This is a genomic window from Telluria sp. AIW5 (genome assembly GCF_056680575.1).
In genome coordinates this window covers 1429296-1654984 of record NZ_CM155289.1, presented here as the reverse complement: position 1 = coordinate 1654984, position 225689 = coordinate 1429296, and the positions used below count along the sequence as shown (strand labels likewise).

The window sequence follows — 225689 nt, the reverse complement described above, 5'->3', positions numbered from 1 at the left end:
CCAAGACTGTGTCCGGGTTGCCTGCACCGCTTTGGTGCCGCAGCGCCCAATCATAACGCAACTGTGCCAACGAAGAATAGTTTTTTATATACGGTTTTCGGAAATCAACAACACTCGGCCCGTGGCCCCCATCCGCCCCCGCACGCCCCCCATTTTTACTGACCGAAGCGTCATTATTTTCTGGCCGTTTCGCGGGCAATGGCATCGATCAAATCCTTGCCGATGCGGCGCTCCATCTGGCGGTGCACCGGCAGCAGGGCTGCGCGCCACTGCGCCTGCTCCTGCGGCGTCAGGTAGTAAATCGTCGTCTTGCCCGTCTTGCGGATCGCCTCAAGGGCGCGGTCGTTGTCGCGCTGGGCGATCGTTTTCTCGAAGGCGGTGGCGTCGCGCATCGCCCGCTCCAGTGCGGCGCGCACATCGGTGGGCAGGCCGTCCCAGAATTTGCGGTTGACGATCACCGCATAGCCCAGGTAGCCGTGGTTGGATACCGTCACGTGCTTTTGCACCAGGTGCATGCGCTGGGTGTACATGTTCGAGGGCGGATTCTCGGTGCCGTCGACCACGCCCGTCTCGAGCGCCTGGTAGGCCTCGGAAAAGGCCATCACCTGGGGCCGGGCGCCGAGCGCGCGCATCTGGGCGTCGAGCACGGTCGAAGACTGGATGCGCATGCGCAGGCCGCGGAAATCGGCCGGTACGTGCAGCGGGCGGTTGGCCGACATCACCTTGAAACCGTTATCCCAGTAAGCCAGTCCCGTCAGGCCTTTCGACTGCAGTTTGCCCAGCAGGTCGCGCCCGATCTGGCCTTCGGTGACGGCGTACAGCGCCGCCTTCGACGGGAAAATATACGGCAGGTCGAAGGCTTCGAATTCCTTCACGCCGAGCGGGCCGAACTTGGCCAGCGAAGGCGCCAGCATCTGCACCGCGCCCAGCTGCAGCGCTTCGAGCTCTTCCTTGTCCTTGTAGAGCTGGCTGTTCGGATACACTTCCACCTTGACGCGCCCGTGCGTAAACTGTTCGGCGAGCAGTTTGAAGCGCTCGGCCGCCTGCCCTTTCGGGGTGTCGGGCGCAACCACATGGCTGAACTTGATGACGATCGGCGCTTGCGCCCAGGCCAGGTTGATGGAGGCAACGAGGGCCAGCGCCGCGGCCAGGAGTTTGAAGGTCATGCGTCGATTGAAGAATATGAAATAAGTGTGCGCGCGGACCGCGGTTGCGTTGCCACGACAGAAGTCCACAATAGCATCTGACAAGAAATCCTTCCACTTTCACCCATGAAAAAACCGTTTTCGCTGCGCCGCCGCGCCAACCTGGCCCGCCCCTGGCGCTGGCTGGTGCCGGTCCTACTGGTGCTGCTGTTCCTCGCCGTCCTCTTCTGGCTGCCCTGGCAGGCGCGCCAGATGGAAACCACCGAGCGCCAAGAGCAATTGATTGCTGACACGCTCTGGGTCGAGCAGACCCTGCGCTTCGAGCTGGCGCGCAGCGAGGAAGCGCTCGGCACCCTCGGCACCGACCTGGTCGGCAAGCCGCCGTCTCCCGCCGTGCTGGGCGCGCGCCTGGCGCAATTGTTCAAGAACGGTCCGGAACTGCGCCGCGTGCTGTGGCTGGGGCCGCATGGAGAGGTGCTGGCGCGCCATGGCCTCGATCCGGCCACTGCCCCGCCGGCGCTGCTTGAAACCGAGGAGATGGCGCGCGCAACGCGGGCCGGCCGCTATACCGAGCCGTATGGCGCCACCGCGCACCAGCCCGGGCTGCTCGACTATTACCTGCCGCTCTACCGCGACGGCGCCTATGCAGGCAGCCTGGTCGCCACCTACAGTTTAAAAGTGCTGCTGAACGAAACCGTGCCCTGGTGGTTCGCCCAGGACAATGCCCTGTCCCTGCTCGACCGCAACGACGTGGCGGTCGCCTCCCGTGCCGACGGCGGCCCGGGACGCGGCGTCTACACGCACCGGCGCGCGCTCGACCTGCCGGGCGCCTCGATCGTGCTCGCCACCGACAGCGTCAAGGGCGCGCCACGCCTGCTGCCGAACCTGCTGGTCGGCTCGGTGATCGTGCTGGCGCTGGGGCTGTTGTGGAGTTTGCTGACGCTGTGGCGCCACATTTCGCGCACCCTGGCGGCCGAAGCTGCCCTGCGCCAGCAGATGGCGTTTCGCACGGCGATGGAAAACTCGCTGATGACGGGCCTGCGCGCGCGCGACCTCGAGGGGCGCGTCACCTATGTCAACAAGGCCTTCTGCGACATCGTCGGCCTGCCGCAGGAAGAGCTGGTCGGCAGGAAGCCGCCGATGCCCTACTGGGCGCCGGAAGCGCGCGGCGAGTACGAGGAGCGTTTTGCGGGCGTGCTGGCCGGCACCATCACGCCCCAGTTCGAGACCGTGTTCCAGCGCTCGGACGGCGTCCGGGTACCGGTGCTGGTGTTCGAGGCGCCCCTGGTCGACAGCCGCGGCGACCAGACCGGCTGGATGAGTTCGATCCTCGACATTACCGACCGCAAGAAGGCCGAAGAACTGAATCGCCAGCAACAGGAAAAGCTGGAGACGAGCGCGCGGCTGGCGACAATGGGCGAGATCTCGTCGATGCTGGCGCATGAGCTGAACCAGCCGCTGGCGGCGATCTCGAGCTATACGGCCGGCGCCCTGAACGTGCTCGAACGCGCGGACCAGGGCATCGCGATCGAACCGACCCTGCTGCGCCGGGCGCTGGAACAGGCGCGCCAGCAGGCCCAGCGCGCGGGACAGATCATCAAGAGCGTGCACGAGTTCGTCAAGAAGAGCGAGCCGCAGCGCGAGACGGTCGATATCCACAGCGCGGTCGAGGACGTACGGGCGCTGATCGAGCTGCAGGCGCGCAAGTGGTACGTGTCCCTGCAGATCGACCTGCCCGCGCAGTTGCCGCCGGTGCTGGCCGACCGTGTGATGCTCGAGCAGGTATTGCTGAACCTGACGCGCAACGGCGTCGAGGCGATGGCCGACGTGCCGCCCGAGCAGCGCATGCTGCGCATTAGCGCCAGCGCCGATGCGGCCCAGGTGTCGGTCTCGGTGATCGACAATGGCCACGGCATCGCGCCGGATGTGGCCGAGCGCCTGTTTTCGCCCTTCTTTTCGACCAAGGCCGAGGGCATGGGCATGGGCCTGTCGATCTGCCGCACGGCGATCGAGTTCCACGGCGGCACGCTGAACCATGCGCCGAATCCGGGCGGCGGCACGGTCTTCACCTTCAGCCTGCCCCGACCGGCCCCTTCCGCGGCGGCTGCCGCGCTACAATAGCGCCAACCAGGAGACCCGCATGCTGCACATCGTCGACGACGAAGACGTAATCCGCGACGCCCTCGCATGGCTGGCGCAGTCGCGCGGCCTCGCGGTGCGCGGCTATGCCGGGGGCCAGGCCTTCCTCGACAGCCTCGGCGAGCCTGATCCGCTTGGGGACTGCGTGCTGCTCGACGTGCGCATGCCCGACATGAACGGCATCGCCGTATTCGACCAGTTGATCAGCCGCGGCTGGCTGGCGCGCATGCCCGTCATCTTCCTCACCGGCCACGGCGACGTGCCGATGGCGGTCGATTCGCTCAAGCGCGGCGCCTTCGATTTCTTCGAAAAACCCTTCAACGACAACCAGCTGATGGACCGCGTCGACCAGGCGCTCGCTTCCGCCCGCAACGCCGCCAGCGCGGCCCAGGTGCAGGCGCGCCTGGGCACGCTCTCGGCGCGCGAACGCGAAGTGCTCGACCTGATTTTGGCGGGCAAGATGAACAAGGTGGTCGCCGACGAGCTCGGTATCAGCATGCGCACGGTGGAGGTGCATCGGGCGCATATCTTCGACAAGATGCAGGTCAAGACGGCGGTGGAGTTGGCGGGCTTGTTAAAGTAATACCGTGTGCGGCGGTTAGTAGGGCTGTTGCCTGTTCTGGTATCGGTGTTTTTAATCCGCGTGGGCATGAATGCCCACCCTACGGTCACCGTTAACAGCGAGATCATACGAACCCCGGATACGTAACGTGTCCCGTAGGGTGGGCATGCCCACGCGGATCATGCACACCGATACCGTAACAGGCGACAGCCCCACCCCGCCCGCACCTCGCCCATCGCCACTTCCGGTCACAAACCACCGCGCACAGGACATGCCGAACACCGTCCCGTTTTGAAGATCGCTTGTAAAATCAATGCGAACGCGTCGCCTCTTGCGCCCCGCGACGCCAACTTCTTTAGGGAAAGCAGATGAACGAAAAGACAGTTGCAGACCGAATGTTCTTGCGCAACGCGAAATCGATGCAGATCATCAACGGCAGCGTGCACCCCACCGTCGTGTCGCAGTTTCCGCAAGCGCTGATCAAGGAAGGCGATGGTCCCTTCGACGTGATCATGATGTTCTGCATGAACCGCAAGGACCTCGAGCAATACCTGCCGCCGGCCAAGGAACGCCTCGGCGACAAGGGATCGCTCTGGATCGCTTACCTGAAGCAGACCGCCTCGAAAGCCACTGATATCAATCGCGACTCGATCAACGAATATCTGAAGGAAAACGGTATCACAGCCGTGGCGATGATCTCGATCGATGGCGACTGGTCGGCCATGCGCGCCAAACGTATCGAACTATGATCGGTGTTGTTGCAGCGCCCATTCCACGTGTTCGCGCACCAGCGCGGACGGGTGATCGGCGCGCGCCTGCAATGCCGCCACGATAGACGAATCGCCGCGGCGCCCAGCGGCCGCATTGCCCAGTCCCACAGCCAGATTGCGCAGCCAGCGCGCGTGACCGATGCGCCGGATCGGACTGCCCTCCAGGCGCCGGTTGAACTCTTCCTCGTCCCACGCGAACAGTTCCACCATGCTGGAATCACCGAGACCATTGCGTTCGTCAAAATCCGGCACCGTCGCGCGCTGGGCGAACTTGTTCCAGGGGCAGGCCAGCTGGCAATCGTCGCAGCCATAGATGCGGTTGCCGATCAGGCCGCGCAGCTCGACCGGAATGCTGCCCTTCAGTTCGATCGTCAGGTAAGAGATGCAGCGCCGCGCATCGAGCCGGCCGGGACCGAGGATGGCCCGGGTCGGGCACAGGTCGATGCAGTTGCTGCAGGCGCCGCAATGGCCCGTCGTCGGCGCGTCGACCGGCAAGGGTAAATCGACCAGGATCTCGCCGATAAAAAAGGTCGAGCCGGCATCGCGCGAGAGCAGCAGCGTGTGCTTGCCGCGCCAGCCGAGGCCCGCTTTTTCCGCCAGCGGCAATTCCATCACCGGCGCCGAATCGGTGAACACGCGGTAGCCGTATTCGCCGATCTCGCTTTTCACGCGCTCGGCCAGTTGCGCCAGGCGGTTGCGCAAGACCTTGTGATAATCGCGGCCGCGCGCATACATCGAGACCACCGCCGCGCCGGGTTCCAGCTGGCGCGCCAGTTCGCGCTCGCGCCAGCCGTCCTGCAAGGGCAAATAATCCATGCGCGCCACGATCGCGCGTACGGTGCCCGGCACCAGTTCGGCCGGCCGGGCGCGCTTCATGCCGTGGCTTGCCATATAATCCATCTCGCCGTGGTGGCCCGCCGCCAGCCAGGCAGTTAAACCTTCCTCGGCGTGCGCGAGGTCGACGTCGGCAATGCGCAGGTCGGCAAAGCCGAGTTCATGCCCCCAGGCCTTGATGGCGCGGGTCAGTTCCTGCAGGTCGGGGATCGGAGTGGACATTCGGGCAAGCGGCGAAATTTGCGGCGCACAGTTGCGCCGCCAAACAACCCATTTTAATTGATGCAGCACTTCACAGCCTACCTGCCGGACGAATCCGCCACCCTCGCACTCGGCGCCGCACTGGCGCGCGCCGTCGTGCCCGGCCTGGTCATCTACCTGCACGGCGACCTCGGCGCCGGCAAGACCGCCCTCACGCGCGCCCTGCTGCGCGCCGCCGGCCACCAGGGCACCGTCAAAAGCCCGACCTATACCTTGTCGGAACCGTATCGGGTGCAGCTCGATGGCGCGCCGGTGAACGTGATCCACTACGACCTGTATCGCATGGCCAGCCCGGAAGAATTCCTCGACGCCGGCTTTCGCGAAGACTTCGACGGCAAGAACATCTGCATCGTCGAATGGCCGGAAAAAGGCGAACCGGTGTTGCCGCCACCCGACGTCCGCGTGTTGCTTACCGTCAGCGGGCTCGGGCGTGCTGTAGAATTGCAGGCGTTGTCCCCACAGGGCCTGCTATGCCTCGACCGCCTCTCCTTCGTTCCTCCCCGCTGACTTCCCCCGCCCGCCGCCGTGTCCTGCTCCAGGCAGGCGGCACGCTGCTGCTGTCGGTCATCGCCCCGCTGCCCGCGAGCGCCGCGCAAATCCTCGCCGTGCGCGTCTGGCCGGCCGACGACTACACGCGCGTCACGCTCGAAAACGACACCAACCTCAAGGCCGAGCACTTCCTCGTGCCCGATCCGCCACGCCTGGTGGTCGACATCGAGGGCCTGGTCCTGAACGAGACCCTGAAAAGCCTGGTGGCGAAGATCGAGTCGAACGACCCGTACATCAAGCAGGTGCGTGTCGGCCAGAACCGCCCGAACGTGGTGCGCCTGGTGTTCGACCTGAAGGAAGAGGTCAAGCCGCAGGTGTTTACGCTGGCCCCGATCGCCGAGTATAAACACCGGCTGATCTTCGACCTGTATCCGGTGCGCGAAGCCGACCCGATCGCCGCGCTGATCGAAAAAGGCGAATGGTCGCCCGGCGACGGCACGCCGATCGCGGTACCGGCCGTGCCGGTGCCGCCCGCCCAGCCTGTCGCCCCGGATCCGGTGGCGCGCCTGGAAGCGGAGATCGCCGCGATGAGCAACAATGCGGCGCCACGGGCCACCCAGCCGACGCCGACGCCCGCCCCCGGCAAGCCCGCGACGAAACCGCAACTGCCCGCCAACAATGTCGTGCGCATGGTGACGATCGCCCTCGACCCCGGCCACGGCGGCGAAGACCCGGGCGCGACCGGCGCCACCGGCACCCACGAAAAGGACATCGTGCTGGCGGTGGCAAAAAAACTCAAAACCCGCCTCGAAGCGCTGCCGAATACCCGCGTCATGCTCACGCGCGACGGCGACTATTTCGTCCCGCTCGGCACCCGCGTGGAAAAGGCGCGCAAGGTGCAGGCCGACCTGTTCGTCTCGATCCACGCCGACGCCTTTATCGAATCGCGCGCGCGTGGTTCCTCGGTCTTCGTCCTGAGCGAAAAAGGCGCCACCTCGAGCGCCGCGCGCTGGCTCGCGACCGACCAGAACAAGGCCGACATGATCGGCGGCGTGAACCTGGCAAAACACGACCGCCAGCTGGCGAGCGTGCTGTTCGACCTGTCGACGACGGCCCAGATCAACGACAGCATGAAGCTCGGCAAGGCGGTATTGGGCGAGATCGGCGGCATCAACCGGCTGCACAAGGCGGTCGTCGAACAGGCGGGGTTCGCGGTACTGAAAGCGCCGGACATCCCGTCGATCCTGGTCGAAACGGCCTTCATTTCGAATCCGGAAGAGGAAGCGAAATTGAAGGACGACGATTACCAGGAGCAGCTGGCGAACGCCATCACCAAGGGCATCAAGCGTTATTTCTCGGCGAATCCGCCGATGGCCAAGAGCCGCACGACGTAAAGCGGTGGCGCCCCGGCCCTACTTTCCGGTGGCGGACGGCGGCGCGTGGCAGACGACGCAGAGCTTGTTGCCCTCGGGGTCCCGGAAATAGGCCGCATAATAATGCGCGTGGTAGGCGGGCCGCACACCCGGTTCGCCTTCGGACGACCCGCCATGCTGGAGCGCCAGGCGATACGCCGCATCCACCGTGGCGCGATCGCCTGCCGAGAACGCGGCCATCTGGCCGTTGCCCGCCTGATGCGCATGACCGTCCTGCGGGGCGCCGATCAGGAACAAGGGACGCGCATCCGGTTGCGATTGCCAACCGGCCCACGGACGCTCCCGGTCGCAAAAACGCAGCGGGTTTCCCATGGCCTCCATCAGCGGCGTATAGAATCGCAGCGCCTGCTCGAAGTCGTCGATGCCAATGAATATGTGCGAAAACATGGTGCGCCGTCTCTCCCTGAAAACCAGCAACAATCGCCCCCCAAGGCACCGTTGTGCGGGGAGTTGCGACGACAAGTCGGTGCATAATACACAAGCTTACTTTGCCGCTTCCCTTCCCGACCTGATGCGCTCTCTCCCCATCCGCCTGCGTCCGCAACAAGACCTGCGCATCGCACTCGCATCGATCCTGGCCGAGCACCACGCCGGCGCCGCCTTCGTGCTGCAGGGAATCGGCAGCCTGAGCGGCGCCCGGATCCGCTTTGCCGGCATGAACGAGGCGACCGAGCTGCACGGCGACCTCGAAATCCTCACGCTGGCCGGCTCCTTGTCGCCCGACGGCGTGCATCTTCACATCAGCGTGTCGGACGCACAAGGCCGCGTCGTTGGCGGCCACGTCGCGCCGGGATGCATCGTCCGCACGACGGCGGAGATCTTGCTGGCGCTGCTGCCGGAGCACCGTTTCAGCCGCGAGCCTGACGCGGAATCGTGCTGGGACGAACTGGTGATCCGCCCTGTCGCCTGAAGCGTCCGCACGCACGGCGAATTGCCTGTGCCTGCCGGCGTGGCATACTAGCCGGCCCACATTCGAACCGTTTTCGACATGAACCACCTTGATGCCGCCATTGCCACCACCTTCGGCCAGCTGCCGGCCCTGCTCCTCACCGCCCCCGACGGCGCGCAGGCGAGCATCACGCTGTATGGGGCCCACCTGATCTCCTGGCGCGGCGCGGATGGGCGCGAGCGGCTGTTCTGCAGCGCCAGGTCGGCGCTCGACGGCACGAAGGCGATCCGCGGCGGCGTGCCGGTGATCTTTCCTCAATTCGCTGAACGCGGCGACGGCATGCGCCACGGCTTTGCGCGCGTGAGCAACTGGCGCGTGGCGGAGCAAGGCATCGACGATGGCTGGGCCTTTGCCGTGTTCGCGCTGGCCCCCGCCGACCTGGCGCCCCCACACGCGCAAGCCTGGCGGCACGGGTTCGCGCTGCGGCTGCGCATCGCGATTCGCGCCAACGAGCTGACGATGGGGTTTGAAGTGCGCAACACGGGCGGCGATGCCTTCCCGTTCGCGGCGGCGCTGCATACCTATTTCCTGGTCGACGATATCGCGTCCATCCGCATCGATGGCGTGGAAACCGAGGAGCTGGCGATCACCGGCAAGTTCGACCGGGTGTACGAAGGCGTGGCGCCGCGGCTGGCGCTGGTCGATGGCGGCGTCGTGCTGACGCTGCGCCAGGAAGGGTTTATGGATGCGGTGGTGTGGAATCCGGGCGCCGGGGATGCGGCGGCGCTGGCGGATATGGCGGATGAGGAGTATCGGCGCTTCGTGTGTATCGAGCCGGCTCGGCTGGAGGGGGAAAGTTTGCAGCCGGGGCAGAGCTGGCGGGGTGAATACCACGTCAGTTGAGCGATGCCGTCGTAGGGTGGGCGCCCCGTGCCCACGCGGAATGATGAGCAAACGAGACATCATTTCGAGCCGGAGCGATTGATCGGATGAAGCGGCACCAATAGAGTCAACGCGGCGCATATTTTCGCGTGGGCACGGGCGCCCACCCTACGAACCTGCATAAAAGCCGGCAATGCCGGCTTTTTTCTTAATTCGATTCCTTGATCATCCGCCCCTGGTTCTCCTGCAGCGGCCGCGCATTGAGCGGATACAGCCGCGAGAACAGCGCCATCTGCGCCGGCGAGGCCGTCATCGGCTGCTTCATCACCAGCCACAGCACGTTCTCGGTGCACGGCGGCGTGGTCATCGAACCCATGTAGGTGTAGTACTCGCGCCGGTTCGGCAGCATCTCGAACGGGTCCAGGTCGATGCCCGGCGTACCGAGCTGCCCCTTCTCCAGCGGGATGTTGTTCCACACGGCCTGGATCGCGTCGTTGCCCTTGCCGCGCTCGAGCAGCACCGCCACCACGGCCAGCCGGCCCTTGGCGTCGCGGTGCACGAGGTGGATCACCATCTCGGTGCCCTTGCCGTTGATGCGCTCTTCCGACGGACGGTGGAAGTGGAACTGCACCAGTTCGTAGCGCTCCGCCCCCACGTTGATGAAATTGCCGCGGCCGACATTCACCTGCACCGTGTGGCCGTTGTCGATTTCGCTGAAAGTCGAGGGACGGTAATCGAAATCGATCTCGTCGAGGTTGACCTTCATGCCGTCGCGGATGTCGATCGGCGACTGGCGATTGCCCTTGCCGCAGGCGGCCCAGGCCGGGTTGATCTTGCCCCAGTTTTCGGGGCCGAACTCGCCGTCGTAATCCCAGTGGTTGCTGATCTTCGGGGCGGCCGCGATTGCCGCTTCCTTCTTGCGCTTGGCTTCGGCGGCCTTCCTCGCCCTGGCCGCGGCGGCGACGCGCGCGGCCTGCCTGGCGCGCATCTCGGCCAGGCGTTCGGCGATGCGCACCGACAGGTCGACCTGGTCGTCGTCGTCCGGGGCGGAGACGGCGGCGGCGATCTTGTCTGCGGTGGCGGCGCTGGCCCGGGGCGGCTTTTCGGCCAGCGATTTGTCGATCAGTGGCTTTGCGATCAGCGGCTTTGCGACCAGCGGTTTCTCGCCTGGCTGCGCGGGCCCCTTCCCGGCCTTCTCGTCCTTGTCCGCGACCGGCTTGTCGATGGCCTTGGCCGGCCTGGACAGTTCGGCGGCCAGTTTGGCGGCATCGGACGATTTCCTGGCTGCGTCCAACGCCGGTTTCGCGGCGGGGGTCGGTTCGTTGGCGCTTGCGCCGAGCATGACGAGGCTGCAGGCAAACAGGGCGATCAGGTTACGCATGGGGTGAGGGAGAAGTGAATGCACCCCCTCTTAACGACGCTTTCCCAAGGAAACTTGAGAAGGTAAACGCAAACGCGCCGGATAAATCCGGCGCGCTGGTGATTCGGGCAACAAGCTTGTCGCTGCGTTATCAGCGGCTGAGCACCTTGCGCCCGAACTTGTACAGGCCGCCAAGGGCGAGCGGCACGATCGCGGCGCACACGCCCACGAGCACGATTTCCGTCAGGTGGTCGCGCACGATCGGGATGTTGCCGAAGAAGTAGCCCGCAGTCACGAGGATGGCGACCCAGAGCACGGCGCCCGTCACGTTGTAGAGCTGGAAGCGCCAGTGGGTCATGTCCGACACGCCGGCCACGAAGGGCGCGAAGGTGCGCACCACCGGCACGAAGCGCGCCAGGATGATGGTCTTGCCGCCGTGCTTTTCGAAGAAATCGTGGGTGCGGCGCAGCGCGTCCTTGTTGATCCAGCGGTAGTTATGGGTAAACATGCGCTGGCCGACCGCTTCGCCGATATAGTAATTCAGGGTGTTGCCCGTGACCGCCGCCACGATGAGCAATGCCATCAATAATGGATAGCTCATCTGGCCGGTGGCGCAGAAGGCGCCGGCGATGAACAGCAAGGTATCGCCCGGGAAGAAAAACAGGACCACGAGACCTGTTTCGCAGAACACAATCGCGAACAGGACGATGTAGACATAGATGCCGTACTCGGCGAGCAGCACTCCCAGCGTCTTATCGACATGAAGTAGCATGCCGAATAATTGCATCAGATCCATAATTTTCCTAAACGGTAACAATGAATCATACCACCAGTCAGCCATGTCAAGCGGGTGCGGCGGGCCGCGCCGGGCGAGATTTTAAGGAAGTGTTAAGTTTTATGGACAGGCCGAAATTCGCGATTACAATTGTTTAATACTAACAAGCGGGAGTTGGAGATGAAGGCAGTCCGGATCGCAGTACACGCAGCGGCAACACTGGTCGTGGTCGCCGGTGCCCAGGCGGCGGCAATGAAGGCCTTGCCGCCAAAGCCAAGCGTGGCCGATATCGTCAAGGAATCGAAGGCGTCCGACTGGCGCGCGCTCGCCCCCGAGAACACCCTGTACATGGATTTGCCGGCGGGCCGCGTCGTCATCGAACTGGCGCCGACCTTCGCCCCCAACCACGCCGCCAACATCAAGGCGCTGGCGCGCGAAAACTATTTCGACGGGCTCGTGATCCTGCGCTCGCAAGACAATTTCGTCGTCCAGTGGGGCGACCCGGACGAGAAGAATCCGCGCCCGGTGAAGAAGGCGAAGGAAAAGCTGCCCGGCGAATTCACGGTGCCGCTCAAGAATGATCCCCACTTTACGCGCCTGAAGGATGTCGACGGCTACGCGCCGCAGGTCGGCCACTCGAACGGCTTCCCGGTCGGGCGCGATCCGAAGACCGGGGAAACCTGGCTGGCGCACTGCTACGCGATGGTCGGCGTGGGGCGCGACGCCGAGGCCGACAGCGGCGGCGGCACGGCCCTGTACGTCGTCACCGGCCAGGCGCCGCGCCAGCTCGACCGCAACATCACCGTGGTCGGACGCGTCGTGTCCGGCATGCCGCTGCTGTCGACCGTGCCGCGCGGCCCGGCGCCGATGGGATTCTTCGACAAGCCGGACATGCAGGTGCCGATCAAGGCCTTCCGCGTCGCGGCCGATGTGCCGGAAGCGGAGCGCAGCAAGTTCGAAGTCATGCGCACCGACGGCGCCACCTTCCAGAAAGTGGTCGAGGCGACGCGCAACCGCGGCGGCCCCTGGACCAAGGTCGCGGCCGGCCATGTCGACCTGTGCAATGCGCCAATCCCGGTGCGGGAAACGAAATAAGCAGAAATACGAGCGCGGTAAAAAGCGCGGAGGGGCGGGATATAATCGCGGGATGAACGCGCCCCTCCCCACCCACCGTCCCATCCAGCAGCTGAACGACCAGCTGATCTCGCAGATCGCCGCCGGCGAGGTCGTCGAGCGGCCCTCGGCCGTGGTGAAGGAGTTGCTCGAGAATGCCCTGGATGCGGGCGCGACCCAGATCACGGTTCGCCTCGAGGAAGGCGGCGTCAAGCGCATCGCGATCAGCGACAACGGCCGCGGCATCGCGCCCGAGCAGCTGCCGCTGGCCCTCGCCCGCCACGCAACGTCGAAGATCGCCTCGCTGACCGACCTCGAGAACGTCGGCACGCTGGGCTTTCGCGGCGAGGCGCTGGCCTCGATCGCCTCCGTCGCGGCGGTGTCGATCACCTCGCGCACGGCCGACGCGCCGCACGCCTGGGAAATCGTCGGCTCGCACCTGGGGACTGTCGCGCCCTCGTCCGGCCCCTGCGGCACCACGATCGACGTCCAGGACCTGTATTTCAATACGCCGGCGCGCCGCAAATTCCTGAAATCCGAACAGACCGAATACGGCCACTGCGCCGAGGTCGTGCGCCGCATCGCACTGGCGCGGCCGGACGTGATGTTCAGCCTGACGCATAACGGCCGCACGATCGACCACTGGAACACCTGCGAGATGGCGCGCCGCAGCGCCCAGATCCTCGGCAATGAATTCGCCGAGGCGCGCCTGGCGATCGACGAAGCCGCCGGCCCCCTGCGCCTGCACGGCTATGCCGGCCTGCCGACGGCGTCGAAGGCGCGCGCCGACGGCCAGTTCTTCTACGTGAACGGGCGCTACGTGCGCGACAAGCTGCTGGTGCACGCGGTGCGCGCCGCTTACCAGGACGTGCTGCACGGCGACCGTTTCCCGTCGTACGTGCTGGCGCTCGACCTCGATCCGGCGCTGGTCGACGTCAACGTCCACCCGTCGAAAATCGAAGTGCGTTTCCGCGACAGCCGCGCGGTGCACCAGTTCGTGTTCCACGCGGTGCAGCGCGCGCTGGCCGCCACCTCGGCCACGGCCCACGGCAGCGTGCCGGCGCCGATCACGGCCGCCGAGATCACGCCCTCGGGCGGCTCGGACTGGCGCCGCCCGCACGAGCAGACCACCTTCGGCGCCCAGTTGGCGCCGACCTTTTCGCCCTCTCCCTTCCCGCCCGGCAGCCGCTGGGATGCGCCGGCGGCCAGCGGCGTTGCGCAGAGCACGGCCAGTTATGGCGCGCTGTTCGCCTCGAACGAACGCCCGGCTGCATCCACTTCAGCGATGCCGATGCCGACGCCATCCACCGCGCCCAGCAACGACGAGTTCCCGCTCGGCTTCGCGCTGGCCCAGCTGCACGGCATCTATATCCTGGCGCAGAACACGAAGGGCCTGGTGCTGGTCGACATGCACGCCGCGCACGAGCGCATCCTGTACGAGCAGCTCAAAAACGCGCTCGACGCCCAGGTCGACGGCCAGGACATGCAGGTGCAGTCGCTGCTCATTCCCGTCACTTTCTTTGCCGACGCGATCGAAGTGGCCACCGCCACCGACCATCAGGAGACTTTGAAGGCGCTGGGCTTCGACATCGCCGCGCTGTCGCCGACGACGCTCGCCGTGCGCGCGGTGCCGACGCTGTTGAAGAATGCCGACGCCCAGACGCTGGCGCGCGACGTGCTGCGCGACGTGCGCGAATTCGGCGGCTCGCGCGTGCTGATCGAGCGCCGCAACGAACTGCTCGGCACCCTCGCCTGCCATACGGCGGTGCGCGCCAACCGCATCCTCTCGACCCAGGAAATGAACGCGCTGCTGCGCCAGATGGAAAGCACCGAGCGCGCCGACCAGTGCAACCACGGGCGCCCGACCTGGGTCCAGCTCGACATCTCCGCGCTCGACAAACTCTTTTTGCGCGGCCAGTAAATGACGATTGAAGCAAAGAAGGCCAAGCCTTTGGCGGTGGCGATCATGGGCCCGACCGCATCGGGCAAAACGGCGGCGGCGCTGGCGATCGCGCGCGTGATCCCCAGCGAGATCATCTCGGTCGACTCCGCCCTCGTGTACCGCGAGATGGACATCGGCACGGCGAAACCGACGCCGGAGGAACTGGCCGCCGCGCCGCACCACCTGATCGACATCATCGACCCGCTGGACGCCTATTCGGTGATGCAGTTCAGGAATGACACACTGCGGCTCGTGGCCGAGATCAGCGCGCGCGGCCGGCTGCCGCTGCTGGTCGGCGGCACGATGATGTATTTCAAAGGACTGACCGACGGCCTCGACGACCTGCCGACCGCCGACACCGCCGTGCGCGCCGCGCTCGATGAGGAAGCGGCGCGCATCGGCTGGCCGGGGATGCATGCGAAGCTGCGCGCGCTCGATCCGGTCACCGCCGACCGGCTGGCACCGAACGACGCACAGCGCATCAACCGCGCGCTGGAAATCATCGAACTGACGGGACAGCCGATGTCGTCGCTGCTGGCGCGGCGCGCCAAGCCGGAGTTGCCCTTCGATCTGGTCTCGCTTGCGCTCGAGCCCTCCGATCGCGCCGTGCTGCACAAGCGGATCGCGCTGCGTTTTGATGCGATGTTGGGCGACTCCGATGATGAGGGGATCGTCGCCGAAGTGGCGCGCCTGCGCGCACGGGGCGACCTGTCTCCGAATTTGCCGTCGATGCGCTGCGTCGGCTACCGCCAGAGCTGGGACTACCTGGACGGGAAAATCGACCGCGCCGGGCTGCGCGAAACGGGCATCATCGCCACCCGCCAGCTCGCCAAGCGCCAGCTGACCTGGCTGCGCGCGATGCCGGACCGGATCGTCATCGACTGTCTCGGACGCGATCCGGCGGGCGAGATCCTGGCGCGGGTACGCGGCTTGCAAAAATAGCAGCGCAGGTACAAACTCTCCTGTTTGGCGCACGCAGCCTTGACAGCATCGGCTGCGCCTTGGATAATGTCGTTCGTTTCCGGTGATATAGCTCAGTTGGTTAGAGCACAGCACTCATAATGCTGGGGTCGGTGGTTCAAGTCCACCTATCACCACCAAGAATTTCAAAACGAATGGCTTGGCTCACGCGAGTCGAGCCATTTTGTTTTACAGAGTTTCGGTGATATAGCTCAGTTGGTTAGAGCACAGCACTCATAATGCTGGGGTCGGTGGTTCAAGTCCACCTATCACCACCAGAATGCTTGACGGCCCGGCGCGCGATGCCCCGGGCCGTTTTTCTTTGCGCTCACGGTTGTCGCGGCACTTCGGCAAGCCAGGCGCGGATCTTTTCGTACACCTCGACGCGGCTCAGCAGGTCGAGGTGGTGGATGCCGAACGCGACCCATTGCCGCGCTTGCGCAAACGCCAGGCAGCGCGCCGGCTCTGCATGGCGTCCCAGCGCCGTGTCGACCGGGATCAGGCCATCGCCCAGCAGTCGGTCGCGCATATCCCTCATGCGCCGCCCGGTCGAGCCGGCAATCGCATAGCATTTCACGTTTTTTGGCAGCGGCACATGGCGCCGCGTATCGCCCTCGTGGGCAAAGCGGTTGCGGCCATGCCAGTCTTCGTCGAGCAAGTTGCCGAAGCGCAGGTCGGTGATGCCGGCACTGCGCAGCTCGCCGAGGCGGGCGAAAGGCGCGGTCAGGATATTCCGGCCCAGCACGACGCCGAGCCAGTTGCCGTGGCGCTCGAGCGGCGCGCCATGGTGCGGCGTGCCCAGGAAGACCAGGTGCGCCAGGTGCGCCAGCCAGGCCTGCCGTCCGGCGCGCGCATAATGGCAGGCGCTGCGCGCGACCAGCCCGCCCATGCTATGCGCAAGGATGGCGACTTCCTCGACCGGCACCGGCCATTGCTCGACCAGCTGGCCAAGCAATCCGGCCAGTTCGCGGCCATTGGTCGACACATGGCGCCCGCTGTTGTAATACACATAAACGGGCGTATAGCCCAGGTCGCGCGCCAGCGCGGCCCCGTGATCGTGGCGCCCGCGCAGCCATTGCAGGTCGCTGCGGCACAGCCCATGCACCAGGACCAGCAGCTTCCCGCTGGGGGCATCGACTGCCGCCGCCAGCGCGCCGCGTTCGAGGTGCAGCGCCCGCCCCTGCTGGCGCAGGGCCATGCGGATCGCCAGCGGGTTCTCCAGCCGCGCCAACTGGTCGCCGAATAGCCCGTTCAGCGCCGCCAGCACCGTGTCGCGCTCCGCGCTCGAGAGCTGGGCCTGCCGTGGCCGGCCCAGCGTCGCGTCGAACCAGCGCCCGGCGATGACGGTGCCCGCCCTGGCGCGGCGATAGGCAAGCGCGCCGCCGCCTTCGGCGCGCTGCGCTGCCTGCGTGGCGCCTGTCAGCTTCATGTGCAAGCCCTCGATCCGGTCGATGACGACCTCGATCACCACCAGCACGAGCAGGCCGATACCATGCAGGTCGGACCAATGGAAGTGCGTCCCGCTAGGCCGGGTCGCCGATTTCCTGGTGCGCGCGTTCAATGTCGAGCCTTTCCGTCGCGTCGCGCGGCGTGGCCGCGGCGGCCGCCCGCGACAACGCGACCGCTTCGGCCTGCCCGGCGAGGCCGTCGAGCATCAGCAGCGCGCGCGCATACTCGAGTTGCGTGATCGCCGATCCGGGATTGAGCTCCAGTGCCTTCCTGAAGTGCGCCAATGCGGCGTCGCGGCTGGCACCATAGCTGAGCCGGCCGATCAGGGCGCCGGTCTTGTCGATGATCTCGGCGTGGTAGACCCCGAGCGCCGTATGCGCGTCGGCATGGCGCGGAGCCAGCGCCAGGGTGGCCTCGAGACTGGCCCTGACCTTGCCACCGATGCCCTGCGCCAACGCCTTGATCACCGAGATCTCCTGCGCGTAGCGGCCCAGCGCATAGGCATGCCAGTAAAACGCGGCCGCCTGGCCCGGCTGCTGCGCCTGCTGCAGCGCGCAGCGCGCGGCCACGTCCTGCAGGCGTTCGCACCTGGCCTCGGCCGACGGTTCGAGGTAGACCGCGTGCATGCAGCTGGCCTTGTTGGCGGCCGCCTGGCCCGCCGGGCCGGCCGCCAGCCCCAGCTGCGCCGCCCGTTCGAAGTCGCCGGCGTGAAAGGCGATCCAGGCCTCGACGACGGCGCCGCTGCGCGGCCACGGTTCGGCGTCGCCCGCGTGCAGGCTTTTCCACGCCTGCTTCAGGCTCGCCGCGGTGTAGGCGAAGCGGGCTTCCGGATGCGGAAATTTTTTCCACCCCATGGCGGATTCAGCTCATGTGCCGGTGCGGCGCAGGCAGCGGCGCCGGGTTCACGGATGGCGCCCGGCGGACTTGGCGGCGGACTTGGCGGCGGACCTGGTGGCGGTCTTGGCAGCGGTCTTGGCGGCGGGCCTGGCGGCGCGTTTAGGCGGCGCGTCCGCGGCACGCTGCGCCGGCGTGACCGCCTTCACGGCCTTGACGGCGGGCCTGGGCGCGCTGGCGGGCCCGGGCGAACTGGTGCGCCTGGCCGCCGCCGCGGGTGTCGCCAGCGCCGCCTTCAGCGCAACGATCTCGCGCTGCAGGGCGTCGACCTCCTCACGCGAGGGCACCCCCAGGTTGCGCAGCGAGCGGGCGACGCGGTCCTCGAAGATCTTTTCGATCTTGTCCCAGGAGCCGCTGGCCTGGCGGCCGACGTTCTCCGCGAGCCGGCTCACCTTGTCGGCGACGCCGGGCGCCCTGTCGCCGCCGAGGCGCTGCGTCAGCTTGTGCAGTTCGGCGCCTTCGCCCACCAGCGTGTCGAACAGGCTGCTGCCCTCCTGCTGCGCCTTGGCGAAAGCGCCGAGCCCGGCCTGCCAGATCTGCTGGGCCGAAGCGGCGACCGCCTCGACCAGCGCATTCGATTCGGCCGCCATCATGTCTTTCAGTTTCGTTACCATGTCCGCTCCTGCGTGGATGTTGTCCGTGCTGCTCCGCTTACCCGGCCGCCGCCGCTGTCCCGACCTCCTCTTCGGCAAGTACCGCGCGCCGCAGGATTTTGCCGATCGCCGACTTCGGCAGGGGCGCGTCGCGAAACACGACGTATCTGGGCACCTTGTAGCCGGTCAGGTTCTCGCGGCAATGGAGAAGCAGGGCCTCGGCGGTGAGCGCGGGGTCGCGCCGGACCACGACGATCTTCACCACTTCGTGCGAGTGCTCGTCGGCCGCGCGAATGGCGGCGGCCTCCTTGACCCCGGGATGCAGCGTGACCACGTCTTCGATTTCGTTCGGATAGACCTTGAAACCCGAGACGACGATGATGTCCTTCTTGCGGTCGACCAGCCTGACGTAACCGTTCTCGTCCATGACGCCGATATCGCCCGTGCGCAGCCAGCCGCCGGGGTGGAATACCTTCGCCGTCTCCTCCGGCATGTTCCAGTAGCCGGACATGACCTGGGGGCCGCGCGCGCCGATTTCGCCGCTTTCCCCGAGCGGCAGTTCGGCGCCCGATTCGTCCAGGATGGCCACCTCGGTGGATGGCAGCGGCAGGCCGATGCAGCCCGAAAAATGGCGCAGCGTCAGGGGGTTGGCGCAGACGATCGGTGACGCTTCGGTCAGCCCGTAGCCTTCGATCAGAGGCCTGCCGAACACCTGCTGCCAGCGCTCGGCGACGGCGCGCTGTACCGCCATGCCGCCGGCCACGACGAGCTTCACGCCCGCCGTTTTCAGGTGCCGCAACTCGGGCTGGCCGAGCAGGGCATTGAACAGGGTGTTGACGCCGATCATGACCGTAAACGGATGGTGCCTGAGCTCCCTGACGAAGGCTGGCATGTCGCGCGGATCGGTGATGAGCACGATGTGGGCGCCGAGCCGGCAGAAGGTCAGCGTCGCCGTCAGCGCGAACACATGGTAAAGCGGCAGCGGGATGATGGCCGTTTCCTTGCCCTCCTCGAGTACGCCGGTCACCCAGGCGGCGGTCTGTTCGATGTTCGCGACCATGTTGGCGTGGCTGAGGATGGCGCCTTTCGGCACGCCCGTGGTGCCGCCCGTGTATTGCAGGAAGGCGGTGTCGGACGGCGCCGGCGCCGGCGCCTCGAGCGTCAGCGCGGCGCCCCGCTTGAGCGCCTCGGGCAGGCCGACGGCCTGCCCGATATGCCATTCGGGAACCATGTGGCGGACGTGCCTGACCACCAGGTTGACAATCTGCGCCCGCGGGAAATGCAGCATGTCGCCGACCCGCGTCGTGATCACGCGGCGCACCGCCGTCGCCGGCTTGACCTGCTCGAGCGTGTGCGCGAAATTGTCGAGCACGATGATGGCGGTGGCTCCGCTGTCGATCAGCTGGTGGCGCAGCTCGCGCGCGGTGTATTGCGGATTGACGTTGACCACCACGCAGCCGGCGCGCAACACGCCGAACAGCGCCACCGGATATTGCAGCAGGTTGGGCAGCATGATGGCGACCCGCTCGCCACGGCCGATGCCGGCGGCCTGCTGCAGGTAGGCGGCGAAATCGCGCGACAGCGCATCGAGCCGGTTCCAGGTCAGCGTGGCGCCCTGGTTGCTGAAGGCGGGCAACTCGCCGAAGCGGCCGCAAATCCAGCCGAACATCTCGTTGAGCGAAGCGAAGGCGTCGAACGGCACCTCGGCCGGCACGCCGGGCGGGTAACTGTTTAGCCAGATTTTTTGCATGGCCGGACTCGCTGAAGGATGGATCGGCTGCTCGCCGACCGCCTCGCGGCGGCATGCTTGCATTCTTATGCTATGGGGATGCCACCGGCCAGATCAACCATGCTTTCGTGTTTTTTTGATGTGGGTCAAATTTCACGCAAAGGTGCAGCGCCGGGACGCCAGGCGCGCAGTACATTCGTTTTTTGTTCAGCGATCCCATACGTCGATAAAGGAACGGACATGACTACCAAGCACAGCAAGACCCCGGCCGCCACGGCCGGGCACGCAGGCGGCAATGGCACCGCGGCGGCCGAACATGCGGGCCACGCGGTCCAGCAGGGCGTTGCGGCCAGCCTGGCCGCACTCGGCACGGTCGAAGAGCAGATCGCGGCGCTGGTGCGCAAGACGATCGCCGACACGCTCGGCACCGGTGGCGGCACCGCTGCCGGGCTGACCGCGGTCATCGAGCAGGTCGCGCGCGGCGCCCTTGCCGCCAGCGAAGAGCTCGGCACCGGCCTTTCGCTCAGCGTCAGCGGCGTCGCCAAGGGCATCGTCGCCGGAGTGCACGACGTCGGCGGCGATGTCGTGCTGGCGGCCTTCGACACCATGCGCGCGCTGATCCAGGTCGGCGCCACCCTGGGCGCCGACCTCGGCACGGTGGCGCGCCAGGCGGTGCGCGGCATGCTCGACGCGGCCGGCGAAACCGGCGGCGACGCCGGCCGCATCGGCACCCGTGCCGCCGAGGGCGCAATCGCTGCGGCCGGCGAGATCAGCAACATGGCCGTCCGCACGGTGCGCGACGTGCTGGTCGGGATCGACGGCAGTGTCGGCCAGGCGGGCCGCGCGGGGCCGCCGCAGGAAGGCGCGCACGGCCGGTCCGGCGGCACGCCGCGCCATCACTGAGCGAGCGTGCGTCATGGCGCCGTGGTGCCGGCCTGGCCGGGCCAGGGCAGCATGAGCGCGCTCAGCAGCAGGGCCTCGAACTGGACCGCGAACAGCCGGGCGAACGCCGCCGGGTCGGGCATGCGGCGCAGGTCGGCAACGACACCGGCGCTCACCTGCCCGGCGTAGCTCAGCAGGCTGACGCCGAGGCCGATGCCGCCCGATTGCGGCACCCAGAACATCTGGCGCACGATGCGCCGGCCGGCCAGGTAGCGTGGCTCGTCCGGGCCGCGCACGTTGGTCACGATCACGCTGGCGTTCGCTGCCAGGGTCTCGAGGATGCGCTCGCGCAGGAACGCGGGCGCGATGCCCATGGCCGTCAGGATCCCGAGCGCCACCTGCGCCTGCTTCGAGTGCTTGAGCTGGGCCATGCGCCCGTGCACCTCGAGCGCGCACGCCACGGGGTCGCTGGCAGCGGTCGGCAAATCGAGGAAGACCAGGCCGAAGCGGTTGCCCAGTTCCGTCAGCCGCCCCGGCCGGCGCAGGTTGACCGGCACCAGGGCGCGTAATTCCAGTCCGTCGACCGCATCGCCCTGCCCTTCCAGGTAGGCGCGCAGCGCGCCCGTGACGCAGGCCACGAGCACGTCATTGACCGAGCAGCCCAGCGCGCCGGCAACGGCCTTGACCTCGTCCAGCGCCAGCGGATCGGCCCAGGCGACCCGCTTCATGACGCCCAATTCTCCCTTCAGACGGCTCGGCGCGTCCGGTGTCATGGCGGCAATCACGCCGCCCTGGTACAGCAGGTCGGCGCCGGCGCGGGCGGCGTCGAACGCAGCGGCACGGTCGCCCAGCAGGTCGCGTCCCGCGCCGGCCAGCCCGCGCAGCGCACGCAGCGCGTCGCCCGCCGTCTCGGTGGCCGTGCCGAACAGCCGTTCCCAGGCGCTGCGGGCGGGCTGCGCCGGGGCCAGGTCGATCCCGGCCGCGGCCGGCCGGCCCGGATCGGCATCGGTAATCGCATCGACCAGGTGCAGCATGGCGAAGCCATCGCCGTAGCAGTGATGGATGCGGATCACCAGCGCGCCGGCGGCGCCCGTTTCCAGCAGGTGGAACTGCCACATCGGCTTGCCCGGATCCAGTGCGGTGCTGATCAGGTCGCCCGTGACTTCTTCGAGCGCGGCCTCGCCGGGGGGCAGCGCAATGCGGCGCACGTGCCAGTCGAGGTCGAAGTCGGGATCGGTCTCCCAGTAGGGGCTGCCCGCGGCATCGGCCACGCGCTGGCGAAAACGGTGGAAGCACAGCATCCGCGTGCGGATCAGTTCGCGCAGCTGCTGCAGGTCGAGCGGCCCGTCGAGCATCATCATGCCGCAGATCATCATGAGGTTGGTCGGCCGGTCCATGCGCAGCCAGGCGGCATCGACCGCCGTCAGCATTTCGGGTTGTGCGGTGGCGGGCGCCATGTCAGAGGTGTACGCCGCGCAGCAGTTGCTGCAATGCCTGGAGTTCGGGCGAGGCCGCCTGCAGCGGCGCGTCGGCCTCGGGCGCGAGGCGGTAGGCGCTGTTCATGATGATCTGGCCCAGCCGCGGCGCGGCCATCTGCATGCCCAGTCCCAGCATGCCGACGTCGGTGGCGATGCGCGCCGGCTGCTCGACAATGGCGCGCACGACGAATTGCGCCGCCTCGTCCGGCGTGAGGGCCGGCGCATCGCGGTAGACCTCGGTCGGCGCGATCATCGCCGTGCGCACCAAGGGCATGTTAATGGTGGTGAAGCTGACGCCCGTGTCGGCGAATTCGGCCGCGGCGCAATAAGCCCACGCCTCGAGCGCCGCCTTCGACGCGACATAGGCGGAAAAGCGCGGGGCGTTGGTCAGCACGCCGATCGACGAGATATTGATGACGTGGCCGGCGCCGCGGGCCGCCATGCCGGGCAACAGGCCCAGCGTCACGCGCAGGGCGCCGAAATAATTGAGCTGCATGGTGCGCTGGAAGTCGTGGAAGCGGTCATAGCTGGCGTCGAGCGAACGCCGGATCGAGCGCCCGGCATTGTTGACCAGCACGTCGACGCGCCCGTGCTCCGCCAGCACGGCCTGCACGAAGCGGTCGCAGTCGTCCATGTCGGACAGGTCGACCGGGTAAGTCAACAGGTCGAAGCCGCGCGCCTGGACTTGCGCCCGGGCGGCGGCCAGCTTCTCGTGGTCGCGCCCGCAGATGAGCGTGGTCGCGCCGGCCGCGGCCAGCCGCTGCGCCGTGGCCAGGCCGATGCCGGAAGAGCCGCCGGTCACCAGCACGACCTTGCCGGCAACCCGGCCCGGCAGGCTGCGCCCGGCGCAGAGCGCGGGGTCGAGGTGGCGCTCCCAGTAATCCCACACCGGTTCGGCATAGCTCTCCAGCGGCGGGCAGGCGATGCCGCTACCGGCCAGCGCCGCCGCGGCCTGGCGATTGTCGAAGCGGGTGGGCCAGTTCACCAGTTGCAGGATGCCTTCCGGCAGGCCGAGGTCACGCATCAGGGCCTGCTGCAGCCGCCGCACCGGCGGCAGCGCGTCGAGTCCCTTGCGCAACCACGCCGGAACCAGGCCCAGCAGTGAAACATTCAGGCGCAGGCCCAGCGGCGGCGCGTGGGCGGCACGGGCGAAGATCGCCAGGACCTCGCCGACCCGCCGGGTCGCCGGATCGGTCAGGTGGAAGCACTTCCCGTCGAGCCCCTCGAGCAGCGCAATATGGGCCAGCGCAGCGACGACATAATCGACCGGCACGATGTTGACGCGCCCGCCCTCGATGCCGATCGCCGGCAGCCAGGGCGGCAGCAGCGCACGGATGCGCTGGATCAGCTTGAAAAAATAATAGGGGCCGTCCGCCTTGTCGGTCTCGCCGCTGTGCGAGTCGCCCACCACCAGGCCGGGCCGGTAGATGCGCCATGGCACGGGACAGGCGTCGCGCACGATCTGTTCGGCCGCATGCTTGGTGGCGAAATACGGATGGTCGAGGTGCTCGGCCTCGTCGAACATATCCTCCCGGAAGACGCCGGGATACAGGCCGGCGGCTGCGACCGAACTGACGTGGTGGAAATGGCGGGCGCCTAATTCGGCGGCCAGCGCGACCGCGCGCCGGGTTCCCTCGACATTGGCTGCCACCTGCTCGGCAAGGCCTGCGCGCAGGTCATAGATGGCCGCCAGGTGAAAGAAATGGTCGATCTTGCCGGTCAGTGCCAGGCGTTCGGCACCGGTCACGGCGAGACCGTCCTGCAGCAGGTCGCCGAAGACCGGCAGCGCGCGCCCGTCGGCGGCGTTCCAGTAGGCGAGCAGGCCGGGGAGCTTGGCGCTGCTGCCCGCGCGCAGCAGGAACGAGACTGTACTGCCGGGCGAGGCCAGCAGTTTCCTGACGAGGCGCCTGCCGATGAAACCGGTCGCGCCGGTGACGAAATAATGCATGATAACGGCTCCTCATGGCATGGCGGCGGGATGCGGCATGCCGCCGGACAGCGCCGGCCCGGCGCGGGTTTCCGTGTCCGCGGCCGCCAGCATCAGCGCGGCCGCCTTTTCGGCGATCATCATCGTGGGTGCATTGGTATTGCCGCCGATGAGCGTCGGCATGATCGATGCGTCCGCCACGCGCAGGCCGGCCAGGCCGTGCACGCGCAGCGTGTCGTCGACCACCGCCATCGGATCGCCGCCCATCTTGCAGGTTCCCGCCGGGTGATAGATGGTTTCGGCCTTGCGCCGGATGAACTGCGCGAGCGCTTCATCGCTGTCGGCTGCGCTGCCGGGAAAGATTTCCGGCCCCCGGTACGGCGCCAGCGCGGGCGCCGCGAGCACGCGCCGCGCCGCCCGCAACGCGCCGATCATCTGCGCCAGGTCGGCCGGCTCGGACAGGTAACGCGGCTCGATCAGCGGAGCGGCGCCCGGGTCGGCGCTGGCGAGGGCGATATAGCCGCGGCTGGCCGGGCGCAGCAAGCAGGCATGCAGCGCAAAACCGTGGCCCCATAGCGTAAACAGGACCTTGCGCCAAGTACGCGCATGGCCGTCCAGGCGCGCCGGCGTGAAGTGGAACTGCAGGTCGGGCAGCGCCTCCTGCGGCGTGCTGCGCACGAAACCGCCGGCCTCGGCCGAATTGCTGGTGAACGGACCGCGCCGGTGGGCGAGATAGTCGAACAGGTAGCCGGGCTGGCGGTGCAGGGTCGACAGCGTCAGGCCCAGCGACACCGGCCGGGCGCACTGGTGCACCAGTAATATGTCGAGGTGATCCTGCAGGTTGCGCCCCACGCCCGGCAGGCAATGGCGCAGCGGGATGCCGTGGCGCGCCAGTTCCGCCTCCGGACCGATACCGGAGAGCATCAGCAATTGCGGCGAATTGACGGCGCCTGCCGCAAGCACGACTTCGCGCGCGCAGCAGGCCGTCGCGCGTACGCCGCCGTGCAGGTATTCGACGCCCGCGGCGCGTTTGCCGTCGAAGACCAGGCGGGTGGCGTGCGCGCCGGTGACGACCGCCAGATTCGGCCGCCCGCGCACCGGCGCCAGGAAGGCGCGCGCCGCGCTCCAGCGCTCGCCGTTCTTCTGCGTGAGGTCATAACAATTGACACCCTCCTGCAGCGCCCCATTGAAGTCGGCATTGAACGCATACCCGGCTTCACGGGCAGCGGCGACGAAGGCCAGCGACAGCAGGTTTGGCGAGCGCGGCGGCGCCACGTTCAGCTCGCCGCCGACGCCGTGATAGTCCGAGGCGCCGCCTTCGTAATGTTCGCTGCGCAGGAACAGCGGCAAGACCTCGGCATACGACCAGCCGCGGTTGCCCAGCCTGGCCCAGTGGTCGTAGTCGGCGCGGTGGCCGCGCGTATAGATCATCGCATTGGTGGAACTGCTGCCGCCCAGCGTCTTGCCGCGCGGCCAGAAAAGCCGGCGCCCGTCGAGCTGTGATTGCGGTTCGGTGAAGTACTGCCAGTTGAGCTTGCGGCTATTCATCATGTACACGATGCCCAGCGGCACACGGATGAAAGGGCTCGTATCCGCAGGACCCGCTTCGAGCAGACAAACCCGTGCCCGTGGATCGGCGGACAACCGATTTGCGAGGACACATCCGGCCGAACCACCGCCAACGATGATGTAGTCGTACATGATCCGATTATAGACCCGCAAGGGGCCCCGGTTGCTTGCTTATCCGGCGGCGGCGTCATCCAGCGCATAGGCGCCGCGCGCATAGGCTTCGAGGACGGCCTGCGCCTGCTGCACGAAGCAGGCCGGCACCAGGATGCGTACCCCGCCCAGGGCCGGCGCCAGCAACAAGTCGGCCTGCATCAGGTGCGCGTCGGCCAGCACCGCCGGAATGCCGGACGCTTCCATGCAGCCCTGCATCAGGCGCGCCTCCATCGGCACCAGATAGCGCGCGACGATGAACAGGTCGCGCCCGGGAATCGCTTCGATGTCGGGATGCGCGGCAAGCCAAGCGCTCAGTGACTGCTCCCATGCGTGTTCCATATGTGCTCCCGTGATGGATGAGCCGATAGTACGCTTCGCCCGCCGCTTGCGACGCGCGATTACCGCAAGACGCCAGGCAAGGACGACAGCAGGTACAGGATCACGCCGATCAGCCCGCCGACGATCGTGCCATTTATGCGAATAAATTGTAAATCCTTGCCGATATTCAGTTCGATTTGTTCTGACATCTCGGCGCTGTCCCAATTCTTGACCGTATCGGCGATATGCCGGGTCAGATAGACGGCGAATTCGGGCGCCGCCGCGCGCGCCGCCAGTTCCAGGTTCTCGTTGAGAGACTGGCGCAGTTGCGCGTCCTCGGCCAGGGTCTTGCCGAGCCAGGCGCCGGTCGCTTCCAGGCGGGCGCGCAGGGTCGAATCTTTGCTCGCCAGGTCTGCTTTCAGCCAGGCTTTCAATTCACCCCACAGCGACTTCAGGTAATTGTTGAGCGTCTCGTCGTTGAGCAGATAATTCTTGATCTCTTCGCTCTTGCTGGAAAATTGCGGGTCGATTTTCAGGCGCTCGATGAATTCGGCGGTGAACACGTCGAAACGCTGGCGCAGCGGATGGTCCGGGTCGCGCGCTACTTTATTCAGGATGGTTGATGCCAGGCGCACGGCGATATCGGCGCCTTTACGGCCGATCAGTTCCGACGGCAGCATCTTTTCGATGAAGGCATATTCTTCCTTGAGCCAGTCGACGATGCCCTGCGAGATAGTCGATTGCGTTTCTTCGTTATCGAGCAATGCCGCCAGTTGGTGGATGCCTTCGTTGAGCAGTTCCTGGTGCCGTCCGCCGCGGGTCAGGCTTTCCAGGATCGTGCCGGCCGATTTGGATAAATCGACACTGCCGACCATCGTGTGCACGGCTTTCCTTAAAAAATTCTGGATCGCCGCGTCTTCGGTGAAATCGAGCATCCAGCCCGCGGTTTTCACCAGGTAGCCGCCCATGTGCTGCGTGTTCGCCGGCCTGGTCAGCCAGTCGGCCACTTTTTGTGCAGGGTCGTGTTTCTGGATCAGGCGGACGATCGATTCGGTATCGAGGAATTTTTCGTGCACGAAGAGCGCCAGGTTGTCGGCGATCTTGGCCTTGTTGTTAGGGATGATGTTGGTGTGGTGCGAGACGACCGGAATCGGCACGCGCCTGAACAGCGCGACCACGGCGAACCAGTCGGCCAGGGCGCCGACCATCGCCGCTTCGGCAAAGGCTTTCAATAAACCCGTCCACCAGTGTTGGGGCAGGAAAAAACTCAGCACGAACAGCAGCGCGGCGCCGATGAAAAATCCCAGCGCCAGCCGTTTCGATCGATCGAGTTCGCGTTCTTTAGTCATGTCTACGGCAGCTTTATCTCTACCGTAGCAATCCTATATGACCCCGGCGCTTTTCAGCGTTTCGATTGATTCGCTGCTCCAGCCCCAGTCCGCGAGCACGGCGGCGCTGTGCTGTCCCGGCGCGGCGGCCGCCTGCCCTGCCGTGGACTGCGTGCGGCTGAAACGCGGCGCCGGCGCCGGCTGGGTCACGCCATCGATCTCGATGAAGGTGCCGCGCGCCGCGTTGTGCGGGTGCGTGGGCGCTTCCGCCATGTCGAGTACCGGTGCGACGCAGGCGTCGGTGCCTTCCAGCAGCGCGCACCAGTCGTCGCGCGTGCGAGTGGCGAACAGCGCGGCGAATTTCGTTTTCAGCTCGGGCCAGCGCTTCCGGCTCCACTGCTTTGCGAAGTCGGGATCGCTGGCGCCCGTGATCTCCAGCAGCTGCGCGTAAAACTGCGGCTCGATCGCACCAACCGACAGGAATTTGCCGTCACTGCAGGCATAGGTGTCGTAGAACGGCGCCCCGCCATCGAGCATGTTCGCTTCGCGCCCGTCGTTCCAGGAGCCGAAGGCGCGCAGGCCGTAGATCATCGCGCCCAGCAGGGCCGCGCCGTCGGTCATGGCGGCATCGACCACCTGGCCTTTGCCCGAGGTCTTCGCTTCCAGCGCCGCGCAGACGACGCCAAAGGCGAGCATCATGGCGCCGCCGCCGAAGTCGCCGACCAGGTTCAATGGTGGGCTGGGCGGCGTATCGGCGCGGCCCATCGCGTGCAGCATGCCGGACAGGGCGATGTAGTTCAGGTCGTGGCCGGCCGCCTGCGACAAGGGGCCGGTCTGGCCCCAGCCGGTGATGCGCCCAAAAACCAGCTTCGGGTTGCGCGCCAGGCAGGCGTCGGGGCCGAGGCCGAGGCGCTCCATCACGCCGGGGCGGAAGCCTTCGATCAGGATGTCGGCTTGTTCTGTCAATTTCAGGACGACCTCGCGTGCTTCCGGCTTTTTCAGGTCGAGGGCGAGCGAGCGGCGGCCGCGTGCCATGACGTCGAATTTCGTGCCCAGCATCGGGAAGGGGTTGCCCGCGCCGGGTCTGGTTTTGCGGTCGATGCGGATCACCTCGGCGCCCATGTCGGCCAGCATCATGGCGGCAAAGGGACAGGGGCCGAGGCCGACCATTTCGATGATTTTGATGCCAGTGAGTGGTCCGGGCATGGATGTGTCCAGTGGGATTGATCGGCGTTGTACCGCGTGCGCACAAGTGCGCACCCTACATTACAAGGAGCGGGCGATGATCTCTTTCATGATCTCGTTGGCGCCGCCGTAGATGCGCTGGACCCGGGCGTCGACGTACATCTGGGCGATCGGGTATTCGAGCATGTAGCCGTAGCCGCCAAAGAGCTGCAGGCACTGGTCGACGACCTTGCACTGCAAGTCCGAGATCCAGTATTTCGCCATCGAGGCGCGCACGGCGTCCATGCGGCCGGCCAGCATGTCCTCGATACAGCGGTCGATGAAGATGCGCGCCACCGTCGCCTCGGTTTTGATTTCGGCCAGCACGAAGCGCGTGTTCTGCATCTCGATCAGGGCCTGGCCGAAGGCCTTGCGTTCTTTCGTGTGTTCGACGGTGAGCGCCAAAGCGCGCTCGATCGCCGCCACGCCGGCCACGCCGATGATGGTACGTTCATACGGCAGCTCCGTCATCAGCTGGACGAAACCCCTGCCCTCTTCGCCACCGAGCACGCCATCGAAGGCTACGTGGGCCTCGTCGAAGAACAGCTCGCAGGTGTCCTGTCCCTTCTGCCCAAGCTTTTCCAGGATGCGTCCGACACGAAAGCCCGGGTTGTTGCGGGTTTCCAGCAGCATCAGCGAGATGCCTTTCGCGCCTCCGGCCGGATCGGTTTTCGCGACCACCAGGATCAGGTCGGCCAGGTAGCCGTTCGAGATGAAGGTCTTCGAGCCGTTCAGGCGGTAGCCGTCCTTGCCCTTGATGGCGGTGGTGCGGATGCCTTTCAGGTCGGAGCCGGCGCCCGGTTCGGACATCGCGATGGCCGCGATCATGTCGCCGCTGGCCAGTTTCGGCAGGTAGCGCCGCTTCTGTTCTTCGGTCCCCTGGTTCAGCAGGTAGTGGGCGACGATCGCGTGCACGTGCAATCCAAACGCCATGTCGCCGGCGTAGCCCAGCTCCTCGAAGATGATCGCCATGTGGGAGAAGTCACCGCCAGAGCCGCCGTATTCTTCGGGGATGTCGGCGGCCAGCAGGCCCATCTCGCCAGCCTTGTTCCACAATTCGCGGTCGACGTGCTGCTGCTGGCGCCAGCGCTCGCCATGGGGCGCGATTTCGCTGGCGACGAAGCGGCGCACGGCGTCGCGAAAGCCGTCCAGCTCCGGGTTCGTCCAGGATGGGCTTATCGATTGCATGCTGCCCCCTTACGCCGCGCGGTACATGGTGACGACGCAGGCCCCGCCCAGGCCCAGGTTGTGCTGCAGGGCCGTGCGCGCACCGTCGACCTGGCGCGCGCCGGCGCTGCCGCGCAGCTGGTGGGTCAGCTCGAAACACTGGGCCAGGCCCGTTGCGCCGAGCGGGTGTCCCTTCGACAGCAGGCCGCCCGATGGATTGGTGACGACCTTGCCGCCGTAGGTGTTGTCGCCGTCGCGGATGAATTTGTCCGCGCCGCCTTCCGGGCACAGGCCGAGGGCTTCGTAGGTAATGAGTTCGTTATGCGCGAAGCAGTCGTGCAGTTCGACGACGTCGAGTTCGTCGGGGCCAATGCCGGACTGTTGATAGACCTTGTCGGCGGCTTCGCGGCTCATCTCGTAGCCGACCAGGCGCATCATGTCGTTCGAGTCGAAGGTGCTGGCGCGGTCGGTCGTCATCGCTTGCGCGGCGATGTAGACGTCGCTGCGCAGGCCGCGCTTCTTCGCGAAGTCTTCCGAGACCAGCACCGCCGCGGCCGCGCCGCAGGTCGGCGGGCAGGCCATCAAACGCGTCATCACGCCAGGCCAGATCATCGGCGCATCGAGCACGTCCTGCGCCGTGACTTCCTTTTTAAAGAGCGCCAGCGGGTTGTTGACGGCGTGGCGGCTGGCCTTGGCGCGGATCTCGGCAAATGCCGATAAAGGCGTGCCGTATTTTTCCATGTGCGCCAGGCCCGCGCCGCCGAAGTAGCGCAGCGCCAGCGGGATCTCTGGTTTGCCGACCAGGCGGTCGGTGACGGCGTCGAAGTCATCAAAAGGCGTCGGGCGGTCGGTGAAGACGGAACCGAGGGCGCCGGGACTCATCTGCTCGAAGCCGAGCACCAGCACGCAGTCGACGGCGCCGCTGGCGATCGCCTGGCGCGCCAGGAACAGGGCCGTGGAACCGGTCGAGCAGTTGTTGTTGACGTTGACGATGGGGATACCGGTCATGCCGACGCCATACAAGGCTTTCTGGCCGCAGGTCGAGTCGCCGTACACATAGCCAACGTAGGCCTGCTCGATGTCGCCGTAGTCGACGCCGGCGTCCTGCAGTGCGGCGCGCGCGGCCGCGGCGGCCATCTGGTGATACGGGGCGCTCGCGCCCGGCTTGGCGAACGGGATCATGCCCACGCCCGTGACGAATACCTTGTTCATGCTGTCTCCTGTTTATAGGGTCTTTTATCGAATCGATTATAGCCAGCCGTCGCCGCGCTGAACTGGCCGCAGTCCCGAGGCATTCCTCTATTTTCCGACCATGTAGTCTACGTCGCTTATACTGGTCCGATTCAACCTTGATAAGGAGCCGTCCTGCATGCATCATGAACTCAGCCTGATTACCACCATCGCCGCCGCCCTCGGTTTCGGCCTCCTCTTCGGGATGCTCGCCGTGCGCCTGAAACTGCCGGCCCTGGTCGGTTATCTCGCCGCCGGCATCGTCATCGGCCCCGCCACGCCGGGCTTCGTTGCGGACGTGTCGCTGGCCTCGCAGCTGGCGGAGATCGGTGTGATGCTGCTGATGTTCGGGGTCGGGCTGCACTTCTCGCTGCGCGACCTGCTCGATGTGCGCAAGATCGCCCTGCCCGGCGCCATCCTGCAAATCGCGGTGGCGACCGCGATGGGCATGGGCATGGCCCACCTGTGGGGCTGGAGCCTGGGGGCGGGGCTGGTGTTCGGCCTGGCGCTGTCGGTCGCGAGCACCGTGGTGCTGCTGCGCGCACTGGAAGGACGGGGCATCCTCGACTCGATGAACGGACGGATCGCGGTCGGCTGGCTGGTGGTCGAAGACCTGGTGACGGTGCTGGTGCTGGTGCTGCTGCCGGCGCTCGCCGGCCCGCTCGGCGGCAAGGGGGCGGACGGCGACACCTCGCTGCTGTACGCGCTCGGAAAAACGCTGCTGCAGGTCGGCGCCTTTGTCGCTTTCATGCTGATCGTCGGCCGCAAACTGTTTCCCTGGTTCCTGTGGCGGGTTGCCAAGACGGCGTCGCGCGAACTGTTTACGCTGGCGGTGATCGCCGCCGCGGTTGGCATTGCCTACGGCTCCTCGGAGCTGTTCGGCGTCTCGTTCGCGCTGGGCGCCTTCTTCGCCGGCATGGTGCTGCGCGAGTCGGACCTCTCCCACCGCGCCGCCGAAGAGTCGCTGCCCTTGCGCGACGCATTCTCGGTGCTGTTCTTCGTGTCGGTCGGCATGCTGTTCGATCCGGCGGTGCTGGTCGACAGTCCCTTGAAGGTGCTGGCGGTGGTGCTTGTGATCATCTTCGGCAAGTCGATCGCGGCGATGGTGCTGGTGCTGGCCCTGCGTTATCCGCTCAATACGGCGATCACGGTCTCGGCCAGCCTGGCGCAGATCGGCGAATTCTCCTTCATCCTCGCGGCGCTCGGCATTTCGTTGCAACTGATGCCGCAGGAAGGGCAAAGCCTGATCCTCGCCGGCGCCATCATCTCGATCGCGGTGAACCCGCTGCTGTTCAAGGCGATCGAACCGCTGCAGCGCTGGCTGCGGGCGAACTCCGAGGCCGTGCGCAAGCTCGAATCCTCGCCCGATCCGCTGGCCGAGCTGCCGATGACGGTGCCGCACGAGCGCCTCACCGGCCAGGTGGTGCTGGTCGGTTACGGCCGCGTCGGACGCCGCATCGCCGATGAGCTGACGGCGCAGGGCGTGCACTTCGTCGTGGCCGAGCAGAACCGCGAGCTGGTCGAAGCGCTGCGGCGGCGCGACCAGCCGGCGGTGGTGGGCAATGCGGCCGAACCGGCGGTGCTGATCCAGGCCCACATCGCGCGCGCCGCGGTGCTGGTGATCGCCACGCCCGACACCTTCCACGTGCGCACGATGATCGAGACGGCGACCATGCTCAATCCGACGATCCGCTGCCTGGTGCGCACCCATAACGAGGAAGAAGCGGAACTGCTGCGCAAGGATACGGGCGGCAAGGTCTTCCTCGGCGAGCATGAGCTGGCGGCGAGCATGACGCGGTATGTGATGGAGACGCTGAAGGAGACGGAGCAGCAGCACTGAGGAGTGTGCCGACCTGCGCCGGTTTTCGTAGGGTGGGCGCCCCGTGCCCACGGGGTTTGGTCGCGCTAGCCGCTGTGCCAACATTATGCATATGTCCGCGTGGGCCCGGGGCGCCCACCCTACGGAATGCATCGGCCAACAATAAAAAAGCCCGCTGGCGTTTAACGCACAGCGGGCTTTTTATTCGGAAGGACCGGCTCAAGCCGCGACCATCTCTCCGGTCTCCGCGCACAGCTTGAGGTTGGCGTGCTTCGGCGCGAAGTGCAGCAGTTCCTTGCGCTCTTCCAGCAGCGCGAACACGGCGTCCTTCGACAGCACGTACTGGTCGAGCAGCGTGTCCTTCAGCGATTCGATCAGCGCGCGGTAGTCGCGCATCGCGCCCAGCGTGTAGCTGTAGAGTTCATCGGCCTTCTCTTCCATCTGGCGCAGCGTGTGTTCGCCGCTGGCGTCGTTTTTCAGCTGGCTGTAGTCGATCTTCGAGCGCGAGTACATCGACAGGCGGTTGACCATCAGGTTCAGCATCTTGGTCACTTTCTCGATGTCGTTCTGGGCGCCGACCGAGATGCCGCGGGCGCCGTAGAACAGCTCTTCGGCCGCCATGCCGCCATACAGGCCGACCACGTCGCGCTCGAGTTCTTCCAGCGTGCGCAGCGACATGTCGTCACCCGACTGCAGCACGTAACCCAGCGCGCCTATCTTCGAGACCGCTTCGGTACTGATTTTGAGCAGGTGCGACTTTTCCTTCACTTCGGCCAGGCTCAAACCGGCGCGCAGGTGCGGGTCGATCTGCATGAAGAAGTGACCCAGTTCGTGCAAAGCGATGCGCTCGCGCTGCTTGTGCTTTTCATGTGTCGTGGCGCGGTCGGTCAGGCCGATCGTGGCGCGCTCGTAGGCTCGGAACAGCAGGTCGGTATTGATGATGACTTTTTCCTGGATCGAGAGCATCGAAGCGCGCTCGACCACGGTTTCCAGCAGCGCCGGGCTCAGGTTCTGGGTGATCTCGGCGATCTGGTCCAGGTCGAGGTCGTTGTAGTCGACCAGGCCTTCTTTTTTACGCGACAGGAAACTCTTCAGCAATTCGCGGCGCTCGCCCTTGTTCGGCAGGCGGAAGTTGATCTTGACCGAGAAGCGGCGCAGCATTGCTTCGTCCATGTCGGTCGAGGCGTCGTCGAAATTCGAGGCGACCACCCAGATCACGCCCTGGCCCTTGTCGCTTTTGACGCCGTCGAGCAAACCGAGCAGGGTGTTGGCGGTATCGTCTTCCCACTTCTTTTCGCTGCGGCCGCGCGGCATGAACAGGCTTTGCGCTTCGTCGAGGAAGATGATGCACTTGCCCTTGGCGCAGGCCTTGCGGTACAGGGCACTCAGGGCTTTCGAGCCGCCGCCGACATAGCCCGACTCCAGGGCCGAGCCCGAGGCCGAGATCAGCGGCATGTCCAGGCGCTTGGCCAGATAACCGACCAGCTTGGTCTTGCCGGTACCGGCAGGCCCGGTCAGCATCACGTTGAACGGCTTGTCGATGTTGTGCGACGCGTATTCCTCGCGGTTGCGAATCATGTCTTCCAGGTGCAGCACTTCCTGCTTGATGTCTTCCATGCCGATCAGGTCATCCATGCTGCCCTTGAGCTTGTCCGGCATGATCATGGTGGAGCTCGCACCCATGCCTGGGATGCCGAACTTCAGCGAGTAGACGATCAACAGCAGCAGCACGATCTCGAACGCATGGCGCTTCATGAAGTCAGCCGCGTCGGCGGCCACCGAGCCGCCTTCGTCGAGCACGGCCTTGTGCGAGGCGAGGAAATCGTCCCTCGCGATCGAATACGGAATCGCGTTCTTGAGCAGGACTTCGCGCTCGAGGGAGAGGTGCGAGGTGCTCGGCACCTTGACCACGTGCAGCGCGGGCGCGCTCTTGAACTTGAAGACGTAGCGCGGCGACTCCGACAATGGCTTGGCCACCATCAGGTACTCGAGCTTGTCCTTCTGACCGGCCAGGCGGGTGATTTCAGAAATGTCTTGCGAATGAACGACCGGGCTCGGATCCTGCGGCGCGTCGGCCGTATAGATCGCAATGCCGGTCACGGCGCCCAGCAGGACGGCGGCGGCGATGCGCACATAAACATTCTTGAAGGCAATCTGAAGTCGGGCAAAGTTGGGCATGTTCGGAACTTTACAAATAATTGGATGCGGATACGACAGTGCAAACAGCGGTTGCCGTTCCGAATAAGGCTGGCGGAAGGGCGGCGGCTCTTGGAGGCCGTAGGCATGTCGAACATATGCGTTCGACATCGTTTTGATGCCCTGAGGCAATAGGGATAGAGAGACTATACCCGTAAAGAAAACGCAGATGTATACGCCACGCTTAAAATTTCTTGATCGGCGTCATAGCTGGAAACCTTGACAACGCTATTCGTTGCCAGCCTGGCAAAAGATGCGTTCCACGCGTGGCATTTATGAAAACAGTTAATACTGTTTCAATGAAAATCGACTGAAATCATGTTGATTTGATATTTCCGAATTGACGCGCTGTCGCATTTCTTTCACAGGGTGCGCCGCCCTCCCGTGGCTCGCGCGCCTACTTGCCGCAGAGCTGTTTTCGGCCCGAATCGAACGCGGGTGCGCGACAGCGATTTGTCTTGCTCGACCATACGGGCATCGCTTCCGATGCCCTCCCCGCTTTCCCTGGTCCGGTACGCCTGGCGGCTACCGGGTACGCCGGGATGGCAGCGAGAAGTTCGAGCAGGTGCCGCCAACGATTGGAAGCGTCGGGCGCTTCACGAACCTGGTGGAGCGGCCGCGGGTTCACTGCACAGCGCATACAGCTTGCACAAGGTATTCCAGTTACGCGAAGTCGTGTTGTCGCCCAACTGCTTGCCGAGCGCGGTTGCTGCGGCACTGGCCAGGACGCCTTCCGGACACCAGACGTAGGCCGCGCGCTGGCCCACGGCAAGGGCTTCCGCGCCCCAGGCGCGTTCGCACAACGGCGCCACCGCGTTGCGCATGGCTGCATCGCCGAGGATGAATACCAGCAGGCGCGCATGGTCGCTTGCCTGGGCCAGCAAGGTATTCTCGGCCAGCACGGCGGCCAGTTCCTCGCGGCTGAGCACCATCACGCGTGCGGCCACGCCCAGCTTGAGCACGAGCTGCTCTTCGATCGCGGCCGCGGCCACCGTGGGTCCGACCGCATCGGCGGAGAACACCAGGTTGCCGCTATTGAGGACGCTGCGCACGTCGCTGTAGCCGATGTCGCCGATCAGCTTGCGCAGATCGGCCATGGCCACGCGTTTGGCGCGGCCGACGTTGATCCCGCGGATCAGGGCAATATAGCGTTGACTCGTCATGTGGCCATGGTACCGCCCACGGGAGGCGGGCGGCGTCCGGCTTTACTTTCTGTTACTTGACCAGCCCTCTTATTTGACCAAGCCTTCCTCGCGCAGCGCCTGCTGTACGGCCGGACGCGCGGCGACGCGGGTGCGGTACTCGCCCAGCACCGGCCAGTCCGCCAGGCTCACGTTCAGGAAGTCCGTCCAGCCGAGCACGGTAAACAAATAGGCGTCGGCCACGCTGAAACGCGTTTCCAGGAAGTCGCGCCCGGCCAGTTGCGCGGCGACGTAGTCGAGGCGCAGCGCCAGCATCTTGCGCGCATGTGCCTTCATGTCGTCGGTCGCGGCGGGGTTGAACAAGGGGCCGAAGTTCTTGTGCAGTTCCGCCGAGACGAAGTTCAGCCAGCCGACCACTTTATAGCGTGCGGCATCGCCCACGGGCGGTAGCAGGCCGGCGCCGGGCGCCAGGTCGGCCAGGTACTGGACGATGGCCGGGCCTTCGGTCAGCAGCGTACCGTCGTCCAGCGCCAGGGCCGGCACATAGCCTTTCGGATTGATGGCGCGGAAATCCTCGCCGCCGGCCGTCTTTTTTTCGCGCAGGTCGACGCGCTCGGAGGTGAATGGCAGGCCTGCCTCGAGCAGGACGATGTGGGGCGACAGCGAGCAGGCGCCGGGGCTGAAATACAGTTTCATGGGTATCCTTGTCTGGTAGTAATGGACGCGCCAGGCATGCGCAAACGACAAGCCAGGCGGAGCATGGCGAGAATACAATACTCGGCGTACCAGTGCTTGGGGTGGCGCAGAAACGGCCCACGGGGAGGGAATGCACGTGGCGCTTGCAGGACGACGAGGCCGTGCTGCGATGAGTGCGACGATGCCGTGGCCGCAGGTCGAAAGCGCACGACAAGCTGAGAACACGGAACAGGGACCAGGAAGCGCAAACGACAACGCATCCGGCAGGCGAACGCCAGCGGGACGCGCAAAAGAAAAGGCAGCGCGCGCAGCGTCGCTCAGGACGCCGGGCCGCTGCCTGGCATTACCGAGGGCATGGCAGTAACACGCGCCATGCCGCCGGCATTAGTGCGCATAGTTGCCGGACGACGAAGAGGTAGCCTCGGTGCTCTGCGCTTGCTGCTGTTGCTGCTGTTGAGCGGCGGCTGCTGCGGCTGCCTTCTCTTCTGGCTTTGGACGGCCTTGCGCGTCGGACAGGCGGTACTTGGTGCGGCGGTCGCCCATCAGGTCGCGCAGGTCGCGGATGCTCATGCCGGTCACTTCGTGCATGCGGATCAACAGCGAGGCGCCAACCGGCAGGCGGTGGTGGCGGATCTTGCTGATGACCGGTGGAGCCACCTCGAGCATGCGCGACAGGGCCGCGTCGTTCTTCAGTTGCATCTTGCCGAGCAAGATGTCGAGCAGGTGGTTGGGGTTGTAGCTTTCCTGCGATGACAAAGCATGGTGTGCCATGATTTTTACCTCGTAAAGTGAATGAAATAGTTCCGTTACGAACTTTGTAATGACTACGTTCCGTCAACATAAGTTCCCGGACACGCTCCTGGGCCATTAAACAGAACGAGTCTGATTCCTAGCTTAAAAACAATGCCGGCGTACATCCGTTCTGCTAACACTCCCCGAACGCACTTGTCTTTCAAACAAATTATCAGAGCCTTACGAACCGATCGTGTCCGTCCTGAGCACATGACGCATTGTTGGAAATCAAGCTATCGTGTGGAAAGCTTGTCACATAGGCATTTCAACACATGGGGATAATTTGTGGCGCACGCAAGAGATTTCTTTTACTAATTTGTGTAAAAGAATTTAGGCCGAAGGTCTTGATTTACAACAGGAAAGATATTGAGCAAACGCTGACTCTGCCTTAGTCGCAGCGTTTTAGTTCCTATGCGCAATTTAACAATCTGATTAGAATTGCAATCGTTTCGGACTTGGCAACACATAGTTCCTGGGCGCATTGAATATCGCCCATGCATAAGCCGTATTTTGGTGAGCAGGACCAAATTACGGTAAACTGGCTTGTCGCCTTGTCACAGTCCCAGCCCTTCTTTCCCCCGAGCACTCATGCAGAAAAAAGTATTTATCAAGACCTTTGGTTGCCAGATGAACGAGTACGACTCGGACAAAATGGCAGACGTCCTCGGCGCGTCCGACGGACTCGTGCGTACCGACACGCCCGACGATGCCGACGTCATTCTCTTTAATACTTGTTCTGTACGAGAAAAGGCGCAGGAAAAAGTATTTTCCGACCTCGGCCGCCTGCGCGCCTTGAAACGCGAGCGTCCCGACCTCATCATTGGTGTAGGCGGATGCGTGGCTTCGCAGGAAGGCGAAGCGATCGTCAAGCGCGCGCCGCATGTGGACATGGTGTTCGGGCCGCAAACCCTGCACCGCCTGCCGCAGATGATCCGCGCGCGCCGCAGCAGCGGCACGGCCCAGGTCGACATCAGCTTCCCGGAAATCGAGAAGTTCGACCATTTACCGCCAGCCAAGATCGACGGCCCAGTGGCCTATGTCTCGATCATGGAAGGCTGCAGCAAGTATTGCAGTTACTGCGTCGTGCCTTATACGCGCGGCGAGGAAGTGTCGCGCCGCTTCGAGGACGTGTTGACGGAAGTGGCCGGGCTGGCCGCCCAGGGTGTGAAGGAAATCATGCTGCTGGGCCAGAACGTGAACGCCTACCGCGGCGCGATGGAAAGTGGTGAGATGGCCGATTTTGCCTTGCTGCTCGAATACATTGCCGACATTCCGGGCATCGAGCGCCTGCGTTTCGTCACCAGTCACCCGAAGGAATTTACCCAGCGCCTGATCGATGCCTACGCGAAGATCCCGCAACTGGTGAACCACCTGTATTTGCCGGTGCAACACGGCGCAGACAGGATCCTCGGCGCCATGAAACGTGGATACACGGGGCTGGAGTACAAATCGATCATCCGCCGTATCCGTGCCGTGCGCCCGGATATCGCGATCTCCTCGGATTTCATCGTCGGCTTCCCCGGCGAAACCGAGGCCGATTTCGAGGCCATGATGAAGCTGGTGCAGGACGTCGGCTTCGATAACAGTTTCAGTTTCATCTTCAGCAAGCGCCCCGGCACGCCGGCCGCAAACCTGGAAGACGATACCCCGCACGAGGTCAAGCTGGCACGTTTGCAGCGCCTGCAAGCCCTGATCGATGCCAATACCCGCAAGTACAGCGCGGCAATGGTCGGCACGGTCCAGCGCGTACTCGTCGAGGGTCCGTCGAAGAAAGATCCGTCCGAACTGCAAGGCCGCACCGAGAACAACCGGGTGGTCATTTTCGTTCCGGGCGCCGCGGGCAACGCGCTGATCGGCCAGCTGGTCGATGTGCGCGTCACCGAGAGCCTGGATTATTCACTGCGCGGCGAACTCGTCGCCAATCTCGATACGATTGCCATAGCCAGTTGAAAACACAACCTACCCAACCGTCTTATTTCATTCCCGAGCCGCTCGATAATTCGCGGCTTGCCCACCTGTGCGGTCCGCTCGACGAAAACCTGCGCCAGATCTCGGCCGCGCTCGATGTGACCATCTTCCGCCGCGGCGAGAAATTCATCGTCAACGGCGCCAATGCCGAGCGCGCGGTCGAGCTGCTCGAGCGTTTCTATGCCGTGGCCAACAAAATCGTGCCGATCGAGGAAGTGCAGCTTGCCCTGGTCGAACAGCGCGCCGGCCTGAAGCCTGCCAACGAAGGCGCGGGTGCGGCGGCAGCCCCGGACAAGCAAGCCGATGAGCTTGAGGCAGCCGACAGCGATGCCGAACTCGTCAGCCCGACGCTCAAGACGCGCCGCAGCGACTTGCGCGGACGTACGCCGCACCAGATCCAGTACCTGAAAGCCGTACTCGAGCACGACATCAGCTTCGGCATCGGCCCGGCCGGTACGGGTAAAACCTATCTGGCCGTGGCCTGCGCCGTCGACGCCCTGGAACGCGACGCGGTCAAGCGCATCATCCTGACCCGTCCGGCGGTCGAAGCGGGCGAACGCCTCGGCTTCTTGCCGGGCGACATGAGCCAGAAGGTCGATCCCTATCTGCGTCCGCTGTACGACGCGCTGTACGACCTGCTCGGCTTTGACCGCACCCAAAAGCTGTTCGAAAAGCAGGTGATCGAGATCGCCCCGCTCGCCTACATGCGCGGCCGTACGCTGAACCACGCCTTCGTGATCCTCGACGAGGCGCAGAACACGACCGCCGAGCAGATGAAGATGTTCCTGACGCGTATCGGTTTCGGCAGCAAGGCCGTGGTGACGGGCGACGTCACCCAGGTCGACCTCCATAAAACCCAGCGCAGCGGCCTGGTCGACGCCATGCATGTGCTGAAAGACGTGCGCGGTATCGCCTTCACGCAATTCTCGAGCGCCGATGTGGTGCGCCACCCGCTGGTGGGCCGCATCGTCGATGCCTATGAAATGGCCACTGCCGTCCAGGAACTGGGCGCCTTGCCAAAACCAACGACCACCCGCAATGCAAGAAAAAAACCATCCGCTTGACCTCGACGTCCAGTACCCGGACGCCCGCCTCGAATCGGCCATCACGCCCGAGCTGGTGGAGCGCTGGGTGCGCGCCACCCTGCTGGGACCGGCCGAACTGACGATCCGTTTCGTCGACAGCGCCGAGGGGCAGACCCTGAACCGCGACTACCGCGGCAAGGACTATGCGACCAACGTGCTGACCTTTGCCTACAACGAAGGCGAGGAGCTGGCCGAGGATGAGCCGACCCAGGCCGACATCATCCTGTGCACGGACGTGCTGCAGCGCGAGGCGGACGAGCAAAAGAAAACGGTCGAGGAACACGCGGCGCACCTGGTGGTGCATGGCGTCCTGCATGCGCAAGGGTATGACCACGAGCACGACGAGGAAGCCGAGGAGATGGAACAGTTCGAGCGCGACATCATGGAAGTGCTCGGGTATCCGGACCCGTATGAGGCAGAGTAAAGCGTTGTTGCGTTTGTAGGGTGGGTTACGCCGCTGCCGGTAGACATCTACGGCAGCGGCGTTGTGCGTTTACGCCTTCTTCAACTGCTCCCCGATCGGCAGCTTGCGAATCCGTTTACCGGTCGCGGCGAACACGGCATTCGACAGCGCCGGCGCAATGCCGGCCGTGCCCGGCTCGCCGATGCCGCCCGGTTCATCCTTGCTGACGACGATGTGCACTTCGACCTTCGGCGCTTCATTGATGCGCATCACGCGGTAGTCGCCGAAATTGGTCTGCTGCACCCGGCCCTTGTCGATCGTGATCTCGCCCCACAAGGCGGCCGTGGCGCCGAAGACGATGCCGCCTTCCATCTGCGCGACGATGGTATCCGGATTGATTGCCTGGCCGCAGTCGACCGCGCACACCACGCGGTGCACGCGCACGTCGCCCTCGGGACCGACCGAGACTTCCGCCACCTGCGCCATGTAGCTGCCGAAGGCAAACTGGGTCGACACGCCACGCCCAACCTTGCGTCCCGCGATCGGCGCCAGCGGCTTGCCCCAGCCGGCCTTTTGCGCTGCCAGGTTCAGCACGCCCAGCGTGCGCGGCGATTTATCGAGCAGGGCGCGGCGGAAGGCCACCGGGTCCTGCTTCGCCGCCTGCGCCAGTTCGTCGATAAAACTTTCGACCACGAAGACGTTGTGGGTCGGTCCGACGCCGCGCCAGAAGGCGGTCGGTATGCCGGCCGGCTCATGGCGCACGTATTCGACGCGCATATCGGGAATCGTGTACTGCAGGTCGGCCGCGCCCTCGACCGCATCCGGATCGACGCCATTTTTGACGGCGGGCGGCGCGAAGCGCGACATGATGGACGAGCCCGTCACCCGGTGGAACCAGGCGGCGATGTGGCCCTTGTCGTCCAGGCGCGCCGACAGGCGGTCCACGTAATACGGACGGAACATGTCGTGCTGAATATCTTCTTCGCGGGTCCAGATGAATTTCACGGGTCCCTTGCTCAGTTTCGCAAACGCGACCGCCTGGATGACGTAGTCGACTTCCAGGCGCCGGCCGAAACCGCCCCCTAGATAATAATTGTGGACCTTGACCTTCTCGACCGGGATGCCGGCCACCTTGGCCGCGGCGCCCTGCGCCAGCGCCGGCACCTGCGTACCGACCCAGAGGTCGCAGCCGTCGGCGCGCAAGTCGACCGTGCAATTCATCGGTTCCATGGTCGCATGGGCAAGGAAAGGCATTTCATAGATGGCGTCGAGCTTGCGGCCACCGTCCTTGCCCAGCGCCTTGATGGCGTCGCCGGCGTTCTTCGCGACCGCGCCGCTGCCCTCCGACACTTTCATCATGTCGGCCACGATGCCGGCCAGCGACACATTGGCGTTGGCGCCATCGTCCCAGCGCGGGGCGGCAGCGGCCAGGCCTTGTTTCGCAGCCCAGAAATGGTCGGCGACGACGGCCACGGCGCCCTCGAGGCGCAACACCTGGCGCACGCCTTTCACCGCCATCGCCTTGGCCTCGTCGACGGCAACGAGTTTGCCGCCCGTCACCGGCGAGGCCGCCACGGCGGCAATGCCCATGTTCGGCAGGCGCGCATCGATGCCGAACAGCGCGCTGCCATCCGTCTTGGCCGGCGAATCGAGGCGCTTCATGGTTTTGCCGATCAGCACGAATTGCTCCGGCGCCTTCAGCTTGACGTTTTTCGGCAGCTCCATCTTTGAAGCCGCGTCGACCAGCTCGCCGAAGTGGGCCGAGCGGCCCGAGGCCTGGTGGCGCACGCTGCCGGCCACGACCTGCAGCTCATTGGTATCGACATTCCAGTTCTTGGCCGCGGCCGAGACGAGGACGCTCCTCACCATGGCGCCGGCTTCGCGCAGCGGCTTCCAGGCGCCGCGCACCGAAGTCGAGCCGCCGGTCACCTGGCCACCGAGCAATGGATCGGCATACAGTTCGTTGTTGGCCGGCGCCTGCTCCAGTTTTACCTTCGACAAATCGGCCCCCAGTTCCTCGGCCAGCAGCATCGGCATCGAAGTGAACGTGCCCTGCCCCATTTCCACCTTGTGGATGATCAGGGTGACGATGCCGCTGCGGTCGATGCGAATAAACGCGTCGCGCGCCAGGCCGGCAGGGGTATCGGAATGCTCGGTCGACGCCTGGCCCACGGCTTTCTCGGGCGGCGCTTCCTTGCGGTCATTGTCCTTCTGGCAGCCGAACAGCGAAAAACCGAACAGCAGGCCGCCGCCGGCAGTGGCCCCGAGTTGCATGAAACGGCGGCGCGAATTCGGCACCTGGTGCTTGTCATTCTGGCTCATGCGCGCTCCTTATTTAGCGGCGGCGATCTTGATCGCCTGGCGGATACGTCCGTAGGTACCGCAGCGGCAGATGTTGCCCGACATCGCGTTATCGATATCGGCATCGCTCGGCTTCGGCGTCGCCTGCAACAAGGCGGTCGCCGACATGATCTGGCCCGACTGGCAATAGCCGCACTGCACCACGTCGATCTGGCGCCAGGCGTCCTGCACCTTGGCGCCGACCGGATCCTGGCCGATGGCCTCGATGGTGACGATTTTCTTACCGGCCGCTGCGGATACCGGCGTCACGCAGGAGCGGATCGGCTGGCCGTCGAGGTGGACGGTGCAGGCGCCGCACAGGGCCTGGCCGCAGCCGAACTTGGTGCCGGTCAGGCCGGCGACGTCGCGCAGCACCCACAGCAAGGGCATGTCGTCGGGGACATCGAGGTTGGTGGTGGTACCGTTGATGGTGAGGGCGGGCATGGGCGATTCCTTTGCTTTTTGGCCAATTGATCCATGATAAAGCAAGCGCGTCCGGCGCGCTGAGCAGCTCGTGGGCCGGACTCCCTACGCCCTTGCGCGCTCTGGCGGGCTCGCTTTTGGTGTATGCTACGTCCACCGTAACAACGGCTTCACGCCAACTATGCCCGAGTATCCCACTGACGTCCGATCGGACGCCAAACCCCACCGGTCGCTCTTCGAACGACTGACCGCATTCATCTCCCCTGAGCCAGAAAATCGCACCGAGCTGCTTGAAGTGCTGCACGAAGCACACGAGCGCAACCTGATCGACGCCGACGCCCTGTCGATGATCGAGGGTGTGTTCCAGGTCTCCGACCTGTCGGCGCGCGACATCATGGTGCCCCGTTCCCAGATGGACGTGATCGACATTACCGATCCGATCGAGGAATGGCTGCCGATCGTGCTGGAGACGGCCCACTCGCGCTTCCCCGCCATCGAAGGCGAGCGCGACAAGGTGGTCGGCATCCTGCTGGCCAAGGATTTGCTGCGATATTACGCGGAGGAAAGCTTCGACGTGCGCGCCATGCTGCGCCCGGCGATTTTCATTCCTGAATCAAAACGCCTGAACGTGCTGCTGCGCGATTTCCGCGCCAACCACAACCACATGGCGATTGTTGTCGACGAGTACAGCGGCGTGGCCGGCCTGATCACCATCGAAGACGTGCTGGAACAGATCGTCGGCGACATCGAAGACGAATACGATTTCGACGAGGAAGAAGATAACGTCCTGTCGGTCAAGGAAGGCCAGCTCGGCCCGCGTTGGCGCGTGAAAGCGCTGACCGAGATCGACCAGTTCAACGAAGAAATCGGCGTCGACCTGCCCGAAGACGAGGCCGACACCATCGGCGGCTTCGTTGCCGGCCACCTGGGCCGGATGCCGCACAAGGGTGAGGAATTTACCCTGCGTAATTTGCGCTTCGAAGTGCTGCGCGCCGACGCGCGCCAGATCCACGTATTGCTGGTCGAAAAGCTGCCACATGCGCAGCACGCCCGCGACGACGACGCTTGATGCTGCGCCGCCGTCCCGCCGGCGCGCCCGTGCCCACTGTGCGGGGCGCGCGTCCTCCCCTGCGTGAACTGGTGCTGGCGGCCCTGGCCGGCGGCGCCTCCGTGTTCTCCTTCGAACCCTTCGGCTGGTGGCCGCTGCAATTCTTGCTGCTCGCCTACCTGTTCTACCGGGTCGGCCTCGGCGCATCAAGCAGGCGCGCCACCCTGCTCGGCTGGGCTTTCGGCTTCGGCTGGTCGGTCGGCGCCATGCACTGGCTATATATCCTGATGACCCGCTTCGCCCACTTGCCGGCGATCCTCGGCGCCATCGGCATCGCCCTGCTGGGGCTGTATATGGGCTTGTTCGGCGCCCTCGCCACCGGCGTGGCCACCTGGCTGCGCCGGCGCTGGTCGCTGCCGTTGATGCCTTTTGTCCTGGTTGCGCTGCCCGTGTCCTGGGGCGTGTCCGAATGGATGCGCGGCTGGGTATTTACGGGTTTCCCCTGGTCGGTATCCGGTTATGCGCACGTGACTTCTCCGCTGGCGGGCTACGCGCCCTTGATCGGCGTGTATGGCATCGGCGTACTGGTGGCGGTCGGCGCCGGCTGCCTCGTGATGCTGACGCAACGCGCGCGCCTGCCGGCGCTTGGCCTGTTGGCGGCCTTGCTGGCCGTGGGCGCGGGTTTGCGCACCATCGAGTGGACCCAGGAAACCGGCGCGCCCATCACCGTGCGCCTGTTGCAAGGGAATGTGCCGCAGGATCACAAATTCGATTACGCCTTCCTGACGAGCATCCTCGACAAGTACAAGGCGATGATCACGGCCGCGCCTGCCGACCTGATCGCCACGCCGGAAACGGCCATCCCGAGCTTCCCCCAGGAATTGCCACCGGATTACCTGGCCAGCCTGCAGCGCTTCGCCGCCGGCAGCGGCAGCACGCTGGCGGTCGGCATCCCGCTGCTCGACGGTCCGCGCCAGTACGCCAACAGCGTGGTCGCGATCTCGCCGCAAGCCTCACCTTACCGCTACGACAAGGCGCACCTCGTGCCCTTCGGCGAATTCATTCCGCCGGGCTTCCGCTGGTTCACCGACATGCTGAACATTCCGCTGAACGACGCCACGCGCGGCAAAGTCATGCAGGCGCCCTTCCCTGTCAAGGATCAGTGGGTGCTGCCGAACATTTGTTATGAAGACGTATTCGGCGAAGAGATTGCCTACCAGCTGCGCAATGCGCCGCATCCGGCGACGCTGCTGCTGAACATGTCGAACCTGTCCTGGTATGGCCAGTCGTATGCGATCCCGCAGCACCTGCAGATTTCGCGCATGCGCACTCTGGAAACCGGCCGCCCGATGCTGCGCTCGACCAACGACGGCGCCACTGCCCTCATCGACGGCCGCGGCCAGGTCAGGCAGCTGCTGCCTTTCTACACCGAGGGAACCTTGAGCGCGACCGTGCGCGGCACGACGGGCATGACGCCTTACATCCGCTTCGGCAACTACACCTTCCTGCTGTTGGGCGCACTGGCCCTGCTGGGCGCCTGGTTTTCGGGACGCAGTTACCGTAAGAAAAAGGCCAATCTCGAATAGTCGGGTTGAATCCGGTCCCAGCGGCCGGGCAAAACCCGCTAGAATTGGTCATTTGGCAAACCTACCGTGTTCGCGCCTGTAGAGTTTGTGAAAAACCTCCAGGGCAAGGCGCGTCGTCGAAGACAGTACACCTGTACGGCGAGACGATGCAACGCCGCCATGGAGGATTTTTCACAAACTCTAGCGCGCGGCGCTACTCTTCGATGCTTACATTCCAACAAATTATCCTGACCTTGCAGACCTATTGGGACAAGCAAGGTTGCGCCCTGCTCCAGCCTTACGACATGGAAGTGGGCGCCGGCACCTTCCACACTGGCACCTTCTTGCGCGCGATTGGACCTGAGCCATGGCGTGCCGCTTACGTGCAGCCTTCGCGCCGTCCGAAGGATGGCCGTTACGGCGAAAACCCGAACCGTTTGCAGCACTATTACCAGTACCAGGTCGTGCTGAAGCCGGCGCCGGAAAACATCCTCGACCTCTACCTCGGTTCGCTCGAGGCGCTGGGCCTCGACCTGAAAAAGAACGACGTGCGCTTCGTGGAAGACGACTGGGAAAGCCCGACCCTGGGCGCCTGGGGCCTCGGCTGGGAAGTCTGGCTCAACGGCATGGAAGTCACGCAGTTCACTTACTTCCAGCAAGTCGGCGGCCTCGATTGCAAGCCGGTGCTGGGCGAGATCACCTACGGTATCGAACGTCTCGCAATGTACCTGCAGGGCGTGGAAAACGTCTACGACCTGGTGTGGACCGAGTGGGAAGAAAACGGGATCACGAAGAAGCTGTCGTACGGCGACGTCTTCCACCAGAACGAAGTCGAGCAGTCGACCTATAACTTCGAGCACGCGAACACGGAGCTGCTGTTCCAGGCCTTCGCCAATCACGAGTCGGAAGCCAAGCGCCTGGTCGAACTGGAACTGACCCTGCCGGCCTACGAGCAGATCATGAAGGCTTCGCACAGCTTCAACATGCTCGATGCCCGCGGCGCCATTTCGGTCACCGAACGCGCGGCCTACATCGGCCGCGTGCGCACGCTGTCGCGCCTGGTCGCCCAGGCCTATTACGATTCGCGCGAAAAGCTCGGCTTCCCGATGGCGCCAGCCGCTGCAACCCCGGCCGCCACCGAAGCCGCTGCCTGAACCTCGACGCACCAGACAAGAACAGAACTCATGAATCAAACACTACTCGTCGAACTGCAGACCGAAGAACTGCCGCCGAAAGCGCTCGTCAAACTGGGCGCGGCTTTCGCGACCGGCATCGCCAACGGCCTGAAGACACGCGGCTTCCTCGATGATGGCAGCGTCGTCACTCCTTACGCCACGCCGCGCCGCCTGGCCGTCTCGATCACGCAAGTGCGCGCGACCTCGCCCGATAAATCGATCCGCGAAAAGGTGCTGCCGGTTTCCGTGGCACTGGATAAGGAGGGCAACCCGAGCGCGCCGCTGGCCAAGAAACTGGCCGCCCTCGGCTTCCCCGAACTGGAAATCGCCGACCTCGAACGCGCCCAGGACGGCAAGGCAGAGAGCTTCTTCTACACCTATACGGCACCGGGCAGCGCGCTCGCCGGCGGCCTGCAGGACGTGCTGGCCGAGACGGTTGCCAAGCTGCCGATCCCGAAACTCATGAGCTACCAGCGTCCGGACGGCGCCACCGTGCAGTTCGTGCGTCCGGTGCACCTGCTGCTCGCGCTGTTCGGCGAACAGGTGCTGCCCCTGACCCTGCTCGGCCTGGACGCCGGCCGCCAGACCATGGGCCACCGCTTCCTTTCGCACGGGCAGTCGATCGCGATCACGCATGCGGACCGCTACGCCGACATCCTCCACAACGAGGGCAAGGTGATTGCCTCTGCCTCCGCGCGCAAGGACAGCATCCGCGCGCAGCTGCTCGACAAAGCGGGCGCCGACCAGGTGCTGATGCCGGAATCCCTGCTGGACGAAGTCGCGGCCCTGGTCGAATGGCCGGTCGTGTATGAATGCCATTTCGAGGAAGTTTTCCTGTCGGTGCCGCAGGAATGCCTGATCCTGACGATGCAGACGAACCAGAAGTATTTCGCGCTGACGGACAGTGAAGGCAAGCTGCGCTCGCGCTTCCTGATCGTCTCGAACATCGCCACCGACGACCCGCAACACATCGTCGGCGGCAACGAGCGCGTGGTGCGCCCGCGCCTGTCGGACGCCAAGTTCTTCTTCGAGCAGGACAAGAAGAAGACGCTGGAATCGCGCCTGCTGCAGCTGTCGACCGTCGTCTATCACAACAAACTCGGCACCCAGGCCGAGCGCACCGAGCGCATCACGGAGCTCGCCGGCGCCATCGCCAAACGCCTCGGCTTCGACGTGGCGCAGGCCGAACGCGGCGCGCGCCTGGCGAAGGCCGACCTGGTGACCGACATGGTCGGCGAATTCCCCGAGCTGCAAGGCATCATGGGCACGTACTACGCGCGCCACGATGGCGAATCGGAGGAAGTGGCGCTGGCCGCCTCCGAGCACTACCAGCCGCGCTTTGCCGGCGACAAGCTGCCGTCGACGAACACGGGCCTGGTGGTTGCCCTGGCCGACAAACTGGAAACCCTGGTCGGTATCTGGGCCATCGGCTTGCAGCCAACTGGTGAAAAAGATCCGTTCGCGCTGCGCCGCCACGCCCTGGGCGTGATGCGCATGCTGGTCGAGAAGCGCCTGCCGCTGGCGATCTCGGAACTGCTCGGCGATGCAGCCGGCGTCTTCGCAGGCCAGGCCGCCTTCAAGGACCCGCGTGCGGAAGTCGGCGCCTTCATGCTCGACCGCCTGCGCGGCATGCTGCGCGAGCGCGGTTTCACGCCGAACGAAGTGGAAGCGGTGCTGGCCCAGGATCCGGACCGCGTCGACGACGTGGTCCAGCGCCTCGAAGCGGTGCAAGCCTTTGCGGCCCTGCCGGAAAGCGCCTCGCTCGCCGCGGCCAACAAGCGCATCACCAACATCCTGAAAAAGACGGACGCCGCAATCGGTACGGTCTCGCAGGACCTGCTGCAGGAAGAGGCCGAGCGCAAGCTGGCCGCTGCAATCGAACGCGTACGCCCGCAGGTCGACGCGGCATTCGCGGGCGGCGACTTCGCCGGCACGCTGAAAACGCTGGCGCAGCTGCGCGACGATGTCGACGCCTTCTTCAACGACGTGATGGTGATGGCCGAAGACCAGGCGCTGCGCAACAACCGCCTGGCCCTGCTGTCGTCGCTGCACGGCATGATGAACCGCGTGGCCGACATCTCGAAGCTGGCGGCATAAGGACGCGTGATGAAGCTGATCATCCTCGACCGCGACGGCGTCATCAACCATGACTCGCCGGATTTCATCAAAAGCCCGGCCGAGTGGATTCCGATCCCCGGCTCGCTCGAGGCGATCGCGCGCCTGAACCAGGCCGGCTACCGCGTCATCATCGCGTCGAACCAGTCGGGCATCGCGCGCGAACTGTTCGACATGGCGACCCTGAACGCGATCCACCAGAAGATGCACAACGCCGCCCAGCAAGTCGGTGCCGACATCGACGCGGTGTTCTTCTGCCCGCACGCGGCGATCGACAACTGCGACTGCAGGAAACCGAAAGCCGGCATGTTCGAAGAGATCAGCAAGCGTTTCAAAGTGAGCCTGAAGGGTGTGCCGACGGTCGGCGACTCGCTGCGCGACCTGCAGGCCGGTTTTGTGAGCGGTTGCCTGCCGAACCTGGTCCTGACCGGCAAGGGCGAGAAAACCCAGCTGACCGGCGGCCTGCCGCCCGGCACCCAGGTCTTCCCCGACCTGGCCGCGATGGTGACGGCGCTGCTCAAAGCCGCGCCCCGCTTGCAGCCGAATTAGCAGCCGAATCGGCCAGCCCAACCAACATCAAAGAGAGTCCTGCTTGCGTACCGTCGTCCCCTTCCTGCGATCCCTCCTGTTTACCATCGTGATGGTGCTTGCCACCGTGGTCTGGGCCTGCGTCTGCTTCCTGGTCGCGCCACTCCCCTACAACAAGCGCTTCTGGGTGACCTCGCGCTGGAACGTCTTCATCATCTGGTGCGCGAAAGTCATTTGCGGCATCCGCTACCAGTTCAAGGGCTACGAGAACCTGCCGGACGCGCCGGCGATCGTGCTGTCGAAGCACCAGTCGGCCTGGGAAACGATCTTCCTGCTGCCGAACCTGATTCGCCCCCTGGTCTTCGTCTTCAAGAAGGAAATCCTGTACATCCCCTTCTTCGGCTGGGCGATGGCGCTGCTGCGCATGATTCCGATCGACCGCAAGGAAGGCAAGAACGCCTTTGCCCACGTGGTCCGCCACGGCAAGCGGCGCCTGGCGGACGGCCAGTGGATCATCATGTTCCCGGAGGGGACGCGCATCCCTGTTGGAAAAAAGGGAAAGTACAAGAGCGGCGGCGCACGGCTGGCTGTAGAAACCCAAGCCGTTGTCGTGCCGATCGCGCATAATTCAGGTGAATGCTGGCCGAAGAATTCGTTCATCAAACGGCCAGGGCTCGTGACGGTCTCGATCGGCAAACCGATCTCGCCAGAAAACCATACTCCCGACAGCCTGATGCAAGAGGTCGAAAATTGGATAGAATCAGAAATGCGCGTCATTTCGCCCCACGTCTACACCGATGGCTGAACGAAGTTGGCGCCCTGATCAAAGCACCTCCACCGCATGACATGACTTCCCCAAAGATCGCCGGGCCCCAACTCGATTTGTTCGCACAAGCCGCAAGCGCACCGGACCCGTTCCGGCGGGTCCTGGAGGCGCCGCCGGCGCCGGCCGCAAAGCCGGTGCCGCCGCAGCCCTTGTTCAAGGCGCCCCCAAGCCCGCCCCGCATTACGCTACCTTCGCCTCCGCGCACCGCCGACGATCCGCCGCTGCGGCGCATCGTGCTGGGTCACTATGCGGTCGACTACGAACTGAAACGCTCGTCGCGGCGCTCGATCGGCTTCATGATCGACGACGAGGGCCTGCACGTGACGGCGCCGCGGCGCGCCATCCTGCCCGACATCGACAACGCGATCCGCGCCAAGCAGCGCTGGATCCTGACCAAGCTGCACGAACGCGGCGAGCGCCGCGCCAAGCGCGCCGAGCGCGCACCGATCTGCTGGGAAGACGGCGCGCGCCTGCCCTACCTGGGCGGCGAGATCGTGCTGCGCCTGCAGCCCGCCGCACGCAGCCACTGCGTGTTCGATCGCGAAACGCGCGAGCTGCAGATCGGCGTGACGTCGGGGCTGTCGGAGTGGCAGGTCAAGGAAAGGGTCAAGCTGTGGTTCCAGGCCGAAGCGAAACGCCTGTTTACCGAACGCCTCGATTTTTATGCGCCGCAGCTCGATGTGCGTTACAGCGCGCTGACGCTGTCCTCCGCCGGCACGCGCTGGGGTTCGTGCACGGTAGGCGGCAGCATCCGCCTGAACTGGCGCCTGGTGCACTACGCGCTGCCGCTGCTCGATTACGTGGTCGTGCACGAACTGGCGCACCTGCGCGAAATGAACCACAGCCCGCGCTTCTGGGCTGTCGTTGGGTCGGTGTATGCGGATTACGATGGGGCGCGGCTGGAGTTGCGGCGCAGGTCGCATGAGATGCCGGTGTTGTTTACCGACTGAAGATTTTCGTCTGCGCTGAAGCCGGTTGAACGCGTGGGCGGCGAAGCCGCCCACCCTACGAGTCATCGGCACATTCAACGAAGGGATAGTGGGTGGACGGGTCGCTCGTCGACGCATTCAACGAACGTCAGTGATCCCGCAAACAAGCACTCCGGCCTACCCCAGCACATGCTCCCGCCGCGCCTCGGCAAGCCCGCGCATCGCGCCGCGCTGCGCCTCGTCCAGGCAGCGAAACGGAATCGGCAGCGTCCCGCGTTTCAGCACCATCATGAAGCCGCGCGAATAGGTACGCACGGCCATCACGTCTTCCCAGTTAATGAGGGTCACGCCGCCGCTGGTGCGCACGATGCCGTGTTCGTCGATGGTGAATTCGTAGGTGCGGCGTCCGCGCCCGAGCAGCACGAAGTTCAGTGCGGCGCTTGCGGTGGCCTTGATGCGAAGGTAGAGGCTGGCAGGCCAGCGGATGCGGCGGCGCCGGATCAGGAAGCCGCCGTGCTGCCACATGAAACCGATGTATTCGCGCAGCGAATAGCGTACGAAGAAATGCAGGTCGCCCAGTTTGACGCCCATCGTGGGCACAGCGGGCGCGCTCGAGGGCGCGTAAAAACCTTCACTGTCGCCAGCGGTCGCACCATGCGCCACCATAGCCATCGGCTTGCCTCGGCCGGCCGGTTCCGGGTGATTTAACGACGACATGCGCGCCCCCTTTTTTCTACCGAACTCAAAAAGCAATGGTATCAAAACCTAATCGAATTCTTGTTGCAAGAGTTCAACAGTGCGCAGGGTCGCGCCACGGTGGCGGCTTGCAAACTGGGTCGCCCGCTGCCCCATTTGCGTGCGTTCATCCACGTCGCATAAAAGCCGTACCGCCTGTGCCAGCAGGCTGTCTGCGTTTGCCGCACGCACCGCCGCACCGGCCGCGACCGCTTCATTGGTCGCATCGAGAAAATTGAAGGTGTGTTCGCCGACCAGCACCGGTTTGCCCAGCGCGCAGGCCTCGATGAGGTTCTGTCCGCCAAGTGGCAGCAGGCTGCCGCCGATGAAGGCGCAGTCGCAGGCAGCGTAATAGGCGAACATCTCGCCCATCGAATCGCCAAGCAGGACATCGGCATCAAGCGCCGCATCGACCGCGGCACCGGTCATCCGCGAACGGCGCGCAACCGACAGGCCGCGTGCGCGCACCAGCTGCCCGACTTCGTCAAAGCGCTGCGGATGGCGCGGCACGATCATCAGCAGCATGCCGGCCGGCCGATCGTGCAAGCGCTTGTAGGCGTCGAGGATCAGCGCCTCCTCGCCTTCGCGCGTGCTGGCGCACAGCAGGACGGGACGGTCGATAAATCGCGCGCGCAGCCAGGCGCCGGTGTCGAGTGCGGCTTGCGGCGGCACGACGTCGAACTTGATGCTGCCGGTGACGGCGACCTTCGGCGCCCCGAGCGAGCGGATGCGCGAGGCGTCAAGCTCGGTCTGCGCGGCGACGGTCGTGATCGCGTGCGCCGCCTCCGACATCAATGTGCCGAAGCGCTGGCCGCGGCGCAGCGAGCGTTCCGACAGGCGCGCATTCACCAGCGCCACCGGCACCCCGTGCGCGGCGCAGCCGGCGATCAGGTTGGGCCAGACTTCGGTCTCCATCAGGATGCAGATGCGCGGCGCATAATGGCGCAGGAAGCGCTTGACCATGAAGCCGGTGTCGTAAGGCAGATAAGACTGGATCACGCGCGCGCCATGCTGCGCGAACAGCGCGCGGCCGGTGGCGCGGCCAGTCGGCGTCATATGGGTCAACAGCACGCGGCTGTCGGGCCAGCGCGCCAGCAGGGCCTCGACCAGCGGCTCGGCGGCGCGTGTCTCGCCCACCGAGACCGCATGCACCATGAAGGTCATGGCCACCGGCGGCACGGCATCGTAGACGCCCAGGCGCTCGGCCCAATGCGCGCGATAACCTGGTTCCTTGCGGCCGCGCCACCAGAGGCGCGCCAGCACCAGCGGCAGCGCCAGCCACCACAGGAAGGAATACAGGGTGCGGTTCATCGAGCGTCCAGCAAGCGGCGCGCGGCGGCAATCACCTCGTCGCCCGTCGGCGGTGCTCCCTTGTCGCCCAGGTTGACGATGCGCGGCGACCAGTTGCCCTCGGTCTTCCACTTCGGCGAGTCGGCATAGATTTCCACCGTCGGCCGGTAGAACGCCGCCGCGATGTGGGTCAGGCCGGTGTCGACGCCGATCGCCAGCGCCGCCTGCTGCGCCAGCGTCACCGCATCCATCATCGACAGCCTGGGCAGCACGCGCGCGTTCGGCAGCTGCGCGGCCAGGGCCTCGGCCTCGCGCTTTTCTCCGTCCGAGCCCCAGGGCAGCAGCACCGGCATCGGCGCGAGCGCCAGGCCGGTGGCGATCCAGTTCGCGGGCGCCCACTTCTTGGCGTCGCGCGCAGTCCCGTGGAAGAAGACGGCATACGGTTCGGCGGGCAGCCAGCCGGGGCGCTGAGCCGGGTCAGGCGGCGGCAGGCCGAAGTCGGGCGGCGTGTCAACCGCATAGCCGAGCGCCGCGCCGGCGACCAGGCGCCCGCGCGCGACCGCATGGGTGCGCGGGTCGAGCGGGATGCTCTGGGTATGGAACAGGCGCGAGATGCCCTCGTAACCGGAACCCTCGCTGCCGTTGGCAAGGCCCACCTTGCGCCCGCCGCCCGCGCCACGTTTGACACGCGCCGCGCCCATGATGATCCCGGTTTTCAGCAGGCCCTGGGTGTCGAACACGACATCGTATTCTTCTTCGCGCAGGGTGCGGAAGAAGGCCTTGATCTCGGCCCGTACGGCCGGGTTGCGCAAGCCCTTGCGCCAGCGCCGCAGCGCGAACGGGATGATCTTGCGCACGTGCGGGTTCAGGCGCACGAGGCTGACATAGCCCTCTTCCACCACCCAGTCGATCGTCGCCTGCGGATGGCGGCGCAGGATATCGGCCACCATCGGCAGGTTATGCAGGACGTCGCCCAGGGACGACACCCGCACCAGCAAAATCTTCACAGCGATCTCGCTTCAGAACGGCAGTTTGGCGTCCGGCCTGGCGGCCAGGATCACGCTGCGGAACTCGTCCTGGATGCGCGCCAGCGCTTCCGGGTTCTCGCCTTCGAAACGCAGCACGACGACCGGCGTCGTGTTCGACGAGCGGGCAAGGCCAAAACCGTCCGGGTACTCGACGCGCAGGCCGTCGATATCGTTGATCTTCTCCGAGCTCGGGAAGGTGGCGTCGGTACGCAGCTTGTCGATCAGCGCGACGTTTTCGCCTTCGTTCAGGTGCAGGTGCAATTCCGGCGTACTGATCGCCATCGGCAGCGCGTTCAGCAGCGCCGACGGATCGTCCGTTTTCGTCAGCAGCTCGAGCATGCGCGCGCCCGAATACAGGCCGTCGTCAAAGCCGTACCAGCGGTCCTTGAAGAAGATGTGGCCGCTCATTTCGCCGCCCAGCGGGGCGCCGGTTTCGCGCAGCTTGGCTTTCACCAGCGAGTGGCCGGTCTTGTACATCAGCGGACGGCCGCCATGCTGTTCGATATACGGCGCCAGGTGGCGCGTGCACTTGACGTCGTACAGGATTTCCGCGCCCGGGTTGCGCGACAAGACATCGGCCGCGAACAGCATCATCTGGCGGTCCGGATAGATGATGTGGCCATCCTTGGTAACGATGCCGAGGCGGTCGCCGTCGCCGTCGAACGCAAGGCCGATCTCGGCGTCGCTCGTTTGCAGCGCGCGGATCAGGTCCTGCAGGTTTTCCGGGTGCGCCGGGTCCGGGTGGTGGTTCGGGAAGTGGCCGTCGACTTCGCAGAACAGCTCGATGACTTCGCAGCCCATGCCACGGTACAGGTCGCCCGCGAAGGCGCCGGCCACACCGTTGCCGCAGTCGACCGCGATCTTGATCGGACGCGAAATTTTCACGTCGCCGATGATGCGTTCGAGGTAGGCGCTGCGAATGTCGTGGGTGCTGTAGCCGCCCTGCTGCGCTGCGCTGCTGCCGTCATGCGCCTGGATGCTGTCGTACAAAGCGGTAATCGCGTCGCCGTAGATCGCTTCGCCGGCGAGCACCATTTTGAAGCCGTTGTAGTCGGGCGGGTTGTGGCTGCCGGTGACCATGATGCCCGAGCGCGTGCCCTCGAGTACGTTGGTGGCGAAGTAGACCATTGGCGTCGCGACCATGCCGAGGTCGATGACGTCGACGCCGGCGGCCTGCAGGCCTTCGGCCAGGGCAGCGGTCAGGCCAGGGCCCGACAGGCGGCCGTCGCGGCCAATCACGACGGTGCGCTCTCCCTTGGCGAGCGCCGCCTGGCCGAAGGCCTGGCCAATGCTGCGTGCCACGCCGGCGTCGAGCGTGCTGTCGATCACGCCGCGAATGTCATATGCCTTGAAAATCGTTTTTGAGAGAGCAACCATGTTCTACCTTGAAGAGTCGGGCGCCGTCGTGCACAGCCCGGTCCGTCGATACGGAGGGCGGTCAACGCCAATGATGAGAGGATGACAAAACAGAGGGTATTGTAGCGGCAAGCGCGGCCACCGGGTGATCCGGGTGGCCGGCCGTGGTGCTGGAGTGCGTGAGCGGCGAGCGCCGCTCACGAAGGTAAAGGTTTAAACGCGCAGCTTGTCGAGCGATTTGCCGCCTTCGACCCATTCCTTGACCCATTTCGGCTGGCGGCCGCGGCCGGTCCACTGCTGCGACGAATTGTCCGGGTGGCGATAACGCACTGCGACCGTACCGGTTTTGGTGCCACGCGCCGGCGTGTTGATCAGGTCTTTCAGCGGTACGCCCACCTTTTGAGCAATAGCCAGGATCTGCTCGCGTGCCTGCTGCACTTCCTGGTGCTCACGCTGTTTCATTTCCTGCTTGATTTGCTCTTGCAGGTTGCGCAAATCGCCAACCGACATATTTGACAGATCCATCATCGTTCCTCGAAAGTTGGGTTAATCCAATTCAGGTGAATTCTCACCAAATGTCGCAATATACTACATTGGCAATTTATTGCCAGTCCTTCTTGCGCGAAATCAGCCATCTGGGAGACTTGAATCGAACGATACGCGCATACAACCACACATAGCTGATTACGAACAATAAACAGAATACTATCAAGACGATTGTATTTTGCCAGAACAATGTGGCAGGAATGACGGCCATGAGTGAAAACAGCCACAAATAAGGCGAGGTGCGCGCATTACGCTGCAGCAGCGCGCGTGCTTCTTTTTTACCGACAGTCCACCTGACAATACGCCTGAAAATAAGGCTGTGCAAGTGAATGCCGTCGGGTACCGCTGGCGATTTTCCGCGCACAAACATACGGCGGTAAGCGGAAAAGATCGTTTCGAATGCAGGATAAATGAGGAGCAATGCCGCGTACCAGGTCGACACTTGCGGGTTGCGCATTACCAGCAGCAGGGCCAGCTCACCCAGCATGAATCCGATGAAATAGGCGCCGCCATCGCCGAGGAATATCAGGCCCACCGGGTAATTCCAGATCAGGAAGCCGGCGGTCGCGCCGGCCACCATCAAGGCGGTAATCAGGACAAACATGTCGTCGACCTGCAAGGCCACATAGGCCAATGACAGCAGCATGCAGATCGTGACCATGCTGGCCAGTCCATTGAAACCGTCGATGATATTCACGGCGTTCGCAATGCCGGCCACCGCCAATACCGTTGCGGGCAGCGCCACCCAGCTCGATGCGAGCAGCACGATTCCGAACGGCAGGTCGATGCGTCCGATTTCGGCGTCGAGCAGAAAATAGCCCAGCATGGCGCCGGCCATCGTCAGCAACAGCCGGCGCGAAGGCCGCACCGCGCCGGTGTAGTCTTCGAGCAGGCCCCCGAGAAAGGCGACAAAGGCGCACAACAGGAGCAGCGGCAGCGCTTGCAGCGGTATCGGCTGGCGCTCGATCGAGATGGCGGCGGCCAGCACCACCGACAGGTAGATGGGCAACCCGCCGATCCGCGCCACCAGGTGGGTGTGCGCGCGCTGCACGCCATTGAAGTCGCTGTCGAGCGCCAGGCCGCGCAGCCTCGCCTGCTTGACCACAAGCAGGGTCAGCAGGGCCGAGCAGACGAAGCTGACAAAGAATGAAAACATGGAGTTCCTGCGGTTCCACGGCACCGCGCACCCGCCGCTGGTGGGCTGCGGCAGCGGTGGAGGACGCACGTCGGCGTGCATGCAAAGAGGCCAGGAGCGCCCGACAAACCCTCAGGACAAGTGCAGCGTCGAACGGTACACGCGTACGGTGCGACGAATGCAAGGCCGCCATGGGGGTGGTGCCAGGCGCTCCGAATCTATTCTAACCGGATAAACGCCCTCATCACGGGCACGCTAGTTTACCGTATGTACAGTGTCGGAAATTGCGCCAGATCGAATGCAAAGGCGAGCCGACAATGCGATGCGCACGGCGGATACGCACCGCCCGTGGCGACCAGCGCGCCGCCGTTTATTTCAGCACGCCTTCGCTCAGTAATTGCAGCAGGTACTGCCCATATCCGGTATGGCGCAGCGGTTCGGCCAGGATTTGCAGTTGCGCGGCATCGATATAGCCCATCCGGAATGCCATTTCTTCGGGCACCGCCACTTTCAGGCCCTGGCGTTTTTCGATGGTCGCGATGAATTGCGAGGCATCGAGCAGGGATTCGTGGGTGCCGGTATCGAGCCAGGCCATGCCGCGCCCCATCACCTCGACCTGCAATCGCCCTGCCGACAGATAAGCCTGGTTAATATCGGTGATTTCGAGTTCGCCACGCGCCGAGGGACGCAGGCCGGCCGCGATATCGCACACGCCGCCATCGTGGAAATACAGCCCGGTCACCGCATAATTCGATTTCAGCACCCACGGCTTTTCCTCGATCGACAAAGCCTTGCCGTCCGGGCCGAATTGAATCACGCCATAGCGCTGCGGATCGTTGACGTGGTAGGCGAATACGGTCGCGCCGTCGGTACGCGCGCTGGCGGCCGCAAGCGTCTGCTCGAGGCCATGGCCATAAAAAATATTATCCCCCAGGATCAATGCGGCAGGCCCGCCGGCCAGGAATGCGCGGCCGATCAGGTAGGCTTGCGCGATTCCTTCCGGAGCGGCCTGCACTGCATAATGCAGGGCCAATCCCCATTGCCCGCCATCGCCCAGCAATTGCTGGAAACGCGGCACGTCCTGTTCAGTCGATATAATCAGGATCTCGCGTATCCCAGCCTGCATCAGCGTGCTTAAAGGATAATAAATCATCGGCTTGTCGTACACCGGCAGCATTTGCTTCGAGATAGAGATCGTCATCGGATACAGGCGCGAGCCGGATCCGCCGGCCAGGATGATTCCCTTGCGCGTACTGTGCATGCTGCTCATGCTTTCCCCTGTCGTCAGCGACCGCGGCGCCCGGCTCGCAAAGCGGCGCTACCCGGCAAAATCATTTAGTATGCCCTCCACAGCGTCATCCGTCCGGATCGCTATGTTGGCGGCATTATCTAACAAGAATAGACAGACCATGAAAACCTATGTCATCGGCGACCTGCAGGGTTGCGCCCACGAGGCCGAGGCCCTGCTCGAGAAGATCGCCATCGATGCCGGCGCCGGCGCCCTGGCGCGCATCCTGTTCGTCGGCGACCTGATCAACCGCGGCCCGGAGTCGCTGCTGGCCTTGCGGCGCATGAAGGCGCTGGCGGAAACCAGCAGCGGCCGGGTCGAAGCCCTGCTCGGCAACCACGACCTGCACCTGCTGGCGGTGGCCGCCGGCGCGCAAGCAGCGAGCAAATCCGACACGCTCGACGAGATACTGGCCGCGCCCGACTGCGACGAGCTGCTCGCCTGGCTGCGCGCACGGCCGCTGGCGATGTTCGCCGATGCCCACCTGCTGGTGCACGCCGGCGTGGCGCCACAGTGGGACGCGGCGCAGACGATGGCGCTGGCGGGCGAGGTCGAGGACGTGCTGCGCGGCGAGGGCTGGATCGAGTTCCTGGCCAATATGTACGGCAACCATCCCGACCGCTGGGACGACGCCCTGACCGGCATGGACCGGCTGCGCTGCATCGTCAACGCCCTGACCCGCATGCGCCTCTGCCTGCCCGACGGCACGATGGATTTCGCACACAAGGAAAGCGAGAGCGGACCGATTGGCTCGGGCCTGCTGCCCTGGTTCGAGCTGCCGGGCCGGCGCACGATGGACGTGACGGTGGTGTTCGGCCACTGGTCGGCCCTGGGCCTGATCCTGCGCCCGAACCTGGTCGGACTGGACAGCGGCTGCGTCTGGGGCGGCAAGCTGACCGCCGTTTGCCTGGACGACCGCGGCCTGCTGCAGGTCGACTGCCCGGAATACCGGCCGCACAGCGGCAAGGCCTGATTTATTCGCCGGCCAGCGGCGCCAGCACGGGCGCTGGGCCGGCATGCACCAGGGCCGCCTGGATCGCGTCATGCGCCGCCTGCGCCAGTTCGCGCCGGTGCGCGCCACTGCCCTCGATCGGCGCCAGGCAGGCCACGCGCGCCCTCACCTGCGCGCCTTGCAAAATGGTGACGATGCTGTCGACGAAACTCACGTCGCCCGTGTAGTCGACGCCGCGGTGCCAGTTGCCGGCGGCGTCGAGGTAGGCCAGCGCGCAGGGCTGCACCGGCACGCGCGCGTCGATCGCCGCCTCGAACAGGTTGGCGTGGAACGGCAGCACGCTGCCCTGCTGGCCGACCGTCCCCTCCGGGAACAGGGCGACACGCTCGCCCTGCCCCAGCACCCGCACCAGCCCCTTGAAGATATGGCGCAGCTCGCGCCGGTTGCCGCGCGCGATGAAGACCGTACCGGCGCTGGATGCCAGCCAGCCGAGCACCGGCCAGCTGCGGATCTCGGCCTTGGCGACAAAGCGGCAGGGATGCAGCGAATTGATGACGAAGATGTCGAGCCAGGAGATGTGGTTCGCCGCGACCAGCGCATGCTCGAGCGGCGGGGCGCCCGCCGCCTCTTCCACCCGTACGTTGCAGATCGCCAGCAGGCGGCGCGACCAGTGCCTTGTCGCCGCGTCGCGCAGGCGGCGGCTGGCCCAGGGGAAGACGAGCGCGCAGGTGGCCAGGCCTGCGAACAGGTGGACGGTCACGCGCGCAAGGCGCCAGGTGAGACGAAGTCGAATCATGAAAGGAAAACGGGGCCGCGGCCCCGTGCAGCTGTTAACGCTGAGAAGGACGCTGGTAGGCGATGCGTCCGCCGACGACGGTGGCTTTGACCTGTCCGGTCAGCTCGTAGCCGAGGAAAGGCGTGTGCTTGCCCTGGCTGGCCAGCGCCGCCCCTTCGACCAGCCAGCGGACGTTCGGGTCGAACACGACGATGTCGGCCGCCGCGCCCACGTTCAGCTGGCCGGCCGCCAGGCCGGCCGTGCGTGCGGCGTCCGAGGTCACCTTGGCCAGCGCGCGCGGCAGGGCATCCTGACCGCGCTGTCCTTCGACCCATTTCAGCATCAGGGACAGCAGCAGTTCCAGGCCCGTCGCGCCGGGCGAGGCTTCGGCGAAGGGCAGCAGCTTCTCGTCGTCGTCGACCGGCGTGTGGTCCGAGCAGACGGCGTCGATGGTACCGTCCAGCAGGGCTGCCGTGATCGCATCGCGGTCGCGGCCAGTCCTGAGCGGCGGCGTCAGGCGCGCGTTGGAATCGAAGAAGCCGATGTCGGCGTCCGTCATGTGCAGGTGGTGCACGCCGACGTCGCAGGTAATGGGCAAGCCTTCCTTCTTCGCCGCGCGCACCAGCTCCAGGCCGGCGGCGGACGAGATGCGGCACAGGTGGACCCGGGCGCCGGTCGAACGCACCAGTTCAAAAATCGTGTGCAGCGCGATGGTCTCGGCCATGACCGGCACGCCCGACAGGCCCAGACGCGAGGCCAGCGGTCCGCTGTGGGCGACGCCGCCGCGGCCGATGTGCGGATCCTGCGGGCGCAGCCAGACCGTGTAGCCGAAGGTTTTCGCGTATTGCAGCGCGCGCAGCAGGACGTTGGTGTCCAGGATCGGCACCTCGGCCTGGGCGAAGCCGATGCAGCCCGCTTCCGTCAGTTCGGCCATCTCGGTCAGCGCTTCGCCTTTGAGGCCCATGGTCAGCGCGCCCAGCGGGTGCACGTGCGCCAGGTCCAGGTTGCGCGCGCGGTGCTTCAGCATCTCGACCAGGCCCGGTTCGTCCAGCACCGGGTCGGTGTCGGGCGGGCAGACCAGGGTCGTTACGCCGCCCTGCACCGCCGCGCGCATTTCGGATTCGAGGGTCGCCTTGTATTCGTAGCCCGGCTCGCGCAGGCGCGCCGACAGGTCGACCAGGCCCGGTGCGACCACGAGGCCGGCAGCGTCGAGCTCCTTGTCGGCCACAAAACCTGCCGGCGCGGCGCCGATTGCCGCGACTTTACCGTCCGCGATGAACAGGTCGGTGACCTCATCAACGCCATTTGCCGGGTCGATCACACGCCCGTTCTTGATATGTAGTTTCATCTGTGCGAAGTTCAAACCCTGCCTCCCGCCAAAATACTCATCACTGCCATACGTACCGCAATGCCGAACGTCACCTGCGGCAGGATCACGGCCTGCTTGCCGTCCGCCACCGCCGAGTCGATCTCGACGCCGCGGTTCATCGGCCCCGGGTGCATCACGATCGCGTCCGGCTTGGCCAGCGCCAGGCGCTCGGGCGTCAGGCCGTAGCTCTTGAAATACTCCTGGGCCGAGGGCAGCAGCGCGCCCGACATGCGTTCGTTCTGCAGGCGCAGCATGATGATGACGTCGACATCCTTCAAGCCTTCATCCATGTTGTTGAACACGCGCACGCCCATGTGTTCGAGGCCGCTCGGCAGCAGCGTCTGCGGGCCGATCGCGCGCACTTCCGGCACGCCGAGGGTCGTCAGTGCGTGGATGTCCGAACGCGCCACGCGGCTGTGCAGGATGTCGCCGACGATGGCCACGCGCAGGTTGGTGAAATCCTGCTTGTAGTGGCGGATCGTGTACATGTCGAGCAGGCCCTGGGTCGGGTGCGCATGGCGCCCGTCGCCGGCGTTGACGACGTGGATCTCCTTGCGGCCGCTGTCGTTCAGGTGCTTGGCGATCAGGTAGGGCGCGCCCGACTGCGCATGGCGCACGACGAACATGTCGGCATGCATGGCGGCCAGGTTGTCGATGGTGTCGAGCAGCGACTCGCCCTTGGTGGTCGACGACGCCTGGATGTTCAGGTTGATGACGTCGGCCGACAGGCGTTTCGAGGCGATCTCGAAGGTGGTGCGGGTGCGCGTGCTGTTTTCGAAAAACAGGTTGAACACGCTCTTACCGCGCATCAGCGGCACCTTTTTCACTTCGCGGTCGGAGATGCCGACGAAACTCTGCGCGGTGTCGAGGATGTGGTTGATGATCGCCTTGGGCAGGCCTTCGATGGTGAGCAGGTGCTGCAGCTCGCCGTTCTTGTTCAGTTGCGGGTTATTGTGCAGAATCGGCATTGTCTTCTTCGATCGTGAGCGAGAGTTGGCCGGCGGCGTCGCGCGCCAGCGACAGCAGCTGCCGGCCTTCCAGGGTGGTGGTCACGCCGACGAAATCCGGCGCCACGGGCAGCTCGCGCCCGCCGCGGTCGGCCAGCGCCGCCAGCTTGATGCAGGCCGGGCGGCCGTAGTCGAACAGCACGTTGATCGCGGCGCGCGTGGTGCGGCCGGTGTAGAGCACGTCGTCGACCAGCACGATGGTGGCGCCGTCGACGTTGAAGCCGATATGGGTCGGCTTCACGTCGGGGTGCAGGCCCTTCTTCGCGTAGTCGTCGCGGTAGAACGAGACGTCGATGAAGCCGAGGCGGCTTTTGAGGTCGAGGTCCGTGGCCAGGCGCTCGGCCAGCCAGGCGCCGCCCGAATGGATGCCGACGATGGCGGCATCGGGCACGCTGGCGAGGCCGGTGCGCACCTGTTCGAGCAGGGCGCGGTACAGCGCCTCGGCATCGAAGTCTTGATTAGTTGTTGGCATGGTCGTCAAAGTACTGTTGCAAAATGATGGCGGCGGCCTTGGCATCGATGATCTCGCCGCGCTTGGCGGGAATCACGACGGACGAGTAGCGCTCGTCGACCAGTTCGACCGGCAGGTCGAAGCGTCCGTGCAGCTGGTTGGCGAAGCGGCGGGCACGCAGGGTCATGTCGTGCTCGGCGCCGTCGGGATGGCGCGGCTCGCCGACGACGAGGCGCGTCGGGCGCCACTCGTCGATCAGCTTGCCGATCGTGGTAAAGCGGGTGGCGTTGTCGATGGCATTCACGACCGTGAGAGGCTGGGCCTGCCCGGTGAGCGTATTGCCCATCGCGATGCCGATGCGCTTGATGCCGAAGTCGAATCCAAAAACGATCTCAACCATCGGTATCAACTAAATCATGCATGGCCGGCCTCGGTGGCGAGCATCATCGGGTCGATGCCCAGCAGTTTGATGGCGGCGTTGTAGCGCTCCTCGATCGGCAGGTCGAACAGCACGCGGGCGTCGGCGCCCACGGTGAGCCAGCCGTTGCGCGACAGTTCTTCCTCGAGCTGGCCCGGGCTCCAGCCCGCGTAGCCGATCGAGACCAGCATGCGTGCCGGACCGGCGCCGCTGGCGACCGCCTCGAGCACGTCGATCGAGGTGGTAAATGCCACTTCCTCGGTCACGTTCAGCGAGGAAGAATAGCGTCCGCCCGGGCTGTGCAGCACGAAGCCGCGGTCGTCCTGGACCGGGCCGCCGAACATGATCGGCTCGTCGACCACGTGCGAACGCAGGCCCTCGGCCACTTTCAGGTCGATGCGGTCGAACAGCACATCCATCGTCATGTCGGTCGGCTTGTTGATGACGACCCCGAGCACGCCTTTATCGTTGTGCTCGCAGACATACACCACCGCGCCGCCGAAGATCGGGTCTTCCATGGACGGCATGGCGATGAGGAAATGATTGGCCAAATTCAACCCTGACGGTGCCGGACCGATATTGCCGAGTGTTTCGCCTCCCTGCGGCAGGCCGGCCATGGGCAGAGTGGTGCCGATTTTGCTTTTCTTCATACGCTGACTCTCTGTTGGCTCGCTCTCTGGGAGAACCTCGATCGACCGGCCGCGCGCTTGGATGATCCACTCATGCTGCACTCGCCGCGGTTTCCCGAAGCCCGTCTGCTAATCACACTAATGACGTCCAGTGACGTCGCTAGTATCCACACTACAACCTTAGGCTTTTCGATAGTTTACACTGAAACGCGCGACCGGCCATCCGGAGCGCCGTTGCGCGCGCAACGGGGACTCGATTCCGTGTCGCAACTCTTGGATCCTAGCCCCTAACATCGCCCGCCTTGTTGACTGAAAACACACGATGATTCCGAAAAGCAAGTCGCTGGTCTGGTTCCGGCGCGACCTGCGGGTCTTCGACCACGCCGCCTTGCACCATGCGCTGCAGGGCGCCGTGCAACAGGGCGGCCGCGTGCATTGCGTCTTCGTGTTCGATACCGACATTCTCGCCGCGCTGCCGCGCGATGATCGCCGGGTACGCTTCATCCACGCCAGCCTGGGCGAACTCGACGCGGAGCTGCGCAAACTCGGCGGCGGCCTGATCGTGCGCCACGGCGCGGCGTCCGGGGAGATTCCACGCCTCGCGGCGGAACTGGGTGCGGCGTCTGTCTACATCAATGACGATTACGAACCGGACGCGATCGCGCGCGACGCAGCGGTGGCCGAAGCGCTGGCGCTCGCGGGCCGCAGGCTGCTGCGCTTCAAGGACCAGGTCATCTTCGAGAAAAGCGAGGTGCTGACGCTGTCCGGCGGCATCTATGGCGTGTTCACCCCGTATAAAAATGCCTGGCTCAAGCGGCTCGCCGCAGAGCCGGAAGCCGCTGCGCCCTGGATGATCGAACCGTATGCCGACGCCCTCGCCCCGGCGCTGGACAGCCCGCTGCCGACGCTCGCCGAACTCGGTTTCGACGACGGCCCCCTGCCCGCCCCGCCGGGGATGAGGGGGGCCAGTGCACTGTTCGAGGACTTCCTGCCGCGCCTGGCCGGTTACGGTACGGCGCGCGATTTCCCGGAGCTGGATGCGACATCGCGCCTGTCGGTCCACCTGCGCTTCGGCACCACCTCGGTCCGCCACCTGGTGCGCACGCTCAGGCAGATGATGGCCAATGGCGCGGGCGGCGCCGGCGCGCCGGTGTGGCTGTCGGAACTCGTCTGGCGCGAGTTTTACGCGATGATCCTGTTTCATTATCCGCACATCGCGCGGCAATCGTTCAAGCCGGCCTTCGATGCGCTGGCCTGGGAAGCGGGAGATGCGGCCTCGGTGCTGTTCGCGGCCTGGTGCGAAGGCCGCACCGGTTACCCGCTGGTGGATGCGGCGATGGCGCAGCTGAACACGACGGGGTTCATGCACAACCGGCTGCGCATGGTGACGGCCAGTTTCCTGGTAAAAGATCTCGGCATCGACTGGCGCTGGGGCGAGCGTTATTTTGCGCGCCAGCTCAATGATTACGACCTGGCCTCGAACGTCGGCGGCTGGCAGTGGGCGGCCTCGACCGGGTGCGATGCGCAGCCGTGGTTCCGGATTTTCAATCCGGTGACGCAGTCGCAGAAGTTCGATCGGCAGGGGGAGTTCATCCGGCGCTACCTGCCGCAGCTGGCGCGGCTCGATGCGCGCGATATCCATGCGCCGTGGCTGGTGCCGGCCGATGAGCTGGAAGCGTGCGGGGTTGTGTTGGGTCGCGATTATCCGGAGCCCATCGTCGATCACGCGCAAGCGCGGCAGCGAACCCTGGAGCGGTTTGCGGTCGTTAAAGGTGGATGATGCATTGGGGTATGCGACCGCACAACCGCGTGGAGTCAGGACTCCACCCTACGAAACCAGCTGATCGTAGGGTGGAGTCCTGACTCCACGCGGTACAGCATATGAAAATCGGTTACGCCTCCGGCATCTCGCCATTCAACAACCCGGCAATCGCCCCCAACAGCACGGGCTCCTGGAACGGCTTGCCGAAATACGCATTCACGCCCAGCCCCAACGCGACATTGCGGTGTTTATCCGCCGTGCGCGAGGTGATCATGATGATCGGCAGGGCGGCCGTGGCGGCGTCGCCGCGCACGTGACGCACCAGGTCAAATCCGTCCATGCGCGGCATCTCGATATCGACCAGCATCAGGTCGGGACGCACTTCCGGCAGCTGTTCCAGCGCGTCCACACCATCCTTGGCCAGCGCCACCCGATACCCCTCGCGCTCGAGCAGGCGCTGGGTCACGCGGCGCACCGTCAGCGAATCGTCGACCACCATCACGGTCGGACGGTGGACGGGCACGGGATGGACGTCGGCAGCGGCCGTGGTCAGGGTGCCCGCGTTGCGCCCCAGCGCCAGGGGATTGAGGATCAGGACGATGTCGCCGGTGCCGAGCACCGTGGCGCCGGCAATCCCCGGCACGCGCACCAGCTGCGGCCCGAGGTTCTTGATCACGACCTCGCGGTTGCCCAGCACCTCGTCGACCTGCAACGCGATGCGCTCCCCCGCGCTGTGCAGCGCCAGCACGGGACGCGAACGCTGGCCGGGTTCGAAGCGCTCGCCTTCTCCCAGCAGCGCCGGCAGGTAATGGTAGGGCAGCAGCTGGCCGCCCACTTCGAGCACGCCGGCATCCGCCGCCGCGGCCAGCTCGGGCTCGCGCACCTGCAGCACCTGTTCGACCAGGGTGGACGGCAGCGCATAGGTCTTGCCCGCGCTGGCGACCAGCACCACCTGGGTGACCGCCAGCGTCAGCGGCAGCCGGATCGTGAAGCGCGTGCCGCGGCCGCTTTCGGTGTCGATCGTCACGCGCCCGCCCAGCGCCTGCGCTTCCGAGCGCACCACGTCCATGCCGACGCCGCGCCCCGCCAGTTCGGTCAGCGAGTCGGCGGTCGAGAAACCGGGCGCGAAAATCAGTTCGGCGGCCTGCGCATCAGTCAGTTCGGCGTCCGCCGCAGCCAGGCCGAGCGCGACGGCTTTATCGCGGATGCGCTGCACATCCAGGCCGGCGCCGTCGTCGCTGAATTGCAGCACGACTTCATTGCCCTGCTGGCTGACCTGCACCAGCAGTTCGCCCGTATCCGCTTTGCCGGCGCCAGTGCGCGCCGCGCGCGGCTCGATACCGTGCACGATGGCGTTGCGCAGCAGGTGCTCGAACGGCGCGGCCATCTGTTCCAGCACGCTGCGGTCGATCTCGACTGCGCCGCCGCGGATGTCCAGGTTGACGCGTTTATCCGTTTCCTTCGCGGTCTGGCGCGCAACGCGAAACAGGCGCTCAGACAGGCTGGCGAAGGGCACCATGCGCACCCGCATCAGGTCGCGCTGCAGGTCGCGCGTCATGCGCGACTGCGCGGCCAGTTCTTCGCCGGCGCCGTCGACCGTGCGCGAGAGCGACTCGTGGAAGGACGCGACGTCGTTCACGCTCTCGGCCATCATGCGGGTCAGTTCCTGCAGGCGCGTAAAGCGGTCGAATTCGAGCGGGTCGAATTCGCGTTCTCCGGCGATCGACATGCGCGAGGCGATCTGCGATTCGGCCTGCATCTCGACTTCGCGCAGCTGGCGCCGCAGGCGTGCGAGGTTGTCCGAGAAATCGCCCAACGCGCCCTTCAGCACACCCATCTGGTTTTCCAGTTTCGAGCGCGTGATCGAGACCTCGCCGGCCTGGGTGACCAGGCGGTCGAGGATGTCGGCGCGCACCCGCACCAGCGGCGTGCGGGCCTCGCTCGGGGCCAGCGCTTCCACGACAGGCGCGGCTGGCGCGGTATCGTTGGCCGGCGTGTCGGATTCGGGCGCCTGCGCGGGCTGCACCAGCTGCTCGAACAGCGCCAGCGCCGTATCGTAATTGGCCATCAGCTCGTCGAAGGCGGCCGGGGCGGTGGTCCCGGCATGCACCATGTTCTCGACCTGCGTTTCCAGCTCATGGGTGTGCTGGCCGATGCGCATCGCGCCCGCCATGCGCGCGCTCCCTTTGACGGTGTGCAGCGTGCGCAGCAGGCCCTGGGCCGGGGCCGGATCCTGCGGATTGTGCTGCCACTGGCGCAGGCCGTTGCCGATCTGCGGCAGCAGGTCGGCCGCCTCTTCCAGGAACACCGGCAGCAGGTCGGGATCGAGTTCGTCGTGCAGGACGGGTTCGGGCGCCAGCACGCCGGCTGCCAGGGCGACGGGACGCTCGGTCGCTTCCGGCTGGGCTGTGGCTTGCGCTTCCGGTTCGCTCCCTGCTTCAGTTTGCGCTTCGGCTTCCGGCTGCGTTGCGGCGACCGGCGCCGGCACATGCGCCTGCGGCATATCGAACAGGGCGTCGAAATCGAGGCCGAACAGGTCGTCGGCCGCTGCGGCGTCGCTTGATTTGACTTCTGCCGGCCCGGGCGCAGGCAGCGCGACCGGCGGTTCGGCCAGCAGGCTCTCATACGCCTGCGCGAACAAGGCGTCGAGCTGGCGCGCCAGGTCAGGACCGGCGTCGCCATACGCGGCGGCGCCCTGCTGCTGCGCCAGCGCCTGGCACAGCGCGTCGAGCCGGGCCAGCAAGTCCGTCTGCTCCGCCGCCAGTTCGTCGCGCCCGAACGCCTGCAGCATCTGGCGCACGCGCGCCAGCACGGCGTCGAGCACGTCGTACTGGGCAGCGGCAAGCATCGGCGCCGGTGCGGTCAGCATCTCCAGCGCCGTCTCCAGCGCCTGCGCCAGGTCGCGCAGGGCCAGGAAGCCGACCGTGCCCGAGGTGCCCGTCAGCGTGTGCACCGCCTTCAAGGCGTCAAGACTGACCGGCCGCCCCGCTTCATGGCGCCACTCGCCGAAATCGCGTTCCAGCAGGCGCAGGAGTTCGTCGGTCTCGGCGACATAGATGTTGTACAGGGCCAGCGGGATCTCGATGGTACCGACGCGGTGCATGTTCTCGTCGGCCGCGGGCGCGGGACGGGTGGCCGCCGGCAGCGCGATCACATTACTGACCGACTCAGGCGCCACACGGACGGCCGGCGCACCGCTGTCCAGGGCAAAGGCGCCGCCGCCCTGCACGCGCTCCGCCGCCGCGATCAGTTCATCGCTGTCGCGTGCCGAGCTACCGCTGGCCGCCAGCTCGGCGACCCAGGGCCCGAGTTCCGCATGCGCATGGTCGGCCAGGTCGAGCAGGTCGCGCGTGGCGGCACGGCCGTCGGCCAGCCAGACATTCATCACGCGTTCCAGCGCCGCCGCCCCGGCCGCGAATGCGTCGAGGCTGACCATGCGCGCGCTGCCCTTGAGCGTGTGGAAGGCGCGGCGCACGATGGTCAGCGCATCCTGCGCTTGCGGATCCTGGCGCAGGCCGGGCAGCGTGGCCGCGATCATGTCCAGCACTTCGCCCGCTTCGGCGACGAAGATCTCGAGCAGCTCGGCGTCGATGCCGGCAGCTTCCGGCGCGGCTGCCGCTGCTTCAGGCATGCCGACAGCAGCACCGCTTGCCGGCGCCTGCACGCCGCTCGCCTGCTCGAAGCTCAGTTCGCGCAGCAGTCCCGTTTCCTCGTCGAACACGAAGCGGCCCTTTGCGCTGTCGCTGTTCTGCGCCAGCATGTCGGTGAAAAAGCCCAGCGCGCCGATGTTGCGCGCGATGTTGTGCAGCGCGCCCGCCTGCGCAACGACGTCGCCGTCGCCCGCGGCCAGCTGCGCAACCGTTTCGCGCACGTGCTGCGCGGTGCGCGCCGCCGCATCCTGGTCGAGGATCGACAGTGCGCCCTGGATCTGGTGCAGCACGGGGGCGGCCGCGACCAGCGCGCCGCGCTTGTGCTGCGGGTCGTCGTAATACTCGTCGAGCAGCTTTTCGACCTGGCGCAGGCCGGACTTGATTTCTCCCGCCAGCACGGCCACGGTCTGGCCCTGCTGGATGGTCTGCGCCAGCTGGTCCTGCCAGTCGGGCGCCGCGGGCGGCGTCTGGCCGGCGGCCAGTGCCAGCAGGCGCCCGCCCACGACTTCGGCGTGCTGGCCGAAGTCGTCCGGCAGCTGGCGCACCTGGTCGAGGCCATGTTCGACGAACAGCATGGCGGTGGCCATCTCGAGGCCGAACTGGTCGTTGCGGCCCGAAGCGATCGAATCGTTCGCCGCCTGGCCGAGTTCGCGCAGGAGCCGGGCCAGTGCCGGCGCGCCGAGTTTCTCGCTGGCGCCGGCAAGGGTTGCCAAGGCCTGACTGAAATCCGCTTCGCGCGTGTCGTCGGGATGCAGCGCCAGCTGGTCCCAGTCGGACTTCGAGCGCGCCAGCGCTTCCCTGGCTTCCTTCAGCGCGGCCGGATCGACCTTGCCGTAGCGGCGCCCGGCATAGTCGGCCGGCACGGCGCCGTCCAGGCGGAAGGCGCGGCGCAGCGATGCGGCTTCGTCCGCGGCCGCAGTCCCGGTTGCGATCCCCTGTGCGGCGGCGATGAAGAACAGCGCGTCGCGCAGCAGCGTGTCCGGCAGGCCGGCCTGGCCCTGCGCGAGGCGGCGCAGCTGCAGGTTGACCTGGCCGAACAGCTGTTTCACGTACAGGTCGCCCGCCAGGCTGCCCTCGGCCACCAGCGTGGCGACCGTGTGCAGCGCGTGCCAGGCGGTGCCGGCGCTCGACAGGGGCGCCATCGCCGCCGCCAGCGCGCCCGCGTGCGTGCGCTGGGCGGCCGCGTCAGGACTTTTCAAATAAGGCAGCAGCGCCTTTTCGAACTGGGCGCGGCAGAGCGCATAGTCCGGCGCGGCGCCGCCTGGCGCGTCGGACGCGAGTGCGGTGTCGACGCTCAGCAGGTCCGACGGGTGGATACGCTCGACCCCGAGCAGTTCCTGCAGCGTCCGGTAATAGGGGAACAGGCGCACCGGCTGCGGCGCGCTGCCGGCCACCAGTTCATCGAGGTATTCGCCGATGGCGCCAAACGCTTCGCGCACGGCTTTCGCATGTTCCGGCGTGCAGTCGAGCGTGCGCTCCTTGAAGCGCTCCAGCGCGCGCTCGGCGGCGCTGGTGAGCAGCCCCACCCCTTCGACATCGACCATCTGCAGCGCCCCATGCGCCTGGTGCAGATGCGTCTTCGCATGCAGCAGCAGGGTCGGCTGGGCTTCGCTCGATCGCGTGGCGGCATCGAACAGGGCGGCGCTGGCGCGCTCGAGCGCGCCGCGGATCTCTCCGATCACCCACGACAGGGGACCGGTGTCAAAAGCGCTCGCGTGCAGGGATGAAGTCATGGTCTGGGTTAGCGGTAGATGCGGCTCAAGGTCCGGTTCAGGCGGCGACGCGGAAGCGCGACACCGAGTTTTTCAATTCTTGCGCCAGCGCGGCCAGCTGGCGGATCGACAGCGCAGTCTGTTCGGTGCCGGCTTGCGTATGCTCGGTGACCGACAGGATGTGCTGCATGTTGTGGGCCACGCCGTTGGCCGACGTCGCCTGCAGGCCGGTCGCAAACGAGATCCCCTGGATCAGTTCCGCGAGGCGGTTCGAGACGCGCGAGATATCCGCCAGCGCGGCGCCGGCCGCATCCGACAGGCGCGCACCCTCGACCACGCCCTGGGTCGATTTTTCCATCGCCGCCGCGGCGTCGTGGGTATCGGTCTGGATCGTGCGCACCAGCGCGCCGATCTGTTTCGCCGCTTCCCCCGAACGTTCGGCGAGGCGCTGCACCTCTTCGGCCACGACCGAGAAGCCGCGTCCCGCTTCGCCGGCCGACGCCGCCTGGATCGCCGCGTTCAGCGCCAGCACGTTGGTCTGCTCGGTGATGTCGGAAATGAGTTCGGTGATCTCGCCGATCTCCTGCGACGATTCGCCCAGGCGCTTGATGCGCTTCGAGGTTTCCTGGATCTGCTCGCGGATCTCGTGCATGCCGAGGATCGCATTCTGCACGGCAGCCGATCCCTGCTCGGCCGCGGCCACCGACTGGCGCGCCACCTCGGCCGATTCGTTGGCCGACTTCGACACGTCGGTGATCTCGCCGGCCATGCGCAGCACCGTCGACGACGCTTCCTCGATCTCGCGCGACTGTTGCCCGGCCGCGCCCAGCAGGCCCGTGGAAATCGTTTGCGCTTCGTTCGAGGCCAGCGTCACCTGTTCGGCGGTCGTGGTCACGCGCTGCACCAGGGTGCGCAATTCCTCGACCGTGTAGTTGACCGAGTCGGCGATCGCGCCGGTGATGTCTTCCGAGACCGTGGCCTGCACGGTGAGGTCGCCGTCGGCCACTTCCTGCAGCTCGTTCATCAGGCGCAAAATCGCGGCCTGGTTCTGGCTGTTGGTGGCCCTGGCTTCTTCTTCCTGGGCTTGCGCCAGCTGGCGCAGGGCTTCGGCTTCGCGGCGGCGGGCATCGGCGCCGCGGGTGCGGTTGCGCGAGTCCTGCAGCATGACGCGGCTGATCGAGCCGGCCGTGGCCAGCGTGAAGATCGAGGCCACCACCAGCAGCCAGAACCAGCCGTTCTGCGACGATTGCTGCTCGCGGTAGCCGGCCTGCAGGATCGCGACTTCCTTCTTCACGACTTCGTTGTCGCGGTGGATGGTGCGCGCCGCGGCGCGCGCTTTCGAGTAGGCGGCCGGGTTGTCGAGGAAGGGCGCGAAGTCCTGGCGGAAGGCGTTGAAGCGGGTCTGCACCTGCACCAGCTTGTCGCGCAGGTCCGGATTGCGCTGGGCGGCGCCGCCCGTCAGCACGACTTCCAGGGCGTGTTCGAAGGCGGCGCTGTCGGCGCCGATGCGCACCGCGGCGGCGTCGCCCGGCACGCCGATGGCGAAGAACTGGTTGGCGCCGCGCGCCAGGCGCTGGGTCAGCATCATCATGCGGCCAATCGCGGCCAGTTCGCGCGCGCTGGCGCCGCGTTCGACGTTCTGCGCCATCAGGTCTTCGGTCAGGGCCAGCATTTCCGACGCGAGGCCGTCGAGCTGGCGCACGCTTTTGTCGAAGGCGATCAGCGCCGGCTTCATTTTCAGGATGTTCAGCGCGCCCTGCTCCGAGCCGCTCCAGGTGTTGCGCACGCGCGCCAGCTGCGCGCCCTCGCGGCCGCTGGCGCCCGGGATGCTGACGCCGCCGAGATCGCCGCCTTTGGCCAGCAGGCGCATGCTGCGTTCGACTTCGGCGCGGCTCTCGTCGAGCTGGCCAAACGAGTCGAGGCGCCCGGCGAGCGCGTTCGGCGCTGCCTTGCCGGCCCGCTGGGTATGCATCAGGATGTCGCCCGCGACCTGGATCTGGGCCGCGACCCTGGCGTTGACGGCCGCGTTCTGCCACATCCCGAGGATGGTCAGCAGGATGCCTGCTGCAAAGGCGACCAGCAGGAGGCGCAGCTGGCGCGGCAGCGACAGGTGGCCGATCAGCGGCAGGCTGAGGTTTTCCTCGTCTTCGCTGTCGTCGGGGGCAACGGGTGCCCGGCGCCGCATCACGTTCCCGAGCCGCAGCATGGCTTCCTCGGCCGAACCGCCCGACGCCGCGGGAGCGGCAGCAGAAGGCTGGGCGTCCGGCATCAGGTCGGCGCCGAAGCGCGTGTCCGGCGACGCCAGCACGGTGTCGTTCTCGTCCTGCCCCTTCGGGAGGAAATTCAAACCCATCTTTGACGCGATTCCCATTGCGGCTCCTGGTGCTGCGGTGTTGGTGTTATTGGCGTGGCTGGAGGGCGACGTGCAGGAAGCGTTCTTCCCGCACCAGCGCCGCCAGCGACAGCGGCGTCCATGCATGGCCATCGGGGTCGCGCAGGCGCGCTCCGTCTTGCGCCATCGCGTTTGGGCGGCGCAGGCCGTAGACGCGCGTGACGAGCAGCGCGCAGTTGAAACCGAGGCGCGGCGCCAACGACACCAGGCGCGCATCCGGTCCGCCCGCGCTGGCGTCGGGATCGCGATAACGCGCCAGGTCGATGACGCCGAGCAGGCTGCCGCGCACGTTGGCCAGGCCGAGGTACCAGGGCTGGGTCAGCGGCACGCCGGCGAACAGCGGCGGCGGCACGATTTCTCCGGCTTCGGTGAGCTCCAGCAGATAACGTTCGCTGCCGATGGCCACGCCGAGCTGGTGATGCGCCTCGGCGGCGCCGCTTTGCGCCGCCTGCATGCGCGCAAGCAGCTGCGCCTGATAGTCGCGCAGGCGGGTGCGCCGTGCCGCTGCCGGCGCGAGCGCCTTGCTGTCGGCGGCCGCGTTCATCAGGCGGCGTCCAGCGCCGCGATGCGCGCCAGCAGCTGGCCTGGGTCGACCGGCTTGACGAAGTAATCCTTTGCGCCCTGGCGCATGCCCCAGATACGGTCGGTTTCCTGGTTCTTGCTGCTGCAGATGATGACCGGCACCGCGGCCAGCTCGGGGTCGCGCGCGATCGAACGCGTCACCTGGAAGCCGTTCGCGCCGGGCATGACGACGTCCATCAGGATCAGCTCGGGGCGGTCGGCGCGCATTTTTACCAGCGCCTCCTCGCCGTTATCCGCGGTGGAGACGGAAAAGCCGTTTTTGACGAGGATGTCGGTCAGGTAGTAGCGTTCGGTCGGCGAGTCGTCGACGATCAGGATCTTGTGTATGGCCACGGGGGGGCTCCGAAATTCTAGGTATTCAGGCCCTGGGGGCCGTGTGCTCGCGGACGGCCGCGAGCAGGGTGTCTTTGGAAAACGGCTTGGTGAGATAGGCGCTCGATCCGACCATCGCGCCGCGCGCGCGGTCGAACAGGCCATCTTTCGAGGACAGCATGACCACCGGCGTCGCATGGAAGCGCGCGCTCTTCTTGATCAGCGCGCAGGTCTGGTAACCGTCCAGGCGCGGCATCAGGATGTCGCAGAAGACGAGCGCCGGATGGTGGTCGTTGATCTTGGCCAGCGCGTCGAAACCGTCCTCGGCCAGCACCACGCGGTAGCCGGCCTGCGTCAGGAAAATCTCGGCCGAACGGCGGATCGTGTTGCTGTCGTCGACCACCATGACCGTCAGGCTGCTTGCTTGCTCCGATGTCGTCATTTTCGTTTCACTTCAGCATGGACCGCCAAGATAGCATAGGGAATCCGGCTTGTGCGCGAAGTGTTGCACAGCGTCAACTAGGACCAAACGCGAGGGGGGAAAGGCTTGTTGGAAGGGCTAGAAATTACGTTAACAGGCGGGAGGGATTTGCCAACTTGATTGATGAGATGGCAAGGTTTTGTAGGGTGGGCTGCGCCCACGCGGTACGGCATCGGCATATGGCTGCGGATGATCTCGCACTGTACGATGATCATCCGATGTGGCCGTCAATGCGTGTTCGACGGGGATGCGTGGTACCGCGTGGGCGGAGCCCACCCTACAACAGCAATCAGATCGCGGTCATCTCGAAATCGTCCTTGCGGGCGCCGCATTCCGGACAGGTCCAGTTCATCGGCACATCGGCCCAACGGGTTCCAGGCGCGATGTTGTCGTCCGGTGCGCCCGCTTCTTCGTCGTAGACCCACCCGCAGATCAGGCACATCCAGGTCTGGTAAGCGGTCGCGGTCGTTTCGTTACTCACGTTTGGTTCCTTCGATCTAGTAAAATGGGGAATCAGGTATCTTAATCTACCCGCCGTGCAAAACCAACCGTCTCCGCTGATTCTCACATTTGGGGTGTCCGACCCGGTCGGGGCACTGGGCATACAGGCAGATATCGCCACCTTCGCCGCCCACGGCTGCCACGCCCTCTCCATCACCACCGCGCTGCTGGTGTCCGACAGCGCGCGCGTCGAGGAATGGCATGAAGTCGACACCGGCGTCATGGCCGACCAGGCGCGCCAGGTGTTAGAGGACATGCCGATCGCCGCCGTCAAGATTGGCGCGATCGCCAGCATCGAGCAGGCCGCCGCCATCGCCGAAATCGTCTCCGATTACGCCGAGGTGCCGCTGATCGTCGACCCTTTCCTCTCCGCGCTGCCCGACTCCGGCATGTCCGACGAGGACATCGTCGCCTCGATCCGCCAGATCCTGGCGCCGCAAGCGACAATATTGCAACTGTCGCAATCGGAACTCGGACGCATGGCCGAACTCTGGCGCGAAGTTGGCAACGAAAGCGGCGTGGAGGGCTCGCTGGAAACCGACGTCGCGGAATTGACCGCGCGCGGCTGCCAGTACGTGCTCGTCACGGGCACTTCCGGCAGTGGGCACAAACGCGCCAACACCCTGTTCGACCGCGAGGACGGCGTCACCACGATCGACTGGAAGCACCTGCCGGGACACTTCGTCGGTGCCGGCACCACCCTGTCGGGCGCGATCGCCGCCTGCATGGCGCAGGGAATGGACGCCATCGCCGCCTTGCGCGCCGCCCAGGACTACACCTACGGCGCCCTGCTGCACGCCCAGCGCTTCGGCATGGGCAAGCTCGTTCCCAACCGTTTCTACCGCATCCTGCCGCAGGCCGGCAGCACGAAAGCTTCTTGACATGACGACTGAACAAACCGAATCCCGCAACAATTCGCGCAACGACACCCTGTTCGCGCGCGCCCAGGAGACGACGCCGGGCGGCGTGAACTCGCCGGTGCGCGCCTTCCGCTCGGTCGGCGGCACGCCACGCTTCATCACCCGCGCCGAGGGACCGTATTTCTGGGACGCCGACGGCAAGCGCTACATCGACTACATCGGTTCCTGGGGCCCGGCCATCGTCGGCCATGCGCATCCAAAAGTGATCAAGGCGGTGCAGGACGCGGCCGCCAACGGCCTGTCGTTTGGCGCGCCGACCGAAGGCGAGATCGAGATCGCCGAAGAAATCTGCAAGCTGGTGCCCTCGATCGAACAGGTGCGCCTGGTGTCCTCGGGCACCGAAGCGACGATGAGCGCGCTGCGCCTGGCGCGCGGCGCCACCGGCCGCGACAAGATCGTCAAGTTCGAAGGCTGCTACCACGGCCACGCCGATTCGCTGCTGGTGAAAGCCGGCTCCGGCCTGCTGACCTTCGGCAACCCGACCTCGGCCGGCGTGCCGGAAGATTTTGTGAAGCACACGCTGGTGCTCGACTACAACAACGTGGCCCAGCTGGAAGACGCGTTCGCATCGATGGGCGACACGATCGCCTGCGTGATCGTGGAACCGGTCGCCGGCAACATGAACCTGATCCGCGCCACGCCCGAATTCCTCGGCCGCATGCGCGAACTGTGCACCGAGCACGGCGCCGTGCTGATCTTCGACGAAGTGATGTGCGGCTTCCGCGTCGGCCTCGGCGGCGCCCAGGAAATGTACGACATCACCCCGGACCTGACGGCCCTGGGCAAGGTCATCGGCGGCGGCTTGCCGGTGGCGGCCTTTGGCGGCAAGCGTGAACTGATGCAGAAGATGGCGCCGATCGGCCCGGTCTACCAGGCCGGCACGCTGTCGGGCAACCCGGTGGCCGTGGCTGCCGGCATGACGACGCTGAAGATCGTGCAGGAGCCGGGCTTCTACGAGAAGCTCACCGCCCAGGGCGAGAAGCTGGTGCAGGGCCTGGCGGCGGCGGCGAAAGAAGCCGGCATCGCCTTCTGCGGCGATTCGGTCGGCGGCATGTTCGGCATGTATTTCAGCGACACGGTGCCCTCGACCTATGGCCAGATGATGGCCGGCGACAAGACGCGGTTCAACGCCTTCTTCCACGGCATGCTCGACGAAGGCGTGTACTTCGCGCCAGCCATGTTCGAAGCCGGCTTCGTGTCCATCGCGCACGACGATGCGGTCATCGAGGAAACGATCGCAGCTGCACGGAAAGTCTTCGCGCGTATCGCTTAAGCGTAGCCAAAGCGCGACATACGTGCGCGCGACGGCGGCATCGTCTTATGCCATGATGGATTCATCTTCGGATGGAGGCCATCATGGCACAGCAACACTCCCTTCCCCGCGCCCGTCCCCGCGCGCCGCGCCCGCAGTCATCCTTCCTGTCCGCAACCGAACCGACGGCGATCACGGTCGAACTGCTGCGTGCGGCCGATACGTCCAATCCCGACAGCTATTACATCGAGATTGTCGACGCCATCAACGAGGGTGCGCGCCGCTATGCGGTGACGACGCCCTTGCGCGTGGCGCATTTCCTGTCGCAGATGGGGCATGAAAGCAAATTCCGAGCGATGGAGGAAAACGGCAACTATACGGCCAGGCGCATGCATGAGATCTTCGGCTGCCAGGGTGGCCCGGATCATTACCACAGCGACCGCGACGATTGCGACCTCGACGCGAACGGCCGGCCCTTGCGCCGGCGGCCCAAGCTCTGGACCGAGCAGGACAGTTACGCGGGCAACGCGCAACGCCTGCTCTCCTATGTCTATGCGGATAGGCTCGGCAATGGCGACGAAGCGTCGGGCGATGGCTTTCGCTACCGTGGCCGCGGCCTGGTCCAGTTGACCGGCAAGCTCAACTACGCTGACTTCACGGCGGCCCATAACGCGCGCGACCTTGCAGACCCCCAGGATTTTGTTGCTTTCCCGGACTTGCTCTTGAGAGAACTCAAATACGCCATCGAATCGGCCTTCAATTTCTGGGATACACGTAAAGTCAATCTCCCTGCCGATGCCGATAACCTGGTGGACGTCACCCTTGCCGTCAACGGCGGCCGGAACGGATTGGAAGACCGTGGAGCGCGCCTTGCGAGAGTCAAGAAAACCCTGGGTATCTGAACTGGCCGCAGCCCTGTGCTGCTTGGCCTTCTCCAACGTGCACGCCGGGGAATCCCTATGCGCCGAGCATGAGCCAGTTGTGTTCGCCTGCCATGTCGGCAGCAAGATGGTATCGATCTGCCGTGCGGGAAAAGACGGCCCGCTGAGCTACCGCTTCGGGCGCCCGGCAGCGGTCGAATTGCGCTACCCCGCCCCGGGCCGCGAGGCACTCGCCGCATTCACCGTGACGTCGGCACCGCTCATCGGCGGCGGCGAAACCACGGTGACGTTCCGGCACAGTGCCTACACCTACAAGGTCTACAGCAGGATCGGACGCGCCGGGAACGGAACGACGCCCGAATTCGAAGACGGGATCATCGTCGAACGGGGCGGCAAGGTGCTCAGCAAGATGGTCTGCGAGGATGGCGGCGAGGGGTTTCGGGAACCGCTGACGGCCGTGGCCGTGAAATAAAATTTCATGAGGCACGCCCGCATGAAATTTTATTGCGGTCAAGCCAGCTTCAGCCAGCCCCGCCTTCTGAAATACCACAGCGGCGCAATCGCGCTCGCCACCATCAGCGCGATCGCAAACGGATAACCATAATCCCAGGTCAGCTCCGGGAACCACTTCTGGAAGTTCATGCCGTAGATACTGGCGATCAGCGTCGGCGGCAGGAAGGCGACCGAGGCCACCGAGAAGATCTTGATGATCTTGTTCTGGTTGATGTTAATGAAGCCGACGGTCGCATCCATCAGGAAGTTGACCTTGTCGAACAGGAAGGACGTGTGGCCATCGAGCGATTCGATGTCGCGCAGGATCTGGCGCGCTTCGTCGAACTGCTCGGAATTGAGCAGGCGCCCGCGCATCAGGAAACTCACCGCGCGGCGCGTGTCCATCATGTTGCGGCGGATGCGGCCGTTCAAGTCTTCCTCGTGCGCGATCGCGTTCAGCGCGGCGGCCGCGTCCTGGTCCGTAAATTCCTTCTGCAGCACGCGCTGGCTGACTTCTTCCAGGCTCTCGTAGATGCCCTCGAGCGCGTCGGCCGAGTATTCGGCATCGGTCGCGTACAGGTCGAGCAGCACGTCCATGTAGTCGGCGATCGAGCCGGGGCGCGAGCGCGCGCGCATGCGCACCAGGCGAAACACGGGTAAATCGTCCGAGTGGACCGAGAACAGGCGCTTGCCGGACAGGATGAAGGCGACCGTCACCACCCGCGACGGGCCGTCTTCTTCCTCGAGCAGGAAGTCGGTGCGCAGGTGCAGGTCGCCGTTCTCGGCTTCGTAATAGCGGGCCGAGGCTTCGATGTCGGAGACTTCGTCTTCGCCCGGCAAGGTGACGCCATAAATCGTCTTGACCCACGCGCGTTCGTCGTCATCCGGATCGGTGAGGTCGACCCAGACAGGCGTGGCGTTCTCCAGGTCGGCGCGCGAAGCGATGGGTACCTGGTTCAGTCGGCCATTTTGTAGGACAAATACGTTGATCATGCGCTTTCTCGGCCGGAATCAAAACTGTCGCAAGTGTACCCGTTAGCCCCGTGCGCGGCCACCCCGAAACAACACTTTTGCCCAGCCTTAAGCTGTTTTTCAGCGAATTGCGGAAGTGACCATTACGGTAATTCGGCGGAGGCCATGCGGCGCTGGATCAGGACCGTGCGCTTGACGAGATAATTGGTGCTGCGATGGACGTCGTAGTAGCGCGGGTTGGGCAACATCACCGCCAGGCGCGCGGCTTGAAAGGGAGCGAGGTTGGCCGCCGGGACGCGGAAGTAATAGCGCGCCGCCGCTTCGGCGCCGAACACGCCGCGCCCGAACTCGACCACGTTCAGGTACACCTCGAGGATGCGCCGCTTGCTCATCACTGTCTCGAGCATGAAGGCGATGACCACCTCCTGTCCCTTGCGCAGGTAGCTGCGCTCGCCGGACAGGAACAGGTTTTTCGCCAGCTGCTGGGTGATGGTCGAACCGCCGCCGACGACCTTGTGCTTGCGGTTGTTGCGCGCATAGGCTTTTTCGAGCGCATCGAAGTCGATGCCCGGGTGATCGGCGAAATTCGCGTCTTCCGAGGCCACCACGGCGCGCTTGAGGTTATTCGAGATGCGCTCGTAAGGCACCCACTGGTGCTTCAGTTGTGCATCCGGATTCTTTGCGCGCAGCTCCGAGAGTTGCTCGCGCATGAAACTGGTCGAGCCCGGATTGAACCAGGCAAACCAGCACACCTGCACGAAGAAATACAGCTGGATGAGAAACACGGCCAGGATCGGCCCCAGGATGATCCACTTGATCCAGCGCCGGCCGCCCCTGGCCGCCCCCGCCGCATTGCCTCGTTTTGCCATCGTTATATTTATTTTAGCTTGCGCAGATGATTGAGAAGTTCATTCGTGCCCGGCCGCACGCCGCGCCAGATCGTGAAGGCTTCTGCGGCCTGTTCAACCAGCATGCCGAGGCCGTCGCGCGTGTCCGCGCCCTGCCCGGCGGCAAAGACCATGAAGGGCGAAGGCGCGCTGCCGTACATGATATCCAACGCCAGCGTGCCTTTGGCGAAAGCGGAGGCCGGCACCGGGGGCATCGTGTCCGCCAGGCTGGCCGAGGTGGCGTTGACGACGATGTCGAACGGTCCCTCGATGTCGTCGAAACCGCAGGCGGCCAGCTGCACGCCATTGCCCGCGAAACTCGCGACCAGGCTTTCGGCCGTGGCGCGGGTGCGGTTCGCCACCAGGATCGATCGCGGCCCCTCGCCGATGAACGGCAGCATGATCCCGCGCGCCGCGCCGCCGGCGCCGAGCAGCAGGATCCGTTTATTTGCCAGCGCGAAGCCCGCATTCCTGACGATATCGGCGACGAGGCCGGGGCCATCGGTATTGTCGCCGACGATCTCGCCATCATTGAAACTGAGGGTGTTCACGGCGCCGGCGGCGCGTGCGCGCTCGGTCAGTGTTGTCGCCAGGGTCGCCGCTTCGAGCTTGAAGGGCACGGTGACGTTCGCACCCTTGTAGCCCTGCTGGACCAGCGTGCGCAGCACGTCGGCGAAGCCGTCGAGCGGCGCGAGGCAGCGCTCGTAATGGATGTCCTGCCCGGTTTGAAAGGCAAAGGCCGCGTGGATCTGGGGAGATTTACTGTGGGCGATCGGGTTTCCGATCACGCAATAACGGTCGGTCATGCCTGCTCCTGGAGTTCGGCTTTCACTTTTTCCTCGCGCGTAAACGTAAAGCGCGTAATCACGATCCACAGGTCATCCTTGCCGGCCGTACGCATGTTCTGCGGGAAGGCCCCAAAAGGCGCGGCGCGCCGCACGATCTCGAGCGCCGCCTTGTCGAGCGCCGGATTGCCCGACGAACGCTCGATGCGCGGGCCGCCTTCCTTCTGGTACAGCGTGCCGTCCTGGAAGACCGGAATCGACACCACCAGTTCGCCGTACAGCTTCTTGCCATTCTGCTGCGGGAAGTTCAGCGTGCCGACCTCTTCCACCTGTTTTTGCATCGCCTTGTAGTACAGCGCATAGCCGACCTGGCGCGTGCTCGGGGAAATGTGGGTGCGCTTCGGCCGCTTGTTTTGATCCTCGATCGTCTGCGTGATCTCGGCCGTCATGCGCGCGATCTGGCGCGTGGTGTCGACCTCGTCCGCGCCAGTATGGGTCGGATCGGGCTTGTCCTTGTCGGTGACGGGCGCGGCGCTGAAGGCCGACTTTTGCACGCGCGTGAGCACGTTCTGCTGCAATTGCTCGAGTTCGACGATGCGCTTTTGCAGCGCCTTGATGCTGTCGCCGTTCTCGTTCTTGCGCAGGTCGGGCAGCGGCGATTTGGAACGCCCGGCGTCCGCCGTGCCGCCGCCTTCGAGGTTGGCCTGGGCCAGCGCCTCGGCCTTCGTCGGCGCCTTGGTGTGCTTCGCGTTGACGAGGATGACTTCCAGGCCCGGATCGGCCGGCTCGAAGCGCAAGGCATCGGGCGCCACGAAACGGATGGCGAGCAGGACCGCGTGAGCCGCCACGGAAGCGGCCAGGGCAATCATGAGGGGGCGGTTTTCTCGGGAATACTTCACGCGGGCGGCCGGACGGCTGTTGAATCTGGGAATGCAGGCATTCTACCGTGCGCAGCGATGGTATGGGGGCTTGGTGGCTGGCTGGCAACAGCTGAGAAAAGTTGTTGGCGGATGTGTAACGTAGGGTGGGCCCGGCCCACCCTACGGTGCACTGCCGCTAACGACTTACGATGCGGCCGGGGCCGGGTCGTCCGTGCTGACGACGGCCACCACGCCTTCGGCCTCAACGACTTCTTCCACCGCCGCTTCGCCGCTATCGCCCTCTTCTTCCTCGAAGGCCGTCTCCTCGCTCGGCGCTGCCACGACTTCGAGCAGGCGCGCCTCGAGCGACAAATCGACCTCGTCCCAGCGCACGATGTCCAGGCGCACCGGCGTGCCGCGCGCCACCTGCGGCATGCCGGCCAGGCGGATCACCAGCGGCACGTCGGTCAGGCGCAGCAGGTCGTCTTTCAATACGACGGCGTCGACCTGTTTCGCGTTTTCCTGCCCCAGCCAGCGCAGGCACCAGTAGCGTTCCATCGTCTGCTGGAATTCGTTATAGGCCGCATACGCCGCATCGAAAGCCGAGACGATCGAGAACAGCGTCGCATCGCGTGGTTTGAATGGCGCGACCAGCGGCGCCGTCACGCCGTGTTCGGCGCAGGCGATGATCTGCCACTGGTTGACCAGGTCGGTGTAGCGGCGCAGCGGAGAGGTGCTCCAGGCATATTGATCGACGCCGAGACCCTGGTGTGGTGCCGCGTGCGTGACCATGCGTACCTGCATCTTGGCGGCCCAGCCGGCGCCGCTGCCGGCGCCCTGCGAACGATAAATGCCCGGCACGCCCGAGTCGTGCAGCAGCTTGCCCCAGGTGCTGTTCGCAAAAATCATCAGCTCGGCGACAATCTTGTCGAGCGGCGCGCCGCGCTTGCGGCGCACGATCGAGACCACGTCGTCGTCGACGTAGAAATTGAAGTCGACGCGGTTGCCCTGCTCCGGCTTCAAACCAAAGGCTTCACGCTTGACCATGCGCCCGGCTTCGAGTTTCAGGGCCCATTTCCACAGCAAGCCCAGTTCGGCCTTGTGCGGATACTCGCCTTCTCCGTTTTCCAGCGTCTCTTCGTTGACCAGCTCGTCGAGATCGTTGTGGCGCAGGTTGCTTTTAATCGGGACCAGCTCGGCGCGCGTCGTGGTCGAGACCGTCGACCAGTCTTCCGGATTCAAAATCGCATACAGCGACAATGCCGGGCAGGTATTGCCCTCGGCTAGGGTGAATGCGTTCACGACGTCGTCCGGCAGCATCGTGATTTTGTCGCCCGGCATGTACACGGTCGACATGCGCGCACGCGCGATCTTGTCGATCTCGTCGTCCGGCTTGATGGCGAGACCTGGCGCGGCGATGTGGATGCCCACGCGCACCGTGCCGTCGTCCAATTGTTCGACCGAGAAAGCATCGTCGATCTCGGTGGTGGTCACGTCGTCGATCGAGAAGGCGGCAACCTTCGCCACTGGCAGCGTCGTCGGTGCGCTTGGGACGGGCACCGGCGCGAAGCCGGCGCCGCGTGGGAAGTTCTCAAACAGGAAACGGCCCATGTGCAAGTCCTTGGGCGACGCAATGCCTTTCGTTGCCAGCATCAGCCGTGGCGCCGTCGTCTGCAGCTCGTTGGCCGCCGCTTCCAGCGCCTTGTATTCGATCGTGTTCTTGTCCGGTTTGAAGAGCAATTGCGCGACGATCGGCTGCATCGAGGCCGGCAGCGTGCCCGCTTTCAACTCGTCGACATAGCCGGCCTGGATCAGCGCCTGCTGTTTCTTCTTTTCGATGCCGGCCTGCGCCGCGCGCAGCGACTGCTCGGGGGCCGCCTTGTAGCGTCCGCGTCCCTTTTTATAGAAATAGATCGGGGCGTTGTGCAGTGCCAGCACCAGGCCGGCTGCCTCGGCGGGCAGGGGCGCGTGTCCAAAGTATTCGGCGCCCAGTTCGGCAAAGCCGAATTCTTCCTGGCCCGCCACTTCCCACAGGAAGTCGAGATCGACCTCGGCGGCGATGGCCTTCGCTTCGTCCAGCAGGACTTCGGGCGCCGGCTTCTCGAATTGCAAGAGGACGTCCTTGGTCTTGACCTTGCTGCGCTTTCCGCTCGACAGTTCCACCTGATAGGCTTCGCCGGCCGTCGACAACACCGAGCCAACCTTGAAGTCGCCCGATTCTTCAAAAAATACGTTCATGTTATTTCGCTATCTTTATTGTTGCGCTGCCGTCAGCTTGAGTACAGCCGGCAAGAATACTTCGGTGACCATCAACAGGCCCTGGTGGCGGCGATAGACACAGCGCCGCGCATGGAAATCGTGTTCATTCGAGTCCGCACCCAGGCTGTTGCCCAGGCCTGCGCGCAGGCGCGCCAGCAGCGGGTGGCCCGGACGCAGCCGGGCAAACTCCAGCGGCCCGCGGACGACGATCGGGTCGTAAAACAGGGTACTGCCGAGCGACTTTTCGCCCAGCGCAGAAAACAGCGGCCAATCGCTCGCCGTGGCCGACATCGGCACCACGGTGTGGCCGAAGACAACCGGCACGCCATCGCAGCACAATAAAACCTCGCGCTCCCAGACGCGCGCGCGGCGCGGCAGCCCGATCGACAGCGCCTCCTCCCGCGAACACGGCGCCACCTTCTGGTGCAGGCGCTGCACGCGGAAGGACTTGCCATGCGCAAGCAGGCGCGCCGTCAGCGAACCCTTCGTCGTCAGCCAGTCGCGCATCAAGGCATCGGCCCCGACGGCAGAGGCATTGCGATGCCAGTTCGCCAGGCGCAGGCGGCGGCCTAGGATGTCGTCGTCCTTCGCGACCAGTCGACATCCGGCCGGCAAAAGGCCAGCACCTCGTCCACATACTGCGGGAATTCGGAAATCGCGTGATCGCTGCCCGCGATCACATGCTGGCGCGCGCCGGCGTAGTGGGCGACCATGTCGCGGTAATCCAGCACTTCGTCGCCGGTCGCGGCAATCAGGAAATAACGCTCGGGCCGGGTAATACGCGCAATTTTCAGTTCAGCCAACTCATCGATGTATTCGGGACGGAACTCGAACGGCTCGTCCGAATGCCAGTTGGTCGTCACCCCAACGTGCGTCGAGAGATTTTTCAGGGGATCGACCGATGGATTGAGCAGTACCGCGCGCACGCCCAGCCGCTCGGCCAGCCAGGTCGCGTAAAAGCCGCCGAGCGAGGAACCGACGATGGCCAAATTGTGCGGCGCATGGCGTTCGGCCAGCAGCAGGGCCAGTTCCATCGCCGCTTTCGGCGAGGCCGGCAGTTGCGGGCAGATCAGGTCGCCGGCACGCCCGGCGGCCGTCATCCGCTCCTGCATCACGCGCGCCTTGAAGGAACGGGGCGAGGACCGGAAGCCGTGGAGATAGAGAATCATTTCGCCAGTGCTTCAAGCAGTTTCTGGTGCACGCCGCCAAAGCCGCCATTGCTCATCACGAGGATGTGGTCGCCCGGCTGGGCGGCCTGCACGATGGCCTGCACCATGTAGTCGATCTGGTCGAAACTGTGCGCGATCGTGCCCAGGGGCTGTAACGCATCGGCCAGCGACCAGCCCAGCGCCTGCTGGCTGCCGAAGCCGAACACCAGGTCCGCGTCGCGTAAACTGCCCGGCAGCGCGTCCTTCATGGCGCCCAGCTTCATCGTGTTCGAGCGCGGCTCGAGCACGGCGAGGATGCGCCCCTTGGCGCCGATCTTCTGGTGCAGGCCGCCGACCGTGGTGGCAATCGCCGTCGGGTGGTGCGCGAAATCGTCATACACGGTGATGTTGTTGACGACGCCACGCACTTCCATGCGCCGCTTGACGCTCTGGAAGCGCGACAGCGAATCGACCGCCTGCGCCACCGGCACGCCGACGTGGCGGGCGGCGGCGATTGCCGCCAGCGCGTTCGAGCGGTTGTGCTTGCCGGTCAGGTCCCAGTGGACAGTGCCCTGCGACTCTCCATTGAAGATGACGTCGAAGCTGGAACCGCCCGGGTGCTCGACCATCGTCCAGTTCACGCCGTCGGACACGCCGAAGCTTTCCTTCTCGCTCCAGCAGCCGCGCTTGATCACGCGTGCCAGCGAGGTTTCGTCGCCGTTCACGATCAGGCGCCCGACGCCCGGCACGGTACGCACCAGGTGGTGGAACTGGGTCTCGATGGCGCCGATGTCGGGGAAGATGTCGGCGTGGTCGAATTCCAGGTTGTTCAGCACGGCCGTCTTGGCGTGGTAGTGCACGAACTTGCTGCGCTTATCAAAGAAGGCGGTGTCGTATTCGTCGGCTTCGATGACGAAGAAGTCGGAATCCGTAGCGCCCGACAGGCGCGCCGAAATACCGAAATTCATCGGCACGCCGCCGATCAGGAAGCCAGGCGCATAACCCGCATCTTCCAGTATCCAGGCCAGCATCGACGAAGTGGTCGTCTTGCCGTGCGTACCGGCCACGGCCAGCACCCATTTTTCGCGCAAAATATGTTCGCCAATCCACTGCGGGCCAGACACATATGGCAAGCCGCGGTTCAGGATTTCCTCGATCAGCGGATTCCCCCGCGTCATCACATTACCGACCACATACAGGTCCGGGTTCAGCGATACCTGTTCCGGGCCATAGCCCTGGATCAATTCAATGCCCTGGGCCTCGAGCTGGGTGCTCATCGGGGGATAGACGTTGGCGTCGCAACCAGTAACGCGGTGGCCAGCCTCTTTCGCCAGGACCGCCAGGCCGCCCATGAAGGTACCGCAAATGCCGAGGATGTGAATGTGCATGATTGTGAGGAATAAAGCGAATACGCGATTCTACCCGACACGATGCCATTTTTCGTTCAAGAGTATGATCAGGGGCATGATGCCAACCCAGAATTATGACCTTCAACAGCTGCGCGCGCAGATCGCCGCGACGGCGGCGCGCATGATCGCGCAGGACGGCGCCGACTATGCCACGGCCCGCAAAAAGGCGGCCCGCCAGGTGCTCGGCGTGGACCAGCCCCAGCCTAACCTGATGCCCGACAATGGCGAGATCGAAGACGAGGTGCGGCGCTACCAGACCCTGTTTGGCGGTGCGGCGCACGCCGAACGCTTGCAGGCACTGCGCGAGGCGGCCTTGCAGGTGATGGACGCGTTGGCCGAGTTCAATCCCTACCTCACCGGCGCGGTGCTGAACGGCACCGCCGGCGAGCACGACGACATCCATTTGCAGCTGTTTGCCGACAGCGCCAAGGAAGTCGAGATCTTTCTATTGAACCGCAACGTCACTATAGATATCTCGGAAACCCCGCACTTCAAGGGCGCCCGTCATGATCCGGTTGAAACGGTGAGCTTCCTGTGGCATAAGGAGGCGGTGCATGCCGAGTTGTATGAATTTCATGACCTGCGCGGCGCCTTGAAACTCCGCGGCGATGGCCGCCTGCAGCGCGTCGACGCGGCCGGCCTGCGCGCCCTGATGTCGACCGACCCCTCCCTGGAACAGGACGAATGAAGAAAAATAAAAAGCTGGCCGTCGTGGCGGCCGTGGCGGCGATTTTTTGCGCCCTTGGCGTGGTGTTTGGTAGCAAAACGAAACCGGTGCAAGCACCGGTCGCTGCTCCGCCAAGCGCATCCGCCGGGAGCGCCTCCACTAATCTATATGCGCAAACCCTGAACGACCTGTCGGGCAAGCCGCAGACCCTGGCCCAGTGGAAAGGCAAACCCCTGCTCGTGAATTTCTGGGCCACCTGGTGCGGCCCCTGCGTACAGGAAATGCCCGAACTCTCGGCGCTTGCGAATGAAGAGGCCGCTAATGAAGCCAAGGGAGCCACCAAGCGTTTCAATGTCATTGGCCTCGGCATCGATTCGCCATCGGCGATGAGCGAATTTGCCGCCAAGCACAATATCAAGTACCCGCTGTATGTGGGCGGCATGGGCGGCACGGAACTGTCGCGCGCCTTCGGCAATACGAATGGCGGCCTGCCCTTCACGGTCCTGATCGGCGCCGACGGCCAGGTAAGGAAGACTTACCTCGGCAAATTGAAGTTCGACGAGTTGAAGGCCGACCTGGCTGGCTTGTAGCGCGCGCGAACCCTTGTTCTTTTCCTATCGCCGGGAAAGCCGCGGGTATCCACAGAGAATTTTATCGCTTGCCAATAGCTGACGTTAGCGGCAAAATGCGACACTTTCGAGCATGGACTCTAGAATATAATGGCGAAAAAGCTACTGTTGCTCAACGGTCCCAACCTGAATTTATTGGGAACCCGCGAGCCTGCGGTGTATGGCGCGGCAACGCTGGCCGACATCGAAAGCGCTGCGACGGCCCAGGCCGAGGCAGCGGGCGGGTCGCTTTCCTGCTTTCAGAGCAACCATGAAGGTGCGCTGATCGACCGCATCCATGCCGCCCGTACCGAGGGCGTGGACGCGATCGTCATCAATCCCGGCGGGCTGACCCACACGAGCGTGGCATTGCGCGATGCGCTGGCTGGGGTGGCGATCCCGTTCATTGAGGTTCATATCTCAAATATTTATCAGCGCGAAGAATTCCGTCACCATTCCTACCTGTCGGCGCTTGCCCGCGGCACCATCTGCGGGCTCGGCATCGACGGATACCGGTTTGCCATCGACTTCGCGCTTAAATAGCGTTAATCTACGACAACTTCACGCATCATCCTCGGCTGCGCCCTCTTTTTGCGCGCTGATTTACTCTTCTCTAATACACAATAATTCCAAGGGGTTTCACATGGATCTACGTAAACTCAAGACTTTGATCGACCTCGTCGCCGAATCGGACATCGCTGAACTCGAAGTGACCGAAGGCGAAAGCAAGGTCCGCATCGTCAAGTCGTCCGCCACGCCCCAAGGCCAAATGGTCATGATGCCGTCCGGCATGCAGCAATACTCGGCGCCCGCCCCTGCCGCCGCTCCTGCTGCCCCGGCCGCCCCTGCAGCGCCTGCCATTCCTGTCGAGACCGGTCACGTCGTCAAGTCGCCGATGGTCGGCACCTTCTATCGTTCGTCCTCGCCGGGCGCCGCCGCTTTCGTGGAAGTCGGCGCGAATATCAAGGAAGGCGATACCCTCTGCATCATCGAGGCAATGAAACTCCTGAACGAAATCGATGCCGACGTTTCCGGCGTGGTAACCAAGATCCTGGTGGAAAATGGCCAGCCGGTCGAATTCGGCCAGCCACTGTTCGTGATCGGCTAAGACGCTCTCCGGCCGTGTTTCTTCCCGGCCGCATGATCCCGAACCCAGGCCGGCGCACGACGCCGGCTCTCTCACCTACCCAAGCTAACCATGTTTGAAAAAATTCTTATCGCCAATCGTGGTGAAATCGCGCTGCGTATCCAGCGCGCATGCCGCGAAATGGGCATCAAGACGGTGGTCGTCCACTCCGAAGCCGACAAGGACGCCAAGTATGTGAAGCTGGCCGACGAGTCCGTCTGCATCGGCCCGGCCGCGTCCGCGCTGAGCTACCTGAACATGCCGGCCATCATCAGCGCCGCCGAAGTGACGGACGCCGAAGCCATCCACCCTGGCTATGGCTTCCTGTCGGAAAATGCCGACTTCGCCGAGCGCGTGGAAAAATCGGGCTTCGTCTTCATCGGCCCGCGTTCGGATTCGATCCGCCTGATGGGCGACAAGGTCTCGGCCAAGCAGGCGATGATCCGCGCCGGCGTGCCTTGCGTGCCGGGTTCGGAAGGCGCGCTGTCGGATGACCCGAAAGAGATCATCCAGACCGCCCGCAAGGTCGGCTATCCGGTCATCATCAAGGCCGCCGGCGGCGGTGGCGGGCGCGGCATGCGCGTCGTCCACACCGAAGCGGCCCTGCTGAACGCCGTGGCGATGACCAAGACCGAAGCCGGTTCCGCTTTCGGCAATCCGGAAGTGTATATGGAGAAGTACCTGGAAAATCCGCGTCACGTGGAAATCCAGATCCTCGCCGACGAACATAAAAACGCCGTCTGGCTCGGCGAGCGCGACTGCTCGATGCAGCGCCGCCACCAGAAAGTGATCGAGGAAGCGCCGGCGCCGGGCATCCCGCGCAAGCTGATCGAAAAGATCGGCGACCGCTGCGCCGAAGCCTGCCGCAAGATCGGCTACCGCGGCGCCGGCACCTTCGAATTCCTGTACGAAAACGGCGAGTTCTATTTCATCGAAATGAACACCCGCGTGCAGGTCGAACACCCTGTCACCGAAATGATCACCGGTATCGACATCGTGCAGGAACAGATCCGCATCGCCTGTGGCGAGAAGCTGCGCTTCAAGCAGCGCGACATCATGCTGGCCGGCCACGCGATCGAATGCCGCATCAATGCGGAAGACCCGTTCAAATTTACGCCGTCCCCAGGCCGCATCACCGGCTGGCATCCGCCGGGCGGCCCTGGCATCCGTGTCGATTCGCACTCGTATGCGGGCTACTATGTGCCACCTCATTACGATTCGATGATCGGCAAGGTAATTTCCTACGGTGCTACGCGTGAGCAAGCCATCCGCCGTATGCAAATTGCGTTGTCGGAAATGGTGGTCGAGGGTATCTTGACCAACATCCAGCTGCACCGCGAATTGATGGTCGATGCCCGCTTCATCGAAGGCGGCACCAACATCCATTACCTGGAACAGAAGCTGGCCAACCGCCCTGACACCAAGGTCGTCGTGAACCCGGACAACAAGGCTGACGCATGAGCTGGACCGAAGTCATCATCGAAATCGCACGCGAGCATGCAGAGGCCCTCTCGGACGCCTTGATGGAAGCGGGCGCGCTGTCGGTTTCGGTGGAAGACGCCGACGAAGGTACCGACCAGGAAAAGCCGCTGTTCGGCGAGCCTGGCATGGAGCCGACGGAAGCGGCCTGGGACCACAGCCGTGTCGTGGCCCTGACCGATGTCGACGCTGACCAGGGAGCGATCATCGCCGAAGCGGCAGCCGCCATCGGGCTGACCCAGGTGCCGTCGTTCACCACGCGCGACGTGGCCGATGCCGACTGGGTCCGCCTGACGCAGTCCCAATTCGAGCCGATCCACATCGGCACCAATATCTGGGTCGTGCCAAGCTGGCACGAGGCTCCTGATCCTGACGGCTTGATCCTGGAACTCGATCCTGGTCTCGCCTTCGGCACCGGCAGCCACCCGACCACGCGCCTGTGCATGGAGTGGCTGGAAGCCCATCCGGCGCCGGGCAAGTCGGTGCTGGACTACGGCTGCGGCTCGGGCATCCTGGCGATGGTCGCGAAAAAACTGGGCGCGGATGACGTCACCGGGGTCGACATCGACCCGCAGGCGATCGAATCGGCCCGTGCCAACGCAGAGCGCAACAACTGCGAGATCACCTTCTATGTGCCGGACGAACTGGCTGTCTCGACGAACGAACGCCATGCAAGCGGCAAGTTCGACACCGTCGTCGCCAACATCCTGTCGAGCCCATTGAAGCTGATGGCGCCGATGCTGTCCGGCCGCGTGGCGCCGGGCGGTTCGCTGGTGCTGTCGGGCGTGCTGGCGCGCCAGGCCGAGGAAGTGGCCGCCGCCTACGCACCTTTCATCAAGCTGGGCGTCTGGGCCGAGCAGGACGGCTGGGTTGCCCTTCACGGGACGCTCGGCCAGGACACCGTACCGGCCGCGCGCTCCGTAACGAGCGGGTAAGCGGATGGCGCTCGCCACCCAATGCCCCCACTGCGGCACGATGTTCCGGGTCGCCTCGGACCAACTCAAGCTGCGTGGGGGCATTGTCCGTTGCGGCTCCTGCCAGGAGATTTTTGACGGCAGCGCAACGCTGGTCGACCTCGATGCCTTGCCAGTCAAGGCGCCGCTGGCGGCCCCGCCGGATCCTGCTCCCCCTGTTCCCGCGCCCCTTGTTTCCGCACCTGCCGCCGCACCTGCTGCTGCTGATTCACTGCCCTCCCCTGCATCCGAACTCGCACCCCAGCCCGCCCCTGCCGCGCAGGCCGAGGTGTACGTCGAGCGCCGTCGTCCTGCCCCTGAAGACGAAGTGGAACCGCTCGCGCCGCTCGAGGTGGCAGTCGAGCTGCCGCGCTTCGAGGACCAGCCGGTCTACACCCTCGACTTCGATCACACCTTCGATCCGTTCGGGATTTTGCCGAAGGTGGACGCGCCGGACGACGCGCCTGCGCCTGACGACGAACCGGACGAGGAGCCTGTCCAGCCGGTCATGCCGCCCTGGTCGCAGTTGCTGAAGAACCCGGAGCCGGTTCCCGAAGCGCCTCCCGCTGTCGCGGCGGCCGCCGGCACTGAAGCGGCGCCAACGGTCGACATCATGCCCGAGCCGGCGGCGTGGACACCACAGCCGGACGAGATGGCCGAACCGACGCCACAGCCGGACGACGTGGCCGAACTGCCGCCGCTGGCCCGGCAAGTGGTCGAGCCGGCTGCGCCGGACACCGGCCACATCGAACCCGCCTTCGGCCTCCCGGTCGACGAAGAACTGGTCGCCCTTGCCCTGCCGGATCACGAGCCCGACCACGAGCCCGACCACGAGCTCGAACCGGGGGCCGCGCCGGCCTCCGCCGCGCGCACGAAAACGCCTCTCGATGACGCGCCCCCGCTCCTGATGCGCGAGTCGACCGCCAGCGTCATCACGCCGCCGGCCGCCGCCCACGTGCCGCCGGCCGCAGCGCGCACGCCGGCCGCCAGGCGTGCCGAAAAAGCCGCGGTGCGCCGATCCAAGCTGACCCCGACCAGGATCGAAGCGCAGCCAAAACTGCGTGTGGCCGAGATCGACGAGCCGGAGTTCGTCAAGCGCGGCCGCCAGCAGGAAGAGAACGGGCGGGCGCGCAAGGTCGCGCTGATCGCCGGCGCGATTGGCCTCGCCGTGCTGCTGTTCGCACAGGGGGTACTCAGCTTCCGCAACACCCTCGCCGCCCGCTTCCCGGCCGCGAAACCGGTCCTGGTGATGGGTTGCGCCGTGTTCGGCTGCCGCGTCGAGCTGCCGGCGCAGATCGACAACCTCGCCATCGAAACCGGTGAACTGACCACGCTCGGCGGCGGCGCCTATTCGTACACGACCGAACTGCGCAACACCGGCAGCACGGCCCAGGCCTGGCCGAGCCTCGAACTCGCGCTGACCGACGCCAACGACAAGCCGCTGGTGCGCCGCGTCTTCGCGCCCTCCGACTACCTCGCCGCCGGCACTGCCGTTGCGAACAGCGCTGCCAACGGCATCGCACCGCGTGCCGAACACGCCATCAAGCTCCACTTCCGGGTGGACGACCTGAAACCCTCCGGCTACCACATCGCCGTCTTCTACCCCTGAATTTTCTCCCCTTACCCCATGACCCAAGCTACCCTGATCTGCGGATCGCTCGCCTTCGACAAGATCATGCAGTACCACGGCCGCTTCGCCGAGACCCTGCTGGCCGACCAGCTGCATCGCGTGAACGTCTCCTTCCTGGTGCCGACCCTGCGCACCGAATACGGCGGTTGCGCGGCGAACATCGCCTACAACCTCAAGCTGCTCGGCGGCGAGCCTTTGATCATGGCGACCCTCGGCCAGGACGGCGCCGACTACCTCGAGCGCCTGCGCAACTTCGGCATCGAGACACGCGCCATCAAGACGATCCAGGACGCCTACACGGCCCAATGTTTTGTGACGGCCGACCAGGACAACAACCAGATCAACGCCTTCCACCCGGGCGCGATGCAGTTCTCGCACGAGAACAAGGTCGCCGACCAGGGCCCGCTGCGCGTGGCGATCATCGCCCCCGACGGCCGCGACGGCATGCTCCAGCACGCGCGTGACTGCGCCGCCCAAGGCCTGCCCTTCATGTTCGACCCGGGCCAGCAGCTGCCGATGTTCAGCGGCGAAGAACTCCTGGCCTTCATCGGGCAGGCGACTTACCTGGCCGCGAACGATTACGAGTTCGAGATGGTGATGGACCGCACCGGCCTGTCGCTCGAGGACATTGCCGCGCGCCTGGACGCGCTGATCGTCACGCGCGGCGAAAAGGGTTCCGAGATCTACGCCGGCGGCGAGCGCCACGACATCCCGGCGGTACCGGCGAGCGCCGTGGTCGACCCCACCGGCTGCGGCGACGCCTACCGCGCCGGCCTCCTGTTCGGCATCGCGCAAGGCTACGACTGGCCGACCACCGGCCGCCTCGCCAGCCTGCTCGGCTCCATCAAGATCGCCCACCAGGGTGGCCAGAACCACAGCTTCACCCAGCAGGAAATCGCCGACAAATTCGCCTCCGCCTTCGGCTACCGCTTCAAATAAGCAAGGCACCGCGAACGCCGCCCCTGATAGTTAGCCGACGCGTAACGTAGGGTGGGCACTCGTGCCCACGCGTTACGCACAGAAAGCGTAGCCACCAGCCGCAACACACCGCTCGTCCCCACCGCGAGCCGAACAAAAAAATGGGCAGCCAACGCTGCCCATTTCCACATCCGCACAATCCAACTTTAAATCGGCACCACAGTCCGGAGCAGATACAACGCAATCTGCAACAACAGCACCGCCACCAGCACCGACAAATCCAGCCCCCCAATCGGCGGCACCACCTTGCGGATCGGGCGTAGCAGCGGATCGTTCAGCGCATGCACGAACGGCGCCAGCGGCGCATGCGGATTGACCCAGCTGAAGATCGCCTCGATGATCAGCAGCGCAATAAAACCATAGATGATCCACTTCACGAAGCGCCCGAGCGCCAGCAGCAGCACCTGCTCGGCCGATGCCCCGACGAGGAACAGGATCGAGGTCGCCAGCACCACCACCAGCAAGGCGCCGATCAGGCTTGCCCAGTCATAGCCGCCGGCCCCCGGCACGATGCGGCGCAGCGGTTTCACGAGCCAGTCGCTCAGCGTGAAGGTGAACTGTGCCACGGATGCCGGCGGACGCACGCGGATGGCCTGCATCCAGAAGCGCAACAGCAGCACCCCTCCCAGCACACTGGCAATGGTATCGACGATCAACTGAAGAATGGACAGCACGAGAACTCCTTGAAATAAAAAAACCGCTGTGTGAACGGCTCACACAGCGGTATTTTGCCCTAAGCGGGCCAGACCTGATGTTACGGACGGCTGCTGGTCGGGAACGGCCATGCGGCCGCCGGTGCCAGCACGGTCTTGGCGGCCGGCGCCGGTGCGGCCGGCTTGGCCTCGCCTGCTGCCTGGGCCGGCTTGGCTTCCGTTTCCTTGGCTGCCGGCTTCTTCGCTGCGGTGGCCTTCTTGGCAGCCGGCTTGGCTGCCGCTTCCGGCTTGGCTTCCGCTTTCACCGCAGGCGTTGCCGCCGCTTCCGGCTTCGCTTCGGTCTTGGCCGCTTCAGGCTTGGCTTCGGCTTTCGCTGCTTCCGGCTTGGTTTCGGCCTTCAGCGCTTCCGGCTTGGCTTCGGCCTTGGCGGCTGGCTTGGCGGCTGGCTTGGTCGCTGCTGCCCTGGCCGGAGCTGGCGCTGCGGTCTTGGTAGCGGCTGGCTTGGTCGCTGCTGCTTTGGCCGGAGCGGATGCTGCGGTCTTGGTAGCGGCAGTCTTGGTAGCGGCAGCCTTGGCTGGAGCTGGGGTGGCAGTCTTAGCGGCTGACTTGACCGGCGCCTTCGTGGCAGCGGCTTTCGCGGGGGCTTTGGCGGCGCTCTTGGCTGGTGCTTTGGCTGCCGACTTGGCTGGCGACTTTGCCGGTGCCTTGGCTGCAGTCTTGGCGGCCGACTTGGCAGGGCCCTTCGGCGCCGACTTGACAGCGGTCTTCGCCGGTGCCTTGGCTGCGCTCTTCGCTGGCGCCTTGGTTGCCGACTTGGTCCCTGCTGCTTTTGCTACCGGCTTGGCGGCTGCAGTCTTCTTGGCTGCTGGCTTGGCGGCTGCTTTGGTCGCGGTCTTTTTCGCTGCTGGCTTCGCTGCCGACTTGGCGGCTGGCTTAGCTGCTGCTTTGGTCGCGGTCTTCTTGGCAGCTGGCTTGGCCGCTACTTTGGTCGCGGTCTTCTTCGCTGCTGGCTTAGCTGCCGACTTGGTTGCGGTCTTGGCGGCTGGCTTGGCGGCTGGCTTGGCTGCGGCTTTGGTAGCGGTCTTCTTGGCCGCTGGCTTGGCTGCCGACTTCGTCGCAGCTGCCTTTGCTACTGGCTTGGCGGACGTCTTCGCAGACGCCCCCTTCTTGGCTGCTGGCTTGGCTGCGGGTTTAGCAGCTGCTTTCTTTGCAGCTGGCTTGGCTGCCGGTTTAGCGGCGGCTTTCTTTGCAGCTGGCTTGGCGGCCGGTTTAGCGGCGGCTTTCTTTGCAGCCGGCTTGGCGGCTGGCTTGGCGGCGGCCTTCTTCGCTGCTGGTTTTGCTGCTGGCTTTGCAGCGGCCTTCGCTGCTGGTTTTGCGGCAGCTTTTGCCGGAGTCTTCGATGCAGCCTTCGCTGCTGGTTTCGCGGCCGCCTTCGCTGGCGCCTTCGATGCTGCCTTCGCTGCCGGCTTAGCCGCAGGCTTGGCGGCGGCTTTCGCCGGCGCCTTCGCTGCGCTCTTGGCTGCCGACTTGGCTACCGCCTTGGCGGCTGGTTTCTCTGCTGCGGCAGCTTTTGCTGCCGGTTTTGCTGCTGTTTTCTTAGCGGCTGTTGCCATTTCGTTCTCCTAATGTGCGATGAGAAAATACGCTACAAGGTTGAAACCCGTCCGTCCGGATGGCAGGCGGGTTATTCATCGGCATAAACCGTTTTGGTTACTGCCAATGAATCCGGCACCAGCTGAACTGCTGCAACTCCTCACAATTGCAGCGCTTCAGCCAACGACGTCGGGACACTCACCCATTACTCCAGCTGCGCTTTCACATCGCTGCCCTTGCGAGCACGAAAAGAAAAAGCCGCCTTGCCTGAAAACGATCAGGCAGTGCGGCTTGTTCTTTTCTGTACGCTTATGTGCATGCTGGCTTGAATCAGCGTCCCATTACGAAAGCCTCGAACTTGCTCGCTACGCTTGATTTCCTGCGCTTGCGAAGCCTGTCGCGGCTCCCTTATTCGATCGGTTTTGTTTGCCCGCGAGCATGCGAAAAAATCCATGTTCACGTTTTGACAAATTCAATCACGTAAAGTACACGAAAACCTTGTCAGTGCGCAACCCGCACACAAGTAAATTCGCTCCCTGGTGACGACTACAACAAAGCCGCTGCGGGAACGAAATCGCAATCCGCCTCGCCTCCATTTCAAAGCGGCCCTGATTGCATCAGGCGCGCTTCGATTTTCGTTCGCCTCAAACGGTCGTTCAGGCAGCGACGCACCGAGCGCGCGATCGCTCTTTCATATTCAGCCTGCCCGTCGAGAATTCGGACGAACGGTGCGGTGCGACGCGATGTCGATCCGCCGTCATACGCTTCCCGCTATCTGCTTTGACCACGCGCAGCCGCATATGTCCCAACGGGTTCGCGCATGCGGTCGGCGCGCGCATGAACGGCAGGCGAATAAAAAAAGCCCGATGATTTCTCATCGGGCTTTCGACATCTATATAGAGCAGCTCTGAATCAATCCCAGTTCAAGGCGCCACCGGTCTGGTACTCCGTCACGCGCGTCTCGAAGAAGTTACGTTCCTTCTTCAAATCGATCATCTCGCTCATCCATGGGAATGGATTCTCTTCGGCCGGGAACAGCGGATCGAGGCCGATCTGCACGGCGCGGCGGTTCGCGATGAAGCGCAGGTAGCCCTTGAACATGGTCGCGTTCAGGCCCAGCACGCCGCGCGGCATGGTGTCTTCGGCGTAGCGGTATTCGAGTTCCACGGCTTCCAGGAACAGGGCTTTCAGCTCCTCGCGGAAGGCCGGGGTCCACAGCAGCGGGTTTTCCATCTTGATCGTGTTGATCAGGTCGATGCCGAAGTTCACGTGCATCGATTCGTCGCGCAGGATGTACTGGTACTGCTCGGCGGCGCCGGTCATCTTGTTCTGGCGGCCCAGCGCCAGGATTTGCGTGAAGCCGACGTAGAAGAACAGGCCTTCCATCAGGCAGGCGAAGACGATGATCGATTTGAGCAGCGTCTGGTCGTTTTCCAGGGTGCCGGTCTTGAAGTCAGGATCGGTCAGAACGTTAATGTGGGGGATCAGGAACTGGTCCTTGTCGTGGATCGACGCGATCTCGTTGTAGGCGTTGAAGATCTCTTTTTCATCCAGGCCCAGCGACTCGACGATGTACTGGTAGGCGTGGGTGTGGATCGCCTCTTCGAAGGCCTGGCGCAGCAGGTACTGGCGGCATTCCGGCGCCGTGATGTGGCGGTAGGTGCCCAGCACGATGTTGTTCGCGGCCAGCGAGTCGGCCGTCACGAAGAAGCCCAGGTTGCGCTTGACCAGACGACGCTCGTCTTCCGACAGGCCGTTCGGGCTCTTCCACAGCTCGATATCGCGCTGCATGTTCACTTCCTGCGGCATCCAGTGGTTCGCGCAGCCGGCCAGGTATTTGTCCCAGGCCCACTTGTATTTGAAAGGCACCAGCTGGTTGACGTCGGTCTTGCCGTTGATGATGCGCTTGTCGTCGGCATTCACGCGCTTGGCGACCTCGGCGACAGGGGCGCTTTCAGGATTACCTGCGGGATTCCCTGCAGGGTTACCTGCGGACAGCGCCGGGTTCGCGACTGGCGCGGTGCTTGGTTCATCGTCCCATGACAGCATGATAGTTCCTCTTCTTTATTCTGTGACGCAGCGCCCGGCGCGAAGGCCGGGCGTGCATTTCAATGCTTAAACTCGGTTACCCGATTATTGGCAGGCTTCGCACTCGTCGAAACCGGCATCGCCCGGACGCAGGTAACACGCCGCGCCGTCCGCTTCTTCAGCGGCCGCAGGCGCTGCCGAAGGAGTAGAAGAAGCGGCTGCCGGCGCCGCATTCCCCACCAGGCCGCCCGAGACCGGCACCGCGTTCAGCGCGCCGGTGCGGGTGGTCGACTTCTCCATGTGCGTCGCCGCGATGGTGCGCAGGTAATAGGTCGTCTTCAGGCCGCGCAACCACGCCAGCTTGTAGGTCTCGTCCAGCTTCTTGCCCGAGGCGCCGGCCATGTAGATGTTCAGCGACTGGGCCTGGTCGATCCACTTCTGGCGGCGCGATGCCTGCTCGACCAGCCACTTCGGCTCGACTTCGAAGGCGGTGGCATAGATGTCGCGCAGGTCTTGCGGCACGCGGTCGATCTTGCTGAGCGAACCGTCGAAATACTTCAGGTCGGCGATCATGACTTCGTCCCACAGGTCGCGTGCCTTCAGGTCGCGCACCAGGTAGCCGTTGATCTCGGTGAATTCGCCCGACAGGTTCGACTTCACGTACAGGTTCTGGAAGGTCGGCTCGATGCAGGCCGACACGCCGATGATGTTCGAGATCGTCGCGGTCGGGGCGATCGCCACGCAGTTCGAGTTACGCATGCCGAACTGCTTGATGCGGTTGCGCACCAGGCTCCAGTCCATCGACTCGCTCGTGTCCTGCTCGAGGTAGCCGCCGCGCTCTTCCGCCAGCAGCTTGATCGAGTCCTGCGGCAGGATGCCGCGGTCCCACAGCGAACCGGCGTACGACTCGTAACGGCCGCGTTCTTCGGCCAGCTCGGTCGAGGCCAGGTAGGCGAAGTAGCAGACGGCTTCCATCGAACGGTCGGCGAATTCCACCGCTTTATCCGAGGCGAACGGCACGCGCATCATGTGCAGGCAGTCCTGGTGGCCCATGATGCCCATGCCGACCGGGCGGTGGCGCAGGTTCGAGTTACGCGCCTTTTCGACGGCGTAGTAGTTGATATCGATGACGTTGTCGAGCATGCGCATCGCGGTGCGGATCGTCTTCTGCAGTTTCACGTGATCGAGACCATCGCCCTTCATGTGCTGCGGCATGTTGATCGAACCCAGGTTGCAGACCGCGATTTCGTCGGCGCTGGTGTTCAGGGTGATCTCGGTGCACAGGTTCGACGAGTGCACGACGCCGATGTGCTGCTGCGGCGAACGGATGTTGCACGGATCCTTGAAGGTGATCCATGGGTGGCCGGTTTCGAACAGCATCGACAGCATCTTGCGCCACAGGTCGAGCGCTTCGATCTTTTTGAAGACCAGCATTTCGCCGCGCTCGGCCTTGGCTTCGTACGCCGTGTAGGCGGTTTCAAAAGCTTTGCCGACCAGGTCGTGCAGGTCCGGCGTCTCGCTCGGGGTGAACAGGGTCCAGTAGCCCTTTTCCATCACGCGCTTCATGAACAGGTCGGGAATCCAGTTCGCCGTGTTCATGTCGTGGGTGCGGCGGCGGTCGTCGCCGGTGTTCTTGCGCAGGTCGAGGAATTCCTCGATGTCCATGTGCCAGGTTTCCAGGTAGGCGCAGACCGCGCCCTTGCGCTTGCCGCCCTGGTTCACGGCGACAGCCGTGTCGTTGACCACTTTCAGGAACGGGACGACGCCCTGCGACTTGCCGTTGGTGCCCTTGATGCGCGAGCCGAGCGCACGCACCGGGGTCCAGTCGTTACCGAGGCCGCCGGCGAACTTCGACAGCAGCGCGTTTTCCTTGATCGCGTCGTAGATGCCTTCCAGGTCGTCGCCGACGGTGGTGAGATAGCACGACGACAGCTGCGAGCGGCGGGTGCCCGAGTTGAACAGGGTTGGCGTGGAGCTCATGAAGTCAAAGCTCGACAGCAGGTTGTAGAACTCGATCGCGCGCTCTTCGCGGTCCGCTTCGCGCAGGGCCAGGCCCATGGCGACGCGCATGTAGAAGGCCTGCGGCATCTCGATGCGCGTTTCGCGCACGTGCAGGAAGTAGCGGTCGTACAGGGTCTGCAGGCCGATGTAGCCGAATTGCAGGTCACGGTCGGCCACCAGGGCTTTGGCCAGGCGCTCGAGGTCATACTTGCCCAGCTCTTCGTCGAGCAGTTCGTTGGCGATGCCCTTGGCGATGTATTGCGGGAAATAAGTGATGTATTCGGCGGCAGCCTTGGCTTGCGGGACTTCCTTGCCGAAGACTTCCTTGCGGATCGTGTGCAGCAGGATGCGGGCCGTGACCTGGCTGTAGGCCGGATCGGTTTCCATCAGCGCGCGCGCGGCCAGGATGGCGGACTTGTGCAGCTCTTCGACCGGCACGCCGTCGTACAGGTTGCGCAGGGTCTCGGCGACGATCGCATCGGCGTCGACGTGCTTCTCCAGGCCGGCGCAGGCGGCGTTCACCAGGGTGTGCACGTCATTGACGTCGAGCGGCAGGCGCTGGCCGTTGTCGACCACGTGGATCTGCGGTGCGGCCACGTGCTGGGCGCCCGAGGCTTCCTTGGCGGCGCGGCGCTCTTCCATCTGCTTGGCGCGGTACAGGACATAAGCGCGCGCGACATCGTGTTCGCCCGAGCGCATCAAGGACAGTTCCACCTGGTCCTGCACATCTTCGATGTGGAAGGTGCCGCCGTTCGGCTGGCGGCGCATCAGGGCGGCGACCACGTTGTTGGTCAGCGCTTCCACCAGCTCGCGGATGCGGGCCGAGACCGCGCCCTGGCCGCCGGCGACCGCCAGGAAGGCCTTGGTCATCGCGACCGAGATCTTGTTCGGCTCGAACGGGACGACGGCGCCGTTGCGGCGCAGGATGCGGTAATCCGCGCGGGCGGCGAGGTCGGCGGCGCTATTTGTGCCACTAAGGCCGGCAGCCGTTCCTGGTGCCGCTTGCGGGTGGATGGAAATGTCTTGTGAAGTCTGCATGGGGCCTCCAGGAAGGGCAGTCAGGCTGCCGCCTAATGTTGAACGATCACCCGCGCGGGCGGGCAGCCAATTGATTGATTAAAAAATGCGCAAAAATACCAAGCAAAACGAAGCTCGGCCAGCGGGCATGGCCAGGCTGGACAACGTTGCTGCCGAATGGATTAAATTGCTTGAAACAAATATGAAACAACCGGGCTGTTGTTGCCCGTGCTACACACTGGGTCTTGAACACTTGAGCCTGCTACCACTAGATCTAGTGCCGTAGTTTGACAATGGACTAATTGTAGTACTTGGCCGGCGCAAGCCGCAAGTGATTAAATTTTCAAATTCGGGTGTTTTTTATGCCCTCAACGCTTGACATCGCAGCGTTGGACCTCGAATGCGCCATCGCCGGTAAGTGAGCACTAACCTTCTGCTCAAAGCTTGTTCAGCGGCTCCGGGCGCTGCCCAAACACAGTGCAGCGTGCTGCATTTTGCACTGGCGAAAAGGCAACAATTTTTGACAGGTCGACGCTTGCGATGACACAAAGTCCGGCCTCGGCCGGTGGGGCGATTACCCCGAGTGGCTACCCGCCGCCGGCGCGGCCGGCACACAGGAATTCGCCGCGCCGTCCCAGCGACCGCCATTGTCCCGGCAGGCGTCGGCATCGTGCTCGTGCTTCATCCACATGAGTGCGGCGATGAGGGCAATCGCCAGGGCGGCGTAACGCAAACGTTTGGGCATTGATTAATTCTCCGGAGCCTGGATATCGAGTTTTTGCATCTGGTAGCGCAACTGACGCACGCTGATGCCGAGCAGGCTGGCGGTCCTGGTGCGGTTGAACTGGGTCTGCTGAAGGGCGCGCTGAATGATATCGCGCTCGACCTGTTCAAGATAGGCAGGCAGGTTGCCCGGCAGGGTAGCCGGACCGACGCCCGGCGCCTCCTCGGCAACGGGCGGCGCCGCCGGAACGGGCGCGGGGGGCGCTGCGACCGGAACCGTGGCGGCGGCCGGCAGCGGCTCCACACGCACGGCATCAAGCACGCGCGCGGCCTTGAGCGACAAATCCTCCACCTGGATCACGCCATCGTTGGCAAAGGCAAGCGCCCGTTCCAGCACGTTCTCCAGTTCGCGCACATTGCCGGGGAAGGAATACGCACGCAGGGCATCGAGCACGCCAGGCCCGAGCGAGGCACTGGCGGCGCCTGGCCCGGCCAGGCGCGCGAGGATGGCGTTCGCCAGCACGGGTAAATCGTCGAGCCTTTCGCGCAGCGGCGGCAGGGCCAGCTCGATCACGTTCAGGCGATAAAACAAGTCCTGGCGAAACACCCCGGTCTCGACGCATTTCGCCAGGTCCTTGTGGGTGGCGCTGATGATGCGCACGTCCACCGGTTCCTCGGCCGTCGCGCCGATCTTGCGCACGCGCCGCTCCTGGATCGCGCGCAGCAGTTTCACTTGCATCGCCAGCGGCAAATCCGCCACCTCATCCAACATCAGGGTGCCGCCGCTGGCCGCCTGGAAGAAGCCGTCGCGCTCCTCCGCCGCTCCGGTAAACGCGCCCTTGCGGTGGCCGAAGAACTCGGACTCCATCAGGTTTTCCGGGATCGCGCCGCAGTTCACGGCGACAAACGGTTTTGCGGCGCGCGAACTCTGGACGTGGATCTCGCGTGCGGCCAGTTCCTTGCCCGCGCCGGATTCGCCGGTGATCGCGATCGGCGCCATCGAGCGCGCCAGGCGCGCAATCTGGGCGCGCAGCGACTGCATCGCCTGCGAATTGCCGATCAGGCGCGAGCCGCTGCCCTCCCCCACGCCCTCGCCCTGTCCAGCGCCAGCGCCAGCGCCGGCATCCGATAACTTCAGCGCCGAGCGCACCATGACGCGCAGTTCATCCAGCACCACCGGTTTCGACACATAGTCGAAAGCGCCCGCCTTCAGCGCCACCACCGCGTTCTCGGCGCTGCCGAAAGCCGTGATCACGGCGATCGGCGTTTTCGACGTACTGGACACTTCGCGCACCAGTTCCAGCCCGAGCCCGTCGGGCAGGCGCATGTCGGTCAGCACCAGGGCGTAAGCGTTGTCCTCGACCAGGCGCCGCGCTTCGCGCAAGGTCGCCGCGCAGTCGACGTCCAGGCCCATTTTGAGGAGCGTGATCTCGAGCAGTTCGCGCAGGTCGGCTTCATCGTCGACGACCAGGATGCGGGGCGAAATCCGGGTTGAATTCATATATTTCTCTCCTGGGCGAAGGTGATGACGAAACGGCCGCTGGCCTTGCGCGGGCCGAGCGCCGCCGTGTCGAAACGCGACTCGTAATCGAGTTTCGCACCATTGTTCAGGCAAAGCTCGCGCGCCAGGTACAGGCCCAGGCCGGTGCCCTTGCTCGAGGTCGTGTAAAACGGTTCGAACAGGTGGGCGCGCACTTCGGAGGTGATGCCGGGGCCGTCGTCCTGCACATGCAGTTCCAGCGTGCCGAAGGCATCCAATTCGGGCCAGATGCGGATGCTGGCCGGTTTGCGGCTGGCGTAGCGGATCGCGTTGCCGAGCAAATTGACCAGCACTTCACGCAGGTGCAGCGCGTCGAAGCGCACCTCGATCGCACCGGCGCCGCCCAGCCACAGCATCTCGTCCGGCAGGCCCTGGGTTTCGCAGAACTCGTTCTTCAGCTCCAGCAGGAACGGCGCCAGCTGGATCGGCTCGGCATAGGGCTGGGCCTTGCGCGAGAGCTGCAGGATGTCCTCGACCATGCGGTTCACGCGCGTCACATTGTCGCCGATGATTTTCAGCAGCCGTACCTCGGCCTTGCCGTGCAGGTCTTCGGCCAGCAAGGCGGTAGCGTGGCCGATCGCCGACAGGGGGTTGCGTACCTCGTGCGCGATGCTGGCCGTCAGGCGGCCCATCGAGGCCAGTTTCAGTTGCTGCGCCTGGTTTTCGATGGCGCTGACGTCCTGCAGGAAGATCACGCTGCGCGCCGGCGCGCCGCCCCCGGGCGCGACAGTGGCAAAGCGCAGTTTCAGGTGGGCCGGCTGGTCGCGCCGCGCGCGCAGGCCCACCTCCCCCACCGCCACCTCCTGGTAGGGTTTCAGGATGACATACGCCCCGTCCGGCCCCGCTTCGCTCGGCACCGGTTCGACCGCGGCCAGCGCCGGCGAGGCGACCGCGCCGATCCAGCTTGCGAACGCATGCGCCACGGGTTCCAGTCCCGGCAAGTCGTCGAGCTGCAGGCCGGCCGCCGCCTCCATGCCGAGCATGCGCCGCGCCGCCGGGTTGGCCGTGTGGATGCGCCCGTCGGTCCCGACCACCAGCACGCCGTCGCCGACGTCGGCGATCACGATCTCGTTGATCGCCTGCTGCACCTGCAGGTCGACGCCGCGCTGGGCCGCCAGCTCTTCCTGGCCGATCAGGCGCGCCGCCAGCCGGTTGAGCACCCAGACCACGGCGAAAAAGGCGATGCCGTACATCCCGGCCTGCCGCAGCGCCGGCTCGCCGTCGTGCGTGACCAGCTGCCAGGCTGCCTCGACCAGGACAAACAGGGTCGCCAGCGCGGCCGAGAACAGGGCCGGCACCAGCGGCGCCAGGATCGCGGCGCCCGCCAGGGGGAACAAATAGAGGATGCCCAGGCCGCTGCGCACGCCGCCGGCGGCCAGGTACAGCAGCGAGATCACGGCCAGGTCGACGGCGATCTGGCTCGCAAGCTGGACCGCGAAACGGCGCCGCCAGAACAGCGTCAGCGCGCCGAAGCAGACGGCGGCGGCCAGGTAGAAGAAGCAGGCGGGCGCGTACCCGGGCGTGGCGCGGGCGCCGCCGTCCCGGACGTCGAGCGCCAGGTAGAGAATCAGCACCAGCGCGATCACGATGCGCGTGACGGTCAGCGCCTGCAGCGAGCGCCAGAAGGTCGCGCGCGACTGCGTCGACAACACCTGCCAGCCGGTCTTCAAGGTCTAGCGCCGCACTGCAGGAAGATGGGCCGGGCTGCAGTAATCGCGCCCGTCGGCATGCAGCGCTTCCGATGCCGGGAAGTGAAGGCCGCACTGCGCGCAGCTGGTCATGTTTTCGATCACGGCGGGCGGCGCCGCTTCGGGCCGTTGCGGCGGCACGTGCACCTGGTGGTTGCGGGCGGCGGCGCGCAGCTTGGCACGCAGCGCGAAGAAGATCAGCACGATCAGGCCGACCCAGAAGACGAGGCGGCTCATGCGATCCCCCGGTGCAGCACGACTTCGAGCACGAAGCGGCTGCCGACATAGGCCAGCGCCAGCGTGGCAAACCCCGCCAGCGTGAACCGCAGCGCGGTCTTGCCGCGCCAGCCGCGCCAGCGGCGTCCGGCCAGCAGCGCCGCGAACAGCAGCCAGGACAGCAGCGCGAAGATATTTTTATGGTCCCAGCGCAGCGCGCGCCCGAACAGCTGTTCCGAAAACACGACGCCCGACAGCACGGTCAGGCTGAGCAGCACGAAGCCGATCCAGATCAGGCGAAACAGCAGCTTTTCCATGGTCAGCAAGGCGGGGAGCTGGTCGAGCGCGCCGCCGAGCCAGCCGCCGGCCGGCAGCGCGCGCGCATGCAGGCGCGTTTCCTGCAGCGCCATCAGGACGGCGTGGAAGGCGGCAATGGTGAGCGTACTGTAGGCCAGCACGGCGACCGCCACATGCCAGCCGAAGGCGCTCGACTGGTTTTGCAGCGACATGATCTCGCCCGGGAACACCATCGGCAGCAAGGCGACCGCGCAGGCGCAGGGCATCACCAGGCGGCGCAGGCCGTCGAGGGCGAAATTGCGGTTCTCGAACCAGTAGGCGGCCACCGACACCCACAGCGCGGCCGAGAGCATGATGGCAAAACCGATGCGCAGGCCGCCCGGCGCGAAGGCGTCGTTCCACAGTGCCGCCCCGTGCACCGCCCAGGCCAGCGCGGTGACGCCGGAAATGACAGCACCCCGGCTCGAGGCCAGCAGGGCGCAGGCCGCGTACAGCAAGGCCGCGGCGAGAAAAAGGGTGTTATGCATAGCGCGAAGTCTACACCATCGGCGCGTGCCAGTCGCCGCCCCTGCCCCGCCCCGCCTGGGAGGGAAGCGTCCGGCGCGGCTAGTCGACCACTGCCATGCGCCGCTCGTCGATATGGTGGCGCTGCTGCTCTTCCATGACGAGCTGGCCGAGTGCGCGTTTCAGGTCGTTGAACGCGGGCGCGGCCGGGTCGCGCAGGCGCGGCAGGTCGACGAGGATGTCGCGCTTGACCGTGCCTGGCCGGTAGGTCATCACGACGATACGGTCGGCCAGGTAAATGGCTTCCTCGATGCTGTGGGTGACGAACAGGATCGTCTTCTTCGTCTCCGTCCAGATGCGCAGCAGCTCGTCCTGCAGGTTGCGCCGGGTCAGCGCGTCGAGCGCGCCAAAAGGCTCGTCCATCAGCATGATCGGCGAATCGAGCGCCAGCACGCGCGCGATCGCCACGCGCTGGCGCATGCCGCCGGACAGGTCTTTCGGATAACGCGTGCGAAACTCCGTCAACGACAGCATGGTCAACAGCCCTTCGACGGTGGCGGCGACCTGCGCCTTCGGCGTTCTCCTGATCTCGAGGCCGAAGCCGATGTTCTTCTCGACCGTCATCCAGGGGAACAGCGCGTACTCCTGGAATACCATGCCACGCTCGGGTCCCGGCGCCGTGACCGGCGTACCGTCGACCGTGATGCTGCCGCCGGTCGGATTCGAAAAGCCGGCCACCGCGTTGAGCAGGGTCGACTTGCCGCAGCCGGAAGGCCCGAGCAGGCAGGTGAACTGGCCGCGCGGGATCGCGAGGTCGATGTCCTGCAGCGCCACCACCTGCCGCCTGCCGCTGGCGAATACCTTGCTCACGCCGTCGATGCGGATGTGCGAATCCATCGGTGTCTTTGTCATGTCAATGCTCCAGTCCCCGGTGCCAGCGCAGCAGGTAGTTGTTCAGGCGATTCACGCCGATGTCGATGGCGAGACCCAGCATGCCGATGGTGATCATGCCGGCGATGATCTTGTCGGACCAAAAATACTCGCGCGCTTCCAGGATGCGGAAACCCAGGCCGTTGTTCACCGCGATCATCTCGGAGACGATGACGACGATGAAGGCGGTGCCGATCCCGATCCGCACGCCCGACAGGATGTAGGGCACGGCGGCCGGCAGGATCACGCGCACGAACATGGTGCCGCGGCCGGCACCCAGGCTGCGCGCGGCGCGCAAATAAATGCCGTCGACCTGGCGCACGCCGGCGATCGTGTTCATCAGCACCGGGAAAAAGGCGCCCAGCGCGATCAGGAACACGGCCGGCGGGTTGCCCAGGCCGAACCACAGGATCGCCAGCGGGATGTAGGCGATCGGCGGAATCGGGCGCAGGATCTGCACCAGGGGATTCATCCACGCATACACGAGGCGGCTCGCACCCATCGCGAGACCGAGCGGCAGCGCCAGCCCGGCGCCGATGGCAAAGCCCACCACCACCCGGTACAGGCTGGTGAGCGTATCGACGACCAGCTCGCCCGAGAATAACCATGAGAGGCGGGCCCACGACCACCAGCCCCCGCCCGCATGCGCGGCGAAGGGCTGCAATGGCAGCAGGTATTCGACCCATTTGCGCCCGACGGCAAGCGGCGCCGGCAGCACCTGCGGGTTGACCAGGCCGGCGCTCGCCACCCACTGCCAGACTGCGAGCGCCAGCAGCGGCACCACCATGCCGACTGTGAGTTCGCGCCAGTTTCGTTTTTCCATGTCGGCTCCGCTCAGTTGACGTTCAGGCTTTTCTTCGCTGCCGCCAGCATGTCCGTGCGCACCCAGTCGCGCGCCACCGGCGGCTGGCGCATGCGCCCGACGCCGGTCCTGGCCATGGTGTCGGTGGTGACCTGGATGTGCTCGGCCGTGATGTCATACGAATACGGCGCATTGCCGATCGCATCCTCGAAATCGTCGACGCTGATCTGGCCCTTGAAGATCGTGTCGCGCACGTATTTCGAGGCCAGCGCCTTGTCGTCGATGAAGGCCTTGGTCGCCTGGACGAAGCAGCGCATGAATTTCTCCGCCAGCGGGCGCCGCCCGTTATGAAACTGTTCGGTCATGACCATGGTGCGCACGGGCGAGCCGATCGGGGTGTCGTAGGGTTTCAGCACCTCCACGCCGAAACCCTTGTTGATCGCCTGCGAGGCCTGCGGTTCGGATTGCATCATGGCGTCGACCTGCTTGCCGATCAGCGCCGCGTTCAGGTCCGCGTAGGAGAGGAAGACCAGCTGCACGTCCTTGCCGGGGTCGGTGCTGGAACTGAGCTTGTGTTTCTGCAGTTCGGCCATGAGCAGCACTTCCTGGATCGCCCCACGCGTGACGCCGACCAGCTTGCCTCTCAGCTGGGCGACGCTCGTGATGTTCAGGCCCGGCAGCGCCACCAGGCGCGCGCCGCCGGTCGCGAAACCGGCGACGACGAAGATCGGGGCGCCGCCGGCGCGTCCGGAGATGGCCGCTTCCGAGGCGGTGGCGCCGACATCGAGTTCGCCGGCGATGATCGCCTGCATCACATCGAGTCCCTTGGCGAAGACTTTTTCCTCGACCTTGATGCCGCATTTCGGCGCGATCTCCTTGATGTACGAGACGGCGCCGAAATGCGCCAGCTTGATGTTCCCGAGCCGCACGACAGCATCCTGCGCCTGCGCCTGCGCCGTGCCCAGCATGGCCAATGCGACCAGGGTTTTACTGAATAGGTTCCTCATGCATTTCTCCCTTATCTGCGTCGAAAAACGGCAGTGGCTGCCGCTGCGGCCCCATCTTTTGCCTCCAGAACGATGCCGAAAGGAAAGGACAGTCCGCAAACACAGAATGTGTCAGATAAAGCAAGCTCGGCTTTTGATGCGGAACAAGATGCGGCCGGCCAAAAATTCGTGGTGCGTAGGCGGCATTGGCGGGCGGACGAGCTGGGCGCGGGGTAAAATGGCGGCTTCGGAAATACCGTCCCCTCTATATATAGTCAGGTAGAACATGCTAGATAACCTTACCCAACGCCTTGCCAAGGTCGTCAAGACGATGCGCGGCGAGGCCCGCCTGACCGAGGCGAACACCGCCGAGATGCTGCGCGAAGTGCGCCTGGCCCTGCTCGAGGCCGACGTGGCGCTGCCGGCGGTGCGCGAATTCATCGCCAAGGTCAAGGAAAAAGCGCTGGGCGAAGAAGTCATCGCCTCGCTCAGCCCGGGCCAGGCCCTGGTCGGCGTGGTGCAGCGCGAGCTGGCCGCCCTGATGGGCGCCGACCTTGGCCCGGAAGCGAGCCAGCTCTCGTTCGCGCAGCAGCCGCCCGCGATCATCCTGATGGCCGGCCTGCAGGGTGTGGGTAAAACCACGACCGTCGGCAAGCTCGCCAAGTACCTGAAGGAACAGAAAAAGAAAAAGGTGCTGACCGTCTCGGCCGACGTCTACCGTCCAGCCGCAATCGCCCAGCTCGAATCGGTGACGAAACAGGTCGGCGCCGACTTCTTCCCGTCGACGTCCACCGACAAGCCGGTCGACATCGCGCTCAACGCGCTGGACTGGGCGAAGAAGCACTACCACGACGTCCTGATCATCGACACCGCCGGCCGCCTCGGTATCGACGAAGCGATGATGCAGGAAATCGCCGCCGTCCACGGCGCCGTGAAACCGATCGAGACCCTGTTCGTGGTCGACGCCATGCTCGGCCAGGATGCGATCAACACGGCCAAGGCCTTCAATGACGCGCTGCCCCTGACCGGTATCGTGCTGACCAAGCTCGATGGCGATTCGCGCGGCGGCGCAGCCCTGTCGGTGCGCCACGTGACCGGTAAGCCGATCAAGTTCGCCGGCGTGTCGGAAAAGCTGGACGGCCTCGAAGCCTTCGACCCGACCCGCATGGCCAGCCGCGTGCTGGGCATGGGCGACATCCTGGCGCTGGTCGAAGAAGCCCGCAAAGGCGTCGACGAAAAGGCGGCCAACGATCTCGCCAACAAGATCAAGGTCGGCGGCCGCTTCGACATGAACGATTTCAAGTCGCAGCTGACGCAGATGAAGAAGATGGGCGGCATGTCGGGCCTGCTCGACAAGCTGCCGGCGCAGTTCCAGCAGGCCGCGGCCGGCGCCAACATGGACCAGGCCGAGAAGCAGGTCAGGCGCATGTGCGGCATCATCGATTCGATGACGCCGCTCGAGCGCGCCAAGCCTGAACTGATCAAGGCCAACCGCAAGCGCCGCATCGCCGCGGGCGCCGGCGTGCAGGTGCAGGAAGTCAATCGCATGCTGACGCAGTACGACCAGATGCAGACGATGATGAAAAAGCTGAAGGGCGGCGGCCTCATGAAAATGATGCGCGGCATGAAGGGCATGATGCCGGGCGGGATGCGTTAAGCGCTTTTCCGGACCCTTTTGTCCCCTTGAAACGCCGCGCCGGCATCTCGCCCGCGCGGCGTTTTTTCATGCGTTTTTCGGCCGTTTTTCACTCTATGAGGACGAGTTGCGAATAAACCCTGTTTTTTGGGCTTATCAGAGTGAAAAAATGGTGAAAAAGACTTGCAGGAACAGTAAAAGGCCACCAATATAAGCCGTGCGATGTATTGCGCAATTTCTCATATTAGGAGGCTCGAAGATGGCAACAGCCAAGAAATCCCCAGCAGCGCCTGCAAAGAAGGCAGCCGCCAAGCCGGCCGCCGCGGCCAAGCCTGCAGCGAAGAAGGCCGCAGCTCCTGCGAAGGAAGCAGCACCGAAAGCGGCAGCAGCCAAGAAGCCGGCCGCCGCACGCAAGCCAAACGCCGCGTTCATGAAAGAACTGACGCCGTCGGCCGAACTGGCTGCAGTGGTCGGCAACAAGCCGCTGCCACGCACCGAAGTGACCAAGAAAGTCTGGGAATACATCAAGAAAGCGGACCTGCAAGCTGCAGACAACCGCCAGATGATCAACGCCGACGACAAGCTGAAAGCCGTCTTCGGTGGCAAGGAACAGGTCTCGATGTTCGAAATGACCAAACTCATTTCGAATCACCTGAAATAAGAATACCTGGCCGTTTGGCCGGATATTAAAAAGCCCCGTTCGCGAGACCGGGGCTTTTTGTTTTTGGGGTTGTAGGGTGGGCCGGGCCACGAAAGGCACTCCGTGCCCACGCGGAACTCGGCATTGTGTTTGCGCTATTCCATCTCGAACCGGCGGCATCGCGGATACGCCGCGAATACGTGTTCACCAATTTCCGATTTACCTCCACGACCAAGCGGTAACGCGACGCACACGTCCGCGTGGGCGCGGGGCGCCCACCCTACGGGTAATCACAGCCCCGCCGCCGCCTTCATCAGGTCGAACACGTGGGTGTTCTCCATCGTCCCCCGGAACGGCGCCGAGCCCGCCCCTGCGGCGTACAGCTTGACGTCGCCGCCGCCATGCGATTCGGCCGGCCAGCGCACGCCCGCCTCCTGGTGGTAGTCCGGCGCCAGGGCCGTGGCGCTGTCGACGTCGGCGCGTACGTCGGGCCGGTTCGGGCCGTTGCCGAACATGAGCGTCGTGAAGGTTTTGCCGTCCGCGTCGCGGGTCGGCTCGCCGGTGGCGTAGCCGCGCACGATGTCGAGTACCGGATTGCCGCGCTTCGGGTAGCCGCTCAGGACCATCGTGTGGTCGTGGTCGGCGGTGACGACGATCAGCGTGTTGTCCAGGCCGGGATCGATGGCGCGCATGCGGTCCAGGGCCGTCTGGATCGCCTCGTCGAACGCGACCGTTTCGATTAATGCATTGCGCGCATTCGTCTCGTGCAGCGCGTGGTCGATCTTGCCGCCTTCGACCATCAGGAAGAAGCCGTTCGGATTGCTTGATAGCAGCTCGATCGACTTGGCCGTCATCTCGGCCAGCGTCGGCTGCTCCGGACGGCGCTTCGAGGCGTAATCGAGATGGCTCTCGGCGCTGTACAGGCCGAGGAATTTTTGTCCAGGCCGGCTCGAGGCCATGTCCGCGCGCGTGTTCGCCACAAAATAACCGTGCTGCCCGAATTCCTCGACCAGGTCGCGCCCGTCGCCGCGGCCCTTCGGATTGCGCCTGGCGTCAAACGGCGTGAAGTGGTTGCGCCCTCCTCCCATCAGCACGTCGACGCCGTCTTTCAGGCGCGCGTTGTAGCCCGCGCCGCCGGGCGTGATTTGCTGCGCGATGCTGTAAGCCATGTCGCGGTCGCAGACGTGCGAGAAGGTCGATGCCGGCGTGGCATGCGTGAGCTCCGTGGTGGTGACGGCGCCGACCGCCTTGCCGGCCGCCTTGGCCAGTTCCAGGATCGTCATCGGCGAACTGCCGTTGTTCGCGCCGCAGCGGTCGATGGATGCGTTGCCGTGCGCGTCCTTGCCCGCTGCGACCGGTTTCGCGTCCTTCATCGAAATGACGTCGTTGTTGATCTTCACGCCGGTCATGTAGGCGCCCATCGAGGGCGCGCTGTCGGTCACCTGCGCGTCCGCCGAATAGGTCTTGATGCGCGCCGTGCGGTCCAGGCGCTCGAAGTTCAGGAGGCCGTCTTCGCCCTCCTTGAAGATGCGCGCGGCAGTGATCGTGGTCGGACCCATGCCGTCGCCGAGGAAGAAGATGATGTTCTTCGCTTGCGGTCTGGCGACAGGCGGTGCGGCCTGGGCATTGAAACCGCAGCAGGCTGCCAGCAGCAGCGTGGAAAGGAGCGTTCTGGTCATCGGATGCTTTCTGGCGGCTGGGCTCACAGGCCCGCCGCGTTCTTGATCAGGTCGAACACGCGGGTGTTGTCGATCGTCCCGCGAAACAGCTCGGCGTTGGCACCGGCCGCGCCGAGGTAGACGTCGGCGCCGCCATGGGTCTCGCTGCCCGGCTTCGTGCGCACCACGGCTTCCTGGTGGTAGTCGTCGCTGGCTGCGATGGCGTCGGTGAGTTGCACATCCTTGCGGCCGCCCTGCACGCGGTGTTCGCCGGTGCCGAAACCGAGGATCGTGAACGGGGCGCCATCCTTGTCGAGGCGGACTTTTCCGTCCGGGAGGCTGCGCACCAGGCCCAGCACGCCGGGATTGGCCGGCGTCGTCTTGCCGGTGCGCGGCGAGTAACCGTTGATGAGCAGGGTGTGGTCGTGGTCGGCGGTGGCGACGATCAGGGTGTTCTTCAGGCCTGGGTCGAGCTTGTTCATCTTGTCGAGCGCGGTCTTGATGGCGGCGTTATAGCTCACCGTCTCCTGCAGCGCGCGCTTGGCAAGCGTCGCGTGCAGCGCGTGGTCGATCAGGCCGCCCTCGACCACCAGGAAGAAGCCGTTCGGGTTGTTCGCCAGGATGTCGATCGCTTTCGACGTCATCTCGGAAAGCAGCGGCTGCTGCACCGGATCGCGCGCGGCCTCAAAGGCGAAGTGGTTCGGGGCGAACAGGCCGATGACCGGCTGCGCGTTCGGCGCCAGCGCCTGCAGCTGCGCCGTGTTCGAGGCAAGGCGCCACCCCTTGCCCTGCAGTTCGCCAAGCAGATTGCGTCCGTCTGCGCGCTTGCCGCCCGCCTCCACGGGCGCGAACTGCTGGGCGCCGCCGCCGAAGACGAGATCGAGGCCGCTCTTGCCGAGGGCCGCGTTGTAGCCGGCGCCGCCCGGCACCAGCGCGGCGGCGATGTCCTGTTCCAGCTTGCGGTGGCAGGCGTGGGCATAGGTGGCGGCGGGCGTCGCGTCGGTGACGCTGGTGGTGGTGACGACGCCGGCGGCCATGCCGCGCGCTTTGGCCAGTTCGGCCAGGGTCGGCACCGCGTGTCCATTGTTGCAACGGCTGACGGTGCGCTTGCCGTCGACGGTCGGCGCGATAGCCCGGGTGTCGGTCGACATCGAGATCACGCCGTTGTTCTGCTTTACGCCGGTCATGTAGGCCGACATCGAGGCGGCGCTGTCGGTCACTTGCGCGTCGTTCGAGAAGGTTTTGACGAAGGCCGATTCGGGCAGCGTGTCGATCGTCAGCTCGCCGTCTTCGCCGACGGCGTAGATGCGCGCGGCGGTGAGCGTGTTGATGCCCATGCCGTCGCCGAGGAAGAAGATGACGTTTTTCGCCTGGCCGGCGATGGCTGGGCGCGGATTGACGGCGGCCGGGCCGGTCGAGGCGCAGCCGGCGAGCGCCGCCAGCAGGCACGCGGCGGCGAGGGTGTTCATTCGCATGATGGGATTCGTAGCGGGAAAGCGGGAAGTCTACACCGCAAACAAGGCGTGTGGCGATGTTGATATGTTGCGGAGTTGTTGACGCGTAGGGAGGGCTGGGGTCAGGTCTGACATTCGGACACGACCTCTGCCTTACGCGGCCTGATATTGTTGAGGCCGTGTCTGAATGTCAGACCTGACCCCGGCTTTTTCTACCGCGATGCCACGGATACCGGATTGAACTCCCACTTCTTCCACGCCGCCAGCACCGCATTCGGATACTGCGGCTGGCCCCGGCTGCCGTTGTAGCGCCCCAGCGCCAGGTACAAATTGCCGCGTTCCATATCGATGTACATGCGCAGGATCGAGCAGCCATAGCGCAAATTCGTCTGCATGTGGAAGAGTTTGCGGCGGTCGTTGTCGCCGATCACCTTGGTCCAGAACGGCATCACCTGCATGTAGCCGCGGGCGCCGGCGATCGACACCGCGTACTTGCGGTAGGCCGATTCGACCTGGATCAGGCCCAGCACCAGGCCCGGGTCGAGCCCGGCGCGGGTCGCTTCGTACCAGGCCGACTCGAGGAATTCGGTGCGCGACTGCTCGTCGGGCAGGCGCCTTTTGAGGCGCGACGACATTTCGGTAAACCACTGCTGGTAGCGCACCCGCGCCGCCTCGTCGCGGAAAGCGGGTTTCGGCGGGCGGGTGTCGGCGATGGCGTTCGACAGCGCCAGGCGCACGGCGTCCGCCATCTCCTCTTCCTTCTGGTTGCCGGCATGCGCGCTCCCGCCCGCGGCGATACAAGCCGCGAACAGCAGGCTGCCCAGCCAGGACAGCGCCCGGCTGTGGAAACCCTGCACCATCACTGGCCCAGCTTGCCCTTGATGAAGCCGACCATCTCCGCCACCGGCACCGCCGTGGCTTCGGAGTCGCGGCGGCCCTGGTATTCCAGCTTGCCTTCCTTGAGGCCGCGCTCGCCGATGACGACGCGGTGCGGCACGCCGATCAGTTCCCAGTCGGCGAACATCGCGCCCGGACGCAGGCCGCGGTCGTCGACGATGACGTCGACGCCGGCCGCTTCCAGCTCGGCGTACAGCTTTTCGACCTGTTCCTTGACCATCTCGCTGCGGTCCATGCCCATCGGGCACAGCACGAGCTGGAACGGCGCCAGCGCGTCCGGCCAGACGATGCCCTTGTCGTCGAAATTCTGCTCGATGGCCGCGCCCAGGATGCGGGTCACGCCGATGCCGTAGCAACCCATCTGCAGCGGCGCCGGCTTGCCGTTTTCGTCCAGAAAAGTAGCGCCCATCTTCTCGGAGTACGCGGTACCGAGCTGGAACACGTGGCCCACTTCGATGCCGCGCTCGATGGCGAGCACGCCCTTGCCGTCCGGCGACGCGTCGCCTTCGACCACGTTGCGCAGGTCGGCGACGATCGGCTCCGGCAGGTCGCGGCCCCAGTTCACACCCGTCAGGTGGGCATCCACTTCATTCGCGCCACAGACGAAGTCGCTCATGTTGGCCACCGTGCGGTCGGCAACGATGGTTACCGGCAGTTTCGGCGACACCGGACCCAGGTAGCCCGGCACGGTGCCGTAGACTTCCTGGATTTCGGCTTCGGTCGAGAAGCGGTGGTTCGCCAGGCCGGCAAGCTTGCCGACCTTGACTTCGTTGAGCTCATGGTCACCGCGCAGCAGCAGCATGAAATACTGCTTGGCGACCTTGCCTTCGACTTCGCTCTCGACCGTCAGCGCGATGGTTTTCACCGTCTGCGCCAGTTGCAGGCCGAGCAATTCGGCCACGGTTTCGCACTTGGTCTTGCCCGGGGTTGGAACCTTCTTCATTTCCTCGGCCGGTGCAGCGCGCTCGCCGATCGCCAGCGCCTCGGCCGCTTCCATATTGGCTGCGAAGTCCGAGTCCGGGCAGTACACGAGCGCGTCTTCACCGGTGGAGGCGATGACGTGGAATTCGTGCGAGCCGGTGCCGCCGATGGCGCCGTTGTCGGCTGCCACGGCGCGGAACTTCAAACCAAAGCGGTTGAAAATACGGACATAGGCGTCGAACATGACCTGGTAGGACTTCTGCATGCCCTCGAGGTCGCGGTCGAAGGAATAGGCATCCTTCATCGTGAACTCGCGGCCGCGCATCAGGCCGAAGCGCGGACGGCGCTCGTCGCGGAACTTGGTCTGGATGTGATAGAAATTCAGCGGCAGCTGGCGGTAGGATTTGATTTCGCTGCGCACGACGTCGGTAATGACTTCTTCGGACGTTGGCTGGATGGCGTACTCGCGGCCGTGACGGTCCTTGACCCGCATGAGTTCAGGACCCATCTTGTCCCAGCGGCCCGTTTCCTGCCACAGCTCGGCCGGCTGCACGAGCGGCATCAAGAGTTCGAGGGCGCCCGACTTGTTCATTTCTTCACGGATGATGGCCTCGACCTTGCGGATCACGCGCAGGCCGGTCGGCATGTACGTGTAAATACCGGAACCCAGGCGCTTGATCATCCCGGCACGCATCATGAGCTGGTGGCTGACGATCTCGGCGTCGGACGGCGCTTCTTTAAGCGTAGAAATAAAAAATCGTGAGGCGCGCATATCGATGAATTCTTTTTAAAAAGAGAGAGTTATAATCGACCTAATTTTAAAGGATTAGCTGGCTGATGCGTCCAATCTTTGTACAAATGGGTCCGGAACACGCAGCGTCCGCCGTTTTCGTCGTACACGAGGGAAGCTGGCGCGTGGATTTGTAGGTAAAAATGTAAGAGACACAAAAGCCGGCAGAAAGTTTCGAGGTGTCTTATGCTCGATCGGGAAGGGTTCCGCCCCAACGTCGGCATCATCCTGCTTAACGCCAATAACGAGGTGTGGTGGGGCAAGCGGGTGCGCGAGCACTCGTGGCAGTTTCCGCAAGGGGGTATCAAATACGGCGAGACGCCGGAACAGGCGATGTACCGCGAGCTCGAGGAGGAAATCGGTTTGCGCCAGGAGCATGTCAGGATCGTGGGACGCACCCGCGACTGGCTGCGCTATGAGGTGCCGGACCATTTCATCAAGCGCGAGATCCGCGGCCACTACCGCGGCCAGAAGCAGATCTGGTTCCTGTTGCGCATGGTTGCGCGCGACAACGACGTGAATTTGCGCCTGACCGACCATCCGGAGTTCGACGCCTGGCGCTGGCACGATTACTGGGTGCCGCTGGACGTGGTCATCGAGTTCAAGCGCGATGTCTACCAGCGCGCATTGCAAGAGCTGTCGCGCTTCCTCTCCAGTCCGCGCCCCGGCGGACATGGCGAGCGGCGCCACAGCGCGCGCTACCTGCGCCAGCCCCGCAATACGGGCACCGGCAGCGCGGGTCCGGCCAAGCCGGCGGCCAAGGCGCCGCTGGCCGCCGTCGAACCGCAGCTCCTGCTGTCGCCGGACGAGTAGACCGTCGGCCCAGCCGAAAAAAGCAGGCCCGCCACTCCGGTGGTGGCGCCTGCTTTTTTTCGTCTGGGCACGGCAAAGTAACAATTGTGACTAGGACAATTATTTCGATTGCGAAATAGTAAAATTTCCCGCTAGAATCGTCGGATGAACCCGACAAAATCTCTCCTCGCGTTGGCCTTTTGCAGCGCCCTGCTCCCGGCGGCCCAGGCCCAAACCGAGGCGCCGGCCTGCCACTACACCAAGGTGGCGACCCTGCCGCTCCATTACACGGGCATGAGCCTGGCCGTGACCACCGAAGGCAGCATCAACGGCAGTCCGGCCACCATGCTGGTCGATACCGGCGCCTCCGACACGGCCCTGACCACGACCGGCACCGAGCGGCGCAAGCTGGCCATCAGCGGCACCGGGCGTTACACGCGCGGCGTCGGCGGCTCCGCGACCGTCTACCAGGCGCGCGTCGACGAGTTGTCGGCCGGTCCGGCGAAAAGCGGACGCACCTGGATGCGGGTGCTGGGCGACTTCGGCAGCCAGCCCCAGTTCGACGCCATCATCGGCGCGACCTTCCTGCTGCAAACCGACATGGAACTGTCGCTGGCGACGAAGGAGCTGCGCTTCTTCCGCCCTTCGAACTGCGGCGACCGCTTCCTCGCCTACTGGGATCCGGCGGCAATCGAAATCCCGTTCGAGGCGAGCCGCGCCCGCAGCCCGAATCCGCATTTCACGGTCCTGGTCAACGGCCAGAAAATGGAGGCGATGATCGATAGCGGCGCCTCCACGACCCTCATCCGCATGAGCGCGGCCAAGCGTGCCGGCCTGAAGCTCGATGCGCCCGGCGTGACGCGCCTGACCGACATCGTGGGCATCGGGGCCGACCGCGTGGCGCGCTGGAGCACGACCCTGGACAGCTTCCAGATCGGCGAGGAAACCGTCAAGAATGCCGAAATCGGCGTGCTCGACTCGGACATCGGCATCGACGTCCTGCTCGGCGCCGACTTCCTGCGCGCCCACCGCGTGCTGTTCGCCATGAGCCAGAAAAAGCTTTATTTGTCCTATGTAGGCGGCGAGCCCTTCGGCCAGCGGCGCGGGCTCGAACCATGGATCCAGCAGGAGGCCGAGGCCGGCAACAGCGATGCGCAAATGGCGCTGAGCCAGATGTACAACATGGGCCGCGGCGTCGCACAGGACCGGACGCTGGGCGCCAGCTGGCTCGAGAAGGCGGCGCGCGGCGGCAACCCGCAGGCGAACATCGCCACCGGACACGAACTGCTGCGCAAAGGTTTTCCTGAAGACGGCGCCGCGCGCCTGCGCAGCGCGCTCGACAAGCTGCCCTCGAACCGCACGGCGGCCCTGTGGCTCTACCTCGCCCGCGTGCGCAGCAAGCAGCCTGACCTGGCGAAGACCGAACTTGCAGCCAATTTCGCGCGCAACGAAGACAATGCCTGGCCCGGACCGATTGCCGACTTCTACCTCGGCAAGATCACGGAAGAAGCGCTGCTGAAGCAGGCCGGCGCCGACGCGGCCCAGGCCAGGGGGCGCAGCTGCCAGTCCGTGTTTGCGATGATGGAGTGGTACCAGGCGCATGGCAACCAGGAGCGCGTCCAGGCCCTGATCCCGCAACGCAAGTCGGCTTGCCCCCTGCCCCCGGCAAGCACCGGCGCAACGGCGCCGAACCCGGCCGGGGATTGAGCGCCCGGCGGGTCGAGCGCGCGCGGGTCTGGCACGAACCGGGCCGGCGCGCGCTACAATGGCGGCCACGCCAACGTTTCGACCTTCCCCATGTTTACTCCCTCCTCGCACGACGTGCGCCGCTTCTTCTGCGACGCCTGGCGCAAGCAGCGCGCCGGCGAAATCCTGACGCCGATGGACGCCATCGCCGCCGACTGGATCGTCCAGCATCCCGAATACCACGACGCCCTGATGGACGCCGACGCAGCCGTCGCGCGCGACTATTCGGTCGAGGGTGGCGAGGCGAACCCGTTTTTACACCTGTCGATGCACCTGTCGATCGCCGAGCAGGTCTCGATCGACCAGCCGCGCGGCATCAAGGCCGCGCACGATTTGCTGGTCAGCCGCATCGGCGAGCACGACGCCCACCACGAGATCATGGAGTGCCTGGGCGAGATGATCTGGAAGTCGCAGCGCGGCGGCGTGCCGCCCGATACGGACGCGTATATCGAATGCGTGCGGCGGCGCGCGACGCGTTAATCAAACGCTGCATAACGATACAAAAAGAGCGGCCAAGGCCGCTTTTTTGCATCATTTTTACGCAGTTCGCAGGGTGGGCTTCGCCCACGCGGCCGTACTCTTGCACACCGCAGAGCGTGCCGCATTTCGATCATGCATGCGCAGTACCGCGTGGGCAGAACCCACCCTACGAACTGCGGAACGCATGCTCGACCGTGGGGTCACCCCAACTGATCGTCGGCCACGCGGTAACCCGGGTCTTCCAGCACATTCACCTCGATCATGTCCTGCGCCCTGCCGAGCAATTCGCGGCAATCCGGGCTCAGGTGGCGCAGGTGCAGGCGCTTGCCCAACGCCCGGTAGCGCTCGGCCAGCGCGTCGATCGCCTGGATCGCGGAATGGTCCACCACGCGCGCACGCCGGAACTCGACCACCACGTCCTGCGGGTCGTCCTTGGGCGCGAACAGCTCGCTGAAATTCGCGATCGAGGCGAAGAACAGGGTGCCTTCGAGTTCGTAGACTTTCCAGCCCCGGGCATCGACGCCCGTCTTCACGCCGATCTGCTTCGCATGCTGCCAGGCGAACACCAGCGCCGAGACGATCACGCCGGCCAGCACGGCCAGGGCGAGATCGAAGACCAGGGTGATCGCCGCCACCAGCACGACCACCAGCGTATCGGCGCGCGGCACCTTGCCGATCATGCGCAAGCTGCCCCATTCGAAGGTCTTTTCGCAAACGACGAACATCACGCCGATCAGCGCCGCCAGCGGAATCCGTTCGATCCAGTGAGAGCCGAACAGGATGAACGAGAGCAGGAACGTTGATGCCGCGATGCCCGACAGGCGGCCGTAGGCGCCGTTGTTCACGTTGATCATGCTCTGCCCGATCATCGCGCAGCCGCCCATGCCGCCGAACAGCGCCGTGACGACATTCGCCGCGCCCTGCGCCATGCATTCGCGGTTCGGCTGGCCGCGCGTCCCGGTGATCTCGTCGACCAGGGTCAGGGTCAGCAGCGACTCGATCAGGCCGACGCCGGCCAGCACCAGCGAATACGGCAACACGATGCGCAAGGTCTCGAGCTTGAACGGCACGTTCGGCACGGCGAACGACGGCAGGCCGCCGCTGATCGAGCCGAGGTCGCCCACGGTCTTCGATTCAATGCCGAGCAGCGCCGCGCCGATAGTGACGACCAGGATACCGACCAGGGTCGCCGGCACCGCTTTCGTGATGCGCGGCGTGATGTAGATGACGGCCATGGTCGCGGCGACCAGGCCGAGCATCGTGAACAGCTGCGCGCCCGCCATCCACTGCGGAGCGCCGCCCGGCCCGCCCACTTTGAAATGTCCGAACTGGGCAATAAAAATCACCAGTGCGAGGCCGTTGACGAAGCCGAGCATCACCGGGTACGGCACCATGCGGATGAATTTACCGAGCCGGGCTAGCGCGAACAGCATCTGCCACACGCCCATCAGCACGATCGCCGCGAACAGGTATTGGGCGCCGTGTTCGACCACCAGCGCCACCATCACCACGGCCAGCGCGCCGGCCGCGCCCGAGATCATGCCTGGCCGCCCGCCGAAAGCGGAGGTGATGAAGGAGACCAGCACGGCGGCGTACAGGCCGGTCAGCGGAGAAACGTGGGCGACCAGCGCAAAGGCGATCGCTTCGGGAACCAGCGCCAGCGCGACGGTCAGGCCGCTGAGCAGGTTGGTTTTCAGGTAGGCGGGCGAGACGGACTGCAAAATCAAACTCCAGATGGAAGCGCGTGGAGGCGCCGAAAAAATAAAATCCCCCGGAACCGGCCATCAAGGCGGGATCAGGGGGATCCGAATGCTGGTCGCTGCCCGGCATGCGCTTACCGGGTGCCTACTGGGTGCTTATTTGCTGACCACGAGCTGCGACGGCAGCCCCGAAAGGTAAGCGGCGATGTCGGCCATGTCCTGGTCCGACAGCGGCTTCGCAAAGCCGGCCATGATCGGGTTGCTGCGGCCGTTCGCCTTGTCGCCGCCGCGTTTATAGGCCGACAGCGCGTGCGCGATGTAGTCGGCGTGCTGGCCGGCCAGCTTCGGATAGCTCGGGTCGATCGGCTTGCTGAAATCGGCGCCGTGGCAGGAGGCGCAATTATACTTCTTCGTCAGCTCTTCGCCGCGCTTGCCGTCGGCGGCAAAGGCGGAAGAGGCGGCGGTGAACGAGAGGGCGCCGAGGGCCAGCGCGATGATCAGTTTTTTCATGGCGTGGTCCTTACTTGCGGCTCTGGGCGTTCTGCTGCGAATAATAGGCGGCGACGTCGGCGATGTCCTGGTCGGACAGGCTGGCGGCGATGCCCTGCATCGACGGATGCTTGCGGTCGCCCTTCTTGTAGCCGTGCAGCGCGGATTCGATGTATTTGGCCGACTGGCCGCCGATCATCGGCACCCGGTAGACCTCGGGGAAGCTGGCTTTATAGCCGGGAATGCCGTGGCAACCGATGCACATCTCGATCTTGTTCGGCGCTGCCTTCGGGTTGCCGACGACGTCCGCTGCCAGTGCAGTGGACGTCACGGCGGCCAGCGCAAGTACTGCCAAAAGTTTTTTCATGGTGGGAATCGCAAAATTTTTAATCGAATACCGCTACCGCAAAAACAAGTACCAAGCTGTTGATTCTAGCCCAACAAAAGATTGCAGTCTACCAACGTCGTGTGCCCCCTCAGCCAGCCTTGACGTTCTGGCATATACTCGAAATTTATCCTCTTTCCATTGACGCGTATGCAAGCCCATCCCCGTTTCGAAGGCACCGAAAGCTATGTCGCCACCGACGACCTGAAGCTGGCCGTGAATGCCGCCCTGACGCTGCAGCGTCCCCTGCTGATCAAGGGCGAGCCCGGCACCGGCAAGACCATGCTGGCCGAGGAAGTGGCCGCCGCGCTCGACATGCCGCTGCTGCAGTGGCACGTCAAGTCGACCACCAAGGCCCAGCAGGGCCTGTACGAATACGACGCCGTCTCGCGCCTGCGCGATTCGCAGCTTGGCGACGAGCGCGTGCGCGACATCCACAACTACATCGTCAAGGGCGTGCTGTGGCAAGCCTTTACGGCGCCGGAACCCGTGGTGCTGCTGATCGACGAGATCGACAAGGCCGACATCGAATTCCCCAACGATTTATTGCGTGAACTCGACCGCATGGAGTTCTACGTCTACGAGACGCGCGAGATGGTCGTCGCCAAGCACCGGCCGCTGGTGATCATCACCTCGAACAACGAGAAGGAACTGCCGGACGCTTTCCTGCGCCGCTGCTTCTTCCACTACATCAAATTCCCGGACCGCGAGACGATGGCCGACATCGTGCAGGTCCACTATCCGCGGCTGAAGCGGGAACTGCTCGCCGCCGCCCTCGAGAGCTTTTATGCGGTGCGCGACATCCCCGGCATCAAGAAGAAGCCGTCCACGTCCGAATTCCTCGACTGGCTGAAACTCCTGATGGCCGAGGACATCCCGGCCGAAGCGCTGCACAGCAAGGACAACAAGGCGGTCGTGCCGCCGCTGCACGGCGCCCTGCTGAAGAACGAGCAGGACGTGCACCTGTTCGAGCGCCTGCTCAGCATGTCGAGGATGAACCGATGATCCACGTCGAGCCGACCGCGCTCGAATTCAACGGCGTGCGCCTGGAACCGCTCACCCTCGCACACGTCGACGGCCTGCGCCTGGCCGCCGCCGACGGTCAATTGTGGAACCTGCGCGTGACCTCGGTGCCGGAACCGCACCGCACCCAGGCGTACGTGCATACGGCGCTCGAAACGCCAGACCGCATCCCGTTTGCGGTGGTCGATTCCTCGAGCGGCGCCGTGATCGGCACGACCAGTTATCACGACATCCTGCCGGCCGTGGACCGGGTCGAGATCGGCTACACCTGGTATGCGAAAAGCGTCCAGCGTAGTCATGTCAACACCAGCTGCAAGCTGCTCCTGCTGTCGCACGCCTTCGACACGCTCGGCTGCGCGGTGGTTGGTTTTCGCACCGATAATTTCAACCTCGCCTCGCAGCGGGCGATCGAACGCCTCGGCGCGAAAAAGGATGGCACGATCCGCCATCATGCCCTGCGCCGCGACGGCACCGTGCGCGACACGGTCATGTACAGCATCGTGCGCGGCGAGTGGTTCGAGGTGAAGAGCCACCTGCACTATCAACTGACGCGGCACGCTACTTAATCAACATGCTGATCGATTTTTTCTTCGCGCTGCGTAACGCCAAAGTCCCGGTCTCGATCAAGGAATTCCTGACCCTGCTGGAGGCCCTGGAAAAGAGCGTCATCGCGCCCTCGCTCGACGAATTTTATTATCTCGCGCGCCTGGTGATGGTGAAGGACGAGGCCCACTTCGACAAATTCGACCGCGCTTTTGGCGCCTACTTCAAGGGCATCGAGGCGGTGTTCGACACGGCCAGGGGCGAGATCCCGCTCGACTGGCTGATCAAGCGCATGGAGCGCGAACTGACGCCCGAGCAGAAGGCGGCACTGGAAAAATTCGGCTACGACAAGCTGATGGACCGCCTGAACGAACTGCTGAAGGAACAGAAGGAACGCCACGAAGGCGGCAGCAAATGGATCGGCACCGGCGGCACCTCGCCCTTCGGCCATGGCGGTACCAATCCCGAAGGCGTACGCATCGGCGGCGCCGGCCGCAATCGCACGGCGGTCAAGGTGTGGGACCAGCGCTCGTACAAGGATTACGACGACGAGCGCGAACTGGGCACGCGCAACATCAAGGTGGCCTTGCGCCGCCTGCGCCGCTTCGCCCGTACTGGCGCGGCGGAGGAATTCGCGCTCGACGAGACGGTGCGGGCGACGGCCAGCAATGCCGGCTATCTCGACATCCGCATGCAGCCCGAGCGCAAGAACCGGATCAAGGTGGTGATGCTGCTCGACGTCGGCGGCACGATGGACGACCACATCGAGCGCACCGAGGAGCTGTTCTCGGCAGCGAAGAGCGAATTCAAGAACATGGAGTTCTACTATTTCCACAACTGCGTGTATGACTACCTGTGGAAGAACAACCGCCGCCGCCACGCCGAGCGTTTTGATACCTGGGACGTGCTGCGCAAATACCCGGCCGACACGCGCGTCATTTTCGTCGGCGACGCCACCATGAGCCCCTACGAGGTGCTGGCGCCGGGCGGCTCGGTCGAGTACAACAACGAAGAAGCCGGCGCCGAATGGCTGGCGCGCTTTTGCAAGGCCTTCCCGAAATTCGCCTGGCTGAATCCGGAGCCGGAGCATTTGTGGCAGTACCGGCAGTCGATCGCGGTGATTCGCCAGATCATGAACAACCGGATGTTCCCGGTGACGCTCGAGGGGTTGGAGCGGGCGATGCGTTTGTTGAGTAAATAAAGACGCCGCGGGTCATGCACGCGTCACGCGTGGGCATGCCCACCCTACGGATCACATGGGCCGTCACCGAAAGCTGGCGGCGGTGGCGTAACGTAGGGTGGTCATGCCCACGCGTTACGCACGTTTCCAATTGCACGCGGCGGTGAAACATCGCCCGCAAACGTTAAAAACATCGTAACCGGCCGATCATCGAACGCCGCCGGCACAATGCAAACGTTTCGTTCATCGCCCCGCCGCAGGCCGTGCACAGGTCCGCGTGGGCCGTCACCGAAAGCTGGCGGCGGTGGCGTAACGTAGGGTGGGCATGCCCACGCGTTACGCACGTTTCCAATTGCACGCGGCGGTGAAACATCGCCCGCAAACGTTAAAAACATCGTAACCGGCCGATCATCGAACGCCGCCGGCACAATGCAAACGTTTCGTTCATCGCCCCGCCGCAGGCCGCGCACAGGTCCGCGTGGGCCGTCACCGAAAGCTGGCGGCGGTGGCGTAACGTAGGGTGGGCATGCCCACGCGTTACGCACGTTTCCAATTGCACGCGGCGGTGAAACATCGCCCGCAAACGTTAAAAACATCGTAACCGGCCGATCATCGAACGCCGCCGGCACAATGCAAACGTTTCGTTCATCGCCCCGCCGCAGGCCGCGCACAGGTCCGCGTGGGCATGCCGACCCTACGGATCAGCGCCGTCCGTAGGGTGGGCTCCGCCCACGCGGATCACCGCCCGATCAAACGCATCGTCTCAGCGCACTCCCGGCAACGCATTGCGCACCACATACAAGCCCACCACGTCGAGCGCCGTGTGCACCATCATCGCCGCCAGCAGCCCCACATACTGGTAAATGAAGCCCAGCGCCACGCTGGCGCCGAACACCCCCACCGCCTGCACCAGCGTCGCCGTGTTCAAGCGACGGAACTGGTACACCGGCGTATGCGTCAGCAGGAAGACTATCGAGGTGATCCACACGCCCAGCCACGGCTGCAGCGCCGCGCGGAACAGCAGTTCTTCGCCGATCGCCGCAGCCAGGCTGATCCAGATCGGATTCAATCCCGACAAATCGAGCCGGCCATAGGCGGTAATCGTGTTGCGCGTCGCTTCCGACCGCGCAGTCATCCGGAAACTGAGGTAAGAGGCCACCGCCGCCAGGGCCGACAGTCCCAGGCCGTACAGCAATTGCTCGCCAAACGCCATCGGACCGCGGAACACCGACAAGGGTTCTTTTTGGGCGACAAAAATGACCAGCAGTGCGATCAGGGAAAAGACGACACAGGTCAGCACCTGGGCGGTGAGGCGGATGGGCGCGCGCGGTGGCTGCGGTTGTCGGGGAAGCGGCTGGGACATGATGGCGCGTCGGGGAGCGACGAATGGGGAATCGAAAAGGCCGTCTGGCCACGAACGGCGGCCGTGCCGGCCAACCGCCCGCCATTCTAGCCAGCCGGCGCGGCGCTGACAACGAACTCTTCCGCAAAATAGCGGTCCAATCGTGTGCAGTGCTCGCCCGCAGTACCCTCCCTGTTTGTCTTGTAAAATCGGCCAAAGACCAGCCGGGCCCGCGTTGGGCTGCCGATGTGTTTCCCCGAGGAGCCAGCATGCCCGACCTGTTGCCGATCCTGACCAGCCTCGCGTGGCCCATCGCGATCGCCATCGCGTGGATCGCCGGGGAATTCGGGCAGCGCTGGACGGGCTTGCCGCGCATCAGTTTTTACGGCCTGGCCGGCTTCGCGCTGGGCAGCCCGCAGCTCGGCATCCTGCCGCTGCCCGACATCGGCGCGGTATCGATGCTGGCCGATGTCGCCTTCGGCCTGATCCTGTTCGAGCTCGGCTACCGCATCAACCTGCGCTGGCTGCACGCGAATCCCTGGATCGGCATCAGCGGCCTGGTTGAGTCGCTGGCCACCTTCATCGCCGTCTACCTGATCGCCGCCGCCTTCGGCACGCCGCAACTGACCGCGCTGATGCTGGCCTCGCTGTCGATGGCGACCTCCCCCGCCACCGTGGTGCGCGTGATCAACGAGCAGCGCAGTTCGGGCCAGGTGACGGAACGGGTGCTGCACCTGACCGCGCAAAACTGCGTGCTGGCCGTGTTCGCGTTCAATGTCGTCGTCGGTTTCTGGCTCTTCCGTACCTTCGAAGACCTGGGCGACGCCATCTGGAACAGTTTGGTGTTGCTGGCCGTGTCGATCCTCACCGGCGCCGTGTTCGGCCTTGCGGTGCCGGCGCTGCTGCGCGCAATTGGCAACCCGAGACAGGATGCGACCGTCGCCTTTGCGCTGGCCGTGATTTTGCTCGTCGCCCTGTCGTATGCGGGCGGGTTGTCGCCGGTGGTCTCCACGCTGGCCTTCGGGCTGGCCGCACGCCATCGGCGCGTCGCCTACAGCCAGGCCCAGCGCGGCTTCGGGGCGCTGGGAGAATTGCTGACCGTATTGCTGTTCGTGTTCGCCGCCTCGACGCTCGACTGGCAGAAGGTCGCCGCCGGCAGCCTGCTCGCGGTGGTGATCGTGCTGGCGCGCCTGCTCACCAAGACCGTCGGCGTGATGGCCTTTGCCCATTTGTCGGGCATATCCTGGCGCAAGGGGATGCTGGCGGGCGTGGCCCTCGCCCCGCTGTCGGTGTTCGTGATCATGCTGCTGGAACACGCGCGCCTGGCGGGCGTGCATGTGGTCGAGGAACTGCGTTCGGTGGCGGCGGTGACGATGCTGCTGGAAGTGTTCGGCCCGATCATCATCCAGCGCGCCCTCATCTGGGCACGCGAGGTGCCGACGCCCCAGCCGGAGGCCCGGCATGCCGCTTGAACCGTTTACCCAGTCGACGCCGCTGACCTTCGGTGTCGAACTCGAATTGCAGCTGGTCAGCCTGTCCGACTTCGACCTGACGGCAGCCAGCCCCGACCTGCTGCACCTGCTGGCCCGCAAACCCTTTCCGGGCAACGTGACGCCGGAAATCACCGAGAGCATGATCGAGATTAATTCGAGCGTGCAGTCAAACTATCCTGCGATGCTGGCGCAATTGCAGGAGATCCGCGACACCCTGGTCGCGGCCGGCGACATCCTGAATATCGGGATTGCCGGCGGCGGCACCCATCCTTTCCAGCACTGGTCGGAGCAGAAGATTTTCCCGAAGGCCCGCTTCGAGCATTTATCGTCGCTGTACGGCTACCTGGCCAAGCAATTCACCGTGTTTGGCCAGCACGTGCACATCGGTTGCGGCAATGGCGACGACGCCATGTTCCTGCTGCATTCGTTGAACCGCTACATCCCGCACTTCATTGCCCTGTCGAGTTCGTCTCCCTTCGTGCAGGGTCACGACAGCCATTTCGGTTCGGCGCGCCTGAATTCCGTGTTCGCCTTTCCGATGAGCGGGCGCGCGCCCTTCATGCTGGAATGGAGCGAGTTCGAGTTCGCCTATTACGCGAAGATGGAGCGTACCGGCATCATCAAGAGCATGAAGGATTTTTACTGGGACATGCGGCCCAAGCCCGAGTACGGCACGATCGAGCTGCGCGTGTGCGATACACCGCTGACCGTTGAGCGGGCGGCGGCGCTGGCGGCGTATTTGCAGGCGCTGTGCAGCTATCTGCTGGAGCGGCACGAGGCACCGCCGGTCGAGGACGATTACCTCGTCTATAACTACAACCGCTTCCAGGCCTGCCGCTTCGGGCTGGAGGGGGCGATCACACATCCGAAGACCTACCAGACGATGTCGCTGCGCGAGGATATCCTGGCGACGCTGGCGAAGATGGCGCCGTATGCGGAGAAGCTCGGGAGCATCGAGGGCTTGCACCACCTGGCGGCCGCGGCTGTGCATGGCAACGATGCGTTGCTGCTGCGCCAGCAGTATGAGCAGCAAGGGAGCGTCGAGGGGATGGTGCATGCGGCGATCAACTGGTTTCGCGGGGAGAGAAGGTTTCGGCGGAGGTAGCTTTCCGTGTTTTCGATTGATCGACCGTGCGATACGCGTGGGCATGCCCACCCTACGTTACGCAACGGCCGCGTAATAACACCTGGGACCGCCGTGCACCGTAGGGTGGGCATGCCCACGCGTTTTCACCATGCGAGCAGCGGCGACGATGCAAGCTTACGCAACGACCGAACCACCACCTACAAGCGCGTCTCCCTTGCCGCCCGTAAAAATTCATCCAGCACCGGCGTGCAATCGAGCAAATCCGTCCCGCCCGCCCGGTGAAACTCCGGATGCCACTGCAGCCCCATCACGAAATCGGCCTTCTCGTAGCGGATCGCCTCGACGATCCCGTCCGGATACGACATCGCCTCGATCCGGATATCGCGCCCGGGTTCCTTGACGGCCTGGTGGTGGATCGAATTGACGATCGGACGCCCCGCATTCGGAAACATGCGCCCGAGCGACGAGCCCGGCGGGAATTCGATCGCGTGGCGGCGCGCGTCGTAGTCGGTGTGCACGTGCGCCAGCGCAGCGGGTACATTCGTCGCCACGTCCTGGTACAGGGTCCCGCCGAAAGCCACATTGATCAGCTGGCAGCCGCGGCAGACGCCCAGCACCGGTTTGCCGGCTTCGACGAATTCATGCAACAGTTCGAGTTCATACAAATCGCGCGCACGGTCGCCGCTCCATTCGGGGCGCGTGGGCGACTCGGAATAGGTCTGCGGAGACACATCCGCCCCGCCCTGCAGCACCAGGCCATCGAGGTGGCGCGCGTAATGGCGCAGGGTGATGTTGCTGGGATGGAGCAGGCCGTTGGTGTTGACCGTCGGAATCATGAACACCAGTACGTCGCGCGACATCACCCACTGGGCGATCGACTCTTCCAGGTACTGCAAATTCTTGCTGCGCAGGCCGGTGGCACCCGGTTCGGGATGGAAGATGCGCGCCGAGACGCCGATGCGCAGGGTACGGCGCATGAAGTCGCGGCTGAAGCGGTCGCGCAGCGCGCGCCAGCGCGCGCGCAGGACGCGGCCGGCCAGCGCGAACGGCGTGTCGTCCGGACGCTGGTAGCGCGGCGCGCCGTTCGCCGCGCGGCGGTCGGGAACGCGCTGCGGAGGGTCAAGCCGGTTGTCCAGCGGCGCGCCGGACGGCTCGTCGCGTGGCTTTGCTTGTTCGTCTGCCATGGGCCCAATATAGCCCTGCCATTGCCGCGCACGATTCGGAGTTGTAACAAAGTCACATGGCTGAACCGGGCAACCCGGGAAGTGAGGTCAACCTCTGCAACATCGCCACCAGGCTGCGGTCCCCCACCGGCTTGTCGAGCAGCCCACGCACGCCTGCTCCGTGCGCGAGCGTGCTGTCATAACTGAAGGTTTTACCGACCAGCAGCACCACGGCCGTGCGCCCCGCCCCTCCCTGGGCCTTGATCGCGCGGCTCAAACCGTAAGGATCGATGCCGGGAGCGGCGGTGTTGATCATCGCCACCGAGACCGGCGTCTCGTCGCACAGGCGCACCGCCATCGACGCGCTGTCGGTCCAGGCAATCGACAGCCGGCCATTGCCCACCAGGCCGGCCAGATGGTCGCGGAAGGCGCCGCCCTTGTCGACGATCAGCACTTTGCCGTCGCGCGGCGGGCGGCGTCCGTCCGCGCAGCCGGCGTCCGGCCCGAGACGCGGACGGCGACGCCGTTCGGCCAGCAGCGGCTCGCCGCGGGCGCTCAGCAGCGCCAGCGCGCGCCGCCGTTCGGCCAGCAATTTCCCCATGCAGGCGTACACTTGCTCGGCTTCGACGGGATGGGGCAGGTGGTCCACACCGGCGTGGCCCTGGCCACCGATCACCAGCGCGGGCGGCGCGCAGCGCATGCCCTCGAACCAGGCCAGCGCCCCGGCGTTGGTGCCGTCGACAAGGACGATGTCGGGTTCCTGCAGGCTGTCCTCATGCAGGCATGCGTACAACGGTCCCGAGCGCGGCGCTCCGGCGAGCAGCGTGACCAGGTGCGCGGCGACGTCTGGGGCAAATCCGAGCAGGCGTACGGCGGTCGGTGTTTTTTGGGCATGCATGATGATCCATTCCTTGCGTGCTTCGTGGACGGCCCCGACCCTGTTGCGCCGCAGACTGCGGTAAGATGGCAAGTCTTGCGATAATTACTGTATGCATGTACAGTATCTATCTCAATCAACGCCTTCCGCTCATCGGTTTCTCGGGGCCGCCTGGCGTAGCAAGCTTGCGTACCAATCTAGTCACGTTTCAAAACGTTGACAAGAACAATCCGTTACGCCCTTCCTGCTTTTTCCTTCCGACAAGATAGCGCTGGCAAGTAGAATACGCAGGCTTTCGAAAAACACTGATCAGTATGGCAACCAAAAAACCCGCACCCGATTACAGCGAATCATCCATCCGCGTCCTCAAGGGACTCGAGCCCGTGAAGCAGCGTCCGGGCATGTACACCCGGACCGAAAACCCGCTGCACATCATCCAGGAAGTCATCGACAACGCCTCGGACGAGGCACTGGGCGGCTACTGCAACAACATCGGCGTGACGCTGAATGTCGACGGTTCCGTCACCGTCGAGGACGACGGCCGCGGCATCCCGGTCGGCATCCACCCGGAAGAAGGCGTGTCCACGGTCGAAATCGTGTTCACGCGCCTGCACGCCGGCGGCAAGTTCGACAAGGGTTCGGGCGGCGCCTACGCCTTCTCCGGCGGCCTGCACGGCGTCGGCGTCTCGGTCACCAATGCGCTCTCGAAGCGCCTGGAAATCACCGTCTGGCGCAAGACGGACGATGGCAATGGCGTCCACAACCTGGTCTTCGCCGACGGCGACGTGATCGAACCCCTCACCTCCGCGCCCTTCGAGCGCGGCGGCAAGAAGAACGGCACCCGCGTCACCGCCTGGCCGGACGGCAAATATTTCGATTCGCCGAACATCCCGATGACCGACCTCGTGCGCCTCCTGCGCTCGAAGGCCGTGTTGCTGCCGGGCGTCACCGTCACGCTGACCAACGCCAAAACCGGCGACGTCCAGACCTGGCGCTACGACGAAGGCCTGCGTGGCTACCTCACCGAAGCGATGGCGCAGAGCTCGAGCGGCCAGACCGTGATCCCGCTGTTCGAAGGCGAAGGATTTGCCGCCGCCGGCGACGAAAGTTTTGCCGAAGGCGAAGGCGCGGCCTGGGTCGTGGCCTGGAACGAGGAAGGCGGTCTGGTGCGCGAATCCTACGTCAACCTGATCCCGACGCCCTCCGGCGGCTCGCACGAGTCCGGCCTGCGCGACGGTTTATTTGGCGCCGTGAAAGGTTTTGTTGAACTGCACGGCCTGCTGCCGAAAGGCGTCAAGTTGTTGCCGGAAGACGTGTTCGCACGCGTCTCCTTCGTGTTGTCGGCAAAAGTGCTGGACCCGCAATTCCAGGGCCAGACCAAGGAACGCCTGAACTCGCGCGACGCCGTGAAACTGGTGTCGACGTTCACGAAACCGCCGCTGGAGTTGTGGCTGAACCAGCACGTCGAATACGGCAAGAAACTGGCCGACCTCGTCATCAAGCAGGCGCAGTCGCGCATGCGTTCGCTGCAAAAAGTCGAGAAGAAGAAATCCTCGGGCGTGGCCGTGTTGCCCGGCAAGCTGACCGATTGCGAATCGACCGACCTGACGCGCAACGAACTGTTCCTGGTCGAGGGCGATTCGGCCGGCGGTTCCGCAAAAATGGGCCGCGACAAGGAATACCAGGCGATCCTGCCGCTGCGCGGCAAGGTGTTGAATACCTGGGAAACCGACCGCGACCGCCTGTTCGCGAACAACGAGATCCACGACATTTCGGTGGCGATCGGTGTCGATCCGCACTCGCAGGGCGATTCGCCCGATTTGTCGGGTCTGCGCTACGGCAAGATCTGCATCCTGTCCGATGCGGACGTGGACGGCTCGCACATCCAGGTGCTGCTGCTGACGCTGTTCTTCAAGCACTTCCCTGCCCTGTTCCACCACGGCCACATCTGCGTGGCGCGTCCGCCGCTGTATCGTGTCGACGTCCCGCCGCGCGGCAAGAAGCCGCTGCAGAAGCTGTACGCCCTGGATGACGGCGAACTGCTGGCGATCGAGGACAAGCTGAAAAAGGATGGCCTCAAGGAAGGCAGCTGGAACATCTCGCGCTTCAAGGGTCTCGGCGAGATGAACGCCGAGCAGTTGTGGGAAACGACCATGAACCCGGACACCCGACGCCTGCTGCCGGTGGCCCTGGGCGGCTTCGACCACGGCGAATCGAGCGCGCGTTTCAACATGTTGATGGGCAAAGGCGAAGCCGCCGCCCGCCGCGCGTGGATCGAGGAACACGGGAACGAGACGGAAGCGGATATTTGATGTGCCCGGGCTCCGCGAGAATTTGCGGAGTTCATACGCACGTAAAACGCGTGGAGTCGGGACTCCACCCTACGATTATCTCTGTACGTAGGGTGGAGTCCTGACTCCACGCGGTACAGCGCCAAAAGAATCGAAAACTGAATATGACTACCCAAGCAAACCTCTTCGAACAAGCCGCCGCGCCGGCCGACGACCTCGAAACGCTGACCCTGTCGACCTTCGCCGAGCGTGCGTATCTCGACTACGCGGTCTCGGTCGTGAAAGGCCGCGCCCTGCCCGACGTCGCCGACGGCCAGAAGCCCGTGCAGCGCCGCATCCTGTACGCGATGAACGAACTCGGCCTCGGCCCGACGGCGAAACCGCGTAAATCCGCGGCCGTGGTCGGCGACGTGCTCGGTAAACTCCACCCGCATGGCGACCAGTCGGTCTACGACGCCCTCGTCCGCATGGCCCAGGACTTTTCGCTGCGCTACCCGCTGATCGACGGCCAGGGCAACTTCGGCTCGCGCGACGGCGACGGCGCCGCGGCGATGCGCTACACGGAAGCACGCCTGACCCCGATCGCGCGCCTGTTGATGGACGAAATCGACATGGGCACGGTCGACTTCCAGCCGAACTACGACGGTTCGACCAACGAGCCGCGCACGCTGCCGGCGCGCCTGCCGATGGTGCTGCTGAATGGCGCTTCCGGCATTGCGGTGGGCATGGCGACGGAGATCCCGTCGCACAACCTGCGCGAAGTGGCCGACGCCGCGGTCGCCATGATCCGCAACCCGAAAATCTCGAACGCGGAACTGATTACGCTGATGCCGGGCCCGGACTTCCCGGGCGGTGGCCAGATCATCACCCCGGCCTCGCAGATCGCCGACATGTACGCCAGCGGCCGCGGCTCGCTGAAGGTGCGCGCGCGCTGGAAGATCGAAGAACTGGCGCGCGGCCAGTGGCAGGCGGTGGTCACCGAACTGCCGCCGGGCACCTCGGCCGCCCGGGTCCAGCAGGAGATCGAAGAGATCACCAACCCGAAGGTCAAGCTGGGCAAGAAAACGCTGACGCCCGAACAGATCGCCCTCAAGCAGACCATCCTGAACTCGCTCGACACGATGCGCGACGAGTCCGGCCGCGAGGCGGCGGTGCGCCTGGTGTTCGAGCCGAAATCGAAGAACCAGGACCAGAACGAATTCATGCTGCTGCTGCTGGCGCATACCTCGCTCGAATCCTCGACGCCGATGAACCTGGTGATGATCGGCGGCGACGGCCGTCCGCGCCAGAAGGGCCTGAACGAGATCCTGCAGGAATGGATCGATTATCGATTCACGACCGTCAGGCGCCGTACCGAGCACAAGCTGGGCAAGGTCAACGACCGCATCCACATCCTGGAAGGCCGCGAGATCGTCCTGCTGAACATCGACAAGGTGATCGCCATCATCCGCAATGCGGACGAGCCGAAGGCGGCGCTGATGGACGAGTTCCGGCTGTCGGACCGCCAGGCCGAGGACATCCTCGAGATCCGCCTGCGCCAGCTGGCGCGCCTGGAGGCGATCAAGATCGAGCAGGAGCTGGCCCAGCTGCGTGGCGAGAAGGAAAAGCTGGAAGACATCCTGGCCAATCCATCGACCATGAAGCGCACGATCATCCGCGAGATCGAAGCGGACGCCAAGCAGTTCGGCGACCCACGGCGTACCCTGATCGAAGAAGCGCAGAAGGCCGTTGCGGAGCAGAAGATCATCGACGAACCGGTCACCGTGATCATCTCGGAGAAAGGCTGGGTGCGCGCGCGCACCGGCATCGGCCACGATCCGGCCCAGTTCACCTTTAAAGCGGGCGACTCGCTGTATGGCGCTTTCGAGTGCCGCACGGTCGACTCGCTGGTCGGCATCGGCGACAACGGCAAGACCTATTCGGTACCGGTCGCCGCCCTGCCCGGAGCGCGCGGCGATGGCGTGCCGATCACGACCCTGGTCGATTTGTCGGGCGGCGTGCGCATCCTGCATTACTTTGCCGGGACCGCCGACACGCGATTGCTGCTCTCGACCTCGAACGGCTTCGGCTTCATCTCGAAAGCGGGCGACATGGTCAGCCGCCTGAAGGGCGGCAAGTCCTTCATCACGCTCGACGATGGCGCCGTACCGCTGCCGCCGCGCGTGGTGCCTGATTCCGCCGGCGCGATCGCCTGCCTGTCCGGCAACGGCCGCGTGCTGGTGTTCGGCATCGACGAAATGAAAGTGCTGACCAATGGCGGACGCGGCGTGACGCTGATGGAGCTCGATCCGAAAGAGCAGCTGCTGGCTGCGCAACCGATCAGCCAGAAGGGCGTGAACGTGATCGGCACCTGGGCCGGCTCGAAGCCGCGCACGGTGGAGCTGTTCGCCTCAAGCCTGGAGCCCCACTTCGGCAAGCGGGCGAGGAAGGGCAAGCCGCTGTCGCAGAAGTTGAAGGCGACGGACTTGGCGATGCGTTCGACCGGCGAGTGATTGTCCCTCGAAACGCGTGGGCATGCCCACCCTACGGTGCACACGCGCCGCGTGATGAAATCCGCAGCGGCGGTGTCGCGTAGGGTGGGCATGCCCACGCGTACGTGCCGATGCACACCCGCCCGCACGAAAACGACCACGAAAAAAAATGCCGGCTCGCGCCGGCATTTTTCATTCACAACCAATTCAATTACTTCTTGGCCGCTGCCTTGTGCACGTCGGCCATCGCCTCGGCACGCACCTGCTCGGTCTTGGCCGATGCCTGTGCCTTGTCGGCGGCGGCGTCGACCTGCACCTTCAATGCCTTCTCATCGGCCTTGATCATCGTCTTCTCGGCCTTCAAATTCGCTTCCGAGACATTCTCTTCGGCCTTGGCGACTGCCTTGGCGCGGTCTTCCGAATCGGCCTTGCTGATCTTCTCGGCGGCCTTCGCGTGCGCCTTCACGGCCTTGGCGTGCGCCTTGGCTTTCTTTTCCTGCGCATCGGCGACGGCCTTGGAGGCTTTCTTGTCGGCCTTGGCGACGACCTTCATTTCCTTCTCTTCGGCCTTGGCGACGTCTTTCTCGGCATTGGCCTCGGCCTTCACGACGGCCTTGGTGTCGGCCGTGGTAGCGGTGGCCGTCACCGGCGTGGTGGTGGTCGTGGTGGTCGTGGTGGCGGTCTGCGCATAGGCGCTGGTGGCGACGAGACCGGCGATCAGGGTGGCGAGCAGTTTGTTCATGGTGTGTCCTTTCGGTGCTATGGTGGGTTGCGGGTTCTCTCCCGCTTCTTTAACTTTTTATCAACTACGAATCCAGAATATGCCCACCTCATAGCCGGGTCTGTTCGCCACCGCACCAAATACTGCTGAGCAGCCTCAAGCCCATTGTCAGCGCGGCGCGGCCCCCGCATACAGGTCGATGATGTCCGTGATGCCGTCCTGGCACACCGGGCAGAAGGCCTCGCTGCGGTCGAACATGATGCACTGCATCGCCGGCCTGTAATACCCCTTCGCCTCGTAGTTGGCGCCCTCGAACGCGCCGATGTCATGCCGGTGCGGCTGCTTCGCAAACAGGGCTGTCGTGCGCGCCAGATCCTCCTTGAACAGCGCGTTCATCTCGCTCTCCGGCCGGTTTTCGGCGCGCAGCGCGGCGCGCCGCTTCTGGTAGGCGCGCGAGTATTCTTCGTACTCGGCCTTCGGCCATGGCGTCGGCAGCGGCGTGCCCGCCTTCACATGCTTCGCCCATTTCAGTTTCGCCGGGTCGCGCAATGCCGTCGCATTCGGCTCCCACGGTTCCATCCGCGTGCTGCTGGCCGCATACGCCACCGGCGAGGTGTAGTACTCGTCGGCCAGGCCCGCGAAATGGTGGCCGAACTCGTGCACGAAGAGGTAATCGGCCCACGCGTTGCTGGCCGCCGCCGTGCTGAACTGCCCGAAGATGCCGCCACCGCCATAGGTCTCGTTGTTCACCAGGATCTCGATGAATTCGTAGGGCGCGTACTGGGCGATCTCGCGCAGGGCGCGGTTGTCCAGCGTCAGCACATAACGTTCGCTGCCGAAGATATCGTAGCGCGCGCCCAGTTTCGAGGCGTGGTGCACGCCGGTCGAAGGACGCGAGACGCCCGATTCGAGGGTTGGCACGGCCAGCGCCCAGACATTGAAATCGTTGGCGCGCTCCTTGAACGGAGACACCGTGAACAGGTGCGCGGCCAGGCGGCGCGCGTCCGCCTCGAACTTCTTCATGTCGGCCGCCGTGTAGCCGTCGCCCAGCACCAGCAAGTCGACTTTCTGCGGTGACGGGCCGCTGACGCGAATCGGGATTGGCGCGGCCGGTGCAGCCGGCTGCTTCCTGATCACGTCCGGCGCATCGGTATCGATCTCGACGCTCCAGGCGACCGAGAACTGGTTGCGCTCGTCGCGCTTGAGGATGCGCACGCGCACCGGGCGATCGGGCTTCGGAAAGCGCACCGATTCGCTGAAGCCGCGGCTGATTTTATTCGCCTCTTCCGTCGTGCGCCATTCGCCGAAGATCGTTGAAAAGTCGCGCGAATACAGCAGGTCTCCCGTCTTCGCATCCGCCACCTCGACCCGGTTCTGGCCCCGGTTCGTGTTGTCCAGGTTTCTCGTCGTGTCGCCGGGCCAGGGCAGCGGCTCGATCAGCACCTGTTCCAGCGCGTAGCTGTCGGATAAAGCGTTGCCGCTGTGGGTGTAGTCGACGCGGATGGTGGCGGGTTGCTGGGCAAAGGCGGCACTCGTTGCGAGCGTCAGGACGGCGGCAAGAAGGCGGAGCATGCAGTTTTCCTGTTGAAGTGGAATAGGCATGCATTGTAATCCTGCACCAAACCCGTACGAGCTTGGTGTCTCCTCGCTAAGTGCACGTCATGTGCGGGTCGGCGGGGAGCAATGTTGCGCCGCAGCTCGTCTTGTGGCCCTCGTAGGCCACTGCCACGCCGCCGATCGTATGGCGAGCTTGCCCTTGCACGATCGTTCCCGGTCCATGTTTCGGGCATATCGTTTTATCGCCGACACAGGCGACGGCGATGCCACGCACCGTGAAGTGGGTCGCGGCAACGCTGACGACTTTTCCGCCATGGCTGGTGGCGTCGTTCAGACGGATAATTTTCGGCATGGTGCCTCCACGCTTATTGGTAATTGCCGAGATCAACCGCTGGTATGCCGCGGTGCGCGAATACGTCTCCCCCCATCGGATGCTTTTGCGTCTTGCGTTGTTCCTCCGAGGGTGGGCTGATGAGGACGATGGAGGCTTCGTCGGGACTGCGCAGATTGACCGCCGCGCTGACGCCGCCGTCGCGGTAGCTGCCCATGACACCGATCCCCATCTGCACGAACAGGGTCGCCGCGCCGGTATTGCCGAGACGCTTGTCGGTGTCGATGAACTGGCTCGACTTGCCGCTGTCGATTTCGGGGCCTCCCGCCGCCGTGTAGGCATCCAGTGTGCCGTGCAGGGCGATCAAGTGCTCGGTGTTGCCGCCGGTGGCGGCAATGACGCGGACTGGAGCGCTGTGGCGCTGGGCTTCCGGCAAGGTGTCGAGTGCGGCCTGCCAGCCCGCCTGCAGCAGTTTTTGGCGCTCGTCGCGCCGCGTGATGCGCTTGCCCTGTTTGTCGGTGAAGCGGACAAAGGTCGGACGGTGGATATGGCCGAGTGTGGGCAAGCGGTCGAAAGTGGCGAGCTGCTCGCGGTTCCAGGGGATCGGGAACCAGGGAGTGGGTTTCCATTCCGATGGTGGATGATGGGCAAAGGGATTGGCCTTGCCCAGCAAACCTGTAACGCCAGTGCCACGTACGTCGGGGCGCTGGGCGAAGGCGGCGGTGGCTTCGAGCCATTCGCTGACGAGGGGTTGGCGTGAGCCGTCTCCGTGGATCTCCTGACGTGTCATGTCGGCGCCGACCTGCGTGGGCGTTTGCAGAGCTTGCTTGCGCTGCCAATTGGGTACTGCCGTCATCAGATTCCCGTACATCCAACGAAATTCCTTTTGCACGAATTCGTTGTCGGGGTCATCCCACACGAAAGGCCGCACTGGGTCGACCCGCTCGCGTCGTGCGAGCACCAGGAGTGCGGACGCGTCTGGCATTTCAGTGATGTAGTAGCCGTCTTTCAGTAATTGGGGGGTGCCGGGAAGACGGTTCGAATGACGCGTTCCCATGCTATCTTCCGAGTTCAAAACAACATATGGGACATCAGGATTCGCATCGAAAAAGGCAAACACATCCTCGATGATACGGTCTGGTTGCTCTTCAAACCTGCGAGGACCGACGACAAAAAGGTGCCACGCCATGCCTGACGCCACTGCGCCTCCGGCAAGCCCAGACAAAGGCATTTCGGGTTTATCGCTCCATTCTGGGTCAAGGTTAGGCGGTTCGGCGTTGAAGACCGGTACCCCAAAGTACATTGGAGTAAATTGCGCGCCGTTCTCTAGCGAATCGCCACCGCGCCCTCCACCGGTACCGATCTTGTCGAGCGCAGTCCAATCGTATTTTTTGGGGTCCTGTTCGCGGATAGTCGTATGAGGATTACCGGCTTGTAGTGCCTCCCACAGCTTCCCTTGACGATATTTGTCCAGCGTGACGCCCAGTCCGATTACCTCAAGTACATACTCACGTTTCTGCTGACCGCTCAAGGTTCCCGGCTGAACCTGAAGCGCGCCCCTCTGTTGCGCCTTCTGTTCGCTCTTCGAGGCTTTTACCCATTGTGTGCCGAACAACATTGCAACAAGGATTACCGGCCCTATCACCCACCACAAAATTCGATTGCTCATCGTCTGCTCCTGAATGGTTAGGCTTTCTGGTTCGATGACAGTCATCACGAACACTGTCCATACCGGGACCAGAATGACAAGTACAAGAAACGCATTTATTAAATATTTCTTTGGGCCTGGTGACTTCTTCGCAATCACGTTGCTCATCGTGAACCCTTCTTTGCGCTGTCTGAATTAATCGGTACCGCTGGAGAAGCGGTTATCCTGTCCCCTGCCACCGTCTCGCATACGACCGGACTCGGCAACCCTGTATGCAATGGTGGTACGGATTCCGGTATTTTGCCGTCGCTGTAGTACGTTGCATTACCTTCAATTAACTCCTTACGCTCAGGCTTCTCAACGCTCCAGTAGATACCGAATTCGTCGGTAAAATTCTTCCATTGAAGGATAGATGGTCGTTTCAAATTTGCCTTCATCTGCAACCGCCAATCCGCCACCGCACACAAATACGCATAAAACTTCGGATCGCTCGACGCCAGCCCTCCACCAATAGCGAGGTCGTACGCGGTCACATTGCGATGATTCCCGGCGCTGCCGAAAATGGAACCGTGGAAGGATTTCGGGCTGACCTCGTGCTGCCAGCGCTTGCGTGCTTCGTTCGGACTTTCCTGGATGTGCGCCATGACCTTGCCGTTGGAAAGCCGGGTAGCCCCCAATACCTTCCGGCGGCCGTCCGGACCATGCTGGTCGAGTTTGTGGTCCGCGTTGTAGCGGGCCTCGATCTGCCTGCAATCGGCCTGCGGTAACACCTCGAACTCTTCCGGATAACGTGTTTTTCCGGTCGGATCTGGACATTCCTCGTACATGGTGTTGAGCCCGTTACCGCTGGTAATGGCAATTGCGGCGTCGATCGGGTCAACCTCTTCACAAGGGCCCTGGTCCTTCGCTGCCAGCTTCGCTTGCCTCGAATCTTTCGGGATGCTCTTTGGATCGACCTGGCCGGCTCCGCGCAAATCCGCCGGCACCGGCGAGCGCAAGGCTTCGCCGTTAATCGTGCGAATTCCATCGCGCTTCGTCGCGTCGGATTTCATGAAATCCAGCATGCCCGGCTTGGGTGGCCAGGCGACCTCTTCGTGACTTGCACGCAAAGTTCGGTTGGCATCCGCGACGTGCGCATGATCGTCCTCGCCCTCGATCCGTAATGCAAAATCATGCGGCGCCTGTCCGACCAGCACCGGCCCGACGCCTTTCTTCGCCAGGTCATAGCGCTGCTTGCTGGTGAATACCCGCTGGTAAAAATGAGGTCCCAATTCCACCAGGGGCTTGCGGTCCTGGCGTTCGGTCTTGAACTGCGTGGGCGCACTGTCCCAAACACTACGCTTCTTTCCGGGATCGTTTTTCGAAAGCCCTGTCCCGCTCATGAAATCCGGCACACCTTGCCACCCGATTCCCTTCATATTGTCCAGCGCCACTGTCATGTCTTCCGGGCAGAAATACAGGTAGACCTTGCCCCGATTGTCGCGGTCGCTACCGGCACTCCATTTCGCCCCTACCATCCCGTGGTGCTTTCCGTGGTCGGTCAGCGCCGTGAATGCCGGCGCCGCGTGTTTTTTTGCGGCGACGCCCTGCACGATATTGACCAGCGTGCGCAGTCGCGCGTCGAAGGTCTGGCGTGAGGCCAGTACGCTGTAGTGCCCGTCCATTGCGGCATCGGTACCGCTCTTGAAACGTTCCGAGACGCCAACCAGGAAACCCGCCTCCTCTTCCAGGCTGTATGGCGGATGGGTGAGGACCAGCGTATCGGCCGGCTGCTTGCCCTCGTGGAGCAGGAAGGCCTGGGCCAGCAGGCTGATCAAGCAGCTCTGGCTGTGCGCGACGATATTCACGGCTTCGTTGGCGTCATAATCGCGAATCATCGCGACCAGGGCAGCCAGCCGCTTTGCGGCCAGCACCATGTACATGCGCCCCGGTGCGCTGAGCACCGGGCGAACCGGGTCGCCTCCTACGTCCATGGGCGAACAAATCCCCCGGTTCCACATATCCGGCAAGGTGCTGGTTGCGTTGGCGAATGGGCCGCCGCCCTTCGACAAATCCTTGTCCAGGCGGTTACCGAACCGGTCGGTGCGCTGCCCGTTTTTCGTGCCGGCCTGATTGAAAACCTCGCGGTATCCCCAATAGAACGGAATGACAGGGCTATGCGTGGCGCTCTCGATCTTGCGCTTGAAGTAGACCGCATCCGGGTCCGCCTCCAGCACCTCCTTGTCTTGCGCGGAAGGCATCCGGTAGCTGCCGGGCACGAAGCGTCCGGGCTTGCCGTGCAGGCGCAGGTCGAGGCCGCCACACAAGCCTTCCTCGACCGCGCCAAAACTGGTGCCGACATCGTTCACACCGTGGATGACGATGACGTTGCAGGGCAAGTCCGGTTTGATATCGACCTTCTTGTCGGTTTTACGGTCGCACTGCAGCACGCTGGCGTCCTGCCCAATGCAATACGGTTCTCGCGGATACAGCATGCAGATCTCCTTACTGTTCGTCGGTGAGAATGCGGATTTGTGCGATATGCATTGCGTCGCGTTCAAGTAATTCGGTGTAGCCGGAAGCATCGCTGGTGCCTTTCAGCGTGCTGCCATCGGTCATCGCGATCTCGAAGCGGCGGTTCGCGGCGGGCACGGCATCGTCGCCGTGCGCGCCATACTTGAGCATGAATTTCTGGTCCGGCGTGCCGCTGCCGAAGGTCGGCAGTTCAGCCGCCATCGTCGCCGGGCCATCGAAGGGGAAATTCGCGCCCTGGTGCTTGATGTCGCCTTTCGTACCCAGCGAAATGCCGCCGCCGACCTTGATGAACGACCCATCCTCGGCAATGATGTGGATCTCTTTCGCCATCAGGACAACCTTGCCGTCGGTGGCGGTGACCTTGACGTTTTTGGCGGAGTTGACTTCGGTGTCGTCGTGCTGGCTCTGCAGCAGGAACTTGCCGTGATGGGCAATGGCCTTGATGCCGCCATGGTGCGAAAACAGCGATACGCCTTGCCCTGCATTCAGGTTGAAACGTTGTCCCGCAGTGAGCTGAATGTGCTGCTGCGCGACGGTATCGAGATTGGTGCCGGCAAAGCTGACGAGCGCCCTCGGCGTGGCGAAACTGATGCCCTCGGGTGCGGTCACTGCGATCATCGCCGCGCCGCCTTGGCCTTCGGGCGCTGTATTGCTGCCGTTCTCCCACTGGCTCAATTGCGACTTGAGCTCACCGAGCGGGGCTGTATCGAGGGGCAGGGCCTGGTGGTCCGCCGCATAATTGCCCAAGGTCTGGCATTGTTCCAGGCACTGCTCCATGAGCGACAGGAACTCGGTGCGGGCCAGCTGGTTGTCGACCGCATTCAGGCGTTTCCAGGCCGTGAGCAGCATGCCCTTGGCAGCGCGCACGGCGACGTGTTCGTCGCTGCGCAATTCCGCGCCTTCGCCACGCGGCGCCCCCTCCCCGTCGCGCCGAGGGTGGCGCAAATGACCGAGATTGAGCTGGCTGTGGCCGTGCTCGCTCCCCAGTTGGGCGCTGATCTGGCCGGGTGTATCGTCCATGCGCAGCTGGTTGTAGCGCTGCCCGCCGACTTCGCGACTCTTGATCCCCGACAGGAAACGGTTGCCCGGCAGGCTGCCGGCATGGGTGAAATTTGGCGGCGGCGTCCGGCCGCCGTGGACGCGGCCCGTGATGATCGGCTTGTCCGGGTCCCCGCCGAGGAATGTGACAAGGCATTCGTCGCCGGAGCGCGGCAGCGAGATCGCGCCGTAATACTCGCCGGCCCAGGAACTGGCGACCCGGACCCAGGCCGAATCGGTGTCGCTGTCCGACGCCCCGGCTCCCTGGGCGTGGGCGTGATCGGCGGGGCGACAGGCTGGAAATCGCACCTTGACCCGGCCATGCTGGTCGCAATGGACCTCCTCGTTGCCCGGGGTGACGACGATCACGCTCTGCATCTGGGTATGCGGCAGATCGACACGGGGATCGAACGCGGGCACGATTGGAATGCCACGGCGCACGCAGCTGAACCGGTTGGAATAGCGCGCACCCCGTTCCGCGCTGGCCCGGTCGAGGCCTTCGTCAAGCTGGCGCCATTTGTTCAGCGTGAACAGGCGCGTGATCCGGTCGTTCAGCGATTTGGGCAGGTTGTTTTCCGCGTCGATGCGTAATTCGGTGACGACGAATTCGCGCTCCTCCCGTACATGGCGATCGATTTCAGCGTGGCCTGCCACGGCGATCCACTGGCCGACACACAGGTCGCGCACCCCGCTCTCCCCCTCGAAATACTTGGCTTCGTATTCGCGGTGCTGCATGCGCAGTGTCGTCAGCTTGCGATAGTCCGCGGCATTGTCGCCCGCATGCGGCGAGTCGACCAGGTATTCGTCGAGGCTCGCAGCGAAACCGTTTCCATACGCACCCTGGTCGTGGTGGCCAGGCTCCGTGGGGTCGGATGACGATGACTGCTCGTAATCCCAGCTATGGCGAGTGACGCGGCCAGCCGTCAACGATCGTTGCGCGTGCCACGCAGTGATGCTGTCGCGGACCTCGGTGCCGTCGTCGCGGTGATAGCGCACCGCGCCGGCGGCGTTTTGCGCCAGCACTTGCGGGCTGTCGAACAAGACGAGCCGGTGACTCCGTACAGCGTCGCGACGCGTTGTCTCGGCTGCCTCGAAGAACCAGGCAAGCCCACGGCGCTTCCACAGGCGGCGCAGGAATGCGGCGTCCGACTCGTTGTACTGCATCGTGAATTCGCGCGGGGGATACGATGTCGCCGTCAGCAACTTGAAATCGAACGCGCCTGCCAGAACCGGATTGTTCTGCAACCACTCGCGAAGGAGGATGTTCGTGATGTCGATCTCGCTGGCTTGCCGGGAAACGCGCGTATTGGTGCGCGCTTCCATGAGGGTGAGCGCGTCGCGGATGACTAACTGATAGGTCGCCAAACCACCGTCGCTTTCGCCTTCGGCCGCATGCGCGACGATCCCGCAAATCGAGTGCAGGTTTCCACGATCGGTAACAAGCTGAAGGTCAGCCGCCATGGCGTTGAAGGCCTTGAGCGGCAACCCGGACTGGCCGGCAACGCACAACAGGCGATATTCGAACCCGCCGCAAATGGACGCATGGCCCGTCACCTGTTTGACCAGCAAGAGGTCATCGACCGGTCCCTGGTTACTCGAGAGACGCAAGCGAATCGGACGATGTGCGTCGGTCAAGCCTTGAAGCGATGCCTGAATCTGCGAAAAGTGCATGAATTTGCCCATTGGAAGACGTAAGAGACCGCCATCGGCAAAGCGACGGCGTACCGGATGCGGCTGCGTCACCAGAGCGCACGGTGACAAAGGGCGCACGTTAACCAATGGAATGTTGGAGCAACTTGAGGAGAAACTATTGATCTTTATCAACGTCACGCCCGGGGGCGGGCAGGAGAGGAATCCGGTGGCAATGGATCCCCCTCCTTTGTTATCCCGTCGTGGTAGACGGCGACACCATCTGCCGATATGCCTCGTCGACGAACCGTTCCTGGCCGCGCCGACCGGATCGCAACCGCTTCACGCCGCCCTCGCCGCGCGCCAGCGCAAAACCTTCATCGACCCACCCCGTGACGCCGCCGACCATCAGCTTGACCGGCCGTCCCAGTTTCGCGAGCCGGTAAGCAGCCCTGTGCGCCCCATTGCAATGCGGCCCGGCGCAATACACGACGAACAGGGTATCGCCCGGATACTCGCGCATCTTGACCTCGACGATTTTTCGATGCGGCATATTCACGGCGCCGGGCAGATGGCCTTGTGCGTACAGTTCGGGCCCGCGCGCATCGAACAATACGAAATCCTGCCGGCCGCCCGACACGGCGTCGAACACGTCGGCGCAATCGGTCTCGAATTCGAAGGCGGTAGCAAAATGACAGGCGGCGCGGTCGGCGGATGCCGCGGGAACGGCGCTGACGGAAGAGCTCATCGGTTTCTCCTTTGATTGAACGAGAAGCCAGTCTGCCGTGACCCGGCCAAGGGCGGCAGTGCCTTCCACGACAGAAATTGGTAACATCCTGCCATGCCCCACCACGTCGCCATCCTTGCCTACGATGGACTGTGCACCTTCGAGTTCGGATGCGCCGTCGAACTGTTCGCGCTCGACCGTCCGGAACTGGGCGTCGCCTGGTACACCCATGCCGTCTGCGCAGCCGAACCCGGCCCCTTGCGGGCGATGGGCGGACTGATCGTGCAGGCGCCGCAGGGGCTGGAGGGACTTGCCATGGCCGACACGATCGTCGTGCCCGGCTGGCGCGATGCCTTTGAAGCGCCGCCGCCGGCGCTGGTCGCGGCCTTGCAGGCGGCGCGGGAGCGCGGCGCGCGCATTTGTTCGATCTGTTCCGGCGCCTTCGTGCTGGCCCATGCCGGCCTGCTCGACGGGCGCAAGGCCACCACCCACTGGCGCTACCTCGAGCGCCTCGGCGCGCAGTTCCCGCTCGTCGGCATCGAGCCGGGCGCCCTGTATGTCGACGACGACGGCGTCGTCACCTCGGCCGGCTCGGCGGCGGGCCTGGACATGCTGCTGCACCTCGTGCGCAGCGACTTCGGCTTTGACGTCGCCAACCGGGTGGCGCAGCGGCTGGTGATCCCGGCGCACCGCGACGGCGACCAGCAGCAACTGGTGCTGCGCCCGCTTCCCCGGGAGGATGCCAACCCGATCGCGCCGATGATGGACTGGGTGCGCGAAAACATCCGCGACGGCCATACGGTGGCGTCGATGGCGACGCGGGCGCGGATGGGAACGCGCACCTTCCAGCGCCGCTTCAAGGAGTCGACCGGCCTGGCGCCGCTGGCCTGGCTGGTGAGGGAACGCATCGGCCTCGCGGCGCAGCTGCTGGAAACGCGCCCCGCGCTCGGCATCGATGCGGTGGCGGACCTGGCGGGACTGGGCTCGGCGGAATCGCTGCGGCGCCACTTCCGCGTCCACGGCCTGCCCGCGCCCGGCAGCTACCGCAAGCGCGGCGCCCTCGCGCGTGCGGCCTGAGGCGCCGCCTACTTGTACTGGTACAGCGGCCTTCTCACCACGATCGGCCGGATATCGAGGCGCACGTTATAAACCGAATACGCCTCGGTCGTGGCCGACATGTAGCCGACGCTCTCCCCCGTGCGCGTCAACTTGAATTCGAAGCCGAGGTCCGGCTGCACCGCGTTCGCGCTATCGAGGGTCAGGCCGATCGCTTCCGGCTGGTCGCTGTCGATCAGCTTGCCCATCAGGTCGACCACGGTGCTGTTGCCGAGGATGTCGGCCGAGAACAGCGGCTCGCGGTAATACGGCCGGGCCGGGTCGAGGCGGCCATCGGCCTTGTCGGGCGCCGGCGTGAAACTGTGGTGGGCGATATTGAAGCGGTCGCCATTGTCAAGGTAGCTGAGGCGCACGTTGCTCACGTTGAAGTCGCCTTGCCGCGCCCTTGCGTTTGATAAGTCGACCACCAGCGCGCCCTTGTAGCCGATCACTTCGACATCGCGGTTCGGACCCACCACCATCGCCGTGTTCTCGTCGATACCCAGGCCCAGCTTGTAGCCCTTTTTCAGCATCGCCGGCAGCATGCGCGCGAAGCGCCCGCGCACCAGCAGGTGCTGGTCGACGAAGACGTCGTCGCCGATGAAACCGAGGCCGGGCGTGATTTCCTGGCCATCGAGCAGGCCCTGTTTCAGCGTCGCCAGCACGGGCTTGGGGTGGCCGAACATGGTGCTGCTCATGATGGCCGCGCCGGCGCTGCTGCCGGCGAGCACGCCGCCGCGCCGGTACAGGTCCCACAAGGCGTCGAGGACGAGGGTGTTGGAACCGTCGGGACGGCGCAGGGCGCGCGTGATGCGGGCCTGGTCGCCGCCGGCGAAGTACGCGCCGCCTGCGGATCGTACGGCCGCCGCCAATTCGGGATTGTCGGCCGCGGCCTGGTAGTCGGTGCCGGTCAGGCGCACGGCCACTGGAACAAAAAAGGCCTTGGCGCCCTATTTGTCCAGGCGCTCGACCAGCGCGGCGCCGGCTTTTTCGGGATTGGCGGAAGCGGAGGCGAAGACCGCGATGCGGGCGCCCCTGCCGCCGCCCAACTGGACGATGCGTTCCCAGACGGCGGCGTTATCCGGACGCAGGGCGCCGCCGATGATGACGAGCGAGCCTTTCGTGACCGGCGCCTCGGCGGCTTCAACCGGGGGGGCCAGCAACGCTGTGGATAAACAAGCAGCAAGCGCAACAGAACCAGCGATCGGCCACATGACGACTCTCCCTCTTCAGGCTAAATGCTAAGCCTGATTCGGGAAGGAGGTCGCCGTGTTGAGCTTTCTCAGGAGAGATAAATGTTCGGAAAGTAGCGCTCCATCAGCGTTTCAGGCTTGCTCGGCGCGGTGAAACCGAAGCGTTCATACAACCCTTGCGCGTCGTTCGTTGCCAGCGTGAAGCGGCGCAGACGCTGCAGGCTCGGGTGGCGCAGGACCGCGGCCACGAGCTGCTTGCCGTAGCCGTTGCCGCGGTACTCGGGCACGACGAACACATCGACCATGTTGGCGAAGGTGGCGAAATCGGTGACCACGCGCGCAAAGGCGATCTGGCGACCGTCGAGGAAGCCGCCGAAGCACAGGGAATTTTCGATGGCGCGCTCGACAATCGGCCGCGAGATCCCTACCGCCCAGCTCGACTGCTCGCTGAGGAAGCGGTAGATCATCGGGATGTCGAGCCGCGACTGGTCGGTACTGACCTCGAAGCTGGAATCGTTGGTAGTCATCGGACTCGCCGGTCTGGCAAAAAAGCCAATTCTACGCCCTTTGTACATCCGATAAGATTCGATTGAAGCCGCTTTACTGGTGGCTCTGCAGGTAGCGTTCCGGCAGCGCCAGGCCCGCGTCTTCGGCGCGCCAGACGAGGTTGGCGATCCACCAGCGCTTGCCGTCGTGGGCCAGCTGGATGCTGTTAATGCCGCGCATGAACGGCTTCGGATCGTTCGGCGCGCGCAGCAGTTCATAGGTACTGAACACGTGCACCAGCTGGCCGAAGGCATCGGTCGTGCGGGCCACCTCGCGCTCGTAGAAGCCGTTCGTATTGAAGGCGCTCATGTTGCGGCTGATGTAGTCGTCGACCGTCATCGTGCGCAAGCCAAAACCGCCTTCCGGGCGCGGGCCGATCACCATCAGTTTCGCGTCCGGCGCGAACAGCGCGCGCATCCGGCTCCAGTTGCGCGGCACGCCGGCCGGGCCCGAGATGACGTCGTACAGGGCGGCGACGATGCTGTCGACCGAGGCGCCGTCGGCTTCCTTCGCCGTCGTCGGTTGCGCAGGGGCCATGTGCACCGCTTGCGCCGGCTGCGCGGCCGTGGTCCAGCCGGCGGCAGCGGCCGCGGCGGCGGCGATCCCAAGCCTCAACCATCGTTTCATCGTCTTCTCCTCTGGGGTGCGCATGTTGGCGTTTGAATAATCGGCTATTTTAGCGTCCTTGTCACCCGCTGCCGCTCCGGCGGTGCTTGGGGGTGCCGGTTTATAATCGAATAAATCAACTGGAACCCACCATGACCGAACAATTCTCCAAAAAAGCCGAAGCCTGGTCGGCACGCTTCTCCGAACCCGTGTCGGACCTCGTCAAACGCTACACGGCCTCCGTCTTCTTCGACAAGCGACTGGCCATGTTCGACATCCAGGGCTCGCTCGCACACGCCGAGATGCTGGCTGCGCAAGGCATCATCAGCGCTGCCGACCGCAGCGAGATCGAGCGCGGCATGGCGCAGATCAAGGGCGAGATCGAAGCCGGCAGTTTCGAGTGGCTGCTCGACCTGGAAGACGTGCACCTGAACATCGAAAAGCGCCTGACCGAACTGGTGGGCGATGCCGGCAAGCGCCTGCACACGGGCCGCTCGCGCAACGACCAGGTCGCCACCGACATCCGCCTGTACGTGCGCGCGGCGATCGACGACGTGGTGGCTTTGCTGGCCAGCCTGCGCGGCGCGCTGACCGACCTGGCCGAGCGCCACTTCGACACCATCATGCCGGGCTTTACGCACCTGCAAGTGGCGCAGCCGATCACCTTCGGCCACCACATGCTGGCCTATGTCGAAATGTTCGGGCGCGATGCCGAGCGCATGCTCGACGCGCGCCGCCGCGTGAACCGCCTGCCGCTCGGCGCCGCGGCGCTGGCCGGCACCACCTTCCCGATCGACCGCCTGCGCGTAGCCAAGAACCTCGGCTTCGAGGACGTCTGCCACAACTCGCTCGACGCCGTTTCCGACCGCGATTTCGCGATCGAGTTCACGGCTGCCGCTTCGCTGATCATGATGCACGTCTCGCGCATGTCGGAAGAGCTGGTCATGTGGATCAGCCCGCGCATCGGCTTCATCGACATCGCCGACCGCTTCTGCACCGGCTCGTCGATCATGCCGCAAAAGAAGAACCCGGACGTGCCGGAACTGGCGCGCGGCAAGACCGGGCGTGTGTACGGGCATTTGACCTCCCTGCTGACCCTGATGAAAGGCCAGCCGCTGGCCTACAACAAGGACAACCAGGAAGACAAGGAACCATTGTTCGACACCGTCGACACCGTGCTCGACACGCTGCGCATCTTTACGGACATGGCCGGCGGCATCACGGTGAAAGCCGAGAACATGCGCGCGGCGGCGCTGCAGGGTTATGCGACGGCGACCGACCTGGCCGACTATCTCGTGAAAAAGGGGCTGCCCTTCCGCGATGCGCATGAGGCCGTGGCGCATGCGGTGCGGGCTTGCGACCAGGCGGGTTGCGACCTGTCGGAAATGTCGGTCGAGACCTTGCGCGGTTTCTCGCCGCTGATCGGGGAGGACGTGTTTGCGGTGCTGACGCTGGAAGGTTCCGTCGCCGCACGTGACCACGTCGGCGGCACCGCGCCAAACCAGGTGCGCAAGGCGATCGAGCGGGTCCGTAGTCAGTTGGAATAACCGTTTTCGTAGGGTGGGCACGGAGTGCCCACCCTACGTATTACGTCCGTCCCTGCAATTCCCTTGCCGCCGGGTCCGTTCGATGTCAGCATGCATGCCTGACAACAACGTTGCCCACGCATGGACGCCCAGCTCTGGTTGATCTGTTCCCTCACCTTCGTCATCCACCTGATCGGCACCCTCGCCTATTCGGTGCGCATCGCCGGCGTGCGCACGCGGCGCATCGCGGTGTCGTTCGCGCTGTTCAGCATTCTCGTGCTCGTCTCGCGCACCTCGAATTCCTTCCTCGGGCCCTTCCTCGCCAAGCGGGTCGAATCGAACCTGGCCGGGACGGTGACGACCAACCTGCTCTTTGATTTCCGCTGGCTGCTCGTCGCGAGCTCGCTGGCGACAATCGCCGGCGCCTTGCTCATCCCGACTTTCCAGCGCGTATTCTGCCGCGCCGTGGACCACTTCCAGGTGCACCGCTCGGTGCCCAAACTCATCCTGCACGGCTTTTTCAAGGGCGGGCTGTCGTACGTAAAAGATGCGGCCACGCTACCGGCCCGCGGCAACGTCAGCGGCCTGCATGGCAAAGGTGGCGTGTCGCTCTCGATTACCCTGCTCAACGTCGGCGCGGTGGCGCTGTGGACGGTCGGCGTGTTCGCCTCCCTGTACGCCGGCGCGCTCGACCCCGGCGTGCGCGTCACCTCGTCCACGCTGTCCTCGATCATCAACGGCGGTGCGACCATCATGATGGCCGTCTTCATCGATCCGCACATGTCGGGCATGACGGACGACGTGGTCGAGGGACGGGTGAGCGAACCGGCCTTCCGGCAGGCGATCGTCTGGCTGGTCGGCAGCCGGCTGGCGGGGACGCTGCTGGCGCAGGCGCTGCTGGTGCCGTCGGCGATGCTGATCGTGTTCGTGGCGCGGGCGGTATAAATGAACACTGGGAAACACACGCACCCATCCCAACGATGCAGGCGGCCTGCCGCCACCAGGAAGAATTCATGCAGACGATGACCGACAATGCCATCCCAAGTCCGGCTTCCGCCCGCCTGTTGCTGGTGGCCGCCGTGCTGTTCTTCTTCTACCAGCTGCCCCAGGGCGTCGGCAACGACACCCTGCTGGCGCTGTTCCCGTTCGTTGCGTGGTGGGGTTCGCGCACCTTGGGTTTCAGCGGCATGCGGGCCTGGTACCTCGATGCCCGCCCGGGCTGGCTGCGGCTGCTGGCGCTGGGCCTGGTGCTGGCGATCGGCGCCAAGTTCGCGGCTGTCGCCATCGGTACCCGCACTGGCGTGTACAGCTTCGCCTGGTCGTCCACTGCGCCCGGCGCCGCGGTGGCAGGCGCCCTGGCCTTCCTCGTTTTTTCGACCTTCATTGCCTCCACGGCCGAAGACATCCTCACGCGCGGCCTCGTGCTGCGCGCCTTCCCGCGACTGGGCCGCCACTGGGGCTTCATCCTGGTGTCGGCCGCGCTGTTCGTGCTGAACCACATCTACCGCCTCCACAAGGGGCCGGTCGAATGGCTGACGCTCTTCTGCTTTGGCCTTGCCTACGCAGCGGCGCTGTACCGCACGCGCACATTGTGGGCGGCGGTGGGCCTGCATTGGGGCTGGAATCTGGCCAATGGCCTGCTCGACACCTTCGCCCGATCGGACATTGTGCAGCCGGCGGTGGCGCCGTTCTATTCCTGCGCCGCCCATCTCGTGCTGCTGGCCGCTGCGCTGACCCTGATGCGTCCCACGCAAGCACGGCCCCGGGCGGCGGCGCCAGAGCGGCCTTGATTGCGCAAGGCAGGTCCGGTCCGGGGGCCCCGCCTGCCTTGCGCTACGTCCGTTGCCCTGCCCTGAAGGTTTTTTCACACGCTCCAAGGGAGCGAACAACCCTGACCACCTTGCATCCATGACCCCTGCCATCCGCTCCGCCTTTACTCCCACCGGCAAGCTGCGCGCTGCCATCAACCTGGGCAATCCCATCCTGGCCTACCGCGATGCGGCGGGTAAGGCCGCCGGCGTCTCGGTCGACCTCGCAACCGAATTTGCCCGGCTGCTGGGCGTGGAACTGGAACTGGTGGTCGTGGACGCGGCCGGCAAGTCAGTCGAGGTCGTGGTCGCCGAAGAGGCCGACATCGGCTTCTTCGCCATCGACCCGCTGCGCGGCGAACACATTGCGTTCACCGCGGCCTATGTGCTGATCGAGGGCTGCTACCTGGTGAGGGACGATTCGCCGCTGCGCGCCAACGACGAGGTCGACGTGGCCGCCAACCGGGTCGTCGTCGGCAAGGGCAGCGCCTACGACCTGTTCCTGACGCGCACGCTGAAACACGCGCAGATCGTGCGCTCGCCGACCTCGCCCACCGTGGTCGATGTCTTCATCGAAGAAGGCGCGGAAGTCGCGGCCGGCGTCAGGCAGCAGCTGGAAGCCGATGCGCAGCGCCTCGGCGGCCTGCGCCTGTTAGGTGAACGGTTCATGGTGATCCAGCAGGCGATGGGCACGCCCAAGAGCCGCGGCAGCGATGCGGCGGCCTTCCTCGCCGGTTTTGTCGAGGACATGAAAGCGGGCGGCTTCGTCGCCGCAGCGTTGGCGCGGCACGGCATCGCAGGGGCATCGGTGGCGCCGGCAGCCTGACCGGCCCTGCCGGGGGCGCAACACTGCATGCCGCAAGCCACTTGGGCTTCACTTTTTCTCATTTCAGAACTGAATCCCGGTGAATTATCCGACGCGTCCCGGGCATTAATCTAGGCCCATGGTCCAGCCCTTCACCCTGTGGGATTTGCCCCGCCATCGGTTTCAAGGGCAAAGCGGACCTGGGCCGGGCTGCACACCTTGTCCGCCTGGGTCGGCATTATCCATGCAAACCGGCGGCAAGACCGGTACGGCTGTAGAGGTAATCCCTTCTGGTTCACTTCACGGAGACAACAGCATGAAGACCGCACTCTCGACTTCCCTCCTCTGTTTTGCGCTGGCGGCCAGCCCGGCTTTGCACGCGGCAGGCTATCCGGACAAGACGATCACGATGATCGTCCCGTTCGCGGCCGGCGGCCCCACCGATACCATCGCCCGCCTGCTGGCCCAGTCCATGGGCACCGACCTGAAGCAGCAGATCATCGTCGAGAACGTCGGCGGCGCGGGCGGCACCCTGGGCGCTGCCCGCGTGGCCCGGTCCAATCCCGACGGCTATACGATTTTCCTCCACCACGTCGGGCATGCGACGGCACCGAGTTTGTATCGCAAGCTGCCCTACAACAGCATCGACAGTTTCGAACCGATCGGTCTCGCGACCGACGCCACCTCGACCCTGATCGCCCGCAAGGACTTCCCGGCCAAGGACATGACCGAGCTGCTGGCCTACATCAAGGCAAACAAGGAGAAAGTGACGCTTGCCAACGCGGGGATCGGCGCGGCATCGCACTTGTGCGGCATGCTCTTCATGAGCGCCGCCGGCACCGAGCTCACGACCGTTCCCTACAAAGGCACAGGGCCGGCGATGAATGATTTATTGGGAGGCCAGGTCGACCTGATGTGCGACCAGGCCACCAACACGATGAGCCACATCAAGAGCGGCAAGGTCAAGGCCTATGGTGTGACGTATAAAAACGCGGTCCCCAGCCTGCCGGGCCTTCCTCCATTGGCAAGTAGCGGCCTGCCCGGCTTCGAGCTCTCGGTCTGGCATGGCCTGTATGCCCCGAAGGGCACGCCCAGGGACGTGGTGAACCGGCTCAGCAGTGCATTGCAGTACGCCGTCAAGGACCCAACCGTGAAGCAGCGTCTCGCGGACCTCAGCACCGACCCGGTGGCGCCGAACCGGGCAACGCCCGACGCGCTGCGCGCGCACCTGAAGGCGGAAATCGACAAGTGGGCGCCGATCATCAAGAAATCCGGCGCCTACGCCGACTAGCGTCCCAGGCGGCTGCAACCCGCTCGTATTGTGGAACGCAGCACAGACCGCCTTCTCCCGCGGCGATACCATGGCCGCACGACTTCAATGCGGGAGAACGGCATGCAACGCTACAAGAACCTGAGCGGCGAATCGGGCGTGCTCGCCTACGAAATCGGCGACCGCTCGATCACGATCCGTTTTATGGGCGGCGACCGCTACATCTACACGGACCAGAGCGCCGGTGCGGACAATATCGCCGAGATGCAGCGGCTGGCGACCTTGGGCAGCGGCCTGTCGACGTTTATCAGCCAGGTCATTCGCGACCGCTACGAGCGCAAGATCGACTGAGCGGCTGCCACTTCAACGAGAAGAGCTTCCCGATGACCAAGCCTATGCTGCCCGAGCGCGCCTTCGCCGCCTTCCTGTTCGACATGGACGGCACCATCCTCACCTCCATCCGCTCCGCCGAACGGGTCTGGACCGCCTGGGCGGTGCGCCACGACCTCGACGTCGACACCTTCCTGCCCACCCTGCACGGCAAGCGCACCCACGACACCATCCGCCAGCTCGGACTGCCCGGCCTCGATCCGATCGCGGAAGCGGCGTGGATCACGGCGGCCGAGATCGAAGACGTCGCCGATATCGAGGCCATCCAGGGCGCGGCGAACTTCCTGGCCAGCCTGCCGCCTGAGCGCTGGGGCATCGTCACCTCCGCGCCGCGCGCGCTGGCAAAGGCGCGCCTCGCGGCAGCGGGCCTGCCCTCGACGAACCTGCTGGTGGCGGCGGAAGATGTCGAGCACGGCAAGCCGGCGCCGGATCCCTTCCTGCTGGGGGCGCGCAAGCTGGGGGTTGCGCCGGCCGATTGCCTGGTGTTCGAGGATACGCTGACGGGCTTGCAGTCGGCGAAGGCGGCGGGGATGGAAAGTATTGTCGTGACGCTGACGCATACGCACCCGCTGGAGACGGATGTGTTCGCGGTGCTCGATTATGCGGATTTGCGGGCGAAGCGCACCGCAGACGGCCTGTTGGAGATTGCCCACGGCCGCCGCGCAACGTAGGGTGGGCATGCCCACGCGTTGCAGCGTTTGCGAAACCCCTGCCTTTGCACGGGGACGATTACGCTCGTGATCTGCGGATACGGTGCGGCATGCGACTGCACGCACGCGTGGGCATGCCCACCCTACGTTACGCCACGGCCTGCGCCTATTCGTGGCGGTACACGCGGGGCTTGAGCGTGTGTTCTTCGAGCGGCGGCTGATCGGTCACCGGCGCGGCCGCGGCGTCGCGCTTCGGATAGGGCGTGCCGTCCCGGTGCGTATAGCTGTTGGTACTGCCGTCGTAGATCAGGTCGATGTCGGGATAGCTCGCCCGGTCTTCGTGGGCCTCGGGGCCGATGGCCAGCATCAGCGCATTGCCCCAGCTGCGGTTGACCAGGTGGTGGCCGTTCGGGCGCCCGGCGGGAAAGGCCGCGTAGTCTCCGGCGCGCATCAGGGTTTCGCCCTCATCGGTGACGAGGGTCAGCTCGCCCGACACCACCATGACGAACTCGTCCACGTGGGAATGCCAATGGCGCTGCGACGAGGCCGCGCCCGGCTTCAGCTCGACCAGGTTGACGCCGAACTGGCTCAGGCCGCCGGCCTCGCCCAGCGCTTGCCGGCTGCGGCCGTTGACGATGTCGGCAAAGGGATCCGGATAACCCGTTCCGGTCAGCACGGGGATACTGCTCAGGTCTAACCGCGACATACTCATTCCTTCCTGTTGGGGGAGCTTGAAGGCAAGCCGGCTCCCCCATCAGGAAGACTCAGCTCGCGCGTTTCTGTACCAGCGTCAGGATATCGTAACTTGCCACCAGTTCGTCGTTCTGGTTGGTCACCTGTACGTCCCAGGCCACCACGCCCTGCCCGCGCCCCTGCTCGTCCGTGCGGTTACGGTCGACTTTGCGCTTGCAGGTGAGCCGTGCGCGGATGGTGTCGCCGATCGCCACCGGCGCGACAAAGCGCAGGTTGTCGAGGCCATAGTTCGCCAGCACCGGGCCGGGCGCCGGCGAGACGAACAGGCCGGCCGCGGCCGACAGCACGAAGTAACCGTGCGCGATGCGCTTGCCGAACTGCGTGTCCTTCGCCGCGATCTCGTCGAAGTGCATGTAAAAATAATCGCCCGAGACGCCGCCGAAGTTGACGATGTCCGCTTCGCTCACGGTGCGGCGATGGGTCAGCAGCGAGTGGCCGATCTCCAGCTCTTCGAAGTGGCGGCGGAACGGATGGATCTCCGTTTCCTTCACCGCGCCGCCGCGCACATACTCGCCGGTGACGGCCGTCAGCATCGTCGGCGAGCCCTGCACCGCCGCGCGCTGCAGGAAGTGTTTCACCGCCCGGATCCCGCCCAGCTCTTCGCCGCCGCCGGCGCGGCCCGGGCCGCCGTGCTTCAGTTGCGGCAGTGGCGAACCGTGGCCCGTGCTGTCGACGGCCGATTCGCGGTCGAGGATGTGTACGCGGCCGTGCGAGCTTGCCGCGACCGGCACCGCGTAGGCGGCGATTGCCGGGTCTTTGGTCGCCAGCGTCGTCACCAGGCTGCCGCGGCCGAGTGCCGCCAGGTGCAGCGCCTCGTCGATGTCGCGGTAGGTCATCATGGTGCTGACCGGACCGAAGGCTTCGATGTCGTGCACGGCCGTGTTGATCGCGGCGTTACGGCACAGGAGCAGGGTCGGCGCGAAGAAAGCGCCATTCGCACTTCCCTCGCCCACGGGATTGAAGCCATGGTGGGCGCCGAACACGATCTCGTTGCCGCGCGCGAGCATCTCGACCCGCTCGCTCACATCGCGGTGCTGGTCCATCGAGGCCAGCGCGCCCATGCGCACGCCTTCCATCTTCGGATTGCCGACCACGATTTTCGACAGGCGCTCGCGCAGGCGCTCGCCCAGCGCATCGACATGCTGCTCGGGGACGATGACGCGGCGGATCGCCGTGCACTTCTGGCCGGCCTTGCCGGTCATCTCGCGCGCGACTTCCTTGACGAACAGGTCGAACTCGGGGTCGTCGGGCGTCACGTCCGGCGCCAGGATCGCGCAGTTGAGCGAATCGGCTTCGGCGGTGAACGGGACCGACTCGCGGATCAGGTTCGGGTTGGCGCGCAGCTTGGCGGCGGTGTCGGCCGAACCGGTGAAGGTGACGGCGTCGAAGCCGCTCAGGCGGTCGAGCAGGTCGCCGGTCGAGCCGATCACGAGCTGCAGCGCGCCTTCGGGCAGCAAGTTCGACTCCTGCATCATTTTTACGACCGCATGCGTCAGGTAGCTGGTGGCAGTCGCGGGCTTGCCGATGCAGGGCATGGCGGCGAGGAAGCTCGGCGCGAATTTCTCGAGCAGGCCCCAGATCGGGAAATTGAAGGCGTTGATGTGCACCGCCAGGCCGCCCTTCGGCACCAGGATGTGGGTGCCGGCGAAGCCGCCGCGTTTGCCGAGCGCGATGGCCGGGCCTTCGTGCAGCACGTTCGAGGACGGCAGTTCGCGCGAACCCATGCTGGCGTAGGCGAACAGGGTGCCGATGCCGCCTTCGACGTCGACCCAGCTGTCGGCGCGGGTGGCGCCGGTGAGGTGCGAGATTTCGTAGAGCTCTTCTTTGCGCTCCATCAGGTACACGGCCAGGGCTTTGAGGCGCTGGGCGCGGGTCTGGAAGTCGAGCTTCATCAGGCCGGGGACGCCGGTTTTGCGGGCGTAGGTGATGGCTTCGTCGAAGTCGATCTTTTCGGCGTGGGTGTGGTAGACCAGCTGGCCGTCCAGGGCGCTGTGCAGCGGGACGGCGGCTTCCTGGCCGATCCAGCGGCCGGCGATCCAGCTTTGCAGGGTGCTTGCATTAGCCATGTTTTGTCTCCTCAGGATGTCTGGTATCAGGCGGGTGAGCTGCTTCACGCGGTCGGGCTCTTTACGGCCGCATCCGCGTGGGCATGCCCACCCTACGGTTATTCGTCGGTCTCGGGCTAAATGACGCCGCGATCCCGGTTATTTTTTGGGTGCGTGGCCGCCGGTGGCGCTGAAGTCGAAAGCGGGACGGTTTGGTTCGATTTCCGTGTAAGCCTCTACTTCGCGCATCGTTTTCAAAGAGCGCTCGGTCAGCTGGTGGTACTGCTGCGTCCCGAAACTCTTCCACTTGATGTCTTCGTCCTTCAGCTCGCGCATCACCTTGGCCGGGGTGCCCATCACCATGCTGCGCGGGGGGATGACCATGCCGGCTTTCACAAAACTCATCGCGGCGACGATCGATTCGGCACCCACCACGGCGCCATCCATGACGACCGCGTTCATGCCGACCATGGCGTTGCGCCCGACGCGGCAGCCGTGCAGCACGGCGCCGTGGCCGATGTGGCCATCGACTTCGATGACCGTCTCGCCGTCCTCGAAGCCGTGCATCACGCAGCAGTCCTGCACGTTCGCGCCCTCTTCCAGCACCAGGCGGCCGAAGTCGCCGCGCAGCGAGGCCAGCGGGCCGATGTAGCAGCGCGGGCCGACGATGACGTCGCCGATCAGCACCGCGGTCGGATGCACATAGCTGGTCGGGTGCACCACCGGGCGCACGCCGTCGATTTCATACACTTTGACCATGCCTGGTTTCCTCTTATGTATTTTTAGGACGCTTGTCGACCACGCGCCGGGCCTTGCCGGTCAGCGTGCGTTCGATGCCCATCGGCGGCGTCAATGTGACCCTGGTCGTCACGCCGACATAGGTCTTGATGCAGTGCTGCAGCTCCTTCGCCAGTGCGTCGATGCTGTCCTGCGTGTGCGTGTTCTCGCGCAGTTCGCCGAAGACTTCGAGCGTATCGAGGTGCCCGTCGCGCGCGACGACCAGCTGGTACTGGGGCGCGAGCGCCGGCATCTTCAATACCAGTTCTTCGATCTGGCTCGGGAACACGTTCACGCCGCGGATGATCAGCATGTCGTCCGAGCGCCCCGTGATGCGGCCCATGCGGCGCATCGAGCGCGAAGTCGGCGGCAGCAGGCGCGTGAGGTCGCGCGTACGGTAGCGGATGATCGGCAGCGCTTCTTTCGACAGCGAGGTGAATACCAGTTCTCCCTCTTCGCCGTCCGGCAGCACTTCGCCCGTATCCGGGTCGATGATCTCGGGATAAAAATGGTCTTCCCAGATCACCGGACCATCCTTGCTCTCGATGCATTCGCTGGCCACGCCCGGACCCATCACTTCCGACAAGCCGTAGATGTCGACCGCATCGATGCCGGCCTCGGTCTCGATCGTGCGCCGCATTTCGTTGGTCCACGGCTCGGCGCCGAAGATGCCGACTTTCAGCGAGGACTGCGCGGGATCGAGTCCCTGGCGCTTGAACTCCTCGACGATATTGAGCATGTAGGACGGCGTGACCATGATGATCGAGGGCTGGAAGTCGCAGATCAGCTGCACCTGCTTTTCCGTCTGCCCGCCCGACATCGGGATCACGGTGCAGCCCAGGCGCTCGGCGCCGTAGTGGGCGCCCAGGCCGCCGGTGAACAGGCCGTAGCCATAGGCGATGTGCACCATGTCGCCGGCACGCCCGCCGGCGGCGCGGATCGAGCGCGCGACCATGTCGGCCCAGGTGTCGATGTCCTTTTTCGTATAGCCGACCACCGTCGGGCGCCCGGTGGTGCCGGACGAAGCGTGCACGCGCAGCACCTGCTCGCGCGGTACCGCAAACAGGCCGAACGGGTAGTTGTCGCGCAGGGTCTTCTTTTCGGTGAAGGGGAATTTCGCGAGATCGGCGAGCGACTTCAGGTCGGCCGGATGCACGCCCGCTTCATCGAAGGCCTTGCGGTAATGCGCTACGTTGTCGTAGGCGTGCTGCAGCGACCATTTCAGGCGCTCCAGTTGCAGCGCCTGCAGTTCGTCGCGGCTGGCGCGTTCGATCGGTTCCAGCTCGCCTGGCGAGGGAATACGTTGGACCATGCTGTGTCTCCTCTAGCTTTGACTATGCGACGTTCGCTACCATCCCGCTCACGCGGTGCGACTTGCCGCGGAAGAGCGCGATCGTGCGCCCTTCTTCGTTTTTCACCGTGACGTCATAGACGCCGGTTTTACCAAGCAGCGCCTGCTCGACCGCCTCGGCCACCAGCAGGTCGCCTTCGCGCCCGGGCGCCAGGTAATCGATCGTGCAGCCGGCGCCGACCGTGTTGAAATTGTGCGAATTGCAGGCGAAGGCGAATGCGCTGTCGGCCAGCATGAAAATGAAACCGCCGTGGCAGGTCTGGTGCCCGTTGAGCATGTCGGCGCGTACGCGCATCGACATGCGCGCGTAGCCGGGACGAATTTCGTCGAGCTTCATGCCCAGCGCCTGGCTGGCCGGGTCGCGCTCGTACATCGTTTTGCCGGCCAGCTCGGCCAGTTCCTGGGGGGTGCTATGCATGAAAACGGGCTCCGAATGGGTTGGCGGCGAGCTTGCGGCGCAAGAGCGGCGAGACCCGATAACGGTCTTCGCCATAGGTGGCGGCGAGGTTCGACAGGACCGTGACGATGTGATGGATGCCGACACTGTCGGCCCAGGCCAGGGGCCCGCGCGGATAATTGACGCCCTTCTGCATCGCGATGTCGACCGCGATGGCGCTGCACACGCCCTGGTTGACGGCGTCCGCAGCTTCGTTGGCGAGCATGGCGACGGTGCGCATCACGGCCATGCCGGGCACGTCGTCGATGCGCGTGGCTTTGGCGTAATCGAACAGCAGGTCGTAGACCACCGTGTTCGGGTGCTTGTTGGCGGCGGCGCGCTCGGTGGCGCTGCGGCCGTCGCTGAGGAAGATCGCGACGCCGTTCGTGTGGAAGGCGGGCGCCTCAAGCTTTTCGGCACCCGGCAAAGGCTCGCGGTGCGCAACGGTGAAGCCGGCGCCCGCCAGGCGCGCTTCCATCGGGGCGAGGACGCTGCCCTGTACTTCGCGCGACACGCTGATGCCGACCGTGTGCGGGCGCTCCGCATGCGGTTCGGTCTGCACGCCCGGCTTGACTGCATCGTCGCCGTAGCGGTAGAAGCCGCGGCCTGACTTGCGACCGAGGAAGCCGGCGTTCACCAGCTCCTGCTGCAGCACCGATGGGGTAAAACGCTGGTCGCCGAAATAGGCCGCATGCACCGACTGCGTGACGGAGAAATTCACATCGTGGCCGATCAGGTCCATCAGTTCGAAAGGCCCCATGCGGAATCCGCCGCAGTCGCGCATGACGGCGTCCAGCGTCGGCGCGTCGGCCGCGCCCTCCTGCAGCAGGCGCAGCGCTTCGGCGTAGTACGGCCGGGCGACGCGATTGACGATGAAGCCGGGCGTGGATTTGGCGTGGACCGGATCCTTGCCCCAGGCTTGCGCGGTGGCGTAGACGGTGTCGGCTATCTCGTTATCGGTCGCCAGGCCACTGATCACTTCGACCAGCGCCATCAGCGGCACGGGATTGAAGAAGTGCATGCCGACCAGGCGCCCAGGGTGGCTCAGCTGCGCCGCAATTGCGGTGACCGAGATCGAGGAGGTATTGGTCGCGAGGATGCAGCGTGCATCGACGATGCCTTCCAGTTCCGAGAAAAGCTGGCGCTTGGCGTCCAGGTTCTCGACGATGGCTTCCACCACCAGCGCGGCATCCTTCAACCGGGTCAGCGCATCGACCGTCTGCAGGCGTTCGCGCGCCAGGTCGGCCTCGGCGGCGCCCATGCGCCCCTTGTCGACCAGTTTCGCGTAGACCTTGCCGATCTCCGCAATGGCCTTCGCTGCCGCTTCGGGCCGCGTATCGAACAGGCGCACCTCGTGGCCGCTGGCCGCCGCCACCTGCGCGATGCCGGAACCCATGGCGCCGCTGCCGATCACGGCGACGATGCTGCCTTTTGCCAGTGCCGCCATGCCTACTCTCCCTTGAACTGCGCCGGGCGCTTGGCGATGAAGGCGGCGACGCCTTCGCGGTAGTCGTGGCTGTAGCCGAGTTCGCGCATCATCTCGCCTTCCAGCTTCAGCTGGTCCGGCAGCGTGTTGGCGTAGCTGGCCTGCAGCGCTTTCTTGGTAAAGGCGAGGCCGCGGGTAGCAGCGCTGGCGAAGTGGGTGGCCATTGCCATCGCTTCCGTCATCAGCGCGTCGTCGTCGACGGCGCGCCAGATCAGGCCCCATTGCTCCGCCTTTTCGGCACTGAGCTTCTCGCCCAGCATGGCGAGGCCGGTGGCGCGAGCGTGGCCGATCAGGCGCGGCAGATGCCAGGTGCCGCCGGTGTCCGGGATCAGGCCCAGCTTGCAGAAGGCTTCGATGAAGCTGGCGGACTTCGCGGCGAGCACGATGTCGCAGGCCAATGCGAGATTGGCGCCGGCGCCGGCGGCCACGCCGTTCACCGCGCAGATGACCGGCATCGGCAGCGAGCGCAGCGTGATGACCAGCGGCGCATAGAATTTTTCGACGGATTCGCCCAGGTCCACGCCCGGTGCACCAGGAGCGACGGCGCGGTCTGCGAGATCCTGGCCGGCGCAGAAGCCGCGGCCGGCGCCGGTCAGCACCAGCACGCGCACGGATTTGTCGGCTTGCAGCCTGTCGAGCGCGTCGCGCACTTCGCCGTGCATCGCCTGGGTAAAGCTGTTCAGGCGGTCGGGGCGATTCAGGGTCAGGACCGCGACGCCATTCTCGACTTCATATTGAATCGATTCGTAGCTCATGGGGTGTCTCCTCCAGGGTTTATTATTTAGTCGTGCTGGTCGAAATCGACGATCACGCTGTCCGTGATCGGGAAAGCCTGGCAGCTCAGCACGAAGCCGCGTGCGACTTCGTAGTCTTCGAGTGCGTAGTTCACGTCCATCTCGACATTGCCCTCGACGACCTTGCAGCGGCAGGTCGAGCAGACGCCGCCCTTGCACGAGTAGCGCATGTCGATGCCGGCGCGCAGGCCGGCATCTAAAATCGATTCCTTGTCCTTGTCCATCGTAAAACTGGCGGCGCTGCCGTCCATGATCACGGTGACTTCGGTCTGGTGGCGTGCGCCTTCGACCACCGGGCGCGGCTTGTGTTCGTGCTTCGGGATGCTGGCCGCAAACAGCTCGATGCGGATCTGTTCCTTGGCCATGCCGGCTTCCTGCAGCGACGTCGAGACGCCGTGCATCATGTCTTCCGGGCCGCAGATAAAGGCGATGTCGATGTCCTCGACGTCGATCCAGTGCTTGAGGAAAGCGCTGCACTTCTCGCCGGTGATGCGGCCGTTGAAGAGTTCAATGTCCTGCTGCTCGCGGCTCATCACGTAGACGAGTTTGAGGCGGCCCATGTAGATGTCTTTCAGGTCCGTCAGTTCGTCGCGGAAGATGACGGACGAGGAGGCGCGGTTGCCGTAGACAAGCGTGAAACGGCTCTTCGGCTCGGCCAGCAGGGTCGTCTTGATGATCGACAGGATCGGCGTGATGCCGCTGCCGGCGGCGAAAGCCAGGTAGTGGCGCTCGCTGCCTGGGTCGAGCGGCACGTTGAAGTGGCCCATCGGCGGCATGACTTCCAGCGTGGCGCCGGGTTTTAAATTTTCATTGGCCCAGCTCGAGAACAGGCCGCCCGGCGTGCGCTTGATCGCCACGCGCAGCTGCTCGTCCTGCACGGCCGAGCAGATCGAATAGGAACGGCGCACGTCTTCCCCTTCGATCATGGCGCGCAGGGTCAGGTGCTGGCCCTGCTGGTAGGCGAAGGTGTGTTTCAGTTCGGCCGGCACGGTGAAGGTGACGGCGACCGCGTCGCGCGTCTCGTGCTTCACCTTGGCCACGGTGAGTGGATAGAATTTGCTCATGGTCGCCTTAGTGGCACTTGAAATAATCAAAAGGTTCGCGGCAGTCGAGGCATTTATACAGCGCCTTGCACGGGGTGGAACCGAACTGGCTGGTGAGCTGGGTGTGTTTGGAACCGCAGTTTGGGCAGCTGACTTCCGGCTCGACGAAAGCGCCGCGCTTGACACCGCCGCGCAGGCCGCTGATGTCGATCGCCTGCTGCACCGGCGGCGCGATGCCGTAGCCCTTTAACGCCGCCTTGCCGGTCTCGCTCATCCAGTCGGTGGTCCAGGCGGGGGACAGCCGGTTTACCAGTCTGACCTTGTCCAGGCCGTGCGCATGCAGCGCTTCCGTCACGGCTTCGCTGATGACCTGCATCGCCGGGCAGCCCGAATAGGTCGGCGTGATCGTCACCACGCACTCGTCGCCATCGAAGGCGACGTCGCGCACGATGCCGAGATCGACCACCGAGATCACCGGGATCTCGGGGTCCGGTACTTCAGCGAGCCAGGACCAGACCTGGCCCTCCGTGACGCTTTGCGTGATCATTGACACTCTCCTTACCACTCGGCTCCGGGATAGGCGCGCTGCAGGAACTGCATCTCGGCCAGGATGAAGCCGAGGCGCTCGGTGTGGCGGCCTTGTTTGCCGCCGCGCTGCATGTAGGCCTCCGGGGAGGGCATGGTCAAGGTCGCTTCGGTCAGGATGTCGTTCACGTGGTCGAGGAAGGCGGCGCGCAGGTCTTCCGCTTTCGGGGCGATGCCCTGCTCGACCATCGCCTTGTCGATCTCGTCGTAGATGAATGCTTCGCCGCTGTACATCCACAAATCGTCGAGGGCGGCCTGCATCATGGCGTGGCTGGTGTCGGTGCCGTCGCCCAGGCGCACCACCAGATCTCCGCTGCGGCGCAGGTGGTAAGTCACTTCCTTGAACGACTTTTCGGCGATCTCGGCGATGCGCGGGTCGGTCGATTGCAGCAGGCCCTGCATCAGGAAGTAGTGCCAGCTATCGAACAGGAACTGGCGCATCATCGTTTCGGCGTAGCTGCCGTTGGGCTGCTCGACCAGCAGGCAGTTGCGGTATTCGCCGGCATCGCGGTGGAAGGCGAGTTTGTCTTCGTCGCGGTGCTGGCCTTCGAGTTCGCCGGCATAGGTCAGCCACATGCGGGTCTGGCCGAGCAGGTCGAGGGCGACGTTGGTCAGCGCCATGTCTTCTTCCAGCGCCGGGCCCTTGCCGCACAGCTGGCTAAGCTGTTGGGAGAGGATCAGGGCGTTGTCGCCCTGGCGCAGCAAATATTCGATTTTCGCGTCCACGATGTTCGTCTCCAACGCGCTCACAGGTTTTTGACTTCTTCCGGCATCGGGAAGAAGGTCGGGTGGCGATACACCTTGCTGTTGGCCGGCTCGAACAGGGCTTCCTTGTCGGACGGGCTGGAAGCGACGATGTCGGCGGCGCGTACCACCCAGATCGAGACGCCTTCGTTGCGGCGCGTGTAGACGTCGCGGGCGTTGTTGATCGCCATTTCGGCGTCAGGGGCGTGCAGGCTGCCGACGTGCTTGTGGGCGAGGCCGTGCTGGCTGCGGATGAACACTTCCCACAGGGGCCATTCTTTGCTCATGGTTTGTCTCCGGTGTTTCGATGTTTTGTTCACGGCCGCGGAGTTCCGGGACGTGCGTAACGCGTGGGCATGCCCACCCTACGTTTCGCGGCGGCCGCGGGATCGCCCGACAGCCGCGGTCGATTTTTACGCGGCAGCCTTCTTGGCGGCTTGCTTGTCGGCGTGGGCGACCAGGGCATCGCGGAACCACTCGCCGTCGTCCCAGGCCTTCACACGCGTGCGCAGGCGGTCGCGGTTGCAGGGGCCGTTGCCTTTCAGGACATTATTGAATTCGCTCCAGTCGATCTCGCCGAATTCGTAGTGGCCGGTCTCTGCGTTGAATTTCAGGTCAGGGTCGGGAATCGTCAGGCCGAGGTATTCGGCTTGCGGCACGGTCTGGTCGACCATGCGCTGGCGCAGTTCGTCGTTCGAGAACAGCTTGATGCGCCATTTGCTCGACTGCGCGCTGTTCACCGACTCGGCGTCCGACGGGCCGAACATCATCAGCGACGGCCACCACCAGCGGTTCAGCGCATCCTGCGCCATCGCCTTCTGTTCCGGCGTGCCTTTGGCGAGGCTCATCATGATGTCGTAGCCCTGGCGCGCGTGGAAGGACTCTTCCTTGCAGACGCGGATCATGGCGCGCGCATACGGGCCGTAGGAGCAGCGGCACAACGGAATCTGGTTGATGATCGCCGAGCCGTCGACCAGCCAGCCGATCGCGCCCATGTCGGCCCAACTGAGGGTCGGATAATTGAAAATGCTCGAATACTTGGCTTTGCCGGAGTGCAGCGCGGCGAGCAGTTCGTCGCGCGAGACGCCCAGGGTTTCGGCGGCGCTGTATAAATACAGGCCGTGGCCGGCTTCGTCCTGGATTTTGGCGAGCAGCACCGATTTACGCTTCAGTGTCGGGGCGCGCGTCACCCAGTTACCCTCGGGCAGCTGGCCGACGATTTCCGAGTGCGCGTGCTGCGAGATCTGGCGCACCAGGGTCTTGCGGTAGGCGTCGGGCATCCAGTCCTTGGCCTCGATCTTGACGCCGGCATCGATGCGAGCCTGGAAGGCCTGCTCTTCGACGCTCATGTCTTCCGTTGTCTGGACCTTTTTCAGGCCCGTTTCCACTAGTTGCGCGTACATGGTCAGTCTCCCATTGCAAACATCGTCCAACAATAATACGATACAGAAAACGAGATGTACACCAAAATTTTGAATCATATTAGGAAGTGAGCGCATGCAACAAATGACCAGCACTGAGTGGATCGCCGCCGCGCTTTCAGCTGAACCCCTGCGCTCCAAATCCCTGGTGATGACGGTGATGGGCGACGCCATTGCGCCCCATGGCGGCGCGGTCTGGCTGGGCAGCCTGATCGAATTGCTGGCGCCGCTCGGCGTCACCGACCGCCTGGTGCGGACCAGCGTATTCAGATTGGTGCAGGAAGGCTGGCTGACGGCCAGCCGCGAGGGACGGCGCAGCCGCTACGCCTTTGATGCGAAATCGCTGCCGCGCTTCCTGCGCGCCGACCGCCGCATCTACGCCCCGCCCGGCCTGCATTGGGACGGCCGCTGGACCCTCGTGCTCGCGCCCAACGGCAGCATCGATGGCGAGCTGCGCACGGCGGTACGTAAAGAGCTCGAGTGGGAAGGCTTTGCGGTACTGGCGCCGGGCATGCTGGCGCATCCGGCGGCCGATGACGACGGGCTGGCGGACGCGTTACTGCGCACCGGCGCGGCGGACAAGGTATTCGTGCTGAGCGCGGCCGAACTGCCGGGCGTCGGTTCGCGGCCGCTGCGCGAACTGGCGAGCGACGGCTGGGACCTGACGGCGGTGGCGCGCAGTTATGTCGACTTCATTGCGCAGTTCACGCCCTTGCTCGCCTTGCTGCGCGATGAGGGGCAAGTGGCGCCTGCGGACGCGTTTGCGATTCGCTCGCTGCTGATTCATGCGTATCGCAGGCTGCAGCTGCACGATCCGCTGCTGCCGATCGAGCTGCTGCCCGATCCGTGGCCGGGGTCGGATGCCTACGAGGTGGCGCGCGCGCTGTATCTGCTGGTGGCGGCGCAGGCGGAGGTGCATATCGATGCGGTGCTCAAGCGCGAGGATGCATCGGCGCCGGCGGCGGATGAGGCCTTTTATCAGCGCTTTGGCGGATTGCGCGGATAATCAACCGGTGTACCGCGTGGAGTCGGGACGCCACCCTACGGTCATCGCGGTTCGTAGGGTGGAGTCCCGACTCCACGCGTTTCTTCGCATGACCAGCGACGCCCTCAAATACAGCGTGAAACCGGGTATGATCTCGGCTTTACGCCTTCTACGGGACACACCATGTCTATCAAGATCAGCAGCCAGTTCGACGCTGGCGCCATCGAGATCGTGAACGCCACAAGCGCGAACGCCATCGACCTGAACATCCGCAAGGACTCGCACGCCGACATCACCCAGTGGTTCTACTTCCGCCTGCAAGGCGCGGCAGGCCAGGCCTGCACGATCCGGCTGCTGAACGCCGGCCAGGCGGCCTACCCGGCCGGCTGGGAAGACTACAACGCGATGGCCAGCTACGACCGCATCAACTGGTTCCGCGTGCCGACCTCCTTCGACGGCCAGGTCATGACGATCGCGCACACGCCGGGCATGGACAGCGTCTATTACGCCTATTTCGAGCCCTATTCGTGGGAACGCCACCTGGAACTGCTCGACCGCGCGCAGATGTCCGAGAACGTGCGCATGCTCGACCTGGGCTCGACCGTCGACGGCCGCGACCTGAACATGCTGGTCATCGGCGACGAATCAAAAGGTGAAGCAGCGCCTGAAAAGAAAAAAGTCTGGGTCATCGCGCGCCAGCACCCGGGCGAGACGATGGCCGAATGGTTCGTCGAAGGCATGCTCGATGCATTGCTCGATCCGGCCCACCCGTTCGGGCGCCAGCTGCTCAATGAAACCGTGTTCTACGTGGTCCCGAACATGAACCCGGACGGCTCGGTGCGCGGCAACCTGCGCACGAATGCGGCCGGCGCCAACCTGAACCGCGAGTGGCTGAACCCGACCATGGAGCGCAGCCCGGAAGTCTTCCTGGTCAAGCAGAAGATGCATGAAACCGGTGTCGATTTGTGCCTCGACGTGCACGGCGACGAAGGCCTGCCTTACGTCTTCGTGGCCGGCAGCGAGTCCCTGCCGAACTTCACGCCCGAGCAGGCGGCCGCGCAAAAGCGCTTCAGCGACGATTTTAAAATCGCCAGCCCCGACTTCCAGGACGTGCACGGCTATGGCGAGTCGCCGTATTCCGAAGAGACGCTGACCATGGGCTCGCCCCACATCACGCACGCCTTCGGCTGCCTGTCGCTGACGCTGGAACTGCCCTTCAAGGACAACGCCAACGACCCCGACCCGCAAGTGGGCTGGGACGGCGCGCGCAGCGCCCGCCTCGGCGCGGCGGTGCTGCAACCAGTGCTGCAATCGATCCGCGCACTGAAATAATCCGTACCAACGCCCCGCCCGCCGGGGCGTTGTCTTTACATTTGAAAGAACGACGCATCATGACCATCTTCGCCGCCTCCGTCTTCGACGCCACCGTCATCTACAAGGGCCAGGAACTTTTCAAAGGCCAGGGCGCGGCCCGCATGTGGGCCGAAAAAGTAGCAAAGGAACTGGAAACCGAGATCAGCGTCGAAAAGATCGGCACCGGCTGGGCCTTGTGCGGCCGGGTCGACGGAGAAGACGTCAAATGGGGCATCTACGGCCAGCGCCTGAGCCGCATCGAAGCTGCCTGAATGTGCCCGAGCGCACAATGAATCGGCGGGAGCTGGCGTTATAATTATTTCATCAGCACTGCCGCGGATGGCGGCACCGCTACCACACCTGTCCGGGCTTGCGACGGCGTCCGCCAGCATGCAGCAGCAGTCACCCCGGCCACTCGATAGGCCGTATCCATGAATTCGCCATCATCCCTGCGCACCGCGGAGTCCAGTCCCGCACCCCGCCTGTCGACCGGCATCGCCGGCCTCGACGACATCCTCGGCGGCGGGCTGACGCCGCAGCGGGTCTACCTGGTGGAAGGCTCGCCCGGCGCCGGCAAGACCACGCTCGGCCTGCAGTTCCTGCTCGACGGCGAAGCCAGGGGCGAACATGGCCTGTACATCACACTGTCCGAGACCTCCGACGAGCTGAGGGCGGTGGCCGCCAGCCACGGCTGGTCGATCGATGCGCTGTCCCTGTACGAACTGGCCGGCGAGACCGCGCTCGACATCGACGCCCAGCAGTCGGTGTTCCACCCGTCCGAAGTCGAGCTGGGCGAAACGACGCGCAATGTAATGGAAGAGGTCGACCGCGTGAAGCCGGTGCGCGTGGTCTTCGACAGCCTGTCGGAAATGCGCCTGCTGGCCCAGAATCCCTTGCGCTATCGGCGCCAGATCCTGGCCCTGAAACAGTTTTTCGCGACCCGCGCCTGCACCGTGCTGCTCCTCGACGACAAGACCAGCCAGTCCGACCAGCACCTGCACAGCATTGCCCACGGCGTCATCAGCCTCGACCAGATCGCCAAGGAATACGGCAAGGAGCGGCGCCGCGTCAACATCATCAAGATGCGCGGCATCCGTTTCCGCGGCGGCTACCACGACTACACGCTCGACACCGGCGGCATCACGATGTACCCGCGCCTGGTGGCGGCCGAGCACCAGCTCGACTTCACCCCGAGCGTGCGCTCGACCGGTTCGGAGGGCCTCGACACGCTGCTCGGCGGCGGCCTGGTCAGCGGCACGAATACCCTGGTCGTCGGCCCGTCCGGCATCGGCAAGACGACACTGGTGGGGCGCTGCCTGCTGTCGGCCCTGGAACGCGGCGAAGCGGCCTCGTTCTACCTGTTCGACGAGGGCCTGGGTACCTTCTTCGCCCGCAGCGTGGCGCTCGGCATGGACCTGCGCCCGTTTGTCGACAACGGCCAACTGCGCATCCACCATATCGATCCGGCCGAACTGTCGCCGGGCGAATTCGCGCAGATGCTGCGCAACGCGGTCGAGCAGCATGGCGTGTCCTTCCTCGCCATCGACAGCCTGAACGCCTACCTGAAGGCGATGCCCGGCGAAGAGTTCCTGACGCTGCAGATGCACGAGCTGCTCTCCTACCTGAACCAGCAGGGCGTGACCACGCTGCTGGTGCTGGGCCAGCACGGCCTGATCGGCGAGGTGCACAGCGACGTCGACCTGAGCTACCTGGCCGACACCACGGTGCTGCTGCGCTTCTTCGAATCGAGCGGGCGCCTGCGCCGGGCGATCACCATCATCAAGAGCCGCACCGCGAACCACGCGCTGACCATCCACGAACTGCTGCTCGGCCCTGACGGCGTGCGCGTGGGCAACCCGCTCGAAGGCTTCGAGGGCGTCCTCACCGGCCTGCCGAGCTATCACGGCTCGACGCCGATGATGGTCCCGAGCCCGCATGCAGCCGGCTGACGCCTTCGAAGAGCGCATCCTGATCTTCGCGCCGCACGGCCGCGATGCACAGGTCATGTGTTCGGTGCTCACGCGCGACGGCTTCGGCTGCGACACGGTCGACAGCTTCGACACCTTCGTCGACAGCATCCGCGCCGGCGCGGGCGCGGCCATCGTGGCCGAGGAAGCGCTGCAGGGTGTCGACACCGCACGCCTGTGCAGTTGGCTCGACAGCCAGGAACACTGGTCGGATTTTCCTTTCGTCGTGCTGCTCACCCGCAGCAACGGCGTGCCGGCCGACGCCGCACGCGCGCGCCTGGGCGAACTGGGCAACGTGATCCTGCTCGAACGCCCGCTGAACGCGCAGACGCTGCGCAGCGCCGCCCTGTCGGTGCTGCGCGCGCGCCGCCGCCAGTACCAGGCGCGCGACGTGCTGGCTGACCGCGAACGCACCGCCGAGAGCCTGCGCCAGAGCCAGGAAGCGCTGGTGCACCTGAATGAAACGCTGGAAGCGCGCATCGAAGAGCGGACCCGCGCGCTGGCGCAAGCCAACGACCGCCTGATGAACGAAGTCATCGAGCGCGAGCGGGTGCAGCAGGCGATGGTCCAGTTCCAGAAGATGGAAGCGGTCGGCCGCCTCACCGGCGGCATCGCCCACGATTTCAATAACCTGCTCAACGTGGTCCAGGGCAGCATGGACCTGATCCTCCTGAAGTCGAAGGACGAATTCGCGAAAGGACGCGCCGAGGTAGCGCGCCGTGCCTGCCAGCGCGGCGGCAAGCTCACCAGCCAGCTGCTGGCCTTCTCGCGCAACCAGAGCCTCGACTTGCGCCCGCTCGACGTGCACGCGCTGTTCGACGGCGTGCGCGAACTGGTGGCCACGTCGCTCGGTTCCAGCATCCGCCTGCAGTTCGACGTGGCAGCGCCCGGCGCGAGCGTGATGGCCGATACCAACCAGATGGAGATGGCGCTGCTGAACCTCGCGATCAATGCGCGCGACGCCATGCCTGGCGGCGGCGAGTTGCGCTTCCTGGCCGGCCCTGCCACGCCGCCGGAAGGCTTGCTGCCGCCGGGCGATTATGTCCGCATCGCGGTGATCGACAGCGGCGAAGGCATGCCGCCCGAAGTGGCGGCGCGCGTGTTCGAGCCCTTCTTCACGACCAAGGGCGTCGGCAAGGGCACGGGCCTGGGCCTCTCCCAGGTCTACGGCATGGCCCAGCAATCGGGCGGCGCCGCGCGCATCCTCAGCGAACCGGGCGTGGGCACGACAGTGGAGATCTGGCTGCGCGCGGCCGGCAGCGGCATGGACGCGCCGGCCCTGCTGGAACAGGTGATTGCCGCGGCGCCGCGCCCCGGCGTGCGCATCCTCGTGGTCGAGGACGACAATTTTGTCCGCGAATCGATGGTCGAGTCGCTCGAGGCGCTCGGCCACACGGTGGCTCAGGCGGCGGACGGCGAAACCGGCCTGCGCGAACTGAAGCGTGCACGGCCCGACCTGGTCATCACGGATTACCTGATGCCGGGCATGACCGGCGCCGAACTGGTGCAGCGCGCACGGGAAGAATTGCCGGGCGTGCCGATGATTATCGTCACCGGTTACGCGGACATGAAGGCGATCGAACAGGTGCTCGGCGACGACATGCTGCTGCGCAAACCGTTCCAGCTGGCGGAGCTGGCGGCGACCGTCGAGCGGGCGCTGCAGAAGCTGGGGAACGACGCGGCGGCGGGCTAAGGACCGTTGCCCAAGCTCAAGCGTCGGGTGGGAACTCCGTACCCACGCGGACGTTCGTATTGTGTTGGCACATGAACGCGGTGACGGCTGTGGGCGAATCCGATACGGTATCGCGGATCATTGGGCCACGTTCCAGAAGCGCGAACGCCAGGGCTGGAACCAGGCAAACTTGATGCGGGCTTGTGCGTGGGCACGGGGCGCCCACCCTACGCATACGGGCTGTTGCCCCACCCTTACAGCTGCACGCCCAGGTTCTTCTCGACCCAGGCATGCGCATCTTCGACGGTATCGAAGTGCACAGTGGCGATCACCGTCTTGTCGTGCGCCAGGCAGCTGGCATACACGCGCTTTTCGTCGGCTGAACTCAGCAGGTCGGACTGGGGCGACAGCTCGACCGATGCCACCAGGTCGAGGTTCAGCAGCACCGCCTTTTTCGGGTTGTTTTCCTTATCGATGCGGATAAAACGGCTCATGCTTTTCCTTAATTGATTCAATTACCTGCGACGACCATCTTCTCGATCAGGATCGATCCGGTCGCCTTGTTGCCGCGGTTGAGCACATCGTTGCCGATGCCGACGATTTGCCGGAACATCTCGCGCATATTCCCCGCGATCGTGATTTCCTCGACCGGATATTGAATGACGCCGTTCTCGACCCAGTAGCCCGAGGCGCCGCGCGAATAGTCGCCCGTGACGTAGTTCACGCCCTGCCCCATCAGCTCCGTCACCAGCAGGCCGGTGCCCATCTTGCGCAGCATGCCTTCGAAATTGTCGGCCAGTTTCGTTTCACTGGAGGTGAAAGTGAGGTTGTGCGCGCCGCCGGCATTGCCCGTGGTTTTCATGCCGAGCTTGCGGGCCGAATACGAACCCAGGAAGTAACCCTGCAGCACGCCCTTGTCGATGACCTTGCGGCGCACGGTGCGCACGCCCTCTTCGTCGAAGGGCGAGGAGCCGACTTCGCCGATCACGTGCGGGTCTTCCATGACATCGATATGGCTCGGGAAGACCGGCTTGCCGAGCGTATCGAGGAGAAAAGTAGATTTGCGGTAGAGCGAGCCGCCCGACACCGCCTGGACAAAAGCGCCGACCAGGCCGGCGGCCAGCGGCGCCTCGAACAGCACCGGGCAGGTGCGGGTAGTGAGTTTGCGCGCGTTCAGGCGCGCCAGCGCGCGCTCGGCGGCATAACGGCCCACCGCTTCCGGCTTGGCCAGCTTTTTCGGATCGCGCGCCGAGGTGTACCAGTCGTCGCGCTGCATCTTGTTGCCCTTGCCAGCGATCGGCGCCACCGACATCGTGTGGCGCGAGAACGGGTAGCCGCCCATGAAGCCGCGCGTGTTGGCGGCGACGAAATGCGATTGCTGCACGTAGACGCTGGCGCCTTCGCTGTTGGTGATGCGGCGGTCGACCTCGAAGGCCGCGTTCTCGCAGCGCTGGGCCAGCTCGACGGCTTCTTCGGTGCTGATCTGCCACGGGTAGCACAGGCGCAGGTCGCGCGGGTTCATCTCGAGCATGTCGGCGTCGGGCAGGCCGGCGGCATCGTCTTCGGCGGTGAAGCGGGCGATGTTCCAGGCCGCCTCCACCGTGGCGCGCAGCGAGGTCTCCGAAAAATCGGAGGTGCTGGCGTTGCCGCGGCGCTGGCCGGCATACACCGTGACGCCGATGCCCTTGTCCTTGTTCTGCTCGATGGTCTCGATTTTGCCGCGACGTACCGACACCGACAGTCCGCTACCCTCGCTGATCTCGACCGAGGCGTCGGTCGCGCCCTGTTCGCGGGCGAATGCGAGGACGCTCTGCGCCAGCGCTTTCAACTGGTCCTGGGTGTGGGTAAAAACGGAGTCGTTCATATCGTGTTTTTCGTCGCGAGCCCTAAAACAGTTATCATAGCAGCCGTTTACTGTTTTTACTGATCGGCTCCGTGCCAATCGGATCATTCGATACCATGCCAAATCCAAACCGCGGCTCGGTGGGCTTCCAGTCCAACGAGTTCGAGCAAGAATACGAACGCCCTTCCAAGTCTGAGCTGAAGCGCCAGATGGACGAGTTGCAGAAACTCGGTGCGCAGCTCGTGGCCGAGCCGCGCGACCGCGTCAAGCGCGTCCCGATGCCGGAAGACGTCAAGGACGCCATCCTGATGTGCCAGACCATCACCAACCACGAAGGCCGGCGCCGCCAGCTGCAATTCGTCGGCAAGAAGATGCGCACGCTGACCGAAGAGGAAGTGGCCGTCATCCAGCGTACCATCGACAGCTGGAAAGGCGCCTCGAAGGCCGAGACGGCCGCGCTGCACGCGCTCGAGCGCCGCCGCGAGAAGCTCCTTACCGACGACAAGGCCCTGACCACGCTGCTGGAAGAGAACCCGGAACTCGAGGCCCAGCACCTGCGTACCCTGATCCGCAATGCGCGCAAGGAGCAGGCGGAGAACAAGCCGCCGAAGGCCTACCGCGAACTGTTCCAGATCCTGAAGGACCTGACCAAAAAGACCAAGGCTGCGCCGGGCGAAGACGAGCTGGAAGACGATGAGTCCGCAGACGAGTAAGGAATTTCCGCTTGCGGAGCAGCTCGTCATCGGCCTGGTGTCGGTCTCGGACCGCGCCAGCGGTGGCGTGTATGAGGACAAGGGCATTCCTGCGCTGCAGGACTGGATCGCCTCGGCCATCACCACGCCCTACCGGATCGAGCCGCGCCTGATTCCCGACGAGCGCACGCAGATCGAGAAGACCCTGGTCGAACTGGTCGACGTGACCGGCTGCCACCTGGTGCTGACCACCGGCGGCACGGGACCTGCGCGGCGCGACGTGACGCCCGAGGCGACGCTCGCCGTCGGCACCAGGGAAATGCCGGGTTTTGGGGAGCAGATGCGCCAGATCAGCCTGCGCTTCGTGCCGACCGCGATCTTGTCGCGCCAGGTCGCGGTGATCCGCGAAACGACCGACCACGCGGCGCTGATCATGAATCTGCCGGGCCAGCCGAAGGCGATCAAGGAAACGCTGGAAGGTTTAAGGGACGCGGACGGCAAGGTGGTCGCCGGCGGTATTTTTGCCGCGGTCCCCTACTGCATCGACCTGATCGGCGGCCCGTACATGGAAACCAATCCGGCCGTGACGACTGCCTGGCGCCCAAAGTCGGCCCAGCGTCCGGCCTCGCAACCACCCCAGGAAAACGCATGAGCGACCTGCTGCAAAACATCGAAATCGACACCGCGCCGAACCCGACGGCCGCGATCATCTGGCTGCACGGCCTGGGCGCCGACGGCAACGACTTCGTGCCCCTCGTGCGCGAACTCGATTTAAAAGGCCTGGGCGGCATCCGCTTCGTTTTCCCGCATGCGAAGACGATTCCGGTGACGATCAACGGCGGCTACATCATGCGCGCCTGGTACGACATCACCGGCGCCGAACTGACGCGCCGTGAAGACGAAAGCGGCCTGCGCGACTCGCAGCGCGACGTCGAGGCCCTGATCGCACGCGAAAAGGCGCGCGGCATCCCGGCCTCGAAGATCATCCTGGCCGGCTTCTCGCAAGGCTGCGCGATGACGCTGCAGACGGGCCTGCGCCACCCGGAAAAGCTGGCCGGCATGCTGTGTTTGTCGGGCTACCTGCCGCTCAACGAAAAAGTCGCGCACGAGCGCACCGAGGAAAGCATCGACACCCCGGTCTTCATGGCGCACGGCCGCCAGGACCACGTGGTGCCGTTCATCCGCGCCGAGCAGTCGCGCGACATCCTCAATAGCCTTGGCTATACGATCGAGTGGCACGAATATCCGATGCAGCATTCGCTCTGCTTCGAGGAAGTGCAGGACATCTCGGCGTGGCTGAAAAAGGTACTGGCTTAAATGCCTCAACCACGGGAGCCTCGGCTCCCGTTTTACATTGGAGGGTCATCATGGCCAAGAAAGAAGAGCAACTCGACGAAGAAACGATGGCACTGATTAACTGGTGCATCGAGGTCGAAGGCTTCCTCGTCGCCGGCGGCGCGACGCAGAAGGAAGCACAGGACCATATCGAGGAGCAGGTCGAGTGGTTTACGGACCTGTTCTATGACGGCTTGACGCCGGAAGAGGCGGCCAAGGAAGCGCTGGCCTGAGACGTTCCTGGCCCGCTGGCGCTGTAGCGCGTGGAGTCAGGACTCCACCCTACGATCAGCGGTATGCGCTGTACCGCGTGGAGTCAGGACTCCACCCTACGATCAGCGGTATGCGCTGTACCGCGTGGAGTCAGGACTCCACCCTACGATCAGCGGTATGCGTAGGGTGGAGTCCTGACTCCACGCATTTACTTCGGCAGTGGCGAAGCGCTCGAGACCGGCACTTCGGTGCGCGCCGTATTCATCACCATCGCCAGGAAGGTGTAATAGCCGTTCAATCCCATCAGGTCGACCACGCCCTGTTCGCCGAACAGCGCCAGCGCCTCGCCATAGGTGCGGTCCGACACCGCTTTGTTCTGGTGCAGCTCGATGCAGAAGTCGTGCACCACCGATTCGTCCACCAGCATGTTGTCGGGGCGTTTGCGCCGCGCGATGGCATCGATTACCTGCGGCGGCAATCCCACCTGGGCGGCGATCGGCGCGTGGATCGCCCACTCCACCGTTTGATTCCACTGGCGCGCCGTCACCAGGATCACCAGTTCCGACAGCCGCACGCCAATGGCGCTGCGGTAGCGCAGGTATTCGCCCATGCGCTGGGCGTTCTCCAGCAGCTCGGGACTGCGCAGCAGCGGCACGAAGGGGCCGTACAGGGCACCCCGCGGTCCTGCAATGACGGCCTGGGCAGCGCGATGCTGGGCCTCGGTCAGCTGGTCGGCAGGAATCGGGGGAAGGCGGTCACTCATGATTGCGTCCGGGCAGTGTCTTAACGGAAAAAATATTCGCACAGCTTCGATGGAAGATCAAAGGAATCCGAACGTGGGTTAGCTTTTTATCAAACATTTACTTTTTAACGTTGACGTCAGGGGTCCGGGCGGGGCTGGCGTAACGCGTGGGCGGCGTTTCAGCCGCGGTTGTTCATCCGCGCGGGTGGAGCCGACCACCCTACCGCGCGGTGAGCAGCCAGGCGCTCATGTCGAGCGCGTCGCGCTCGCTCACGCCCAGGTTCGGCATCGCGGTCTGCGGGTCGACCGATTGCGGGTTGCGGATCCAGCGCACCAGGCTGTCCTGGTTGTTCGGCAAGCTGCCGGCGATGAAGCGGCGCTCGGCCAGGCCGGCCAGCGAACGGCCGACATGGGTCTCGGGGCCGGTCAGGCCCGGGATCATGTGGCAGGCGCGGCAGGCATGCTGGGCCAGCGCGAGGCGGCCGCGTTCGGGGTCGCCCTGCACGCTGTTCGCGGGCGCTTTGCCCTGGCAGCCGGCCAGCAGTATCAAGGTGCAGAGGAGGTAGCGCGCGCTCATCGTGCCGCTCCGGTTGCCGGCGCAGCGGGGCCGTTTGCACCGGCGGTCACCTGCGCACTCATTTGCTTGTAATCGCGCGCCGACAGCGTCGGCAGCACGCCCATGAAGGACACCACCGCCCACAGGTCGGCCTCGCTCAGGTGGAACTGCCAGGCGGGCATGCCGCTCATCTTGATGCCGTGCTTCGTGATCCAGTACAGCTCGCGCGGCTGCCAGCGCGCGGCCGCGTCGACCAGGGGACCGGGCACCGGCTGCATGCTTTGCCCGATCTGCGACTGGGCAAAGCCGGGCGCGCCGTGGCACTCGGCGCAATGGGCGCTGTACACCGCGGCGCCGCGCATCACCTGCTGCTGCGCGCCCAGCGGCGGCACCTTGACTTCGCCCGAATGATTACGCACCGAGTAACGCATGCCCAGCTCGAGCACCGTGAACACCGGCTGCAGGTGCTGGGACGTGGCCGTGGTGTCGTACCAGCCGGCGCGCAGCACCACGAATCCCGTGATCGCGGCCGCCAGCCCCGCCAGCGCAAGCGTGGCGACGGCGGTTTTCAAAATGAGGCGGTTGCGGGTCGAGGGCATCGTTCGTCGCTGGCGGGGTGCACACTGTTGAAAAAATGATATTGTTTCTCTTGTATTATATAGAGCCATTGGCCTCTCCGAATTCAATTGTGCGCTATCACTTTTCCCTTCCCGCACTCCCCCGTGCGCGCCCGCTCTTCATTGCCGGGCTGTGCCTGGCCCTGGCTGGTTGCGGCGATCACGAAGCGCCAAGGAAGGTGAACGGCGGCGACCCGGCCCGCGGCCAGCACCTGATGGCGCAGTACCAGTGCACGGCCTGCCATGCGATCCCCGACGTGCCGGGCGCGGTCGGCGATGCGGGGCCGCCACTCGCGCAGTTCGCGCTGCGCAGCTATATCGCCGGCGGCATCCCGAACACGGCGGACAACCTGACCCGCTGGCTCGACAACCCGCAAGCCGTGAAACCCGGCACCGCGATGCCGGACCTGGGCGTCTCGCCCGAGGAAGCGCGCCACATGGCGGCTTATCTGTACACGCTGCGATGAGCGCGCCGCTGCAGTCGGTCCTGCACCCGGCCAGTCCCGACGCGGGCATCATCGCGCAGTTCGCCTGGGTGCTGTTCGGCGGCGGCGCCGTCATTTTTATCGCCGTCATGGCGCTGATGGCGCTGGGCCTGCGCGGGCGATCCACCAGCGCGCGTCCGGTCGCCACGCGCTGGTGGATCGCCGGCGCCGGCATCGCCTTGCCCGTCGTCGTCCTCTCCGCGCTGCTGGTCTGGAGCACCTGGCGCAGCGCGGACCTGTCGCCGCAAACCTCGCGCGGCGCGATGGCCATCGGCGTCACGGCAAAGATGTGGTGGTGGGAAGTGCGCTACCGCGATCCGGTCAGTGGACGCGAAGTCGCCAGCGCCAACGAAATCCGCATTCCGGCCGGCCGTCCGGTGTATCTGGGGCTCACATCAACGGACGTGATCCACAGCCTGTGGGTGCCGGCCCTGAACGGCAAGATGGATACGGTGCCCGGCCGCGTCACGGGCCTGACCCTGCATGCGGACAAACCCGGGATCTACCGCGGCCAGTGCGCCGAATACTGCGGCGAGCAGCATGCGCGCATGGCGCTGCACGTGGTCGCGATGGCGCCCGCGGAGTTCGAGCGCTGGCTGGCGCACGAAGCGCAATCGGCGCAGGCGCCGCAAGATGCGCTGCTCGAACGCGGACGCGCCGCCTTTCTGGAGCAGCGCTGCCAGAGCTGCCATACGATCCGCGGCCTGGCCGAGGGCGCGCGCCTGGGGCCGGACCTGACTCACATCGGCGGGCGCATGCACATCGCCGCCGGCACCCTGCGCAACCACCGCGGCACGCTGGCCGGCTGGATCGCCGACCCGCAAGCCATCAAGCCGGGGGCCCGCATGCCGGCCGCCCTCGATATCGACGCCGACACGCTGCACGCGCTGGCCGCTTACCTCGAACAGCTGAAATGACAGTCACCACCAAGCCGGCCGCCTTGCCCAGCTCATTGCCCAGCTCCTTGCCCCGCCCTGCCGACGAACTGGCGCGGCTGGAAAAAGCCTGGCGCACCCCGAGCGGCCTGCGCTTCCTCACGAGCGTCAACAACACCAACATCGGCCTGCTCTACATCGGCACCGCGCTGCTGTTCTTCCTGCTGGCCGGGGTCCTCGGCCTGATGATGCGCGCCCAGCTGGCCGTGCCCGACAACACGCTGCTGTCTGCCCCGGTCTACAACCAGGTCTTCACCATGCACGGCACGGTGATGATGTTCCTGTTCGCCATTCCCATCGTCGAGGCATTGGCCGTCTACCTGCTGCCGAACATGCTGGGTGCGCGGGATTTACCCTTCCCGCGCCTGTCGGCCTATGCCTACTGGGCGTATGCGATCGGCGGCCTGGCCTTCTTCTGCACGCTGTTCTTCGGCCTCGCGCCCGATGGCGGCTGGTTCATGTATCCGCCGCTGACCGGCAAACAGTATTCGCCCGGCTTGAACGCGGACTTCTGGCTGCTCGGGATCGGCTTCATCGAGATCTCGGCGATCGCCGGCGCGATCGAACTCATCGTCGGCATCCTGTTTACCCGCGCGCCCGGCATGACGCTCGCGCGCATGCCGGTGTATGCCTGGGCGATGCTGGTCGTCGCCGTGATGATCGTGTTCGCCTTCCCGGCCATCATCGCCGGCACCGCGCTGCTGGAGATGGAGCGCGCCTTCGACTGGCCCTTCTTCATCGCCGAGCGCGGGGGCGACCCGATCCTGTGGCAGCACCTGTTCTGGTTCTTCGGCCACCCGGAGGTGTATATCATCTTCCTGCCGGCCGCCGGCATGGTCTCGACCATGATCCCGACCATCTCCGGCACGCCCCTGGTCGGGCGGCGCGCGATCATCGTGGCCCTGGTCGCCGTCTGCTTCTTCAGCTTCGCGCTCTGGGCGCACCACATGTTCACCGCGGGCCTGGGCGTGATGACGATGAGTTTCGTGTCGGCCGCCAGCATGGCGGTGGCGGTGCCGACCGCGATCCAGGTGTTCGGCTGGATCGCCACGCTCTGGCGCGGCAAAATCACGATGACGGCGCCCGCCCTGTTCCTGGCCGGCTTCATGTTCATTTTTGTCCTCGGCGGCCTGACCGGGGTGATGGTGGCGGTGTTGCCCTTCGACTGGCAGGCGCACGACACGTATTTCATCGTCGCCCACCTGCATTACGTACTGGTCGGCGGGATGGTGTTCCCGGTGTTCGCGGCGCTCTACTACTGGCTGCCGCTCATCAAGGGCCGGCGTCTCTCGGAACGGGTGGCGAAATGGGCGTTCTGGCTGATGTTCGGCGGTTTTAATATCGCCTTCTTCCCGATGCACGTCACCGGGCTGCTCGGCATGCCGAGGCGGGTGTACACCTATCCTTCCGAAATGGGTTGGGCCGGCCTGAACCTGGCCTCCACAAGCGGCGCCTTCGTGCTGGCGGCGGGCGTGCTGCTGTTCCTGTTCGACGCCGTGCGCACGCTGCGCAAGCCGCAGCAGGCGGTCGGCAATCCGTGGAATGCCTCGACGCTCGAGTGGCTGCCCTCGGAAGATTATGCGACGCGCAGCATCCCGCACGTGACGTCCGCCGATCCGCTCTGGGACCAGCCGGGCCTCGCCGAACAGGTCGACGCCGGCCAGCACTACCTGCCCGGCACCGTCAGCGGCGGACGCGAAACGATCGCCACCAGCCCGATCGCCGGTAAACCACTGTATTTGCTGGTCCTGCCGGGCGACAGCTGGCTGCCCTTCGTCGCGGCGGCCGGCACCGCGGGCTTTTTCCTGCTGCTGACGGTCAAAATGAACCTCACCGCCTGGGCCTGCGGCATCGCGGCGATCGTCGCGACCGTGACCTGGCTGTGGGGCTCGGATCGCGCTCCCCCGATGACCGAGGCGCGCGTATCGGACACGCTGGTGCTGCCGGTCGGCGCGCGCGGCACGGCCTCGCACTCGTGGTGGGCGACGGTCATCATGCTGGTGGTGGACGCGACCATCTTCGCGTCCTTTGTCTTCGCCTATATCCACATTTCGATGCGCCTCGAGGTGTGTCCGCCGCCCTCGGCGAGCCTGCCGGCGCTGCGCTGGCCGATGATCTCGGGCGCGCTGCTGGCCGCCGGTTCGGGTGCGATGCTGTGGGCGGCGCGCAGTATCGGCAAGCGCCGCCTGCCCTGGCTGGCGCTGGCGGCGACCGGCTGCGTCATCGCGGCCTTCCTCGTCGACCTGGCCGGGTATGGGCTGGCGGGGCTGGCGCCGCGTTCGCAGGCGTGGAGCGCAACGATCGCGGCGCTGGTAAGCTACCAGGGACTGCACGTGATCGTGCTGGCGCTGGCCGGTCCCTACCTGGCAGCGCGTGCCTGGAGCGGCCGCCTGACGCCCTCCAGCCGCGCGACGCTCGACAATACGGCACTGATCTGGCATTACACGACGCTGCAGGGCGTTGCGCTGGCGCTGGCGGTGCACCTGATGCCCTTGCTGATGGAGTGATCGATGCGCGAACGGTTCTTCAGAAAGCTGATCCGCGGCACCCTGCCGCTCCTGGTCTGGGCCGCGCATTTCGCCGGCAGCTATGTGCTGGTGGCGGCCCAGTGCAGTCCGGCAGGGTTCGCGCCGGGCAGCCCGCACCGGCTGCCGCTGGCGCTGATGACGATCGTGGCGCTGGCCATCTGCGCTGCACTGGCCTGGCGCGCGCGGGGCACCTTCGGTGGCGGCGACGAGCACACGGCGCTGCTGGACTGGGCGGCGGCGCTGACGGCCTTGCTGGCGTTCGCGGGGATTGCGTGGACGTCGGTGCCCTTGTGGTTTGTGGATAGCTGTTCGTGAGGGCGGATGGGTAACCGTTAGCGTTACCCCATCGCCGGCGGTGACCGTAGGGTGGGCGCCCCGTGCCCACGCGGAAACGCGGAAACGCGAGCAGCGTTGGCGCAATCAATGATCAATCGGTGGGCACGGGGCGCCCACCCTACACCGGCAAGGTCTGCGGCTATCTGGCCGCCGGCCGTACGCGCCAGATGACGTTGCCGACATCGTCCGCCACCAGCAGTGCCCCCGCCTTGTCGATCGCCACCCCCACCGGCCGCCCGAGCGCGTCGCCGTTCTGGTCGACGAAACCGGTCAGCACATCGACCGGCTGGCCGTTCGGCTTGCCGCCGGCGAAGGGCACATACACGACCTTGTAGCCGGCCAGCGGCTTGCGGTTCCAGGAACCGTGCTCGCCGATGAAGGCGCCGCCCGTGAAGCGCGGGCCGAGTTTCGCGCCGTCCGTAAAGGTGAGCCCCAGCGCGGCGACGTGGGCGCCGAGCGCGTAGTCGGGCGGGATCGCCTTGGCCACCATGTCCGGGCGCGGCGGCTTCACGCGCTCGTCGACGTGCTGGCCGTAATAACTGTAGGGCCAGCCGTAGAAGGCGCCCTCCTTCACCGAGGTCAGGTAGTCGGGCACCAGGTCGCTGCCGATTTCGTCGCGCTCGTTGGCGACCGTCCACAACACGCCGGTCTGCGGCTCCCAGGCCATGCCGTTCGGATTGCGCAGGCCCGAGGCAAACAGGCGCGTGCTGCCGCTTTTCAGGTCGACTTCGAGGATGGCGGCGCGATTGACCTCGTTTTCCATGCCGTTTTCGGCCACATTGCTGTTCGAGCCGACGGTTGCGTACAGCTTGCTGCCGTCGCGGCTGGCGATGATGTTCTTGGTCCAGTGGTGGTTGATCGTCCCGCCCGGCAGCGGTGCCACCTTCTGCGGCGCGGCCGTGATCTCAAGCGCGCCTTCCTTGTACGGGAAGCGGACAATGCCGTCCGCATTCGCCACGTAGAGCGTGTCGCCCACCAGCGCCATGCCGAAGGGCGAATACAGGCCCTTGAGGAAGACGCTGCGCACTTCGGCCACGCCGTCGCCATCGGCGTCGCGCAACAGCGTGATGCGGTTCGCGCTCGGCACGCCCGCACCGGCCCTGGCCATCACCTTGCCCATGATGTAGCCCCTGATGCCCTTCGTGTCGTCCGGGCGTTCGGGCCCATTCGTTTCCGCCACCAGCACGTCACCGTTCGGCAGCACGTGAAGCCAGCGCGGGTGATCCAGGCCGCTGGCCATGGCGCTCACTTCCAGTCCTTGCGCCGCGGCCGGCTTGCCGCCGTTCCAGCCCTTGGCGGGCGCGATGTCCACCGTCGGGATCAGGCTTTTCTTCGGCTGCGGCAGCGTCGGAGAAGGGCCGACGCCGGCGCCGGCCGGCAGGCTCGACATGTCGCCGCACGCGGCCAGCGTCAGCAGCACGGCGGAGGAAAGAATGGAAGACGAGCGAAGGCGCATGGCTTTCTCCTGGGCGGAATCGGGGATCTGATCGACGAATTGTAGCAAGAAAGACAATGCCGTTCCGCTCGATTCGGTTCAGCAATCAATCCGCAGACACCACGGTCTCCGCGTGCCATGCCCCGCAATCGTCGCTGGCGTTGCGAAAGTGTCCCGTAAGAAAAATATATGTCCAGTTTCCAACCAGCATCAAAAGAACCCGGTGCGAGGACGCTTACTGTTGATCGTCAATTTTCAACGGAAGGGAGCACCATGAGCCACATCATTCACCGCAGCCTGCGCCAGACCCCGCCCGTCATCGCGTCGGCCCAGGGCATCCTGCTGACCGACGTCGACGGCAACACCTACATCGACGCCTGCGGCGGCGCGGCCGTCTCGGCGCTCGGCCACGCGCATCCGGACGTGATCGAGGCGATGCAGCGCCAGATCGCGCAATGCGCCTATGCGCACACGGGCTTCTTTACCACCGAGGCGGCGGAAGAGCTGGCCACGCGCCTGGTGGCCGGGGCCCCGGCCGGCATCGCCGGAGTGTACTTCCTCTCGGGCGGCTCGGAGGCGATGGAAACGGCGCTCAAGCTGGCGCGCCAGTATTTCTACGAAGGCGGCGAGCCGCAGCGCACGGTGTTCATCTCGCGCCGCCAGAGCTACCACGGCAACACGCTGGGTGCGCTGGCGATCAGCGGCAGCGAATGGCGCAGCAAACCCTTCGCGCCGATCCTGATGGACGTGCCGCGCGTCTCGCCCTGCAACGAATACCGCGGGCGCGGCGAGCACCAGTCGGTCGACGACTACACGGCCGCCCTGCTCGACGAACTCGAGACCGCGATCATGAAGGCCGGGCCGCAGAACGTGATCGGCTTCATCGCCGAGCCGGTGGTCGGCGCCAGCGCCGGCGCGGTGCCGCCGACGCCTGGCTACTTCAAGGGCGTGCGCGAGATCTGCGACCGCCACGGCATCCTCTACATCGCCGACGAGATTGCGTGTGGCATGGGCCGCACCGGCACCATGTACGCGATCGAGCAGGAAGGGGTGGCGCCGGACATCATCACGGTCGCCAAGGGACTCGGCGCCGGCTACCAGCCGATCGGCGCGGTGCTGGCGCAAGGCGCGATCGTCGAACGGCTGCGCCAGGGCAGCGGCGCCTTCATGCACGGCCACACCTATGTCGGCCACCCGGTGGCGGCGGCGGCGGCGCTGGCCGTGCAAAAGGTGATCGAGCGCGACAAGCTGCTGCCGCAGGTGCAAAAGCGCGGCGCTACCCTGCGCCGCATGCTGGGCAATGTGTTCGGCAAGCATCCGCACGTGGGCGACATCCGCGGGCGCGGCCTGTTCATGGCCCTCGAACTGGTGCAGGACCGCGCCACCAAGGCGCCATTCGCAACGGAGCGCAAGCTGCATGCGGCGGTCAAGGCGCAGGCCTTCAAGCGCGGGCTGATGGTGTTCCCGATGGGCGGCACCATCGATGGCCAGCGTGGCGACCACGTGCTGCTGGCCCCACCTTTCATTACCACCGAAGCCGAACTCGGGGAAATCGTGACGCGCCTGGCCGAGGCGGTGGACGCGGCGCTGCAGTGCTGACAGCTACCGGACAAACGACGGACTTTTGCGGGGAAGGACCAACATGAGTGAATCGAACGTGATCGAAGCGAGCGCCGGCATCGCCCGCTGCAAGAGCGAACTGCAAGAGCGTGGCTGGACGATTTTGGCGCGCGAATTGCTGCGCGACGGCCCGCGCCCGGCCCTGGCGCATTTCGGCCGCATCGTGCCGCAATTTAATGGCGAGGAAACCTACGAAGTCACATTGAAACCCGGCTTCGAGAAGCTGCCTTTCTCGCAAAGCAAGAATGCGATCGGCCCGCACACCGAAGCGCCCGTCTACGACCCGCCGCCGAAATACCTGGCCCTGCACTGCCACCGCCAGGCCCAGTGCGGCGGCGGCCAGACCCTGCTGGCCGACGGTTTTGCGTTCCATGAATCTCTCAGCCCGGACCTGAAGGCATGGGTGAACGAAAACGACGTCACCTTCCTTGCCAGCGCCATGCCCGGGATGAGCCGGCGCCAGTTTCATACCCGGTTGATCGACGAAAAGGACGGCGCCAGGCTGTTTCGCTTCAGCTATAACCAGTTCCGCTTCGGCGACGTAAATCCGTCGGAAGGCGACTTCGCGACCCCCGGGCAGTATGCGCAATCGCCGCTGGGGCGCATCGCGGAAGCAGGCGAGAAGTTCTTCTATGAAAATATGATCCAGGTGCTGATCCCGGAAGGTAGCATGCTCATCTGGGACAACCAGCGCCTGATGCACGCCCGCAGCAAGTACACCGACCCGGTACGCCACCTGACGCGCTACTGGCTCAGTTGAATCCCTTCTGACGCCTTTTGCCCACGCGCTGGCCAGCATCCACCGGCCAGCGCAGGGCGTTTCCCTTAGATCTTCGGGTAGGCCAGCACGTCCTGCTGCTGTTCGCCCAGGCCTTCGATCCCCAGGCGTATGCTATCGCCCTTTTTGAGGAAGCGTTGCGGCGTGCGGCCCATGCCGACGCCCGGCGGGGTGCCGGTGCAGATGATGTCGCCCGGTTCCAGGGTCATGAACTTCGACAGGTAGCTGACGATCTGCGCCACGGTAAACACCATGTTCGCCGTATTCCCGGTCTGCATGCGCTTGCCGTTCACTTCCAGGTACATGTTCAGGTCCTGCACGTCGTGGACTTCGTCGCGCGTGACCAGGAACGGCCCGACCGGCCCGAAGGTGTCGCAGCCCTTGCCTTTATCCCACTGCGAACCGAGTTCGAACTGGTAAGCGCGTTCGGTAACGTCGTTGACCACGCAGTAGCCGGCCACGTAGTTCAGGGCATCGGCTTCGTCGACGTACTGCGCGCGGGTGCCGATGACGACGCCGAGTTCGACTTCCCAGTCGGTCTTCTTCGAGCCTTTCGGCAGCTGGATGGGGTCGTCGGGGCCGGACAGGCAGGAGATCGCCTTCGTGAACATGATCGGCTCTTTCGGGATCGGCGCGCCGATTTCGGCCGCGTGGTCCGAATAGTTCATGCCGATGCCGATGAACTTGCCGACACCTTTGACGGGCACCCCGAGGCGCGGATTGCCGCGTACCAGCGGCAGGGTCTTGTGATCGAGTTTGGCGATCTTGCGCAGGGCACGATCGGACAGGACGGCTGCGTCGATGTCCCCGATCACGCCGGAGAGATCGCGCAGTCGTCCTTCTTCATCCAGCAGCCCCGGTTTTTCCTTACCGGGGCGACCGTAGCGTACCAATTTCATAGTCTTCCTTCGGGCTCAATATGGCAATCTCGCATTGTAGCGGACGCCGCCGGAGGAAGTAGCCGACCAGCCCGGGAAGCTGCAGCAGCACCAGCACGCCGAACGCGACCCGGTAAGCAAGCGCCGGATAGTGGTTCGCCGCATCCGGCGTCCACAGTCCGACCAGCTGGCCGAAGCCGGCCTGCACCAGGAAGGCGCCGACGAAGATCACGAGGTTCAGGCAGGTCGCGGCGCGCCCGGTCAGCTCCTTGGGCATGCTCTGCGAGACGATCGCGAACTCGATTCCCGTGATCGTGCCGACCAGCGTGAACACGACCGACAGCAGCTGCATGCTGGGCTTCCAGTTGAACACGATGGCCACCTGGATCAGCACGAACAGCCCGACCCCGATCGCCGCCACGTCCAGCGGAGCGATGCCGCGCTTGCCGGCCCATTCGGTGATCATGCCGACCGCGATCGCCCCGAAGATCACCGAGGCCATGCCCATGTACAGCAGGTAGGCCACGACCGGCTCGGGAAAGCGCGCCACGTCCGACAGCCAGCGCCCGATCCACAGGCCCTGGATGCCGAAAAAGACCATGTGCGACACCACCACCAGCGAGGTGGCCGAGCGGAACGACGGATGGCGGTAGACGTCGAGGATCGACTTGAGCGTCGGCGGCTTGGCGTTGCCCACGACCGTGGGCGGGCTGACCAGGCGGATCAGCAGGCCGCAGCAGGCGATCAGTGCGGCCATCAGCACGAACAGGCCGCGCCAGTCCATGTACTGCAGCAGTTTGGTCACCGGCATGGTGGACGAGGCCGCGCCCAGCCCGCCGACCGCGATCAGGTAGCCCTGCACCGACGGCAGCCGTGCCGGCGCCACCCAGGTCGCGACCGACTTCACCGCCGACATGAAGCAGCCCCCGAGTCCCAGGCCGATCAGGGTGCGCGCGAACAGCAGCTGGCCGAAGCTCTGCCCGTAAGCGAACATCAGTGCGCCGCTTGCGCCGCAGGTCATCAGGACCATCTGCACCTTGCGCGGGCCGTAGCGGTCGAGCGCCATCCCGACCGGCAGCTGTACCAGCGCGGCCGCGAAGAAGAACGCACTGGTGAGGAGTCCCAGCTGGCCGGGCGTAAGCGCCAGCGCGCCCACCAGCTGGGGGGCCAGCACCGCGTTCACGTTGCGGACCAGCGAAGACAGGTAGTGTCCCAGCGCGAACGGCAGGAACACGCAGAAGAAAACCGCCACGCCGGACAGGCGTGGCGAGCTCTGGTCGCCCATGATGGGTCCGGATCCGAGTCCGGCTCAGGCCGCGCTGGGCTGGCTGTCGCTGGCGCGGCGGTCGTGCTGCCCGGCCTGGACGATCGGGATCACGCGCCCGGCCGGCACGTGCAGGCCATGGTCGCCGCCCTCGTCTTCGAAGAAGAATTTCTTGCGCCCGAAAGCGGGCTTGAGGTGATCCAGCCAGGTGGCGTCGGCATCGTATTTGGCGAAGAAGGGCTTGCGCACCCACTCCGGATTACGCGCTTGCAGGAACTGCAGCGCGAACAGCTTTTCGCCGTTGATGGTGACGACGCCGTCGATCACGACCTTGCCGGGGAAGGCGCTCATCGACGGCCCGCGCACGGTACGCGACAGGCCCGACACCATCGAATAGGCCTGCTGGAAGATCTCGTGGGCGCGCGCCAGCGGCAGCGCGAAATAATCGCTCGGACCGGTGTCGCGCTCGACGAACATGTAGTACGGGATCGCACCCAGGCGCACGCCGGTGGTCCACAGCTCGGCCCAGCTCTTCGGGTCTTCGTTGATGTGGCGGATCAGCGGTCCCTGCATGCGCAAGGTGGCGCCGGTGCCGACGATGCGTTTGACCGCTTGCTGGGCGATCGGGTGGCGCAGCTCCACCGCGTGGTTGTAATGGCCCATGATCGCGAGGTTCTTGCCGGCCTTGACGACGCGCTCGAACAGGCGCATCAGGTCGTCCGAATCCTTGTCGGAGACGAAGCGCTGCGGCCAGTAGGCGACCGACTTGGTGCCGATGCGGATGTTCTGGATGTGCGCCAGCTCGGGCGCCAATAATGGTTCCAAAAACTCCGTGAGCGAACGCGTATTCATGATCATCGGGTCGCCGCCGGTGAGCAGGACGTCGGTGACGTCAGGATGTGTGGCCAGGTAGGACACCAGTTCCGAGCATTCGCGCGCATTGAACTTCATGTCGTCCATGCCGACGAACTGCGGCCAGCGGAAGCAGAAGGTGCAGTAGGCGTGGCAGGTCTGGCCGGCGCTGGGGAAAAACAGCACGGTCTCCTTGTACTTGTGCTGCAGGCCGTGCAGCGGCGCGTCGTTCACGCGCGGGACGTTGTGGGTCATCTGGCCGGCCGGGTGCGGGTTCATGCGCATGCGGATCTGGTGCACCAGTTTCGCCGTGGCGGCCTCGTCTTTCTTGTGCAGCACCAGGTCGCGCAGCTGCTCGTATTCGCGTGCGGGCAGCATGTCGCGGTGCGGGAAGGTCAGGCGGAAGATCGGGTCGTCCGGGATCCGGTCCCAGTCGATCAGCTGGTCGAGCACATATTCGTTGACGCGAAACGGCAGGACATGCGAGACGACCTGGGTTGCTTCCTGCAGCTCCGGGCTCATCCATTGCCATTGGCGCGCAAGCGCGATGGTCTGTCGCGTATAGGGCTTGAACTTGGCGGGCGTCGATTCGGTGGTGGTCACGGCATGCTCCTGGAAAGGAAAGATGGGTGGGGGACAACCGGGCGAATTCTTGAGTAAGAAATTGCCGGCAGGAACTCATCTTAAAAGCGCCGGGAAAGGGCAGAGTTGCACACAATCAACGAAAAGGACAAAAACTTGCCCTAGAGAACAATTAGTTTGCCTGAAGACATGTGACATCCAGTCCGCACCGCCCGTCCCCCTTTGCGCGGGCGCAAATTGCCTATGAGAAGTGCAGCGTACATTTCCCAATGCACTTAGGAAAGTTTTACCCCATGCACGCCTAACGAAAGGATTGTCTCCATGAAGCTGCTCGCCACTGCCACCGCCCTGTGCCTCGGACTCGCCTGCTCCGGTGCACTGGCCAATGAACCGACCGAAAAAGACGCCATCGCCATGACCGAAAAAGGCGCCGCCCTCGTCAAGGCCAAGGGCAAGGATGAAATGATGAAGCGCATCAGTGCCAAGGACCCGGAATTCGTCCAGGGCGAACTCTACGTCGGCATGCGCGACATCAAGACCGGCGTCATGCTGGCCCATCCGCACAATCCTTCGATCGTCGGCAAGGACCTCACCGACGTGCCCGACGCCAACGGCAAGAAATACCGCCGCGCGATCATCGAACTGGCCGCCAGCAAAGGTAAAGGCTGGGTCGACTACATGTACAAGAACCCGACCACCGGCAAGATCGAGCCGAAGACGACTTATGTCATGAAGGTCGACGACGTGGTGCTGGAAGCGGGCATCTATAAAAAGTAAGCGCGGATCGACAAGGGGCGGCTTCGGCCGCCCTGTCCATTGGTACTGGAGAACGAGCATGCTGAAAAAACTACGGATTGGCCCGAAGCTGCTGCTGGCGCCGGGATTGGTGCTGGTGCTGCTGACGCTGCTTTCCGGCGCCGCCTATTACGGCATGGTGCGCCAGCATGCCTCGCTGGAGAACATGGTGCAGGTGCGCGCCGCGCGCCTGCAGGACACGGCCGACGTCGCCGGCGACGCGAAATATGCGCACGCGAACATCTACCAGTTGCTGGCCTGGGTCAGCGGCAGCTTCGCCAAGAACCGGCTCGACGCCCTGGTCGGCGAGATCAACAAGAAGCACGCCGCCATCGCTACCAGCCTGGCGGCGCTGGCGAAGGTCGCCGAGCCCTCCGAACGCAAGCTGATCGATGCCTCCAAGACCGCCCTCGACGCCTACCGCAAGGCGGTCAAGGACACGATCGAGATGGCCGCGGTCGACCAGTCGATCGCGACGAACGCGATGCAGAAGGCGGAAAAGGAATTCGTCACCCTCAATACCCAGTTGGCCCAACTGGCGGCGCTGGAAAGGCGCCTGAGCGAAGAAGCCTATGCCGCCGCCGGCGCCGAATTCCACACGCTCGGCATCTCGATGGCGGTACTGGTCGTGCTGTCGATCGCGCTGTCGCTGACGGTGACGATGCTGGTGCGGCGCGCGATGTTGGCCGATATCCACGCCATCTCGGACGTCGTCTCGGAACTGGCCGAGGGCCGCCTCGCCAGCCCCACCGGCAGCGTCGGCCGCGACGAGATCGCCGACACCTCGCGCGCGCTCGACCACACGATCGGCACCCTGAACACGACGCTGCACGCGATCTTGACCTCGGTGCGTTCGATCGACACCGCGTCAAAAGAGATCGCCACCGGCAACCTGGACCTGTCGACCCGCACCGAGATGCAGGCCGGCTCGCTCGAGCAGACCGCCAGCGCGATGGAAACGCTGACGGTGGCGGTGAAGGACAATGCGAACAACGCGCGCCTGGCGACCGACCTCGCGGCCGAAGCGGCGCGCCTGGCCGAGCATGGCGGCCACGCCGTCGGCCGCGCGGTCACGACGATGGAATCGATCCGGGCCAGTTCGCGCAAGATCGTCGAGATCATCGGCGTCATCGACGGCATCTCGTTCCAGACGAATATCCTGGCCCTGAACGCCGCCGTCGAAGCGGCGCGCGCCGGCGAACAGGGGCGCGGCTTCGCGGTGGTGGCCTCGGAAGTGCGCACGCTGGCGCAGCGCTCGGCGGCGGCGGCGAAGGAGATCAAGGCCCTGATCGCCGACTCGGTGTCGATCATCGACGGCGGCGCCACCTCGGTCAACGAAGCGGGCAACAGCATGGGTCACATCGTCGCCTCGGTGAAGCAGGTGAACGACATCATCGAGCGCATCAGCGTGGCGAGTACCGAGCAGGCCGACGGCATCGCCGAAGTCAATCGCGCGGTCGGGCAGATGGACGACATGACCCAGCAGAATGCGGCCCTGGTCGAGGAAGCGGCGGCGGCGGCCGAAAGCCTGCACGAGCAGACGGTGAACCTGGCGCGCGCGGTCTCGGTCTTCAAGATCGAGGGAATCGAACCGCTGGCCGAAGCCGGGGATCTGGAGCACATGCAGGACGAGTTCCAGGATCCGCTCGACCGGCGCGCGGCCGCCAGCCCGATGCGCGGCGCGCAACGCGCGCTGCCCGATGCGGGCGCGGCCTCCAGAAGCGCCCGCGCGGAACGGATCAGCGGAACGGACGGCTGACGAAACGCGAGCCGGCCAGGCCGAAACGCCAGGGCACGTCCATCGCCTTCGAAATACCGATGCGCGGGCCGCTGACGATCTCCAGTCCCGGCGGCGCGGCCTCCAGCACGAACGGAGGCTGCGCCAGTGAACGGCCGTTGAAGGCGCGCGTCACCTCCAGCGCCTGGCACAGTTTGCCGGGGCCGGAGCACAGCGCCGCGATATCCTGGGCGTCGCGCCGTGCGCGCATCACCTCCACCCCCGCCAGCGGCTCGATCGCCCGGATCAGCACCCCGGCCCCGTGGCCCTCCTCGCGGCAGACGAAATTCAGGCACCAGTGAATGCCGTAAGACCGGTAGACATAACAGTGCGCGGGCGGGCCGAACATCGCCGCATTGCGCTCGGTCGGACCGGAAAAGGCGTGTGATGCCGGGTCTTCGCGGTCATAGGCCTCGGTTTCGACGATGCGCCCGCCGACACCGTCGACCAGCACCACGACCCCGATCAGCTGGCGCGCCACGATCTCGCTGGGCGCATAAAAATCGATTCCTGCAAGGTTCGCTGTGTTCATGGGGGCGATTTTAAGGGGTCCGGCAACAGCGCTCTGTCCGTTTTGCCACACATGACGGCAGCAAACGCACCATGTTGCTGCAAAGAAATTCAGCATCGTTTATAGTGGCGGTCTTCGCTTTATTTCCCATAAGCACCTTCTCCCCATGAGTACACTTGCCTCGAAAGCAATGCCTGCGCGCACGGGATCGGGCACCAGCGCGCGCGTCCCGGCGCGTGCCGCGCCCACGCCCACGCCGGCCGCCGTGCCGGCAGACCCTGTTGAAGCGCTGATCAAATCGATCCGCATTCCGCCGCGGCCCACCCTGCTGGCCGACCTGCAGGCGGAGCTGGCCTCCAGCGATCCGTCGCCCGAGCGCATCGGACGCATCGTCGCGGCCGACGTCGGCATGGCCGGCGCCTTGCTCAAGCTCGCGAACTCGTCGCTGTTCGGCGGGCGCCGCGCCAAGTCGATCGAGCAGGCGATTCTGTTCCTGGGGATTAACCAGGTGGCGGCGCTGATGACGGGCCTGCTGGCGCGCCAGGCGATTCCCGTCGAGAGCGCGGCGCTGGCCAATTTCTGGGACGTCTCGACCAAGCGCTCGCACGCCATGGTGTTCCTGTCGCGCCGCCTGCGCATCGGCGCGCCCGACATCGCGCATACCTTCGGGCTGTTTTGCGACACCGGCATGCCGCTGCTGGTTGAGCGTTTCCCCGGCTACGAAGCCACCTTCCTCGACGCCGGCGCCGAGCCCGAGCGCGCGTTTACGGCGCTCGAGGACGAGCGCCACAGCACGAATCACGCGGCCGTCGGCACCCTGCTGGCGCGTAACTGGGGGCTATCGAGCGAGGTGTCGTGGGCCATCCTGCACCACCACGACTACGCCGTGCTCGAAGACGAACACACGGACGACGTGGTGCGCTCGCTGGTCGCCCTGTCGCTGCTGGCCGAGCGCGCGATCCGGCGCTACCAGGGCCACGCCGGCTCGCCCGAATGGGACAAGGGCGGCGAACGCGCGTGTGCCTACCTCTCGCTCGACGAGATTGAGGCGGCCGAACTGCTCGACGAACTCGAAGAAGCGCTGCACGACGATCACTAGGCTTTGACAGCCAGCCCCGGCCGGACGATACTGAAACATCGCAACCGGCTTCGGAGGCATGATGAGAACCTGGATTCTTTCGCTGCTGGTCTTGCTGGCCGGATGCGCCCATGTGGGACAGCCCCCGGTGCCCGCCGGCCAGGTAGCGGCCCTGCTCAACGACACCGCTTTCGCCGCTCCCGCACGGCCGGTCGACGTGGGCGGGCTGTTCGACCTGAGCCCCGACATGCGCCGTCACCTCGCCAGCACCCACTTCCAGGCGCTCCTGCGCGAGCACGGACAAACACTGGGCCTGATACACGCCCTGTATGACGCGAACGAACTCCAGCTCGACTACGACTCCAGCTACACCGGCAACGCCGCCGAAACCTATGCCGCGCGCAAGGGCAACTGCCTGTCGCTCGTGATCATGACCGCCGCGTTTGCGCGCGCGCTGCAGCTGGACGTGCGCTTCCAGGATGTGCAGATCGAGGACACCTGGACCCGCGACCATGCGCTTTACCTGGTCAGCTCGCATGTCAACCTGAGCCTGGCGCCGCGCGCGCCGCGCACCGACGACTACGATGCCTCCGCCCTGCTGACGGTCGATTTCGTTCCCGGCATGGCAAGCAGCCGCCAGCGCGTGCGCTACCTCAGCGAGACCGACATCGTTGCGCTCTACATGAACAACCGCGCCGCCGAGGAACTTGCGCAGGGGCGCCAGTCGGAGGCCTACTGGTGGGCGCGCGGCGCACTGTTGAAGAAGCCGACCCTCGGCGCTGCCTACAACACGCTGGCCGTGATCTACCAGCGCAGCGGACAGGCCGTGCTGGCCGAGCAGGTCTATCGCGCCGCCCTCGAACGCGAGCCGGACAGCCTGGTCGTGCTGCAGAACCTGGCGCCGCTGCTGGCCGCCAACGGCAAGACGGCCGAAGCCGAGCAGCTGGCGCAGCGCGCCGCACGCCTGTATCCGGCGCCGCCGTATCACTTCTTTCATCAGGCACAGGAGGCCTACAAGGCAGGAAATCTCGTCCAGGCGCGCACGCTGTTCGCGCGCGAAGTCGCGCGCGCGCCCTACAACGATGAATTCCATTTCTGGCTGGGCGTGGTGAACTTCGAGCTGGGAGAATTGGGAGCGGCCGCGAAACAGCTGGCGCTGGCACGCGATACCAGCGTGCACGGCGACGTGCGCGAGCGCTATTCTGCCAAGCTGGTGCACCTGCGCAGCATGGCGGGCGGAGCGGGCCGCAATTGAAGTTGGGAAAAGACGGAAATGTTCGACGGTCGCAAGGGACCGGGGTGCGGGCGCGGCCGTGTGGCCGCGCCGGTGCATGATGCCGCTGCCGGCAGCGATGGCGCGTGCGCCTCTCGCTTGCGGCAGCGCTTAACGCTTGCCTCTTAGCGGCGGCGCTGGAAGCCGCCGGTGCGTGCTACCGGGGCGCCGCGCGTTTCGATGTGACGGAACACGATACGGCCCTTGTTCAGGTCGTAGGGCGACAGTTCCAGCGTGACCTTGTCGCCGGCCAGGATGCGGATGTGGTTCTTCTTCATCCGGCCCGAGGTGTAGGCGATCAGCTTGTGGCCGTTGTCGAGGTCGACGCGGAAACGCAGTTCCGGCAGCACTTCGGTCACGAGGCCGTTCATTTCGATGAGTTCTTCTTTTGCCATGTTGTTCTTCCTTTAAAGATTGGTATTGCAAGCTGGCGCAAGACGACGGCGCCGCGACGATGCTGCTTGATGCCAGTACCCGGAGGCGACTGGATCGGAAAATGAGGTTGAATGGGCCGCTATCTGGCGGATAGTTGACGGCGGCGGCTTCGATCCGGGACTGCAGCCGGACGCCGACCTGCGCGGTGAGAGAAAAAAAAGCCCGCTTGCTGCGGGCTTCGTTTCAATGTATTGCCAATGCTTGTATCGCTGCTGCCGCCGATGCTATCTGTAAAGTGCGGAGCCCTGGACGCCCACGCTATCTGCGTAGTGCCTCCGTCGGTGTAAGTCGACCAACGTATCTCGAATCACAACCCCGCTCGGCTGGTCGCTGCGACATTACACATATCGCGTTGCGGGCTGCTGCGGGATGTCGTCGAAGCCTCATGACCTCGACGACTGGAACCAGTGTAACACGGATCGCCGATCGACGTACGGACGCGCCCATAATTGCTCGCCGTACGGCAACACCAGGCGCGCGGACCCTTGCGTCACAGCAGGGAGCCCTGCACCGGCGGCGAACGATCCAGGCCGCCCTCCACCACCAACTCGCGCCAGGCCTGCAGCTTCTGCTCGAATGTCATCGCCATGTGCGCAGGTGAACTCGACGGCAGCACCACGGTGCGGTAACCGGCGGCTGCGAACTGCGGTGCGAACTTGCCCGAGGCCTGGCCGTTGAAGCCGACCGTTTTCAATTCTGGACAGAGGACGTGCAGGCGCTCGAAATCGTTGGCGGCGGGTTTGCGGATGGCGGAATCGAGGCTGCCCTCGCGTTCACAGGCGCCCAGCACGTCCCACAGGCCGATGCCGTGCGCGAGCAGGCGCGGCAGGCGCTGCGCGTAGGGCAGCGCCGCCAGGTCTTCGTTCACCAGCGCGGAGACGAGGCGCCAGAACTGGTTACGCGGATGCGCGTAGTACTGGGCGGCGGCGAGCGACTGGGCGCCGGGGAAGCTGCCGAGTATCAGGATCCGGACATCGCTGTCCAGTACCGGTGCCAGGCCGGTCAGCAGGGTGGGATCAAACGGGGCCGAGGTAGTCATGGCGCGATTGTAGCCGTGCGCCCAGCATGAAGCCGCACAAAAAAAGACGGCGGACCCTTTCGAGTCCGCCGCAAAGGGCGCAGGTTAACAGTGAAATTAACAGTGAAATGCGGGCCGGCGCAGCCTTCAGCGCGCGGCCAGCGGCGGCGCTGCGCTCGGTGCCGGCGCGTCCCAGCCGCCGCCGAGCGCGCGGATCAATGCGACCGTCGTCAGCGCCTGCTCGCCGCGCAGCTGGACCGCGCTGCGCTCGCTTGCCGCCAGGTTGCGCTGGGCGTCGAGCAGGTCGAGGTAGCTGGAGCGGCCGGCGTCGTACAGCTTGCGCGCCAGTTCCGCCGAGCGGCGTGCCGAGCGCACCGCGTCGTCGACCTGCACGCCCTGCTCGGCCAGGATGCGCACGCCCGCCAGGTTGTCCTCGACTTCGGCAAACGCCACCAGCACCTGCTCCCGATACGCCGCCACAGACTCTTCCAGCACCGCTTCGCTGCGGCTGATGTTCGCCTTGTTGCGCCCACCATCGACGAGCGGCAGCGACAGCAGCGCGCCCAGCACCCAGGAGCGGCTGCTCCAGTTGAAGACCTCGGCCATCGTCCCAGCCACGCCGCCGCCGGCTGCATTGATGTTCAGCGCCGGGAACATCGCCGCGCGCGCCACGCCGATGCGCGCATTCGCCGCTTCCATCGTGCGCTGGGCGCTGGCGATATCGGGGCGGCGTTCGAGCAGGGACGAGGGCAGCCCGGCCGGAATCGCGGGCAGTGCGACACTGTCGGGCAAGGGGCTGGTGACGGCTGCAAAATGCGCCGCCGGCCGGCCCAGCAGGACCGCCAGTGCATGTTCGGCATTCGTGCGCTGGCGCTGCAGGCCGATCGCTTCGGCGCGCGTGGCCGACAGTTCGGTCTTCGCGCGCGTCAGGTCGAATTCGCCGATATCGCCGAGGTCGAAGCGGCGCTGGTTGACGCGTACGCTTTCGTCGCGCAGGCGCACTGCATCGTTGACGGTCGCGAGTTCGGCATCCAGGGCGCGCAGCCGGAACCAGTGTTGCGCCACGTCCGCCTGCAGCGACAGCAGCACCGAACGGTAGCTGGCTTCACTGGCGCCGGCATCCTGGCGCGCCGCCTCGACGCCGGCACGCACGCGGCCGAACAGGTCGACCTCGTAACTCGCACTCAGGCTGGCGCTGTAGCTGTCCTGCGGCGCGCGCGCACTGCCCCCTTCCAGCGGCGAAGGCCGGGCGCGCTGGGCTTGCACGCCGAGGCCCGCTTGCGGGCTCCGGTCGGCCTGCGCGATACCCGCAATTGCCCGCGCCTGTTTCACGCGCGCCGCCGCCACGGCCAGGCTGGCGTTGTTACGCGTCGCTTCGTCCACCAACTCGGTCAGGCGCGGATCCTGGAAGGCGAGCCACCATTGGCCGCGTGGCTGCTGTTCGGCCTGGCGTGCCGGCGCCCAGCGGCTGCCGTCCGGCGCAGTCCGGATACCGCCCGCAGCTTCCTTGAACGCGGCCGGGGTATCGAGCGCCGGCTGTTTGAAGACGGGCGCCGCGCAGGCAGTCAGCAAGAGTGCGGCCAGCAGCGGCGCCACGCCGCGTGCAATCATCGATGTCACGGTAGTACTTCTCATTGTGGTACTCCTTCAACCCGCGCAAGGACCGGGGCAGCAACAGGTTTCTCGAAACGTCTGGCGAAGGTGCGCAGCAGGACGTAGAACAGCGGCGTCAGGAACAGGCCGAAGAAGGTCACGCCCAGCATGCCGGCGAACACGGCGACGCCCATCGCATGGCGCATTTCGGCGCCGGCGCCGCTGGAAAACACAAGCGGCAGCACACCCATGATGAAGGCGATCGAGGTCATCAAGATCGGACGCAGGCGCAGGCGGCTCGCTTCCAGCGCCGCGTCGACGATGCCGCGGCCGTGGTGCTCCAGTTCGCGGGCGAATTCGACGATCAGGATCGCGTTCTTCGAGGCCAGCCCCACCAGCACGAACAGCGCGATCTGGGTGAAGATATTGTTGTCGCCGCCGGTCAGCTTGACGCCGACCAGCGCGCACAGGATCGACATCGGCACGATCAGGATCACCGCCAGCGGCAGCGTCCAGCTTTCGTACTGCGCGGCGAGCACCAGGAAGACCAGCAGCACGGACAGCGGGAAGACGAAGACCATCGTGTTCCCCGACAGGATGTCCTGGTAGGTCAGGTCGGTCCACTCATACGCGATCCCTTTCGGCAGCGTCTCTTTCGCGATCTGCTCGAAGATGGCTTGCGCCTGGCCCGAGGAAACGCCGGCCGCCGGGCCGCCATTCATGTCGGCCGTGACATAGGCGTTGTAGCGCTGCACGCGGTCCGGCCCATAGGTGTCCTTCACCTGCATCAGCGAGGACAGCGGGATCATTTCGCCTTTCACGCTGCGCACTTTCAATTGAGCGATCTGCTCCGGCTGCGAGCGGAACTGGGCGTCCGCCTGCACCCGCACCTGGTACGTGCGGCCGAACTGATTAAAATCGTTCACATACAGCGAGCCCAGGTTCACTTGCAGCGTCTGGTAAATGGTCGCCAGGGGCACGCCGAGCTGCTTGGCTTTCACGCGGTCGACGTCGGCGAACAGCTGCGGCACGTTGATCTGGTAACTCGAGAACACGCCGGCCAGGCGTGGATCGGCCCAGGCCTTGGCCTGCATCGCCTGCGCCGCCTTGTACAGCGCGTCGTAGCCGAGATTGCCCCGGTCTTCCAGCATCATTTTAAAACCGCCCGTCGTCCCGAGGCCATTCACCGGGGGCGGCGGCAGCACCATCACGAAGGCATCTTCGACCGCGCCCATGCGCTTGTTGATTTCGGCGGCAATCGCCGCAGCCGACTGCTCCTTGCCGCGCCGTTCGCTGAAGGGTTTCAGGCTGGTGAACACGATGCCGGCGTTCGGCGCGTTGGTAAAGCCGTTGATCGACAGGCCCGGGAAGGCGATCGACGACTCGACGCCCGGGATCTCTTTCGCGATCGACGACATGCGGCGGATCACGGCGTCGGTGCGGTCCAGCGATGCGGCATCGGGCAGCTGGGCGAAGCCGATCAGGTAGGCTTTGTCCTGCTGCGGCACGAAGCCGGGCGGGACTACCTTGAACATGAACAGCGCGGCCATGCCGAGCAGCGCATACACCGCAAGCGACAGCGTCTTGCGGCGCAGGACCGTCTGCACGCCGCCCTCATAACGGTGCGAGGCGCGGCCGAAGAAGCGATTGAATGCGGCGAAAAAGCGGCCGAAGACGGTATCGATGGCGCGCGTTAAACGGTCTTTCGGTGCATCGTGCGCTTTCAACAAAGCGGCGGACAAGGCCGGGGCCAGCGTCAGCGAAGCAAAGGCCGAGATCACGGTCGAAATCGCGATCGTCAGCGCGAACTGGCGGTAGAACTGGCCGGTCAGGCCCGAGACAAAGGCGATCGGGACGAACACGGCGCACAGCACCAGGGCGATCGCGACGATCGGTCCACTGACTTCCTTCATCGCCTGGATCGTCGCTTCGCGCGGCGCCAGGCCGTTCGTGATGTTGCGCTCGACGTTTTCGACGACGACGATGGCGTCGTCGACCACGATGCCGATCGCCAGCACCAGCCCGAACAGCGACAGCGTGTTGATCGAGAAGCCGAACATCAGCATCACGGCGAAGGTGCCGACCACCGATACCGGCACCGCCAGCAGGGGAATGATCGAAGCGCGCCAGCTCTGCAGGAACACGATCACGACAATCGCCACCAGCACGATCGCTTCGAACAGGGTGTGGATGACCGAGTCGATCGACTCGCTCACGAATTGGGTCGGGTCGTACACAATGCTGTATTCGACGCCTTCCGGAAACTCCTTCGACAGTTCGGCCATGGTGGCGCGCACGTCTTTCGACAGCTGCAGCGCGTTCGCATTCGGCGCTTCGAAAATCGGGATGGCCACCGCTGATTTATTGTTCAGGAGCGAACGCAGGGCATACGAATTCGAGCCCATCTCGAGGCGCGCCACATCCTTCAGCAGGGTGGTCGAGCCATCGGCGCCGGTCTTGACGATGATGGCGCCGAATTCCTCGACGGTTTGCAAACGGCCTTGCGTGTTGACGGTCAGCTGGAACTCGGCCCCTTTGGCCGGGCCCTGGCCGATGACGCCGGCCGCGACCTGCACGTTCTGTTCGCGGATCGCGTCGACAATATCGCCTGCCACCAGGCCGCGCGCCGCCACCTTTTGCGGGTCGAGCCAGACGCGCATCGCGTAGTCGCCCGAACCGAACAGCTGCACTTCGCCCATACCGTCGATGCGCGCCAGGCGGTCCTTGATGTTCAGGGTCGCGTAATTACGCAGGTAGAGGTCGTCGTAGCGGCCGTCCGGGGAATTCAGGTGCACCACCATCGTCAGGTTGGGCGAGCTCTTGACCGTGGTGACGCCGATCTGGCGCACCTCTTCCGGGAGGCGCGGCAAGGCGCGCTGGACGCGGTTCTGCACCTGCGTCTCGGCCTGCTCGACATTGGTGCCGATGGCGAAGGTCACCGTCAGCATCAGTGCGCCGTCGGAGGTGTTTTGCGAAGACATATACAGCATGTTCTCGACGCCGTTGATCTGCTCTTCGAGCGGCGCGGCCACCGTTTCGGCAATGACTTTCGGATTGGCGCCCGGGTACTGGGCGCGCACGACGATCGAGGGCGGCACCACATCCGGATATTCCGAGACCGGCAGCTGGAAGATCGCGATCAGGCCGGACACGAAGACCAGCACGGACAAAACAACCGCGAAGATCGGTTTATCGACAAAGACACGTGAAAAATTCATGCGTTACTCCTTGGCGTTGGCGGCCAGCGCCAGCGGTGCGGCGTTGGCCATCGGCACAATCTGCGGCGCCACTTGCACCCCGGGCCGTACGCGCTGCAAGCCGTTGACGACGATTTTTTCGCCCGCCTTGACGCCGCTGCGCACGACGCGCAAGCCATCGACCACCGGCCCCAGCGTGACCGGGCGGTATTCGGCCTTGCCGTCAAGCCCGACCACGAACACGAACTTGCGGCTCTGGTCCGTGCCGACCGCACGCTCGTTGATCAGGACCGCCTTGCGGCTGTCGGCCGCGCCCAGTTGCACGCGGGCGAACAGGCCGGGCACCAGCGCCCCATCCTTGTTGTCGAAAGCCGCGCGCATGCGCACGCTGCCGGTGCGGACGTCGAGCTGGTTGTCGACGAATTCGAGCTTGCCTTCGTGCGGGAAGCCTTCTTCGTTGGCCAGTCCCACGCGCACCGCCACCGGCGCACCGTCGCGGGCCTTGGCGCCGACGCGCAGATAGGTTTCCTCGTCGCCGTCGAAGCTGGCGTAGATGCGTTCGACCGATACCACCGACGTCAGCACGGCGGTGGCGTCGACCAGGTTACCGAGCGTGATATCGGCTTTCGAAACGCGGCCGTCGATCGGCGACACGACGCGGGTGTAGGCGAGATTCAGGCGCGCCGCCTCGTACTGGGCTTGCGCGGCGCCGGCATTGGCTTCGAGTTCCTTCTGGCTGGCGGCGGCCTCGTCGAATTCACGGCGGGCGATGGCCTTGTCGGCCATCAGGCTCTCGGCGCGCGCCAGTTCGCGTTTGGCGAGGTCGGCCCGGGCGCGCGCCGAGGCAGCGGCGGCTTGCGCACGCGTCGCTTCGGCTTGATACGGACGCGGATCGACGACGAACAGCACGTCGCCCTTCTTCACTTCGCTGCCCGGCTTGAAGTTCACGGCGGTGATGAAACCGCTGACGCGGGAACGGATGTCGACGCGCTCGACGGCTTCCAGGCGGCCGGAAAATTCCTGGGTCTCGGCGATCGGCTTTTCCAGCACGATGGCGGCCGACACCGGCGGCGCGGCAGGCGCGGGCGGCGCGGTCTTGCCGGTCGCGTCGTCGCAGCCGGCGAGCGACAATCCGACGAGTCCGGCGGTCGCCAATGCGGCGATCAGGGGCTTCGCGGCACTTGATAGTTGGCTCAGGTTTCTCATGTTGATTCCTTTTTCTTGTGAGAATGCAAAGAAGATGGCGACACCCGTCCCGTCCGCGCAAGTCATCGACATAAGCGCAGGAAAAGCGGGTCCCGCCGCGCCGGGTGGCGCGGTTGTCCGGTTCAGTTAAATGTGGAAGTCCAGGAAGATGCTGGCTTAGAGCCTACCCCAGCAGCCCGGAGTCGCTGCTGGCGCGCCTGACAAACGCGGGCTGCGTTGCTCGTCGTTGCATGGCCAGCCATGCGGCCTCCTCGCGCCTTGCCCGCGCTTGCCATGCATCGCCATCAGCTTCCCCCGGACTACTGGGATAGGCTCTTAGTCTTGAACGGCCCCCCGCCCTTCGAGTTCAGCGATGAAGCCGGCAATTTCGATCAGCGCCGATTGCGCACAGGCGCATTCGTTACGGTCGTCCGCCATCTGCGGCGCGGGTAGCATGCGGCGCACGGTGGCCTGCACGCCGAAGCTGGCCAGCCTGGCACCATAAGCTTCGGCTTCGTCGCGCAGGGGATCGTCGTCGGCCGACAAGATCAGGGCCGGCGGCAGATTCTTCAGCCGGCTCGATTGCAGGGGCGACGCATACGGGTGGGTACGGTCGGCCGCATTCGGCAGGTAATCGCGATAGGCGGCGGCGCAGCCGTCGGCCAGCTTTTCCTGGCCCGGGCAGACGGGCATTTCGCGCATCGAGCAGGTCGACAGGCCCGGGTCGAGCATCGGCATGACGAGGATCTGGCCAGCGAGTGTCGGCGCGCCGCGGTCGCGCGACATCAGGGCGCAGACGGCGGCCAGGTTGGCGCCGGCCTCGATACCGGCCACCAGCAGATGCTTGCCGTTCCAGCCAAGTTTGCTTTTGTTCTTCTTCGCCCATAGCAGCACGGCGTGGGCATCCTCGACCGCGGCCGGGAAAGGACGCACGGTGGCGAGCGTGTAATTCGATGCCAGCACGACAGGCGTGTGGCTGACGCCGGCCAGGTGGCGCAGGAAATCGTCCGAGTCGTCGAGGTCGTCGGCGACGAAGCCGCCGCCGGGGAAGAAGACGACCAGGGTATCGCGCTTGCGCTTTTCGCCAGTGGCGTACAGGCGGGCTTTCAAGGGGCCCTGTTCGCCGGACACTTCCAGTTCGCGTACCCGGACCTCATCGGCGACGGCGGCTTCGAGGCGGTCGTTCATGACGCAACCCCTGGCGCCACCCCTGGCGACAACACGGCGGACAGGGCATGTACCCCGCGCGCTTCGGCGCCCGCCCCCTGGGCATACGCGCCGCTGCCGACTGCCCCGGCCATTGCCAGGGTGCTGATCGCCAAGGCGATGCTTGCCACGATGCTGTCCCGAATCTTCATGTCCTGCTCCTGCCTGCCAAGGTTAATGCTCCAGTACAGACACTATAGACTTCATCCAAAATGAGATAAAGATGGCAATTACGAATCCATTGTTCGGATTCGGCGAACAATAAGCTTAAAATAGAATGAAAATGACGCGAATCGAGAGAATATGAACAAGCTTCAAGCGATGGAAGTATTTGTCCAGGTGGTCGACACCGGCAGTTTTACGCGCACGGCGCAGCTGCTCGACTTGCCGAAGGCCAGCGTGTCGACCCTGGTGCAGGCGCTGGAAGCCTCGCTCTCGGCCAAGCTGCTGCATCGCACGACGCGGCTGGTGACGGTCACGTCCGACGGCGCCGCCTATTACGAACGCTGCGTGCGCATCCTGTCCGACGTGCGCGAAGCCGAGGAGTCGCTGTCGCGCATGCGCATCAATCCGAGCGGCCGGCTGCGCGTGGACACACCGACCGGATTGTCGAGCGAGATCCTGGTGCCTGCCCTTCCCTCCTTTTTCGAGCGCTATCCCGACATCATGCTGGAGCTGGGCAGCACCGACCGCCCGATCGACCTGGTCGAGGAGGGCGTCGACTGCGCCGTGCGGGGCGGGCCGCTGCTCGACACCAGCCTGATCGCGCGGCGGGTCGGCATCATCAACTTCGTGACTGCCGCCGCGCCCTCCTACCTGGCGCGTTACGGCATGCCGCAGCATCCGAACGATCTCGCACGGCACCGCTGCGTGAACTATTTTTCGGCCAAGACCGGTAAAGTCTACGACTGGGATTTCAATCGCGACGGCGAGCGCATCGAGGTGCCGATGCCGGGCGTGATCGCCCTGAACGATTCGAACACCTATGTGCAGGCGGGGCTGGCCGGGCTGGGCATCGTGCAAATGACCGATTACCTCTTGACGCGCCATGTGGCGGAAGGCCGGCTGGTCCAGGTGCTGCCGGACTGGGCCAGCGATCCGCTGCCGGTACACATCGTCTACCCGCAGAACCGCCACATGTCGGCCAAGGTGCGTGTGTTCGTGGAATGGGTGTCCGAGGTGTTCGCCAATCACCCGCAGATGCGCCTCGGTGCGCGGCCGGCGCCTGCCGCGGAATCGAACGCCGCAGCCTGATTTTGCGGGTGCACCGGGTGTAGAATCTTTCGCATAACAATTCCAACCGGAGACCCCCATGGACCAGACCGCACGGTCGCGCAACATCGACGCCCTGCTCGCCCAGTACAGCGAGAGCCACCGCAACCCGACCAACGAGCTGATTCACTTCGTCTGCGTGCCGGTGATCGTGTTTTCCCTGCTCGGCATCCTCTGGTCGCTGCATCCGGTCGTCGCGCTGGCCGCCGTCGCCGGGGCGATGTGGTATTACCTGCAGCTGTCGAAGCCGTTCGCCGTGGGCATGCTGGCGATGTCGATCCTGATGCTCGCCATCCTGGCGGCGATGCCGCCGCTGACCGTGCTGCCGCTGTCGATCGCCGTCTTCGTCGTCGCCTGGATCGGCCAGTTCATCGGCCACAAGATCGAGGGCAAGAAGCCGTCCTTCCTGGATGACCTGCGCTTCCTGCTGATCGGGCCGCTGTTCGTGCTGGGCTTCCTGTACCGGCGCCTGAACCTCGCGTATTGAGCGGGCCTGCCGCACCGGCGTGTGCGGCGCGGGCCGCTTTGGAGGAGTAAGCTTCCGACAACGCATGCGCTTTTCGGAGGCTGTCATGAAAGCCGGTTCCACCCTCATCCTTGCGGCCCTGCTGGCCGGCTGCGCCGCGGCGCCGCCCTCCGGCAACGTCTACCGCAGCTACCAGACGCAAAATGAACAGGTCGTGCGCTCCGGCACGGTCGAGTCGATTCGCAATGTCGTCATCGTGAATCCGGAATCGGGCGTCGGCACGATGGGCGGCGCGGCGCTGGGCGGGCTTGCCGGTTCCCAGGCCGGCCGTGGCAACGGTTCCGCGGCGGTCGGCATCCTCGGCGCCATTGCAGGCGGCCTGATCGGCCAGCGGGTCGAGGCGAACGCCAACAACCGTCCCGGCTTCGAAATCACCGTCAAGCTCGACAGCGGCGAACTGCGCGCCGTCACCCAGGCGGCGGATGAAATGTTCCGTCCCGGCGAGCGCGTGCGCCTGCTGAGCAATGGCTACATGACGCGCGTGACACACTGATCGGTCCGGTGCGCCGTATCGGTTGATGCGGCATCGCCACAAGGGGGCAAGCAGCCCGCCGCGGGCGCGTGTTTTTCCAATTTGTAGACGGCAGGAAACGGGGAAAGCACGTATACTTCCGCGATGTCTTCTCCCGTCCTGTTTACGCTCGCCTCGCTGATCTGGGGCTCGACCTTCTTTGCCATCACCTTGCAGCTGGGCGAGGTGCCGCCGGCGGTCTCCGTCGTCTACCGTTTCGCGCTGGCGTCAAGCGTGCTCTTCGCCATCTGCCTCGGCCGCGGTTTCAAACTGCAACTGCCCTGGCGTACCCAGAAGTGGCTGATGCTGCAGGGCATGGCCACCTTCGGCTTGTCGTATATCTGCACCTACCAGGCCGAGGAAGTCGTGGTCTCGGGCCTGGTCGCCGTGCTGTTCGCGCTGATGGTGTTCTGGACGCCGGTGCTGAGCCGCATCTTCCACGGCACGCCGATCGCGCCGCGCACCTGGGGCGCCGGCGCGGTCGCCACCGGCGGCGTCGCCCTGCTCTTCTATCACTCGATCGGCGCCGCCTGGCGCGACGTGCAGTCGGGGGGCAGCGGCCATTTCCTGCTCGGCGTGATCCTCGCCCTGGTCGCGACGATTGCCAGCTCGGCCGGCAGCATCGTGGTCGGCAAGGTGCGCCAGCAGTCGAGCAACGTGATGCTCACCACTGCCTGGTCGATGTTCTGGGGCACGCTGCTGGTCGTCGTCTACGTTGTCGCCACCGGGCAGCGCTTCATGGCGCCGCCGACCGTCTCGTACACGCTGGGCCTGCTCTACCTGTCGATCTTCGGCTCGGTGATCGCCTTCCTCGCCTATTTCACCCTGATCAACCGTATCGGGCCGCAGAAAGCCGTCTACATCGGCGTCATCACGCCGGTGCTGTCGGTGCTGCTGTCGATCAAGCTGGAACATTACCGCCCGGGTCCCGTCGAATTCTTCGGCATGATCCTCTGCCTGGCCAGCGTGGCCTGGGCCCTGCGCGCACCCGCAGCCAAACCCGTGCACATCGTCACTTTGAACAACGCAACCGAAATCCAATGACCGCTGCTACCCACTTTTCCGTCCGTCCCGCCGAACCTGCCGACGTCACCCACATCCACTCGATGATTGTCGAGCTGGCCGTGTTCGAGAAACTCGAGCACATGGTCGTCGCCACCGAAGAGCTGCTGCACGAGGGCCTGTTCGGCACCCGTCCGGCCTGCGAAGCGATCGTCGGCGAGGAAAACGGCGAAGTCGTCGCCTTTGCCCTGTTCTTCCACAATTTCTCGACCTTCCTCACCAGGAAGGGCCTGTACCTCGAAGACCTGTACGTGCGCCAATCGCACCGCGGCAAGGGTTACGGCAGCCAGTTGCTGGCGCGCCTCGCGCAGCTGGCCGTAGAACGCAACTGCGGCCGCTTCGAGTGGTCGGTGCTGGACTGGAACGAGCCGGCAATCGGCTTCTACAAGACGATGGGCGCCGAGATCCTGCCGGAATGGCGCATCTGCCGCGTTACCGGCGAAGCGCTCGACCACCTCGCGCGCCGGGCGGATTAAGAATAAAAAGCCCACGGGGCTGTGAAGCGCCGTGGGCGAACCCATTGTATCAATGGGGAGGGGAGACTGGAAATCAACGATTTCACTATAGCCGGGTGAGATCGCTGGAAGCTGGCGTTCTTACAATTTCTTACCTCTCTTACGGATCGTCTGATACCTATAATTACCGAGCTGGAGATGAGCGAGTTGACCCGGATCAAGCATCAGCGGCCGCCGTCGCACGATTGAGTGATCACAAATGCAAGGAAGTGGCGTCCCGGACAATGTGCTCTTCGCACAAGGGGACACCATGAAACCAAGTCTGAAACCGATTGCTTCCCGGCTCTACAAGGCGTGGCTACGCTCCCGCCTCGATAACTACACGCGCAGCCTGCAGGCCATCGCCGCCCAGCGCGAGAACGATTTTCATGCGGAACGCATGCTGCATCGGGCGGTGTCGGCGACGCGCTCCAAACTGCAGTCGCTGTGATGATGTCCCGCAGGCGATACGCATCCGCCGCTTACACGATTTTATCAAGCTGGAAGACAGCTCGTTCCCCTGCTCCCGCAATGGTGGACTGACGGTTTAAAACCCCGCCGGCAAGCCGACGTCGCGCGCGCGCATCACGCCGCCATTCACCACCGCCTGGCAGGGATTGAACCCGATCGCATACGCCAGCTCCGCCGGCCGTTTGATGTCCCACAGGGCGAAGTCAGCGCGTTTGCCCACCTCCAGAGTACCGATCTGATCCTGCAGGCCGAGCGCCCGCGCCGCGTTGACGGTGGCGCCGAATAAAGCTTCGCGGGGCGTCAGGCGCCACATGGTGCAGGCCATGTTCATCGCCAGCAGGAGCGAGCTGAGCGGTGACGTTCCCGGATTGCAGTCGGTGGCCACCGCCATCGGCACGCCGGCCTCGCGCAGGGCGGCGATCGGCGGCGCCTGCGTCTCGCGCAGGAAATACCAGGCGCCGGGCAGCAGCACGGCGACCGTGCCGGCGGCGGCCATGGCGGCGACGCCGGCCGGGGTCAGGTGTTCGAGGTGATCGGCCGAGAGGCCGCGGTAGCGCGCCACCAGTTCGGCGCCGCGCTGGTCGGACAGCTGTTCGGCGTGCAGTTTCACGGGCAGCCCGAGCTTTTTGGCGGCGGCGAACACCCGTTCGGTCTGGTCGTAGCTGAAGCCGATATGTTCGCAGAAGGCGTCGACCGCGTCGACCAGGCCTTCCTTGGCCAGCAGCGGCAGCATGCGTTCGGCCACTTCGGCGATGTAGTCGTCGGGACGGCCGGTAAACTCCGGCGGCAGCGCGTGCGCACCCAGGAAGCTGGTACGCACCTTGACGGGCAGCAGCTCGCCGATGCGGCGCGCCGCGCGCAGCAAATTCGCCTCGCCTTGCAGGTTCAGGCCGTAGCCGGACTTGATTTCGAGGGTGGTGACGCCTTCGGCCAGCAGTTGCGAGACGCGCGGCGCGCTTTCGCGCAGCAGGTCGACGACGCTGGCGGCGCGGGTCGCGCGCACGGTCGACATGATGCCGCCGCCGTTGCGGGCGATGTCCTCGTAGCTGGCCCCTTCCAGGCGCGCTTCCCATTCGTCGCTGCGGTTGGCGGCATGGACGATGTGGGTGTGGCAGTCGACCAGGCCGGGCGTGAGCCAGGCGCCGTCGCAGTCGTGGATGACGGCGGCACGGGGCGCTTCGCGGCGCGGCCCCAGCCAGGCGATGCGGCCATGGTGCACGGCGATCGCGCCGTCCAGGAGGTCGCCCAGGCCATCGACCATCGTGGCCAGGTTCACGTTCGCAAACACCGCGTCAAAGCGCGGCCCGTGGCGCTCACTCATCTTCGTATTCCTCTTCCTCGTTGTAATAGAAAATATCGACAATGAAGATGACCGCCTGGTTGGCCTCGATCGACCAGATCGTGCCCGGATCGAACAGCACCGCGTCGTAGCGCACCATGTTGATGCGCTCGGCGTCGCTGGCGATTTCCAGGGTATCGCCCTCGGCCAGGAACAGCAGGGTCAGGTCGGCGCGCGCCACGAAACGCGATTTGCCGGCCAGGCGGCGCCGCCCGAACTGGTGATAGCAGCGGTCGCTGCGGGTCATGACGTTGAAATCGGTGGTCGGGCCGCGATTGAGCTTGGCATTGACTTCCGAATCGCCGTCGAAGGCGAGCACCGGGCCGCTCTCGCAGATGATCACGCGTTCGGTGCCGTCGATGTCGAGCGTCATGCCGTGGCCGTCGACCAGCGCCAGCGTGCGGTCCACGCCGGGAAAGCGAGAAAACGGCCCGTCCTCGGAAATCGTGGCCAGGCTGACGCGCCAGTCGAAATCCTCGAAGCCGGACTCGGGCGGGCCAATCGCGATGGTGGTGGTGCTGCCGCCGCCGTTCTTCCACGGGACTGCCGACAGGCCGGCAAACGGAATCAGGATGTTCATGCTCTTACCTCGCTCATGCTCATACTTCGCGCAATCGTTGGATGGCTTGCCGGTAGCGGCGCCCGATCGCTTCCTGCGCCATGTGGCGCCCGCCCTGCACGACCCAGCGTCCGCCGGCCAGCACGTCGCGCACCAGGTTGTCGTTACCGCAGAATACCAGACGGCCCAGCACGTCGGCGTCGATCGCGCCGTCCAGGTTCGGATGGGCGCAGTCGAGCACCAGCAGGTCGGCGCGCCGGCCCTGCACCAGCGCCCCGACCTGGCGCCCGGCCGCCTGGGCGCCGCCGGAGAGTGCATCCTGCCACAGGTTGAGCGCCACGTCGCGCCGCGCTGGCGTGGCCGCGACGTTGCGGCGCTGGTGAACGAGGCGCTGGCCGTATTCGAGCCAGCGCAGTTCTTCGACCGGACTCTGCGAGACATGGCTGTCGCTGCCGATGCCCCAGCGTCCGCCGGCGGCCAGGTAGTCGCCAAGGGGGAACAGGCCGTCGCCCAGGTTGGCCTCGGTCGTCGGGCAGAGGCCGGCCACCGCGCCGCTTCGTGCCAGGTAGCCCAGTTCCGTGTCGTTCAGGTGGGTCGCATGCACCAGGCACCAGCGCGCGTCGATGGCGAGCTGGTCGAACAGGTAGTCGACCGGGCGGCGCCCGCTGAAGTCCAGGCTTTGCTGCACTTCCGCCTGCTGCTCGGCGATGTGGATGTGCAGCGGGCGTGCCACAGGCAGCATGGCGGCCAGTTCCCGGATCTGGTCGATGCCTGCCGCGCGCAGCGAATGCGGGGCCGCGCCGACTTCCAGCTGGCCGCCGCGCAGCGGCTCCAGGGCCTCGACGATGCGCAGCACGGTATCGACGTCGGTCCTGAAGCGGCCTTGTCCAGGTTTCAGGGGCTGCTCGCCGAAACCGCTGTGGCTATATAAAACCGGTAGCAGCGTCAGCCCGATGCCGGCCTGCTGGCCGGCGGCAGCCACCCGTTCCGCCATCTCGGCCGGACGCGCATACAGGGCGCCGCCCGGGTCGCGCTGGATGTAATGGAATTCGCACACGGCCGTATAGCCATGGCGCAGGCATTCCGAAAACAGCTGGGCCGCGATCGCCTCGACCTGCTCCGGCGTGATGTTGGCGGCGAAGCGGTACATCAGGTCGCGCCAGGTCCAGAAGCTGTCCGGACCATCGCCCGCCTTTTCGGTCAGGCCGCCGAGCGCGCGCTGAAAAGCGTGCGAATGCAGGTTGACCATGCCCGGCACCACGTATTCGGCACGCGCCACGCCGATCGGCGGCCGCGCGCCCGGCTGCACCCGCGTCAGGTTGCCGCGCGCATCCCATTCGATCAGCACGTCGCCCTGCCAGCCCTCGGGCAGCAGCGCGTGGCGCGCGAACAGGGCGTTCATGCGCGCACCCAGTCGAGTGCCGCCCCCATCATGTCGGCCAGCAGCGGCTGGACCTCGGCCGCGACCTCGGGCCGGTAGGCGAAAGGCGGCGCTTCGTCCATGTACAGGCACTGGCACATCTCGAGCTGGATCGCATGGATACCCTCACGCGGCTGGCCGTAGAAACGGGTGATGTGGCCGCCCTTGAAACGGCCGTTGACGGCGATGCTGAAGCGGTCCTGGGCGCGCGCGACATCGATGACCGCATTCTCCAGGCCCGGATCGCAGGACTTGCCCTCGGCGGTGCCGAAATTCAGGTCGGGCAAACGACCCTCGAAAAAGCGCGGCACCCGGGAGGCGATCGAATGCGCGTCCCACAGCACCACGCGTCCGTGCAGCGCCAGCAGGCGCGCCAGTTCCGCGCGCAGCTGGTGATGGTAGGGCTGCCAGTAGCGTTCCAGGCGGCGCGCCACCTCGGCCTGGTCGGGTATGCGCCCCTCCTGGTACAGGCTTTCGCGGCCGAAGGTGTCGAGCGGGCAGAGGCCGGTCGTGTCCAGGCCCGGATACAAATTCGTATTCTCGGGCGGGCGATTCAGGTCGATGACATAGCGCGACCAGCGCGCAGCCAGCGTCGAGATGCCGAGGCGGTCGGCACTTTCGTAGAGTTCGGCCAGGTGCCAGTCGGTGTCTGCTTTCGCCAGCGCGCAGGGCGCCAGGTGCGCGGCCACCTCGTCGGGAAGGTCGGTGCCCACGTGGGGCATCGACAGCAGCATCGGTGCATCGCCTGCCTTGAACCGGAAATCCATTACGGCTCCTGTGCTGAGTAAAAACTGAGTTAAGGGTGCAGTACCGCGAACAGTTCCTTGCATGATGCGGACAGCTCGCCCGCGATCACCATCTGGCGCGCCGCTTCGATATCGGGCGCGAAGAAGCGGTCGGCGTCGAAGGGCGCCACGCGCTTGCGCAGTTGCGCATGCACGTGTTCCAGGTGTTCCGAACTCGCCAGGGGCCGATGGAACTCGATCCCCTGCCCCGCCGCCAGCAGCTCGATCCCGACAATAACCGCCGTATTGTGCGCCATCTGGTCGAGACGGCGCGCCGCGAAGGTCGCCATGCTGACGTGGTCTTCCTGGTTGGCCGAGGTTGGCAGGCTGTCGACGCTGGCCGGATGGGCCAGCGATTTATTCTCCGAGGCCAGCGCGGCGGCCGTCACGTGGGCGATCATGAAGCCCGAATTCAGGCCCGGCTCGCGCACCAGGAAGGCGGGCAGCCCGGACAGGTTCGCGTCGATCAGCAGCGCGATGCGGCGTTCGGCCAGCGCGCCGATTTCGGCAATCGCGAGGGCCAGCGTGTCGGCCGCAAAGGCGACCGGCTCGGCGTGGAAGTTACCGCCCGAGACAATCGCGCCGTCGTCAGGGAAGAGCAAAGGATTGTCGGTGACGGCATTCGCTTCGATGAGCAAGGTGCGGCTGGCATTGGCGACCAGGTCCATCACCGCGCCCATCACCTGCGGCTGGCAGCGCAGGCTGTACGGATCCTGCACCCGTTCGTCGCCAACCAGGTGCGAAGCGCGGATCGCGCTGCCCGCCACCAGTTCGCGGTAGATGGCGGCGGCGGCGATCTGCCCCGGCTGGCCGCGCACCGCGTGGATGCGCGCGTCGAAGGGCGCATCGCTACCGCGCGCGGCGTCGACCGACAATGCGCCGGTGACCATGGCCGCTTCCACCAGGCGCTCGGCCCTGAAGAGGCCGTGTAAAGCAAGTGCCGTCGATACCTGGGTGCCGTTGATCAGGGCCAGGCCTTCTTTCGCGGCCAGCGTGACCGGCTTGACACCGGCCGCGGCCAGCGCTTCGCTGGCCTCCATGACCTGGCCCTTGTAACGCACCGGACCGACGCCGAGCATCGCCAGCGTCATGTGCGCCAGCGGCGCCAGGTCGCCCGAGGCGCCGACCGAGCCTTGCGCCGGGATGGCCGGCATCACGCCGGCGTTGTACAGCGCGATCAGGGTGTCGATGATCAGCGGGCGCACGCCCGAATAGCCGCGCGCCAGGCTGCCGATTTTCGTCAGCAGGATCAGCCGCACGACCGCGTCCGACAGCAATTCTCCGGTGCCGACCGCGTGCGACAGGATCAGGTTGCGCTGCAGCTGCTCGAGCTGCTCGTTCGGGATATGGGCCTTGGCCAGGATGCCGAAACCGGTGTTGATGCCGTAGGCCGGGTCGCCCTTGTCGACGATGGTTTTCACCAGCGCGGCGGAGGCAGCGATCGGCGCCGCGGCGTCAGGCGACAGGGCGATCGGGAAGTGCGCGGCCCAGGCCGCGCGCAGGTCGGACAGGGTCATGGCGCCGGGGTTCAGGATCCAGCCGTGGTGTGATTCGTCATTCATTTTGTACTGCCTTTATTACTTGATCATGGGGAGATTCAGGCCGGTGCGCTTGGCACAGGCGATGGCGGATTCGTAGCCGGCGTCGGCGTGGCGCATCACGCCCGAGCCGCTGTCGTTGACCAGCACGCGCGCCAGGCGTTTCGCGGCTGCGTCCGTGCCGTCGGCCACGATGACGACGCCGGAATGCTGGGAGTAGCCCATGCCGACGCCGCCGCCATGGTGCAAGGACACCCAGGTCGCGCCGCCGGCGGTATTCAGTAATGCGTTCAGCAGCGGCCAGTCGGAGACGGCGTCGGTACCGTCGCGCATGCTCTCGGTCTCGCGGTTCGGGCTGGCGACGGAACCCGTGTCGAGGTGGTCGCGCCCGATCACGATCGGGGCTTTCAGTTCGCCGGTTCTCACCATCTCGTTAAAGGCGAGGCCGGCGATGTGGCGTTCGCCGAGTCCCAGCCAGCAGATGCGCGCCGGCAGGCCCTGGAAGGCGATGCGTTCGCGCGCCATGTCGAGCCAGCGGTGCACCTGCGCATGCTGCGGGAACAGCTCCTTGATCCTGGCATCCGTTTTATAGATGTCTTCCGGGTCGCCCGACAGCGCCACCCAGCGGAACGGCCCGCGCCCTTCGCAGAACTGCGGGCGGATATAGGCCGGCACGAAACCGGGGAAATCGAAGGCATTCGTGACGCCCTCGTCCAGTGCCACTTGCCGGATGTTGTTGCCGTAGTCGACCGCGTGCGAACCCAGCGCCTTGAAGTCGAGGATGGCTTGCACGTGCACCGCGCAGGAGGCAGAAGCAGCCGCTTTCAGGCGCGCGTGCTGCGCCGGATCGGCTTGCGCCGCTTTCCATTCTTCGACCGTCCAGCCTTGCGGCAGGTAACCGTGGATCAGGTCGTGGGCCGAGGTCTGGTCGGTCACCATGTCCGGCACCAGGCCGCCGGCGCGGGCGCGGCGCACCAGCTCCGGCAGCAGGTCGGCGGCGTTGCCGAGCAGGCCGATCGAGACCGCCTCGCGCTTGCCCGTGTGCTCCTTGACCAGGGCGAGCGCCTCGTCGATGTCCTTCGCCTGCTTGTCGAGGTAGCGCGTGCGCAGGCGGAAATCGATGCTGCTTTGCTGGCATTCGATCGTCAGCGAGACGGCGCCGGCGAAGGTGGCGGCCAGCGGTTGCGCGCCGCCCATGCCGCCCAGGCCCGCGGTCAGGATCCAGCGTCCGCCCCAGTCGCCCTCGAAGTGCTGGCGGCCGGCTTCGGCGAAGGTTTCGTAGGTGCCCTGCACGATGCCCTGGGTGCCGATATAGATCCAGCTGCCGGCCGTCATCTGGCCGTACATGAACAGGCCCTTGCGGTCGAGCTCGTTGAAATGCTCCCAGTTCGCCCACTTCGGCACCAGGTTCGAGTTCGCCAGCAGCACGCGCGGGGCGTTTTCGTGGGTCTGGAACACGCCAACGGGTTTGCCGGACTGGATCAACAGGGTCTGGTCGTCCTCCAGGGTGCGCAGCGAGGCCAGGATCTGGTCGTAGCACTCCCAGTTGCGCGCGGCGCGGCCGATGCCGCCATACACGACCAGGCGCTGCGGGTCTTCGGCCACCTCGGCGTCGAGATTGTTCTGCAGCATGCGGTAGGCGGCTTCGGTCAGCCAGCTCTTGCAGCTCAGTTCAGTGCCGCGCGGGGCGCGGATGGTGCGCGTCGGATCGAAGCGCGGATCGACATCGACTGGGGACGATTCTTGGGTCATGGCAGCTCCTGGTGTGGGAAGGGGCGAACGCTGACCGCCCGCCTTGGCATGCTCGGAGTCTAAGTTGTCTATACAAGCTCGTCAATCCATATTATCAACTGGCTGATCGCTGACGTGTCGGGCTGTGGTGCCGGGTAACACTGCTCATCGTTCCGCGTGGGCACAGGGTGCCCCCTGCGGTTCTCCCACTCCTACTGTTTCTGATACACCGCCTTGCCGCCAACCCAGGTCTGCAACACACCTGTCTTGTAAATGTCGTAGGTCGACACCTTGAACAAGTCCTGGTCGACCACAATAAAATCGGCCCATTTTCCGGGCTCCAGCGAGCCTAAGCTGTTTTCGGCGTGGCCCGCATAGGCTGCGTCAAGCGTGAAGCAGCGGAAGGCTTCCTTGAGCGACATCGCCTGGTTCGGATACCAGCCGGCAATTGGCTGGCCCGCCGCGTCCTGGCGCGTGACGGCCGCATGGATGCCGAAGAAGGGGTTCGGCGACTCGACCGGGAAGTCCGAACCGCAGGCGATGCGCGAGCCCTGTTGCAGGAAAGTGCGCCAGGCGTAGGCGCCTTTGATGCGCTCGGGACCGATGCGGCTTTCCGCCATGTTTTTATCCGAGGTGGCGTGGGTCGGCTGCATCGACGGGATGATGCCGAGCGTCTTGAAGCGTTTGATGTCGTCCTGGGTCACGACCTGGGCGTGCTCGATGCGGTGGCGTTGGGCCGCGCTTTTTGTTGCCGCCACTTCCTTCTGGTAGATGTCGAGGATTTGATGGTTGCCGGCGTCGCCGATCGCGTGCACGTTGACCTGGTAGCCGCGCGCCATCGCCTTCTTCATCATCGCGTCCATCTCGGCGGTCGTATGGAACAGCAGGCCGTGGGAATGCGGCTCGTCGCTGTAGGGCTTGATCAGCGCCGCGCCGCGGCTGCCGAGCGCCCCGTCCGAATACAATTTGACGGCACGCAGCGCATACATGTCCTTGCCGTAGGTGTTAAGGGGGCCATTCCTGGCCAGCACGTCGAAGTCGCCCTGGGTGCCGCCGATCATGCCGTAGATGCGCGCCGTCAGTTTCCCCTGGTCGGCATAAGCGCGGTACAGGCGGTCTTCCGCCACGCCGAGACCCGCATCGTGGGCGCCGGTCAGGCCGACTTTCGCCATCGCAGCGAGTGCGCGATCGAGCGCCATGCGCCCCTCGGCTTCGGTTTGCGCCGGCACGACCTTCGCCACCAGTTCCTTGGCCGCGTCGACCAGCACGCCGGTCGCGTGGCCAGCAGCGTCGCGCATGATCTTGCCGCCCGCCGGGTCGGGGGTCTTGTCGGTGATGCCGGCCGCCTCGAGCGCGCGGCTGTTGGCCCAGCCCGCGTGGCCGTCGACGCGCTCGAACCAGACCGGACGGTCGCTGACGACGGCATCGACGTCAAGCGCCGTCGGGAAACGGCCCAGCTTCCAGTTTTCCTGGTTCCAGCCGCGTCCGCGCAGCCAGCCCGAGCCTGGATTGGCGCGTGCGTAATCGCCGATCGCTTTCAAGGCATCCGGCAACGAGCTCGTCTGCGACAGGTCGAGCTGGGTCAGCATCTGGCCCAGGCCAAATACGTGGCCGTGGGCGTCGATCAGGCCTGGCAGCACGGTCTTGCCTCCCATATCGACCTGGCGCGCACCCGGCGCCTTCGCCGCTACCTCGGCGGCGCTACCGACAGCGACGATCTTGCCCTGGTCGTCAAAGGCGAGCGCGGAAAACTGGACCAGGTCCCCCTTGGCATTGAGCGTGTATCCGTTGGCGTTGACGATGGCCGTGTCGGCCTGCGCGCCGCTGCTTGCAAAGGCGGCCAGGGCGGCAAGGACGAACGCGGAACACTGCTTGAGGCTGGGCTGCATGGGCTCTCCGTTTTACGTTGATGCGTTTATGAAATGCAAAACATGAGTGTAGCGAAGTCCTTCCCCCTTGGACACTGACGCCGGCCCCGCGCACCTGTTTTTTCGTTATGATTTCAGCCGAGCAATAGCCGATCAACCAAATAGGGAAATCCTCGTGAAACGAATCGCCGTCCTGCTGTCCTGCCTCGCCGCCTTACCCGCTTTTGCCTACCCAGCCGAATGGGAAGGCGCGCAGGACCCGTTCCAGCTCTACGGCAACACCTACTACGTCGGCACCGCGGGCCTGAGCTCGGTACTGATCACCTCGCCTGCCGGGCACATCCTGATCGATGGCGCCACCCCGAAAGCGGGCGTGCAGATCGCCGCCCACATCCGCCAGCTCGGCTTCAGGCTGGAAGACATCCGCTACATCCTCACCTCGCACGAGCATTTCGACCATGTGGGCGGCGTTGCCGAACTGCAGCGCCTGAGCGGCGCCACGGTGCTCACCAGCCCGGCCGCGAAATTGGTGCTGGAATCGGGCAAGACGGACAAGGGCGACCCGCAGTTCGGCAACGACATGCCCGACATGACGCCTGTCGCTCCGGTACGCACCGTGCGCGACGGCGACACCGTCGACCTCGGGCCGCTGTCGATCAAGGCCAATTACACGCCCGGTCACACGAAGGGCGGCATCAGCTGGACGTGGCAGGCGGTTGAAAACGGCCGGACGATGAACATGGTGTATGCGGACAGCCTGAACGCGATCGCCGGACCGGGCTTCCGCTACAGCGCCAATACGGTCTATCCGAACGCGAAGGCCGACATCGAACGCTCGATCGCGCGCGTGGCCGCCCTGCCCTGCGATATTTTGGTGACGGCGCACCCGGATTCCAGCGATTTGCTGGAGCGGCAGGCGAAGCAGAAGCAGCTCGGCAATGCCGCCTTTGTCAACCCCGGGGCCTGCGTCAGCTATGCCGATACCGGGCGCCAAAGGCTGGCGCAGACGCTGGCGAAGGAGGCAGCGAAACGCTAACTTTGGCCCGTAGGGTGGGCGCCCCGTGCCCACCGAACGCATGCGCCGCGTTGGCGTGCTTGCGGATGAAAGAATGGACCGTCTGTTCATCGTTCCGAGTGGGCACGGGGCGCCCACCCTACGGGTTTGCCTGACCTGTGCGGTCATTCCGATGGGGCATCCTTCTCGCGCGCGATCAACTCTGCTTTTCTCTCGATCCCCCACCGGTACCCGGACAAACCGCCATCGTTGCGCACCACCCGGTGACAGGGAATCGCCACCGCCACCGGATTCGCCGCGCAGGCCCCCGCCACCGCGCGCACGGCGGATGGGGAACCGATGCGCTGCGCCAGCTCGGTATAACTCACCGTCTCCCCTGCCGGAATCGCACGCAGCGCCGCCCACACCCGCTGCTGGAAAGCGGTGCCGCGCACATCGAGCGGCAAGTCGAGGCCGATGCGCGGCGCTTCGACGAAACCGACCACCTGCGCCACGGTGCGCTCGAAGGCGGCGTCGGCGCCGATCAGCTGCGCCTTTGGAAAGCGGTCCTGCAGGTCGCGCACCAGCAGTTCGGGATCGTCGCCCATCAGGACCGCACACAGCCCGCGTCCGGTGGCCGCAACCAGGATCGCACCGAGCGAACAGGCCGCCACCGCAAAGCGGATCTCCTCGCCCGCGCCGCCGGCCTTGAAGCGTGCGGGCGCCATGCCGAGCATCGCCTCGCTGCCGGCATAAAAACGCGAGCTCGAATTGAAGCCGGCCGCATACACCGCATCGGTGACGCTTGCGCCCTCGACCAATGCATCGCGCACCCGCGCGGCCCGCCGCGCCGCCGCATACGCTTTCGGCGTCACGCCGGCATGCGTTTTAAACACGCGCTGGAAGTGGAAACGGCTCATGCCGACCGCGCGCGCCACGGCGTCCAGGTCCGGCGCGTCCCCGAGTGCATCGTAGTGTGCGTCAATGAGGCGGCAGGCGTCGGCGACAAACCGCGCCTGGCGTTCGGACAAGGGCGGCTGGTCCGGCTTGCAGCGCAGGCAGGGGCGAAAACCGGCGGCTTCGGCTGCCGCGCAACTGGCGTGGAAAGCGACGTTGGCGCGCAGCGCGGGACGGGCACCGCAGGAGGGCCGGCAGTAGACGCCGGTGCTGCGTACCGAGTAATAGAAGACGCCGTCGGCGCCGCGGTCGCGCTGTTGCACGGCGGTCCAGCGTGCATCGATGCTGGCATAGGCACTGGTGCAAGATTCAGCGATGGTCTCGATCTTCATGGCGCTTGTCCTGTGAGGGTGAATGGCGTCATCCTGCCAGCATGGGGGCCGGTATGCACCTCGCCCCTTGCTTTCGAATTCGCGGTGCTAGAATCCGGACCTAGAGCAGTCATCATTATCGCCTTTTCGGAGAGCAGTTTGGACGAATCCAGCGCGCAAGCGAGCACCCCCATCTTCCAGCGCATCAAGGACTACCTGGTCGGCGAAATCGCCACCGGGCGCTGGAAGGAAGGCGAGCTGGTGCCCTCCGAGCAGGCGCTGGTGCGCCAGTTCGGCGTCTCGCGCATGACCGTCAACCGCGCCGTGCGCGAACTCACCGCCGAGCAGGTGCTGACGCGCCGCCAGGGTTCGGGCACCTATGTCGCGCCGAGAAAATACCAGGCGACGCTGGTCGAGATCCGCAACATCGCCGACGAAGTGCGCGCGCGCGGCCACCGCCACGCGAGCCGCCCGCACCTGCTCGAAGAAGCGCCTGCGACCGAGGCGCTGGCGCTGCAGTTCGAGCTGGCGCCGGGCGCGCCGCTATTTCACTCGCTGATCGTCCACTTCGAAAACGAGGTGCCGATCCAGCTCGAGGACCGCTGGGTCAATCCGGCCTGCGCCCCCGCTTACCTGGAACAGGATTTTTCCAGCATCACGCCGAACGAACACTTGATGGTGGCCGCGCCCCTGCAAGGCGCCACCTACAGCCTCGAGGCCTCGGGCGCGCCGCGCGATGTGACGGACCTGCTCGGCATCGACGCGCGCTCGCCTTGCCTGGTGCTGAAACGCAGGACCACCTCGGGGGGCCGCGTGGCGTCGGTGGTCACGATGTGGCACCCGGGCCACCTGATTCAGTACACGGGCAGCGTCGGCTGACAGGGAACGGCGTCCCTCTGGCAAGAATATTTTGAACGGCATGTTCCACAAGCGCGCGTTCTCGCACATAATCGCTGCCAGTCAACAATTCGCCGGAACCAACTGTATGACCAACCTCGCCTTGTCGGGCGCAGGCCAGCCGCCGCGCGTGCTGGTGCTCGACGACGACAGCTTCATGCTCGAGATGCTCAAGGATATGCTGCACACCATCGGCGTGCGCGAAGTCCATACCGAAGCCACCACGCGCCACGCCCTGTCCACGCTCGCCGAGCAAGGCCCGGATTTGCTCATTTGCGACCTGGCCTTGCCCGACATGGACGGCATCGAATTCCTGCAGGCGGCGGCCGAACGGGGATTTCGCGGCAAGGTGATCCTGCTGTCGGGCATGGATTCAGGCGTGCGCGACGCGGCCGGCGAACTGGCGCGCGTGCTCGGATTAAGCGTGGCAGGTATCTTCCGCAAGCCCATCAGCCTGGACCAGTTGCGCTCGGCCGTAGTGTGCTGATGCGCTGTTAGGATTTTGTACAAACGCCCGAACACTTTTTGGGAAAATAAGGTATTATTCGGCCTAAATCCCCCGCCTGACGTCCTCCAGACGCCCTTCCCATTGAGTTCGCGCACTTTGCCTCCACCATTGTGTTGCAGCTGATTTATCAACAAGCGGAAGCCGGACGCGCTACCAAAACACCGGAACCGTCTCCAGGCGTACATTGATCCTTACCTCTCTTTGAGGAAAACATGAGCGAAAACATTAAACACATCAGCGATGCTTCTTTCGAAACCGACGTGCTCAAGTCCGAGCATCCGGTACTGGTCGACTTCTGGGCCGAGTGGTGCGGTCCATGCAAGATGATCGCCCCGATCCTCGAAGAAGTCGCCAAGGAATACAACGGCAAGATCACGATCGCGAAGATGGACGTCGACGCCAACCAGGCTGTTCCAGCCCAGTTCGGCATCCGTGGCATCCCGACCCTGATCCTGTTCAAGAACGGTGAAGTCGCTGCGCAAAAAGTCGGCGCATTGGCCAAGGGCCAGCTGACCGCCTTCATCGACAGCAATATCTAAGATCGCATAGCGGCGGCAGCGCGCCCGCGCAGCCGCCATTGTCCGGGCGGGAATCCGGTCGGCTCCGGCCGCTTCCCGACTTGACGCAGTTTAACGAACCCACGTCGTTCCCTCCCCTACCTTTACCTTCCCGTCACGGGACACCCACACAACATGCACTTATCTGAACTGAAGGCAATGCACGTCTCCGCGCTGCTGGAGATGGCCATCGGCCTCGACATCGACAACGCAGCCCGCCTGCGCAAGCAGGAACTGATGTTCGCGATCCTGAAGAAGCGCGCCAAGTCCGGCGAGCAGATCTTCGGCGACGGCGCGCTCGAGGTCCTGCCGGACGGCTTCGGCTTCCTGCGCTCGCCCGATGCGAGCTACATGGCCTCGACCGACGACATCTACATCTCGCCGTCGCAGATCCGCCGCTTCAACC

At 65.0% G+C, this 225689-nt stretch carries 206 protein-coding genes, 2 tRNA genes and 1 pseudogene (1 of these 209 only partly in view); 88 read left to right on the top strand and 121 right to left on the bottom strand.

Features of this window, described 5'->3' with window-relative positions; all coding sequences use genetic code 11:
• Positions 1-173: 173 nt before the first annotated feature.
• Positions 174-1166, bottom strand: coding sequence for a TRAP transporter substrate-binding protein (locus AC1MEM_RS07365; RefSeq protein ID WP_499476320.1), 993 nt, complete (start codon positions 1164-1166; stop codon positions 174-176).
• Positions 1167-1271: 105 nt separating this feature from the next.
• Here AC1MEM_RS07365 and AC1MEM_RS07360 point away from each other — a divergent pair, with 105 nt between their 5' ends.
• The 3 genes from AC1MEM_RS07360 to AC1MEM_RS07350 all read left to right on the top strand — a co-directional run bounded on the left by AC1MEM_RS07360 (position 1272) and on the right by AC1MEM_RS07350 (position 4595).
• Complete coding sequence (locus AC1MEM_RS07360; protein WP_499476319.1) at positions 1272-3266, top strand: sensor histidine kinase; 1995 nt, start codon at positions 1272-1274, stop codon at positions 3264-3266.
• Positions 3267-3285: 19 nt separating this feature from the next.
• The gene (locus AC1MEM_RS07355; protein ID WP_499476318.1) at positions 3286-3867 is read left to right on the top strand and encodes a response regulator transcription factor; all 582 of its coding nucleotides are present in this window, start codon (positions 3286-3288) and stop codon (positions 3865-3867) included.
• A 374-nt stretch (positions 3868-4241) separates the two neighbouring features.
• Positions 4242-4595 carry a DUF3052 family protein gene (locus tag AC1MEM_RS07350; RefSeq protein WP_499476317.1) on the top strand — a complete coding sequence of 118 codons (354 nt, stop codon included), beginning with the start codon at positions 4242-4244 and terminating at the stop codon, positions 4593-4595.
• Here AC1MEM_RS07350 and queG read toward each other — a convergent pair.
• Positions 4590-5672, bottom strand: coding sequence for a tRNA epoxyqueuosine(34) reductase QueG (queG, locus tag AC1MEM_RS07345; protein WP_499476316.1), 1083 nt, complete (start codon positions 5670-5672; stop codon positions 4590-4592). The genes AC1MEM_RS07350 and queG overlap by 6 nt on opposite strands.
• A gap of 60 nt (positions 5673-5732) precedes the next feature.
• On the opposite strand from queG, the gene tsaE reads away from it, so the two are divergent.
• Entirely contained in the window at positions 5733-6218 is a 486-nt protein-coding gene (tsaE, locus tag AC1MEM_RS07340) for a tRNA (adenosine(37)-N6)-threonylcarbamoyltransferase complex ATPase subunit type 1 TsaE (protein ID WP_499476314.1), read from the top strand.
• Positions 6182-7594 carry an N-acetylmuramoyl-L-alanine amidase gene (locus AC1MEM_RS07335; protein WP_499476313.1) on the top strand — a complete coding sequence of 471 codons (1413 nt, stop codon included), beginning with the start codon at positions 6182-6184 and terminating at the stop codon, positions 7592-7594. Before tsaE ends, AC1MEM_RS07335 begins: the two co-directional genes overlap by 37 nt.
• 18 nt (positions 7595-7612) lie before the next feature.
• Here AC1MEM_RS07335 and AC1MEM_RS07330 read toward each other — a convergent pair whose 3' ends face one another.
• On the bottom strand, positions 7613-8020 hold the full coding sequence (locus AC1MEM_RS07330; protein WP_499476312.1) for a VOC family protein: 408 nt from the start codon (positions 8018-8020) through the stop codon (positions 7613-7615).
• Between the two features lie 124 nt (positions 8021-8144).
• Between AC1MEM_RS07330 and AC1MEM_RS07325 the strand changes: the two genes are divergently transcribed.
• On the top strand, positions 8145-8543 hold the full coding sequence (locus tag AC1MEM_RS07325) for a PPC domain-containing DNA-binding protein (RefSeq protein ID WP_499477597.1): 399 nt from the start codon (positions 8145-8147) through the stop codon (positions 8541-8543).
• A gap of 78 nt (positions 8544-8621) precedes the next feature.
• Positions 8622-9425 (top strand): D-hexose-6-phosphate mutarotase, encoded by an 804-nt coding sequence (locus AC1MEM_RS07320; protein WP_499476311.1) that lies wholly within the window; start codon positions 8622-8624, stop codon positions 9423-9425.
• Positions 9426-9612: 187 nt separating this feature from the next.
• Here the strand turns inward: AC1MEM_RS07320 and AC1MEM_RS07315 are convergent, their stop codons facing one another.
• Positions 9613-10785, bottom strand: coding sequence for a carbonic anhydrase (locus AC1MEM_RS07315; RefSeq protein WP_499476310.1), 1173 nt, complete (start codon positions 10783-10785; stop codon positions 9613-9615).
• A gap of 130 nt (positions 10786-10915) precedes the next feature.
• On the bottom strand, positions 10916-11560 hold the full coding sequence (locus tag AC1MEM_RS07310; RefSeq protein WP_499476308.1) for a VTT domain-containing protein: 645 nt from the start codon (positions 11558-11560) through the stop codon (positions 10916-10918).
• A gap of 159 nt (positions 11561-11719) precedes the next feature.
• Between AC1MEM_RS07310 and AC1MEM_RS07305 the strand changes: the two genes are divergently transcribed.
• The 5 genes from AC1MEM_RS07305 (at position 11720) to AC1MEM_RS07285 (ending at position 15832) form a co-directional block, all read left to right on the top strand.
• The gene (locus tag AC1MEM_RS07305; protein WP_499476306.1) at positions 11720-12634 is read left to right on the top strand and encodes a peptidylprolyl isomerase; all 915 of its coding nucleotides are present in this window, start codon (positions 11720-11722) and stop codon (positions 12632-12634) included.
• A gap of 52 nt (positions 12635-12686) precedes the next feature.
• The gene (gene mutL, locus AC1MEM_RS07300; protein ID WP_499476305.1) at positions 12687-14573 is read left to right on the top strand and encodes a DNA mismatch repair endonuclease MutL; all 1887 of its coding nucleotides are present in this window, start codon (positions 12687-12689) and stop codon (positions 14571-14573) included.
• A complete protein-coding gene (gene miaA, locus AC1MEM_RS07295) occupies positions 14574-15536 on the top strand; it encodes a tRNA (adenosine(37)-N6)-dimethylallyltransferase MiaA (RefSeq protein WP_499476303.1) in 963 nt (320 codons plus the stop codon). It abuts the gene before it with no gap.
• 81 nt (positions 15537-15617) lie between these two features.
• Positions 15618-15694, top strand: a tRNA-Met gene (locus AC1MEM_RS07290).
• 61 nt (positions 15695-15755) lie between these two features.
• A tRNA-Met gene (locus tag AC1MEM_RS07285) sits at positions 15756-15832 on the top strand.
• Between the two features lie 50 nt (positions 15833-15882).
• Here the strand turns inward: AC1MEM_RS07285 and AC1MEM_RS07280 are convergent.
• From AC1MEM_RS07280 to AC1MEM_RS07265, 4 genes are read right to left on the bottom strand one after another with little or no spacing between them, the layout of a single operon-like run.
• Positions 15883-17115: an esterase/lipase family protein gene (locus AC1MEM_RS07280; protein ID WP_499476302.1), complete on the bottom strand. Its 1233-nt coding sequence runs from the start codon at positions 17113-17115 to the stop codon at positions 15883-15885.
• Complete coding sequence (locus AC1MEM_RS07275; RefSeq protein WP_499476301.1) at positions 17078-17857, bottom strand: hypothetical protein; 780 nt, start codon at positions 17855-17857, stop codon at positions 17078-17080. Before AC1MEM_RS07275 ends, AC1MEM_RS07280 begins: the two co-directional genes overlap by 38 nt.
• A gap of 48 nt (positions 17858-17905) precedes the next feature.
• Positions 17906-18511, bottom strand: coding sequence for a phasin family protein (locus tag AC1MEM_RS07270; protein WP_499476300.1), 606 nt, complete (start codon positions 18509-18511; stop codon positions 17906-17908).
• Positions 18512-18548: 37 nt separating this feature from the next.
• Positions 18549-20240, bottom strand: coding sequence for an AMP-binding protein (locus AC1MEM_RS07265; RefSeq protein ID WP_499477596.1), 1692 nt, complete (start codon positions 20238-20240; stop codon positions 18549-18551).
• Positions 20241-20459: 219 nt separating this feature from the next.
• On the opposite strand from AC1MEM_RS07265, the gene AC1MEM_RS07260 reads away from it, so the two are divergent.
• Positions 20460-21122 (top strand): hypothetical protein, encoded by a 663-nt coding sequence (locus AC1MEM_RS07260; protein ID WP_499476299.1) that lies wholly within the window; start codon positions 20460-20462, stop codon positions 21120-21122.
• A gap of 11 nt (positions 21123-21133) precedes the next feature.
• Here the strand turns inward: AC1MEM_RS07260 and AC1MEM_RS07255 are convergent, their stop codons facing one another.
• The 8 genes from AC1MEM_RS07255 to AC1MEM_RS07220 are packed head-to-tail and all read right to left on the bottom strand — an operon-like array spanning position 21134 to position 31477.
• On the bottom strand, positions 21134-22558 hold the full coding sequence (locus AC1MEM_RS07255) for a wax ester/triacylglycerol synthase family O-acyltransferase (protein WP_499476298.1): 1425 nt from the start codon (positions 22556-22558) through the stop codon (positions 21134-21136).
• Between the two features lies 1 nt (position 22559).
• Positions 22560-24527, bottom strand: coding sequence for an SDR family oxidoreductase (locus tag AC1MEM_RS07250; RefSeq protein ID WP_499476297.1), 1968 nt, complete (start codon positions 24525-24527; stop codon positions 22560-22562).
• Between the two features lie 12 nt (positions 24528-24539).
• Complete coding sequence (locus AC1MEM_RS07245; protein WP_499476296.1) at positions 24540-26207, bottom strand: GMC family oxidoreductase; 1668 nt, start codon at positions 26205-26207, stop codon at positions 24540-24542.
• A 39-nt stretch (positions 26208-26246) separates the two neighbouring features.
• Positions 26247-26567, bottom strand: a complete 321-nt coding sequence (locus AC1MEM_RS07240) for a putative signal transducing protein (protein ID WP_499476295.1) — start codon at positions 26565-26567, stop codon at positions 26247-26249.
• A gap of 59 nt (positions 26568-26626) precedes the next feature.
• A complete protein-coding gene (locus AC1MEM_RS07235; RefSeq protein ID WP_499476294.1) occupies positions 26627-27895 on the bottom strand; it encodes a DUF445 domain-containing protein in 1269 nt (422 codons plus the stop codon).
• 33 nt (positions 27896-27928) lie between these two features.
• A complete protein-coding gene (locus tag AC1MEM_RS07230) occupies positions 27929-29080 on the bottom strand; it encodes a CaiB/BaiF CoA transferase family protein (RefSeq protein WP_499476292.1) in 1152 nt (383 codons plus the stop codon).
• Between the two features lie 60 nt (positions 29081-29140).
• Positions 29141-30286: an acyl-CoA dehydrogenase family protein gene (locus AC1MEM_RS07225; protein ID WP_499476291.1), complete on the bottom strand. Its 1146-nt coding sequence runs from the start codon at positions 30284-30286 to the stop codon at positions 29141-29143.
• 9 nt (positions 30287-30295) lie between these two features.
• A complete protein-coding gene (locus AC1MEM_RS07220; RefSeq protein WP_499476289.1) occupies positions 30296-31477 on the bottom strand; it encodes a lipid-transfer protein in 1182 nt (393 codons plus the stop codon).
• Positions 31478-31634: 157 nt separating this feature from the next.
• Between AC1MEM_RS07220 and AC1MEM_RS07215 the strand changes: the two genes are divergently transcribed.
• Positions 31635-33335, top strand: a complete 1701-nt coding sequence (locus AC1MEM_RS07215; RefSeq protein ID WP_499476287.1) for a cation:proton antiporter domain-containing protein — start codon at positions 31635-31637, stop codon at positions 33333-33335.
• Positions 33336-33533: 198 nt separating this feature from the next.
• On the opposite strand, the gene AC1MEM_RS07210 is transcribed toward AC1MEM_RS07215, so the two are convergent.
• The 4 genes from AC1MEM_RS07210 to AC1MEM_RS07195 form a co-directional block, all read right to left on the bottom strand.
• Positions 33534-35492 carry an AAA family ATPase gene (locus tag AC1MEM_RS07210; protein ID WP_499476286.1) on the bottom strand — a complete coding sequence of 653 codons (1959 nt, stop codon included), beginning with the start codon at positions 35490-35492 and terminating at the stop codon, positions 33534-33536.
• Between the two features lie 614 nt (positions 35493-36106).
• Positions 36107-36673: a DUF1697 domain-containing protein gene (locus AC1MEM_RS07205; protein WP_499476284.1), complete on the bottom strand. Its 567-nt coding sequence runs from the start codon at positions 36671-36673 to the stop codon at positions 36107-36109.
• A gap of 69 nt (positions 36674-36742) precedes the next feature.
• Complete coding sequence (gene gstA, locus AC1MEM_RS07200; protein ID WP_499476283.1) at positions 36743-37348, bottom strand: glutathione transferase GstA; 606 nt, start codon at positions 37346-37348, stop codon at positions 36743-36745.
• 384 nt (positions 37349-37732) lie between these two features.
• Entirely contained in the window at positions 37733-38119 is a 387-nt protein-coding gene (locus AC1MEM_RS07195; protein ID WP_499476282.1) for a hypothetical protein, read from the bottom strand.
• A gap of 609 nt (positions 38120-38728) precedes the next feature.
• On the opposite strand from AC1MEM_RS07195, the gene miaB reads away from it, so the two are divergent.
• Genes miaB through ybeY form a run of 3 tightly spaced genes read left to right on the top strand, consistent with a single transcriptional unit; the run spans position 38729 to position 41617 of the window.
• Positions 38729-40090 carry a tRNA (N6-isopentenyl adenosine(37)-C2)-methylthiotransferase MiaB gene (gene miaB / locus AC1MEM_RS07190; RefSeq protein WP_499476281.1) on the top strand — a complete coding sequence of 454 codons (1362 nt, stop codon included), beginning with the start codon at positions 38729-38731 and terminating at the stop codon, positions 40088-40090.
• The gene (locus AC1MEM_RS07185; protein ID WP_499476279.1) at positions 40087-41172 is read left to right on the top strand and encodes a PhoH family protein; all 1086 of its coding nucleotides are present in this window, start codon (positions 40087-40089) and stop codon (positions 41170-41172) included. The genes miaB and AC1MEM_RS07185 overlap by 4 nt, the downstream gene beginning before the upstream one ends.
• Positions 41147-41617 (top strand): rRNA maturation RNase YbeY, encoded by a 471-nt coding sequence (gene ybeY / locus AC1MEM_RS07180; RefSeq protein WP_499476277.1) that lies wholly within the window; start codon positions 41147-41149, stop codon positions 41615-41617. The genes AC1MEM_RS07185 and ybeY overlap by 26 nt, the downstream gene beginning before the upstream one ends.
• A gap of 69 nt (positions 41618-41686) precedes the next feature.
• Here the strand turns inward: ybeY and AC1MEM_RS07175 are convergent, their stop codons facing one another.
• Both AC1MEM_RS07175 and AC1MEM_RS07170 read right to left on the bottom strand, forming a co-directional pair.
• Entirely contained in the window at positions 41687-43918 is a 2232-nt protein-coding gene (locus tag AC1MEM_RS07175; RefSeq protein WP_499476276.1) for a xanthine dehydrogenase family protein molybdopterin-binding subunit, read from the bottom strand.
• A 9-nt stretch (positions 43919-43927) separates the two neighbouring features.
• A complete protein-coding gene (locus AC1MEM_RS07170) occupies positions 43928-44380 on the bottom strand; it encodes a (2Fe-2S)-binding protein (RefSeq protein ID WP_499476275.1) in 453 nt (150 codons plus the stop codon).
• A 160-nt stretch (positions 44381-44540) separates the two neighbouring features.
• Between AC1MEM_RS07170 and AC1MEM_RS07165 the strand changes: the two genes are divergently transcribed.
• The 7 genes from AC1MEM_RS07165 to AC1MEM_RS07135 all read left to right on the top strand — a co-directional run bounded on the left by AC1MEM_RS07165 (position 44541) and on the right by AC1MEM_RS07135 (position 52566).
• Positions 44541-45428, top strand: coding sequence for a CorC family transporter (locus AC1MEM_RS07165; protein WP_499476274.1), 888 nt, complete (start codon positions 44541-44543; stop codon positions 45426-45428).
• A complete protein-coding gene (lnt, locus tag AC1MEM_RS07160) occupies positions 45428-46993 on the top strand; it encodes an apolipoprotein N-acyltransferase (RefSeq protein WP_499476273.1) in 1566 nt (521 codons plus the stop codon). Before AC1MEM_RS07165 ends, lnt begins: the two co-directional genes overlap by 1 nt.
• A 203-nt stretch (positions 46994-47196) precedes the next feature.
• The gene (gene glyQ, locus AC1MEM_RS07155; protein ID WP_499476272.1) at positions 47197-48126 is read left to right on the top strand and encodes a glycine--tRNA ligase subunit alpha; all 930 of its coding nucleotides are present in this window, start codon (positions 47197-47199) and stop codon (positions 48124-48126) included.
• 30 nt (positions 48127-48156) lie between these two features.
• Positions 48157-50244: a glycine--tRNA ligase subunit beta gene (gene glyS / locus AC1MEM_RS07150; protein ID WP_499476271.1), complete on the top strand. Its 2088-nt coding sequence runs from the start codon at positions 48157-48159 to the stop codon at positions 50242-50244.
• A 9-nt stretch (positions 50245-50253) separates the two neighbouring features.
• Positions 50254-50811 (top strand): D-glycero-beta-D-manno-heptose 1,7-bisphosphate 7-phosphatase, encoded by a 558-nt coding sequence (gene gmhB / locus AC1MEM_RS07145; RefSeq protein ID WP_499476270.1) that lies wholly within the window; start codon positions 50254-50256, stop codon positions 50809-50811.
• A gap of 91 nt (positions 50812-50902) precedes the next feature.
• Positions 50903-51595, top strand: coding sequence for a lysophospholipid acyltransferase family protein (locus AC1MEM_RS07140; RefSeq protein WP_499477595.1), 693 nt, complete (start codon positions 50903-50905; stop codon positions 51593-51595).
• 41 nt (positions 51596-51636) lie between these two features.
• Positions 51637-52566, top strand: a complete 930-nt coding sequence (locus AC1MEM_RS07135; RefSeq protein ID WP_499476269.1) for a M48 family metallopeptidase — start codon at positions 51637-51639, stop codon at positions 52564-52566.
• Between the two features lie 156 nt (positions 52567-52722).
• On the opposite strand, the gene AC1MEM_RS07130 is transcribed toward AC1MEM_RS07135, so the two are convergent.
• The 7 genes from AC1MEM_RS07130 to rfbA form a co-directional block, all read right to left on the bottom strand.
• Positions 52723-53262, bottom strand: coding sequence for a YcxB family protein (locus AC1MEM_RS07130; RefSeq protein ID WP_499476268.1), 540 nt, complete (start codon positions 53260-53262; stop codon positions 52723-52725).
• Positions 53263-53310: 48 nt separating this feature from the next.
• The gene (waaA, locus tag AC1MEM_RS07125) at positions 53311-54591 is read right to left on the bottom strand and encodes a lipid IV(A) 3-deoxy-D-manno-octulosonic acid transferase (protein ID WP_499476267.1); all 1281 of its coding nucleotides are present in this window, start codon (positions 54589-54591) and stop codon (positions 53311-53313) included.
• Positions 54588-55577, bottom strand: a complete 990-nt coding sequence (waaC, locus tag AC1MEM_RS07120; protein ID WP_499476265.1) for a lipopolysaccharide heptosyltransferase I — start codon at positions 55575-55577, stop codon at positions 54588-54590. The genes waaA and waaC overlap by 4 nt, the downstream gene beginning before the upstream one ends.
• 12 nt (positions 55578-55589) lie before the next feature.
• Positions 55590-56975, bottom strand: coding sequence for a phosphomannomutase/phosphoglucomutase (locus AC1MEM_RS07115; protein ID WP_499476264.1), 1386 nt, complete (start codon positions 56973-56975; stop codon positions 55590-55592).
• A gap of 192 nt (positions 56976-57167) precedes the next feature.
• Entirely contained in the window at positions 57168-57479 is a 312-nt protein-coding gene (locus AC1MEM_RS07110) for an H-NS histone family protein (protein WP_379784690.1), read from the bottom strand.
• A gap of 76 nt (positions 57480-57555) precedes the next feature.
• Positions 57556-58656 (bottom strand): glycosyltransferase family 4 protein, encoded by a 1101-nt coding sequence (locus AC1MEM_RS07105; RefSeq protein ID WP_499476263.1) that lies wholly within the window; start codon positions 58654-58656, stop codon positions 57556-57558.
• 349 nt (positions 58657-59005) lie between these two features.
• Positions 59006-59896 carry a glucose-1-phosphate thymidylyltransferase RfbA gene (gene rfbA / locus AC1MEM_RS07100; protein WP_499477594.1) on the bottom strand — a complete coding sequence of 297 codons (891 nt, stop codon included), beginning with the start codon at positions 59894-59896 and terminating at the stop codon, positions 59006-59008.
• 148 nt (positions 59897-60044) lie between these two features.
• Between rfbA and AC1MEM_RS07095 the strand changes: the two genes are divergently transcribed.
• Positions 60045-60896, top strand: a complete 852-nt coding sequence (locus tag AC1MEM_RS07095; protein WP_499476262.1) for a symmetrical bis(5'-nucleosyl)-tetraphosphatase — start codon at positions 60045-60047, stop codon at positions 60894-60896.
• Position 60897: 1 nt separating this feature from the next.
• Here AC1MEM_RS07095 and AC1MEM_RS07090 read toward each other — a convergent pair whose 3' ends face one another.
• The 6 genes and pseudogenes from AC1MEM_RS07090 to AC1MEM_RS07065 all read right to left on the bottom strand — a co-directional run bounded on the left by AC1MEM_RS07090 (position 60898) and on the right by AC1MEM_RS07065 (position 65545).
• Positions 60898-61671 carry a lysophospholipid acyltransferase family protein gene (locus AC1MEM_RS07090; protein ID WP_499476261.1) on the bottom strand — a complete coding sequence of 258 codons (774 nt, stop codon included), beginning with the start codon at positions 61669-61671 and terminating at the stop codon, positions 60898-60900.
• 34 nt (positions 61672-61705) lie between these two features.
• Positions 61706-62998 (bottom strand): dihydroorotase, encoded by a 1293-nt coding sequence (locus AC1MEM_RS07085; protein WP_499476259.1) that lies wholly within the window; start codon positions 62996-62998, stop codon positions 61706-61708.
• Between the two features lie 11 nt (positions 62999-63009).
• Positions 63010-63978: pseudogene (locus tag AC1MEM_RS07080) on the bottom strand (aspartate carbamoyltransferase catalytic subunit); the annotation flags it as partial.
• A complete protein-coding gene (pyrR, locus tag AC1MEM_RS07075; protein WP_499476258.1) occupies positions 63968-64498 on the bottom strand; it encodes a bifunctional pyr operon transcriptional regulator/uracil phosphoribosyltransferase PyrR in 531 nt (176 codons plus the stop codon). The gene pyrR and the pseudogene AC1MEM_RS07080, both read right to left, overlap by 11 nt.
• Positions 64485-64877, bottom strand: coding sequence for a Holliday junction resolvase RuvX (ruvX, locus tag AC1MEM_RS07070; RefSeq protein WP_499476257.1), 393 nt, complete (start codon positions 64875-64877; stop codon positions 64485-64487). The genes pyrR and ruvX overlap by 14 nt, the downstream gene beginning before the upstream one ends.
• A gap of 14 nt (positions 64878-64891) precedes the next feature.
• Positions 64892-65545 carry a YqgE/AlgH family protein gene (locus tag AC1MEM_RS07065; protein WP_499476255.1) on the bottom strand — a complete coding sequence of 218 codons (654 nt, stop codon included), beginning with the start codon at positions 65543-65545 and terminating at the stop codon, positions 64892-64894.
• Positions 65546-65846: 301 nt separating this feature from the next.
• Between AC1MEM_RS07065 and AC1MEM_RS07060 the strand changes: the two genes are divergently transcribed.
• Entirely contained in the window at positions 65847-67304 is a 1458-nt protein-coding gene (locus tag AC1MEM_RS07060) for a cryptochrome/photolyase family protein (protein ID WP_499476254.1), read from the top strand.
• A 112-nt stretch (positions 67305-67416) separates the two neighbouring features.
• Here AC1MEM_RS07060 and AC1MEM_RS07055 read toward each other — a convergent pair whose 3' ends face one another.
• The 6 genes from AC1MEM_RS07055 to AC1MEM_RS07030 all read right to left on the bottom strand — a co-directional run bounded on the left by AC1MEM_RS07055 (position 67417) and on the right by AC1MEM_RS07030 (position 76857).
• Positions 67417-72669, bottom strand: coding sequence for a hybrid sensor histidine kinase/response regulator (locus tag AC1MEM_RS07055; RefSeq protein ID WP_499476253.1), 5253 nt, complete (start codon positions 72667-72669; stop codon positions 67417-67419).
• 37 nt (positions 72670-72706) lie between these two features.
• Positions 72707-75019, bottom strand: a complete 2313-nt coding sequence (locus AC1MEM_RS07050; protein ID WP_499476252.1) for a methyl-accepting chemotaxis protein — start codon at positions 75017-75019, stop codon at positions 72707-72709.
• Positions 75020-75047: 28 nt separating this feature from the next.
• Positions 75048-75584, bottom strand: a complete 537-nt coding sequence (locus AC1MEM_RS07045; protein ID WP_499476251.1) for a chemotaxis protein CheW — start codon at positions 75582-75584, stop codon at positions 75048-75050.
• Entirely contained in the window at positions 75584-75955 is a 372-nt protein-coding gene (locus AC1MEM_RS07040; RefSeq protein WP_499476249.1) for a response regulator transcription factor, read from the bottom strand. Before AC1MEM_RS07040 ends, AC1MEM_RS07045 begins: the two co-directional genes overlap by 1 nt.
• A 25-nt stretch (positions 75956-75980) precedes the next feature.
• Positions 75981-76376, bottom strand: coding sequence for a response regulator (locus AC1MEM_RS07035; RefSeq protein ID WP_499476248.1), 396 nt, complete (start codon positions 76374-76376; stop codon positions 75981-75983).
• Positions 76377-76704: 328 nt separating this feature from the next.
• Positions 76705-76857: a rubredoxin gene (locus AC1MEM_RS07030; RefSeq protein WP_056344231.1), complete on the bottom strand. Its 153-nt coding sequence runs from the start codon at positions 76855-76857 to the stop codon at positions 76705-76707.
• Between the two features lie 133 nt (positions 76858-76990).
• Here AC1MEM_RS07030 and thiD point away from each other — a divergent pair, with 133 nt between their 5' ends.
• The 4 genes from thiD (at position 76991) to AC1MEM_RS07010 (ending at position 80441) form a co-directional block, all read left to right on the top strand.
• Positions 76991-77797: a bifunctional hydroxymethylpyrimidine kinase/phosphomethylpyrimidine kinase gene (thiD, locus tag AC1MEM_RS07025; RefSeq protein WP_499476247.1), complete on the top strand. Its 807-nt coding sequence runs from the start codon at positions 76991-76993 to the stop codon at positions 77795-77797.
• 1 nt (position 77798) lies between these two features.
• Complete coding sequence (gene hemL, locus AC1MEM_RS07020) at positions 77799-79109, top strand: glutamate-1-semialdehyde 2,1-aminomutase (RefSeq protein WP_499476246.1); 1311 nt, start codon at positions 77799-77801, stop codon at positions 79107-79109.
• Positions 79110-79180: 71 nt separating this feature from the next.
• Positions 79181-79990: a glycoside hydrolase family 19 protein gene (locus tag AC1MEM_RS07015; RefSeq protein ID WP_499476245.1), complete on the top strand. Its 810-nt coding sequence runs from the start codon at positions 79181-79183 to the stop codon at positions 79988-79990.
• 79 nt (positions 79991-80069) lie between these two features.
• Positions 80070-80441, top strand: coding sequence for a hypothetical protein (locus AC1MEM_RS07010; RefSeq protein ID WP_499476244.1), 372 nt, complete (start codon positions 80070-80072; stop codon positions 80439-80441).
• A 38-nt stretch (positions 80442-80479) separates the two neighbouring features.
• On the opposite strand, the gene corA is transcribed toward AC1MEM_RS07010, so the two are convergent.
• From corA to mpl, 8 genes are all read right to left on the bottom strand, one after another.
• Positions 80480-81454 carry a magnesium/cobalt transporter CorA gene (corA, locus tag AC1MEM_RS07005; RefSeq protein ID WP_499476243.1) on the bottom strand — a complete coding sequence of 325 codons (975 nt, stop codon included), beginning with the start codon at positions 81452-81454 and terminating at the stop codon, positions 80480-80482.
• Positions 81455-81576: 122 nt separating this feature from the next.
• A complete protein-coding gene (gene mtgA / locus AC1MEM_RS07000; protein WP_499476241.1) occupies positions 81577-82302 on the bottom strand; it encodes a monofunctional biosynthetic peptidoglycan transglycosylase in 726 nt (241 codons plus the stop codon).
• Positions 82303-82310: 8 nt separating this feature from the next.
• On the bottom strand, positions 82311-83126 hold the full coding sequence (aroE, locus tag AC1MEM_RS06995) for a shikimate dehydrogenase (protein WP_499476239.1): 816 nt from the start codon (positions 83124-83126) through the stop codon (positions 82311-82313).
• Positions 83123-83974: a TonB family protein gene (locus AC1MEM_RS06990; RefSeq protein ID WP_499476238.1), complete on the bottom strand. Its 852-nt coding sequence runs from the start codon at positions 83972-83974 to the stop codon at positions 83123-83125. Before AC1MEM_RS06990 ends, aroE begins: the two co-directional genes overlap by 4 nt.
• 195 nt (positions 83975-84169) lie before the next feature.
• Entirely contained in the window at positions 84170-86203 is a 2034-nt protein-coding gene (locus tag AC1MEM_RS06985) for a ribonuclease catalytic domain-containing protein (RefSeq protein ID WP_499476237.1), read from the bottom strand.
• Between the two features lie 15 nt (positions 86204-86218).
• Positions 86219-86839, bottom strand: a complete 621-nt coding sequence (locus tag AC1MEM_RS06980; protein WP_499476235.1) for a chorismate--pyruvate lyase family protein — start codon at positions 86837-86839, stop codon at positions 86219-86221.
• Positions 86794-87393, bottom strand: a complete 600-nt coding sequence (locus tag AC1MEM_RS06975; RefSeq protein ID WP_499476234.1) for a YqiA/YcfP family alpha/beta fold hydrolase — start codon at positions 87391-87393, stop codon at positions 86794-86796. Before AC1MEM_RS06975 ends, AC1MEM_RS06980 begins: the two co-directional genes overlap by 46 nt.
• On the bottom strand, positions 87390-88724 hold the full coding sequence (mpl, locus tag AC1MEM_RS06970; protein ID WP_499477593.1) for a UDP-N-acetylmuramate:L-alanyl-gamma-D-glutamyl-meso-diaminopimelate ligase: 1335 nt from the start codon (positions 88722-88724) through the stop codon (positions 87390-87392). Before mpl ends, AC1MEM_RS06975 begins: the two co-directional genes overlap by 4 nt.
• 112 nt (positions 88725-88836) lie before the next feature.
• On the opposite strand from mpl, the gene AC1MEM_RS06965 reads away from it, so the two are divergent.
• From AC1MEM_RS06965 to AC1MEM_RS06930, 8 genes are all read left to right on the top strand, one after another.
• The gene (locus AC1MEM_RS06965; RefSeq protein WP_499476232.1) at positions 88837-89469 is read left to right on the top strand and encodes a hypothetical protein; all 633 of its coding nucleotides are present in this window, start codon (positions 88837-88839) and stop codon (positions 89467-89469) included.
• On the top strand, positions 89466-90038 hold the full coding sequence (locus AC1MEM_RS06960; protein WP_499476231.1) for a TlpA family protein disulfide reductase: 573 nt from the start codon (positions 89466-89468) through the stop codon (positions 90036-90038). The genes AC1MEM_RS06965 and AC1MEM_RS06960 overlap by 4 nt, the downstream gene beginning before the upstream one ends.
• A 129-nt stretch (positions 90039-90167) precedes the next feature.
• Positions 90168-90599 (top strand): type II 3-dehydroquinate dehydratase, encoded by a 432-nt coding sequence (gene aroQ, locus AC1MEM_RS06955; protein ID WP_499476229.1) that lies wholly within the window; start codon positions 90168-90170, stop codon positions 90597-90599.
• 100 nt (positions 90600-90699) lie between these two features.
• Positions 90700-91164 (top strand): acetyl-CoA carboxylase biotin carboxyl carrier protein, encoded by a 465-nt coding sequence (gene accB / locus AC1MEM_RS06950; RefSeq protein WP_499476228.1) that lies wholly within the window; start codon positions 90700-90702, stop codon positions 91162-91164.
• A 90-nt stretch (positions 91165-91254) separates the two neighbouring features.
• Complete coding sequence (gene accC / locus AC1MEM_RS06945) at positions 91255-92643, top strand: acetyl-CoA carboxylase biotin carboxylase subunit (RefSeq protein ID WP_499476227.1); 1389 nt, start codon at positions 91255-91257, stop codon at positions 92641-92643.
• A complete protein-coding gene (gene prmA, locus AC1MEM_RS06940) occupies positions 92640-93596 on the top strand; it encodes a 50S ribosomal protein L11 methyltransferase (protein ID WP_499476226.1) in 957 nt (318 codons plus the stop codon). The genes accC and prmA overlap by 4 nt, the downstream gene beginning before the upstream one ends.
• Before the next feature lie 4 nt (positions 93597-93600).
• Complete coding sequence (locus AC1MEM_RS06935; RefSeq protein ID WP_499476225.1) at positions 93601-95223, top strand: zinc-ribbon and DUF3426 domain-containing protein; 1623 nt, start codon at positions 93601-93603, stop codon at positions 95221-95223.
• Between the two features lie 18 nt (positions 95224-95241).
• Positions 95242-96183 (top strand): carbohydrate kinase family protein, encoded by a 942-nt coding sequence (locus AC1MEM_RS06930; protein WP_499476223.1) that lies wholly within the window; start codon positions 95242-95244, stop codon positions 96181-96183.
• Between the two features lie 185 nt (positions 96184-96368).
• On the opposite strand, the gene AC1MEM_RS06925 is transcribed toward AC1MEM_RS06930, so the two are convergent.
• The 13 genes from AC1MEM_RS06925 to AC1MEM_RS06865 form a co-directional block, all read right to left on the bottom strand.
• Complete coding sequence (locus AC1MEM_RS06925; RefSeq protein WP_499476221.1) at positions 96369-96896, bottom strand: YggT family protein; 528 nt, start codon at positions 96894-96896, stop codon at positions 96369-96371.
• Between the two features lie 80 nt (positions 96897-96976).
• Positions 96977-98488, bottom strand: coding sequence for a transcriptional regulator (locus tag AC1MEM_RS06920; RefSeq protein ID WP_499476220.1), 1512 nt, complete (start codon positions 98486-98488; stop codon positions 96977-96979).
• An 892-nt stretch (positions 98489-99380) separates the two neighbouring features.
• Positions 99381-100517, bottom strand: coding sequence for a ribonucleotide-diphosphate reductase subunit beta (locus tag AC1MEM_RS06915; RefSeq protein ID WP_499476219.1), 1137 nt, complete (start codon positions 100515-100517; stop codon positions 99381-99383).
• Positions 100518-100601: 84 nt separating this feature from the next.
• The gene (locus tag AC1MEM_RS06910) at positions 100602-103535 is read right to left on the bottom strand and encodes a ribonucleoside-diphosphate reductase subunit alpha (protein ID WP_499476218.1); all 2934 of its coding nucleotides are present in this window, start codon (positions 103533-103535) and stop codon (positions 100602-100604) included.
• Between the two features lie 46 nt (positions 103536-103581).
• Positions 103582-103767: a hypothetical protein gene (locus AC1MEM_RS06905; RefSeq protein ID WP_499476217.1), complete on the bottom strand. Its 186-nt coding sequence runs from the start codon at positions 103765-103767 to the stop codon at positions 103582-103584.
• A gap of 321 nt (positions 103768-104088) precedes the next feature.
• Positions 104089-104259, bottom strand: a complete 171-nt coding sequence (locus tag AC1MEM_RS06900; protein ID WP_499476216.1) for a hypothetical protein — start codon at positions 104257-104259, stop codon at positions 104089-104091.
• Between the two features lie 3 nt (positions 104260-104262).
• Positions 104263-105738, bottom strand: coding sequence for a sigma-54-dependent transcriptional regulator (locus AC1MEM_RS06895; protein WP_499476215.1), 1476 nt, complete (start codon positions 105736-105738; stop codon positions 104263-104265).
• Positions 105735-107447, bottom strand: coding sequence for a sensor histidine kinase (locus AC1MEM_RS06890; protein WP_499476214.1), 1713 nt, complete (start codon positions 107445-107447; stop codon positions 105735-105737). The genes AC1MEM_RS06895 and AC1MEM_RS06890 overlap by 4 nt, the downstream gene beginning before the upstream one ends.
• A gap of 3 nt (positions 107448-107450) precedes the next feature.
• Positions 107451-107702 (bottom strand): PP0621 family protein, encoded by a 252-nt coding sequence (locus AC1MEM_RS06885; RefSeq protein ID WP_499476212.1) that lies wholly within the window; start codon positions 107700-107702, stop codon positions 107451-107453.
• Entirely contained in the window at positions 107699-108505 is an 807-nt protein-coding gene (locus tag AC1MEM_RS06880; protein ID WP_499476210.1) for a cytochrome C assembly family protein, read from the bottom strand. The genes AC1MEM_RS06885 and AC1MEM_RS06880 overlap by 4 nt, the downstream gene beginning before the upstream one ends.
• A gap of 79 nt (positions 108506-108584) precedes the next feature.
• Positions 108585-109394: an ABC transporter ATP-binding protein gene (locus tag AC1MEM_RS06875; protein WP_499476209.1), complete on the bottom strand. Its 810-nt coding sequence runs from the start codon at positions 109392-109394 to the stop codon at positions 108585-108587.
• Position 109395: 1 nt separating this feature from the next.
• Positions 109396-110235, bottom strand: coding sequence for an ABC transporter permease (locus tag AC1MEM_RS06870; protein ID WP_499476208.1), 840 nt, complete (start codon positions 110233-110235; stop codon positions 109396-109398).
• A gap of 11 nt (positions 110236-110246) precedes the next feature.
• Entirely contained in the window at positions 110247-111221 is a 975-nt protein-coding gene (locus AC1MEM_RS06865; protein ID WP_499476206.1) for an ABC transporter substrate-binding protein, read from the bottom strand.
• A gap of 265 nt (positions 111222-111486) precedes the next feature.
• Here AC1MEM_RS06865 and ffh point away from each other — a divergent pair, with 265 nt between their 5' ends.
• Both ffh and AC1MEM_RS06855 read left to right on the top strand, forming a co-directional pair.
• Entirely contained in the window at positions 111487-112857 is a 1371-nt protein-coding gene (gene ffh / locus AC1MEM_RS06860; protein ID WP_499476204.1) for a signal recognition particle protein, read from the top strand.
• 238 nt (positions 112858-113095) lie between these two features.
• Positions 113096-113497 (top strand): SWIB/MDM2 domain-containing protein, encoded by a 402-nt coding sequence (locus AC1MEM_RS06855; protein WP_192052630.1) that lies wholly within the window; start codon positions 113096-113098, stop codon positions 113495-113497.
• A 269-nt stretch (positions 113498-113766) separates the two neighbouring features.
• Here the strand turns inward: AC1MEM_RS06855 and AC1MEM_RS06850 are convergent, their stop codons facing one another.
• The 4 genes from AC1MEM_RS06850 to AC1MEM_RS06835 form a co-directional block, all read right to left on the bottom strand.
• Positions 113767-115155 (bottom strand): alkaline phosphatase, encoded by a 1389-nt coding sequence (locus AC1MEM_RS06850; protein WP_499476203.1) that lies wholly within the window; start codon positions 115153-115155, stop codon positions 113767-113769.
• A 23-nt stretch (positions 115156-115178) separates the two neighbouring features.
• The gene (locus AC1MEM_RS06845; RefSeq protein ID WP_499476202.1) at positions 115179-116609 is read right to left on the bottom strand and encodes an alkaline phosphatase; all 1431 of its coding nucleotides are present in this window, start codon (positions 116607-116609) and stop codon (positions 115179-115181) included.
• 191 nt (positions 116610-116800) lie between these two features.
• The gene (locus tag AC1MEM_RS06840; RefSeq protein ID WP_499476201.1) at positions 116801-117448 is read right to left on the bottom strand and encodes a lytic transglycosylase domain-containing protein; all 648 of its coding nucleotides are present in this window, start codon (positions 117446-117448) and stop codon (positions 116801-116803) included.
• A complete protein-coding gene (locus AC1MEM_RS06835) occupies positions 117448-119178 on the bottom strand; it encodes a proline--tRNA ligase (RefSeq protein WP_499476200.1) in 1731 nt (576 codons plus the stop codon). The genes AC1MEM_RS06840 and AC1MEM_RS06835 overlap by 1 nt, the downstream gene beginning before the upstream one ends.
• A 204-nt stretch (positions 119179-119382) precedes the next feature.
• Between AC1MEM_RS06835 and AC1MEM_RS06830 the strand changes: the two genes are divergently transcribed.
• The 3 genes from AC1MEM_RS06830 to AC1MEM_RS06820 all read left to right on the top strand — a co-directional run bounded on the left by AC1MEM_RS06830 (position 119383) and on the right by AC1MEM_RS06820 (position 122214).
• Positions 119383-120009: an RNA pyrophosphohydrolase gene (locus tag AC1MEM_RS06830; protein ID WP_499476199.1), complete on the top strand. Its 627-nt coding sequence runs from the start codon at positions 119383-119385 to the stop codon at positions 120007-120009.
• 144 nt (positions 120010-120153) lie between these two features.
• On the top strand, positions 120154-121695 hold the full coding sequence (locus tag AC1MEM_RS06825) for a retroviral-like aspartic protease family protein (protein ID WP_499476197.1): 1542 nt from the start codon (positions 120154-120156) through the stop codon (positions 121693-121695).
• Between the two features lie 90 nt (positions 121696-121785).
• Positions 121786-122214: a DUF1841 family protein gene (locus AC1MEM_RS06820; protein ID WP_499476196.1), complete on the top strand. Its 429-nt coding sequence runs from the start codon at positions 121786-121788 to the stop codon at positions 122212-122214.
• A 200-nt stretch (positions 122215-122414) separates the two neighbouring features.
• Here AC1MEM_RS06820 and AC1MEM_RS06815 read toward each other — a convergent pair whose 3' ends face one another.
• The 3 genes from AC1MEM_RS06815 to AC1MEM_RS06805 form a co-directional block, all read right to left on the bottom strand.
• Positions 122415-123935 (bottom strand): SulP family inorganic anion transporter, encoded by a 1521-nt coding sequence (locus AC1MEM_RS06815; protein WP_499476195.1) that lies wholly within the window; start codon positions 123933-123935, stop codon positions 122415-122417.
• Positions 123936-124070: 135 nt separating this feature from the next.
• A complete protein-coding gene (locus AC1MEM_RS06810) occupies positions 124071-124424 on the bottom strand; it encodes a c-type cytochrome (RefSeq protein ID WP_499476194.1) in 354 nt (117 codons plus the stop codon).
• Positions 124425-124434: 10 nt separating this feature from the next.
• Positions 124435-124770 carry a c-type cytochrome gene (locus AC1MEM_RS06805; RefSeq protein ID WP_499476192.1) on the bottom strand — a complete coding sequence of 112 codons (336 nt, stop codon included), beginning with the start codon at positions 124768-124770 and terminating at the stop codon, positions 124435-124437.
• Positions 124771-124938: 168 nt separating this feature from the next.
• Here AC1MEM_RS06805 and AC1MEM_RS06800 point away from each other — a divergent pair, with 168 nt between their 5' ends.
• The 3 genes from AC1MEM_RS06800 to AC1MEM_RS06790 are packed head-to-tail and all read left to right on the top strand — an operon-like array spanning position 124939 to position 127555.
• Positions 124939-125793 carry an AAA family ATPase gene (locus tag AC1MEM_RS06800; RefSeq protein ID WP_499476191.1) on the top strand — a complete coding sequence of 285 codons (855 nt, stop codon included), beginning with the start codon at positions 124939-124941 and terminating at the stop codon, positions 125791-125793.
• On the top strand, positions 125790-126377 hold the full coding sequence (locus AC1MEM_RS06795) for a GNAT family N-acetyltransferase (RefSeq protein WP_499476190.1): 588 nt from the start codon (positions 125790-125792) through the stop codon (positions 126375-126377). The genes AC1MEM_RS06800 and AC1MEM_RS06795 overlap by 4 nt, the downstream gene beginning before the upstream one ends.
• Positions 126378-126382: 5 nt before the next feature.
• Positions 126383-127555, top strand: coding sequence for a vWA domain-containing protein (locus AC1MEM_RS06790; RefSeq protein WP_499476189.1), 1173 nt, complete (start codon positions 126383-126385; stop codon positions 127553-127555).
• Positions 127556-128297: 742 nt separating this feature from the next.
• Here AC1MEM_RS06790 and AC1MEM_RS06785 read toward each other — a convergent pair.
• Positions 128298-128897, bottom strand: a complete 600-nt coding sequence (locus tag AC1MEM_RS06785; RefSeq protein ID WP_499476188.1) for a CPBP family intramembrane glutamic endopeptidase — start codon at positions 128895-128897, stop codon at positions 128298-128300.
• A gap of 248 nt (positions 128898-129145) precedes the next feature.
• Between AC1MEM_RS06785 and AC1MEM_RS06780 the strand changes: the two genes are divergently transcribed.
• Both AC1MEM_RS06780 and AC1MEM_RS06775 read left to right on the top strand, forming a co-directional pair.
• Complete coding sequence (locus tag AC1MEM_RS06780; protein WP_499476187.1) at positions 129146-130348, top strand: cation:proton antiporter; 1203 nt, start codon at positions 129146-129148, stop codon at positions 130346-130348.
• Entirely contained in the window at positions 130338-131474 is a 1137-nt protein-coding gene (locus AC1MEM_RS06775; protein ID WP_499476185.1) for a YbdK family carboxylate-amine ligase, read from the top strand. The genes AC1MEM_RS06780 and AC1MEM_RS06775 overlap by 11 nt, the downstream gene beginning before the upstream one ends.
• Positions 131475-131653: 179 nt before the next feature.
• Here AC1MEM_RS06775 and AC1MEM_RS06770 read toward each other — a convergent pair whose 3' ends face one another.
• Positions 131654-132640 (bottom strand): gamma-glutamyl-gamma-aminobutyrate hydrolase family protein, encoded by a 987-nt coding sequence (locus AC1MEM_RS06770; RefSeq protein ID WP_499476184.1) that lies wholly within the window; start codon positions 132638-132640, stop codon positions 131654-131656.
• 52 nt (positions 132641-132692) lie between these two features.
• Positions 132693-133517 carry a response regulator gene (locus AC1MEM_RS06765; protein ID WP_499476182.1) on the bottom strand — a complete coding sequence of 275 codons (825 nt, stop codon included), beginning with the start codon at positions 133515-133517 and terminating at the stop codon, positions 132693-132695.
• 293 nt (positions 133518-133810) lie between these two features.
• Between AC1MEM_RS06765 and AC1MEM_RS06760 the strand changes: the two genes are divergently transcribed.
• Together AC1MEM_RS06760 and parC are read left to right on the top strand one after the other, a co-directional pair.
• Positions 133811-135808, top strand: a complete 1998-nt coding sequence (locus tag AC1MEM_RS06760) for a DNA topoisomerase IV subunit B (protein WP_499476180.1) — start codon at positions 133811-133813, stop codon at positions 135806-135808.
• A gap of 143 nt (positions 135809-135951) precedes the next feature.
• On the top strand, positions 135952-138279 hold the full coding sequence (gene parC / locus AC1MEM_RS06755; protein WP_499476179.1) for a DNA topoisomerase IV subunit A: 2328 nt from the start codon (positions 135952-135954) through the stop codon (positions 138277-138279).
• 190 nt (positions 138280-138469) lie between these two features.
• Here the strand turns inward: parC and AC1MEM_RS06750 are convergent, their stop codons facing one another.
• From AC1MEM_RS06750 to AC1MEM_RS06720, 7 genes are all read right to left on the bottom strand, one after another.
• On the bottom strand, positions 138470-139000 hold the full coding sequence (locus AC1MEM_RS06750) for a hypothetical protein (RefSeq protein ID WP_499476178.1): 531 nt from the start codon (positions 138998-139000) through the stop codon (positions 138470-138472).
• A gap of 147 nt (positions 139001-139147) precedes the next feature.
• Positions 139148-140551 carry an IgA Peptidase M64 gene (locus AC1MEM_RS06745; protein WP_499476176.1) on the bottom strand — a complete coding sequence of 468 codons (1404 nt, stop codon included), beginning with the start codon at positions 140549-140551 and terminating at the stop codon, positions 139148-139150.
• A 76-nt stretch (positions 140552-140627) separates the two neighbouring features.
• Positions 140628-140888 (bottom strand): PAAR domain-containing protein, encoded by a 261-nt coding sequence (locus AC1MEM_RS06740; protein WP_499476175.1) that lies wholly within the window; start codon positions 140886-140888, stop codon positions 140628-140630.
• 13 nt (positions 140889-140901) lie between these two features.
• The gene (locus tag AC1MEM_RS06735; protein ID WP_499476173.1) at positions 140902-142683 is read right to left on the bottom strand and encodes a type VI lipase adapter Tla3 domain-containing protein; all 1782 of its coding nucleotides are present in this window, start codon (positions 142681-142683) and stop codon (positions 140902-140904) included.
• A complete protein-coding gene (locus AC1MEM_RS06730) occupies positions 142680-144989 on the bottom strand; it encodes a T6SS effector phospholipase Tle3 domain-containing protein (RefSeq protein WP_499476171.1) in 2310 nt (769 codons plus the stop codon). Before AC1MEM_RS06730 ends, AC1MEM_RS06735 begins: the two co-directional genes overlap by 4 nt.
• A gap of 10 nt (positions 144990-144999) precedes the next feature.
• On the bottom strand, positions 145000-147738 hold the full coding sequence (locus tag AC1MEM_RS06725) for a type VI secretion system Vgr family protein (RefSeq protein ID WP_499476169.1): 2739 nt from the start codon (positions 147736-147738) through the stop codon (positions 145000-145002).
• Positions 147739-147949: 211 nt separating this feature from the next.
• Positions 147950-148444: a rhodanese-like domain-containing protein gene (locus tag AC1MEM_RS06720; RefSeq protein WP_499476167.1), complete on the bottom strand. Its 495-nt coding sequence runs from the start codon at positions 148442-148444 to the stop codon at positions 147950-147952.
• Between the two features lie 93 nt (positions 148445-148537).
• Here AC1MEM_RS06720 and ftrA point away from each other — a divergent pair, with 93 nt between their 5' ends.
• A complete protein-coding gene (ftrA, locus tag AC1MEM_RS06715; RefSeq protein WP_499476165.1) occupies positions 148538-149500 on the top strand; it encodes a transcriptional regulator FtrA in 963 nt (320 codons plus the stop codon).
• An 8-nt stretch (positions 149501-149508) separates the two neighbouring features.
• On the opposite strand, the gene AC1MEM_RS06710 is transcribed toward ftrA, so the two are convergent.
• From AC1MEM_RS06710 to AC1MEM_RS06695, 4 genes are all read right to left on the bottom strand, one after another.
• Positions 149509-150438, bottom strand: a complete 930-nt coding sequence (locus AC1MEM_RS06710) for a cyanophycinase (RefSeq protein ID WP_499476163.1) — start codon at positions 150436-150438, stop codon at positions 149509-149511.
• 30 nt (positions 150439-150468) lie between these two features.
• Positions 150469-150732, bottom strand: a complete 264-nt coding sequence (locus tag AC1MEM_RS06705) for a hypothetical protein (protein WP_499476161.1) — start codon at positions 150730-150732, stop codon at positions 150469-150471.
• 68 nt (positions 150733-150800) lie between these two features.
• Complete coding sequence (locus AC1MEM_RS06700) at positions 150801-151238, bottom strand: GNAT family N-acetyltransferase (protein ID WP_499476160.1); 438 nt, start codon at positions 151236-151238, stop codon at positions 150801-150803.
• A 73-nt stretch (positions 151239-151311) separates the two neighbouring features.
• Positions 151312-151884, bottom strand: a complete 573-nt coding sequence (locus AC1MEM_RS06695) for a hypothetical protein (RefSeq protein WP_499476158.1) — start codon at positions 151882-151884, stop codon at positions 151312-151314.
• A gap of 131 nt (positions 151885-152015) precedes the next feature.
• Between AC1MEM_RS06695 and argH the strand changes: the two genes are divergently transcribed.
• The 7 genes from argH (at position 152016) to AC1MEM_RS06660 (ending at position 158333) form a co-directional block, all read left to right on the top strand.
• Positions 152016-153410, top strand: a complete 1395-nt coding sequence (argH, locus tag AC1MEM_RS06690) for an argininosuccinate lyase (RefSeq protein ID WP_499476156.1) — start codon at positions 152016-152018, stop codon at positions 153408-153410.
• A 120-nt stretch (positions 153411-153530) separates the two neighbouring features.
• Positions 153531-154334, top strand: coding sequence for a lipid II flippase Amj family protein (locus AC1MEM_RS06685; protein WP_499476154.1), 804 nt, complete (start codon positions 153531-153533; stop codon positions 154332-154334).
• Between the two features lie 68 nt (positions 154335-154402).
• On the top strand, positions 154403-155179 hold the full coding sequence (locus AC1MEM_RS06680; protein ID WP_499476152.1) for a CPBP family intramembrane glutamic endopeptidase: 777 nt from the start codon (positions 154403-154405) through the stop codon (positions 155177-155179).
• 118 nt (positions 155180-155297) lie between these two features.
• Positions 155298-156023 carry a transporter substrate-binding domain-containing protein gene (locus AC1MEM_RS06675; protein ID WP_499476150.1) on the top strand — a complete coding sequence of 242 codons (726 nt, stop codon included), beginning with the start codon at positions 155298-155300 and terminating at the stop codon, positions 156021-156023.
• 295 nt (positions 156024-156318) lie between these two features.
• Complete coding sequence (locus tag AC1MEM_RS06670; RefSeq protein ID WP_499476148.1) at positions 156319-157293, top strand: tripartite tricarboxylate transporter substrate binding protein BugD; 975 nt, start codon at positions 156319-156321, stop codon at positions 157291-157293.
• Between the two features lie 102 nt (positions 157294-157395).
• Complete coding sequence (locus AC1MEM_RS06665; protein WP_499476147.1) at positions 157396-157623, top strand: hypothetical protein; 228 nt, start codon at positions 157396-157398, stop codon at positions 157621-157623.
• Between the two features lie 32 nt (positions 157624-157655).
• Positions 157656-158333 carry an HAD-IA family hydrolase gene (locus AC1MEM_RS06660; RefSeq protein WP_499476145.1) on the top strand — a complete coding sequence of 226 codons (678 nt, stop codon included), beginning with the start codon at positions 157656-157658 and terminating at the stop codon, positions 158331-158333.
• A 145-nt stretch (positions 158334-158478) separates the two neighbouring features.
• Here the strand turns inward: AC1MEM_RS06660 and AC1MEM_RS06655 are convergent, their stop codons facing one another.
• From AC1MEM_RS06655 to paaA, 12 genes are all read right to left on the bottom strand, one after another.
• Complete coding sequence (locus AC1MEM_RS06655; protein ID WP_499476143.1) at positions 158479-159018, bottom strand: cupin domain-containing protein; 540 nt, start codon at positions 159016-159018, stop codon at positions 158479-158481.
• A 58-nt stretch (positions 159019-159076) separates the two neighbouring features.
• On the bottom strand, positions 159077-161131 hold the full coding sequence (paaZ, locus tag AC1MEM_RS06650) for a phenylacetic acid degradation bifunctional protein PaaZ (protein WP_499476142.1): 2055 nt from the start codon (positions 161129-161131) through the stop codon (positions 159077-159079).
• 138 nt (positions 161132-161269) lie between these two features.
• The gene (locus AC1MEM_RS06645) at positions 161270-161869 is read right to left on the bottom strand and encodes a phenylacetic acid degradation protein PaaY (RefSeq protein ID WP_499476140.1); all 600 of its coding nucleotides are present in this window, start codon (positions 161867-161869) and stop codon (positions 161270-161272) included.
• 13 nt (positions 161870-161882) lie between these two features.
• On the bottom strand, positions 161883-163199 hold the full coding sequence (gene paaK, locus AC1MEM_RS06640) for a phenylacetate--CoA ligase PaaK (RefSeq protein WP_499476138.1): 1317 nt from the start codon (positions 163197-163199) through the stop codon (positions 161883-161885).
• Between the two features lie 22 nt (positions 163200-163221).
• Positions 163222-163656, bottom strand: coding sequence for a hydroxyphenylacetyl-CoA thioesterase PaaI (gene paaI / locus AC1MEM_RS06635; RefSeq protein WP_499476136.1), 435 nt, complete (start codon positions 163654-163656; stop codon positions 163222-163224).
• Positions 163649-165121, bottom strand: coding sequence for a 3-hydroxyacyl-CoA dehydrogenase (locus AC1MEM_RS06630; RefSeq protein WP_499476135.1), 1473 nt, complete (start codon positions 165119-165121; stop codon positions 163649-163651). Before AC1MEM_RS06630 ends, paaI begins: the two co-directional genes overlap by 8 nt.
• A 2-nt stretch (positions 165122-165123) precedes the next feature.
• Positions 165124-165915 carry a 2-(1,2-epoxy-1,2-dihydrophenyl)acetyl-CoA isomerase PaaG gene (gene paaG / locus AC1MEM_RS06625; protein WP_499476133.1) on the bottom strand — a complete coding sequence of 264 codons (792 nt, stop codon included), beginning with the start codon at positions 165913-165915 and terminating at the stop codon, positions 165124-165126.
• A 26-nt stretch (positions 165916-165941) separates the two neighbouring features.
• Positions 165942-167018 carry a 1,2-phenylacetyl-CoA epoxidase subunit PaaE gene (paaE, locus tag AC1MEM_RS06620; protein WP_499476131.1) on the bottom strand — a complete coding sequence of 359 codons (1077 nt, stop codon included), beginning with the start codon at positions 167016-167018 and terminating at the stop codon, positions 165942-165944.
• A 7-nt stretch (positions 167019-167025) separates the two neighbouring features.
• Positions 167026-167544: a 1,2-phenylacetyl-CoA epoxidase subunit PaaD gene (gene paaD / locus AC1MEM_RS06615; protein ID WP_499476129.1), complete on the bottom strand. Its 519-nt coding sequence runs from the start codon at positions 167542-167544 to the stop codon at positions 167026-167028.
• A gap of 11 nt (positions 167545-167555) precedes the next feature.
• Complete coding sequence (gene paaC, locus AC1MEM_RS06610) at positions 167556-168308, bottom strand: 1,2-phenylacetyl-CoA epoxidase subunit PaaC (protein WP_499476127.1); 753 nt, start codon at positions 168306-168308, stop codon at positions 167556-167558.
• Positions 168309-168328: 20 nt separating this feature from the next.
• Entirely contained in the window at positions 168329-168613 is a 285-nt protein-coding gene (paaB, locus tag AC1MEM_RS06605; protein ID WP_020651929.1) for a 1,2-phenylacetyl-CoA epoxidase subunit PaaB, read from the bottom strand.
• 126 nt (positions 168614-168739) lie between these two features.
• Positions 168740-169729: a 1,2-phenylacetyl-CoA epoxidase subunit PaaA gene (gene paaA, locus AC1MEM_RS06600; RefSeq protein ID WP_499476126.1), complete on the bottom strand. Its 990-nt coding sequence runs from the start codon at positions 169727-169729 to the stop codon at positions 168740-168742.
• Between the two features lie 94 nt (positions 169730-169823).
• Here paaA and paaX point away from each other — a divergent pair, with 94 nt between their 5' ends.
• The 5 genes from paaX (at position 169824) to AC1MEM_RS06575 (ending at position 175745) form a co-directional block, all read left to right on the top strand.
• Complete coding sequence (paaX, locus tag AC1MEM_RS06595; RefSeq protein WP_499476124.1) at positions 169824-170753, top strand: phenylacetic acid degradation operon negative regulatory protein PaaX; 930 nt, start codon at positions 169824-169826, stop codon at positions 170751-170753.
• 162 nt (positions 170754-170915) lie between these two features.
• Positions 170916-172064, top strand: coding sequence for a M14 family metallopeptidase (locus AC1MEM_RS06590; protein ID WP_499476122.1), 1149 nt, complete (start codon positions 170916-170918; stop codon positions 172062-172064).
• A 59-nt stretch (positions 172065-172123) separates the two neighbouring features.
• Entirely contained in the window at positions 172124-172357 is a 234-nt protein-coding gene (locus AC1MEM_RS06585; protein ID WP_499476120.1) for a hypothetical protein, read from the top strand.
• A 159-nt stretch (positions 172358-172516) separates the two neighbouring features.
• Positions 172517-174034: an ATPase domain-containing protein gene (locus tag AC1MEM_RS06580; protein WP_499476118.1), complete on the top strand. Its 1518-nt coding sequence runs from the start codon at positions 172517-172519 to the stop codon at positions 174032-174034.
• Complete coding sequence (locus AC1MEM_RS06575; protein WP_499476116.1) at positions 174021-175745, top strand: response regulator; 1725 nt, start codon at positions 174021-174023, stop codon at positions 175743-175745. Before AC1MEM_RS06580 ends, AC1MEM_RS06575 begins: the two co-directional genes overlap by 14 nt.
• Positions 175746-175978: 233 nt before the next feature.
• On the opposite strand, the gene AC1MEM_RS06570 is transcribed toward AC1MEM_RS06575, so the two are convergent.
• Positions 175979-176218: a hypothetical protein gene (locus AC1MEM_RS06570; RefSeq protein WP_499476114.1), complete on the bottom strand. Its 240-nt coding sequence runs from the start codon at positions 176216-176218 to the stop codon at positions 175979-175981.
• Positions 176219-176235: 17 nt separating this feature from the next.
• Positions 176236-177588, bottom strand: coding sequence for a metalloprotease PmbA (pmbA, locus tag AC1MEM_RS06565; RefSeq protein WP_499476112.1), 1353 nt, complete (start codon positions 177586-177588; stop codon positions 176236-176238).
• A gap of 95 nt (positions 177589-177683) precedes the next feature.
• On the opposite strand from pmbA, the gene yjgA reads away from it, so the two are divergent.
• The 4 genes from yjgA to AC1MEM_RS06545 are packed head-to-tail and all read left to right on the top strand — an operon-like array spanning position 177684 to position 179827.
• Complete coding sequence (yjgA, locus tag AC1MEM_RS06560) at positions 177684-178280, top strand: ribosome biogenesis factor YjgA (RefSeq protein WP_499476110.1); 597 nt, start codon at positions 177684-177686, stop codon at positions 178278-178280.
• Entirely contained in the window at positions 178261-178911 is a 651-nt protein-coding gene (mog, locus tag AC1MEM_RS06555; RefSeq protein WP_499476108.1) for a molybdopterin adenylyltransferase, read from the top strand. The genes yjgA and mog overlap by 20 nt, the downstream gene beginning before the upstream one ends.
• The gene (locus AC1MEM_RS06550; RefSeq protein ID WP_499476106.1) at positions 178908-179576 is read left to right on the top strand and encodes an alpha/beta hydrolase; all 669 of its coding nucleotides are present in this window, start codon (positions 178908-178910) and stop codon (positions 179574-179576) included. The genes mog and AC1MEM_RS06550 overlap by 4 nt, the downstream gene beginning before the upstream one ends.
• A 50-nt stretch (positions 179577-179626) precedes the next feature.
• Positions 179627-179827 carry a hypothetical protein gene (locus AC1MEM_RS06545; RefSeq protein WP_499476104.1) on the top strand — a complete coding sequence of 67 codons (201 nt, stop codon included), beginning with the start codon at positions 179627-179629 and terminating at the stop codon, positions 179825-179827.
• A 188-nt stretch (positions 179828-180015) separates the two neighbouring features.
• On the opposite strand, the gene AC1MEM_RS06540 is transcribed toward AC1MEM_RS06545, so the two are convergent.
• The 3 genes from AC1MEM_RS06540 to AC1MEM_RS06530 all read right to left on the bottom strand — a co-directional run bounded on the left by AC1MEM_RS06540 (position 180016) and on the right by AC1MEM_RS06530 (position 181704).
• Entirely contained in the window at positions 180016-180570 is a 555-nt protein-coding gene (locus tag AC1MEM_RS06540; protein ID WP_499476103.1) for a carboxymuconolactone decarboxylase family protein, read from the bottom strand.
• A gap of 199 nt (positions 180571-180769) precedes the next feature.
• Positions 180770-181126, bottom strand: a complete 357-nt coding sequence (locus AC1MEM_RS06535) for a c-type cytochrome (protein ID WP_499476101.1) — start codon at positions 181124-181126, stop codon at positions 180770-180772.
• Complete coding sequence (locus AC1MEM_RS06530; RefSeq protein WP_499476099.1) at positions 181123-181704, bottom strand: c-type cytochrome; 582 nt, start codon at positions 181702-181704, stop codon at positions 181123-181125. The genes AC1MEM_RS06535 and AC1MEM_RS06530 overlap by 4 nt, the downstream gene beginning before the upstream one ends.
• Positions 181705-181793: 89 nt before the next feature.
• Here AC1MEM_RS06530 and AC1MEM_RS06525 point away from each other — a divergent pair, with 89 nt between their 5' ends.
• Genes AC1MEM_RS06525 through AC1MEM_RS06510 form a run of 4 tightly spaced genes read left to right on the top strand, consistent with a single transcriptional unit; the run spans position 181794 to position 185985 of the window.
• Positions 181794-182189, top strand: coding sequence for a c-type cytochrome (locus AC1MEM_RS06525; protein WP_499476097.1), 396 nt, complete (start codon positions 181794-181796; stop codon positions 182187-182189).
• The gene (gene coxB / locus AC1MEM_RS06520; protein ID WP_499476095.1) at positions 182186-183124 is read left to right on the top strand and encodes a cytochrome c oxidase subunit II; all 939 of its coding nucleotides are present in this window, start codon (positions 182186-182188) and stop codon (positions 183122-183124) included. Before AC1MEM_RS06525 ends, coxB begins: the two co-directional genes overlap by 4 nt.
• Positions 183121-185649, top strand: coding sequence for a cytochrome c oxidase subunit I (gene ctaD, locus AC1MEM_RS06515; protein WP_499476094.1), 2529 nt, complete (start codon positions 183121-183123; stop codon positions 185647-185649). Before coxB ends, ctaD begins: the two co-directional genes overlap by 4 nt.
• A 3-nt stretch (positions 185650-185652) precedes the next feature.
• Entirely contained in the window at positions 185653-185985 is a 333-nt protein-coding gene (locus AC1MEM_RS06510) for a hypothetical protein (RefSeq protein ID WP_499476092.1), read from the top strand.
• Positions 185986-186145: 160 nt separating this feature from the next.
• Here the strand turns inward: AC1MEM_RS06510 and AC1MEM_RS06505 are convergent, their stop codons facing one another.
• Entirely contained in the window at positions 186146-187462 is a 1317-nt protein-coding gene (locus tag AC1MEM_RS06505; RefSeq protein WP_499476091.1) for a PQQ-dependent sugar dehydrogenase, read from the bottom strand.
• A 252-nt stretch (positions 187463-187714) separates the two neighbouring features.
• Between AC1MEM_RS06505 and AC1MEM_RS06500 the strand changes: the two genes are divergently transcribed.
• Positions 187715-189040: an aspartate aminotransferase family protein gene (locus AC1MEM_RS06500; protein ID WP_499476089.1), complete on the top strand. Its 1326-nt coding sequence runs from the start codon at positions 187715-187717 to the stop codon at positions 189038-189040.
• 43 nt (positions 189041-189083) lie between these two features.
• A complete protein-coding gene (locus AC1MEM_RS06495; RefSeq protein WP_499476088.1) occupies positions 189084-189821 on the top strand; it encodes a TauD/TfdA family dioxygenase in 738 nt (245 codons plus the stop codon).
• 65 nt (positions 189822-189886) lie between these two features.
• On the opposite strand, the gene AC1MEM_RS06490 is transcribed toward AC1MEM_RS06495, so the two are convergent.
• The 3 genes from AC1MEM_RS06490 to AC1MEM_RS06480 are packed head-to-tail and all read right to left on the bottom strand — an operon-like array spanning position 189887 to position 193436.
• Positions 189887-190738, bottom strand: a complete 852-nt coding sequence (locus AC1MEM_RS06490) for a fumarylacetoacetate hydrolase family protein (protein WP_499476087.1) — start codon at positions 190736-190738, stop codon at positions 189887-189889.
• Positions 190707-192002, bottom strand: a complete 1296-nt coding sequence (locus AC1MEM_RS06485; protein ID WP_499476085.1) for an MFS transporter — start codon at positions 192000-192002, stop codon at positions 190707-190709. Before AC1MEM_RS06485 ends, AC1MEM_RS06490 begins: the two co-directional genes overlap by 32 nt.
• Before the next feature lie 24 nt (positions 192003-192026).
• Complete coding sequence (locus tag AC1MEM_RS06480) at positions 192027-193436, bottom strand: KamA family radical SAM protein (protein WP_499476084.1); 1410 nt, start codon at positions 193434-193436, stop codon at positions 192027-192029.
• A gap of 300 nt (positions 193437-193736) precedes the next feature.
• Between AC1MEM_RS06480 and AC1MEM_RS06475 the strand changes: the two genes are divergently transcribed.
• Entirely contained in the window at positions 193737-194192 is a 456-nt protein-coding gene (locus tag AC1MEM_RS06475; RefSeq protein WP_499476082.1) for a cache domain-containing protein, read from the top strand.
• Between the two features lie 58 nt (positions 194193-194250).
• A complete protein-coding gene (locus AC1MEM_RS06470; protein WP_499476081.1) occupies positions 194251-195969 on the top strand; it encodes a methyl-accepting chemotaxis protein in 1719 nt (572 codons plus the stop codon).
• Here AC1MEM_RS06470 and AC1MEM_RS06465 read toward each other — a convergent pair.
• Positions 195950-196519 (bottom strand): DNA-3-methyladenine glycosylase, encoded by a 570-nt coding sequence (locus tag AC1MEM_RS06465; RefSeq protein WP_499476080.1) that lies wholly within the window; start codon positions 196517-196519, stop codon positions 195950-195952. The two genes, AC1MEM_RS06470 and AC1MEM_RS06465, sit on opposite strands and share 20 nt — an antisense overlap.
• A gap of 145 nt (positions 196520-196664) precedes the next feature.
• On the opposite strand from AC1MEM_RS06465, the gene AC1MEM_RS06460 reads away from it, so the two are divergent.
• Both AC1MEM_RS06460 and AC1MEM_RS06455 read left to right on the top strand, forming a co-directional pair.
• Positions 196665-197597, top strand: a complete 933-nt coding sequence (locus AC1MEM_RS06460; RefSeq protein ID WP_499476078.1) for an HDOD domain-containing protein — start codon at positions 196665-196667, stop codon at positions 197595-197597.
• Between the two features lie 58 nt (positions 197598-197655).
• Complete coding sequence (locus tag AC1MEM_RS06455; protein ID WP_499476077.1) at positions 197656-198831, top strand: tetratricopeptide repeat protein; 1176 nt, start codon at positions 197656-197658, stop codon at positions 198829-198831.
• A 143-nt stretch (positions 198832-198974) separates the two neighbouring features.
• Here AC1MEM_RS06455 and infA read toward each other — a convergent pair whose 3' ends face one another.
• The 7 genes from infA to AC1MEM_RS06420 all read right to left on the bottom strand — a co-directional run bounded on the left by infA (position 198975) and on the right by AC1MEM_RS06420 (position 207635).
• The gene (gene infA, locus AC1MEM_RS06450; protein ID WP_499476075.1) at positions 198975-199244 is read right to left on the bottom strand and encodes a translation initiation factor IF-1; all 270 of its coding nucleotides are present in this window, start codon (positions 199242-199244) and stop codon (positions 198975-198977) included.
• Between the two features lie 530 nt (positions 199245-199774).
• The gene (locus AC1MEM_RS06445; RefSeq protein WP_499476073.1) at positions 199775-200323 is read right to left on the bottom strand and encodes a DNA-deoxyinosine glycosylase; all 549 of its coding nucleotides are present in this window, start codon (positions 200321-200323) and stop codon (positions 199775-199777) included.
• Positions 200324-200449: 126 nt separating this feature from the next.
• Positions 200450-201937, bottom strand: a complete 1488-nt coding sequence (locus AC1MEM_RS06440) for an efflux transporter outer membrane subunit (protein ID WP_499476072.1) — start codon at positions 201935-201937, stop codon at positions 200450-200452.
• Complete coding sequence (locus AC1MEM_RS06435; protein ID WP_499476071.1) at positions 201934-205113, bottom strand: efflux RND transporter permease subunit; 3180 nt, start codon at positions 205111-205113, stop codon at positions 201934-201936. The genes AC1MEM_RS06440 and AC1MEM_RS06435 overlap by 4 nt, the downstream gene beginning before the upstream one ends.
• 3 nt (positions 205114-205116) lie before the next feature.
• On the bottom strand, positions 205117-206298 hold the full coding sequence (locus tag AC1MEM_RS06430) for an efflux RND transporter periplasmic adaptor subunit (RefSeq protein WP_499476069.1): 1182 nt from the start codon (positions 206296-206298) through the stop codon (positions 205117-205119).
• 315 nt (positions 206299-206613) lie between these two features.
• Entirely contained in the window at positions 206614-207465 is an 852-nt protein-coding gene (locus AC1MEM_RS06425) for an alpha/beta hydrolase (protein ID WP_499476067.1), read from the bottom strand.
• Positions 207462-207635 (bottom strand): hypothetical protein, encoded by a 174-nt coding sequence (locus tag AC1MEM_RS06420; RefSeq protein WP_499476066.1) that lies wholly within the window; start codon positions 207633-207635, stop codon positions 207462-207464. Before AC1MEM_RS06420 ends, AC1MEM_RS06425 begins: the two co-directional genes overlap by 4 nt.
• A gap of 151 nt (positions 207636-207786) precedes the next feature.
• Here AC1MEM_RS06420 and AC1MEM_RS06415 point away from each other — a divergent pair, with 151 nt between their 5' ends.
• From AC1MEM_RS06415 to AC1MEM_RS06390, 6 genes are all read left to right on the top strand, one after another.
• Positions 207787-208737: a LysR family transcriptional regulator gene (locus AC1MEM_RS06415; protein WP_499476065.1), complete on the top strand. Its 951-nt coding sequence runs from the start codon at positions 207787-207789 to the stop codon at positions 208735-208737.
• Between the two features lie 58 nt (positions 208738-208795).
• Positions 208796-209242, top strand: a complete 447-nt coding sequence (locus AC1MEM_RS06410) for an Mpo1 family 2-hydroxy fatty acid dioxygenase (RefSeq protein ID WP_499476064.1) — start codon at positions 208796-208798, stop codon at positions 209240-209242.
• 85 nt (positions 209243-209327) lie between these two features.
• Positions 209328-209774 (top strand): outer membrane lipoprotein, encoded by a 447-nt coding sequence (locus tag AC1MEM_RS06405; protein WP_499476063.1) that lies wholly within the window; start codon positions 209328-209330, stop codon positions 209772-209774.
• Positions 209775-209897: 123 nt separating this feature from the next.
• The gene (locus tag AC1MEM_RS06400; protein WP_499476062.1) at positions 209898-210836 is read left to right on the top strand and encodes a DMT family transporter; all 939 of its coding nucleotides are present in this window, start codon (positions 209898-209900) and stop codon (positions 210834-210836) included.
• On the top strand, positions 210833-211330 hold the full coding sequence (locus AC1MEM_RS06395) for a GNAT family N-acetyltransferase (protein WP_499476060.1): 498 nt from the start codon (positions 210833-210835) through the stop codon (positions 211328-211330). The genes AC1MEM_RS06400 and AC1MEM_RS06395 overlap by 4 nt, the downstream gene beginning before the upstream one ends.
• Before the next feature lie 289 nt (positions 211331-211619).
• Complete coding sequence (locus AC1MEM_RS06390) at positions 211620-211799, top strand: hypothetical protein (RefSeq protein WP_499476059.1); 180 nt, start codon at positions 211620-211622, stop codon at positions 211797-211799.
• Positions 211800-211895: 96 nt separating this feature from the next.
• Here the strand turns inward: AC1MEM_RS06390 and hutI are convergent, their stop codons facing one another.
• From hutI to AC1MEM_RS06355, 7 genes are all read right to left on the bottom strand, one after another.
• The gene (gene hutI / locus AC1MEM_RS06385) at positions 211896-213140 is read right to left on the bottom strand and encodes an imidazolonepropionase (RefSeq protein ID WP_499476058.1); all 1245 of its coding nucleotides are present in this window, start codon (positions 213138-213140) and stop codon (positions 211896-211898) included.
• Entirely contained in the window at positions 213133-213738 is a 606-nt protein-coding gene (locus AC1MEM_RS06380) for a HutD/Ves family protein (RefSeq protein WP_499476057.1), read from the bottom strand. The genes hutI and AC1MEM_RS06380 overlap by 8 nt, the downstream gene beginning before the upstream one ends.
• Before the next feature lie 19 nt (positions 213739-213757).
• On the bottom strand, positions 213758-215119 hold the full coding sequence (locus AC1MEM_RS06375; protein WP_499476056.1) for a formimidoylglutamate deiminase: 1362 nt from the start codon (positions 215117-215119) through the stop codon (positions 213758-213760).
• Positions 215116-215904: an N-formylglutamate deformylase gene (gene hutG, locus AC1MEM_RS06370; RefSeq protein WP_499476055.1), complete on the bottom strand. Its 789-nt coding sequence runs from the start codon at positions 215902-215904 to the stop codon at positions 215116-215118. Before hutG ends, AC1MEM_RS06375 begins: the two co-directional genes overlap by 4 nt.
• A 29-nt stretch (positions 215905-215933) precedes the next feature.
• Entirely contained in the window at positions 215934-217484 is a 1551-nt protein-coding gene (gene hutH, locus AC1MEM_RS06365) for a histidine ammonia-lyase (protein WP_499476054.1), read from the bottom strand.
• A 15-nt stretch (positions 217485-217499) separates the two neighbouring features.
• The gene (hutU, locus tag AC1MEM_RS06360; protein WP_499476052.1) at positions 217500-219212 is read right to left on the bottom strand and encodes a urocanate hydratase; all 1713 of its coding nucleotides are present in this window, start codon (positions 219210-219212) and stop codon (positions 217500-217502) included.
• 191 nt (positions 219213-219403) lie between these two features.
• On the bottom strand, positions 219404-221080 hold the full coding sequence (locus AC1MEM_RS06355) for an amidohydrolase (RefSeq protein ID WP_499476051.1): 1677 nt from the start codon (positions 221078-221080) through the stop codon (positions 219404-219406).
• A 154-nt stretch (positions 221081-221234) separates the two neighbouring features.
• Between AC1MEM_RS06355 and bla the strand changes: the two genes are divergently transcribed.
• Positions 221235-222095, top strand: coding sequence for a subclass B3 metallo-beta-lactamase (bla, locus tag AC1MEM_RS06350; protein ID WP_499476049.1), 861 nt, complete (start codon positions 221235-221237; stop codon positions 222093-222095).
• A 143-nt stretch (positions 222096-222238) separates the two neighbouring features.
• On the opposite strand, the gene ada is transcribed toward bla, so the two are convergent.
• Positions 222239-223342 carry a bifunctional DNA-binding transcriptional regulator/O6-methylguanine-DNA methyltransferase Ada gene (gene ada, locus AC1MEM_RS06345; protein ID WP_499476048.1) on the bottom strand — a complete coding sequence of 368 codons (1104 nt, stop codon included), beginning with the start codon at positions 223340-223342 and terminating at the stop codon, positions 222239-222241.
• A gap of 138 nt (positions 223343-223480) precedes the next feature.
• Here ada and hutC point away from each other — a divergent pair, with 138 nt between their 5' ends.
• From hutC to rho, 4 genes are all read left to right on the top strand, one after another.
• Positions 223481-224200, top strand: coding sequence for a histidine utilization transcriptional repressor HutC (hutC, locus tag AC1MEM_RS06340; RefSeq protein WP_499476047.1), 720 nt, complete (start codon positions 223481-223483; stop codon positions 224198-224200).
• A 106-nt stretch (positions 224201-224306) separates the two neighbouring features.
• Positions 224307-224705, top strand: coding sequence for a response regulator (locus AC1MEM_RS06335; protein ID WP_499476045.1), 399 nt, complete (start codon positions 224307-224309; stop codon positions 224703-224705).
• Between the two features lie 233 nt (positions 224706-224938).
• On the top strand, positions 224939-225265 hold the full coding sequence (trxA, locus tag AC1MEM_RS06330; protein ID WP_499476044.1) for a thioredoxin TrxA: 327 nt from the start codon (positions 224939-224941) through the stop codon (positions 225263-225265).
• Between the two features lie 153 nt (positions 225266-225418).
• Positions 225419-225689 carry the beginning of a transcription termination factor Rho gene (gene rho / locus AC1MEM_RS06325; protein WP_499476043.1) on the top strand. 992 nt of this gene lie beyond the right edge of the window, so only the first 271 of its 1263 coding nucleotides appear in the window; it begins with the start codon at positions 225419-225421; the stop codon falls past the right edge of the window.

What these genes read in the sequence shown, in the direction of transcription:
- AC1MEM_RS07085 (WP_499476259.1), bottom strand. Translation starts at nt 62,998, where the DNA reads ATGAAACTACATATCAAGAACGGGCGTGTGATCGACCCGGCAAATGGC.
- gstA (WP_499476283.1), bottom strand. Translation starts at nt 37,348, where the DNA reads ATGAAACTGTATTTCAGCCCCGGCGCCTGCTCGCTGTCGCCCCACATC.
- gmhB (WP_499476270.1), top strand. Translation starts at nt 50,254, where the DNA reads ATGAAGCTGATCATCCTCGACCGCGACGGCGTCATCAACCATGACTCG.
- AC1MEM_RS06475 (WP_499476082.1), top strand. Translation starts at nt 193,737, where the DNA reads ATGAAGCTGCTCGCCACTGCCACCGCCCTGTGCCTCGGACTCGCCTGC.
- waaA (WP_499476267.1), bottom strand. Translation starts at nt 54,591, where the DNA reads ATGAACCGCACCCTGTATTCCTTCCTGTGGTGGCTGGCGCTGCCGCTG.
- AC1MEM_RS06730 (WP_499476171.1), bottom strand. Translation starts at nt 144,989, where the DNA reads ATGCTGTATCCGCGAGAACCGTATTGCATTGGGCAGGACGCCAGCGTG.
- AC1MEM_RS06575 (WP_499476116.1), top strand. Translation starts at nt 174,021, where the DNA reads ATGCAGCCGGCTGACGCCTTCGAAGAGCGCATCCTGATCTTCGCGCCG.
- infA (WP_499476075.1), bottom strand. Translation starts at nt 199,244, where the DNA reads ATGGCAAAAGAAGAACTCATCGAAATGAACGGCCTCGTGACCGAAGTG.
- AC1MEM_RS07030 (WP_056344231.1), bottom strand. Translation starts at nt 76,857, where the DNA reads ATGTGCCTGATCTGCGGGTGGGTCTACGACGAAGAAGCGGGCGCACCG.
- AC1MEM_RS06545 (WP_499476104.1), top strand. Translation starts at nt 179,627, where the DNA reads ATGGCCAAGAAAGAAGAGCAACTCGACGAAGAAACGATGGCACTGATT.
- AC1MEM_RS06810 (WP_499476194.1), bottom strand. Translation starts at nt 124,424, where the DNA reads ATGAAAAAACTGATCATCGCGCTGGCCCTCGGCGCCCTCTCGTTCACC.
- AC1MEM_RS06790 (WP_499476189.1), top strand. Translation starts at nt 126,383, where the DNA reads ATGCTGATCGATTTTTTCTTCGCGCTGCGTAACGCCAAAGTCCCGGTC.
- AC1MEM_RS07250 (WP_499476297.1), bottom strand. Translation starts at nt 24,527, where the DNA reads ATGCATTATTTCGTCACCGGCGCGACCGGTTTCATCGGCAGGCGCCTC.
- AC1MEM_RS07230 (WP_499476292.1), bottom strand. Translation starts at nt 29,080, where the DNA reads ATGCCCGGACCACTCACTGGCATCAAAATCATCGAAATGGTCGGCCTC.
- AC1MEM_RS07220 (WP_499476289.1), bottom strand. Translation starts at nt 31,477, where the DNA reads ATGAACAAGGTATTCGTCACGGGCGTGGGCATGATCCCGTTCGCCAAG.
- AC1MEM_RS07320 (WP_499476311.1), top strand. Translation starts at nt 8,622, where the DNA reads ATGAACCACCTTGATGCCGCCATTGCCACCACCTTCGGCCAGCTGCCG.
- AC1MEM_RS07310 (WP_499476308.1), bottom strand. Translation starts at nt 11,560, where the DNA reads ATGGATCTGATGCAATTATTCGGCATGCTACTTCATGTCGATAAGACG.
- AC1MEM_RS07095 (WP_499476262.1), top strand. Translation starts at nt 60,045, where the DNA reads ATGAAAACCTATGTCATCGGCGACCTGCAGGGTTGCGCCCACGAGGCC.
- coxB (WP_499476095.1), top strand. Translation starts at nt 182,186, where the DNA reads ATGAGCGCGCCGCTGCAGTCGGTCCTGCACCCGGCCAGTCCCGACGCG.
- AC1MEM_RS07335 (WP_499476313.1), top strand. Translation starts at nt 6,182, where the DNA reads ATGCCTCGACCGCCTCTCCTTCGTTCCTCCCCGCTGACTTCCCCCGCC.
- paaD (WP_499476129.1), bottom strand. Translation starts at nt 167,544, where the DNA reads ATGATCACGCAAAGCGTCACGGAGGGCCAGGTCTGGTCCTGGCTCGCT.
- AC1MEM_RS07035 (WP_499476248.1), bottom strand. Translation starts at nt 76,376, where the DNA reads ATGACGACATCGGAGCAAGCAAGCAGCCTGACGGTCATGGTGGTCGAC.
- AC1MEM_RS06410 (WP_499476064.1), top strand. Translation starts at nt 208,796, where the DNA reads ATGGACCAGACCGCACGGTCGCGCAACATCGACGCCCTGCTCGCCCAG.
- AC1MEM_RS06725 (WP_499476169.1), bottom strand. Translation starts at nt 147,738, where the DNA reads ATGCACTTTTCGCAGATTCAGGCATCGCTTCAAGGCTTGACCGACGCA.
- hutG (WP_499476055.1), bottom strand. Translation starts at nt 215,904, where the DNA reads ATGGATTTCCGGTTCAAGGCAGGCGATGCACCGATGCTGCTGTCGATG.
- AC1MEM_RS06530 (WP_499476099.1), bottom strand. Translation starts at nt 181,704, where the DNA reads ATGCCCTCGACCCGCAACCGCCTCATTTTGAAAACCGCCGTCGCCACG.
- AC1MEM_RS06380 (WP_499476057.1), bottom strand. Translation starts at nt 213,738, where the DNA reads ATGAACATCCTGATTCCGTTTGCCGGCCTGTCGGCAGTCCCGTGGAAG.
- AC1MEM_RS06830 (WP_499476199.1), top strand. Translation starts at nt 119,383, where the DNA reads ATGCTCGATCGGGAAGGGTTCCGCCCCAACGTCGGCATCATCCTGCTT.
- accC (WP_499476227.1), top strand. Translation starts at nt 91,255, where the DNA reads ATGTTTGAAAAAATTCTTATCGCCAATCGTGGTGAAATCGCGCTGCGT.
- AC1MEM_RS06490 (WP_499476087.1), bottom strand. Translation starts at nt 190,738, where the DNA reads ATGAAATTGGTACGCTACGGTCGCCCCGGTAAGGAAAAACCGGGGCTG.
- AC1MEM_RS07360 (WP_499476319.1), top strand. Translation starts at nt 1,272, where the DNA reads ATGAAAAAACCGTTTTCGCTGCGCCGCCGCGCCAACCTGGCCCGCCCC.
- AC1MEM_RS06990 (WP_499476238.1), bottom strand. Translation starts at nt 83,974, where the DNA reads ATGATTGCCCTGGCCGCTTCCGTGGCGGCTCACGCGGTCCTGCTCGCC.
- AC1MEM_RS06395 (WP_499476060.1), top strand. Translation starts at nt 210,833, where the DNA reads ATGACCGCTGCTACCCACTTTTCCGTCCGTCCCGCCGAACCTGCCGAC.
- paaB (WP_020651929.1), bottom strand. Translation starts at nt 168,613, where the DNA reads ATGAGCAAAGAATGGCCCCTGTGGGAAGTGTTCATCCGCAGCCAGCAC.
- AC1MEM_RS07330 (WP_499476312.1), bottom strand. Translation starts at nt 8,020, where the DNA reads ATGTTTTCGCACATATTCATTGGCATCGACGACTTCGAGCAGGCGCTG.
- paaZ (WP_499476142.1), bottom strand. Translation starts at nt 161,131, where the DNA reads ATGGCTAATGCAAGCACCCTGCAAAGCTGGATCGCCGGCCGCTGGATC.
- AC1MEM_RS06670 (WP_499476148.1), top strand. Translation starts at nt 156,319, where the DNA reads ATGAAGACCGCACTCTCGACTTCCCTCCTCTGTTTTGCGCTGGCGGCC.
- AC1MEM_RS06870 (WP_499476208.1), bottom strand. Translation starts at nt 110,235, where the DNA reads ATGGAAAAACGAAACTGGCGCGAACTCACAGTCGGCATGGTGGTGCCG.
- AC1MEM_RS06665 (WP_499476147.1), top strand. Translation starts at nt 157,396, where the DNA reads ATGCAACGCTACAAGAACCTGAGCGGCGAATCGGGCGTGCTCGCCTAC.
- AC1MEM_RS06975 (WP_499476234.1), bottom strand. Translation starts at nt 87,393, where the DNA reads ATGATTCTCTATCTCCACGGCTTCCGGTCCTCGCCCCGTTCCTTCAAG.
- AC1MEM_RS06795 (WP_499476190.1), top strand. Translation starts at nt 125,790, where the DNA reads ATGATCCACGTCGAGCCGACCGCGCTCGAATTCAACGGCGTGCGCCTG.
- AC1MEM_RS06820 (WP_499476196.1), top strand. Translation starts at nt 121,786, where the DNA reads ATGTTTACTCCCTCCTCGCACGACGTGCGCCGCTTCTTCTGCGACGCC.
- AC1MEM_RS07105 (WP_499476263.1), bottom strand. Translation starts at nt 58,656, where the DNA reads ATGTTTTCATTCTTTGTCAGCTTCGTCTGCTCGGCCCTGCTGACCCTG.
- AC1MEM_RS06445 (WP_499476073.1), bottom strand. Translation starts at nt 200,323, where the DNA reads ATGACTACCTCGGCCCCGTTTGATCCCACCCTGCTGACCGGCCTGGCA.
- lnt (WP_499476273.1), top strand. Translation starts at nt 45,428, where the DNA reads ATGCTGCGCCGCCGTCCCGCCGGCGCGCCCGTGCCCACTGTGCGGGGC.
- AC1MEM_RS07305 (WP_499476306.1), top strand. Translation starts at nt 11,720, where the DNA reads ATGAAGGCAGTCCGGATCGCAGTACACGCAGCGGCAACACTGGTCGTG.
- AC1MEM_RS06455 (WP_499476077.1), top strand. Translation starts at nt 197,656, where the DNA reads ATGATGAGAACCTGGATTCTTTCGCTGCTGGTCTTGCTGGCCGGATGC.
- argH (WP_499476156.1), top strand. Translation starts at nt 152,016, where the DNA reads ATGACCGAACAATTCTCCAAAAAAGCCGAAGCCTGGTCGGCACGCTTC.
- AC1MEM_RS06425 (WP_499476067.1), bottom strand. Translation starts at nt 207,465, where the DNA reads ATGAACGACCGCCTCGAAGCCGCCGTCGCCGATGAGGTCCGGGTACGC.
- paaK (WP_499476138.1), bottom strand. Translation starts at nt 163,199, where the DNA reads ATGGTCCAACGTATTCCCTCGCCAGGCGAGCTGGAACCGATCGAACGC.
- yjgA (WP_499476110.1), top strand. Translation starts at nt 177,684, where the DNA reads ATGCCAAATCCAAACCGCGGCTCGGTGGGCTTCCAGTCCAACGAGTTC.
- AC1MEM_RS06465 (WP_499476080.1), bottom strand. Translation starts at nt 196,519, where the DNA reads ATGAACACAGCGAACCTTGCAGGAATCGATTTTTATGCGCCCAGCGAG.
- AC1MEM_RS06645 (WP_499476140.1), bottom strand. Translation starts at nt 161,869, where the DNA reads ATGGTCAAAGTGTATGAAATCGACGGCGTGCGCCCGGTGGTGCACCCG.
- AC1MEM_RS06500 (WP_499476089.1), top strand. Translation starts at nt 187,715, where the DNA reads ATGAGCCACATCATTCACCGCAGCCTGCGCCAGACCCCGCCCGTCATC.
- AC1MEM_RS07175 (WP_499476276.1), bottom strand. Translation starts at nt 43,918, where the DNA reads ATGAGCCAGAATGACAAGCACCAGGTGCCGAATTCGCGCCGCCGTTTC.
- rfbA (WP_499477594.1), bottom strand. Translation starts at nt 59,896, where the DNA reads ATGCACAGTACGCGCAAGGGAATCATCCTGGCCGGCGGATCCGGCTCG.
- AC1MEM_RS07245 (WP_499476296.1), bottom strand. Translation starts at nt 26,207, where the DNA reads ATGTACGACTACATCATCGTTGGCGGTGGTTCGGCCGGATGTGTCCTC.
- paaA (WP_499476126.1), bottom strand. Translation starts at nt 169,729, where the DNA reads ATGTACGCGCAACTAGTGGAAACGGGCCTGAAAAAGGTCCAGACAACG.
- ada (WP_499476048.1), bottom strand. Translation starts at nt 223,342, where the DNA reads ATGAAGATCGAGACCATCGCTGAATCTTGCACCAGTGCCTATGCCAGC.
- AC1MEM_RS07060 (WP_499476254.1), top strand. Translation starts at nt 65,847, where the DNA reads ATGATTCCGAAAAGCAAGTCGCTGGTCTGGTTCCGGCGCGACCTGCGG.
- AC1MEM_RS07275 (WP_499476301.1), bottom strand. Translation starts at nt 17,857, where the DNA reads ATGGGGTGGAAAAAATTTCCGCATCCGGAAGCCCGCTTCGCCTACACC.
- mog (WP_499476108.1), top strand. Translation starts at nt 178,261, where the DNA reads ATGAGTCCGCAGACGAGTAAGGAATTTCCGCTTGCGGAGCAGCTCGTC.
- AC1MEM_RS06930 (WP_499476223.1), top strand. Translation starts at nt 95,242, where the DNA reads ATGACCCAAGCTACCCTGATCTGCGGATCGCTCGCCTTCGACAAGATC.
- hutI (WP_499476058.1), bottom strand. Translation starts at nt 213,140, where the DNA reads ATGAGTGAGCGCCACGGGCCGCGCTTTGACGCGGTGTTTGCGAACGTG.
- AC1MEM_RS06420 (WP_499476066.1), bottom strand. Translation starts at nt 207,635, where the DNA reads ATGAAGATTCGGGACAGCATCGTGGCAAGCATCGCCTTGGCGATCAGC.
- glyS (WP_499476271.1), top strand. Translation starts at nt 48,157, where the DNA reads ATGAATCAAACACTACTCGTCGAACTGCAGACCGAAGAACTGCCGCCG.
- mpl (WP_499477593.1), bottom strand. Translation starts at nt 88,724, where the DNA reads ATGGGCGGCCTGGCGGTCCTGGCGAAAGAGGCTGGCCACCGCGTTACT.
- AC1MEM_RS06405 (WP_499476063.1), top strand. Translation starts at nt 209,328, where the DNA reads ATGAAAGCCGGTTCCACCCTCATCCTTGCGGCCCTGCTGGCCGGCTGC.
- AC1MEM_RS07355 (WP_499476318.1), top strand. Translation starts at nt 3,286, where the DNA reads ATGCTGCACATCGTCGACGACGAAGACGTAATCCGCGACGCCCTCGCA.
- AC1MEM_RS06585 (WP_499476120.1), top strand. Translation starts at nt 172,124, where the DNA reads ATGACCATCTTCGCCGCCTCCGTCTTCGACGCCACCGTCATCTACAAG.
- AC1MEM_RS06335 (WP_499476045.1), top strand. Translation starts at nt 224,307, where the DNA reads ATGACCAACCTCGCCTTGTCGGGCGCAGGCCAGCCGCCGCGCGTGCTG.
- corA (WP_499476243.1), bottom strand. Translation starts at nt 81,454, where the DNA reads ATGATCAACGTATTTGTCCTACAAAATGGCCGACTGAACCAGGTACCC.
- AC1MEM_RS06965 (WP_499476232.1), top strand. Translation starts at nt 88,837, where the DNA reads ATGATGCCAACCCAGAATTATGACCTTCAACAGCTGCGCGCGCAGATC.
- AC1MEM_RS07130 (WP_499476268.1), bottom strand. Translation starts at nt 53,262, where the DNA reads ATGTCGTCGTTAAATCACCCGGAACCGGCCGGCCGAGGCAAGCCGATG.
- queG (WP_499476316.1), bottom strand. Translation starts at nt 5,672, where the DNA reads ATGTCCACTCCGATCCCCGACCTGCAGGAACTGACCCGCGCCATCAAG.
- AC1MEM_RS06685 (WP_499476154.1), top strand. Translation starts at nt 153,531, where the DNA reads ATGGACGCCCAGCTCTGGTTGATCTGTTCCCTCACCTTCGTCATCCAC.
- AC1MEM_RS07215 (WP_499476287.1), top strand. Translation starts at nt 31,635, where the DNA reads ATGCATCATGAACTCAGCCTGATTACCACCATCGCCGCCGCCCTCGGT.
- AC1MEM_RS06840 (WP_499476201.1), bottom strand. Translation starts at nt 117,448, where the DNA reads ATGGTGCAGGGTTTCCACAGCCGGGCGCTGTCCTGGCTGGGCAGCCTG.
- AC1MEM_RS06875 (WP_499476209.1), bottom strand. Translation starts at nt 109,394, where the DNA reads ATGACAAAGACACCGATGGATTCGCACATCCGCATCGACGGCGTGAGC.
- AC1MEM_RS07235 (WP_499476294.1), bottom strand. Translation starts at nt 27,895, where the DNA reads ATGACTAAAGAACGCGAACTCGATCGATCGAAACGGCTGGCGCTGGGA.
- AC1MEM_RS06570 (WP_499476114.1), bottom strand. Translation starts at nt 176,218, where the DNA reads ATGAGCCGTTTTATCCGCATCGATAAGGAAAACAACCCGAAAAAGGCG.
- AC1MEM_RS06355 (WP_499476051.1), bottom strand. Translation starts at nt 221,080, where the DNA reads ATGCAGCCCAGCCTCAAGCAGTGTTCCGCGTTCGTCCTTGCCGCCCTG.
- AC1MEM_RS07065 (WP_499476255.1), bottom strand. Translation starts at nt 65,545, where the DNA reads ATGAAGAAAAGCAAAATCGGCACCACTCTGCCCATGGCCGGCCTGCCG.
- AC1MEM_RS07210 (WP_499476286.1), bottom strand. Translation starts at nt 35,492, where the DNA reads ATGCCCAACTTTGCCCGACTTCAGATTGCCTTCAAGAATGTTTATGTG.
- AC1MEM_RS06700 (WP_499476160.1), bottom strand. Translation starts at nt 151,238, where the DNA reads ATGACTACCAACGATTCCAGCTTCGAGGTCAGTACCGACCAGTCGCGG.
- ftrA (WP_499476165.1), top strand. Translation starts at nt 148,538, where the DNA reads ATGCCCCACCACGTCGCCATCCTTGCCTACGATGGACTGTGCACCTTC.
- ctaD (WP_499476094.1), top strand. Translation starts at nt 183,121, where the DNA reads ATGACAGTCACCACCAAGCCGGCCGCCTTGCCCAGCTCATTGCCCAGC.
- AC1MEM_RS06845 (WP_499476202.1), bottom strand. Translation starts at nt 116,609, where the DNA reads ATGCGAATGAACACCCTCGCCGCCGCGTGCCTGCTGGCGGCGCTCGCC.
- trxA (WP_499476044.1), top strand. Translation starts at nt 224,939, where the DNA reads ATGAGCGAAAACATTAAACACATCAGCGATGCTTCTTTCGAAACCGAC.
- AC1MEM_RS06785 (WP_499476188.1), bottom strand. Translation starts at nt 128,897, where the DNA reads ATGTCCCAGCCGCTTCCCCGACAACCGCAGCCACCGCGCGCGCCCATC.
- AC1MEM_RS06540 (WP_499476103.1), bottom strand. Translation starts at nt 180,570, where the DNA reads ATGAGTGACCGCCTTCCCCCGATTCCTGCCGACCAGCTGACCGAGGCC.
- AC1MEM_RS07090 (WP_499476261.1), bottom strand. Translation starts at nt 61,671, where the DNA reads ATGATTCGACTTCGTCTCACCTGGCGCCTTGCGCGCGTGACCGTCCAC.
- AC1MEM_RS06920 (WP_499476220.1), bottom strand. Translation starts at nt 98,488, where the DNA reads ATGGCAACAGCCGCTAAGAAAACAGCAGCAAAACCGGCAGCAAAAGCT.
- AC1MEM_RS06550 (WP_499476106.1), top strand. Translation starts at nt 178,908, where the DNA reads ATGAGCGACCTGCTGCAAAACATCGAAATCGACACCGCGCCGAACCCG.
- AC1MEM_RS06430 (WP_499476069.1), bottom strand. Translation starts at nt 206,298, where the DNA reads ATGAGAAACCTGAGCCAACTATCAAGTGCCGCGAAGCCCCTGATCGCC.
- AC1MEM_RS07110 (WP_379784690.1), bottom strand. Translation starts at nt 57,479, where the DNA reads ATGGATCTGTCAAATATGTCGGTTGGCGATTTGCGCAACCTGCAAGAG.
- AC1MEM_RS06735 (WP_499476173.1), bottom strand. Translation starts at nt 142,683, where the DNA reads ATGAGCAACGTGATTGCGAAGAAGTCACCAGGCCCAAAGAAATATTTA.
- tsaE (WP_499476314.1), top strand. Translation starts at nt 5,733, where the DNA reads ATGCAGCACTTCACAGCCTACCTGCCGGACGAATCCGCCACCCTCGCA.
- AC1MEM_RS06985 (WP_499476237.1), bottom strand. Translation starts at nt 86,203, where the DNA reads ATGAACGTATTTTTTGAAGAATCGGGCGACTTCAAGGTTGGCTCGGTG.
- AC1MEM_RS07140 (WP_499477595.1), top strand. Translation starts at nt 50,903, where the DNA reads ATGGTGCTTGCCACCGTGGTCTGGGCCTGCGTCTGCTTCCTGGTCGCG.
- AC1MEM_RS06655 (WP_499476143.1), bottom strand. Translation starts at nt 159,018, where the DNA reads ATGTCGCGGTTAGACCTGAGCAGTATCCCCGTGCTGACCGGAACGGGT.
- AC1MEM_RS07170 (WP_499476275.1), bottom strand. Translation starts at nt 44,380, where the DNA reads ATGCCCGCCCTCACCATCAACGGTACCACCACCAACCTCGATGTCCCC.
- AC1MEM_RS06535 (WP_499476101.1), bottom strand. Translation starts at nt 181,126, where the DNA reads ATGAGCGCGCGCTACCTCCTCTGCACCTTGATACTGCTGGCCGGCTGC.
- AC1MEM_RS07165 (WP_499476274.1), top strand. Translation starts at nt 44,541, where the DNA reads ATGCCCGAGTATCCCACTGACGTCCGATCGGACGCCAAACCCCACCGG.
- hutH (WP_499476054.1), bottom strand. Translation starts at nt 217,484, where the DNA reads ATGAATGACGAATCACACCACGGCTGGATCCTGAACCCCGGCGCCATG.
- AC1MEM_RS07255 (WP_499476298.1), bottom strand. Translation starts at nt 22,558, where the DNA reads ATGGCGCCCGCCACCGCACAACCCGAAATGCTGACGGCGGTCGATGCC.
- paaE (WP_499476131.1), bottom strand. Translation starts at nt 167,018, where the DNA reads ATGAGCAAATTCTATCCACTCACCGTGGCCAAGGTGAAGCACGAGACG.
- ybeY (WP_499476277.1), top strand. Translation starts at nt 41,147, where the DNA reads ATGCAAGAAAAAAACCATCCGCTTGACCTCGACGTCCAGTACCCGGAC.
- hemL (WP_499476246.1), top strand. Translation starts at nt 77,799, where the DNA reads ATGACGACTGAACAAACCGAATCCCGCAACAATTCGCGCAACGACACC.
- paaX (WP_499476124.1), top strand. Translation starts at nt 169,824, where the DNA reads ATGCAACAAATGACCAGCACTGAGTGGATCGCCGCCGCGCTTTCAGCT.
- paaG (WP_499476133.1), bottom strand. Translation starts at nt 165,915, where the DNA reads ATGAGCTACGAATCGATTCAATATGAAGTCGAGAATGGCGTCGCGGTC.
- AC1MEM_RS07045 (WP_499476251.1), bottom strand. Translation starts at nt 75,584, where the DNA reads ATGAACGCGGCCGCCGACAGCAAGGCGCTCGCGCCGGCAGCGGCACGG.
- AC1MEM_RS06880 (WP_499476210.1), bottom strand. Translation starts at nt 108,505, where the DNA reads ATGCATAACACCCTTTTTCTCGCCGCGGCCTTGCTGTACGCGGCCTGC.
- AC1MEM_RS07265 (WP_499477596.1), bottom strand. Translation starts at nt 20,240, where the DNA reads ATGCAAAAAATCTGGCTAAACAGTTACCCGCCCGGCGTGCCGGCCGAG.
- ruvX (WP_499476257.1), bottom strand. Translation starts at nt 64,877, where the DNA reads ATGGTTGAGATCGTTTTTGGATTCGACTTCGGCATCAAGCGCATCGGC.
- AC1MEM_RS06935 (WP_499476225.1), top strand. Translation starts at nt 93,601, where the DNA reads ATGGCGCTCGCCACCCAATGCCCCCACTGCGGCACGATGTTCCGGGTC.
- AC1MEM_RS06580 (WP_499476118.1), top strand. Translation starts at nt 172,517, where the DNA reads ATGAATTCGCCATCATCCCTGCGCACCGCGGAGTCCAGTCCCGCACCC.
- AC1MEM_RS06800 (WP_499476191.1), top strand. Translation starts at nt 124,939, where the DNA reads ATGCAAGCCCATCCCCGTTTCGAAGGCACCGAAAGCTATGTCGCCACC.
- miaA (WP_499476303.1), top strand. Translation starts at nt 14,574, where the DNA reads ATGACGATTGAAGCAAAGAAGGCCAAGCCTTTGGCGGTGGCGATCATG.
- AC1MEM_RS06865 (WP_499476206.1), bottom strand. Translation starts at nt 111,221, where the DNA reads ATGAGGAACCTATTCAGTAAAACCCTGGTCGCATTGGCCATGCTGGGC.
- AC1MEM_RS06805 (WP_499476192.1), bottom strand. Translation starts at nt 124,770, where the DNA reads ATGAAAAAACTTTTGGCAGTACTTGCGCTGGCCGCCGTGACGTCCACT.
- AC1MEM_RS06900 (WP_499476216.1), bottom strand. Translation starts at nt 104,259, where the DNA reads ATGCCCAAACGTTTGCGTTACGCCGCCCTGGCGATTGCCCTCATCGCC.
- AC1MEM_RS07260 (WP_499476299.1), top strand. Translation starts at nt 20,460, where the DNA reads ATGACTACCAAGCACAGCAAGACCCCGGCCGCCACGGCCGGGCACGCA.
- mutL (WP_499476305.1), top strand. Translation starts at nt 12,687, where the DNA reads ATGAACGCGCCCCTCCCCACCCACCGTCCCATCCAGCAGCTGAACGAC.
- AC1MEM_RS06415 (WP_499476065.1), top strand. Translation starts at nt 207,787, where the DNA reads ATGAACAAGCTTCAAGCGATGGAAGTATTTGTCCAGGTGGTCGACACC.
- AC1MEM_RS06705 (WP_499476161.1), bottom strand. Translation starts at nt 150,732, where the DNA reads ATGTGGCCGATCGCTGGTTCTGTTGCGCTTGCTGCTTGTTTATCCACA.
- AC1MEM_RS06915 (WP_499476219.1), bottom strand. Translation starts at nt 100,517, where the DNA reads ATGCTGTCATGGGACGATGAACCAAGCACCGCGCCAGTCGCGAACCCG.
- AC1MEM_RS06775 (WP_499476185.1), top strand. Translation starts at nt 130,338, where the DNA reads ATGCCGCTTGAACCGTTTACCCAGTCGACGCCGCTGACCTTCGGTGTC.
- AC1MEM_RS06630 (WP_499476135.1), bottom strand. Translation starts at nt 165,121, where the DNA reads ATGGCGGCACTGGCAAAAGGCAGCATCGTCGCCGTGATCGGCAGCGGC.
- parC (WP_499476179.1), top strand. Translation starts at nt 135,952, where the DNA reads ATGACTACCCAAGCAAACCTCTTCGAACAAGCCGCCGCGCCGGCCGAC.
- AC1MEM_RS06695 (WP_499476158.1), bottom strand. Translation starts at nt 151,884, where the DNA reads ATGAAACGATGGTTGAGGCTTGGGATCGCCGCCGCCGCGGCCGCTGCC.
- AC1MEM_RS06740 (WP_499476175.1), bottom strand. Translation starts at nt 140,888, where the DNA reads ATGCCGAAAATTATCCGTCTGAACGACGCCACCAGCCATGGCGGAAAA.
- AC1MEM_RS07015 (WP_499476245.1), top strand. Translation starts at nt 79,181, where the DNA reads ATGGAGGCCATCATGGCACAGCAACACTCCCTTCCCCGCGCCCGTCCC.
- AC1MEM_RS07315 (WP_499476310.1), bottom strand. Translation starts at nt 10,785, where the DNA reads ATGCGTAACCTGATCGCCCTGTTTGCCTGCAGCCTCGTCATGCTCGGC.
- AC1MEM_RS06745 (WP_499476176.1), bottom strand. Translation starts at nt 140,551, where the DNA reads ATGCTCCGCCTTCTTGCCGCCGTCCTGACGCTCGCAACGAGTGCCGCC.
- AC1MEM_RS06460 (WP_499476078.1), top strand. Translation starts at nt 196,665, where the DNA reads ATGAGTACACTTGCCTCGAAAGCAATGCCTGCGCGCACGGGATCGGGC.
- AC1MEM_RS06495 (WP_499476088.1), top strand. Translation starts at nt 189,084, where the DNA reads ATGAGTGAATCGAACGTGATCGAAGCGAGCGCCGGCATCGCCCGCTGC.
- AC1MEM_RS06885 (WP_499476212.1), bottom strand. Translation starts at nt 107,702, where the DNA reads ATGAGCCGCCTCGTCTTCTGGGTCGGCCTGATCGTGCTGATCTTCTTC.
- AC1MEM_RS06770 (WP_499476184.1), bottom strand. Translation starts at nt 132,640, where the DNA reads ATGGCAGACGAACAAGCAAAGCCACGCGACGAGCCGTCCGGCGCGCCG.
- ffh (WP_499476204.1), top strand. Translation starts at nt 111,487, where the DNA reads ATGCTAGATAACCTTACCCAACGCCTTGCCAAGGTCGTCAAGACGATG.
- AC1MEM_RS07205 (WP_499476284.1), bottom strand. Translation starts at nt 36,673, where the DNA reads ATGACGAGTCAACGCTATATTGCCCTGATCCGCGGGATCAACGTCGGC.
- AC1MEM_RS06765 (WP_499476182.1), bottom strand. Translation starts at nt 133,517, where the DNA reads ATGCATGCCCAAAAAACACCGACCGCCGTACGCCTGCTCGGATTTGCC.
- AC1MEM_RS07055 (WP_499476253.1), bottom strand. Translation starts at nt 72,669, where the DNA reads ATGACTTCATCCCTGCACGCGAGCGCTTTTGACACCGGTCCCCTGTCG.
- mtgA (WP_499476241.1), bottom strand. Translation starts at nt 82,302, where the DNA reads ATGGCAAAACGAGGCAATGCGGCGGGGGCGGCCAGGGGCGGCCGGCGC.
- pmbA (WP_499476112.1), bottom strand. Translation starts at nt 177,588, where the DNA reads ATGAACGACTCCGTTTTTACCCACACCCAGGACCAGTTGAAAGCGCTG.
- AC1MEM_RS06760 (WP_499476180.1), top strand. Translation starts at nt 133,811, where the DNA reads ATGGCAACCAAAAAACCCGCACCCGATTACAGCGAATCATCCATCCGC.
- AC1MEM_RS06855 (WP_192052630.1), top strand. Translation starts at nt 113,096, where the DNA reads ATGGCAACAGCCAAGAAATCCCCAGCAGCGCCTGCAAAGAAGGCAGCC.
- AC1MEM_RS07115 (WP_499476264.1), bottom strand. Translation starts at nt 56,975, where the DNA reads ATGGTTGCTCTCTCAAAAACGATTTTCAAGGCATATGACATTCGCGGC.
- AC1MEM_RS06895 (WP_499476215.1), bottom strand. Translation starts at nt 105,738, where the DNA reads ATGAATTCAACCCGGATTTCGCCCCGCATCCTGGTCGTCGACGATGAA.
- AC1MEM_RS06400 (WP_499476062.1), top strand. Translation starts at nt 209,898, where the DNA reads ATGTCTTCTCCCGTCCTGTTTACGCTCGCCTCGCTGATCTGGGGCTCG.
- AC1MEM_RS06780 (WP_499476187.1), top strand. Translation starts at nt 129,146, where the DNA reads ATGCCCGACCTGTTGCCGATCCTGACCAGCCTCGCGTGGCCCATCGCG.
- AC1MEM_RS07350 (WP_499476317.1), top strand. Translation starts at nt 4,242, where the DNA reads ATGTTCTTGCGCAACGCGAAATCGATGCAGATCATCAACGGCAGCGTG.
- AC1MEM_RS07135 (WP_499476269.1), top strand. Translation starts at nt 51,637, where the DNA reads ATGACTTCCCCAAAGATCGCCGGGCCCCAACTCGATTTGTTCGCACAA.
- hutU (WP_499476052.1), bottom strand. Translation starts at nt 219,212, where the DNA reads ATGACCCAAGAATCGTCCCCAGTCGATGTCGATCCGCGCTTCGATCCG.
- AC1MEM_RS07240 (WP_499476295.1), bottom strand. Translation starts at nt 26,567, where the DNA reads ATGGAACACGCATGGGAGCAGTCACTGAGCGCTTGGCTTGCCGCGCAT.
- AC1MEM_RS06590 (WP_499476122.1), top strand. Translation starts at nt 170,916, where the DNA reads ATGTCTATCAAGATCAGCAGCCAGTTCGACGCTGGCGCCATCGAGATC.
- AC1MEM_RS06510 (WP_499476092.1), top strand. Translation starts at nt 185,653, where the DNA reads ATGCGCGAACGGTTCTTCAGAAAGCTGATCCGCGGCACCCTGCCGCTC.
- AC1MEM_RS06660 (WP_499476145.1), top strand. Translation starts at nt 157,656, where the DNA reads ATGACCAAGCCTATGCTGCCCGAGCGCGCCTTCGCCGCCTTCCTGTTC.
- AC1MEM_RS07365 (WP_499476320.1), bottom strand. Translation starts at nt 1,166, where the DNA reads ATGACCTTCAAACTCCTGGCCGCGGCGCTGGCCCTCGTTGCCTCCATC.
- AC1MEM_RS07050 (WP_499476252.1), bottom strand. Translation starts at nt 75,019, where the DNA reads ATGGGAATCGCGTCAAAGATGGGTTTGAATTTCCTCCCGAAGGGGCAG.
- AC1MEM_RS06505 (WP_499476091.1), bottom strand. Translation starts at nt 187,462, where the DNA reads ATGCGCCTTCGCTCGTCTTCCATTCTTTCCTCCGCCGTGCTGCTGACG.
- AC1MEM_RS07270 (WP_499476300.1), bottom strand. Translation starts at nt 18,511, where the DNA reads ATGGTAACGAAACTGAAAGACATGATGGCGGCCGAATCGAATGCGCTG.
- accB (WP_499476228.1), top strand. Translation starts at nt 90,700, where the DNA reads ATGGATCTACGTAAACTCAAGACTTTGATCGACCTCGTCGCCGAATCG.
- AC1MEM_RS07225 (WP_499476291.1), bottom strand. Translation starts at nt 30,286, where the DNA reads ATGCAATCGATAAGCCCATCCTGGACGAACCCGGAGCTGGACGGCTTT.
- AC1MEM_RS06440 (WP_499476072.1), bottom strand. Translation starts at nt 201,937, where the DNA reads ATGAGAAGTACTACCGTGACATCGATGATTGCACGCGGCGTGGCGCCG.
- pyrR (WP_499476258.1), bottom strand. Translation starts at nt 64,498, where the DNA reads ATGCCAACAACTAATCAAGACTTCGATGCCGAGGCGCTGTACCGCGCC.
- AC1MEM_RS06825 (WP_499476197.1), top strand. Translation starts at nt 120,154, where the DNA reads ATGAACCCGACAAAATCTCTCCTCGCGTTGGCCTTTTGCAGCGCCCTG.
- AC1MEM_RS06750 (WP_499476178.1), bottom strand. Translation starts at nt 139,000, where the DNA reads ATGAACAAACTGCTCGCCACCCTGATCGCCGGTCTCGTCGCCACCAGC.
- AC1MEM_RS06850 (WP_499476203.1), bottom strand. Translation starts at nt 115,155, where the DNA reads ATGACCAGAACGCTCCTTTCCACGCTGCTGCTGGCAGCCTGCTGCGGT.
- AC1MEM_RS06680 (WP_499476152.1), top strand. Translation starts at nt 154,403, where the DNA reads ATGCAGACGATGACCGACAATGCCATCCCAAGTCCGGCTTCCGCCCGC.
- AC1MEM_RS06435 (WP_499476071.1), bottom strand. Translation starts at nt 205,113, where the DNA reads ATGAATTTTTCACGTGTCTTTGTCGATAAACCGATCTTCGCGGTTGTT.
- aroQ (WP_499476229.1), top strand. Translation starts at nt 90,168, where the DNA reads ATGGCGAAAAAGCTACTGTTGCTCAACGGTCCCAACCTGAATTTATTG.
- AC1MEM_RS06375 (WP_499476056.1), bottom strand. Translation starts at nt 215,119, where the DNA reads ATGAACGCCCTGTTCGCGCGCCACGCGCTGCTGCCCGAGGGCTGGCAG.
- AC1MEM_RS06960 (WP_499476231.1), top strand. Translation starts at nt 89,466, where the DNA reads ATGAAGAAAAATAAAAAGCTGGCCGTCGTGGCGGCCGTGGCGGCGATT.
- AC1MEM_RS06390 (WP_499476059.1), top strand. Translation starts at nt 211,620, where the DNA reads ATGAAACCAAGTCTGAAACCGATTGCTTCCCGGCTCTACAAGGCGTGG.
- AC1MEM_RS06835 (WP_499476200.1), bottom strand. Translation starts at nt 119,178, where the DNA reads ATGCGCGCCTCACGATTTTTTATTTCTACGCTTAAAGAAGCGCCGTCC.
- AC1MEM_RS07195 (WP_499476282.1), bottom strand. Translation starts at nt 38,119, where the DNA reads ATGGCACACCATGCTTTGTCATCGCAGGAAAGCTACAACCCCAACCAC.
- AC1MEM_RS06470 (WP_499476081.1), top strand. Translation starts at nt 194,251, where the DNA reads ATGCTGAAAAAACTACGGATTGGCCCGAAGCTGCTGCTGGCGCCGGGA.
- miaB (WP_499476281.1), top strand. Translation starts at nt 38,729, where the DNA reads ATGCAGAAAAAAGTATTTATCAAGACCTTTGGTTGCCAGATGAACGAG.
- AC1MEM_RS06485 (WP_499476085.1), bottom strand. Translation starts at nt 192,002, where the DNA reads ATGGGCGACCAGAGCTCGCCACGCCTGTCCGGCGTGGCGGTTTTCTTC.
- AC1MEM_RS06910 (WP_499476218.1), bottom strand. Translation starts at nt 103,535, where the DNA reads ATGCAGACTTCACAAGACATTTCCATCCACCCGCAAGCGGCACCAGGA.
- glyQ (WP_499476272.1), top strand. Translation starts at nt 47,197, where the DNA reads ATGCTTACATTCCAACAAATTATCCTGACCTTGCAGACCTATTGGGAC.
- paaI (WP_499476136.1), bottom strand. Translation starts at nt 163,656, where the DNA reads ATGCATAGCACCCCCCAGGAACTGGCCGAGCTGGCCGGCAAAACGATG.
- AC1MEM_RS07325 (WP_499477597.1), top strand. Translation starts at nt 8,145, where the DNA reads ATGCGCTCTCTCCCCATCCGCCTGCGTCCGCAACAAGACCTGCGCATC.
- AC1MEM_RS06720 (WP_499476167.1), bottom strand. Translation starts at nt 148,444, where the DNA reads ATGAGCTCTTCCGTCAGCGCCGTTCCCGCGGCATCCGCCGACCGCGCC.
- aroE (WP_499476239.1), bottom strand. Translation starts at nt 83,126, where the DNA reads ATGACCGACCGTTATTGCGTGATCGGAAACCCGATCGCCCACAGTAAA.
- prmA (WP_499476226.1), top strand. Translation starts at nt 92,640, where the DNA reads ATGAGCTGGACCGAAGTCATCATCGAAATCGCACGCGAGCATGCAGAG.
- AC1MEM_RS06675 (WP_499476150.1), top strand. Translation starts at nt 155,298, where the DNA reads ATGACCCCTGCCATCCGCTCCGCCTTTACTCCCACCGGCAAGCTGCGC.